At 65.5% G+C, this 225,969-nt stretch carries 215 protein-coding genes, 2 tRNA genes, 1 pseudogene and 1 riboswitch; of the genes and pseudogenes, 95 read left to right on the forward strand and 123 right to left on the reverse strand.

The window, feature by feature from the left end:
• The 3 genes from dnaA (at position 1) to gyrB (ending at position 5,118) form a co-directional block, all read left to right on the forward strand.
• Positions 1-1,461 (forward strand): chromosomal replication initiator protein DnaA, encoded by a 1,461-nt coding sequence (gene dnaA, locus V6V88_RS00005; RefSeq protein ID WP_152383045.1) that lies wholly within the window; start codon positions 1-3, stop codon positions 1,459-1,461.
• Positions 1,462-1,463: 2 nt separating this feature from the next.
• Positions 1,464-2,573 (forward strand): DNA polymerase III subunit beta, encoded by a 1,110-nt coding sequence (gene dnaN, locus V6V88_RS00010; protein ID WP_056327779.1) that lies wholly within the window; start codon positions 1,464-1,466, stop codon positions 2,571-2,573.
• 97 nt (positions 2,574-2,670) lie between these two features.
• Positions 2,671-5,118: a DNA topoisomerase (ATP-hydrolyzing) subunit B gene (gyrB, locus tag V6V88_RS00015; RefSeq protein WP_338617130.1), complete on the forward strand. Its 2,448-nt coding sequence runs from the start codon at positions 2,671-2,673 to the stop codon at positions 5,116-5,118.
• Positions 5,119-5,416: 298 nt separating this feature from the next.
• Here the strand turns inward: gyrB and V6V88_RS00020 are convergent, their stop codons facing one another.
• Positions 5,417-6,349: a LysR substrate-binding domain-containing protein gene (locus V6V88_RS00020; protein ID WP_062839305.1), complete on the reverse strand. Its 933-nt coding sequence runs from the start codon at positions 6,347-6,349 to the stop codon at positions 5,417-5,419.
• Positions 6,350-6,520: 171 nt separating this feature from the next.
• Between V6V88_RS00020 and V6V88_RS00025 the strand changes: the two genes are divergently transcribed.
• From V6V88_RS00025 to V6V88_RS00050, 6 genes are all read left to right on the forward strand, one after another.
• Entirely contained in the window at positions 6,521-7,432 is a 912-nt protein-coding gene (locus V6V88_RS00025; protein ID WP_338617132.1) for an amino acid ABC transporter substrate-binding protein, read from the forward strand.
• A gap of 90 nt (positions 7,433-7,522) precedes the next feature.
• Complete coding sequence (locus tag V6V88_RS00030; protein WP_062839307.1) at positions 7,523-8,287, forward strand: amino acid ABC transporter permease; 765 nt, start codon at positions 7,523-7,525, stop codon at positions 8,285-8,287.
• A 1-nt stretch (position 8,288) separates the two neighbouring features.
• Positions 8,289-8,978: an ABC transporter permease subunit gene (locus tag V6V88_RS00035; RefSeq protein WP_056327649.1), complete on the forward strand. Its 690-nt coding sequence runs from the start codon at positions 8,289-8,291 to the stop codon at positions 8,976-8,978.
• Between the two features lie 52 nt (positions 8,979-9,030).
• Complete coding sequence (locus V6V88_RS00040) at positions 9,031-9,765, forward strand: amino acid ABC transporter ATP-binding protein (RefSeq protein WP_056327650.1); 735 nt, start codon at positions 9,031-9,033, stop codon at positions 9,763-9,765.
• Positions 9,766-9,770: 5 nt separating this feature from the next.
• The gene (locus tag V6V88_RS00045; protein WP_223573757.1) at positions 9,771-10,829 is read left to right on the forward strand and encodes a GntG family PLP-dependent aldolase; all 1,059 of its coding nucleotides are present in this window, start codon (positions 9,771-9,773) and stop codon (positions 10,827-10,829) included.
• A gap of 40 nt (positions 10,830-10,869) precedes the next feature.
• Positions 10,870-11,778: an EamA family transporter gene (locus V6V88_RS00050; protein WP_223573759.1), complete on the forward strand. Its 909-nt coding sequence runs from the start codon at positions 10,870-10,872 to the stop codon at positions 11,776-11,778.
• Positions 11,779-11,848: 70 nt separating this feature from the next.
• Here the strand turns inward: V6V88_RS00050 and V6V88_RS00055 are convergent, their stop codons facing one another.
• A complete protein-coding gene (locus V6V88_RS00055) occupies positions 11,849-12,145 on the reverse strand; it encodes an acylphosphatase (protein WP_056327653.1) in 297 nt (98 codons plus the stop codon).
• Between the two features lie 164 nt (positions 12,146-12,309).
• On the opposite strand from V6V88_RS00055, the gene V6V88_RS00060 reads away from it, so the two are divergent.
• A complete protein-coding gene (locus V6V88_RS00060) occupies positions 12,310-13,206 on the forward strand; it encodes a phytanoyl-CoA dioxygenase family protein (protein ID WP_180099921.1) in 897 nt (298 codons plus the stop codon).
• 125 nt (positions 13,207-13,331) lie between these two features.
• Positions 13,332-14,495 carry an alpha-hydroxy acid oxidase gene (locus V6V88_RS00065; RefSeq protein WP_056327655.1) on the forward strand — a complete coding sequence of 388 codons (1,164 nt, stop codon included), beginning with the start codon at positions 13,332-13,334 and terminating at the stop codon, positions 14,493-14,495.
• Between the two features lie 73 nt (positions 14,496-14,568).
• Here V6V88_RS00065 and V6V88_RS00070 read toward each other — a convergent pair whose 3' ends face one another.
• A complete protein-coding gene (locus V6V88_RS00070) occupies positions 14,569-15,411 on the reverse strand; it encodes an IclR family transcriptional regulator (RefSeq protein WP_062839311.1) in 843 nt (280 codons plus the stop codon).
• A 209-nt stretch (positions 15,412-15,620) separates the two neighbouring features.
• Between V6V88_RS00070 and V6V88_RS00075 the strand changes: the two genes are divergently transcribed.
• From V6V88_RS00075 to V6V88_RS00115, 9 genes are all read left to right on the forward strand, one after another.
• Positions 15,621-16,694, forward strand: a complete 1,074-nt coding sequence (locus V6V88_RS00075; RefSeq protein WP_062839312.1) for an ABC transporter ATP-binding protein — start codon at positions 15,621-15,623, stop codon at positions 16,692-16,694.
• A gap of 1 nt (position 16,695) precedes the next feature.
• Positions 16,696-17,586, forward strand: coding sequence for an ABC transporter permease (locus V6V88_RS00080; RefSeq protein WP_280004113.1), 891 nt, complete (start codon positions 16,696-16,698; stop codon positions 17,584-17,586).
• Between the two features lie 19 nt (positions 17,587-17,605).
• Entirely contained in the window at positions 17,606-18,400 is a 795-nt protein-coding gene (locus tag V6V88_RS00085; RefSeq protein WP_223573761.1) for an ABC transporter permease, read from the forward strand.
• A 37-nt stretch (positions 18,401-18,437) separates the two neighbouring features.
• A complete protein-coding gene (locus tag V6V88_RS00090) occupies positions 18,438-18,779 on the forward strand; it encodes a (2Fe-2S)-binding protein (protein WP_142052102.1) in 342 nt (113 codons plus the stop codon).
• Entirely contained in the window at positions 18,776-20,176 is a 1,401-nt protein-coding gene (locus V6V88_RS00095; RefSeq protein ID WP_223573763.1) for an NAD(P)/FAD-dependent oxidoreductase, read from the forward strand. The genes V6V88_RS00090 and V6V88_RS00095 overlap by 4 nt, the downstream gene beginning before the upstream one ends.
• Positions 20,173-21,345, forward strand: coding sequence for an FAD-dependent oxidoreductase (locus V6V88_RS00100; RefSeq protein ID WP_338617139.1), 1,173 nt, complete (start codon positions 20,173-20,175; stop codon positions 21,343-21,345). Before V6V88_RS00095 ends, V6V88_RS00100 begins: the two co-directional genes overlap by 4 nt.
• Positions 21,342-22,412, forward strand: a complete 1,071-nt coding sequence (locus tag V6V88_RS00105) for an ABC transporter substrate-binding protein (RefSeq protein ID WP_338617141.1) — start codon at positions 21,342-21,344, stop codon at positions 22,410-22,412. The genes V6V88_RS00100 and V6V88_RS00105 overlap by 4 nt, the downstream gene beginning before the upstream one ends.
• Positions 22,413-22,543: 131 nt before the next feature.
• Complete coding sequence (locus V6V88_RS00110) at positions 22,544-23,479, forward strand: glyoxylate/hydroxypyruvate reductase A (RefSeq protein WP_338617142.1); 936 nt, start codon at positions 22,544-22,546, stop codon at positions 23,477-23,479.
• Between the two features lie 470 nt (positions 23,480-23,949).
• A complete protein-coding gene (locus tag V6V88_RS00115; RefSeq protein WP_338617144.1) occupies positions 23,950-24,783 on the forward strand; it encodes an AraC family transcriptional regulator in 834 nt (277 codons plus the stop codon).
• 16 nt (positions 24,784-24,799) lie between these two features.
• On the opposite strand, the gene V6V88_RS00120 is transcribed toward V6V88_RS00115, so the two are convergent.
• The gene (locus V6V88_RS00120) at positions 24,800-25,696 is read right to left on the reverse strand and encodes a LysR family transcriptional regulator (RefSeq protein WP_174245405.1); all 897 of its coding nucleotides are present in this window, start codon (positions 25,694-25,696) and stop codon (positions 24,800-24,802) included.
• A 159-nt stretch (positions 25,697-25,855) separates the two neighbouring features.
• Between V6V88_RS00120 and V6V88_RS00125 the strand changes: the two genes are divergently transcribed.
• From V6V88_RS00125 to V6V88_RS00135, 3 genes are read left to right on the forward strand one after another with little or no spacing between them, the layout of a single operon-like run.
• A complete protein-coding gene (locus V6V88_RS00125) occupies positions 25,856-26,836 on the forward strand; it encodes a tripartite tricarboxylate transporter substrate binding protein (protein WP_338617146.1) in 981 nt (326 codons plus the stop codon).
• 24 nt (positions 26,837-26,860) lie between these two features.
• On the forward strand, positions 26,861-28,924 hold the full coding sequence (locus tag V6V88_RS00130) for a hydantoinase/oxoprolinase family protein (RefSeq protein ID WP_062839322.1): 2,064 nt from the start codon (positions 26,861-26,863) through the stop codon (positions 28,922-28,924).
• Positions 28,911-30,635, forward strand: coding sequence for a hydantoinase B/oxoprolinase family protein (locus tag V6V88_RS00135; RefSeq protein WP_223573772.1), 1,725 nt, complete (start codon positions 28,911-28,913; stop codon positions 30,633-30,635). Before V6V88_RS00130 ends, V6V88_RS00135 begins: the two co-directional genes overlap by 14 nt.
• 13 nt (positions 30,636-30,648) lie before the next feature.
• Here V6V88_RS00135 and V6V88_RS00140 read toward each other — a convergent pair whose 3' ends face one another.
• Positions 30,649-31,452, reverse strand: a complete 804-nt coding sequence (locus tag V6V88_RS00140; RefSeq protein WP_062839324.1) for a GntR family transcriptional regulator — start codon at positions 31,450-31,452, stop codon at positions 30,649-30,651.
• 184 nt (positions 31,453-31,636) lie between these two features.
• Between V6V88_RS00140 and V6V88_RS00145 the strand changes: the two genes are divergently transcribed.
• The 9 genes from V6V88_RS00145 to V6V88_RS00185 are packed head-to-tail and all read left to right on the forward strand — an operon-like array spanning position 31,637 to position 39,894.
• On the forward strand, positions 31,637-32,668 hold the full coding sequence (locus V6V88_RS00145) for an ABC transporter substrate-binding protein (RefSeq protein WP_142052080.1): 1,032 nt from the start codon (positions 31,637-31,639) through the stop codon (positions 32,666-32,668).
• A 46-nt stretch (positions 32,669-32,714) separates the two neighbouring features.
• Positions 32,715-33,782 (forward strand): ABC transporter ATP-binding protein, encoded by a 1,068-nt coding sequence (locus tag V6V88_RS00150; protein ID WP_334167796.1) that lies wholly within the window; start codon positions 32,715-32,717, stop codon positions 33,780-33,782.
• On the forward strand, positions 33,779-34,645 hold the full coding sequence (locus tag V6V88_RS00155; RefSeq protein WP_056327672.1) for an ABC transporter permease: 867 nt from the start codon (positions 33,779-33,781) through the stop codon (positions 34,643-34,645). Before V6V88_RS00150 ends, V6V88_RS00155 begins: the two co-directional genes overlap by 4 nt.
• A 1-nt stretch (position 34,646) precedes the next feature.
• Positions 34,647-35,447 (forward strand): ABC transporter permease, encoded by an 801-nt coding sequence (locus tag V6V88_RS00160; protein WP_062839327.1) that lies wholly within the window; start codon positions 34,647-34,649, stop codon positions 35,445-35,447.
• A complete protein-coding gene (locus V6V88_RS00165; protein WP_175210988.1) occupies positions 35,447-36,604 on the forward strand; it encodes an FAD-dependent oxidoreductase in 1,158 nt (385 codons plus the stop codon). Before V6V88_RS00160 ends, V6V88_RS00165 begins: the two co-directional genes overlap by 1 nt.
• The gene (locus V6V88_RS00170) at positions 36,588-36,896 is read left to right on the forward strand and encodes a (2Fe-2S)-binding protein (RefSeq protein ID WP_056327675.1); all 309 of its coding nucleotides are present in this window, start codon (positions 36,588-36,590) and stop codon (positions 36,894-36,896) included. The genes V6V88_RS00165 and V6V88_RS00170 overlap by 17 nt, the downstream gene beginning before the upstream one ends.
• The gene (locus V6V88_RS00175) at positions 36,893-38,335 is read left to right on the forward strand and encodes an NAD(P)/FAD-dependent oxidoreductase (protein ID WP_338617150.1); all 1,443 of its coding nucleotides are present in this window, start codon (positions 36,893-36,895) and stop codon (positions 38,333-38,335) included. The genes V6V88_RS00170 and V6V88_RS00175 overlap by 4 nt, the downstream gene beginning before the upstream one ends.
• A gap of 12 nt (positions 38,336-38,347) precedes the next feature.
• Positions 38,348-39,511, forward strand: coding sequence for an FAD-dependent oxidoreductase (locus V6V88_RS00180; protein WP_338617152.1), 1,164 nt, complete (start codon positions 38,348-38,350; stop codon positions 39,509-39,511).
• Positions 39,508-39,894 carry a RidA family protein gene (locus V6V88_RS00185; RefSeq protein WP_062839332.1) on the forward strand — a complete coding sequence of 129 codons (387 nt, stop codon included), beginning with the start codon at positions 39,508-39,510 and terminating at the stop codon, positions 39,892-39,894. The genes V6V88_RS00180 and V6V88_RS00185 overlap by 4 nt, the downstream gene beginning before the upstream one ends.
• Here V6V88_RS00185 and V6V88_RS00190 read toward each other — a convergent pair.
• Genes V6V88_RS00190 through V6V88_RS00210 form a run of 5 tightly spaced genes read right to left on the reverse strand, consistent with a single transcriptional unit; the run spans position 39,869 to position 45,830 of the window.
• Positions 39,869-41,149 (reverse strand): amidohydrolase family protein, encoded by a 1,281-nt coding sequence (locus tag V6V88_RS00190; protein ID WP_226847648.1) that lies wholly within the window; start codon positions 41,147-41,149, stop codon positions 39,869-39,871. The genes V6V88_RS00185 and V6V88_RS00190 overlap by 26 nt on opposite strands.
• Positions 41,150-41,192: 43 nt before the next feature.
• Entirely contained in the window at positions 41,193-42,143 is a 951-nt protein-coding gene (locus V6V88_RS00195; RefSeq protein ID WP_175236635.1) for an ABC transporter permease, read from the reverse strand.
• A gap of 10 nt (positions 42,144-42,153) precedes the next feature.
• Positions 42,154-43,227, reverse strand: coding sequence for an ABC transporter permease (locus V6V88_RS00200; protein WP_063953565.1), 1,074 nt, complete (start codon positions 43,225-43,227; stop codon positions 42,154-42,156).
• Between the two features lie 45 nt (positions 43,228-43,272).
• Positions 43,273-44,802 (reverse strand): ABC transporter ATP-binding protein, encoded by a 1,530-nt coding sequence (locus V6V88_RS00205; RefSeq protein ID WP_226847650.1) that lies wholly within the window; start codon positions 44,800-44,802, stop codon positions 43,273-43,275.
• The gene (locus V6V88_RS00210; RefSeq protein ID WP_175236633.1) at positions 44,799-45,830 is read right to left on the reverse strand and encodes a BMP family protein; all 1,032 of its coding nucleotides are present in this window, start codon (positions 45,828-45,830) and stop codon (positions 44,799-44,801) included. Before V6V88_RS00210 ends, V6V88_RS00205 begins: the two co-directional genes overlap by 4 nt.
• Before the next feature lie 452 nt (positions 45,831-46,282).
• On the opposite strand from V6V88_RS00210, the gene V6V88_RS00215 reads away from it, so the two are divergent.
• From V6V88_RS00215 to V6V88_RS00240, 6 genes are all read left to right on the forward strand, one after another.
• Positions 46,283-47,197, forward strand: coding sequence for a DedA family protein/thiosulfate sulfurtransferase GlpE (locus tag V6V88_RS00215; RefSeq protein ID WP_338617157.1), 915 nt, complete (start codon positions 46,283-46,285; stop codon positions 47,195-47,197).
• Between the two features lie 113 nt (positions 47,198-47,310).
• The gene (gene panE, locus V6V88_RS00220) at positions 47,311-48,237 is read left to right on the forward strand and encodes a 2-dehydropantoate 2-reductase (RefSeq protein WP_056327684.1); all 927 of its coding nucleotides are present in this window, start codon (positions 47,311-47,313) and stop codon (positions 48,235-48,237) included.
• A 259-nt stretch (positions 48,238-48,496) separates the two neighbouring features.
• Positions 48,497-49,108 (forward strand): NAD(P)-dependent oxidoreductase, encoded by a 612-nt coding sequence (locus V6V88_RS00225; protein WP_056327685.1) that lies wholly within the window; start codon positions 48,497-48,499, stop codon positions 49,106-49,108.
• Between the two features lie 63 nt (positions 49,109-49,171).
• Positions 49,172-49,630, forward strand: a complete 459-nt coding sequence (locus V6V88_RS00230) for a nuclear transport factor 2 family protein (protein ID WP_056327686.1) — start codon at positions 49,172-49,174, stop codon at positions 49,628-49,630.
• Position 49,631: 1 nt separating this feature from the next.
• On the forward strand, positions 49,632-50,201 hold the full coding sequence (locus V6V88_RS00235; RefSeq protein ID WP_338619745.1) for a flavin reductase family protein: 570 nt from the start codon (positions 49,632-49,634) through the stop codon (positions 50,199-50,201).
• Between the two features lie 5 nt (positions 50,202-50,206).
• Positions 50,207-50,713 carry a nucleoside 2-deoxyribosyltransferase gene (locus V6V88_RS00240; RefSeq protein WP_338617159.1) on the forward strand — a complete coding sequence of 169 codons (507 nt, stop codon included), beginning with the start codon at positions 50,207-50,209 and terminating at the stop codon, positions 50,711-50,713.
• Between the two features lie 23 nt (positions 50,714-50,736).
• On the opposite strand, the gene V6V88_RS00245 is transcribed toward V6V88_RS00240, so the two are convergent.
• From V6V88_RS00245 to V6V88_RS00255, 3 genes are all read right to left on the reverse strand, one after another.
• Positions 50,737-51,402, reverse strand: a complete 666-nt coding sequence (locus tag V6V88_RS00245; protein ID WP_338617160.1) for a TetR/AcrR family transcriptional regulator — start codon at positions 51,400-51,402, stop codon at positions 50,737-50,739.
• Between the two features lie 84 nt (positions 51,403-51,486).
• Positions 51,487-52,206: a 3,4-dihydroxy-2-butanone-4-phosphate synthase gene (gene ribB / locus V6V88_RS00250; protein WP_056327690.1), complete on the reverse strand. Its 720-nt coding sequence runs from the start codon at positions 52,204-52,206 to the stop codon at positions 51,487-51,489.
• A 112-nt stretch (positions 52,207-52,318) separates the two neighbouring features.
• Positions 52,319-52,470, reverse strand: a riboswitch (FMN riboswitch).
• A gap of 111 nt (positions 52,471-52,581) precedes the next feature.
• Complete coding sequence (locus V6V88_RS00255) at positions 52,582-53,172, reverse strand: SET domain-containing protein-lysine N-methyltransferase (protein ID WP_338617162.1); 591 nt, start codon at positions 53,170-53,172, stop codon at positions 52,582-52,584.
• 106 nt (positions 53,173-53,278) lie between these two features.
• Between V6V88_RS00255 and V6V88_RS00260 the strand changes: the two genes are divergently transcribed.
• Positions 53,279-54,199, forward strand: a complete 921-nt coding sequence (locus V6V88_RS00260; RefSeq protein WP_056327692.1) for a bestrophin family protein — start codon at positions 53,279-53,281, stop codon at positions 54,197-54,199.
• Between the two features lie 22 nt (positions 54,200-54,221).
• Here V6V88_RS00260 and V6V88_RS00265 read toward each other — a convergent pair whose 3' ends face one another.
• Positions 54,222-54,692 (reverse strand): Lrp/AsnC family transcriptional regulator, encoded by a 471-nt coding sequence (locus V6V88_RS00265; RefSeq protein ID WP_056327693.1) that lies wholly within the window; start codon positions 54,690-54,692, stop codon positions 54,222-54,224.
• 93 nt (positions 54,693-54,785) lie between these two features.
• Between V6V88_RS00265 and ilvB the strand changes: the two genes are divergently transcribed.
• Complete coding sequence (gene ilvB, locus V6V88_RS00270; protein WP_338617163.1) at positions 54,786-56,609, forward strand: biosynthetic-type acetolactate synthase large subunit; 1,824 nt, start codon at positions 54,786-54,788, stop codon at positions 56,607-56,609.
• 271 nt (positions 56,610-56,880) lie between these two features.
• On the opposite strand, the gene V6V88_RS00275 is transcribed toward ilvB, so the two are convergent.
• The 5 genes from V6V88_RS00275 to V6V88_RS00295 all read right to left on the reverse strand — a co-directional run bounded on the left by V6V88_RS00275 (position 56,881) and on the right by V6V88_RS00295 (position 63,142).
• Positions 56,881-57,660 (reverse strand): SDR family oxidoreductase, encoded by a 780-nt coding sequence (locus V6V88_RS00275; RefSeq protein ID WP_175236651.1) that lies wholly within the window; start codon positions 57,658-57,660, stop codon positions 56,881-56,883.
• Positions 57,661-57,674: 14 nt separating this feature from the next.
• A complete protein-coding gene (locus V6V88_RS00280; protein ID WP_108006355.1) occupies positions 57,675-58,520 on the reverse strand; it encodes an ABC transporter permease in 846 nt (281 codons plus the stop codon).
• A gap of 19 nt (positions 58,521-58,539) precedes the next feature.
• Entirely contained in the window at positions 58,540-59,310 is a 771-nt protein-coding gene (locus tag V6V88_RS00285) for an ABC transporter ATP-binding protein (RefSeq protein ID WP_063953552.1), read from the reverse strand.
• Positions 59,310-60,371 carry an ABC transporter substrate-binding protein gene (locus tag V6V88_RS00290; RefSeq protein WP_338617165.1) on the reverse strand — a complete coding sequence of 354 codons (1,062 nt, stop codon included), beginning with the start codon at positions 60,369-60,371 and terminating at the stop codon, positions 59,310-59,312. Before V6V88_RS00290 ends, V6V88_RS00285 begins: the two co-directional genes overlap by 1 nt.
• Before the next feature lie 119 nt (positions 60,372-60,490).
• Positions 60,491-63,142 (reverse strand): DNA topoisomerase III, encoded by a 2,652-nt coding sequence (locus V6V88_RS00295; protein ID WP_062839347.1) that lies wholly within the window; start codon positions 63,140-63,142, stop codon positions 60,491-60,493.
• Between the two features lie 62 nt (positions 63,143-63,204).
• Between V6V88_RS00295 and V6V88_RS00300 the strand changes: the two genes are divergently transcribed.
• Positions 63,205-65,829 (forward strand): GDYXXLXY domain-containing protein, encoded by a 2,625-nt coding sequence (locus tag V6V88_RS00300; RefSeq protein WP_338617166.1) that lies wholly within the window; start codon positions 63,205-63,207, stop codon positions 65,827-65,829.
• Between the two features lie 61 nt (positions 65,830-65,890).
• On the opposite strand, the gene gluQRS is transcribed toward V6V88_RS00300, so the two are convergent.
• The 4 genes from gluQRS to V6V88_RS00320 form a co-directional block, all read right to left on the reverse strand.
• The gene (gene gluQRS, locus V6V88_RS00305) at positions 65,891-66,769 is read right to left on the reverse strand and encodes a tRNA glutamyl-Q(34) synthetase GluQRS (protein ID WP_338617167.1); all 879 of its coding nucleotides are present in this window, start codon (positions 66,767-66,769) and stop codon (positions 65,891-65,893) included.
• 86 nt (positions 66,770-66,855) lie between these two features.
• The gene (locus V6V88_RS00310) at positions 66,856-67,314 is read right to left on the reverse strand and encodes a DUF494 domain-containing protein (protein ID WP_056327700.1); all 459 of its coding nucleotides are present in this window, start codon (positions 67,312-67,314) and stop codon (positions 66,856-66,858) included.
• A gap of 248 nt (positions 67,315-67,562) precedes the next feature.
• Positions 67,563-69,587: a TRAP transporter permease gene (locus V6V88_RS00315; protein ID WP_062839350.1), complete on the reverse strand. Its 2,025-nt coding sequence runs from the start codon at positions 69,585-69,587 to the stop codon at positions 67,563-67,565.
• A 242-nt stretch (positions 69,588-69,829) separates the two neighbouring features.
• On the reverse strand, positions 69,830-70,792 hold the full coding sequence (locus tag V6V88_RS00320; protein WP_175157329.1) for a TAXI family TRAP transporter solute-binding subunit: 963 nt from the start codon (positions 70,790-70,792) through the stop codon (positions 69,830-69,832).
• Between the two features lie 264 nt (positions 70,793-71,056).
• Here V6V88_RS00320 and V6V88_RS00325 point away from each other — a divergent pair, with 264 nt between their 5' ends.
• Positions 71,057-72,196 (forward strand): DSD1 family PLP-dependent enzyme, encoded by a 1,140-nt coding sequence (locus V6V88_RS00325; protein WP_223573804.1) that lies wholly within the window; start codon positions 71,057-71,059, stop codon positions 72,194-72,196.
• A 150-nt stretch (positions 72,197-72,346) separates the two neighbouring features.
• Here the strand turns inward: V6V88_RS00325 and V6V88_RS00330 are convergent, their stop codons facing one another.
• The 10 genes from V6V88_RS00330 to V6V88_RS00375 form a co-directional block, all read right to left on the reverse strand.
• Positions 72,347-72,475: an entericidin A/B family lipoprotein gene (locus V6V88_RS00330; protein ID WP_056327784.1), complete on the reverse strand. Its 129-nt coding sequence runs from the start codon at positions 72,473-72,475 to the stop codon at positions 72,347-72,349.
• A 58-nt stretch (positions 72,476-72,533) separates the two neighbouring features.
• The gene (locus V6V88_RS00335; protein ID WP_056327704.1) at positions 72,534-72,716 is read right to left on the reverse strand and encodes a CsbD family protein; all 183 of its coding nucleotides are present in this window, start codon (positions 72,714-72,716) and stop codon (positions 72,534-72,536) included.
• Between the two features lie 145 nt (positions 72,717-72,861).
• On the reverse strand, positions 72,862-73,599 hold the full coding sequence (locus V6V88_RS00340; protein WP_142052026.1) for an amino acid ABC transporter ATP-binding protein: 738 nt from the start codon (positions 73,597-73,599) through the stop codon (positions 72,862-72,864).
• Positions 73,580-74,236: an amino acid ABC transporter permease gene (locus V6V88_RS00345; protein ID WP_063954198.1), complete on the reverse strand. Its 657-nt coding sequence runs from the start codon at positions 74,234-74,236 to the stop codon at positions 73,580-73,582. Before V6V88_RS00345 ends, V6V88_RS00340 begins: the two co-directional genes overlap by 20 nt.
• Positions 74,233-74,901 (reverse strand): amino acid ABC transporter permease, encoded by a 669-nt coding sequence (locus tag V6V88_RS00350; protein WP_063954197.1) that lies wholly within the window; start codon positions 74,899-74,901, stop codon positions 74,233-74,235. Before V6V88_RS00350 ends, V6V88_RS00345 begins: the two co-directional genes overlap by 4 nt.
• Positions 74,902-74,917: 16 nt before the next feature.
• Positions 74,918-75,700: a transporter substrate-binding domain-containing protein gene (locus V6V88_RS00355; RefSeq protein WP_253854301.1), complete on the reverse strand. Its 783-nt coding sequence runs from the start codon at positions 75,698-75,700 to the stop codon at positions 74,918-74,920.
• Between the two features lie 200 nt (positions 75,701-75,900).
• The gene (locus V6V88_RS00360) at positions 75,901-76,806 is read right to left on the reverse strand and encodes a LysR family transcriptional regulator (RefSeq protein ID WP_338617180.1); all 906 of its coding nucleotides are present in this window, start codon (positions 76,804-76,806) and stop codon (positions 75,901-75,903) included.
• 119 nt (positions 76,807-76,925) lie between these two features.
• Positions 76,926-77,189, reverse strand: a complete 264-nt coding sequence (locus tag V6V88_RS00365) for a hypothetical protein (protein ID WP_056327710.1) — start codon at positions 77,187-77,189, stop codon at positions 76,926-76,928.
• Positions 77,190-77,211: 22 nt separating this feature from the next.
• Positions 77,212-77,985: an SDR family oxidoreductase gene (locus tag V6V88_RS00370; protein WP_056327711.1), complete on the reverse strand. Its 774-nt coding sequence runs from the start codon at positions 77,983-77,985 to the stop codon at positions 77,212-77,214.
• A 207-nt stretch (positions 77,986-78,192) separates the two neighbouring features.
• The gene (locus V6V88_RS00375; protein ID WP_338617183.1) at positions 78,193-79,158 is read right to left on the reverse strand and encodes a tripartite tricarboxylate transporter substrate binding protein; all 966 of its coding nucleotides are present in this window, start codon (positions 79,156-79,158) and stop codon (positions 78,193-78,195) included.
• Between the two features lie 228 nt (positions 79,159-79,386).
• Between V6V88_RS00375 and V6V88_RS00380 the strand changes: the two genes are divergently transcribed.
• The 7 genes from V6V88_RS00380 to V6V88_RS00410 all read left to right on the forward strand — a co-directional run bounded on the left by V6V88_RS00380 (position 79,387) and on the right by V6V88_RS00410 (position 86,658).
• Entirely contained in the window at positions 79,387-80,580 is a 1,194-nt protein-coding gene (locus tag V6V88_RS00380) for an acetylornithine transaminase (protein WP_338617186.1), read from the forward strand.
• Between the two features lie 124 nt (positions 80,581-80,704).
• Positions 80,705-81,031: a hypothetical protein gene (locus V6V88_RS00385; RefSeq protein ID WP_338617188.1), complete on the forward strand. Its 327-nt coding sequence runs from the start codon at positions 80,705-80,707 to the stop codon at positions 81,029-81,031.
• A gap of 51 nt (positions 81,032-81,082) precedes the next feature.
• On the forward strand, positions 81,083-81,712 hold the full coding sequence (locus V6V88_RS00390; RefSeq protein WP_338617191.1) for a class I SAM-dependent methyltransferase: 630 nt from the start codon (positions 81,083-81,085) through the stop codon (positions 81,710-81,712).
• A gap of 336 nt (positions 81,713-82,048) precedes the next feature.
• Complete coding sequence (locus V6V88_RS00395) at positions 82,049-83,410, forward strand: hypothetical protein (protein WP_338617193.1); 1,362 nt, start codon at positions 82,049-82,051, stop codon at positions 83,408-83,410.
• Positions 83,411-83,429: 19 nt separating this feature from the next.
• Positions 83,430-84,299 carry a DNA adenine methylase gene (locus tag V6V88_RS00400; protein ID WP_338617196.1) on the forward strand — a complete coding sequence of 290 codons (870 nt, stop codon included), beginning with the start codon at positions 83,430-83,432 and terminating at the stop codon, positions 84,297-84,299.
• Positions 84,300-84,443: 144 nt separating this feature from the next.
• On the forward strand, positions 84,444-85,907 hold the full coding sequence (gene dgt / locus V6V88_RS00405; protein ID WP_338617197.1) for a dGTP triphosphohydrolase: 1,464 nt from the start codon (positions 84,444-84,446) through the stop codon (positions 85,905-85,907).
• Between the two features lie 4 nt (positions 85,908-85,911).
• Entirely contained in the window at positions 85,912-86,658 is a 747-nt protein-coding gene (locus V6V88_RS00410) for a hypothetical protein (RefSeq protein WP_338617198.1), read from the forward strand.
• Positions 86,659-87,305: 647 nt separating this feature from the next.
• Here the strand turns inward: V6V88_RS00410 and V6V88_RS00415 are convergent.
• Complete coding sequence (locus tag V6V88_RS00415) at positions 87,306-87,902, reverse strand: hypothetical protein (protein ID WP_338617200.1); 597 nt, start codon at positions 87,900-87,902, stop codon at positions 87,306-87,308.
• Between the two features lie 586 nt (positions 87,903-88,488).
• Here V6V88_RS00415 and V6V88_RS00420 point away from each other — a divergent pair.
• On the forward strand, positions 88,489-88,821 hold the full coding sequence (locus V6V88_RS00420; protein ID WP_338617201.1) for a hypothetical protein: 333 nt from the start codon (positions 88,489-88,491) through the stop codon (positions 88,819-88,821).
• Between the two features lie 100 nt (positions 88,822-88,921).
• Here the strand turns inward: V6V88_RS00420 and V6V88_RS00425 are convergent, their stop codons facing one another.
• Both V6V88_RS00425 and V6V88_RS00430 read right to left on the reverse strand, forming a co-directional pair.
• Positions 88,922-89,659: an anti-sigma factor gene (locus V6V88_RS00425; protein ID WP_338617203.1), complete on the reverse strand. Its 738-nt coding sequence runs from the start codon at positions 89,657-89,659 to the stop codon at positions 88,922-88,924.
• Entirely contained in the window at positions 89,656-90,171 is a 516-nt protein-coding gene (locus V6V88_RS00430) for a sigma-70 family RNA polymerase sigma factor (RefSeq protein WP_338619533.1), read from the reverse strand. The genes V6V88_RS00425 and V6V88_RS00430 overlap by 4 nt, the downstream gene beginning before the upstream one ends.
• A gap of 388 nt (positions 90,172-90,559) precedes the next feature.
• Between V6V88_RS00430 and V6V88_RS00435 the strand changes: the two genes are divergently transcribed.
• Positions 90,560-91,594, forward strand: a complete 1,035-nt coding sequence (locus V6V88_RS00435) for a catalase family peroxidase (RefSeq protein ID WP_338619534.1) — start codon at positions 90,560-90,562, stop codon at positions 91,592-91,594.
• A complete protein-coding gene (locus tag V6V88_RS00440) occupies positions 91,591-92,160 on the forward strand; it encodes a cytochrome b (protein WP_338617206.1) in 570 nt (189 codons plus the stop codon). The genes V6V88_RS00435 and V6V88_RS00440 overlap by 4 nt, the downstream gene beginning before the upstream one ends.
• Positions 92,161-92,228: 68 nt before the next feature.
• On the opposite strand, the gene V6V88_RS00445 is transcribed toward V6V88_RS00440, so the two are convergent.
• Both V6V88_RS00445 and V6V88_RS00450 read right to left on the reverse strand, forming a co-directional pair.
• Complete coding sequence (locus V6V88_RS00445) at positions 92,229-92,651, reverse strand: hypothetical protein (RefSeq protein ID WP_056327787.1); 423 nt, start codon at positions 92,649-92,651, stop codon at positions 92,229-92,231.
• Between the two features lie 15 nt (positions 92,652-92,666).
• Entirely contained in the window at positions 92,667-93,041 is a 375-nt protein-coding gene (locus V6V88_RS00450; RefSeq protein ID WP_338617210.1) for a glutathione S-transferase N-terminal domain-containing protein, read from the reverse strand.
• A gap of 233 nt (positions 93,042-93,274) precedes the next feature.
• Between V6V88_RS00450 and V6V88_RS00455 the strand changes: the two genes are divergently transcribed.
• From V6V88_RS00455 to V6V88_RS00465, 3 genes are all read left to right on the forward strand, one after another.
• Complete coding sequence (locus tag V6V88_RS00455; protein ID WP_280003879.1) at positions 93,275-94,351, forward strand: hypothetical protein; 1,077 nt, start codon at positions 93,275-93,277, stop codon at positions 94,349-94,351.
• A 79-nt stretch (positions 94,352-94,430) separates the two neighbouring features.
• Positions 94,431-94,859 carry a VOC family protein gene (locus tag V6V88_RS00460; RefSeq protein ID WP_338617214.1) on the forward strand — a complete coding sequence of 143 codons (429 nt, stop codon included), beginning with the start codon at positions 94,431-94,433 and terminating at the stop codon, positions 94,857-94,859.
• Positions 94,860-94,948: 89 nt separating this feature from the next.
• Positions 94,949-95,491, forward strand: coding sequence for a GNAT family protein (locus tag V6V88_RS00465; protein ID WP_280003881.1), 543 nt, complete (start codon positions 94,949-94,951; stop codon positions 95,489-95,491).
• A 323-nt stretch (positions 95,492-95,814) separates the two neighbouring features.
• Here V6V88_RS00465 and V6V88_RS00470 read toward each other — a convergent pair whose 3' ends face one another.
• From V6V88_RS00470 to V6V88_RS00495, 6 genes are all read right to left on the reverse strand, one after another.
• A complete protein-coding gene (locus V6V88_RS00470) occupies positions 95,815-97,050 on the reverse strand; it encodes an MFS transporter (protein ID WP_280003882.1) in 1,236 nt (411 codons plus the stop codon).
• A gap of 131 nt (positions 97,051-97,181) precedes the next feature.
• Complete coding sequence (locus V6V88_RS00475; protein ID WP_338617219.1) at positions 97,182-99,206, reverse strand: acetyl/propionyl/methylcrotonyl-CoA carboxylase subunit alpha; 2,025 nt, start codon at positions 99,204-99,206, stop codon at positions 97,182-97,184.
• A 60-nt stretch (positions 99,207-99,266) separates the two neighbouring features.
• Complete coding sequence (locus V6V88_RS00480; RefSeq protein WP_056327727.1) at positions 99,267-100,874, reverse strand: carboxyl transferase domain-containing protein; 1,608 nt, start codon at positions 100,872-100,874, stop codon at positions 99,267-99,269.
• 229 nt (positions 100,875-101,103) lie between these two features.
• Positions 101,104-102,285 carry an acetyl-CoA C-acetyltransferase gene (locus V6V88_RS00485; protein ID WP_062839373.1) on the reverse strand — a complete coding sequence of 394 codons (1,182 nt, stop codon included), beginning with the start codon at positions 102,283-102,285 and terminating at the stop codon, positions 101,104-101,106.
• Between the two features lie 35 nt (positions 102,286-102,320).
• A complete protein-coding gene (gene aceK / locus V6V88_RS00490; protein WP_338617224.1) occupies positions 102,321-104,201 on the reverse strand; it encodes a bifunctional isocitrate dehydrogenase kinase/phosphatase in 1,881 nt (626 codons plus the stop codon).
• A 22-nt stretch (positions 104,202-104,223) separates the two neighbouring features.
• On the reverse strand, positions 104,224-105,402 hold the full coding sequence (locus V6V88_RS00495; protein WP_338617227.1) for an isovaleryl-CoA dehydrogenase: 1,179 nt from the start codon (positions 105,400-105,402) through the stop codon (positions 104,224-104,226).
• Positions 105,403-105,649: 247 nt separating this feature from the next.
• Between V6V88_RS00495 and V6V88_RS00500 the strand changes: the two genes are divergently transcribed.
• Positions 105,650-106,825: a M20 aminoacylase family protein gene (locus V6V88_RS00500; protein ID WP_082578974.1), complete on the forward strand. Its 1,176-nt coding sequence runs from the start codon at positions 105,650-105,652 to the stop codon at positions 106,823-106,825.
• A 58-nt stretch (positions 106,826-106,883) separates the two neighbouring features.
• Positions 106,884-107,855 (forward strand): tripartite tricarboxylate transporter substrate binding protein, encoded by a 972-nt coding sequence (locus tag V6V88_RS00505; protein ID WP_062839376.1) that lies wholly within the window; start codon positions 106,884-106,886, stop codon positions 107,853-107,855.
• A 155-nt stretch (positions 107,856-108,010) separates the two neighbouring features.
• On the opposite strand, the gene V6V88_RS00510 is transcribed toward V6V88_RS00505, so the two are convergent.
• Both V6V88_RS00510 and V6V88_RS00515 read right to left on the reverse strand, forming a co-directional pair.
• Entirely contained in the window at positions 108,011-108,343 is a 333-nt protein-coding gene (locus V6V88_RS00510) for a YnfA family protein (protein ID WP_062839377.1), read from the reverse strand.
• A 5-nt stretch (positions 108,344-108,348) separates the two neighbouring features.
• Positions 108,349-108,729: a MerR family DNA-binding transcriptional regulator gene (locus V6V88_RS00515; RefSeq protein ID WP_056327734.1), complete on the reverse strand. Its 381-nt coding sequence runs from the start codon at positions 108,727-108,729 to the stop codon at positions 108,349-108,351.
• Positions 108,730-108,802: 73 nt separating this feature from the next.
• Between V6V88_RS00515 and V6V88_RS00520 the strand changes: the two genes are divergently transcribed.
• On the forward strand, positions 108,803-109,870 hold the full coding sequence (locus V6V88_RS00520; RefSeq protein WP_338617231.1) for an MBL fold metallo-hydrolase: 1,068 nt from the start codon (positions 108,803-108,805) through the stop codon (positions 109,868-109,870).
• A gap of 115 nt (positions 109,871-109,985) precedes the next feature.
• On the opposite strand, the gene V6V88_RS00525 is transcribed toward V6V88_RS00520, so the two are convergent.
• Positions 109,986-110,612 carry a LysE family translocator gene (locus V6V88_RS00525; protein ID WP_056327736.1) on the reverse strand — a complete coding sequence of 209 codons (627 nt, stop codon included), beginning with the start codon at positions 110,610-110,612 and terminating at the stop codon, positions 109,986-109,988.
• A gap of 183 nt (positions 110,613-110,795) precedes the next feature.
• Between V6V88_RS00525 and V6V88_RS00530 the strand changes: the two genes are divergently transcribed.
• Positions 110,796-111,515 (forward strand): nitroreductase, encoded by a 720-nt coding sequence (locus V6V88_RS00530; protein ID WP_338617234.1) that lies wholly within the window; start codon positions 110,796-110,798, stop codon positions 111,513-111,515.
• Positions 111,516-111,924: 409 nt separating this feature from the next.
• The gene (gene metC / locus V6V88_RS00535; RefSeq protein ID WP_338617235.1) at positions 111,925-113,118 is read left to right on the forward strand and encodes a cystathionine beta-lyase; all 1,194 of its coding nucleotides are present in this window, start codon (positions 111,925-111,927) and stop codon (positions 113,116-113,118) included.
• A gap of 135 nt (positions 113,119-113,253) precedes the next feature.
• Here metC and V6V88_RS00540 read toward each other — a convergent pair whose 3' ends face one another.
• From V6V88_RS00540 to argS, 5 genes are all read right to left on the reverse strand, one after another.
• The gene (locus V6V88_RS00540; protein WP_338617238.1) at positions 113,254-114,219 is read right to left on the reverse strand and encodes a hypothetical protein; all 966 of its coding nucleotides are present in this window, start codon (positions 114,217-114,219) and stop codon (positions 113,254-113,256) included.
• Entirely contained in the window at positions 114,198-115,409 is a 1,212-nt protein-coding gene (locus V6V88_RS00545) for an ABC transporter substrate-binding protein (protein ID WP_338617240.1), read from the reverse strand. The genes V6V88_RS00540 and V6V88_RS00545 overlap by 22 nt, the downstream gene beginning before the upstream one ends.
• Before the next feature lie 161 nt (positions 115,410-115,570).
• Positions 115,571-116,203 (reverse strand): thiol:disulfide interchange protein DsbA/DsbL, encoded by a 633-nt coding sequence (locus V6V88_RS00550; RefSeq protein WP_056327737.1) that lies wholly within the window; start codon positions 116,201-116,203, stop codon positions 115,571-115,573.
• Positions 116,204-116,282: 79 nt separating this feature from the next.
• Positions 116,283-116,999, reverse strand: a complete 717-nt coding sequence (locus tag V6V88_RS00555) for an SPOR domain-containing protein (protein ID WP_338617244.1) — start codon at positions 116,997-116,999, stop codon at positions 116,283-116,285.
• Between the two features lie 9 nt (positions 117,000-117,008).
• Complete coding sequence (gene argS, locus V6V88_RS00560; protein ID WP_056327739.1) at positions 117,009-118,694, reverse strand: arginine--tRNA ligase; 1,686 nt, start codon at positions 118,692-118,694, stop codon at positions 117,009-117,011.
• 269 nt (positions 118,695-118,963) lie between these two features.
• Between argS and V6V88_RS00565 the strand changes: the two genes are divergently transcribed.
• Both V6V88_RS00565 and V6V88_RS00570 read left to right on the forward strand, forming a co-directional pair.
• Positions 118,964-119,311: a DUF1840 domain-containing protein gene (locus tag V6V88_RS00565; protein ID WP_056327740.1), complete on the forward strand. Its 348-nt coding sequence runs from the start codon at positions 118,964-118,966 to the stop codon at positions 119,309-119,311.
• A gap of 81 nt (positions 119,312-119,392) precedes the next feature.
• Complete coding sequence (locus V6V88_RS00570; RefSeq protein ID WP_056327741.1) at positions 119,393-119,710, forward strand: hypothetical protein; 318 nt, start codon at positions 119,393-119,395, stop codon at positions 119,708-119,710.
• Between the two features lie 71 nt (positions 119,711-119,781).
• Here the strand turns inward: V6V88_RS00570 and V6V88_RS00575 are convergent, their stop codons facing one another.
• From V6V88_RS00575 to V6V88_RS00600, 6 genes are all read right to left on the reverse strand, one after another.
• Positions 119,782-120,582, reverse strand: a complete 801-nt coding sequence (locus V6V88_RS00575; RefSeq protein WP_056327742.1) for a carbohydrate ABC transporter permease — start codon at positions 120,580-120,582, stop codon at positions 119,782-119,784.
• The gene (locus tag V6V88_RS00580; RefSeq protein ID WP_056327743.1) at positions 120,579-121,454 is read right to left on the reverse strand and encodes a sugar ABC transporter permease; all 876 of its coding nucleotides are present in this window, start codon (positions 121,452-121,454) and stop codon (positions 120,579-120,581) included. Before V6V88_RS00580 ends, V6V88_RS00575 begins: the two co-directional genes overlap by 4 nt.
• A 15-nt stretch (positions 121,455-121,469) precedes the next feature.
• Positions 121,470-122,765, reverse strand: coding sequence for an ABC transporter substrate-binding protein (locus V6V88_RS00585; protein ID WP_128829723.1), 1,296 nt, complete (start codon positions 122,763-122,765; stop codon positions 121,470-121,472).
• Positions 122,766-122,798: 33 nt separating this feature from the next.
• Positions 122,799-123,854 carry an ABC transporter ATP-binding protein gene (locus V6V88_RS00590; protein ID WP_062840147.1) on the reverse strand — a complete coding sequence of 352 codons (1,056 nt, stop codon included), beginning with the start codon at positions 123,852-123,854 and terminating at the stop codon, positions 122,799-122,801.
• Positions 123,855-123,969: 115 nt separating this feature from the next.
• Positions 123,970-124,767: a phosphodiesterase gene (locus V6V88_RS00595; RefSeq protein ID WP_223573820.1), complete on the reverse strand. Its 798-nt coding sequence runs from the start codon at positions 124,765-124,767 to the stop codon at positions 123,970-123,972.
• 45 nt (positions 124,768-124,812) lie between these two features.
• Positions 124,813-125,826 (reverse strand): LacI family DNA-binding transcriptional regulator, encoded by a 1,014-nt coding sequence (locus V6V88_RS00600; RefSeq protein ID WP_338617245.1) that lies wholly within the window; start codon positions 125,824-125,826, stop codon positions 124,813-124,815.
• 320 nt (positions 125,827-126,146) lie between these two features.
• On the opposite strand from V6V88_RS00600, the gene V6V88_RS00605 reads away from it, so the two are divergent.
• On the forward strand, positions 126,147-127,475 hold the full coding sequence (locus V6V88_RS00605) for an amidase (protein ID WP_338617246.1): 1,329 nt from the start codon (positions 126,147-126,149) through the stop codon (positions 127,473-127,475).
• A gap of 305 nt (positions 127,476-127,780) precedes the next feature.
• On the opposite strand, the pseudogene V6V88_RS00610 reads toward V6V88_RS00605, so the two are convergent.
• The 3 genes and pseudogenes from V6V88_RS00610 to V6V88_RS00620 form a co-directional block, all read right to left on the reverse strand.
• Positions 127,781-128,857, reverse strand: a pseudogene (locus V6V88_RS00610) (2-isopropylmalate synthase); the annotation flags it as partial.
• A gap of 190 nt (positions 128,858-129,047) precedes the next feature.
• Complete coding sequence (gene leuA / locus V6V88_RS00615; protein ID WP_062840150.1) at positions 129,048-130,757, reverse strand: 2-isopropylmalate synthase; 1,710 nt, start codon at positions 130,755-130,757, stop codon at positions 129,048-129,050.
• Between the two features lie 518 nt (positions 130,758-131,275).
• Positions 131,276-131,938, reverse strand: coding sequence for a hypothetical protein (locus tag V6V88_RS00620; RefSeq protein ID WP_338617247.1), 663 nt, complete (start codon positions 131,936-131,938; stop codon positions 131,276-131,278).
• On the opposite strand from V6V88_RS00620, the gene rpoN reads away from it, so the two are divergent.
• Complete coding sequence (gene rpoN / locus V6V88_RS00625; protein ID WP_056327751.1) at positions 131,937-133,382, forward strand: RNA polymerase factor sigma-54; 1,446 nt, start codon at positions 131,937-131,939, stop codon at positions 133,380-133,382. The two genes, V6V88_RS00620 and rpoN, sit on opposite strands and share 2 nt — an antisense overlap.
• Positions 133,383-133,503: 121 nt before the next feature.
• The gene (locus tag V6V88_RS00630; protein WP_063954089.1) at positions 133,504-133,782 is read left to right on the forward strand and encodes a (2Fe-2S)-binding protein; all 279 of its coding nucleotides are present in this window, start codon (positions 133,504-133,506) and stop codon (positions 133,780-133,782) included.
• A 29-nt stretch (positions 133,783-133,811) separates the two neighbouring features.
• Here V6V88_RS00630 and V6V88_RS00635 read toward each other — a convergent pair whose 3' ends face one another.
• On the reverse strand, positions 133,812-134,675 hold the full coding sequence (locus V6V88_RS00635) for a LysR substrate-binding domain-containing protein (RefSeq protein ID WP_142051936.1): 864 nt from the start codon (positions 134,673-134,675) through the stop codon (positions 133,812-133,814).
• Between the two features lie 133 nt (positions 134,676-134,808).
• Between V6V88_RS00635 and V6V88_RS00640 the strand changes: the two genes are divergently transcribed.
• Positions 134,809-135,720 carry a DMT family transporter gene (locus V6V88_RS00640; RefSeq protein WP_280004110.1) on the forward strand — a complete coding sequence of 304 codons (912 nt, stop codon included), beginning with the start codon at positions 134,809-134,811 and terminating at the stop codon, positions 135,718-135,720.
• A 392-nt stretch (positions 135,721-136,112) separates the two neighbouring features.
• On the forward strand, positions 136,113-136,589 hold the full coding sequence (gene bfr, locus V6V88_RS00645; protein WP_056327755.1) for a bacterioferritin: 477 nt from the start codon (positions 136,113-136,115) through the stop codon (positions 136,587-136,589).
• A 93-nt stretch (positions 136,590-136,682) separates the two neighbouring features.
• Here the strand turns inward: bfr and V6V88_RS00650 are convergent, their stop codons facing one another.
• From V6V88_RS00650 to V6V88_RS00665, 4 genes are all read right to left on the reverse strand, one after another.
• On the reverse strand, positions 136,683-137,357 hold the full coding sequence (locus tag V6V88_RS00650) for a hypothetical protein (RefSeq protein ID WP_062840154.1): 675 nt from the start codon (positions 137,355-137,357) through the stop codon (positions 136,683-136,685).
• Positions 137,358-137,394: 37 nt separating this feature from the next.
• Positions 137,395-139,002 carry a peptide chain release factor 3 gene (locus V6V88_RS00655; RefSeq protein WP_062840155.1) on the reverse strand — a complete coding sequence of 536 codons (1,608 nt, stop codon included), beginning with the start codon at positions 139,000-139,002 and terminating at the stop codon, positions 137,395-137,397.
• A gap of 109 nt (positions 139,003-139,111) precedes the next feature.
• The gene (locus V6V88_RS00660) at positions 139,112-139,741 is read right to left on the reverse strand and encodes a LysE family transporter (protein WP_062840156.1); all 630 of its coding nucleotides are present in this window, start codon (positions 139,739-139,741) and stop codon (positions 139,112-139,114) included.
• A gap of 45 nt (positions 139,742-139,786) precedes the next feature.
• On the reverse strand, positions 139,787-141,322 hold the full coding sequence (locus tag V6V88_RS00665) for a DEAD/DEAH box helicase (RefSeq protein ID WP_338617249.1): 1,536 nt from the start codon (positions 141,320-141,322) through the stop codon (positions 139,787-139,789).
• A 305-nt stretch (positions 141,323-141,627) separates the two neighbouring features.
• Here V6V88_RS00665 and V6V88_RS00670 point away from each other — a divergent pair, with 305 nt between their 5' ends.
• The gene (locus tag V6V88_RS00670; protein WP_338617252.1) at positions 141,628-143,100 is read left to right on the forward strand and encodes a YdgA family protein; all 1,473 of its coding nucleotides are present in this window, start codon (positions 141,628-141,630) and stop codon (positions 143,098-143,100) included.
• Positions 143,101-143,231: 131 nt separating this feature from the next.
• The gene (locus tag V6V88_RS00675; RefSeq protein WP_338617254.1) at positions 143,232-144,683 is read left to right on the forward strand and encodes a DUF945 family protein; all 1,452 of its coding nucleotides are present in this window, start codon (positions 143,232-143,234) and stop codon (positions 144,681-144,683) included.
• 3 nt (positions 144,684-144,686) lie between these two features.
• Here the strand turns inward: V6V88_RS00675 and V6V88_RS00680 are convergent, their stop codons facing one another.
• The 8 genes from V6V88_RS00680 to V6V88_RS00715 all read right to left on the reverse strand — a co-directional run bounded on the left by V6V88_RS00680 (position 144,687) and on the right by V6V88_RS00715 (position 155,402).
• Positions 144,687-145,895 carry an amidohydrolase family protein gene (locus V6V88_RS00680; RefSeq protein WP_338617255.1) on the reverse strand — a complete coding sequence of 403 codons (1,209 nt, stop codon included), beginning with the start codon at positions 145,893-145,895 and terminating at the stop codon, positions 144,687-144,689.
• Positions 145,896-145,922: 27 nt separating this feature from the next.
• Positions 145,923-147,650 carry an ABC transporter ATP-binding protein gene (locus V6V88_RS00685; protein ID WP_062840160.1) on the reverse strand — a complete coding sequence of 576 codons (1,728 nt, stop codon included), beginning with the start codon at positions 147,648-147,650 and terminating at the stop codon, positions 145,923-145,925.
• Positions 147,651-147,657: 7 nt separating this feature from the next.
• The gene (locus V6V88_RS00690; protein WP_223573838.1) at positions 147,658-148,584 is read right to left on the reverse strand and encodes an ABC transporter permease; all 927 of its coding nucleotides are present in this window, start codon (positions 148,582-148,584) and stop codon (positions 147,658-147,660) included.
• 23 nt (positions 148,585-148,607) lie between these two features.
• Positions 148,608-149,579, reverse strand: a complete 972-nt coding sequence (locus tag V6V88_RS00695) for an ABC transporter permease (RefSeq protein WP_056327765.1) — start codon at positions 149,577-149,579, stop codon at positions 148,608-148,610.
• A gap of 119 nt (positions 149,580-149,698) precedes the next feature.
• On the reverse strand, positions 149,699-151,306 hold the full coding sequence (locus V6V88_RS00700; RefSeq protein ID WP_280020365.1) for an ABC transporter substrate-binding protein: 1,608 nt from the start codon (positions 151,304-151,306) through the stop codon (positions 149,699-149,701).
• Positions 151,307-151,568: 262 nt separating this feature from the next.
• Positions 151,569-152,954 (reverse strand): GTPase/DUF3482 domain-containing protein, encoded by a 1,386-nt coding sequence (locus tag V6V88_RS00705; RefSeq protein ID WP_062840163.1) that lies wholly within the window; start codon positions 152,952-152,954, stop codon positions 151,569-151,571.
• Entirely contained in the window at positions 152,947-154,404 is a 1,458-nt protein-coding gene (locus tag V6V88_RS00710) for a DUF2868 domain-containing protein (protein ID WP_338617258.1), read from the reverse strand. The genes V6V88_RS00705 and V6V88_RS00710 overlap by 8 nt, the downstream gene beginning before the upstream one ends.
• Positions 154,405-154,511: 107 nt before the next feature.
• Positions 154,512-155,402 carry an AraC family transcriptional regulator gene (locus V6V88_RS00715; protein ID WP_338617260.1) on the reverse strand — a complete coding sequence of 297 codons (891 nt, stop codon included), beginning with the start codon at positions 155,400-155,402 and terminating at the stop codon, positions 154,512-154,514.
• A 172-nt stretch (positions 155,403-155,574) separates the two neighbouring features.
• Here V6V88_RS00715 and V6V88_RS00720 point away from each other — a divergent pair, with 172 nt between their 5' ends.
• On the forward strand, positions 155,575-156,480 hold the full coding sequence (locus V6V88_RS00720) for a DMT family transporter (RefSeq protein WP_152383130.1): 906 nt from the start codon (positions 155,575-155,577) through the stop codon (positions 156,478-156,480).
• Positions 156,481-156,493: 13 nt separating this feature from the next.
• Here the strand turns inward: V6V88_RS00720 and V6V88_RS00725 are convergent, their stop codons facing one another.
• The 4 genes from V6V88_RS00725 to V6V88_RS00740 all read right to left on the reverse strand — a co-directional run bounded on the left by V6V88_RS00725 (position 156,494) and on the right by V6V88_RS00740 (position 159,436).
• The gene (locus tag V6V88_RS00725) at positions 156,494-157,690 is read right to left on the reverse strand and encodes an aminotransferase class V-fold PLP-dependent enzyme (RefSeq protein WP_338617261.1); all 1,197 of its coding nucleotides are present in this window, start codon (positions 157,688-157,690) and stop codon (positions 156,494-156,496) included.
• 25 nt (positions 157,691-157,715) lie between these two features.
• Positions 157,716-158,189, reverse strand: a complete 474-nt coding sequence (locus V6V88_RS00730; RefSeq protein WP_128829732.1) for a RidA family protein — start codon at positions 158,187-158,189, stop codon at positions 157,716-157,718.
• A 108-nt stretch (positions 158,190-158,297) separates the two neighbouring features.
• Complete coding sequence (gcvA, locus tag V6V88_RS00735) at positions 158,298-159,191, reverse strand: transcriptional regulator GcvA (protein WP_338617264.1); 894 nt, start codon at positions 159,189-159,191, stop codon at positions 158,298-158,300.
• A gap of 169 nt (positions 159,192-159,360) precedes the next feature.
• A tRNA-Asn gene (locus V6V88_RS00740) sits at positions 159,361-159,436 on the reverse strand.
• Positions 159,437-159,617: 181 nt separating this feature from the next.
• Here V6V88_RS00740 and V6V88_RS00745 point away from each other — a divergent pair.
• Entirely contained in the window at positions 159,618-161,006 is a 1,389-nt protein-coding gene (locus tag V6V88_RS00745) for a gluconate:H+ symporter (protein ID WP_338617266.1), read from the forward strand.
• 119 nt (positions 161,007-161,125) lie between these two features.
• On the opposite strand, the gene V6V88_RS00750 is transcribed toward V6V88_RS00745, so the two are convergent.
• The 8 genes from V6V88_RS00750 to petA form a co-directional block, all read right to left on the reverse strand.
• Positions 161,126-161,332, reverse strand: coding sequence for a hypothetical protein (locus V6V88_RS00750; protein WP_062840170.1), 207 nt, complete (start codon positions 161,330-161,332; stop codon positions 161,126-161,128).
• Between the two features lies 1 nt (position 161,333).
• Complete coding sequence (locus V6V88_RS00755) at positions 161,334-162,092, reverse strand: GAF domain-containing protein (protein WP_223573846.1); 759 nt, start codon at positions 162,090-162,092, stop codon at positions 161,334-161,336.
• Positions 162,093-162,293: 201 nt separating this feature from the next.
• Positions 162,294-162,369 (reverse strand) — tRNA-Thr (locus V6V88_RS00760).
• Between the two features lie 68 nt (positions 162,370-162,437).
• The gene (locus V6V88_RS00765; protein ID WP_062840171.1) at positions 162,438-162,890 is read right to left on the reverse strand and encodes a ClpXP protease specificity-enhancing factor; all 453 of its coding nucleotides are present in this window, start codon (positions 162,888-162,890) and stop codon (positions 162,438-162,440) included.
• A 13-nt stretch (positions 162,891-162,903) separates the two neighbouring features.
• Positions 162,904-163,515 (reverse strand): glutathione S-transferase N-terminal domain-containing protein, encoded by a 612-nt coding sequence (locus V6V88_RS00770; RefSeq protein WP_006388039.1) that lies wholly within the window; start codon positions 163,513-163,515, stop codon positions 162,904-162,906.
• Positions 163,516-163,666: 151 nt separating this feature from the next.
• Positions 163,667-164,518: a cytochrome c1 gene (locus V6V88_RS00775; protein ID WP_062840172.1), complete on the reverse strand. Its 852-nt coding sequence runs from the start codon at positions 164,516-164,518 to the stop codon at positions 163,667-163,669.
• A gap of 24 nt (positions 164,519-164,542) precedes the next feature.
• Positions 164,543-165,931 carry a cytochrome bc complex cytochrome b subunit gene (locus tag V6V88_RS00780; RefSeq protein WP_056320424.1) on the reverse strand — a complete coding sequence of 463 codons (1,389 nt, stop codon included), beginning with the start codon at positions 165,929-165,931 and terminating at the stop codon, positions 164,543-164,545.
• A gap of 74 nt (positions 165,932-166,005) precedes the next feature.
• Complete coding sequence (petA, locus tag V6V88_RS00785) at positions 166,006-166,647, reverse strand: ubiquinol-cytochrome c reductase iron-sulfur subunit (RefSeq protein WP_062840173.1); 642 nt, start codon at positions 166,645-166,647, stop codon at positions 166,006-166,008.
• A 138-nt stretch (positions 166,648-166,785) separates the two neighbouring features.
• On the opposite strand from petA, the gene mscL reads away from it, so the two are divergent.
• Entirely contained in the window at positions 166,786-167,232 is a 447-nt protein-coding gene (gene mscL / locus V6V88_RS00790) for a large conductance mechanosensitive channel protein MscL (RefSeq protein WP_338617269.1), read from the forward strand.
• 52 nt (positions 167,233-167,284) lie between these two features.
• On the opposite strand, the gene V6V88_RS00795 is transcribed toward mscL, so the two are convergent.
• A complete protein-coding gene (locus V6V88_RS00795) occupies positions 167,285-168,061 on the reverse strand; it encodes a Nif3-like dinuclear metal center hexameric protein (protein WP_062840175.1) in 777 nt (258 codons plus the stop codon).
• A gap of 19 nt (positions 168,062-168,080) precedes the next feature.
• Between V6V88_RS00795 and V6V88_RS00800 the strand changes: the two genes are divergently transcribed.
• Entirely contained in the window at positions 168,081-169,238 is a 1,158-nt protein-coding gene (locus V6V88_RS00800) for a trypsin-like peptidase domain-containing protein (protein WP_338617271.1), read from the forward strand.
• Here V6V88_RS00800 and V6V88_RS00805 read toward each other — a convergent pair.
• The 26 genes from V6V88_RS00805 to V6V88_RS00930 all read right to left on the reverse strand — a co-directional run bounded on the left by V6V88_RS00805 (position 169,235) and on the right by V6V88_RS00930 (position 189,365).
• A complete protein-coding gene (locus tag V6V88_RS00805) occupies positions 169,235-169,657 on the reverse strand; it encodes a helix-turn-helix transcriptional regulator (RefSeq protein WP_062840177.1) in 423 nt (140 codons plus the stop codon). The two genes, V6V88_RS00800 and V6V88_RS00805, sit on opposite strands and share 4 nt — an antisense overlap.
• An 88-nt stretch (positions 169,658-169,745) precedes the next feature.
• Positions 169,746-170,540 carry a twin-arginine translocase subunit TatC gene (gene tatC, locus V6V88_RS00810; protein ID WP_056320409.1) on the reverse strand — a complete coding sequence of 265 codons (795 nt, stop codon included), beginning with the start codon at positions 170,538-170,540 and terminating at the stop codon, positions 169,746-169,748.
• Positions 170,537-171,118, reverse strand: coding sequence for a Sec-independent protein translocase protein TatB (gene tatB, locus V6V88_RS00815; RefSeq protein WP_062840178.1), 582 nt, complete (start codon positions 171,116-171,118; stop codon positions 170,537-170,539). The genes tatC and tatB overlap by 4 nt, the downstream gene beginning before the upstream one ends.
• A 75-nt stretch (positions 171,119-171,193) precedes the next feature.
• A complete protein-coding gene (gene tatA / locus V6V88_RS00820) occupies positions 171,194-171,421 on the reverse strand; it encodes a Sec-independent protein translocase subunit TatA (RefSeq protein WP_056320404.1) in 228 nt (75 codons plus the stop codon).
• Positions 171,422-171,435: 14 nt separating this feature from the next.
• Positions 171,436-171,804, reverse strand: a complete 369-nt coding sequence (locus V6V88_RS00825; RefSeq protein ID WP_056320402.1) for a histidine triad nucleotide-binding protein — start codon at positions 171,802-171,804, stop codon at positions 171,436-171,438.
• Between the two features lie 17 nt (positions 171,805-171,821).
• On the reverse strand, positions 171,822-172,172 hold the full coding sequence (locus V6V88_RS00830; RefSeq protein WP_062840179.1) for a phosphoribosyl-ATP diphosphatase: 351 nt from the start codon (positions 172,170-172,172) through the stop codon (positions 171,822-171,824).
• Complete coding sequence (gene hisI / locus V6V88_RS00835) at positions 172,169-172,573, reverse strand: phosphoribosyl-AMP cyclohydrolase (protein WP_056320398.1); 405 nt, start codon at positions 172,571-172,573, stop codon at positions 172,169-172,171. Before hisI ends, V6V88_RS00830 begins: the two co-directional genes overlap by 4 nt.
• Before the next feature lie 2 nt (positions 172,574-172,575).
• The gene (hisF, locus tag V6V88_RS00840; protein WP_056320396.1) at positions 172,576-173,397 is read right to left on the reverse strand and encodes an imidazole glycerol phosphate synthase subunit HisF; all 822 of its coding nucleotides are present in this window, start codon (positions 173,395-173,397) and stop codon (positions 172,576-172,578) included.
• Positions 173,394-174,134: a 1-(5-phosphoribosyl)-5-[(5-phosphoribosylamino)methylideneamino]imidazole-4-carboxamide isomerase gene (gene hisA, locus V6V88_RS00845; RefSeq protein ID WP_006224535.1), complete on the reverse strand. Its 741-nt coding sequence runs from the start codon at positions 174,132-174,134 to the stop codon at positions 173,394-173,396. Before hisA ends, hisF begins: the two co-directional genes overlap by 4 nt.
• A gap of 56 nt (positions 174,135-174,190) precedes the next feature.
• On the reverse strand, positions 174,191-174,889 hold the full coding sequence (gene hisH / locus V6V88_RS00850) for an imidazole glycerol phosphate synthase subunit HisH (RefSeq protein WP_338617280.1): 699 nt from the start codon (positions 174,887-174,889) through the stop codon (positions 174,191-174,193).
• Between the two features lie 52 nt (positions 174,890-174,941).
• Complete coding sequence (gene hisB, locus V6V88_RS00855) at positions 174,942-175,529, reverse strand: imidazoleglycerol-phosphate dehydratase HisB (RefSeq protein ID WP_008160445.1); 588 nt, start codon at positions 175,527-175,529, stop codon at positions 174,942-174,944.
• Between the two features lies 1 nt (position 175,530).
• Positions 175,531-176,634, reverse strand: coding sequence for a histidinol-phosphate transaminase (gene hisC / locus V6V88_RS00860; protein ID WP_338617286.1), 1,104 nt, complete (start codon positions 176,632-176,634; stop codon positions 175,531-175,533).
• A complete protein-coding gene (gene hisD, locus V6V88_RS00865; RefSeq protein ID WP_175235879.1) occupies positions 176,631-177,935 on the reverse strand; it encodes a histidinol dehydrogenase in 1,305 nt (434 codons plus the stop codon). The genes hisC and hisD overlap by 4 nt, the downstream gene beginning before the upstream one ends.
• A 61-nt stretch (positions 177,936-177,996) precedes the next feature.
• Entirely contained in the window at positions 177,997-178,671 is a 675-nt protein-coding gene (gene hisG, locus V6V88_RS00870; protein ID WP_056320385.1) for an ATP phosphoribosyltransferase, read from the reverse strand.
• The gene (murA, locus tag V6V88_RS00875) at positions 178,668-179,939 is read right to left on the reverse strand and encodes a UDP-N-acetylglucosamine 1-carboxyvinyltransferase (RefSeq protein WP_056320441.1); all 1,272 of its coding nucleotides are present in this window, start codon (positions 179,937-179,939) and stop codon (positions 178,668-178,670) included. The genes hisG and murA overlap by 4 nt, the downstream gene beginning before the upstream one ends.
• Entirely contained in the window at positions 179,939-180,184 is a 246-nt protein-coding gene (locus V6V88_RS00880; protein WP_056320382.1) for a BolA family protein, read from the reverse strand. The genes murA and V6V88_RS00880 overlap by 1 nt, the downstream gene beginning before the upstream one ends.
• 5 nt (positions 180,185-180,189) lie before the next feature.
• Positions 180,190-181,002, reverse strand: coding sequence for an ABC transporter permease (locus tag V6V88_RS00885; protein ID WP_056320380.1), 813 nt, complete (start codon positions 181,000-181,002; stop codon positions 180,190-180,192).
• Positions 180,999-181,811 (reverse strand): ABC transporter ATP-binding protein, encoded by an 813-nt coding sequence (locus tag V6V88_RS00890; protein ID WP_223573864.1) that lies wholly within the window; start codon positions 181,809-181,811, stop codon positions 180,999-181,001. Before V6V88_RS00890 ends, V6V88_RS00885 begins: the two co-directional genes overlap by 4 nt.
• A gap of 175 nt (positions 181,812-181,986) precedes the next feature.
• Positions 181,987-182,625, reverse strand: coding sequence for an ABC transporter substrate-binding protein (locus tag V6V88_RS00895; protein WP_056320376.1), 639 nt, complete (start codon positions 182,623-182,625; stop codon positions 181,987-181,989).
• A 37-nt stretch (positions 182,626-182,662) separates the two neighbouring features.
• The gene (locus V6V88_RS00900) at positions 182,663-183,469 is read right to left on the reverse strand and encodes a VacJ family lipoprotein (RefSeq protein ID WP_056320374.1); all 807 of its coding nucleotides are present in this window, start codon (positions 183,467-183,469) and stop codon (positions 182,663-182,665) included.
• Between the two features lie 81 nt (positions 183,470-183,550).
• A complete protein-coding gene (mlaD, locus tag V6V88_RS00905; RefSeq protein ID WP_056320371.1) occupies positions 183,551-184,051 on the reverse strand; it encodes an outer membrane lipid asymmetry maintenance protein MlaD in 501 nt (166 codons plus the stop codon).
• A gap of 12 nt (positions 184,052-184,063) precedes the next feature.
• Positions 184,064-184,852 carry a lipid asymmetry maintenance ABC transporter permease subunit MlaE gene (gene mlaE, locus V6V88_RS00910; RefSeq protein ID WP_056320369.1) on the reverse strand — a complete coding sequence of 263 codons (789 nt, stop codon included), beginning with the start codon at positions 184,850-184,852 and terminating at the stop codon, positions 184,064-184,066.
• On the reverse strand, positions 184,849-185,685 hold the full coding sequence (locus V6V88_RS00915; RefSeq protein ID WP_338617292.1) for an ABC transporter ATP-binding protein: 837 nt from the start codon (positions 185,683-185,685) through the stop codon (positions 184,849-184,851). Before V6V88_RS00915 ends, mlaE begins: the two co-directional genes overlap by 4 nt.
• A 366-nt stretch (positions 185,686-186,051) precedes the next feature.
• Positions 186,052-187,113 (reverse strand): nitronate monooxygenase, encoded by a 1,062-nt coding sequence (locus V6V88_RS00920; protein WP_338617293.1) that lies wholly within the window; start codon positions 187,111-187,113, stop codon positions 186,052-186,054.
• Between the two features lie 18 nt (positions 187,114-187,131).
• Positions 187,132-188,109 carry a tripartite tricarboxylate transporter substrate binding protein gene (locus V6V88_RS00925; RefSeq protein WP_062840186.1) on the reverse strand — a complete coding sequence of 326 codons (978 nt, stop codon included), beginning with the start codon at positions 188,107-188,109 and terminating at the stop codon, positions 187,132-187,134.
• Between the two features lie 26 nt (positions 188,110-188,135).
• On the reverse strand, positions 188,136-189,365 hold the full coding sequence (locus V6V88_RS00930) for a YbfB/YjiJ family MFS transporter (RefSeq protein ID WP_338617295.1): 1,230 nt from the start codon (positions 189,363-189,365) through the stop codon (positions 188,136-188,138).
• 64 nt (positions 189,366-189,429) lie between these two features.
• Here V6V88_RS00930 and V6V88_RS00935 point away from each other — a divergent pair, with 64 nt between their 5' ends.
• Positions 189,430-190,302, forward strand: a complete 873-nt coding sequence (locus tag V6V88_RS00935; RefSeq protein WP_338617297.1) for a LysR family transcriptional regulator — start codon at positions 189,430-189,432, stop codon at positions 190,300-190,302.
• A gap of 40 nt (positions 190,303-190,342) precedes the next feature.
• Here the strand turns inward: V6V88_RS00935 and V6V88_RS00940 are convergent, their stop codons facing one another.
• The 4 genes from V6V88_RS00940 to V6V88_RS00955 form a co-directional block, all read right to left on the reverse strand.
• On the reverse strand, positions 190,343-190,981 hold the full coding sequence (locus tag V6V88_RS00940) for an OmpW family outer membrane protein (RefSeq protein ID WP_056320354.1): 639 nt from the start codon (positions 190,979-190,981) through the stop codon (positions 190,343-190,345).
• Between the two features lie 199 nt (positions 190,982-191,180).
• Entirely contained in the window at positions 191,181-192,647 is a 1,467-nt protein-coding gene (locus tag V6V88_RS00945) for a glutamate synthase subunit beta (protein WP_056320351.1), read from the reverse strand.
• Positions 192,648-192,655: 8 nt separating this feature from the next.
• Positions 192,656-197,395, reverse strand: a complete 4,740-nt coding sequence (locus V6V88_RS00950; RefSeq protein ID WP_280004015.1) for a glutamate synthase-related protein — start codon at positions 197,393-197,395, stop codon at positions 192,656-192,658.
• Positions 197,396-197,825: 430 nt separating this feature from the next.
• Positions 197,826-198,590 (reverse strand): hypothetical protein, encoded by a 765-nt coding sequence (locus V6V88_RS00955; RefSeq protein WP_062840191.1) that lies wholly within the window; start codon positions 198,588-198,590, stop codon positions 197,826-197,828.
• Positions 198,591-198,824: 234 nt separating this feature from the next.
• Here V6V88_RS00955 and fghA point away from each other — a divergent pair, with 234 nt between their 5' ends.
• From fghA to rpoH, 3 genes are all read left to right on the forward strand, one after another.
• Entirely contained in the window at positions 198,825-199,691 is an 867-nt protein-coding gene (fghA, locus tag V6V88_RS00960; RefSeq protein WP_280004014.1) for an S-formylglutathione hydrolase, read from the forward strand.
• 96 nt (positions 199,692-199,787) lie between these two features.
• The gene (locus V6V88_RS00965) at positions 199,788-200,477 is read left to right on the forward strand and encodes a hypothetical protein (protein ID WP_062840193.1); all 690 of its coding nucleotides are present in this window, start codon (positions 199,788-199,790) and stop codon (positions 200,475-200,477) included.
• A 113-nt stretch (positions 200,478-200,590) separates the two neighbouring features.
• The gene (gene rpoH, locus V6V88_RS00970; protein ID WP_175156369.1) at positions 200,591-201,511 is read left to right on the forward strand and encodes an RNA polymerase sigma factor RpoH; all 921 of its coding nucleotides are present in this window, start codon (positions 200,591-200,593) and stop codon (positions 201,509-201,511) included.
• Between the two features lie 316 nt (positions 201,512-201,827).
• Here rpoH and cpdA read toward each other — a convergent pair whose 3' ends face one another.
• Complete coding sequence (gene cpdA / locus V6V88_RS00975; protein WP_280004012.1) at positions 201,828-202,667, reverse strand: 3',5'-cyclic-AMP phosphodiesterase; 840 nt, start codon at positions 202,665-202,667, stop codon at positions 201,828-201,830.
• Positions 202,668-202,864: 197 nt separating this feature from the next.
• Here cpdA and V6V88_RS00980 point away from each other — a divergent pair, with 197 nt between their 5' ends.
• Complete coding sequence (locus V6V88_RS00980; RefSeq protein ID WP_338617304.1) at positions 202,865-205,561, forward strand: cation:proton antiporter; 2,697 nt, start codon at positions 202,865-202,867, stop codon at positions 205,559-205,561.
• 168 nt (positions 205,562-205,729) lie between these two features.
• Here the strand turns inward: V6V88_RS00980 and V6V88_RS00985 are convergent, their stop codons facing one another.
• Complete coding sequence (locus V6V88_RS00985; RefSeq protein ID WP_280002897.1) at positions 205,730-206,542, reverse strand: DUF4743 domain-containing protein; 813 nt, start codon at positions 206,540-206,542, stop codon at positions 205,730-205,732.
• Between the two features lie 289 nt (positions 206,543-206,831).
• Here V6V88_RS00985 and coxB point away from each other — a divergent pair, with 289 nt between their 5' ends.
• The 5 genes from coxB (at position 206,832) to V6V88_RS01010 (ending at position 211,004) form a co-directional block, all read left to right on the forward strand.
• The gene (gene coxB, locus V6V88_RS00990; protein ID WP_280002896.1) at positions 206,832-207,989 is read left to right on the forward strand and encodes a cytochrome c oxidase subunit II; all 1,158 of its coding nucleotides are present in this window, start codon (positions 206,832-206,834) and stop codon (positions 207,987-207,989) included.
• 103 nt (positions 207,990-208,092) lie between these two features.
• Complete coding sequence (gene ctaD / locus V6V88_RS00995; protein ID WP_338617308.1) at positions 208,093-209,700, forward strand: cytochrome c oxidase subunit I; 1,608 nt, start codon at positions 208,093-208,095, stop codon at positions 209,698-209,700.
• Between the two features lie 30 nt (positions 209,701-209,730).
• Positions 209,731-209,856, forward strand: a complete 126-nt coding sequence (locus V6V88_RS01000) for a cytochrome oxidase small assembly protein (protein WP_216639588.1) — start codon at positions 209,731-209,733, stop codon at positions 209,854-209,856.
• Between the two features lie 11 nt (positions 209,857-209,867).
• Positions 209,868-210,092 carry a DUF2970 domain-containing protein gene (locus V6V88_RS01005; RefSeq protein ID WP_056320324.1) on the forward strand — a complete coding sequence of 75 codons (225 nt, stop codon included), beginning with the start codon at positions 209,868-209,870 and terminating at the stop codon, positions 210,090-210,092.
• Positions 210,093-210,128: 36 nt separating this feature from the next.
• Entirely contained in the window at positions 210,129-211,004 is an 876-nt protein-coding gene (locus tag V6V88_RS01010; protein WP_062840199.1) for a cytochrome c oxidase subunit 3, read from the forward strand.
• Between the two features lie 163 nt (positions 211,005-211,167).
• Here V6V88_RS01010 and V6V88_RS01015 read toward each other — a convergent pair whose 3' ends face one another.
• Positions 211,168-211,368, reverse strand: coding sequence for a twin transmembrane helix small protein (locus tag V6V88_RS01015; RefSeq protein ID WP_056320319.1), 201 nt, complete (start codon positions 211,366-211,368; stop codon positions 211,168-211,170).
• A gap of 36 nt (positions 211,369-211,404) precedes the next feature.
• Between V6V88_RS01015 and V6V88_RS01020 the strand changes: the two genes are divergently transcribed.
• From V6V88_RS01020 to V6V88_RS01040, 5 genes are read left to right on the forward strand one after another with little or no spacing between them, the layout of a single operon-like run.
• Positions 211,405-212,217, forward strand: coding sequence for an SURF1 family protein (locus V6V88_RS01020; RefSeq protein WP_338617311.1), 813 nt, complete (start codon positions 211,405-211,407; stop codon positions 212,215-212,217).
• A gap of 23 nt (positions 212,218-212,240) precedes the next feature.
• A complete protein-coding gene (locus V6V88_RS01025; RefSeq protein ID WP_223573887.1) occupies positions 212,241-212,870 on the forward strand; it encodes a hypothetical protein in 630 nt (209 codons plus the stop codon).
• Between the two features lie 19 nt (positions 212,871-212,889).
• Complete coding sequence (locus V6V88_RS01030; RefSeq protein WP_128829755.1) at positions 212,890-213,927, forward strand: COX15/CtaA family protein; 1,038 nt, start codon at positions 212,890-212,892, stop codon at positions 213,925-213,927.
• A 13-nt stretch (positions 213,928-213,940) separates the two neighbouring features.
• The gene (gene cyoE / locus V6V88_RS01035) at positions 213,941-214,834 is read left to right on the forward strand and encodes a heme o synthase (protein ID WP_062840201.1); all 894 of its coding nucleotides are present in this window, start codon (positions 213,941-213,943) and stop codon (positions 214,832-214,834) included.
• 17 nt (positions 214,835-214,851) lie between these two features.
• Entirely contained in the window at positions 214,852-215,457 is a 606-nt protein-coding gene (locus tag V6V88_RS01040; protein ID WP_280002893.1) for an SCO family protein, read from the forward strand.
• A 15-nt stretch (positions 215,458-215,472) separates the two neighbouring features.
• Here the strand turns inward: V6V88_RS01040 and V6V88_RS01045 are convergent, their stop codons facing one another.
• Entirely contained in the window at positions 215,473-215,691 is a 219-nt protein-coding gene (locus V6V88_RS01045) for a DUF3717 domain-containing protein (protein ID WP_338617316.1), read from the reverse strand.
• A 143-nt stretch (positions 215,692-215,834) separates the two neighbouring features.
• Between V6V88_RS01045 and V6V88_RS01050 the strand changes: the two genes are divergently transcribed.
• The 6 genes from V6V88_RS01050 (at position 215,835) to V6V88_RS01075 (ending at position 222,674) form a co-directional block, all read left to right on the forward strand.
• A complete protein-coding gene (locus tag V6V88_RS01050; protein WP_280002891.1) occupies positions 215,835-216,482 on the forward strand; it encodes a glycine zipper 2TM domain-containing protein in 648 nt (215 codons plus the stop codon).
• A gap of 44 nt (positions 216,483-216,526) precedes the next feature.
• Complete coding sequence (locus tag V6V88_RS01055; protein ID WP_338617320.1) at positions 216,527-217,339, forward strand: PhaM family polyhydroxyalkanoate granule multifunctional regulatory protein; 813 nt, start codon at positions 216,527-216,529, stop codon at positions 217,337-217,339.
• A gap of 69 nt (positions 217,340-217,408) precedes the next feature.
• Complete coding sequence (gene glmU / locus V6V88_RS01060; protein ID WP_280002887.1) at positions 217,409-218,782, forward strand: bifunctional UDP-N-acetylglucosamine diphosphorylase/glucosamine-1-phosphate N-acetyltransferase GlmU; 1,374 nt, start codon at positions 217,409-217,411, stop codon at positions 218,780-218,782.
• Positions 218,779-220,167 (forward strand): MFS transporter, encoded by a 1,389-nt coding sequence (locus V6V88_RS01065; protein WP_280002885.1) that lies wholly within the window; start codon positions 218,779-218,781, stop codon positions 220,165-220,167. Before glmU ends, V6V88_RS01065 begins: the two co-directional genes overlap by 4 nt.
• 129 nt (positions 220,168-220,296) lie before the next feature.
• Positions 220,297-221,619: a UDP-glucose/GDP-mannose dehydrogenase family protein gene (locus V6V88_RS01070; RefSeq protein ID WP_338617323.1), complete on the forward strand. Its 1,323-nt coding sequence runs from the start codon at positions 220,297-220,299 to the stop codon at positions 221,617-221,619.
• Entirely contained in the window at positions 221,616-222,674 is a 1,059-nt protein-coding gene (locus V6V88_RS01075) for a glycosyltransferase family 4 protein (protein WP_280002882.1), read from the forward strand. Before V6V88_RS01070 ends, V6V88_RS01075 begins: the two co-directional genes overlap by 4 nt.
• A 326-nt stretch (positions 222,675-223,000) precedes the next feature.
• On the opposite strand, the gene V6V88_RS01080 is transcribed toward V6V88_RS01075, so the two are convergent.
• Entirely contained in the window at positions 223,001-223,399 is a 399-nt protein-coding gene (locus V6V88_RS01080; RefSeq protein WP_223573893.1) for a hypothetical protein, read from the reverse strand.
• Positions 223,400-223,419: 20 nt separating this feature from the next.
• Positions 223,420-223,908, reverse strand: a complete 489-nt coding sequence (locus tag V6V88_RS01085) for an Lrp/AsnC family transcriptional regulator (protein ID WP_223573895.1) — start codon at positions 223,906-223,908, stop codon at positions 223,420-223,422.
• Between the two features lie 150 nt (positions 223,909-224,058).
• Between V6V88_RS01085 and glmS the strand changes: the two genes are divergently transcribed.
• Complete coding sequence (glmS, locus tag V6V88_RS01090) at positions 224,059-225,891, forward strand: glutamine--fructose-6-phosphate transaminase (isomerizing) (RefSeq protein WP_056320281.1); 1,833 nt, start codon at positions 224,059-224,061, stop codon at positions 225,889-225,891.
• The last annotated feature ends 78 nt before the right edge of the window (positions 225,892-225,969 follow it).

Consider the following 225,969-nt stretch of genomic DNA (forward strand, 5'->3'; position numbering starts at 1 on the left):
ATGAAAGAATTCTGGCAGACCTGCGTCAGTCGTCTTGAGCAGGAACTCCCCCCCCAACAAATCAGCGCGTGGATACGACCGCTGGTCCCGCTTGCGTACGACGAAACGCAGGCGGTGCTGCGCGTTGCCGCGCCCAACCGCTTCAAGCTGGACTGGGTGCGCAAGAACTTTTCCCACCAGATCGAAGCGTTGGCCGCGGAGTGGTTCAAGCGTCCGGTGCAGGTTCTGTTCGAGCTGCCTTCGCACGGCGCCGCGCCGCGCATGCCGGTTGCGCCCGTGCGCGCCCAGCAGCCCGCCCAGCAACCGCACCTGTCCGCTGCTCCTCCCTCCGGCGCTGCGCCGCCTGTGACCGTCACCGTGACGACCGCGCCGCCGGCGCCCGCCACGACCGCGGCTGCGCAGGCCGTGAACGCGGACGCCGCCAACATCGTGTACGAGCGGTCGCGCCTGAACACCGACCTCACGTTCGAGAACTTCGTGACCGGCAAGGCCAACCAGCTCGCGCGCGCCGCCGCGCTGCAGGTCGCTGAAAACCCGGGCACCTCGTACAACCCGCTGTTCCTGTATGGCGGCGTCGGCCTGGGCAAGACCCACCTGATCCACGCCATCGGCAACGCCATGGTCGCGGCGGGCACCGGGGTGCGCGTGCGCTACGTGCATGCGGACCAGTACGTGTCCGACGTGGTGAAGGCCTACCAGCGCAAGGCGTTCGACGACTTCAAGCGTTACTACCATTCGCTCGATCTGCTGCTGATCGACGATATCCAGTTCTTCTCCGGCAAGAACCGCACGCAGGAAGAATTCTTCTACGCGTTCGAGGCAATGGTTGCGCAGCGCAAGCAGATCATCATCACCAGCGATACGTATCCAAAGGAGCTGTCGGGCATCGACAGCCGCCTGATTTCGCGCTTCGACTCGGGCCTGACGGTGGCCATCGAGCCGCCGGAGCTGGAGATGCGCGTGGCGATTCTGCTGCGCAAGGCCGAGTCCGAAGGCGTGCCCATGCCCGAGGAAGTGGCGTTCTTCATCGCCAAGCATCTGCGCAGCAACGTGCGCGAACTGGAAGGCGCGCTGCGCAAGGTGCTTGCCTATGCGCGTTTCCACGGCCGCGACGTGCTGACGGTCGATGTCTGCAAGGAAGCGCTGAAGGATCTGCTGTCGGTGTCCAACGGCCAGATCACCGTCGAAAACATCCAGAAGACGGTGGCGGACTTCTACAAGATCAAGGTCGCCGACATGTACTCGAAACGCCGGCCGGCCAATATCGCCTTGCCGCGCCAGGTCGCGATGTACCTGGCCAAGGAGCTGACCCAGAAAAGCCTGCCGGAAATCGGCGATTTATTCGGCGGCCGTGATCACACCACGGTGCTGCACGCCGTTCGCAAGATTTCCGATGCCCGCGCCAAGCAAGCGGAGCTCAACCATACCCTGCACGTGTTGGAACAAACTCTAAAAGGATGAACATGCAACTCGTACAAACCACACGCGATGCATTGCTGAAACCGCTGTCGACTGTGGCGGGCATCGTCGAAAGACGCCATACCCTGCCCATTCTTGCGAACATCCTGATGCGCAAGGAAGGCAACAAGGTTGCCTTCATTGCGACCGACCTGGAAGTGCAGATCACCACGCACGCCGACTTTGGTGTCGGCCAGGACAACGAGTCCACCACGGTGGCCGCGCGCAAGCTGCTGGACATCCTGAAAGCCCTGCCCGATACCGGCGACGTGCGCCTGGCCCTGGCCAGCAACAAGCTGTCGGTGCAGTCCGCCAAGAGCCGCTTTGCGCTGCAGACGCTGGCCGCCAGCGAATTCCCCACCGTCGCTCAGCCCGAGCAGTGGGACGTGTCGCTGACCATGCCGCAGCGCACCCTGCGCCACCTGTTCAACATGGTGCATTTCGCCATGGCCCAGCAGGACATCCGCTACTACCTGAACGGCATGCTGCTGGTGTTTGAACCGGGCCGCGTGCGCGCCGTGGCCACCGACGGTCACCGCCTGGCGCACTGCTCGACCGAAGCCGACGGCATCGCCGAGCGCCACGAAGTCATCGTGCCGCGCAAGACCGTGCTGGAAATGCAGCGCCTGCTGGAGGACTCCGACGAGACCGTCTCCATCGACGTGGCGCCGGGCCAGATCCGTTTCCGTTTCGGCGACGTCGAGCTGGTCTCCAAGCTGGTCGAAGGCAAGTTCCCCGATTTCACGCGCGTGATTCCCACGAACTACACGCGCCATTTCCTCGTCGGCCGCGAAGCGCTTCAGGGCAGCCTGCAGCGCGCCGCCATCCTGACCACGGACAAGTTCAAGGGCGTGCGCCTGCAACTGGCGCAGAACCAGATGAAGATCTCGTCCTCGAACGCCGAGCAGGAAGAGGCGCAGGAAGAAATCGACATCGACTACAGCCATGAAGCGCTGGACGTGGGCTTTAACGTCGGCTATCTGCTCGACGTGCTGTCCAACGTGAAGGTCGACAACATCCAGTGGTCGGTCATGCCCGATGCCAACGCGTCGGCGCTCATCACCCTGCCCGAAGACGACCAGTTCAAGTACGTCGTCATGCCCATGCGGATCTGATCCGCACTCCCCCCGTGGGTTTGTGCCGCTTGCGGACCGGTTGGTCCGCGGGCGGTCCGGCCGCCAGGCCGTTCTTTAAAGCGTTATCGATACAGACATGTCAGATCAGCAGAACACCACTCCCGAGACCAGCGGCTACGGCGCTGACTCGATCAAGATGCTCAAGGGGCTGGAGGCCGTGCGCAAGCGCCCCGGCATGTACATCGGCGACACGTCCGACGGCACGGGCCTGCACCACATGGTGTTTGAGGTCGTCGATAACGCCATCGACGAAGCCCTGGCCGGCTATTGCGACGACATCGTCGTAACCATCCACACCGACAATTCCATCTCCGTCACGGACAACGGCCGCGGCATCCCGACCGATATCCACAAGGACGACGAATTCCACCGCAGCGCGGCCGAAATCGTCATGACCGAACTGCACGCCGGCGGCAAGTTCGACCAGAACTCGTACAAGGTGTCCGGCGGCCTGCACGGCGTGGGCGTGTCCTGCGTGAACGCACTGTCCGAATGGCTGCGTCTCACCATCCGCCGCAACGGCCAGGTGCACCAGATGGAATTCCGCCAGGGCGAGCGCGTGGCGCCCCTGGCCGTGACCGGCACGACCGACAAGCGCGGCACCGAAGTGCGCTTTTTGGCCGATCCGATCATCTTCAACAACATCGAATACCACTACGAGATCCTCTCCAAGCGCCTGCGCGAGCTCTCGTTCCTGAACAACGGCGTCAAGATCCGCCTGATCGACCAGCGCCAGGGCAAGGAAGAGAACTTCGCCTTCTCGGGCGGCGTGAAGGGTTTCGTCGAATACATCAACCGCGCCAAGACCGTGCTGCATCCGAACGTGTTTTCGGTCACCACGGAATCGGCGGCCGGCGGCGTGCCGGTGGGCGTGGAAGTGGCGATGCAGTGGAACGACAGCTACAGCGAAAGCGTGCTGTGCTTTACCAACAACATCCCGCAGCGCGACGGCGGTTCGCACCTGACCGGCCTGCGCGCCGCGATGACGCGCATCATCAACAAATACATAACCGACAACGAACTGGCCAAGAAGGCCAAGGTCGAGACGTCCGGCGACGACATGCGCGAAGGCCTGGCCTGCGTGCTGTCGGTGAAGGTGCCCGAGCCCAAGTTCAGCAGCCAGACCAAGGACAAGCTGGTGTCCAGCGAAGTGCGTCCGGCCGTTGAAGAAGCCGTGGCCCGCACGCTGGAAACCTGGCTGCTCGAACACCCGAACGACGCCAAGGCCCTGTGCAACAAGATCGTCGAGGCCGCCCGTGCCCGCGAAGCCGCGCGCAAGGCGCGCGAGATGACGCGCCGCAAGAGCGTGCTGGAAGGCGCCGGCCTGCCCGGCAAGCTGGCCGACTGCCAGGAGAAGGACCCCGCGCTGTGCGAGCTGTACATCGTCGAGGGCGACTCCGCAGGCGGCTCGGCCAAGCAAGGCCGCGATCGCAAGTTCCAGGCCATCCTGCCGCTGCGCGGCAAGGTGCTGAACGTCGAGAAGGCGCGCTTTGACCGCCTGATCGCCAGCGAACAGATCGCCACGCTGATCACGGCGCTGGGCACCAGCATCGGCCCGGACTTCAACGTGGACAAGCTGCGCTACCACCGCCTCATCATCATGACCGACGCGGACGTCGACGGCGCGCACATCCGCACCCTGCTGCTCACGCTGCTGTACCGGCAGATGCCCGAGCTGGTGCAGCGCGGCTATGTGTACATCGCCCAGCCGCCGCTCTACAAGGTCAAGGTTGGCCGCGAAGAGCGCTATCTGAAGGATGACCAGGAAGAAGCGCAGTTCATGCTGACGCTGGCCCTGAAGGACGCCGAGATCATCTCGGGCGGCAACATCATCCGCGGCGAAGAGCTGAGCGACCTGGCCCGCCAGTACGTGGCGGCCGACGGCGTCATCGCCCGCCTGTCGCGCGTCTTCGACGTGGGCGCGCTGTCGGCCATGGCCGAAGGCGTGGAGATCAACCTGGAGACGGCCGAATCCACCGCGGACTCCGCCAAGCGGTTGGCCGACGCCATGCGCGATCCCATCAACGGCAACGGCGTCGAAGTCGTGCCGCAGTTCGACGAGGCCACCGAACGCCATCGCCTGTCCGTGCAGCGCATGCATCACGGCAACGTGCGCGTCAGCATCATCGACGCCGACTTCATCAATGGCTCGGATTACGCCATCTTGTCCAAGGCCGCCAAGAGCTTCCTGGGCAAGGTCGGTCCGCGCTCGCTGGCCGCTCGCGGCGAAGGCGACAAGCGCAAGGAGCAGCCAGTGTCCGACTTCCGCGAGGCCATGCAATGGCTGCGCAGCGAAGCCGACCGCAGCATCTCCAAGCAGCGCTACAAGGGTCTGGGTGAAATGAACCCCGAGCAGCTGTGGGAAACCACGATGGACCCGAAGGTGCGCCGCTTGCTGCGCGTGCAGATCGAGGACGCCATCGCGGCCGACGAAGTCTTCACCACGCTGATGGGCGACGACGTCGAACCGCGCCGCAACTTCATCGAAACGCACGCGCTGTCGGCGGGCAACATCGACGCCTGATCGCACGCCTGCTTGGGTCACCGAAGGCCAGCCCCGAAAGGGCTGGCCTTTGGTTTTGTGGACCCGGGAGTTTTTCGGAGTTGCCGCAACGGTGTCTGACACCCTGGGGAGATGATCGCGGGTTTGCGGTGGTGTCTCAGCGGGTGTCAGACACCTTATCAGCGCAGAGTTGCCGCAACGGTGTCTGACACCCTGGGGAGATGATCGCGGGTTTGCGGCAGTGCCTCAGCGGGTGTCAGACACCTGGCCTACCTGTCACCTGGCCTACCTGCCCCTGGCGTCCCGACATAGCGCCCTTCTACCTGGGCGGCCGCGCCTTCAGGTCTCCCATTTCCTCCAGCATGAGCTGATGCGCGTAGCGTGAAAATACGCTGACCAGACGGGTGCGCGTGTGATACGGCGGATACAGCAGCGCCACTGTGACCGGCACCGCCGGGCTGAAGGGCCGGACTTCCACGCCGTTGGCTTCGTATTCCTCGCGTGCGGCCAGCGGGTTGATCAGCGCCACGCCCAGGCCCGCGCCCACCAGCGCGCAGACCGACGAACCCAGTCCGGCCTCGGCCACCGTGTGGCGTTCGACCTTGGCGGACTTGAAGACGGCGTCGATCTTTTCGCGCAGCGGCGTGCCGCTGGGAAAGGCGATGAAGGGCTCGCCCGCGAAGTCGGCGGGCTTGAGCTTTTTCAGTTTGGCCAGTCGGTGTCCGCGCGGCAGCACGGCCACGCAGCTCATCGTGAGGACGGGTTCGACCTGGATGCCGGGGGTTTCGCCCGACAGCATGGCCAGGCCGGTGTCGCAGAAGCCCGAACTGATCCAGTTGTGGACCGTGCTGGCGTTGCCCGAGTGGATCGCCACCATGACTTCCGGGTACTCGGTCTTGAAGGCGGCCACGATGCGCGCCAAGAGGCCGCCCGCCAGGCGCGGCATGGCGGCCACGCTCAGGCGGCTGGCGCTGAACGAGCGGATGCTGGCCGCCGCCGATTCCAGGCCGGCCAGGCCGATGAAGGTCTTTTCCACCTCCTGAAAGAAGCGGGACCCGTCCTGGGTGGGGCTGAGGCGGCTGCCGTTGCGGTCGAACAAGGGAAACTGGGTGATGGCTTCCAATTGCGCAATTAAGCGGCTAACGTGCGGCTGCGAGGTATGCACTCGCCGGGCCGCTGCCGTCATGGAACCGGTCATCATGACGGCGCGGAACGCCTCGATGTGTCGCAAGCCCATCCGGGGAATGGCCATGTCAAATCCGTATAGAGGAATACTTGATTGGAACTGGATAAAACCATACTGCTAGTTGATACTTTTTGCCAGCCGCGGGGCTCATCGCGGGACGCGGCGGTCACCAGCAAGCCTGGATCCGCCGATCGTGAACATAAACACGCGCCGCACGCACGGCGCCAAGGGAATCAGATGAAAGCACTAGCCGCGATCTCCGTCGCCGCCACCCTTTTGGGCAGCGCCGCGACGGCTCATGCCGAAGGTCCCAGCCGTCTGGACAAGATCCGTGAAACCGGCGTCATCACGCTCGGCCACCCCGAGACGTCGGTGCCGTTCGCGTACCTGGACGGCAATCAGAAGCCTATTGGCTACACGGTCGAGATCTGCCAGGAAGTCGCCAAGTACGTGCAAGCGGCGCTGAAGCTGCCCAAGCTGGAAGTGCGCTACAACCCGACGACGTCGGCCACGCGCATTCCGCTGCTGGCCAACGGCACGATCGATCTGGAATGCGGCAACACCACCAACAACGAAGCGCGCCACAAGCTGGTGTCGTTCGCGCCCACGACCTTCGTGGCGCAAGTGGTGCTGGTGGCGCGCAAGGACGGCGGCGTGGACCCCAATGACCTGTCCTCGTTCCGCGGCAAGACCATCGCGGCGCAGGCCGGCGGCCAGACGTTCAAGCTGATCTCGCAACTGAATGCGCAGGACAACCTGGGCATTTCGATGGCGCCCACCAAGGACACCGCCGAAACCATCCTGATGGTGGAATCGGGCCGCGCGGCCGGTTCGGCCAACGACGACGGCATCGCCTATGGCGCGGTCGCGTCGTCCAAGAATCCGGATGCCTTCGTGATCGGCAAGAAGGGTCTGGAAATGGCGCCCTACGGCATCATGCAGCCCAAGGACGATCCGAAGTTCAAGAAGGTCGTCGACGACGCCGTGATCGATCTCATGAAGACCGGCAAGGTCGCCGCGCTATACGACAAGTACTTCAATTCGCCGATCCCGCCCAAGCAGATCAACCTGAAGTACCCCATGAGCGACGCGCTCAAGCGCGCGTTGGCCAACCCCACCGACTCGGGCGATCCCAAAGCCTACGAGTAAGCAGCATGCCGCGGGGCGCAGCGCGCGCCCGCGGCGCATGAAGGGGCAAGGACGCCGGCAGCGACCGGCGCCGCGATCAAGGGCGAGGGCATGAATTACAACTGGAGTTGGAGCGTCTTCCTGGAGATGTCGCCGGACGGCGTGCATACCTTCCTGGAGACGATCCTGATCGGCGTGGGCTGGACGCTTGCGCTGGCATTGACGGCGTGGGTGTTTTCGCTGCTGCTGGGATCCTGGCTGGGCGTGATGCGCACGGTGCAGTCCCGTCTGATGAACGCCATCGGCGCCACCTACGTGGAACTGTTTCGCAATATCCCGCTGCTGGTGCAGATGTTCCTGTGGTATTTCGTGCTGCCCGAATTGCTGCCGCATGCATGGGGCCTGGCGATGAAGCAGATGCCCCAGCCGTGGGGGCAGTTCGTGCCCGCGGTGCTGTGCCTGGGTTTTTACGGGTCGGCGCGCGTGGCCGAGCAATTGCGCGCCGGCATCCAGTCGCTGCCGCGCGGCCAGTTTCAGGCGGGGACCGCGCTGGGGCTGACCGAGGCGCAGGTCTATCGCCACATCATCCTGCCCGAGGCCTATCGCATCGTGCTGCCGCCGCTGACCTCCGAGTTCATGGGCACGATCAAGTATTCGTCGGTGGCGCTGACCATCGGCCTGTTGGAACTCACCGGGCAGGCGCGCTCGATGGCGGAGTTCAGCTTTCACATCTTTGAGGCGTTTTCGGCCGCGACCGTGATCTACCTGATTCTGAACGGCATCGTCGTGCTGGGGATGCGCACGCTGGAGCGCCGCGTGGCGGTGCCCGGCCTGATCGGCACGGCGGCAAAGTCGCCTGCGGGATTGGGGCGCTAGCATGGGCAAGTTCGATTTCGATGTGATCTGGGGCGCGCTGCCGTACCTGTTCCAGACCGGCATGACGTTCACGCTGACCCTGACCGTGCTGGCGGCGGTGATGGGGCTGGCGCTGGGCACGCTTCTGGCGATGATGCGGCTGTCGCGCTACAAGATCCTGTCGGTGCCGGCGGGCATCTACGTGAACGTGATGCGGTCGATCCCGCTTCTCTTGGTGATCTTCTGGTTCTACTTCCTGATGCCGTACATCGCGGCATGGGTCGTGGGATCGCCCACGCCGCTGCGCGTGGGGGCGTTCAATTCGGCGGTGATCACGTTCACGCTGTTCGAGGCCGCGTACTTCTGCGAGATCATGCGCGCCGGGATCCAGTCCATTGCACGCGGCCAGGTATCGGCCAGCATGGCGCTGGGCCTGAACCATTGGCAAGGCATGCGGTATGTCGTGCTGCCGCAGGCGCTGCGCAACATGGTGCCGGCGCTGCTCACGCGCGTCATCATCCTGTTTCAGGACACCTCGCTGGTCTACGTGCTGTCGCTGACCGACTTTCTGGGCGCGGCGTCCAAGATCGGCCAGCGCGACGGGCGTCTGGTCGAACTCTATCTCTTCGTGGCGGTGGTGTATTTCGTGATTTGCTTCACGGCATCGCGTCTGGTCAAGCATCTGGAAAAGCGCACGCGCGTGCTGCGCTGAGCCGTCCACGTTATCCACAGGTTCAACGATGCAACTCTCTTCCAATCCTCCGATGATCGAGATCCGCCAGGTCAGCAAGTGGTACGGCGACTTCCAGGTGCTGGACGAATGCTCGACCACGGTGCGCCGCGGCGAGGTCGTGGTGGTGTGCGGTCCGTCGGGATCGGGCAAGTCGACGCTCATCAAGACCGTGAACGCGCTCGAGCCCTTCCAGAAGGGCGAGATCGTGGTCAACGGCGTGTCCGTGGGCGATCCTCGCACCAACCTGCCCAAGCTGCGCGCTGTGGCCGGCATGGTGTTCCAGCACTTCGAGCTGTTCCCGCACCTGTCGGTGACCGAAAACCTGTGCCTGGGCCAGATCAAGGTGCTCAAGCGCGGCAAGGACGAAGCGCGCCAGCGTGCGCTTGCCCTGCTCGAGCGCGTGGGCCTGTCGGCGCACAAGGACAAGCATCCCGGCGAACTGTCGGGCGGCCAGCAGCAGCGCGTGGCGATTGCGCGCGCGCTGTCTATGGACCCGGTCGTGATGCTGTTTGACGAACCCACGTCGGCGCTGGACCCGGAGATGGTCAACGAGGTGCTGGACGTGATGACCGACCTGGCGGGCGAAGGCATGACCATGATGGTGGTGACCCACGAGATGGGATTCGCGCGCCGCGTCGCCGACCGTGTGATTTTCATGGACGGCGGCAAGATCGTCGAGGACTGCCAGAAGGAGCAGTTCTTCGGCAACGTCGAGGAACGTGCCCCGCGCACGCGCCAGTTTCTTTCCAAAATTCTGCAGCACTGAACGCCATGACCCAGCGGACCCCCGCCGAACCTCCCCCACCGCCCGTCGATCTGCGCAGCGACACGGTCACCCACCCGACCGCGGCCATGTACGAGCGGATGCGCACCGCCCCCATCGGCGATGACGGCCTGGACGGCGACCCCACCGTGCGCGAGCTGGAAGCCTGTGTGGCGGCCAGCCTGGGCAAGGAAGCGGGCCTGTTCGTGCCGAGCTGCACGATGGCCAACCTGCTGGCCGTGCTGGCGCAGACGCAGCGCAGCGAGCAGGTGGCGCTGGAATCGACCGCCCACATGTACACGTCCGAACGCGGCGCGGCCACGTTCACGGGATTGTTCTATCAAGGCGTGCCGGGCACCGCGGGCGCGATGGACCTGAACCGGCTCGAGGACGCCCTGCTGACCGGCGGGCACCGGCTCAAGACCGCGCTGGTGGCGATGGAGACGTCCCACAACAACGCGGGCGGCACCGTGCTGCCGCTGGACCACATGCAGGCTGTGTACGGCATGGCGCGCGCGGGCGGCGTGCCGGTGCACCTGGACGGGGCGCGGCTGTTCAACGCGGCCGTGGCGCTGGGCGTGCCGGCCAGCGAGATCACCCGCCACACCGACACGGTGTCGCTGTGCCTGTCCAAAGGCCTGAGCGCGCCGGTGGGCGCGGTGCTGGCCGGCAGCCTGGCCGTGGTGGCCAAGGCGCGCTCGCTGCGCCGCATGCTGGGCGGCACGCAGCGCCAATCCGGCATCATGGCCGCCGCGGGCCTGGAGGGCGTGCAGCACATGAGCGGCCGGCTGGCCGAAGACCACGTGCGGGCGCGCCGACTGAGCGACGGCATCAACAAACTGGCCCCGGCGCTGACGGCGACGGTGCCGCAGACCAACATCGTCCAGGTCGAGACCGCGGATACCGGCATGACCAACGCGCAGTGGGTCTCGGCCCTGCAGGCGCAAGGTGTGCTGACGCGCCCCTGGGGCCGCACGCGGCTGCGTTGCGTCACGCATCGGCATATCGGCGATGCCGATATCGATGCGGCCGTCCAGGCGTTTGCCGCGGTGGTGGACGCGCGCTGATTCAGCCGGCTTTGGGGTGGGCGATGCGATAATGCCCCGCATGTCGACCCCCACTCATCTTTCCCGAAAAGACTATTTCTGCGCCCTTGCGGTGGTGGTCATCTGGGGCCTGAATTTCGTCGTCATGAAGGTCGGCATGCGGGGCCTGTCTCCCATGATGCTGGGCGCGTTGCGATTCGCGCTGGCGGCCTTCCCCCTGATCCTTTTCGTGCGCATGCCGCGGCTGCCGTGGTACTGGGTCGCGGCCTACGGGCTGGTCCAGGGGCTGGGCCAGTTTGGCCTGCTGTTTACAGCGCTCAATTTCGGCATGCCGGCGGGCATGGCCTCGCTCGTCATCCAGACCCAGGCGTTCTTCACGTTGCTGCTGGCCGCGCCGGTCCTGCATGAACGGGCGCGCGGGCATCACTGGTTCGGTCTTGGCGTGGCGGCGATGGGTCTGGCCGTCATTGCCGGGGGGCGCGGCGAAGGGCCCGGGCAGATGACGATGCTGGGCTTTGTGCTGACGCTTGGCGCCGCGTTCATGTGGGCGGTGTCGAACATGATCGTGCGGCTGGCCAGCCGCAAGGCGCCCGGCTACGACCCCTTCGCATTCATTGCCTGGAGCAGCGCCGCGCCGGTGCTGCCCTTCCTGGCGCTGGCCGTGCTGATCGACGGCTGGGAGCCGGTGGTGGGCATGGTGACCGGCATCGGCTGGGGCGAGGCACTATCGGTGCTGTACCTGGCGGTGCTGGCGACCCTGCTGGCCTACACGTTGTGGACGCAGCTGCTGTCGCGGCACCCCGCCGCAAAGGTTGCGCCGTTCTCGCTGCTGGTGCCGGTGGTGGGGCTGTGGGCCGCGTCCATGGCCTTCGGCGAGCGCCTGCAACCGCTGCAATGGCTGGGCGCTGCCTGCGTGCTGGCCGGGCTGGTCATCAATCAGGTCGGCGGGCGCTGGATGCGCTCGCGCTGACGCCGTCAGCCCTTGCGGCGTGGCCGTCTCGTCCGGCCGGATTACATCGTGCCGGCTAGGGCGGCGACGATCAAAGTTGCTCGAAGCGGATGTAACGCTTATCGGTGTACTCCCGTCGCGTGATGATTTCCTGCACGGACGCGCCGGGCGGACCACGCCGCAGCCATTCCAGCATATGGTCCACCTGGTCGGGCGTGCCCTGAACCAGCGCCTCGACCGTGCCGTCCAGCATGTTCTGCACCCAACCCTTCGCGCCCAGCATGTGGGCGCGCCTCACCGTCGCGTGACGGTATCCCACGCCTTGGACCGTGCCGCTGACGGTGACGTGGACGGTTTCGATATGGGAATCGGCCTTAGGGTCTTGCATGGTTTTTCCTTCGGATGATGCGCCGCCACGCACGAGATACGTAGGCGGAATCGGCTACAGCGGATGGTCTATAGGCCCGGCGGGCTTCGAAGCGATACGTTAGAGCACATGTCAAAACGTGCCAGCTTAGAAATACCCATTACCAAGAGCTTGGAGAAGCCATTATGGAAGAGACCAGTTTGTTGTCGGATGCCGAGACAGCGCGCTACAGGGATCAGGGTTACCTGGCCTTGAAGGACATGTGCCCTCAGGATGAGGTCGGCTACATCCGCAGGACGCTGCTGGACTTGTTCGCGAACAAGACGGGTTACAACGAGGGCGCGCAGTATGACTTCGTCAGCCGCGACGACCCGACCAAGCCCGCCAAGTTTCCCAGTCTGCACGATCCGCGCCATTATGCCCCGGGCCTGTTGAAGACGGTTTACCACGAACGCACGCTGGAACTGGCGCGGCAGCTGTTGGGCCCGCAGGCGGCGCTCTATGGCGAGCATGCGTTGCTCAAGCCCGGCCCGCACGGACCAGAGACGCCGTGGCACCAGGACGAAGCGTTCCGTTCGCCGGACTTCGTCTACAACGAATTGAGCATCTGGCTGGCGCTGCAGCCGGCCACCATCGAGAACGGCTGCATGCAGTTCCTGCCGGGTTCGAACAAATGGGACGTGCTGGAGCACCGATCGCCGGGGGGCGACAAGAGCCTGCATCCGCTGGAATGCTGCGGCGATTTTCCGCGCGAACAGGCCGTGGCCGAGCCGCTCGATCCGGGCGGCATCACGGTGCACGACGCGCGCACGCTGCACTTCACGGGGCCCAACACCTCGCAGACGCCGCGGCTGGCGTACATCCTGATCTACAACACGCCGCCGGTCTATAAGCCCGGGCGCCGCGAATTCCCATGGCTGGAGGGCCGCTGGACCGACAGCCAGACGCGCAAGAAGCAATGGCACAAGCGCGGCGGGCTGGCGGTGGACGTGATGCGCCGGCTGCCAGGCGCGCGGCTGACCAGCCCGCGCTGGGTCGCATGGGCGACCATCCGCGCGGTCACCAAGGTGTGGCCGCGCTAAGGCTGGGCGTGCAGGGACCGTAGAGTCTTTGCGCAGGGGGGCGAACGGGGCCGGCAAGCGACGCTTGCCGGCCTCGGCGCGTATACTGGGCGGCGCTGGCGCCCCCCTATCACTCCACAGACACTATGACCGCTAACCTTTCTACGATCACCTGCATCGAAGATTTGCGCGTCGTCGCGCAGAAGCGCGTGCCGCGCATGTTCTATGACTACGCCGATTCCGGCGCCTGGACAGAAGGCACCTACCGCGCGAATGAAAGCGACTTTCACAAGATCAAGCTGCGCCAGCGCGTGGCGGTGAACATGGAAGGCCGGTCGCTGCGCACCACGATGGTGGGCCAGGATGTGGTGATGCCGCTGGCGATTTCTCCCACCGGCCTGACCGGCATGCAGCACGCCGACGGCGAGATCCTGGCTGCCAAGGCCGCCGCCGATTTCGGCGTGCCCTTCACGCTGTCCACGATGAGCATCTGCTCGCTGGAAGACGTGGCGCAGGCCACTGGCAAGCCGTTCTGGTTCCAGCTGTACGTGATGCGCGACCGCGAGTTCGTCGGCAACCTGATCGACCGCGCCAAGGCCGCCGGCTGCTCGGCGCTGGTGCTGACGCTGGACCTGCAGATCCTGGGCCAGCGCCACAAGGACATCAAGAATGGCCTGTCGACGCCGCCCAAGCCCACGCTGCGCAACCTCATCAACCTGGCGACCAAGCCGCGCTGGTGCATGGGCATGCTGGGCACCAAGCGCCGCACCTTCGGCAACATCGTCGGCCACGCCAAGGGCGTGAGCGACCTGTCGTCGCTGTCGTCGTGGACGGCCGAGCAATTCGATCCGCGCCTGAGCTGGGACGACGTGGAATGGATCAAGCAGCGTTGGGGCGGCAAGCTCATCATCAAGGGCATTCTTGACGTCGAAGACGCGCAGCTCGCCGCCAACAGCGGCGCCGACGCGCTCATCGTCAGCAATCACGGCGGACGCCAGCTGGACGGCGCCATGTCGTCCATCGCCGCCTTGCCCGCGATTGCCGATGCCGTGGGTTCGAAGATCGAGGTGTGGATGGACGGCGGCATCCGCTCCGGCCAGGACATCCTGAAGGCCGTGGCGCTGGGCGCACGCGGCACGATGATCGGCCGCGCCTTCCTGTATGGCCTGGGCGCGTATGGCCAGGCCGGCGTGACCCGCGTGCTGGAGATCCTGTACAAGGAAATGGACACGACGATGGCGCTGTGCGGCCGCCGTACGATCGAGCCGGGCGACCGCAGCATCCTGCTGCCGGGCACGTACCCGACCTGATTGCAGACGCGCATGACAACAACCCGGACCGCCAGCGTGTCCGGGTTTTTTTATGCGCCGATGCCGGCGCTGGCTACGCCCCGTTGCCGGTGCCCAGAAACTGGCTGGGCCGGCGCAGCGCCGGATCGAAGGGATTGATCTGCGCGCCCACCGCGTCGGCCTCGCGCCGCAGCATTTCCACGATCAGCGGCAGGCGTTCATCGCTGATGCGTTCGATGGGCGCGGCCACGCTCAGCGCCGCGACCGTGACGCCGTTGGGGTCGTAGACCGGCACGGCCAGCCCCGCGATGTTGGGAAACACGCCCTGGCCCTGGCTGCGCGCGTAGCGCAGTTCCTGGCATTCCTTGATGCGCACGCGCATCGAGATCTCGTCCACGAAGCCCAGATGATGCAGGCGCGGAATGTTAAAGCGCATGACCTCTTCGCGCTCGGCCTCGGGCAGGCTGGCCAGCAGCACCAGGCCGCCCTGTCCCATGCCGAGCGGCACGCGCCCGCCGATGTCGCCCGTGTGCGAGCGCACCGGAAATGCGCCATCCACGCGGTCGACGCAGACGGCGTCAAAGCCGCTGCGCACCAGCAGAAAAATGGTGTCGTTGAGCATGCCGGACAGCCGCAGCATGGCGGGGCGGTACAGGGTGCGAAGGCTGGACTGGTGGGTGCCGGCGGCCGCGGCCAGCGAAAAGAAGGCGACGCTGAGCTGATACCCCTTGCTTTGCGCCGGCTGCTCCACCACGCCCTCCTGCATGAGCCCTTGCAGCACCCGATGCACCGTGGCCTGCGCCTGCCCCGTGCGGGCGGCGATATCCGTCAGGCGCAGCTTTTCGCCCTTGGCGTCGGCCAGCACGCGCAGCACCGCGAATGCCCGCTGCAGCACGCCCTGGCCTGCGGAATCCTCCGAAGCTTCTGATTTCTTCATTCTTCAGTTCCGACAATCAAAATAGTCAGATGCATTTTTATCAAGAAATTCAGTCTAACGGAATTATTAGATAAAAAATTCGATTCTTCGGAAAACCCTAATTGCCCTGCATTTTTGCGGCTCCTAGACTGCCCCCATCGATCAAGCAGCTGGGGTGAAGTCAAACTCCCCGGCGGCGCAAGGCCCGGATGGGTCACGGGGTGTGGAACATGGCATTTCTGCGGCTGGACAACGTCTCCAAGAACTATGGCGACCTGCGTGTCGTCTCGGACCTGAACCTGTCGGTCGACAAGGGCGAGTTCGTCTCCCTGCTTGGCCCCTCCGGCTGCGGCAAGACCACCACGCTGCAGATGATTGCAGGCTTTGCCGACGTGACCTGCGGCACGATCACGCTGGACGGGCGCGACATCACGCACGCCAAACCCAACACGCGCGGCCTGGGCATCGTCTTCCAGAGCTATGCGCTGTTCCCGCACCTGACCGTGACCGACAACGTCGCCTTCGGCCTGAAGATGCGCAAGGTCGAACGCGCCGAGCGCCAGGACCGCGTGCGCGAGGCGCTGGCGCTGGTCAAGCTGGACAAGCATGCGGACCGGTTCCCGCGCGAACTGTCGGGCGGCCAGCGGCAACGCGTGGCGCTGGCGCGCGCGCTGGTGATCCGCCCGCCCGTTCTGCTGCTGGACGAGCCGCTGTCCAATTTGGATGCCAAGCTGCGCGAGGACATGCAGTTTGAACTGCGCAGCATCCAGCGCAAGATCGGCACCACGACCGTCATGGTCACGCACGACCAGGCCGAAGCCCTGTCCATCAGCGATCGCGTCGTGGTCATGCAGGACGGCCGCGCCACGCAGGTGGACGCGCCCTATCGCATGTACGAGCACCCGCAAACCGAGTTCATCTCGCGCTTCGTGGGCAAGACCAATCTGCTCGCCGGGCGCGTGACGCGCTGCGGCGCGCAGGCAGAAGTCCAGACCGGCGCGTTGAGTCTCCTGGTCGACGGCGAAGGCCTGCGCCACGGCGACAGCGTGCAGTTGTCGCTGCGGCCCGAAAAGCTGGTGCCGGTGCCGTCCGGGCAAGGCAAGCTTGCCTGTGTGGTCAACACGCGCTACTTCCTGGGCAGCCAGTGGATGTACGACCTGGATTCGCCCGTGGGGGCGTTGACCATCCTGACGCCCAACGACGGCCGCCGTCCGCACGACGACGGCGAAGCCATCGGGCTGGACTGGGCGGACGGCGTGCTGCGCGTGCTGCGCGCGCCCGCCGCAGCGGTGGCGGCGGACTGACATGGCGACGCTCACGCAACGCGGCGCTGCCGCCAGCCTGCCCAAGCCGCGCAACGACGGCCTGCTCGCCATTCTGGGATCGATCCCGCTGGCGCTCGTGTTCCTGACGCTGGTGCTCACGCCGCTGGCGCTGACGTTCGCCTTGTCCTTCCGGCCGTTCGATTACGCCGCGGGCATCCAGCCCGGCCACACGTTCGAACACTACCTGGCCGTGGTCACGGACAGCTATTTCATCGAGATCTTCTGGCGCACTTTCTGGATCGCCGGCGTCACCGCGCTGATCTGCGTGCTGATCGGCGCGCCCGAAGCCTACATCCTCTCGCGCATGGGCAAGCCCTGGCGCTCGATCTTCCTTCTGGTGGTGCTGTCGCCGCTGCTGATCTCGCTGGTGGTGCGCGCGTTCGGCTGGAGCATGCTGCTGGGCCCGGGCGGACCGCTGGGCAAGGCCGCCGCCGCGCTGGGACTGGGAACGCTGCTGTACACGCCCACCGCCGTCATCATCGGCCTGGTGCACGTCATGCTGCCCTTCATGGTGATCCCCGTCTGGACGTCGCTGCAGAAGCTGGACCCCACCGTCGAGCATGCGGCGCTGTCGTTGAATGCCTCGCGCTTTCAGACGCTCACGCGCATCGTGCTGCCGCAGGCCATGCCGGGCATCCTGTCGGGCAGCCTCATCGTCTTCGGCCTGTCTGCCAGCTCGTTTGCGATTCCCGCGCTGCTGGGCGGACGTCGCCTGAAGATGGTGGCAACCGTCGTGTACGACGAGTTCCTGACCGAGCTGAACTGGCCGCTGGGCGCGGCCATCGCGATCGTGCTGCTGATCGTGAACGTGATCGTCATGATGGCGTACAACCGCGTCGTCGAACGCTCTTACCGCCGCAGCCTGGGCTGAGCCGCGCAAGGAATCCAACATGCAGAAGAATGGTCCTTTCGCGCTGGCGTTCAACTTCCTGGTGGTGGCCTTCGTGCTGGCGCCGCTGGTCATCGTGTGCCTGGTGGCGTTCACGCCGGACTCGACGCTTACCGTGCCCACCACAAGCTTCTCGCTGCGCTGGTTTTACGCGGTATTCGATCATCCCAACTTCATGCAGGCGTTCAAGAACAGCCTGTGGCTGGCGTTCCTGTCGGCCAGCATTGCCGTGTGCCTGGCCGTGCCTGCGGCCATCGCCATCACGCGCTACCGCTTTCCGGGGCGCGACGTGCTCAACGGCCTGTTTCTGTCGCCGCTGATGATCCCGCACCTAGTGCTGGGCGTGGCGCTCTTGCGTTTCTTTGCGCTGATGGGCATGGCCGGCAGCTTTCCGTGGCTGGTCGCCAGCCACGTGGTCGTCATCACGCCATACGTCATGCGCCTGGTGATCGGCGCGCTAGTGGGCTTTGACCGGTCCATCGAGCATGCCGCGCTGTCGCTGGGCGCCAGCCGCGCCAAGGTGTTCTTCCTGGTCACGTTGCCGCTCATCATCCCCGGCGTCTCTGGCGGCTGGCTGCTGGCGTTCATCAACAGCTTCGACGAACTGACCATGTCGGTGTTCATCACCGCGCCGTCGACCATCACGTTGCCGGTGCGCATGTACATGTACGCCACCGAATCCATCGATCCCATGATGGCCGCCGTGTCCGCGCTGGTGATCGCGCTGACGGCCGTGACCATGCTGCTGCTGGATCGGGTGTACGGACTGGACCGCGTCCTGGTGGGCCAGAAATGAAATCGCTGCCGACAGCCGCAAAGGAGCCGCGCGCGCCATGGCAATCCTGAAACGCCTGGCCGAAACCGGCCGGCCCGCGTTGACCTTCACGTTCGACGGACAGCCCTGCACGGCGCTTGCCGGCGACACGGTCCTGACCGCCGTCCTGACGCAGGGCGAGCGCCTGCGCGTCTCGGAATTCGGGGGCGGGCCGCGCGCCGGCTTCTGCATGATGGGCGCCTGCCAGGACTGCTGGGTGCAGCTTGAAAACGGCGAGCGCGTGCGCGCCTGTTCCACGTATATCGAGCCCGGCATGCGGCTGCAGAGCGCCGCGCTGGCGCCGGCAGCCGCGCCCGGCACGCTGTCGGCCGCCGCCTGGCCCGAGGACGACACGCCATGACCGCCGTGATGCCCGTGATCGTCGGCGCGGGTCCGGCCGGCATCCGCGCGGCCCAGACGCTGGCCGCGCAAGGCCTGCGGCCCGTGATCCTGGACGAAGGCCTGCGGCCCGGCGGCCAGATCTACCGGCAGCCGCCGCCCGGCTTCTCGCGGCCCAAGTCCGCGCTGTACGGCTTCGAACACCGCAAGGCCGACGCCGTGCACCGGACCATGCAGGCGTTGCATGGCAGTGTGGAATACCGCCCCGGCTGTCTCGTCTGGAACGCCGAAGGCAGGACGCTGGACGTGCTGCGAGACGGCGTCAGCACCACCGTGCCCTACACCCACCTCATCCTCGCCACCGGCGCCACCGACCGCGTGCTGCCGTTTCCCGGCTGGCTGACGCCCGGCGTCTACACGCTGGGCGGATCGCAGGTGGCGCTCAAGCACCAGGGATGCGCCATCGGTTCGCGCGTCACGTTCATGGGCACGGGCCCCCTGCTGTATCTGGTGGCCTATCAGTACGCCAAGGCGGGCGCGCAAGTCGCAGCCGTCCTGGACACGTCACGTTTTGCCGACCGCGCCGCCGCGCTGCCCGGCATGCTGCGCGCGCCCGCGCTGCTGGCCAAGGGCCTTTACTACATGGCGTGGCTGCGCGCGCACGGCGTGCCGCTGCGCAGCGGCGTGCGGCCCGTGGCTGTCGCGGGCACGGACCGCGTCACGGGCCTGTCCTACCGGCAGGGTGAACGCATCCACACGCTGGACTGCGATGCGTTGGGCTTTGGCCTGTCGCTGCGGCCCGAAACCCAGCTTGCCAGCCTGATCGGCTGCGACTTTGAATTCAACGAACGCGACCGCAACTGGCTCCCGCGGCGCGACGCCGCCGGCCGCAGCAGCGTGGCGGGCGTCTACGTCGCCGGCGATGGCGCAGGCATCGGCGGCGCCGACGCCGCCGAACTGGCGGGCGAACGCGCGGCGCTGGCGCTGCTTGAGGACACCGGGCATCCGCACGACGCGCGCCGCGCGCGCGTGCTGGAATCGCAACTGGCGGCCAACGGCCGCGTGCGCGACGCGCTGGAACGCGCCTTCCCGTTTCCCGAGGACTGGGCCGCCGGCATCGCCGACGACACCGTCGTCTGCCGCTGCGAGGAAGTCACCGCCGGCACCATCCGCCAGGCCGTGCACGAGAACGGCGTGCGCGAGATGAATCGCCTGAAAGCGCTGACGCGCGTGGGCATGGGCCGTTGCCAGGGCCGCATGTGCGGCGTCGCAGGCGCGGAAGTCCTGGCCCACGCCGTGGGTTGCGCGCCGCGCGCCGTGGGCCGGCTGCGCAACCAGCCGCCGGTCAAACCCATCCCGGTCAACGTGGTGTGCCTGGAACGGCCCGCGAAAAAAGGCCCCGAGATGGAGGCTGCATGACGGAACGCATCGACACCGAAGTCGCGATCATCGGCGGCGGCATCGTCGGCGGCAGCGCCGCGCTGTTCCTGCGCCGTCTGGGTGTGCCCGTGGTGCTGCTGGAAGCGGCGCTGTGCGGCGCCAAGGCCAGCGGCGTCAACTACGGCGGCGTGCGGCGGCAGGGCCGCGGCGTTGAACAGCTGCCGCTCGCGCGGCGCGCGCACGAACTGTGGGGCAAGCTCCCCGAGCTGATCGGCATCGACGGCGAGTACGTGCGCTCCGGACATTTGAAGCTGGCCTGCTCCGACGCCGACCTGGCGTTGCTGCAGGCCTATCGCGACAGCACGCGCGGCTATGGCATGGATCTTCAAATCCTGGACCGCCGCGCGCTGGCGCGGCGCTTCGGCTGGCTGGGCCAGGGCGTGGTGGGCGGCTCGTTCTGCCCGCAGGACGGCCACGCCAACCCTCGGCTCGTGTCTCCGGCGTTTGGCCGTGCCGCGGCCGCGCTGGGCGCCGACGTGCGCGAAGGCGTGCGCGTCACCTCAGCCACGCATGACGGCACGCGTTTCATCGTGCGCGCCGGCGACACGCTTGAAGTGCGCGCGCGCGTGCTGCTCAATTGCGCGGGCGCCTGGGCCGGCCGCTTCGCCGAAGGCTTTGGCGAACCCGTGCCCGAAACCTCCATTCATCCCCTGATGATGGTGACCGAACCCCTGCCGCTGTTCATGGAGGTCAGCCTGGGCATGCAGGGCGGCGGCATCTACGCGCGCCAGGTCGCGCGGGGCAACTGCGTCATCGGCGGCGGGCGCGGCGTCTCGGCAGACCCCGACCACGCCCGCCCGGGGCGCGACAACCTTGGCGTGCTGATGGCCAATGCGGCAGCGCTGCTGCCCGTGCTGCGTGGCGCGCAGGTCATCCGCTTCTGGACAGGGGTGGAAGGCAACATGCCCGACCACAATCCCGTGCTCGGACCCAGCGCCACCGTGCCCGGTCTCTTTCATGCCTTCGGCCTGTCCGGCGCGGGCTTTCAGATCGGCCCGGCCGTCGGCGAAGTCCTGTCCGAACTGGTCGTGCACGGCCGATCCTCCATTCCCATCGATGCCTTCCGCATTGAACGGTACGCGCCCGCCGCTCACGGCGCCGCGGCCCGGCCTGAGAGTCTTCGTGAGCAAACGCTGGAGTCACCATGATGCACAAGAAACAGGGCGCGCAGCGCCTGACCAAGGGGAAGCGCCTGCTGGGCGCGGCGGTGCTGGCATTGCTGTCCGCCGGCGCAATGGCGCAGCAAAAGACGTTGTACGTCGGCATGAACGGCGGCGACATGGAACGCGCCTTCACGCAGCACGTGTTCCCGGACTTCGAGAAGGCCAACAACGTCAAGATCGTCGTCGTGCCCGGCACCTCGACCGACGTGCTCGCCAAGGCGCAGGCCTACAAGGACAACCCGCAGATGCACGTCATGTTCCTGGATGACGGCATCATGGCCCGCGCGATCTCGATGGGCCTGTGCGAACAGCTCAACGACGACCCCGTCCTGAAAGAGCTGTATCCCACCGCCCTGATGAAAGACCGCATGGCCGCCGGCATCGACATCGGCATGACCGGCCTGGGCTACAACACCCGCCTCTTCCAGAAGAACGGCTGGACGCCGCCGACCTCGTGGCTGGACCTGGCCGATCCCAAGTACAAGGGCAAGGTCGTCTTCCAGTCTGCTTCCGGCAGCACCTTCGGCTTGCACGGCTTTCTGATGTTCAACCGCATCGAAGGCGGCAACGACCAGAACTACGAGCCCGGCTTCAAGAAGTGGCCCTCCACCATCGGCCCCAACGTGCTCGAGTACATCCCCAACTCCGCCAAGCTGGCCGAGATGATCCAATCCGACGAGGCCGCCATCTTCCCGCTCACCCCCACCGCCATCGCCCGCCTGAAAAAGCGCGACATCCCGGTGGAATACGCCCAGCCCAAGGAAGGCTCCGTCATCCTCATGGTCGGCGAATGCGTCATCGCCAAGAACAGCGAACCCGAACTCGCGCAAAAGCTCGCGCTGTACCTCTTGTCCGCCAAGGCCCAGGCCAAGGCGCTGGAAATGGGCGGCCACTTCCCGTCCAACAAGAACGTCCAGGCGTCCGCCGACAACGCCGAGACGCTCAAGCGCTTCCAAGGCTACATGGCCAACGCTAAGATCCTGGATTGGGAGCAGATCAACGCGGCCCGGCCCGCCTTCAACGCCCGCTGGAACCGCACGGTCGAACGTTGAGGCCAACGCGCGGCGTCCTGTGGACAACCCGCAGGCGCGCCGCGCCGGGTCTAAGCACCGGGTCTAAGCACCGGGTTTAAGCCCTGGGCCTAAGCCCGGGCATACACGCCGCAACTCCAGCAAGGACACACATGCGCCTCATCATCAACTCCGGCGGCCCGCAGGCGATCGAAGAATGGCGCACGCAATTCCGTATCCACGCGCCGGATCTGGAAGTCGTCGGCTGGCACGAAGACCCCGACCCCGCCACCATCGACTACGCCCTCGTCTGGGCCCCCGACGCCGGCCGCCTGGCCACCTTCCCCAACCTGAAACTCATCATCAGCGCCGGCGCCGGCGTCGACCACATCCTCGCCGACCCCGCCCTGCCGCGCCACCTGCCCATCGCCCGCATGGTCACTGCGCGCACCCAGACCGAAATGGCCGAGTACGTGCTCACCAGCGCCCTCATGATCACGCGCAACGTCAAACGCATCACCGACAACCAGGCCCGCCGCCACTGGGAATTCTTCGACTCCCTACGCGTCGCCGCCGACGTGCGCGTCGGCATCATGGGCCTGGGCCACCTTGGCATCGCCTCAGCCCAACTCCTGTCCCGCGCAGGCTTTCCCGTCAGCGGCTGGTCGCGCGGCGCCAGCAAGCTACCCGGCATGCCGTCCTACGCAGGCCAGGACCAGTTCGCCGACTTCCTCGCCAACACCGACCTCCTCGTCTGCCTCCTGCCCGCCACCGAAACGACGCGCGGCATCCTCAACCGCACGACGCTGTCCCAGCTCCCAAAAGGCGCCAGCCTCATCAACGCCGGCCGCGGCACCCACATGGTCACCCAGGACATCCTGGACGCGCTGGACAGCGGCCATCTGGACCAGGCCATCCTGGACGTCTTCGAACAAGAACCCTTGCAAGAAGACTCCCCGCTGTGGACCCACCCAAAAATCACCATCACCCCCCACTGCGCCGCGATCCCCGACCGCAAGGAACGCGCCCGCCACACCGCCCTGCTGATCGCAGCCAATGAGCGCGGCGAGCCCCTACCCAACATCTACGACCCGCAGCGCGGCTACTGACACCGCGCAGCCCACAGCAATCCAGAGCGAAGCGCGCAGCGCCAACGCGTGCCGCAAGACACCGCGTAAGCTCCGCCAGGCCGCCCGCGCGGCCGCCGCGGAGCGGGCCCCGCAAGACCTTCCGCCACCCCCCACCGCTTGCCAGAACGCCAAGCAAACAACTCGCCCCAGCAATGCCGGAATCCGAACCACCCGAGCACGGCGTGGCGGTGGCCTTGGGGCGCGGGGCGTGTAGATGCGCCCGAGGGAATCGGAAGGCAGTCGCCGGAGGCGACAACGACGATGACGAAGGGGCAGTCCGGAGCGAAGGCTCCGGACCGCAATCGTAGCCCCGCGCCCCAAGGCCGCCGCCGCGCCGTGCGCCAAAAGAACCCAATCCCCCCAAGTACCAAACACACCAAATCAGCCCAAAAAACCGCAAAATCTGCAAACCCCCAAAAGCTAAATTGCCCCTACCAAGGAGCAACCCATTGAAACCCGCAACGCGATCCCAACACGCCCAACGCCTGGACCCCGTCCTACGCTGGCTAGCCGCCAACCCGGACGCCCTGCCAGACCTGCACCACCTGGCCGACCTGGCCTGCCTATCCCCCTACCACTTCCACCGCGTCTACCGCGCCATGATGGGAGAAACGGTCAACGCCACGGTCCAGCGCATCCGCATGCACCGCGCGGCTGCCGCCCTGGCCGGCACCGAAACCCCATTGAGAAACATCGCCCAACGCGCCGGCTACGAATCCGACGCCGCCTTCAACCGCGCCTTCGGCGCCCTCTTCGGCACCCCGCCGGGCCGGTATCGCGCCGCCCGCTCCCAGTCTTCCACCCCCAAGGAGCTGACCATGTACCCAGTCATCATCGAGAACTTCCCTGGAACCACCCTGGCCGTCCTGCCCCATCGCGGCAGCTACCAGGACATCGGCCCCGTCTTCTCAAGGGCCTTCATGCTCGCCATCGGCCGCGGCATCGCCACCCCGGACACCATCGGCTACGGCATCTATTTCGATGACCCCGAACAGGTCCCCGAAAGCCAGTTGCGATCGCTCGCCGGCATGCCCGTCGCGCCCGACGCCGACATCGGCCAGGAACTCGAACGCTTCGAAATTCCCGCCGGCCGCTGCGCCATCCTCACGTACACCGGCCCCTACAACGAAATGCGCAAGCCCTACGACTGGCTCTTTGCCGAATGGCTGCCGTCCAGCGGCATGGCCCCCGCGGACTTCCCCATGTTCGAGCAATACCTGAACGACCCGCGCACCACCCCGCCCGCGCAATTGCAGACCCGCATCTGCCTGCCGCTTCAATAGCAGACAGCGCCTCCCGCTACCCGAGCACGCCGGCCAGATATTGCCGCAGCCAGGCGTGCGCCGGATCGTCCTGATAGCGCTCGTGCCAGTACAACGACACCGCAATGGGCGGCAACGTCAGCGGCACCTTCTGCGTCACGATGCGCGCGCTGCCCGACATCGCCTTTGCGATGCTCACCGGCATCGTCGCGATCAGGTCTGATCCCTCGACGATGAACGGACACACCAGATAGCTGGACAGCGTCGCCACGATCTTGCGGCTGCGGTTCTGGCCCATCAGGATGCGATCGATCGCCGTGCTGAAGTAGCGCGTGTGCGCGGCCAGATCCAGATGCCCGTAGCTCAGGTAGGCGTCCAGGTTCCAGCGCTTGCGCAAACACGGATGCCCTTCGCGCACGATGCACACCGCCGGCTCCTGGTATAGAAAGCGCGTGCGCAGATCCGGCGCCGGGTCCGGAAAATAGCCCGCGATCAACTCCACATGATTGGTGTCCAGCATGCTCAGCCCGTGCTGCGGGCGCGCCGGCACGATCTGCAACTGGAAGTGCGGCGCGTCCACCGCAAGCCGCGGAATCAGCTTGGGCAGCAGCGTGTACTGCACATAATCGGTCGCATACAGCGACAGCGTGCGCGACGAATGCGCCGGGTCGAACGCCTCGCGGGTGCGCGTCGCGCGGTGCCAGCCCTCCAATAGCGGCTTGAAATGCTGGTGTAGTTCCAGCGCCCGCAGCGTCGGCTGCCACGTGCCGCCCTCGCGCACCAGCAGCGGATCGCCGAACAACTGGCGCAGCCGGTTCATCGCCGCGCTCATGGCCGGCTGGCTGATGTTCATCGCCTCGGCCGCGCGCGACACATTGCGGCATGCCATCAGCGCATCGAAGTGCAGAAGCAGATTCAGGTCCGGATTCTTCATCGCCGCGCGTCCATAAATGGCATCTATACAAATATAAACCTGTAGGACTGCTGTCATCGCGGCGCCAGGCCTAGCATGACTTCGTTGTTGCAGCGAACCAAGGTCGGACACGCATGATCCGGCCATAAGGAAGTTCTATCAACAAGGGGAAACCAAGCCATGAAAACAGGGCTACTTCGCAGTTGCTGTCGCATTGCCGCCGGCGTCGCGCTCTTTGCGGCCGCCGGAACCGCCAGCGCCGCCTGGCCTGACAAGGTCATCCGCATCGTCGTGCCGTTCGCGGCCGGCGGCTCCACCGACCTGGTGGCGCGCAAGATCGCCGAAGGACTGAGCCAGCGCCTGGGCTCCAACGTCATCGTCGAAAACCGGCCCGGCGCGGGCGGCACCGTTGGCACCGAGTACGTCGCGCGCCAACCCGCCGACGGCTACACCATCCTGATGGGATCGGTCAGCACGCACGGCAGCGCGCCCTGCGTCTATTCCAAGTTGCCGTACGACGCGGTCAAGGACTTCACGCCGCTGACGGTCGTGGCCACGATCCCCAACGTCATGTCGGTGAACCAGTCCGTCCCCGCCAACAATCTGCAGGAGTTTGTGGCCCTGCTGAAGAAAGAGCCCGAGAAGTATTCCTTCGCCTCCAACGGCCAGGGCACGTCCAACCACCTGGCCGCCGAACTCTTCAAGTCCACCGCCGGGGTGTCGATGGTGCATGTGCCTTACCGCGGCTCCGGCCCCGCGCTCATCGACCTGGTGGGCGGACAGATCAACATGATGATGGACGTCGTGATGACGTCGTACCCCTACATCAAGGACGGCAAGATCAAGGCGCTGGCGGTGACCTCGCCGCAGCGCTCGGCCATGTTGCCCGACGTGCCCACAGTCGCCGAGTCCGGCTACCCCGGTTACGAGGCCATGGTGTGGTTCGGCATGCTGGCGCCCGCCAACATGCCCGAACCCTTGCGCACCAAGCTGACCGACGGCCTGGTGCAGACCCTGCACGCACCCGCCATGAAGACCTATCTCGAGCAGCAGGGCGCTCAGGTGTCGGACGTCGCGGGCCCGGCGTTCGGCTCGATGATCAAGGACGAAATCAGCAAGTGGTGCCAGGTGGTGAAGAAAGCCGGCATTCGTCTGGACTGACCCTCATTTTTTGGAAAGAACGATATGTATCGCATAGGGATAGACGTCGGAGGCACGTTTACCGATTTCACGATGATCGACGAGGACGCCGGCGTGGTGCACTTTCACAAGGTGCCCTCCACGCCGCACGATCCCTCCGAGGCCATCGCCACGGGCATCGGGCAGATGCTTGCGGATCATGGCGTCGCGCCGTCGCAGGTGTCGCACGTGGGCCACGGCACGACGGTGGCCACCAACCTCATCATCGAACGCAAGGGCGCGCGCGTCGGTCTGATCACCACACGGGGCTTTCGCGACGTGCTGGAGATTGGCCGCCAGACGCGCCCGCACCTGTACGACTACAGCGTGGGCAAGCCGCCCGTCGCGGTGCCGCGCGAATTCCGCGCCGAAGTCGACGAGCGCGTCAACGCGGCGGGCGAGGTTCTGACAGCGCTGGACGAAGCACAGGTGCGCGATGCGGCGCGGCGCTTCGCCAAGGCCGGCATCGAGGCCGTGACGATCTGCTTCCTGCATGCTTACCGCAACCCGGCGCACGAGCGCCGCGCAGCCAGCATCGTCCAGGAAGAAATGCCGGATGCGTACATCAGCCAGTCGTCCGAGGTGCTGCCCGAGTTCCGCGAATACGAGCGCCTGTCCACCACCGTGCTCAATGCGGCGGTCGGGCCGAAGATGGCGCGCTACCTGGAGCGTTTCCTGAAGCGGGTGCGGGAACTGGACATCGGGCATGAACCGCACACCATTCACTCCAACGGCGGCCTGATGTCGATCGCCACGGTGCGCCAGTATCCGGTGCGCACCTGCCTGTCCGGCCCCGCCGCCGGCGTGGTCGGCGCCGCGGCCGTGGGACGCGCCATCGGCAGCCTGAACCTCGTGACGTTCGACGTGGGCGGCACCAGCACGGACGTGTCGCTGGTGTGCGAAGGCAGGCCGCTCTTCACCTCGCATCGCCATGTCGCCGGCTATCCGGTCAAGACTCCGATGGTCGACATCCATGTCATCGGCGCGGGCGGCGGCAGCATTGCGTGGCTGGACGATGCCGGCGCGCTGAAGGTGGGTCCGCACAGCGCGGGCGCGGTGCCGGGCCCGGTGGGCTACGGCCGTGGCGGCCAGGAGCCCACCATCACCGACGCCGAAATCGCGTTGCAGCGGCTCAACCCCGTGGCGCTCTTGAACGGCCGCATGCCGGTGTATGCCGATGCGGCGCGCGAGGTCATCCGCGGCCGCGTCGCCGAACCGCTGGGCCTGACCATGGAGGCGGCCGCCGAGGGAATTCTGCGCATCGCCGCCGCCAACATGAGCCGCGCGATCCGGGCGGTTTCCACCGAGCGGGGCTACGACCTGTCGCACTTCGCGCTGTATGCCTACGGCGGCGCGGGTCCGCTGCACGCCGTGGAAGTGGCCGAGGAATGCGGCATCCCCGTGGTCATCGTGCCGCAGGAACCCGGCACGATGTGCGCGCGCGGCATTTTGCTCAGCGACATCTCGTTCGACTTCGTGCAAAGCGAGATATCGCTCGCCAGCGAGGACACGTGGCCCGCCATCACCGCCATCTTTGAAGGCCTTGCCGCGCAGGCGCGCGACTGGCTCGCGTCCGAACGCGTCGATCCCGCGCTACGCGTGTGCCACAGCGCGATCGACGCGCGCTACGAGGGACAGAATTTCGAGGTGCAGGTCAGCCTGGACGACACGGGCCCGGGCGGCTACGCGCAATTCGCGCGGCGCTTTGCAGAGGCCCATGAGCGCGAATACGGCTACACGGTGGACGATCGCAAGGTGCAGATCATCAATTGCCGCATGCAGGCGGTCGGACAGGTGGTGAAGGCGCCGCTCGCGCCACGCCATGTGGGCGGCACGCTGCAGGACGCGCGGCTGGGCGAGCGCAAGGCGTACTTCGGGCCGGCGCATGGCTGGTTGGAAACGCCCGTGTACGACCGCGACCGCGTGCCGACCGGCGCGCGCTTTCGGGGCCCGGCGCTGCTCGAGGAAATGAGCTCGACCACGGTGGTTGGCGTGGGCCACGAGGCCAGTGTCGACGAGTTCGGCAACCTGATCATTCGTTTGCAAGGAGGCTCGCATGAACAAGCCTGATTCCATTGAACCGCGCGAGGCGGACAGCGCCTCGGTCCTGGCGGATCCGATCGGCATGGAGGTGTTCTGCAACCGCCTGCTGTCGATCACCGAAGACATGAACAACACGCTGGTGCGCGCCTCGTTCTCGACCAACATCAAGGAGCGCAAGGATTGCTCGGTGGCGCTCTTTGACGCGGCAGGGCGGCTGGTCGCGCAGGGCACGCAGATCCCGCTGCACCTCGGATCGCTGGACGGCGCCATGCGCGCCATCCTGCGCACGTTTGCCGAAGACCAGATCCGCGACGGCGACGTGTTCATCTGCAACGATCCGTACCTGGCAGACGGCAGCCACCTGCCCGACATCAACATCATCACGCCGGTGTTCTGGGAAGGCACGCTGCGATTTTTTGCCGCCAACATCGCGCATCACTCCGACGTGGGCGGCGCTGTGCCTGGCTCTATTGCCGGAGGGCTGAAGTCGATCTTCGAGGAAGGCATCCGCATCCCCGCCTGCCGCCTGGCCCGTGCGGGCGAGACCGACGAGGATCTGCTGCGCCTCATCTGCGCGAACACCCGCGATCCGGAAGAGCGCGTGCTGGACCTGCGCGTGCAGATGGCGACCAACCGCCGCGGCGCGGCCGCGGTGCAGGGATTGATCCGCCAGATGGGGCTGCAAGCTGTGGTGCGCTCGGTGGACGACGTGATCGCCTATACGCGCAAACGCCTCTTGAACCGCATCGCCGAGCTGCGCCCCGGCAGCTACACCTTCCGCAGCGATCTTGACGACGACGGCATGGGCGGCGATCCGGTGCCCATCCAGGTGACGCTGACCGTCGGCCCGGACAATCTGCACTTCGACTTCGACGGATCGGGCAAGCAGGCGCGCGGCGCCATGAACCTGCCGTTCAATGCTCTGCGCGCCTGCGTGTACTACGCGGTGAAGGCGCTGCTGGATCCGGACCTGGCGCCCAATGCCGGGCTGTTCGATCCCATCACGCTGTCCGCGCCCGTGGGCACCATCACCAATCCCGAGCATCCGGCCGCGGTGGGTGCACGGTCCATCACCGCGCAGAAGGTGGCCGGCGCGATCTTCGGCGCATTCCGGGGCCTGCTGCCCCCGGAAAAGACCATGGCCTCCAGCAACGACTGCTGCCCCGCCATCGTGTTCTCGGGCCGGTGGCGCGAGCGCGCGGGACACTTCGTGTATCTGGAAACGTTGGGCGGCGGCGCGGGGGCGCGCTTCGATGCGGACGGCATGGATGCGGTGCATGTGCACATGACCAACACGTCGAACCTGCCGGTCGAAGCGCTGGAAAACGAGTATCCCCTGCTGATGGACGAGTACGCGATGATTCAGGACTCGGGCGGCGCGGGCCGAACGCGCGGCGGCATGGGCATCGCCAAGCAGATACGCGCGGTGGGACCAGGCATCGTGTTCTCGGCGCGCTCGGACAGCCACACCGTCGGCGTGGCCGCGGGCGTTGACGGCGGTGGAGATGGCCGCCGCGCGCGCCTGATCCGCAACTTCGGAACGCCGCAGGCCGAGGAGCTTTTCTCCAAGACCGCCAACATTGCGCTTGCGGCTGGCGATAGCGTGCGCATCGAAACGCCGGGGGCTGGCGGTTATGGCGCGCCGTCGGAGCGGCCGCGGGCGCGCGTGGAACAGGACCTGGCTGACGGCAAGATCAGCCCTCACGCGGCGCGTGCGGACTATGGGCTGTCCGCGTAGACCGAGCCGCGCGTCAACTGACGTTCAGGGTCATCGAGTACTTCATCTTGTCGTGCGGAAACGTGGTGATGGTGGCAAGCAGCAGCACGCCGCCGTCGCCGTAGTATCGGCGGGTGATGACAAAGCCGGGCGTGCCCGTATCGACTTGAAGTTGCCTGGCGATCGCCGCGCCGATCGGCGTGGCGGAGAACTCCTGGTTGACCTCGGTGATGCGGTCGCCGAAGTGGTCCTCGATCAGCCGCAGTAGCGAGATCCGGGACTTCACGTCCACCAGCACGTCCGAATGCGCCGGGTTCGTGTAGATGAGCGTGCTGGCGGCCGGCACGTCGGGATCGTCCAGCGTCTTGATCGAGTTGATGTGCAGCCATTCTTGCCCGGCTTCGCAGCCCAGCGTTTCGGCAAGGCGCTTGGTCAGCTTGACGGTGCGCACGTCCTGCACCAGCAGCGCCGCGTTGCGCGCGTACTGCAGCAGATCGGGAAACTGCGAGATGCGCTGCGTGAAACGGGTCGTCGCGCGGGCCGTTTCGACACGCGTGCCCACGCCCGGCCGGCGCGACACCACGCCAGCCACCGTCAGCATGCGGATCGCTTCGCGGATGGTGTGACGGCTGGCGCCGAATTGTTCGCACAGTTCGTGCTCGGTGGGAAGCAGCGTCATGACGGGGTAGCGCCCGGAGCTGATGTCCTGCGAGAGCGACTGATAGATGCTCTTGTAGCGGGGGCCACCCGACATGTCTGCCGGGAGCGCCGCGCCGGGCCGGCCGCGGGCTTGCCGCTCCCCGCCGGGGCTGGCAGCGCGCTCGGAGGATCGGGTCATGAGGTTGGCTCCTTGATTGGTTTTATAGGGTTTGTCCGGACAATAACCGATTGACAAGGCAGTCATGCGGGATTCATTATTTGTCCGGACATTCATGTACGGACAAATTGTACGGCGGACATGAGGTCGCCGGGCAACAAATCAGTCGGTTCTTGCAGTTCTCTTCCAAAATTCGGGGGTTCTCATGAGCAAGGTACTTGCAGTGCTCGCGGCGGCGGCGGTAGCGGCCGGGCTGGGCGCAAACGCACAGGCGCAGCAGAAACTGGTGGTGGCCGGCTACGGCGGCTCGTTTGAAGACATCATGCGCAAGGACATCTTCCCGCCCTTCGCCAAACAGCATGGCGTCGAGCTGGATTACGTGGCCGGCAATTCCACCAACACCGTGGCGCGCCTGCAGGCGCAAAAGAGCAACCAGCAGATCGACGTCGCCATCATCGATGACGGCCCCATGTACCAGGCCATTGCGCTGGGTTTTTGCGAACCCATCAAGAACCTGCCCGCCGACGACATCTACACCACCGCGCGCTACAAGGACGACAAGGCGGTCGCCATCGGCATCGTGGCCACGGGCATCATGTACAACAAGAAGGTCTTCGACGAGAAGAAGTGGGCCCCGCCCACGTCCTGGAAGGACCTGAAGGATCCCAAGTACAAGAAGCAACTGGTCATTCCGCCGCTGAACAACACCTATGGCCTGCACACGCTGGTGGAATATGCCCGCGAAGGCGGCGGCGGCGAAAAGAAGATCGATCCGGGCTTCACCACGTTCAAGAACGAGGTCGGTCCCAATGTGCTGGTCTATGAGCCCTCGCCCGGCAAGATGACCGAGCTTTTCTCCAGCGGGCAGGCCACCATCGCGGTCTGGGGCAGCGGCCGCGTCAAGGCGTTTGCCGACACGGGCTTCCCCGTCGGATTCGTCTATCCGCAGGAAGGCGCGTACGCGCTGCTGTCTTCCGTGTGTCCGGTGGCCAAGCCCAACGCCAATCCGAAGGCGCAGGCCTTCGTCGAATACCTGGTGTCGCCCGAGGTCCAGGAAAAGCTCGCTTCCGCGTACGGCTATGGTCCGGTCAACAAGAAGGCCAAGGTCACGGACGATCCCCGTGTGCCGCTGCCCATTGGCAAGCGCGCCGCCGATCTCATCGTGATCGACTGGGACACGGTCAACCAGAATCGGGACGACTGGAACAAGCGCTGGACGCGGGAAATCGAGCGCTGACGCGTGTGCATACGGGCGGCGCCACTGCCGCCCACCGGGAGCATTCATGACCTATCTTGTGCTTGACCGCCTGAGCAAGCGCTACGGCGACACCATGGCCGTCGAAAACCTGAGCCTGTCGGTAAACAAAGGCGAATTCATCTCGCTGCTGGGACCGTCCGGCTGCGGCAAGACGACGACCCTGCAGATGATTGCCGGCTTTGTCGAACCGTCCGGCGGCAGCATCGTGCTGAACGGCAAGGACGTCAGCAAGGTGCCCGCCAACAAGCGCGGGCTGGGCATGGTGTTCCAGAACTATGCGCTCTTTCCGCACATGACCGCGGCCGAGAATGTGTCGTTCGGCCTGGAGATGCAGCGCGTGAAAAAGGACGAGCGCCAGGCCCGGGTGGCCGATGCGCTCAAGCTCGTGGGCCTGTCGCATCTGGCCGACCGTCACCCGGCGCGCATGTCCGGCGGCCAGCAGCAGCGCGTGGCGCTGGCGCGGGCGCTGGTCATCCGGCCCAGCGTGCTGCTGCTGGACGAGCCGCTCTCCAACCTGGACGCCAAGCTGCGCGAAGAGATGCAGCTGGAATTGCGCAGCATCCAGCGCACGGTCGGCACCACGACTATTCTCGTCACGCACGATCAGTCCGAGGCGCTGGCGCTGTCGGACCGCATCGTGGTGATGAACCAGGGCCGCGTCGAACAGGTGGCCGAACCCTTTGCCGCGTACGAAGGGCCTGCTAGCCATTTCGTGGGCGGTTTCCTGGGCAAGGCCAACGTGTTCACGCCGCAGGCCGAGCAGTACGAAGGCGAGACCCGCGCGCGCATCGGCGAGGCCCACATTGGTCTGGCGGGCGCACCGGTGCCGCAGGGCGCGGTGATCGTGCGGCCCGAAAAGATCCTGTTTTCCGAGCCCGCGGCCTGTGCATTGCCCGGCCGCATGAAGACGCGCGTCTTCCAGGGCAACCATTGGTTGTGCCAGGTGGAGACGTCGGTCGGCGAAGTGATGGTGATCCGGCAGAACGACGGCGTGCCTGTGCCCGCCGAAGGCGAGACCGTGCATCTGCGCTGGCGCGCGCAGGACATGTGCGCCGTCGATCCGGCGGCCGCGCCGCAAGGCAACGCGTCATGAGCGCGCGCACCAATCCGTGGGTGCTGAGCGCCCCGGCGCTGGTGGTGTATGCCACGTTCCTCGTGGTGCCGATGGCGCTGGTGTTTCTGATCAGCTTCTTCGACTTCCAGTTCTACGGCGGCATCGAGGCCACCTTTACCTGGAAAAACTACATCGAGATCTTCTCGGACGGCTATTACTACGAGATCTACGCGCGCACGTTTGGCGTGGCCGCGGCCGTGACTGTGGCGTGCCTGGTGCTGGGCACGGCCGAAGCCTACGTGCTGTCGCGCATGGCCAATCCGTGGAAGGGTCTTTTTCTGATGGTGGTGCTGGGCCCGCTGCTGATTTCGGTGGTGGTGCGCACGCTGGGTTGGGCGTTGCTGTTTGGGTCTACCGGCCTCATCAACAAGGCGCTGATGGGCATCGGCCTGATCTCCACGCCTATCGACCTCATGTACAGCAACCTGGGCGTGGGCATTGCGCTGACGCACGTGCTGGTGCCCTTCATGGTGATCTCGGTGTGGGCCTCGTTGCAGCGGATCAACCCCGCTACCGAGGCGGCCGCGCTGTCGCTGGGCGCCAGCCAGTTCACGGTCATCCGGCGCGTGATCGTGCCGCAGGTGATGCCCGGCATCCTCTCGGGCGCAATCATGGTGTTTGCGATGGCGGCCAGCTCGTTCGCCACGCCGGCCATCATCGGCGGGCGGCGCTTGAAGAACGTGGCCACCGCCGCCTACGACGAGTTCCTGAACACCCTGAACTGGCCGCTGGGCGCGGCGCTGGCCGTGGTGCTGCTGGTGGCGACCGTGGTGGTGCTGCTGTCGGCCAACCGCATCATCGAGCGCCGCTACGGGGCCGTGTTCAACCAGGCCGGAGGCTGACATGCAATTTCGCAATGGCCCCATCGGCCTCGTCTTCCACACGCTGTTCATCCTGTTCATCCTGGCGCCCATCGTCATGGTGTGCGCGGTGGCGTTCACGTCCGAAGGCTTTATTTCGCTGCCCTCGGGCGGGCTGTCGCTGCGCTGGTTCCGCGCCATTCTGGACAACCCGCGCTTTGTCGATGCGTTCTGGTTCAGTTTGGGCCTGGGCACGCTGTCGGCCACGCTGGCGATCGGTCTGGCGGTGCCCAGCGCATTGGCGATCGCGCGCAACCGCTTCAGGGGGCGCGAAGCGCTGGTGGCGTTCTTTCTGTCGCCGCTGATGATTCCGCACGTGGTGCTGGGCCTGGCGTTCCTGAAGTTCTTCACGACCGTGGACCTGGCCGGCACGTACTTCGGCCTGGTCGTGGCGCACGTGATTCTCGTCATGCCGTATGCGCTGCGGCTGGTGCTGGCCTCGGCAACGGGCATCGATCCGGCGCTGGAGCGCGCGGCGCAGTCGCTGGGCGCGTCCAACTGGACGGCATTCCGGCGCGTGGTGCTGCCGCTCTTGCTGCCGGGCGTGGTCAGCGGCTGGGTGATCGCGTTCATCACCAGCTTTGACGAACTGACGATGTCGATCTTCATCGCCTCGCCGTCCACCACCACGCTGCCGGTGCGCATCTTCCTGCATATCGAAGACACCATCGATCCGCTGGTGACGGCGGTGTCGGCCGTGCTGATCTACGTGACGATCATTGCCATATTCATCCTGGACCGCGCGGTCGGCCTGGAGAAGCTGTTTGTAGGAAAGGGACGCTGATGACAGAAGAGAAAGAACTGGCGCCGCGCGCGCCCGTGCACCGCGGCATCTACGATGCGGCGGTGATCGGGGGCGGTCTGGTCGGATCGGCCGTGGCCTACGGGCTGCGCCGCGAACTGGACCACGTGGCCGTGCTGGACGAAGGCGACGTGGCCTATCGGGCTTCGCGCGGGAACTTCGGCCTGGTGTGGGTGCAGAGCAAGGGCATGGGCCTGCCGCGCTATGGCGTGTGGACCATGACGTCGGCCACTGGCTGGCCCCGGCTTGCCGCCCTGCTGCAGGAAGAGACCGGGGTCGACGTGCACCTGGAGCAGCGCGGCGGCCTGCACGCGCTCCTGAGCGACGAAGAGGTCGAGGCGCGCACACGCTTCATGAACACGCTACTCGCGCAGCCGGGCATGGCGCAGTACGAATGGAAGATGCTGGATCGCGCCGAGGTCGCGGATCTGGTGCCGGGCATCGGACCCGACGTGCGCGGCGCGACATGGACGCCGGTGGACGGCATCGCCAACCCGCTCAAGCTGCTGCGCGCGCTGCACATGAGTTTTGCACAGCGGGTTGTGGATTACCTGCCGCAGCGGCCGGCGCAAAGCATCCGCCTGCGTGACGGCGTGTTTGAAATCGCCACGCCCGGCGGCACGGTGCGTGCGCACAAGGTGGTGCTGGCCTCGGGGCTGTCCAACAAGCAGCTTGGCGAGCAAGTCGGGCTGGATGTGCCGGTACGGCCGCAGCGCGGCCAGATCGTCGTGCTGGAGCGCACGCGCCGCATGCTCGAGACGCCGTTGTCCACGCTGCGCCAGACCGACGAAGGCACGTGGCTTATCGGCGATTCGCAGGAAGAGGCCGGCTATGTGGACAACCTGGTTGGCCTGCCGATCCTGGGCACGCTTGCCGACCGCGCCGTGCGCACGCTGCCCGCGCTGCGGGACGTGCGCGTGGTCCGCAGCTGGGCGGCGCTGCGCGTCATGTCCAAGGACGGCTTTCCGATCTATCAGCAATCCGAAACGTGCCCGGGGGCCTTCGTCGCCACCTGTCACAGCGGCGTGACGCTCGCCGCCGCGCACGCGCTCAACTTGGCGCCCATGATCGCCGCCGGCAAGCTGGCCGACGACATGGCGCCCTTCTCGACCCGGAGGTTTCATGTTCAAGCGGCTTGACGAGGCGCAGCGGCAGGCGCAGGGCGCGCCGGTGCGGGTAACGGTCAATGGCGCCGAAATGCTGTGCCGCCAGGGCGACAGCGTGGCGGCGGCGCTCTTTGCGGGCGGCGTGCAGGCCTGCCGCGACACGGCCGTCAACGAGGTGCCGCGTGGCCCCTATTGCATGATGGGCGTGTGCTACGACTGCCTGGTCACCATCGACGGACAAGCGAACCAGCAGGGCTGCATGACGCCCGTGCGGGAAGGAATGAAGATCGAGCGCCAGTTGGGCGCGCGCAAGGTGCAGGCATGATCGACACGATGCAATGCGATTTGCTGGTGGTGGGCGCCGGTCCGGCCGGTTTGGCAGCCGCGACGCTGGCCGCGAACCTGGGCGTGGATACCATGCTGCTCGATGAGCAGCCCGCGCCCGGCGGCCAGATCTACCGCGCCATCACCACCACCCCGGTCACCAACCGCAGCATTCTGGGTGGAGACTACTGGCACGGCGCGACGCTGGTGCCGCCGTTCCAGCAGTCCGGTGCGCGCTACGTGCCGGGGGCGACCGTCTGGGCCGTGGCGCAGCGCACCGCGCCCGAGCCGGCCGACGGTTTCGAGGTGGCGTACTCGGTGGCGGGCGAGGCGCGCATCGTGCACGCGCGCCGCCTGCTGCTGGCCACCGGCGCACAGGAGCGGCCCTTCCCGATTCCGGGCTGGACGCTGCCGGGCGTCATCACCGCGGGCGCGGCGCAGATCCTCTTGAAATCATCCGGCGTCGTGCCGTCCGATCGCACGGTGCTGGCCGGTTGCGGGCCGCTGCTGTACCTGGTGGCCTGGCAATACCTGAATGCGGGCGTGAAGGTCGACGCGCTGCTGGAAACCACCCCGCCGGGACGCATGGGACAGGCGCTGCCCAAGGTCTGGGGTTTTCTGCGCTCGCCGTATCTGGGCAAGGGGCTGAAGCTGCTGCGCGCGGTCAAGGCTGCCGTGCCCATCGTCAAGGGCGTGACGGCGCTAGAAGCGCTGGGCGACGGCAAGCTGCAAAGCGTGCGCTACACGGCGGGCGGCGTCACCAAGACGTTGCCCGCCGATCAGCTGATGTTGCACCAGGGCGTGGTACCCAACGTGAACCTGTCGCGCGCGGTGGGCGTGGCGCACCGCTGGAACGACGCACTGGACTGTTGGGAGCCCGACGTCGACGAATGGGGCACGACAGGGGTGGACGGCGTCGGCATGGCCGGTGACGGCGCGGGCATCGCCGGGGCGATGGCGGCCGAGCATCGCGGCCGGCTGGCCGCTCTGCAGGCCGCGCATCTGATGGGCCGCATCGATGCGGACAAGCGCGACAGCGAAGCCGCTGCGCCGCGCGCGGCGCTGGCGCAGGCCGTGCGCGGCCGCGAATTCTTCGACACGCTCTACAAGGCGCCGGAGGCGTTCCGGCGGCCCACGGGCGACACCATCGTGTGCCGCTGCGAGGAAGTGACCGCCGCGCAGGTGCGCGAGACCGTCAAGCTGGGCTGCAGCGGGCCGAACCAGATGAAGGCTTTCCTGCGCTGCGGCATGGGTCCGTGCCAGGGCCGCTTCTGCGGCCTGACCGTGTCGGAAATCATTGCCGAGGAACGCGGCGTGCCGACCGAGGAAGTGGGCTATTACCGGCTGCGCTTTCCGACCAAGCCGCTCACGCTGGGCGAACTGGCCTCGCTGCCGCAGACCGACGATTCGCGCCAGGCCGTCGTCCGCCTGAAGAAATGACGGGCGGACACCATGACCGTTCACCCGCGGGCGGCTGAAGTCATCATCATCGGCGGCGGGCTGCATGGCAGCTCGGCCGCATTGCATCTGGCGCGCGCCGGCGTGCGCGCGCTGGTCATCGAAAAGAACTACGTGGGGCGTCACGCCTCCGGCGTCAATGCGGGCGGCGTGCGCACGCTGTCGCGCCATCTGGCCGAAGTGCCGCTGGCGCTGGCCTCGCGCGAGATCTGGTATCGCATTGGCGAGCTGGTGGATGACGATTGCGGCTTTGAGCAGCACGGGCAGGTGCGCGTCGCCGAGAACGCGGCGGATGCCGAAACGCTGCGCGCGCGGCTCAAGACCATGACGGACCACGGCTACACGCACGAGCAGTGGATAACGCGTGAAGACCTGCTGGATCTGATTCCCGCGATCGCGCCCACCGTGCAGGGCGGCCTGATCGCGCGCGAAGACGCGGCGGCCGATCCGTACCGCACCACCCTCGCCTTTCGCATGAAGGCCGCCAGCCTGGGCGCGCGCTTTCTGGAAGGCGTGCGCGTGCAAGGCGTGGCGCGGCAGGACGGGCAATGGCGCGTGCAGACGGATGACGGCGTGTACACCGCGCCGCAGGTGCTGAACTGCGCGGGCGCGTGGGCGGATCGCATCGCCGCGCAATGGGGCGAGCCGGTGCCGCTGCTACCCATCAGTCCGATGATGCTCGTCACGCTGCGCATGGATCACTTTCTGGATCCCGTGGTGCTGGGCACGGGCCGTGCGCTGTCGTTCAAGCAGCGCACCAACGGCACCGTGCTGATCGGCGGCGGCCGGCGTGCCTGGGTGGACCGGGATGCCGAATGGACCGAACTGGATTTCCGCTCGCTGGCCGAGGGCGCGCGCACGGTGGTGGACCTTTTCCCGCACATGCGCGACGCCATCGTGAACCGCGGATGGGCGGGCATCGAGGCGGCCATGCCCGACGAAATCCCCGTGATCGGGCGCAGCAGCCGGCATGAAACTGCCTTTCATGCGTTCGGATTCTCGGCGCACGGTTTCGAGCTGGGGCCCATCGTGGGCCGCATCATGGCCGACCTGATCACGACCGGCGCGACGGACCTGCCGATTGCGCCATTCCGGATTGAACGTTTTTCGGATGCCGGCATGGCATCCGCCCCATCGACCAAGGAGCAAGACGAATGAACGATATCGTGCGCAGGGAAACCAACGAGCGCCTCTCCCGCATCGTGATTCACGGCGACACCGTCTATATCGCGGGGGTGACGTCGACCGCGGAGGGCGGCATCGAGGCCCAGACGCGCGACGTGCTGGCCAAGATCGACGGCTATCTGAAGCAGGCGAGCACCGACAAGTCGCGGCTGCTGTCCGTGCAGATCTGGCTCAAGGACATCGCGCGTGACTTTGCCGGCATGAACGCCGTGTGGGCCGAGTGGGCGCTGCCGCGCGCGATGCCCACGCGCGCCACCTGCGAGGCCAAGCTGGCCTCGCCCGACATGCTGGTGGAGATCATCGTGACGGCCGCGGCGCAGCCGGCTTACGTCAGCGGGCCGACGTCTGAAAGCTGACTTGGCCGGGGCGGCCCGGCAGGTGCAGCGTGGCAGTGGCCGGCGGCGTGGTCGCCACCACCTTGCCCGCGCGCAGCACCATCAGGCGCGTGGCGCGCAGGCGCAATGCCTCGACCGCGTCGCGCGCCTGCAGCAGCACCAGGTCGGCGCGCTTGCCGACCGCCAGGCCCGTCTCGTCCAGGCCCAGGATCTTGGCGGGCGTGGTCGTCACCGCTTCAAAACAGGCCCGCATCGCGTCCTGCCCCGTCATCTGGCCCACGTGCAGGCCCATGTGCGCGACTTCCAGCATGTCGCCTGAACCCAGGCTGTACCACGGGTCCATCACGCAGTCGTGGCCGAAGGCGACCGGCACGCCTGCCGCCATCAGCTCGGGCACGCGCGTCATGCCGCGTCGCTTCGGATACGTGTCGTGGCGGCCTTGCAGCGTGATGTTGATGAGCGGATTGGCAATCGCCGACACGCCCGCTTCGCGGATCAGCGGGATCAGCTTGGACACGTAGTAGTTGTCCATGGAATGCATGGACGTCAGGTGCGAGCCCGTCACCCGGCCGGAGAGGCCCAGGCGCTGCGTGTGATAGGCCAACGTTTCAATGTGGCGCGACAGCGGATCGTCGCTTTCGTCGCAGTGCATGTCCACGCGCAGGCCGCGTTCGGCGGCCAGTTCGCACAGGATGCGCACGGATTCGGCGCCGTCCTGCATGGTGCGCTCGAAATGCGGAATGCCGCCCACCACGTCCACGCCCATGTCCAGCGCGCGCTTCAGGTTGTCCAGCGCCCCGGGCGCGCGCAGGACGCCGTCCTGCGGGAAGGCGACCAGTTGCAGGTCCAGGTAAGGTTTGACCTTTTCGCGCACGTGCAGCAGCGCTTCCGTTGCCAAGAGGCGCGGGTCGCAGACATCCACGTGCGAGCGGATGGCCAGCAGCCCGCGCGCCACGGCCCAGTCGCAATAGGCCAGCGCACGTTCGACCAGCGCTTCCTGCGTGAGCAGCGGCTTGAGCTCGCCCCACAGCGCAATGCCTTCGAGCAGCGTGCCCGACTGATTCACGCGCGGCAGGCCAAAGGACAGCGTGGAGTCCATGTGGAAATGCGCGTCGACAAAGGGCGAGCTCACCAGTTGCCCGGCGGCGTCCACCGTCTGCGCGGCCTCGGCTTTCAGGGCCGGTTCCAGCGCGGCGATGCGGCCATCGGCCACGCCGATGTCGATGTTGGTGCGGCCGTCGGGCAGCGTGCAGTGCTTAAGAATCAGGTCAAGCATGCGTGTTCCTTGCGAAGAATGTCAGTGGCGTCATGGCGTCCCGTCACCGTTCGCCTTTGCGGTAAGGCTTCATCAAGGCCTGCGGGTAGGCGGCGCGGCGCGCCATGAACACCAGGGCCAGGATGGACAGGATGTAGGGCAGCATTAGATACACCTGATACGGCAGTTCGGGCATGCCCGGCAGCGCCGCGCCACCCTGTTGCAGGCGCAGTTGCAGCGCGTCGAAGAACGCGAAGATCAGGGCGCCTAGCAGCGCCTTGCCGGGCCGCCACGACGCGAACACCACCAGCGCCACGCAGACCCAGCCGCGGCCGTTGACCATGTTGAAGAAGAACGCGTTGAATGCGGCCAGCGTCAGGAAGCTGCCCGCCACGCCCATCAGCGCCGATCCCGCCACGATAGCGCCGATGCGCAGACGCGTCACGGACAGGCCCTGGCCTTCGGCGGCGGCGGGGTTCTCGCCCACCATGCGCACGGCCAGCCCCACCGGCGTGCGGTTCAGCACCCAGGCCAGGATCGGCACGGCGGCCAGCGCGATCAGCGTCATGGGCGTCTGTCCGGCCAGGACGGGGCCGATCAGCGGAATTCCCGCCAGGAACTTCATCTCGGCAAATGGGGTGATCGTCGGCGGCGCGGACACGCTGGGGAACGTGACGCGGTAGGCAAAGTAACTGAGGCTGGTGGCCAGCAACGTCACGCCCAGGCCCGAGACGTGCTGCGACAGGCCCAGCGGCACGGTCAGCACGGCGTGCAGCAGGCCGAACACGGCGCCGGCCAGCGCGGCGGCCAGCACGCCCACGTACAGCGGCGCGCCCAGGTAGACGACCAGCCAGCCGGTGAAGGCGCCGGCCACCATGATGCCCTCGATGCCCAGGTTCAAGACACCGGCGCGCTCGCACAGCAGCACGCCCAGCGTGCCCAGAATCAGCGGCGTGGCCAGGCGCAGCACGGCCACCCAGAACGCCGAGGAACTCATCAGATCCATCCATTCCATGGCGTGCTCCTCAAGCCTTGTTGCGGCGCAGGCGGTACTGCGCGAATAGCGTCGCGACCAGCATGGCGAGCAGCGAAGTGGCGACGATGACGTCGGCGATGTAGTTGGGCACGGCGATGGCGCGGCTCATGCTGTCGGCGCCGACCAGCATGCCGGCCACGAAGATGCTGGCCAGGATCACGCCCAGCGGATGCAGGCCGGCCAGCATGGCGACGACCACGCCCGTGTAGCCGTAACCCGGCGACATATCCAGCGTGACGTAGCTGGTGCGCCCCGCGACCTCGATGGCGCCGGCCAGGCCGGCCAACGCGCCGGACAGCATGGCGGTGCCCAGCATCACGCGGTTCACCGGCAAGCCCAGAAAGCGCGAGGCGTGGGCATTGGCGCCCACCGCGCGCATCTGGAATCCAAAGACGGTGTAGCGGTTCAGCAGCCACAGGCCCAGCGCCAGGCCGGCAGCCCACAACAGGCCCGTGTGGGCGCGCGTGCGTTCGATGAGCTTGCCCAGTTCCAGGTCGCCGTTCAGCGCCACCGATTGCGGCCAGCCCATCGCCATCGGATCCTTCATCGGGCCGTCCAGCATCATCGACACGAACAGCAGCACGATGAAGTTGCCCAGCAGCGTGGTCACCACCTCGTCGACGCCGAGGCGGGTTTTCATGATGGCCGGAATCAGCAGCAGCAACGCGCCGGCCAGCGCCGCGGCCAGCATCATGCCGCCAAACAGCACCGGCACCGGCAGGTCAAAGCCCGTGCCGTCATGCAGGCCGCCCACGGCCACGGCCGCCAGCGCGCCCAGGTAGAGCTGCCCTTCGGCGCCGATGTTGTAGAAGCGCGCGCGAAAGGCCACGGCACAGGCAAGGCCCGTTAGCATCAGCGGCGTGGCGCGCGTCAGGGTTTCGGACAGCGCGAAGCGCGTGCCGAACGCGCCCTCGAACAGCAGCGCGTAGGTGCGGCCGACGGGGGCGCCAGCCCAGGCCACCAGCAGCGTGCAGACCGCCAGCGTGAAGAGGATGGCCGCGATGGGCGCCAATGCCAGCGCAAGGCGGCTGGGCTCGGGGCGGCGTTCCAGGATCAGTTTCATGGGATGCTCAAAAGTGAAGAAAGCCAGGCGGCACGGTTTGCACCGTCACGCCCGGGTTCCCGTCATGGCCAGGCCGACGGTAGCCGGCGTCCATTCGGCCACCGGCTTGACCGCGACCAGCTTGCCGCCGCACAGCACGGCGATGCGGTCGGCCAGGGCAAAGATCTCTTCCAGGTCCTCGGACACCAGCAGCACGCCGGCGCCGCGGGCGCGGGCGGCCAGAAGCTGCTCGCGCACGTAGGCGACCGCGCCGATGTCCAGGCCCCAGGTGGGCTGATCGGCCACGATGAAGCGCGGCTCGCGCGCCAGCGTGCGGCCCAGGATCAGCTTTTGCATGTTGCCGCCCGACAGGCTGCGCGTGCGCACGTCCAGCGACGCGGCGCGCACGTCGAACTGCTTGGCCAGCGAGGCCGCGTAGGCCTTGCCCGCGCGGGCGCGGATCAGGCCGTGCCGCGCGAAGCGCTTGTCCTTCAGGTCTTCGACGATGGCGTTTTCCCACAACGGGCTGTCGCCGATCATGCCTTCGCCGTGGCGGTCTTCTGGAATGCGGCCCACGCGCGCGGCGGTCCAGCCGGCGGGCGTCGTCGGCGCCGCAGCGTGTTCCGGACCCAGCCGGATCGTGCCGTCCGAGGGCTGGCGCAGGCCGGTCAGCACCGACACCAGCGCCTGCTGGCCGTTGCCGGCCACGCCGGCGATGGCCACGATTTCATGCGTGTGGACCACGAGGTCCAGGCTGTCCAGGCGCGGCGCGCCATCGCGGCTGTCGCGCACGGTGACCTGGGACAGCGTCACCACGGGCGCGGCCTGCTCGGCGGCCGAAGCGGCTTCGGCGCGCGGCATGACCACCTTGCGGCCCACCATCAGCTCGGCCAGTTCCGCGGGATTGGTGCCCGCGGTGTCGCGCTCGGCGACCAGCTTGCCTTGCCGCAGCACGGCCACGCGGCGCGATACGGCCATCACTTCGTCCAGCTTGTGCGAAATGAAGATGACCGCCAGTCCTTCGTCGACGAAGCCGCGCAACGTGGCAAACAGGTCCTGCACTTCCTGCGGCGTGAGGACGGCGGTGGGCTCGTCCAGGATCAGCACGCGGGCGCCGCGGTATAGCGCCTTCAGGATTTCGACGCGCTGTTTTTCACCGACCGACAGCGTGCCCACGCGCGCGTCCGGGTCCACGCCCAGGCCGAAGCGCTTGCCCAGTTCCACGAGGCGCTTGCGGGCCTGGCCGCGGCCCGAGGCCAGCTTCCAGAGCGATTCGGTGCCCACCATGATGTTGTCCAGCACGGTGAGGTTGTCGGCCAGCGTGAAATGCTGATGCACCATGCCGACGCCCGCCGCCAGCGCGGCGTCGGGCCGGCCGGCGGGCAGGGGCTTGCCGAAGACTTCGATACTGCCGGCGTCGGCCACATAATGGCCGAACAGGATCGACACCAGGGTCGATTTGCCGGCGCCGTTCTCGCCCAGCAAGGCCAACACTTCGCCCTGGCGCAGCGTGAGCGAAACATCGTCGTTGGCCGTCAGGCTGCCGAAGCGTTTGGTGATCCCTGTCAGTTGCAGGGCGAGAGGCGCTTGATTCATCGTGCCGAGGACTTGGGTTCTTTGTCGTTGACCTTGACGGTGAAGCTGCCGTCCAGGATCGCTTTTTCCTTGGCCTGGACCTTGGCGATCAGGTCGGCCGGGATCTTCTGTTCGAAGGTGCCCAGCGGCGCGAGCGACGAGCCCTTGTGCTTCATCAGCGAATACTGGCCGAAGTCTTCGGCCTTGAACGTGCCGGCCTTGACCTGCTTGAGCGCTTCGTCGATGGTCGGCTCCATGCTCCACAGCGCCGAGGCGACGACCGTCTCGGGGTATTGCGGCTGGGTGTCGATCACGTTGCCGATGGCCAGCTTGCCGCGTTCCTTGGCGGCGTCCGACACGCCGAAGCGTTCGGCGTACAGCACGTCCGCGCCCTTGTCGATCATCGCGAAGGCGGCTTCCTTGGCCTTGGGGGGGTCGAACCACGAGCCGATGAAGGTCACGGTGAATTCGGCCTTCGGATTGATTTCCTTGGCGCCCTCGATGAAGGCCTGCATCAGGCGGTTCACTTCGGGAATGGGATAGCCGCCCACCAGGCCGATCTTGCCGCTCTTGCTCATGCCGCCGGCGATCATGCCGGTCAGGTACGCCGGTTCCTGGATGTAGTTGTCGAACACCGAGAAGTTGGGCTGCTGCGGCTTGCCCGACGAACCCATCAGGAAGGCGGTCTGCGGATAGTCCTTGGCGACCTTGCGGGCGGCGGCTTCCACGGCGAAGGCCTCGCCCACGATCAGCTTGTTGCCTTGTTCCGCGTACTGGCGCAGCACGCGCTCGTAGTCGGCGTTGGTGACGTTTTCCGAGAACGTGTACTCGATGTCGCCACGGTCGCGCGCGGCCGACAGCGCCTTGTGGATGCGCGATACCCATTGTTGTTCGACCGGCACCGTGTACACGGCGGCGACCTTGGTCTTGGCGGGCGCCTGGGCCAGGGCCGCGCCCGAGAACAGCATTGCGCCGGCTGCAGCCAAGGCCAGCTTGAGCAGGCCGCGGCGGGCGATGCCGCTGGCGGTCGAAAGGGAAAGGGATTTCATGCAGGTGACTCCTACGCGGGGAAGGACAGGGAATGGAGATGAGGGGGGATGACGCCCGCAGCACGGAGGCCGCTGCGGCCGGCAGGCATGCCGGGCAGATCGTGCGTGAACGGGGGCGTGGGCTCGGTCATCGGATGGGAGCGCCAGGCGGCGCACCCGCCCGAATGGTCGAGTTCTCAGCCTGTCCTGGCGAAGCAATTTGTATGCCACGGGGCAGTCCCGCGACAAGGCGGGCAAACCTGATGGCCGGGCAGAATTATAGGCACCCTGGCGGGGAAACGTGGCACCACATTGGTGCGCCGCGTCTCTGAAGGCGGGGCATCGGCGGGGATGCCGGGCGTGAATGGAACAGACCGTTGCCGCGCGGCTGGCAGGGTCTATGGTCCCGGCGCGCAGCCGCGCGCCTAAAATCCGCGGATGAGCCGCGCCGCGCGCGGCAAGCTGGAAATCCCATGCAAGATATTCAATTGCTGCTCGAGCAGTACGGCGGGTGGCTGGTGTTCGGCAACGTCCTCATCGAGCAGGCCGGTCTGCCGGTGCCCGCCTATCCCATGATCATCGCGGCCGGCGCGCTGGCCGGCGCCGGCGGCTGGCTTGTGCCGCTCCTGGCCGCGACCGCCGCCTGCCTGATCGCCGACAGCCTGTGGTACTGGGCCGGGCGGCGTTACGGGTCGCGCCTCTTGGGCGTGGTCTGCAAGGTGTCGCTGTCGCAGGATTCGTGCATCCGCCAGACGCAGCGCCTGTATCAGCGCATCGGCGTGCGCGCGCTGCTCGTGTGCAAGTTCCTGCCGGGCGCGGGCGCGTTGTCCACCGTCATGGCGGGGCTGACCAACACGCCGTACTGCCGCTTCTTTCTCTACGACCTGGCCGGCGCGCTGATCTGGGTGGGCTCGGCCCTGCTGCTGGGCGGCCTTTTCCACAGCGTGGTCAACGACGTGCTGGACATCCTGGGCACCTACGGCCCGATGGGGCTGGCGGTGCTGGCGGCCGTGCTGGGGCTGTACATCGTGGCGCGCTTTCTGCGGCGCAAGATCCTGCTGCGCAGCCTGCGCGTCATTCCGCGGCTGTCGGTGGACGAACTGATGCAGTGGCGCCAGAGCGGACGCGATGCGCTGGTTTTTGACGTGCGGCCAGAGGCCCAGCGCGATGCCGCGCGCATCCCGGGCGCCGTGGCCGTGGACCTGAAGCAGCCGCTGCCCGCCCTCGATCCCGGCGCGATCGATTCCGACATCGTGGTCTATTGCGCATGCCCGAACGAAGTGTCGGCCGCCCTGCTGGCCTCGCGGCTGCGTGCGGCCGGCTATCGCAAGATCTGGGCGCTGCGTGGCGGCTACGACGCCTGGGCCGAACGCGAACAGCAGGCCTGAAGCGTCCGGCGCATGGCCCCTCGGGGGGGCGGGCGCTGGGCGGCGCGCCAGGCCCGGGCGCATAATGCGCGCATCGGCCCGCGCCCGACGCGGGCAGCCAACAGGAGACAGGCATGCGGTTGTTGTTCTTGGGCGCCGGCGGCACCGGCGGATACTTTGGCGGACGCGCGGCGCAAGCCGGCGCGGACGTGACGTTCCTGGTGCGCGAGCCGCGCGCCGCGCGCATCCGCGAACACGGACTGCGCATCCAGAGTCCGCTGGGCGATGCCACGCTGCACCCCAAGCTGGTCACGCAGCAGACGCTGAAGGACAGCTACGACATCGTCGTCTTGTCGTGCAAGGCCTACGACCTGGACAGCGCCATCGAGGCCATCCGTCCGGCCGTGGGTCCCGACACCGCCGTGCTGCCCATCATGAACGGCGTGCTCCAGTACGACGTGCTGGACCGCGAGTTCGAGCCGCATCGCGTGCTGGGCGGTCTGTGCCAGATCAACGCCACCCTCGGTCCCGAAGGCGAAGTGGTCCACCTGGGCAAACACGCCAACCTGGTGTTCGGTGAACGCGCCGGTCCTGCCCGCAGCGAGCGCTGCGTGGCGCTGGAGCAGGCGTTGGCGGGCGGCGAATACGTCAGCCGCCTAAGCGAAAACATCTACCAGGACATCTGGGAAAAGTACGTCATGCTGACGACGCTGGCCGCCGCCACCTGCCTGATGCGCGGCTCGGTTGGCGAGATCGCATCCACCGACGACGGCGTGGACTTCCTGCTCGGCCTGCTGCAGGAATCGCAGGCGGTCGCCGCGGCCTCCGGCCATACCGTGCGGCCCGAGGCGGACGCCACCGTGCGCAAGCTGCTGTCCGACCGCACCCAGCCCATGACCGCCTCCATGTTCCGCGACTTGCGCCAGGGCCTGCCCGTGGAAGCCGACCACATCGTTGGCGACATGGTCCGCCGCGCCCGCACGCTGGGCGTGGACGCCACCTACCTGCGCGTGGCTTATTCGCACCTGCAGGTCTACCAGGCGCAACGCGCCGCCCGCTGATCGCGGGGGCGGCCCCCTGTTCAAGCGGGGCCGCCGGGCGCACACTGATTGCGCGTGCCGCGGCGTGCGGCGCGCGTCCGGTCATCTCGCGCTGCTGCCGGTTCGCACCCATTGGTGCACGGTTTGCAAAAAACTCTTCCTGGTTAGCGGGTTTTTCGTTCGGATTTGACCGAATAGTATGGCTTGGCCTGAGCCGAAGCCCGCGCTGCCGCAATCGTGCGGCGGCCGCTCCCGGCCCATCCCTTCCAGGAGCAAGACCATGAAAATCGCATTGATCGGCATTACCGGCCGCGTAGGGTCCCGCGTGGCGGACGAATTGTTGAAGCGCGGCCACCAGGTGACGGGCATTGCCCGCAACCCGGCCGAGGTCAACGAGCAGCCGGGCCTGACCGTCCGCCAGGGAGATGCCACCGATCCCGAAGGCCTGACCCCCATCCTGGCCGGCCACGACGCCGTCATCAGCGCCACGCGTTTCGTGTCCACCGATGCCAAGCCCCTTCTGGCCGCCGTGAAGAACGCTGGCGTGCCGCGTCTGTTGGTGGTGGGTGGCGCGGGCAGCCTGCTGGTCGCGCCCGGCAAGATGCTGATCGACACCCCCGAGTTCCCGGACGCGTACAAGCCCGAGGCGCGCGCAGGCGTCGTGTTCCTGGACACGCTGCGCCAGGAAAAGGTGCTGAACTGGACCTTCCTGTCGCCCTCGGCCATGTTCGAGCCCGGCGAGCGTACCGGATCCTTCCGCGTGGGCGACGACAATCTGCTGGCCGACGACGAGGGCAAGAGCTGGATTTCGATGGAAGACTACGCGATCGCCCTGGCCGACGAAGTCGAAACGCCGCGGCATTCGCGCCGCCGCTATACCGTCGGATACTGATCCTGCGCCGCGTTTGTTTGTAAACTGGCAGGCCGCCAGCCGGCGTCATTTGAGTAGTCCTGTATGCGTATGAAGTGGAAATCCTTGGCTGCCTGCCTGCTGGTCGCCGCCAGTTGCGTGGCGGCTGCGCCGGCGCTTGCGGCCGCGCCGCAGTCGAACAAGGAAATTGCCGTCGCGTTCTTCCGCATGATGTTCCAGGACCGCGATATCGACGAGGCGGTGCGCCTGTACGTCGGCCCGAACTACACCCAGCACAATCCATACATGCAGGACGGTGTCGGGCCGATGGTCGACTTTTTCCCGCGCTACTTCGAGCAGCATCCGCAGGCCATCGTCGAGATCAAGCGCGTGATCGCCGAAGGCGACCTCGTCATGATCCACAACCTGTGGCGCGACTCGCCCGAAGACCGCGGCCAGGCCGTGGTCGACATCTTCCGCCTCGAAGGCGGCAAGATCGTCGAACACTGGGACGTGAGCCAGGAAATCCCCGAGAACCCCGCCAACAAGAACGGCATGTTCTAGGCTGTCCATGATCGAACCCGTCGACCTGCCCCGCGCCTATCTGCTTTTGAACCATGGCCCGACCGTGCTGGTGACCAGCGCGCACGGCGGCGCTCGCAACGTGATGGCCGCGGCCTGGGCCATGCCGCTGGACTTCAGCCCGCCCAAAATGCTGGTGGTGGTGGACAAGAACACCTGGACGCGCGAGCTCATCGAAGCCTCGGGCGAATTCGCGCTGTGCATTCCGTCGCGCGCGCAGGCGCACGCCACGCTGCAGGTGGGCTCGCACTCGGGGCGCGACGAAGACAAGTTCCAGGCCAGCGGCCTGACCACGTTTGCCGCCAGCAAGATCGGCGCGCCGCTTATCGAGGGCTGCCTCGGGTGGCTGGAATGCAAGGTCATCCCTGAACCGCACAATCAGCAGGCCTACGACCTTTTCATCGGCGAGGTCGTGGCCGCATGGGCGGCGCCGGACGTGTTCTCGGGCAACCGCTGGCACTTTCCGGCCGACGAGCGCCGTTCGGTGCATTACGTGGCCGGCGGCTCCTTCTTCGCCACCGGCGAAGCCTTCAACGTCGCCGATCCGGAGTAAGGGCCATGCGCAGCGTGTATCTGGCGGGTTTCGACGTCTTTCTGCCCGACGCCGTGGCGCACGGCGAACGGCTCAAGACGCTGTGCGCCACCTACGGTTTCGAGGGCCTGTTTCCGCTGGACAACGCGGCGCCGCCGGACCTGTCCGGACAGGCGCTGGCGCAATGGATCTATCGCGCCAACGTCGCGCTGATCCGCCGCGCGGACATGGTGATGGCGAACCTGAATCCATTTCGTGGCGCCGAGCCCGATTCGGGCACGGCCTTCGAGGTGGGTTATGCCATCGCCTGCGGCAAACCCGTGTGGGGCTATACCGGCCAGTCCGGCAGCCTGATCGATCAGGTGGCGGTGGGGGCGGCGGCCGACGACGGCGCATCGCGCATGGTCGACGCCCAGGGCCATACCGTCGAGGACTTCGGGCTGAGCCTTAACCTGATGCTGGCGTGCAGCGCGCGCATCGTGAATGGCGGCCCGGCGGACTGCCTGGCCAGCATGGCGCGCGAACGCGCTTAAGGCCGAACGCTAGGGGCCGTGCGCTAGACGCGCGCCGGCTTGGCTTTCTTGGCCGCCCTGCGCGGCGCGGCGCCTGCGGGCGCGCCCAGATACCCCATCACTGCATCCACCACCGCGGCCTCCAGCTGCTTGGGCGTGAAGCCCGCCGGCGGCGCCAGCGCGGCCGCGTGCACCAGCGATTCCATGATGCGCAGGACCACGTAGGTCGCCAGATCCCGGTCCGCCTGCGCGATCTCGGCGCGGTGCAGTTCCAAGAGATGCCGCATGCGGCGGTGAATGTCCTGATCCGCACGGCTGTGTTCGTGCGGCTGCTCAAACAGCGGAAATTCCCGTTCCAGCACGCGATGCAGCGCCGGCTCCAGCAGATGCGCGTGCAGCATGGCTTGCACGATTGCGCCCACACGCTCGCGCAGCGTGGCCGCCGGGTTGCCGTTCAACACGTCGTCGATCACATCCAGCATCTGGTTGTCGTGACGGTCATGCAGCGCGGCGATCAGCGCGTTCTTGTTGGGAAAGTACTGATACAGCGAGCCCACGCTTACGCCGGCGGTTTCCGCAATCAGGTTCGTGTTGGTGCCGGCATACCCGTGCGTGGCCAAAACGCGAGCCGTCGCCTGCAGGATGGTGTCGACGGTGTGCTGGGACCTGAGCTGGCGCGGCGATTTCCGGGGCTGGGGGATGACGGTCATGGGTGGGGCAAAAGGCGAGTATTCGCGCGGATTATGCCATCCGCATCGGGGCTGCGATGGCGCGGCCCCACCCATTGCGGCCGGTCAGACGGTGGCCGCCATCTCCAGGACCTCGTCGTCGATCGCTTCGGCCTGGCCGTCCTGCAGCTTTTGCAGGTGGTCGGCCAGTTCGGCGATGGTCAGCGCCACCAGGCCCTGTTCGGCGGCGTAGCGCTCCAGCGCCGCGCCGCGCATCATCGTGCCGTCGGCGTTCATCAGTTCGCATAGCACGCCCGCGGGACGCAGCCCGGCCAGCACGGCCAGGTCCACCGAGCCTTCGGTGTGGCCGCGGCGCGTCAGCACGCCGCCCGGTTGCGCGCGCAGCGGAAACACGTGGCCGGGGCTGACGATGTCGTCGGCCTGCGCCGACGGCGCAATGGCGGCGCGGATCGTGGTCACGCGGTCGACGGCGGACACGCCGGTGCTCACGCCTTCGCGCGCTTCGATCGACACGGTGAAGGCCGTGGCAAAACGGCTCTGGTTGCGCTGGACCATGGGCGGCAGTTCCAGGCGGTCCAGGGTTTCGCCGGGCAGGCACAGGCAGACGATGCCGCTGCCGTCGCGGATGAGTTGCGCCATGACGGGCACGGTCAGCCGGTCGGCGGCCACGATCAGGTCGGCTTCGTTCTCGCGGTCAAAGTCGTCCATCAGGATGACGGGACGGCCCAGGCGCAGATGATGCAGCGCGCGCTGCAAGCGGGCGGCAAAGGGCTGGGATGCCAGGCTGGGAAGGGGGGACTGCTGGGTAAAGGCAACGTTGGACATTGAAACGCTCTCGCAAAAGGATTGGGCGAAAAACGTTTCAGGGCTAATCGACAGCCGAACGCAATACGGCCAGGCGGGCGCAAACGCGCCCGGCGCAGCCGAGTATGTGCCGGCACATCTTCTCTCATCCGGACTATGACCGTCGGCCCTGGCTTCTCACCAGGTCTGCTGACCCCGGCCAAATAGCTGGCCGGGCGCTCGCGGGCTCGCCACATTGCATGGCATACCGCCGGTGGGGAATTGCACCCCGCCCTGAAGACGTACTGCATGTCGTGTTAACGACCGAATGATTGTACGCCTGTCGGCCGGACGGGATTGAATATGCTTATTGCAGTTGTGGTCTTCGGAAAGCGCGGGACTGGCCCCGTGCTGCTGTCAGGCGGCCTCGGCGGCGCTGGCCTTTTTGGCCGCGGGACCCTTGTCGGTCTTGGTGGTCTTGGCGGTCTTTGCGGGCTTCTCCGCCTTTTCTGCCTTGTCGGCTTTCTTCGCCTTCTTGGCGGGCAGCGCCAGCATCGTGCCGCGGCACGGCGGCGTGCCGCAGAGGCACTTGTAGCCTTCCTTCAGCGCCTTGGTGATGCGCCCGTCCAGCACCAGCCCGTAGTCGTACGACAGCTCGGTGCCGCGCGCGATGTCTTGCAGCGCCACGATGTAAACGCGCTTGCCGTGCTTGCCTTCCTGCGCCTCGCAGTTGGGCTGGCAGGAGTGGTTGATCCAGCGCGCATCGTTGCCTTCGTCGCCGCCGTCGATCACGCGGCCGGAGCTGAGCGCGAAGAAGAAGGTGTGGAAAGGATCGTCCGGATTGGTCGGGTGGCGGCGGTCGGCTTCCTTGGCGCTGATGCGCTTGCCGCCGTACTCGATGATGCGCGTGCCCGCGGGAATCTTGCGGGCGGCGAAGACGCCATTGCCGTGCAGCTTGGAGCGGCGGACTGCGTACCAGGGCTTGATCGGGGTGTCTTCGGTGGTCATTGAAGGTCGCGTGTGGCGTGAGACGAAACAGAATTATATCGGCGGCCTCTTTGCGCGATCACAGGCGTATAGTGGGCGCCGGCTTGTCCCTTGTTTGATATTCATCATGATCGTCCGTCCGCGGCCCTCCGCGCTGGCTCTGTTCTTTGTACTGCGCGGTTCCATCATCCCGCGCATCCTCAGCAGGATCATCGTCATCACGGTGCTCTCCTGCGTGGTGGTGTGGATGTACCACCGCCAGTTCTTCTCGCCCGCGCATCTGACCGCGGTGCCGTTCTCGCTCTTCGGGCTGGCCCTGTCCGTCTTCATGGGCTTTCGCAACAACGTCTGCTATGACCGCTGGTGGGAAGCCCGCAAGCAATGGGGCGACCTCGTCGTGCAGGCGCGCAGCCTGGCGCGCGAGAGCGCCGTGCTGCTGGCGGCCAGCACCGCCAATCCCTTGCAGGAGCGCCTGGTGCGGCGCTGCATCGGATTCGGCTACGGACTGGCGGCGCGGCTTCGCGGGCAGGACATGGTCGAGGCAGTGCGGCCGTGGGTGCAGCAGGACGAGCTGGATTCGCTGGCCGGCTGCCGCAACGTGCCCGATGCCCTGCTCCTGGCCATCAACCGGGATCTCGCGGCCTGCCTGCGGCGCGGTGAGCTGACCGACATCCTGTACCAGGGCCTGACCCAGCGCGTGGCGCAGTGCGCCGCCATCCAGGCGGCCTGCGAGCGCATCAAGTTCACGCCCTGTCCGTTCGCCTATTCGCTGCTCCTGCATCGCACGGCGTGGCTGTTCTGCCTGCTGCTGCCCTTTGGGCTGGTGGGCACGCTGGAATTCCTGACGCCGCTTGCGGTGACCATCGTCGCCTACACCTTCTTCGGCCTGGACGCGCTGGGCGACGAGCTGGAAGACCCCTTCGGCGCGGACGAGAACGACCTGCCGCTGTCGGCGCTGGCCCGCGTCATCGAGATCGACCTGCTCGAAGGCCTGGGCGTGCGCCCCTTGCCCGAGCCGGCGGTGCCGGTGGACTACGTCCTGCGCTGAAACAGCTGGGCGGGGCGGCGGCTTACGACGCCGGCCCGGTCAGCGGCAGCTTGGTTTCCTTCAGCCGGCGCAGCACAAAGCAGGACTTGCTGTGCCGGATGCCCGGGATGCGGTAGAGCTGCTCGCGCAAGAGGCGCTCGTAGTCGCGGGTGTCGCGCACGGCGATGCGGATGTAATAGTCGTAGTCGCCCGACACCAGGAAGGCCTCCAGCACCTCGGGGATCTGCGCCAGCGCGCGGCCGAATTCATACAGCGTCTCTTCGCTGTGGCTCTCCAGGGTCACGTGGACGATGACCGTGTCCATGAAACCCAGGCTGGCTGGATCGATGTCCACGGTATAGCCGCGGATGACCCCGGCGCTCTCCATGCGTTTGATGCGGTTCCAGCACGGGGTGGACGACAGGCCGACCGCCGCGCCGATGTCGTTCAGGCTGGCGCGCGCGTTGTCCTGCAGCACCTTCAAAATGGCCAAGTCGAACTTGTCGAGGTTCATTTTCTTTGATTCCTCCAAATCAAAGATGAATTTACTCCGTCTGCCCGTTATCCGTGGAAAAGAAGATAAAAATTCTTCGGTTCTACCAATAAGATGGATAGCATGAACGATCGCCTGCACCCCACCGCCGCCGCCGCGCTTGCCGCCACCGAAACCGCCCCTGAAAACGGGGCGAAGATTTTGCTCGACACGCTGATTGCGCACGGCGTCGACACGGTCTTCGGCTATCCGGGCGGCGCCGTGCTGCCCCTGTACGACGCCCTGTACGCCGAGCCGCGCCTGCGCCACGTGCTGGTGCGCCACGAGCAGGCCGCCGTGCATGCGGCCGAGGGCTACGCCCGCACCACTGGCCGCACGGGCGTGGTGTTCGTGACCTCCGGCCCCGGCATGGCGAATACGACCTCGGGCCTGTTGGATGCCATGTGCGATTCGATCCCGGTGCTGTGCATCAGCGGCCAGGTGGCCACGGCGGCCATCGGCACCGACGCTTTCCAGGAATGCGACGCCATCGGCATCTCGCGTTCCGTCACCAAGTGGAACACCCAGATCCGCGCGGTGGACGACGTGGCCGGTGTGACGGCCCGTGCGTTTGAACTGACGCGCCAGGGCCGTCCCGGCCCGGTGCTGGTGGATTTTCCCAAGGACGTGCAGCTTGCGGTGCCGCGCGACAGCGGCGATGGCCTGGATGCGCCGTCGCAGCACAAGCTGGCCGCGCTGCGCGCGCGCCGCCAGTCGGGCAAGCTGGCGGCCAAGCTGCCGCAGTCGGCCGTGCGCCGCGCCGCCGCGCTGATCGCGCAGGCCAAGCGTCCCATTTTTTACGGCGGCGGCGGACTGGTGAACGCCGGTCCCGAGGCCTGCGAGGCTTTCACCGACCTGGTGCGCCACACCGGCGCGCCCTGCACGCTGACGTTGATGGGCCTGGGCGCGTTTCCCGCCTCCGATCCGCAATTCGTGGGCATGCTGGGCATGCACGGCACGGTCGAAGCCAACCTCGCCATGCACAACTCGGACCTCGTCGTCTGCATCGGCGCCCGCTTTGACGACCGCATCACCGGCAAGCTGTCCGAGTTCTGCCCGCACGCCCGCAAGATCCATATCGATATCGATCCCGCGTCGATCAACAAGGTGGTGCGCGTGGACGTGGCGCTGGTGGGCGACTGCCTGCCGCTGGTGCGCGCGCTGCGCGCCGAACTGGGCGACACCAGGCTTGAGCCCGCGCGCCTGGCGCCCTGGTTCAAGCGCATCGACGCCTGGCGCGCGCAGGACTGCCTGGGCTTCACGCCCGCGCCCGACGCGATCCTGCCGCAGCACCTGATGTCGCGGCTGAACGCCGCGCTGGCGGGCCGCGACGCCATCGTCTCCACCGACGTGGGCCAGCATCAGATGTGGGCGGCGCAGTATCTGCGCTTTGACCGTCCGAACCGCTGGTTGACGTCTGGCGGCGCGGGCACGATGGGCTACGGCGTGCCGGCCGCCATCGGCGCGCAGGTCGCGCACCCGGACAAGACCGTGGTCTGCGTCAGCGGCGACGCGTCGGTGCTGATGAACATCCAGGAACTGTCCACCGCCATGCAGCACGAGACGCCCGTCAAGGTCGTGCTGTGCAACAACGGCTACATGGGCATGGTGCGCCAGTGGCAGGAGCTGATCCACGGCGGACGCTACAGCCACAGCTACAACGCGTCGCTGCCGGATTTCGTGGCGCTGGCGCGCGCGTTCGGCTGGGGCGCGGCGCGCGTGGATGACCCCGCCAAGCTGGACGCCGCGCTGGCGGAATGCCTGGCGCACGACGGTCCGTATTTCCTGGACGTGGCGGTCACCGCGCAGGAAAACTGCTTCCCGATGATGCCGGCGGGGCATGGTCACCAGAAGATGATGCTGGCCGAAGGCGTCTGGTATCAGGACGAGACGACCTGAGCGTTTCGAGGTGTCTGACACCCGTTGAGGCGTTGCGGCAGGCTGGAGATCATCTCCCCAGGGTGTCAGACACCGGAATCAACGTAGGTGTCTGACACCCGTTGAGACGCAGCGGCAGGCTGGAGAGCGTCTCCCCAGGGTGTCAGACACCGGAATCAACGTAGGTGTCTGACACCCGTTGAGACGCAGCGGCAGGCTGGAGATCATCTCCCCAGGGTGTCAGACACCGGTGCCAGCGCGGCACCCGACGATTTCAGACACCCCGCCGTCTTCAGAACTGAATAGACAGCCCGCCGTCCACCACCAGCACGTGACCGTTCACATACGATGCCGCGGGTGACGCCAGGAACACGGCCGCCCCGGCGATTTCTTCCGGTTCGCCCCACCGGCCCGTCGGGTTGCGCGCCGCGATGCGCGGCCCGAATTGCGGGTCGGCCACCATCTCCGCATTGGTCTCCGTGGCAAACGTCCCCGGCGCGATGGCGTTGCTGGTGATGTAATGCCCGCCGAATTCCGCCGCCAGCGCCCGCACCATCCCCGTCAGTCCCTGCTTGGCCGCCGGATACACCGCATCGCCCGCCCGCGCCAGCTCCCCCACCACCGACGTAATCGCAATCAACCGGCCGCCGCCTTGGCGCATCATGCGCTCGGCCGCGAACTTGGCCAGCAGCATGCCGGCCACCAGATCGGTGTCGATCAGTTCGCGGATTTCAGCCGGGCTGGTGTCCTGCAGCGTCTTGCGGTTGCGCGCACCCACGTTGTTGACCAGGATGTCCAGGCGCTCGTGTTCGCGGTCGATGCGTTCGAAGGCCGCGGCCATTGCCGCGTCGTCGGCCACGTCGAACGGCAGCGGATGCGCGTCCAGGCCCGCGCCCGTCAGCTCGGCCACGGCGGCATTGACTGCATCGGCATTGCGGCCGTTGATCAGCACGCGCGCGCCGCAACCGGCCAGCGCCCGCGCGATGCAAAAGCCCAGCCCGCGGGCCGAGCCGGTCACCAGCGCCACCTGTCCCGTCAGGTCGAAATTGCGCAGATACGGAAGGGTCTTCATCTTTCGGGCCTCGCTCATTCCCGGAACTCCGGCGCCCAGTGCAAGAGCCGCCGTTCGATCCACGTCACACAATAGACCAGCGCGATGCCGACGATGGACAGCAGCGTCACCGCCGCGAACATGTCGGTGGCATTCAGCGTCGCCAGCGCGGTGATCATCAGATATCCCATGCCTGTGGTCGAGCCCACGAACTCGGCCAGCACCACGCCGATCAGCGCAAAACTGATGGCGTTGGGCAGCGCGGCAAAGGTCCAGGCCGCGGCCGTGGGGATGCGCACCCGCCACAGAATCTGGCGCGGCGAGCCGCCCAGCGTGCGGCAGAAATCGACAAGCTCGCGCTCCACGCTTCGCCCGCCCTTGTAGGTGTTGAAGAACACCAAAAAGAACACGACGAACCACGACGTGACCACCTTGGACGCCAGACCCAGCCCGAAGAACATGGTGATGAGCGGGACGAACGCGATCCGCGGCATGGAATTGAACGCCACGATGAACGGGTTGAACACGTCGGCCAGAAAGCGGCTGCGGCTGAGCGTCATTCCCACCACGAAGCCGCTGCCCACGCCCACCACCAGGCCCACCAGCGTCGCCTGCAGCGTCAGCCACAGGTGCGGCCAGACCGAGCGCGGCCCGGGTTGCAGCCATTCCCACAATCGCACGGCGACGCGCGAGGGCTGGCTGATGAAAAAGGGATCGAAAAGCGTGTTCTGGGTGAACCACGGAATGCGCGTGAGGATTTCCCACGAGCCCAGGATGACGGCAAGAATCAGCACCTGCCACAAAGTGATGCGCACGCGGCGCGCGGCGTTGGCGCGGCGGTCCAGACGCAACTGGTCCTGCAGGGTGTCGGCGGTATCCATCGAATTCATGACTATCGGTTCAGGCGGCGGCGCGGAACTGCTGGCCCAGCACGCTCCAGAGGCTTTGCACGTGGGAGACGAACTGCGGCGTTTCGCGCAGCGTGAAGACGTCGCGCGGATGCGGAATCTGGATTCGCTCGTCCAGCAGCACGCGGCTGGGCGGGCCGGACAGCACCACCACGCGGTCGGACAGCAGGATGGCTTCGTCCAGGTCGTGCGTGACCATCACGATAGTCTGGCCCAGCTTGCGCCAGATCTCCATCAGCTCGCGATGCAGGTGGGTCTTGGTGTGCGTGTCCAGCGCCCCGAAGGGCTCGTCCAGCAGCAGGATGCGCGGCTCGACCGCCAGGCTCATCAACAGCGCCACGCGCCGCCGCATGCCGCCGGAAAGCTGATGCGGAAAGGCGTCCGCGAAGGCGCTCAGGTGACCCAGGTCCAGCAGTTCGGCGACACGCTTGGCGATCCGGTCGGCGGGCACGCCCTGAAACTTCAATCCAAGCGCCACGTTCTTCCTGACGCTGAACCACGGCAGCAGCGTGTCTTTCTGAAAGATGTAGCCCAGCGCGGGCGGCACCTGCCCGTCCACCACGCGTCCGTCCACCAGGATGGTCCCGGTCGTGGGCTGCAGAAAGCCCGCGATCATGTTCAGAAGCGTGCTCTTGCCGCAGCCCGACGGCCCGACGATCGACACGAATTCGCCTTCGTTGATCGTCAGGCTGACCTCGCCGACGGCGTGCGTCGTGCCCTGGCGCGACTGGTACGCCTTGCCTACCTTGTCCAGCGTGATCATCAAAGGCCCCGGGCTTTGCGCACGAAGCTCATGTTCACGCATTTGGCGTAAGGCACGGTCTTGATCTCTTCATTGGAGAACTGGCGCCCGTCGCCCATGATGGCCGTCATGCGGTTGTACGCGTCCTCGGTGATGATGTTGTCCTTCAGGAACACCGTCTCCTTGTAGACGCCCAGCGTCTTCTCGATGGCGGCGCGCGGGAAGGCGCTCAAGTAATCGTCGTAGATGACATCCGTGATGGCGGCCGCGCTGTTGGCGGTGATGAAGTCCTGCGCCTTGACCATGGCGGTCACGAAGGCCAGCACGACCTCGGGACGCTTCTGGATGGTGTCTTGCAGCGTCAGCGCCGCGATGCCCGGCACGTCGCCGCCCATGAACTCGTTCCACGACGCTTCGGTGGTGGCGTCGAAGATGGGAACGCCCCAGCCTTCCTGGCGGGCCTGTTCCATCATCGACATGGTGGCCATGCTGGCCGCAACCGAGCCCGTCTTGAGCGCGCCCAGCATCGTCGCCAGATCGCCCAGGGGGCGGATGTCGACCTTGTCGGCCACGCCGGCCTTCTGCATCAGGTACAGCGCCATCAGCCACGTGCTGGACTGCGGCTGGGTCGCGCCCACGCGCTTGCCCGCCAGGTCCTTGAGCGACTTGATCTTGCCGCTGTCGAAGTCCTCGCGGCGCACGATGACGTTGGCGTACGTCAGCTTGCGGTCAAAGCCGAACACCAGCGCGGCGGGCTTGCCCGCGATGGTCAGCGCGGGCGCGGCGGTGGCCGCGGTGGCGCCAAAGGCGATCTGGCCGGCCGCCAGCAGCTGGTTGGTGCGCGGGCCGCTTTGCGAATTCAGATACTCGACCTCCAGGCCGCCTTCTCCGAAGAAGCCCTTCTTCAGCGCCACGTAGCCGGCCGCGAAAAAAGGGTCGATGCTGCCCTGGCCGTAAACGACCTTGCCCAGCTTGGGCTGCGCGAAGACGACGCGCCCATTGAGCAGGCCGAAGCTGGCCAAAGCGCAAGCGCTCGCCGCCAGCACGCGGCGGCGGGTGGTGAAGTCGGAGCTACGGGTCATGTCGTCCTCGGAAGTGTCTGGGTTGCAGCTGTTTGGCGTCAACAATACCCCAGCGATTGCTGCCCAACAATGGAAAACGCCCGGTCTCCCGGGCGTTTGGTCGTGCGGCGCAGGCTGAATTACGCCGTGGTCTTCTTGGGTGCCGCCTTTTTCACGGCTTTCTTGGCCGCGGTTTTGGTGGCGGTCTTGGTGGCGGTTTTTGTGGCCGTTTTGGTTGCCGTCTTGGTGGCAGCCTTCTTGGCCGGCGCCTTCTTTGCAGCCGTCTTGGTCGCAGTCTTGGCGGCCGTCTTGGCCGGCGCGCGGGCGCGGCCGGGCTTCTCGGGACGGGGCTCGAACTCGAACCCGATCTTGCCGTCAGGCTGGCGCACCAGGAACGCCTTGAACTTGCGGTTCGTGCGGCTGGAGACAAAGCCGTCGAGCAGATCGGTGCGGCCGTTGGTCAACAGCTTTTCCATCTGCTCGCGCGAGATCTCCTGCTGCAGGATGACCTTGCCCGACCGGAAATCGCACGACTTCTCGGGACCCACCGATTTTTCGCAGACATAGCTCATGCCGTGCTCGAAGACGCGCGACTGGCACTTCGGGCAGGAGCCCACCGGCGTGTGGCCGGAGAAGTCCACGGCTTCGTTGTCGTCCTCGTCGTTCTGGCCGAAGTCGAATTCCAGCTTGTATTCGTCGCTGATCCGCAGGATGGCCGCAAACGGCCGGCCCATCTTGCTGATGAAGCCTTGCAGCGGACCGATCTCGCGCTTGGCCAACAGCTCTTCGACTTCCGGCAGCTCGAACGTGCGGCCGCCCGGGTGTTTGCCGATCGAAAAATCGCATGCCGTGCAGGCGTAGCGGCGGTAGTTTTCCTTGACCACCGCGCCACACTTGGGACACGGCGTTGTCAGCGTGGCGTAGTCGCCCGGCACCGTGTCGCGCTCGTATTCCTTGGCGCGCTTGACGATCACCTGCGTCATCTGCGCGATCTCGCGCATGAAGGCCTCGCGGCCCAGTCCGCCCTGCTCGATCTGCTTGAGCTTGTGCTCCCATTCGCCGGTGAGTTCGGGCGAGGTCAGTTCGGCCACGTCCAGGCCCGACAGCAGCGTCATGAGCTGGCGCGCCTTGGCGGTGGGCACCAGGTCGCGGCCTTCGCGGCGCAGGTAGCTTTCGTTGAGCAGGCCTTCGATGATGGCCGCGCGCGTGGCCGGCGTGCCCAGGCCGCGCTCGGACATGGCTTCGCGCAGTTCCTCGTCGTCCACCAGCTTGCCGGCGCCTTCCATGGCCGACAGCAGCGTGCCTTCGTTAAAGCGCGCGGGCGGCTTGGTCGACAGGCCGACGGCCTCGATTTCCTCGGTGCGCACGGTCTCGCCGTCGCCCACGGGCACCAGGTTGGCGTCTTCGCCCTGCGCTTCCTTGCCGTACACGGCAAGCCAGCCGGGGTTGACCAGCACCTTGCCGTCCGTGCGGAAGCGATGCCCCTGCACTTCGGTCAGGCGCGTGGTGACGCGGTATTCCGCCGCCGGGAAGAACACGGCCAGAAAGCGCTTGAGCACCAGGTCGTAGAGCTTGGCCTCGGCTTCGCTCAGGTCGTGCGGGATCTGCAGCGTGGGGATGATCGCAAAGTGATCCGACACCTTCTTGTTGTCGAAGATGCGGCGGTTGGGTTTCACCCACTGCTGGCTGACGACGGTCTCGGCGTGGCGCGACAGGCCGCCCACGGCGTTCGAGCCGCCCTTGGCCAGCGCGCGCATGGTTTCCTGCACCGTGCTGATGTAGTCCTCGGGCAGGTAGCGCGAGTCGGTACGCGGATACGTCAGGGCCTTGTGGCGTTCGTACAGCGTCTGCGCCAGCGCCAGCGTGGTCTTGGCCGAAAAGCCGAACCGGCCGTTGGCCTCGCGCTGCAGCGACGTCAGGTCGTACAGGGCCGGCGACATCTGGCTGGACGGCTTGGATTCCTCGGTCACGCTGCCCGGCTGCTCGCGGCAGGCGGCGACCACGCTTTGCGCGGCGGCGGCCGACCACAGGCGCGATTCGCGCTTTTCCGGGTCGCGGTCGTCTTTCTTGAATTGCGGGTCGATCCAGCGGCCTTCGTACAGGCCGGCGGCCGCCACGAAGGTGGCGCGCACTTCCCAGTAGTCGCGCGGCACGAAGCGGCGGATGCGCTCTTCGCGTTCGGCCACGATGGCCAGCGTGGGCGTCTGCACCCGGCCGACCGGCGTCTTGAAAAAGCCCCCGTCCTTGCTGTTGAAGGCGGTCATGGCGCGCGTGCCGTTGATGCCGACCAGCCAGTCGGCCTCGGCGCGCGAACGCGCCGCGGCTTCCAGCGGCTTCATCTGCGTATCGTCGCGCAGGCTGGCAAAGGCTTCGCGGATGGCGGCCTGCGTCATCGACTGCAGCCACAGGCGCTGGATGGGCTTGTTCACGCCGGCGTACTGAATGATGTAGCGGAAGATCAGTTCGCCTTCACGTCCCGCGTCACAGGCGTTGATGATGGCGTCCACATCCTTGCGCTTGGCAAGCCGGACCAGCAGCTTGAGGCGTTCGGCGGACTTCTTGTCGGTCGGGCCCAATTCGAAGGCCGGCGGAATCACGGGCAGGTGCGTGAAGCTCCACTTCCCCTTGACCGGATCGTTGGGCGCGACCAAGCTGAGCAAATGGCCGATGCTTGAAGCGAGAACGTAACGTTCGCTTTCAAAATAGTCGCCCTCGCGCGCGAAGCCTCCCAAGGCGCGTGATATATCAAGGGCCACCGAGGGCTTCTCGGCAATAATCAGCGTTTTATTCATGTGTTTCCAGTGGCGGTAGTCCCGCCGTATCAGCGCGGATAATAAGATCGGAGATTCGCCAGATGCAAGTCGGCACTGAAAGGCAAGCGGGATCCGAACTGCACGCTTGGCGTCAATTTTTGGCGCGAAGCACCTTGTGGCTAGGCGTTTTGCTGCTAGGCAGCGCTGCCGTCTGCTGGGTTGCCGCCAACTGGCAGGACATGACAAAAATGCAGCGCTTTGCCGGGTTGCAGGGCCTGTTGGCCGTCTGCGCGCTGGCCGCCGCGTGGTCCGGATTGCGCTTGCGCGCCCGGCCCGGCGTGCGGCGCAGCATCCCTGGCGCGCTGCTGGCATTGGCCGGCATTTTGCTGGGCGCCCTGCTCGCCCTATTAGGACAAACTTACCAGACGGGCGCCGATACCTGGGAACTGTTCGCGTGGTGGGCAGTGTTGCTCTTGCCCTGGGCGCTTGCCGCGGGCAGCCAGGCGGTGTGGTTGTTGTGGGCGCTGGTGCTCAATCTTGCGGTCGCGCTGTGGCTGGGCGAACGCGTCTTCACGTGGATGATGATCTTCGGCGGTCCGGGCCTGCCCAGCCTGGTCATGGCCGCATTGAACCTCGTCTTGCTGTTCGGCTGGGAAATGGCCGCGCGACGCTGGCGCGCCAGCACTGTCTTCGGGCCGCGCATCCTGGCCGCCATCGCGATCAGCGTGCTGGTGCTTGCCCTCATGTTCGGCGATTTCATCGTCGACGGCCTGGGCACCTACAACGGCGTCGCCTGGGTCGCCGCCACGCTGGGACTCGGTCTTTACTATCAGCGCGGCCGGCGCGACCTCGTCATCCTGGCCATGCTGGCCGCCGGCGTCATCTGCGTGTCGCTGCGCGTGGTGGGCGAATGGTTGTGGCGGCTGGAGCCCGGCGCGTGGGCAGCGCTGCCGCTTGCCGCCTTGCTCATGGCCGAGGCCGTCGTGGCCGCCCGCTGGCTGCGCGGCATGAGCAACGAAGCGCCGGTCCCCGTGCCGGCCGCGGACGCGGAACCGGCCGGCGCCTCCGCAGGCAATGCCGTCGATCCCGCCGACTCCAGCGCGCCCGTGGCGCAGTTGGCGCCCGCTGCCGTGCCGCGCGCCGAACCGCCCTGGTACGTGCAATGCCTGCTGGGCCTGTCCGCGTGGCTGGCCACACTGCTCCTCTTGCTGTTCGTCGCCTTCTCCAACCTGATCACCACCGAAAGCGGCGCGCTGGTCGCCGGCCTCGTGCTCTGCGCCGTGGGCGTGGCGGTGCTGCGCAGCGATGCCGGTCCGTTCTGGCGGCAGTGCGGCACGGCCATGGCTTTCACCGGACAGATCCTCATCATTTTCGGACTGTCCAGTTCGACCTCGTTCGCCAGCGCAAGCTTCTTCGTGCTGCTGATGGCGGCCGCGGTCTATGCGCTGGGACCCGACGTGATCCTGCGCTTTCTGAGCGGCCTGTTGATCGCGCTGGCCAGTGCCGGCCTGATCTGGCGCGGCCTGTCGCCCGACCTCATGCGGGAGGACCTGATGGACGCCTGGATCCGTTTCGACGCGACCCGGGCCACCTTCCTGTGGCTGCCCATCGGCGTCATCGGCGCATGGGCCACCGCCGTCATCTTCACCGTCAGCCACCGCGTGGGCGCGCGGCGCGGCCATGCGCTGCAGCCGCTGGCGTGGGCGTTCCTGCTGTCCGTGCAGGGCATGGTCTGGCTGGCAAGCGGCATTGCCGTCACCGAACTGCCCGCGATCTGGCAGCTTGCGCCGCGCACCGCCACCCTGGTCGTCGCGGGCGCGCTCTTGCCGGTGGCCACCGCGCTGGCCGTGCTGTGGCCGCGCCGCCGCCTCCTGACCGGCGGCGTCACCTGGGGCGTGCCGATCGGCCTGTTGCTGCTGGCGCTGTTCTGGCTGCCCAGCCCGGGCGTCGGCTTCGCGCTGGCGTGGCTGTTGCTGGGATTCGGCCTGAACCAGCCGCGCGTCATGATCTTCGGCGCCGCCAGTCTGTTGGCGTACCTGGGCGTCTACTACTACCAATTGGAGTTGCCGCTGCTGCAAAAGGCGCTGTGGCTGAGCGGCGCGGCGGTGGTTCTGTTCGTGCTGCGCGCCGCGGTGTGGCTGGTGCCGCGCCTGATGCGCACGCAGGCCCCGGTTCAAGCGCGTCCCCTGCCGCCGGTATCCCCGGCCCTGCGCTGGCGCACAGCGGGCATCCTGGGCGGCCTGGCGCTGGTGCTGGTCGCGGCCAACGTCGGCATCTGGGAGCGCGAAAAACTCCTGTCGTCGGGCAAGGTCGTCATCCTGGAGCTGGTGCCGGTCGATCCGCGCTCCCTCATGCAGGGCGACTACATGGCCTTGAATTTTGCGGCCGGACGCGAGGTGACGCGCCTGCGGCTGGGCGGCAACCAGAACGACGCCGAAAGCGTCATGGGCTACGAGCCGGACGGCTACGTGATGCTGACGCCGGATTCGCGCGGTGTGGCGCAGGCGGTGCGGATCCAGTCCGACGTGCACCCGCATGCCGAAACCGAAGTGCCGCTGCGCTATCGGGTCCGTGGCAATGGTGTGCGCATCGTGACCAATGCGTTCTTCTTCCCGGAAGGCGAAGCCGCGCGTTACGAGGTCGCGCGTTTCGGCGAACTGCGCGTGGCCGACGATGGCGAAGCGTTGCTGGTGCGGATGCTGGGGGCAGACTTGCAGCCACTGTGAGCGGTCGCAGGGCCTTCAGGGATCAGCCGGCAGGCAACGCGCGCGGCGGCTGCGGCCGGCGTCAGCCCGGAAACCGCGCTGCCCAGCGCGCCGTGGCGTCCTGCAGGAATGACGTCACGTCCGTGGCGGCCAACGGCGCAAAGCCCAACGCCGCCCACGCCGCCTGCAAGGCCGCCAGCGGCGCGCGCGTATCCACCGCGGGGGCGCCATTCTGCTTGGACAGCTTCAGCCCGCTGGCCGGGTCCAGGATCAGCGGCACGTGCAGGTAGCGCAGCGGCGGCAGGCCCAACAAACGGCCCAGCACGCGCTGGCGTGCCGTGGAACTGAGCAGGTCGGCCCCGCGCACCACGTCCGTCACGCCCTGCGCGGCGTCGTCCACCACCACCGCCAATTGGTACGCCCACAGACCGTCCGCCCGCCGCAGCGCGAAATCTCCCACCGCCTGCGCCACATCCTGCTCCTGCGGGCCAAGCCAACGGTCCTCGAAGCGCTCGACGCCGCCCGGCACGCGCAGCCGCCAGGCGCGGGCTTCGCGCCCCGCCGGCAGGCCGTGACGGCACGTGCCGGGGTAGGGTCTTTCGCCATCGGCGCCGGGCGCGGTCTGGCCCCGCAGCGCCGAGTCCGCAATTTCACGCCGCGTGCAGCCGCAGCCATAGATCAGGCCCTGAGCGGCAAGCGCGTCAAACGCCGCCTGGTAGGCCGCGTTGCGGCGCGACTGCCAGACGATGTCGCCGTCCCAGACCAATCCCAGCGCCTGCAGCTGGCCCATGATCACGTCCGCCGCGCCCGCCACCGTGCGGGGCGTGTCCACGTCCTCGATGCGTAGCAGCCAGCGCCCGCCCTGCGCGCGCGCGTCCAGCCAGCTGGCCAGCGCGGTCGCCAGCGAGCCCGCATGCAGCGGGCCGCTGGGGCTGGGGGCAAAGCGGCCGACGTAGGTCACGGGGACGGAATAAATGGCTCAAGCCCGCGCGGCCAGGCGCGCGGGCTGAAGGGTTGAATCAGGGGGTGCGGGACGGGGACGCGCGCTCAATGCAGCAAGCGGCCGCCTTCTTCGTCGAGCAGCTCTTCGAGGACCAGATTGTCGATCTCGGCTTCCTGGCTCCAGAGAACCATGAGGGCAATGATCTTGATCTTGGAGAGCGGCACGGGCGTTTCCGGCGAGGCCAGGCCCCGGTCGATCACGATCTCGCGCAGGGGCGCGGGCAACACGCCGGCCGATTCCAGGAAGGCGATAAAGCCGATGGACTCGGTGCCGAGCTGTTGGTATTCGTTCTCGGTGTAGATCCGGGTGCCGGACGAGGGCGCCTGTGCCAGATCGACGCACCGTTCGGTGGTCTCGGCCAGGCCGTACAGCCACCCGAGCGCGTCGTCGATGTCCTCGTGCTCGAAACCGGCAGCGGCAAGCCGCTTGGCGAGCACATCGGCAGCAGGACAGGCCTGAGGCGTGTAGTAATTCTCGAACAGATAGACCAGGATATCGAACATATGGCGCAGTTTGTGCCTGTTTGCACAGTCGGCCCGCATATCGGCAGACCAGCAAACATGAATTTTACTTTACGCCGATTTAATTTGCCGGGCAACCGGGGAAAAGGCGGATGTTGTAGGCCGTCACCATGCGCCCAAGACCGCCCATTTTGCGCCCAAATGCTGACAAAATGGCTGATTCAGCAAAAAGGGGCGGGCCCGATTGGGTCCGCCCCTTTTTTCATGGCGCCGCCTGCGCGGCGCGCACATCATGCCGACTTCGGCGCATTCTCCAGTTTCAGCTCGGCCAACTGCCGGATGAATACCGGAATGCAGATGGCCAGCCCGATCAGGCCGGTTACGAGGCCAGGCAGAATGGTCAGCAACGCGCCGATCGTGCACAGCCAGCGTTCCCAGCTTTTCATCGTGACCAGCATGTAACGCGAGAAGGCGGCCGACAGCAGCACCAGCCCGACCATGCACCCGAACAGGGTCACGAAGAAGTCGTACCAGGTGAACCCCTGCACCGAGATCAGCAGCGACGGCGAGAACACAAACACGAACGGCACGATGAGCTTGGTGATGCCCAGCCTGAACGCCGTGTTGCCGGTCTTGAAGGGATCGCTGCCCGCCATGCCCGCCGCCGCATACGCGGCCAGCGCCACCGGGGGCGTGATGTCGGCCAGGATGCCGAAATAGAACACGAAGAAGTGCGCCGCGATGGGTTGCACGCCCAACTGCACCAGCGTGGGCGCGGCAACCGCGACCATGATGAGGTAGTTGGCGGTAGTGGGAATGCCGCAGCCCATCAGGATGCAGACGATGCCGGTCATGATCAGCGCCGCAACCAGCGTCAGCGTCTGCATATTGGCGATGGCTTCGGGAATCACCGTGGCCGCCCCGCCCGCGATGGCTTGGGCTGCCGAGATCACGATGTAAGAGATCTTGAAGCCCACGCCCGTCAGGGTCACCACGCCAATCACGATGCCGACCGTGCCGGCCGCGGCACCCACGGCCAGCGCATACTTGGCGCCCGTCTCGAAGGCTTCGTACAGGTCGCGCAAGCGCAGCCGCTGGAACGGGTTCAACAGGCCCACCACGATGCAGCCCGTGATCCCCGCGAAGGCAGCCAGGTAGGGGGTGCGCCCGCTGGCCAGCACGCCAATCAGCAGCACCAGCGGAATCAGCGTCGGCCAGCGCATCTTGAACGACTGCTTCAGCTTGGGCATTTCCTCGGAGGTCAGGCCGCGCAGCCCTTCACGCTTGGCCTCGAAGTGCACCTGCATGAACATGCCGAAGAAATACAGGAAGGCCGGGAAGATGCCGGCGATCGCGATCTGCTGGTACGGGATGCCCAGGAACTCGATCATCAGGAAGGCTGCCGCGCCCATGATCGGGGGCGTGATCTGGCCGCCCGTGCTGCTGGCCGCTTCGACGCCTGCCGCGAAGTGGCGCGGATAGCCGATGCGGATCATCGCGGGAATGGTCAGCGAGCCCACCGTGACCGCGTTCGCGACCGAGGAACCGGACAGCATGCCGAACATGGCCGAGCCGAACACCGACACCTTGGCCGGGCCGCCGGCATAGCGGCCCGCGATCGTGGACGCCACATCCAGGAACAGCTGGCCCAGGCCGATGCGGGTGGCCAGCACGCCGAACAGCACGAAATGGAACACATAGGTCGCCACCACGCCCACCGCCACGCCATACACGCCCTGGCTCGTCAGGTACATGTGGTTGACGATCTGGGACCAGGTATTGCCCGCGTGCTGCAGCAGACCGGGGAAGTACGGACCAAACATGGCATAGGCCATGAACACGATCGCGATGATCGGCAGCGGCCAGCCCATTGCCCGGCGCGTGGCCTCCAGCAGGCCGATCAGCAGGATCGAGCCCATGAAGACGTCGATCGGCAGGGGGTTGCCGACGCGGAACGCCAGATCTTCAAAGATGTACGGGATATACAGCACCGACAGCGCCAGCGCGACGGCGATGATCCAGTCGTACAAGGGGATGCCGCCTGGCGCGTACCACGTCGACTTGGGCTCGCGCTGGTAATGCGACTTGGAAAAGCCGAACACCAGGAAGATCAGGCTGAGCACGAACGCCAGATGCACGCCGCGGTGCGTGGCTTCGCGCAGCAGCCCGAAGCCGGCGGTGTAGTAGTGAAAGATCGACAGCGTGACCAGAAGGCCCGAGACGATCCAGGTGGCGGTCTTGTCCAGCGGCCGGAAGCGGATTTCCGAGTCGTACTTCTCCGCCAGCTGCTGGGTTTTCTCGTGGTCGATTTGCATCGCGGTGATTCTCAAGATGATTCAACAAGCAGGGCCGCGCATAGGCGGCCCTGCTCAAAGGCGGCAAAGAGCCAATGCCGCCACATAAAAAAACCTGCAACGATCCGCCAACCTAGTCAAAGGCAAGCAATCGGAATAAAGAACCCCGGCCTCCCTAAAAGCGGGGCCGCGCGGATCCGGCTCCGCCGGTCCGCCACCGGCGCCCCCTGGGGGGAAAGCGCCAACGGCGCTTCGGGGGGGGCCTACTTCAATAGGCCGATTTCCTTGTAGAACTTCTCGGCGCCCGGGTGGAACGGGATGCCGGCGCCCTTGATGGCGTTGTCGCGGGTGATCAGCTTGCCCTTGGCGTGGCCGTTGTCCAGCGTCTTGCGCGTGGCATCGCTATACAGGGCCTTGGTGACGTCGTAGACCACCTGTTCGGGCAGCTTGGCCGACGTGACCATCTGCGCGTTGACCGAGATGGTCTTCACTTCGCCGACGTTCTGGTAGGTGTTGGCCGCAATGGTGTCGGGCGTGAAGAACTCTTGCTTGGCGCGCAGCGCGTCGATCTCGGGGCCGACCAGCGGCACGATCTCGATCCCGGCGCCGCTGGAAGCCAGTTCCGCGATGGCGCCGGCAGGCGCGCCGCCCACGAAGAAGAACGCGTCCAGGCCGCCGTCCTTGAGCTTGTCGCCGGCCTGGTTGGGCTTGAGGTATTCGGCCTTGATGTCCTTGTCGGTCATGCCGTACGCGCCCAGGATCAGGCGCACGTCCACCAGGGTGCCCGAGCCGGGCTCGTCCATGGACACGCGCTTGCCCTTCAGGTCCGCCACGCTCTTGATGCCCGCGCCCTTGCGCGCCACCAGGTGGATGCTTTCCGGGTACAGGGTGGCGATCAGGCGCAGGTCCTGGGCCTTGGGCTTGCCTTCAAACGTGCCGGTGCCGGTGTAGGCCCAGTAGGCCACGTCCGACTGCGTGAAACCAGCCTCGAACGAGCCGCCCATGATGCCGTTGATGTTGGCCACGGAGCCATTGGAAGCGACGGCGGTGGCCACCAGCTTGCCGGGCTGCGACACGGCATTGGCGATGATGCCGCCGATCGGGTAATACGTGCCGGCCGTGCCGCCCGTGCCGATGCGGAAGAACTGCTGGGCCTGCGCGGTGCCGGTGGCGCCCACGGCGGCGACCGCGACGGTCAGGGCGGTGATCCAATGCTTGAGTTTCATGCGAGCTTCTCCAATACGAAATGACAAATATGTCGAGTGACGTGGGTCGTCTTGTCATTTCCGGCGCGGCGTGGCCGCCTGCCGGAAATGGGCCTCCCCTTGGGGGCCGTTTTCATGATGAAATTCTGTCATGCCGCCCTCTGGTAGCCAATGGTTACGGGGCTATCGTTTACCTGGGGGTGCATTGCCCCTTTGGTTATGGGTGGTCCCGCTTTGGTTATGCGTGCGCTACCCCTCAAGCAGTCAGACTACGGAGTCATCAGGATGTCCCAGGAAGTCATACGCGGCATTGCGCTGCCCCCGCCCGCACAGCCAGGCGATCCGCTGGCCCGCGTCGACACGCCCAGTCTGGTGCTGGACCTGGCGCCTTTTGAAGCCAACCTGCGCGCGATGCAGGCGTGGGCAGACCGCCACGACGTCGCCCTGCGCCCGCACGCCAAGGCGCACAAATGCCCCGAAATCGCATTGCGGCAACTGGCGCTGGGCGCGCGCGGCATCTGCTGCCAGAAGGTCAGCGAAGCCCTGCCCTTCGTGGCCGCCGGCATCCAGGACATCCACATCAGCAACGAGGTCGTCGGTCCGGCCAAGCTGGCCCTGCTGGGCCAGTTGGCGCGCGTGGCAAAAGTGAGCGTCTGCGTGGACAACGCGCACAACCTGTTGCAGGTCTCGCAGGCCATGGTGCAGGCGGGCGCCCAGATCGACGTGCTGGTGGAAGTGGACGTCGGCCAGGGCCGCTGCGGGGTGTCCGACGACGCCCTCGTGCTGGCGCTGGCGCAGCAGGCGCGCGACCTGCCCGGCGTGAATTTTGCCGGCCTGCAGGCCTATCACGGCTCGGTGCAGCATTACCGCACGCGCGAGGAGCGCGCCGAGGTCTGCCGCCAGGCGGCGCGCATCGCGGCGTCGTACGCGCAACTGCTGCGCGAGAGCGGCATCGCCTGCGACACCATCACCGGCGGCGGCACGGGCAGCGCCGAGTTCGATGCGGCCAGCGGCGTCTATACCGAATTGCAGGCCGGTTCGTACGCCTTCATGGACGGCGACTATGGCGCCAATGAATGGGATGGCCCCCTGGCGTTCGAGAACAGCCTGTTCGTGCTGGCCACGGTCATGAGCAAGCCAGCGCCGGACCGGGTGATCCTGGACGCGGGGCTAAAGTCCACTACCGCGGAATGCGGCCCGCCCGCCATCTTCGGCGAACCCGGGCTGACGTACACCGCCATCAATGACGAGCACGGCGTCGTGCGCGTGGAACCGGGGGCGCAGGCGCCCGACCTGGGCGCGGTGCTGCGCCTGGTGCCGTCGCACGTGGACCCCACGTTCAACCTGCATGATGGGCTGGTGGTGGTGCGCGATGGGGTGGTCGAGGATATCTGGGAAATCTCGGCGCGCGGCTTCTCGCGCTAATAAGTCCTTCTGAGGGCCGGCCAGCTGGCGCGGTGCACGGTCACGATCGACCGTTCACCCCTCATGCACCGCCCATCCCACGTTTCGCAAGAGCGAAAAAAGGCCGGCGCGCCGTCAACGCGCCGACCTTTGGATGCAGCCCGCAAGCGCTTACTTGGCCTGCTGCTGGATCTTTTCCCCGCCCCTTTCAATGTCTTTGCCGGCACCTTCCATCGTGTTGCAACCGGCGGTCACGGCGGTAATCGCGAGCATCAGTGCAAGCCAAATACGGTGGGTCATTTTCTTCTCCTTCGGGCATTTATTGGACAGTGCGGGTCATGCCGATCGGCAGCCGCAATTACTTGTCCAGCAAGTCCCGTGCCTGATCCTTCGCTTCGCCTACATTGCGCTGCACTTTACCCTCGGTCTTTTCCACTTTTCCTTCGGCTTCGGTGCGGGTGTTGCCCGTCACCTTGCCAGCTGTTTCCTTGATCGCGCCCTTCACTTCCTTGGCGGCGCCCTTGATGCGGTCCTTGTCCATGTCATCGATCCTCAGGTTTCAAGTGGGGTGAAACCGCGCCGGGGAAACCCGGAGTCCGGCGGCGGACAGGTCCAATATAGGAACCGCGCCGCACCCGCGATAGAGGCATGCGCACCAGGACAAGTGGTGCATTTTTACTTGCGGCTCACGCCGCCAGATTCGTCATCCCCAGGAATTGCCGCAATTCCGGCGTGGCCGGCGCCGTGAAAAGTTGTTCCGGCGGACCGATTTCGTGCACGCGCCCCTGGTGCATGAACACCACGCGATCGCAGACCTCGCGCGCAAAGCGCATTTCGTGCGTCACCATCAGCAGCGTCATGCCGTCGGCAGCCAGCTCGCGCACGACCGCTAGCACCTCGTTGACCAGCTCCGGGTCCAGCGCCGACGTGATCTCGTCGCACAACAGCGCCAGCGGCTGCATCGCCAGCGCACGGGCAATCGCCACGCGCTGCTGCTGGCCGCCGGACAGTTCGTCCGGCCAGGCGTCGAACTTGTGGGCCAGGCCCACGCGGGTCAGCATGGCGCGGGCCATGTCCTCGGCCTCGCGCTCGGGCACGCGCTTGGCCACCATGGGTGACAGCATCACGTTGCGCCCCACGGTCAGGTGCGGAAACAGGTTGAACTGCTGAAAAATCATCCCGACCTTCAGCCGCAGCGCGCGCAGGCGCAGCTCGTCGTCGCCCAACTGCGCGTCGGCCACCATGATCGCGCCGCCGTCGATCTGCTCCAGCCCGTTGATGCAACGCAGCAGCGTGCTCTTGCCCGAGCCGCTCTTGCCGATGATGGCAATGACCTCGCCGGGGTCGACGCGCAAGGTCACGCCTTTCAGGACTTCGTTGTCGCCGAACCGTTTGCGGACGTCTTCAAGGGCGATGAGGGGCATGCAACTTCCTTTCCAGCCGGAGGCTAAGGCGCGACAGGGGCCAGCACAGCGCAAAGTAGATCAGCGCGGCGCAGGCATAGACAGTGAAGGGACTGAAGGTGGCGTTGGTGATCACGGTGGCCGCCTTCGACAGTTCCGTGAAGCCGATGATGGAGGTCAGCGCCGTGCTCTTGACGATCTGCACCGCAAAGCCCACGGTCGGCGCGACAGCAATGCGCAGCGCCTGCGGCAGCACCACATAGCGCATCTGCTGCACGTAGCCCAGCGCCAGGCTGGCCGACGCCTCCCACTGTCCTTTCGGCACGGCTTCCACGCAGCCGCGCCAGATCTCGGCCAGGAACGCGCCCGACCACAGCGTCAGCGCCGCGCCGGCGGCCAGCCACGGCGGCACCTCCACGCCGATCAGCGACAGCCCGAAAAACGCCAGGAAGAGCTGCATCAAGAGCGGCGTGCCCTGAAAGAGTTCGATGTACGCCCAGCTGATGCGGCGCATCGCCGCCACGCGCGACGTGCGCATCATCAGCGCCAGCAACCCCATCAGCGCCCCGCCCGCAAAGGCCGCCAGCGACAGCACGATGGTCCAGCGCGCCGCCAGCAACAGGTTGCGCACGATGTCCCAGGTCGAGAACTCGATCATCTTGCCGCCTTGCGAAAGAGCCGCCGTCCGGTCAGGCGCAGCACCTGGCGCAGCAGCACCGCCAGCACCAGATAGATCCCGGTCGTCACGAAATACACTTCAAACGCGCGAAAGTTGCGCGACTGGATGAAGTTGGCGGCAAAGGTCAGGTCTTCGGCCGCGATCTGCGAACACACCGCCGATCCCAGCATCACAATCACGATCTGCGAAGACAGCGCCGGCCAGATGCGCATCAGCGCCGGCTTGAGCACCACGTGCCGGAACACCTGCAGGCGCGACAGCGCCAGGCTGGCGCCGGCCTCGTACTGCCCGCGCGGCGTGGCGTCGATCCCGGCGCGGATGATCTCGGCGCTATAGGCGCCCAGGTTCAGTGCCATCGCCAGGCACGCCGCCTGCATCTCGCCCAGCTGGATGCCCAGCGACGGCAGGCCAAAAAACACGAAAAACAGCTGGATCAGGAACGGCGTGTTCCGGATCAGCTCGATATAGGCGGTGACCGGCGCGCGCAGCCACGCCGGGCCCTGCGTGCGCACCCAGGCGCAGACGATGCCCAGGGCCACGCCCGCCACCGCGCCGAACGCAATCAGTTCGATCGTGACGCCGATGCCCTTGATCAGCACCGGCGTGTACTCGAACACCGAGGAAAAGTCGTACTGGTAAGCCATGACGGCCTCGCGCAGCCTACAGATCCTTGGGCAGTTCGGCGCCCAGCCACTTCTGCGAAATCGCCGACAGCGACCCGTCACGCTTGGCCGCGGCCAGGATGTCGTTCACGCGGGCGCGCAGCTTCGGTTCGTCCTTGTTCAGGCCGATGTAGCACGGCGAATTCTTGATCAGGAACTTCGTTTCCGGCTTCTTGGGCGGATTGCGCGCCAGGATGGCCGCGGCCACCACGTTGCCCGTCGCGATCATCGGCACCTGGCCCGACAGGAAGGCCGTGATCGTGCCGTTGTTGTCCTCATAGCGCTTGACCGTGGCGGACTCGGGCGCAATCTTGGTCAGCTCGATGTCTTCCACCGCGCCCCGCGTCACGCCGATGGTCTTGCCCGCCAGATCCGCAGCGGACGACACCTTCAGGTCCGCTGGGCCAAACACGCCGTTGAAAAACGGCGCGTACGCGTCGGAAAAGTCGATGGCCTTCTCGCGTTCGGCATTCTTACCCATGCTGGAGATCACCAGATCCACCTTCTTGGTCTGCAGGTAGGGCACGCGGTTGGCGCTGGTCACCGGCACCAGTTCCAGCTTCACGCCCAGTTGCTTGGCGATGAGCTGGGCCGTGTCGATGTCATAACCCAGCGGCTTCATGTCGGCGCCCACCGAGCCGAACGGCGGAAAGTCCTGCGGCACCGCAATCTTGATGACGCCCGCCTTGACGATATCGTCCAGCGCGTCGGCGTGCGACAGGGGCGCGGCCAGGATGCTGGCGGCGGCGCAAAGGGACAGCAACAGGGTTCTGCGTTTCATAAGGAACTCTCCAGGGCCCGCACTGCCCGGTCGGGTCAGCGCGTTGCACACCAAGTCGGTATACAAAGCGAGAAGATGCAAATTCTGTGCCATGTGGGCGTCCCGGGAAGAGGGCGCGCAAGGTTCGTGCAAACGCCCCGCAATGGTGCGGCGGATGCGCCGCAGACGGGCGTATCCGCACCGCTTTGGATCGCGCGGCCTCAGGCGTCCACGTAACCTGCCATCAAACCTTCAAACCACTCCTGAAACACGGTAAGCCGCCGCGTGCGCTGGCGGCGGTGCGGATACAGCAGCGATACCGGCATCGGCGCCGCGCGCGCGGCCGGCATCACTTCCACCAGTTCACCCGCTTCAAGCAGATGCTGCACGTCAAAACGGGGTATCTGGATCAGGCCCAGCCCCGCCAGGCAGCAGGCGATGTAGCTTTCTGCGTTGTTCACCACCACCCGGCTGCGAACCGTATCCTGGCGCACGCCGCCATCGGCGGACACGGATTCCCAGGGCAGCTCGCGGCCGGTCTTCGGTGACGCATACCCCACGGCCCAGTGGCCGCCCAGTTCCTCGGGGTGCATTGGCGCGCCGTGCTCGCGCAGGTAAGCCGGACTGGCACAGTTGATCAGCGCAATGCTGCCCAGCGGCCGCACGACCAGACTGCTGTCGTGCAGCGTACCGATGCGCACCGCACAGTCCACGCCCTCCTGCACCAGGTCAATGGCGCGGTCAGTGGAACTCAACACCACCTGCAATCGCGGATGGCGGCGCAACAGGCCGGGCAATTGCGGCGCGATCAGCCGGCGCGCCACGCGGCTGGGCACATCAATGTTTAGGCGGCCCGACACCTGCCGCTCGCTCGCCTGGAACAGTTGGTCGATGTCTTCGACTTCCGTCAGCAGCGGCAACACGCGTTCCAGCAGTTGCTCGCCGTCGGCCGTCAGCCGCACCTGCCGGGTCGTGCGATGCAGCAGCCGCACGCCAAGCTGCGCTTCCAATTGCTGGATGGCGGCCGAGACGGAGGCCCGGGGCGCGTCCAGGGCATGAGCCGCCTTGATGAAACTGCCCATCTCGGCAACGTGCGCGAACACGCGATACTGGTCGAATCGGTCCATGAGCGGCCTGTGGCGATGCGGTGGGACGGGACAACGGAATTGCGCGCGCCCTCCCGTTGCCCCGGGGGCGCGCGCAAGGCACCAAAAGCATAGCCGCAATCGGGGGGCGCCCAGCCGCGTCAGGCGCTGCGCCAGATCGCCAGGGCAGCCAGCGCCGCCGGCACCAGGAATACGATCGCCAGAATCGGCAGTTCCTCGCGCACGCTGTACCCGGCATGGGTGACGCCCACCCACATGTTCACCAGCGACACCACCAGCCAGACGGGAATGAAAGCCTTGGCCGCCACCGCCAGCGCTGCCGCATCGCCGCCCCACAGCTTGCCAAAGAGCAGAAACACCCCCAGCAGTACCGCGCCGCCTCCGATCACCATTGCCATATGCATGCCGCGCTCCCTGTCCTGACACCTACTTGGTCGTGTAGCCGCCGTTGATAAGGATGGTCTGCCCCGTGATCCACCAGCCGTCGCTGACCAGATGGCGGATGAAGGGCACCACGTCCTCGATATCCGTCAGCCCCGTCTTGCTGAACGGCGACAGCGCCGCCGCGGTCTTGTGATATGCCACGGCGTCGTCGCCCTCGGCCGGGTAGAAGAACGGCGTATCCATAGGCCCCGGTCCCACCGCCGTCACCGAAATCCCCCGCGCGCCAAACTCCTTGGCCGCCGCACGCGTGAAATGCTCCACCGGCGCCTTCGTGCCCGCATAGGCCGCATAGAACGGCGTGAAGGCGCCCAGCAGCGACGTCACCAGCGTGCACACCTTGCCGTTGTCGTTGACGTGCCGGCCCGCCTCGCGCAGAAAGAAAAACGCCGTCTTGGAATTTACCGCCGTCATCTCGTCGTATTCAGCTTCGCTGATCTCGGTAAAGGGCTTCTTGAGCACCTTGCCCACCGTATTGATCGCGATATCCGGCCGGCCCACCGCCGCCACCGCATCGGCAAACAGCTTCTCCACCGCCGCCGCCGTCGTCAGGTCGCCCTGCAACGCCACGGCCTTCGCGCCCGCCGCCTGCACTGCCGCCACGGTCGCCTCGGCCTCTGCCTGGGATGCCGCGCTGTTGTAGTGGATCGCTACTGCGCGGGCGCCCTGCTCGGCCAGGTCGCGCGCAATCAGCCCGCCCAGATTCTTCGCCCCGCCCGCAATGATCGCGACCTTGCCCTTGATCGAATGGTCCGCCATGGAAAATCTCCTTCAGGTGTTTCGGATGTCGATGAAGCTTCGAGCTTAGGCAAGCGCCCGCGCCCGATAAACCACCTGAAGCTGGATGGATCATCCAGAAAAACCACCCAATCGCGGCGCGCGGTGTGTGCGGTGTCCAGCAACCGGCAACAAAAAAGCCGCCCCTATTGAAGGACGGCTTGTATCGACGGCTGTCGCCAATCGCGCTCAATCCACCTGCGCGCCCGACTGCTTCACCGCCTTGCCCCACTTGTCCACTTCCGCGGCAATAAACGTCCCGGTCGCCTCAGGCGTCAGCGGCATCGGTTCCGCCCCGCGATCCCGGAAGAACTTCTGCATTTCCGGCGTATTCAACACCTGCCCGATCTGCTTGCTAAGCGCATTCGTAATCTCCGCAGGCGTGTCCTTGGGCGCCAATACCGCCGCCCAGCCAATCGCCTCAAACCCCGGATAACCCGATTCCGCCACGGTCGGCACGTTGGGCAACTGCGGCAACCGCTTGGCCGTCGTCACCGCCAGCGCCACGGCCTTCTTGCTTTGCACGTGCGGCAGGCCCGCCGTCACCGAGTCCACCATCAGCGGCACCTGATGCCCCAGAAAATCCGCCTGCGCCGGGCCACTGCCCTTGTACGGAATGTGGCGAATGTCGATATTCGCCGCCGCCTTGAACATCTCGGCCGACAAATGCTGCGTGCCGCCAATACCCGCGCTGGCATACGCCAGTTCGCCCGGATTGGCGCGGGCCTGCGTCACCAGCTGCTGCAGCGACGTAATGCCCGACGCCGGCGTCGCCAGGAACATCAGCGGCACCGAGAACACGCCCGACACCGGCGCAAAGTCCTTTGTCAGGCTGTAGTTGATGGTCTTGTACAGCGTCTGGTTCACCGCTGCCGCGCTGCCGGCGATCACCAGCGTGTAGCCGTCCGGCGCCGCGCGCGTGGCCTGCTCCATGCCGATATTGCTGCCCGCGCCCGCGCGGTTCTCCACCACGATCGGCTGCTTGACCGCAGCGCCCAGCTTCTCGGCCAGCGCGCGCGCAAAGATGTCCGTCGCCTGCCCCGGCGGGAACGGCACGATCAGACGGATGGGACGGTCGGGAAATTCCGCGTGAGCGGGCGTCATGGCGGCGGCCAACGCCAGGCCGGCGGCAAGACTGGAAAGAATACGTTTCATGATTGGTCAGTAAAAAGCGACGGCGGACGGCGCGCGAGGGGCGCATCGCCTGCATAAAATAGAGTGCCCGCGCTGGCAGCCCTTGTGAGGCCGGCCCGGGGCAGATCGGAGGGGTAGCGTCACGATAGCATCCCCCCGTCGGTGCTACATTTGCCTTTTCGCGCGTCCCCCGGGGAAGTTCCCCGAAATTCCCTTCATCCCCTGTCCTTACATCCCGCAGGAACCGCCATGGAATTCAGCCAGTTCAACGTCAACACCCTCATGGAGATCACCTCCCGCCCGGACCTCGTGTTCGTCAGCGGCAAGGGATCCTGGCTGGAGGATCACGCGGGCAAGCGATACCTGGACTTCGTGCAGGGCTGGGCGGTGAACACCCTGGGTCACTCCGCGCCTGAAATGCAGCGCGCGCTGGTCGAGCAGTCGCAAAAGCTGATGAACCCGTCGCCGGCGTTCTACAACATCCCCTCGATCGAACTGGCCCAGCGCCTGACCGGCGCGTCCGACTTTGACCGCGTCTTCTTCGCCAACAGCGGCGGCGAAGCCAATGAAGGCGCCATCAAGCTCGCGCGCAAGTGGGGCCAGGTCAAGAAGAACGGCGCCTACAAGATCATCACCATGAACCACGGCTTCCACGGCCGCACCCTGGCCACCATGTCCGCATCGGGCAAGCCGGGCTGGGACAAGATGTTCGCCCCGCAGGTCGAAGGCTTTCCCAAGGCCGAACTGAACGACCTGGAATCCGTGCGCAAGCTGATCGACGACAAGACCGTCGCCATCATGCTGGAACCCGTCCAAGGCGAAGGCGGCGTGCTGCCCGCCACCAAGGAATTCATGCAAGGCCTGCGCAAGCTGGCCGATGAGAACCAACTGCTGCTGATTGTCGACGAAGTCCAGACCGGCATGGGCCGCACCGGCAAGATGTTCGCCTACCAGCACTTTGACGTCGTCCCCGACATCATGACGCTGGCCAAGGGCATCGGCGGCGGCGTGCCGCTGGCCGCCCTGCTCGCCCGTCAGGAAGTCAGCGTGTTCCAGCACGGCGACCAAGGCGGCACCTACAACGGCAACCCCCTGACCACCGCCGTCGGCGTCGCCGTCTTCGACGCGCTGGTCGCGCCGGGCTTCATGGACGCGGTCACTGCGCGCGCCAAGCAACTGTCCGAAGGCCTGCTGGCCATCTCGGCCAAGTACGGCATGAAGGGCGAACGCGGCATGGGTCTGCTGCGCGCGCTGGTGATGGATCGTGATGATGGTCCGGCGATTGTCGAAGCTGCGCGGAATCAGGCGCCGGAAGGTCTGCTGCTGAATGCGCCGCGTCCGAACCTGCTGCGCTTCATGCCCGCGCTGAATGTGACGGCTGAGGAAGTGGATTCGATGCTGAAGCAGCTGGATGCGCTGATTGCGCAGGTGCGTAAGGCTTGATGAGGTTTTAGAGAGTAGTGAATGCAGGGGCCGCGATTATGCGGCCCCTGTTTTTTTGGGTTGACTGGATCGCGGTTGGGGTTGGATATGCGGCCGCGGGTTGGGACACGTTTAAGGGAATCGAATGGACGCGAAGGAATTTGTCGGCAACTGGAATGCGCTGCGGGGCGAGCTGTTGGATACGTTCATGGCGGCGGATGGCGGGAGCGCGGTCGCGGCCAAGGTGCGGGGGCTGGGGTTGTCGGCAGAGCAGCTTGAGGGAGTGCGTGGCGTTCTGGATCTGGCGCTGCGGGACACGATGTATTCGCTGCTGTTGGGGTTGGATGGGGCGGCGAGTATTGGCGATAGCCAGGAGCAGTTCACCATCGCGGGTGAGGATGGGGTGGTGATTGAGGAAATTGAGTCGGAGGCGTGGGAGTGCTTCCATGGGGATTCGGGCGTTTGCGGTTGATTCGCTCGCGAAGGGACTGGGTTTTCTGGTGGCCGTTACGGGAGTTTGAAGATGTCCAAGTCGCCTGCTGATGACGTGGTGTCGATCTATCGCGAGCATGCCGACGCGTTCGTGCGGCTGCGCGGGACTGAGCTGATCGAGCGCGCGTGGCTGGATGCGTTTCTGGCGCTGCTGCCGGGGGCGATTCCGCGGGTGCTGGATATTGGGTGCGGGTTTGGGGTGCCGATTGCTCAGTATCTGATTGAGCGTGGTTGCCGGATTACGGGTGTGGATACGTCGGTGCCGTTATTGAAGCGGGCGAAGGCGGCGTTTCCTGGGCATCAGTGGATTGCTGCGGATATGCGGCAGATGGCGGTCGCGGGGCCGTTTGATGGGTTGATCGCTTGGCATAGCTTTTTTCATTTATCGCCAGAGGATCAGCGGGCGATGTTTGCGGAGTTTGGGCGGTTGGCTGCGCCGGGGGCGGTGTTGATGTTTACGAGTGGGACGGGGTTGGGTGAGGCGATTGGGGAGTTTGAAGGGAGGCCGCTGTATCACGGGAGTTTGGAGGGGGCGGAGTATCGGGAGTTGTTGGGGGTGAGTGGGTTTGAGGTGGTGCGGCATGTGGTGGAGGATGCCGGGTGTGGAGGGGCGACGGTGCCGGTGGCAAGGTGGGCGATGGATAAGGGAATGATTCGATAGGAAGCCTGAGGCGGCGTCCAAATCGAGCCGCAAGGTAGGAGGTTTCCCGCGTCTGGCGTTGCCACTGGGGCATGAAGAGCGCCCACGCGTTCGCGAAGAATCCCTCGACTACAAGAGGTAGGCTCAGCCGTCAGAATTTGCAAGCCCGAAGGAACGATTCGAAGCCAGAAAACTTCCAGACTGGGAGTCGTTTGATGGGCCACCGCACGTAAATTTCGGCGTTAAACGACCGCGCTGCGGCGCTCCGATTGTGTCAATTGGTAGCAATGGCTACACTCTGAGCACCTAAAGATAAAAGGCTTGACTATGGCAACGAGGAATGGGTCACGGCTAGTTATGCCGGCGATTAGCAAACTCCATTTCGATCTGCAGAATCCTCGGTTTTCTAACCTCGCTGATGAACGAGACGCGCTGCATGCTTTCTGTTCCGGATTACACGCGGCAAAAACGGTGAGACTAGCCGAAAGCATCGCGGAGCATGGTCTAAATCCGTCAAAAGCGCTGATCGTTGTTCCTGCTCAAAAGGTCGGCCATTTTATCGTACACGAAGGAAATAGACGCTTAGCCGCCTTGCGCCTCTTGGCAGTACCAAAACGGGCTGCGGATTCTCCCCTCTCTCGTCCATTTGCAGCGCGCGTTAAAAAGGCTTCCGCTTTAATTCACGAGCGGGGATTACCAAAAATTCCGTGTGTTGAATTTTTTTCGCGGGACAGTAGCGATTACTGGGTAAATCTCGAACACACCGGTGAAAATGACGGTATTGGTGTGGTGGCGTGGGACGGTGAAGAAACGGCACGTTTTCGGGGCAGTGATCCCGCACTTCAGTTACTGGATTTTGTAAGGAGGTTTGGGGAGCTTTCTCCTGCCGCAAAGGATGGGCTCTCCCGTTTTTCAGTGACGAACCTCAAGCGCATTTTAGGTGACCCCTACGCGAGAGCCCATCTCGGTCTGCTTATTAAAGGTGGTGAAATATTCGCAACTCATCGGATGGAAACGCTGCTCCCCGCGCTCACTCGCGTAGTTGAGGATATTGCAACTAAGGCAATAACTGTTGCCGACATTGATCACAAATCGGACCGGAAGAAATATATTGATGCGTTAGACGTGTCATTACCGACTAGTCTCGTCCTTGATAGTCCCCAAGCCTTGGCAGAGGTCGGCGAAGCCAGCAACCCGCCTTCCCCCGGTCGAATAATCGAAAAAAGAGCTTCCCGAGAGAAGAATATTCCCACGTCTCGTGTGAGGAAATCGGTCATCGACAAGAAATGCGTATTGGCAATAGACATTCCAAAAATAAATGACGTCTATGACGAGCTGAAAAGGCTCGCCGCATTCGATTTTTCGAATGCGGCGTGCGGACTGTTAAGAACGCTAATTGACACTTCGACCCAAGAGTACGTCACTAGAATGAAACTGCCTTTAAAGCGAAATCAGGATGGGCATATTGACCTTAAGCCTCGTATAGAGGCCGTGCTTACTGATGTCGCGAACCGAATTGGCGACAGGGAAATCGCGGCCTCTGCAAGAAATACCTTACTTCAGCCGTCAGGCGTAATAAATATAGACAAGTTGCACTTCGTTGTGCATGGGCGTCACGTGCATCCAGATTTTGAGCAACTCAAGCAGGGTTGGAATATGATCGAGCCCTGGATGCGAGGTTTATGGACCGTCTTGCGCGGTGCGAGCAACGTGGCGTGACCTACAGCAGCACACTCCAATGACATCAAATTTCTACACGCCTCTTCGGTATCCCGGAGGCAAAGGCAAGTTGGCCGACTATATTAAGGCCGTTCTAACAGAAAACAATCTTGTGGGCGGGCATTATGTAGAGCCTTATGCGGGGGGCGCCGCTGTAGCTATGGAATTGCTGATTTTAAATTTTGTGGACGAGATTCACATAAATGATTTAAATCGCGGTGTATACAGTTTTTGGCGGTCCGTTCTCGATCGTACCGACGAGATAGTTGCATTAATCGAGAACACTCCGGTGACGATGGACGAGTGGCTGCGTCAGAAAAAAATTCAGGCAAAAAGTCGTCCAACGATACTGGAGCTTGGTTTTTCGACCTTCTTTCTAAATCGTTGCAATAGATCCGGCATTTTGAAGGCGGGTGTGATTGGGGGCAAAAAGCAAGACGGAAAGTGGAAAATTGATGCGCGGTACAACAAATCTGATCTTGTCAGTCGAATTCGGGCAATTGCTGAAATGCGTGACCAGATAACGCTCTACCGGAAGGATGCGGTCGAGCTTATTTCAAGCCTAAGTAGTTATTTGCCAAAAAAAACACTTTATTATTTGGATCCGCCTTATTACGTAAAGGGTAAAGGCCTCTACGATAATTTCTACGATCATGCGGATCATGCCGCTGTGGCTACGGCAGTGAAGAACATAAATAAAGGTAGCTGGCTCGTTTCATATGATGATGTCGCTCCGATTAAGGATCTTTATGTCGGAATTCCTCAATTACGTTACACGTTGAGCTACAGCGCACAAAGTAAAGGGCAGGGCGGAGAAATTATGTTCTTTGGCCCAAAAGTTTCGGTACCCGCTATACCAGAATCTGTACCGATGAGGCTCGCTGCGTAAACATATCGAGTGTTGGGTTAGGCCGTTCTTCGGTTAGTCAGACTTTCGTGTCGTACAGGTTTTTCGAATAATTATCAATTGACCGCCGTTCGTTTCCACACGTCTGGCGGAGCGCGCCTTGCGCACTAGTTGTCGGAGAAAGTATTGAAAAACAAAGCAACATTGGCAAGTTGGAAAAAGCTGCTGGAAGAGGGGCGGAGGAAGCCGTCGACGCAAGACGCGGAGTCTGATAATGAGACGACTCCGGTAAAAAATTTCGAATCCAGAACTCAACACGAGCGAGATTTTGATAGGATTCTATTTTCCACGCCCGTTAGACGGCTGGCCGACAAAACCCAAGTATTTCCTTTAGATAAAAACGACAGCGTCCGAAATCGCTTAACGCACTCGTACGAAGTCTCAAACTTGGCTAGAAGTTTAGGTGTCGCACTCGTACATTCTGAGACCACGGTTTTATCTGGGGTCGATAATGTGCAGCGAAATGTTCCTGCATTACTCGCTGCGATCGGATTGGCTCATGATCTTGGAAATCCCCCTTTCGGTCATCAGGGCGAAGCCGCTATTCAAGGTTGGTTTAAACAGAATAAATCCAACATTATCGGCAATGGGCGGCGCTCGCATAAGCTCTTCAATGACTTCCTATTATTCGAAGGAAATGCTCAGGCATTTCGGTTGGTGACAAGACTGCAGTTATTGAGCGATTCCTACGGCTTGAATCTGACGCATTCGACGCTCGCGTCGTTAATGAAGTATCCCGTAGGCTCAGACCAGATCGATAAGGACCACGTCGCGAGAAAAAAACATGGTTTTTTTTGGTCGGAACAGAAAATTGCCGCTGAAGTCTTAAAGTGTGTGGGGCTGGAATTCGGGAAGAGACATCCGCTCGCTTATCTGATGGAGGCGTGCGACGATATAGCGTATGTCACTTTAGACGCGGAAGATACTGTTAAAAAAGGACTAGCTTCGTTTTCCGACCTAATTGCTCATCTGCACCATGAGTGTGCGGGCGACAAGATGGTGGAAAGAGTACTTATAGCGAGTGAGCGCAAGCATAGCGACTATCGTAAGATCCAGTCCGGCCTGTCGCCGGCTGAGCTAAATGATCTGTCTATGCAGATATTCCGTGTCCACGCAATCGGCGCATTAGTTAATGCCGTGAAAGTCGCTTTTGAAGAGAATGAAGGTGACCTCTCTAGAGGGCGTTCGGCTAAGTCTTTGATTGAACTGAGTGAGGCCAACCGCCTTCGAGATCTTTTGAAAAAATTCTCTTTCCGATATGGCTATACTAATAAGGCGGTCCTGGCACTCGAACTAGAAGGATTTAATGTTATCAATTCGCTCATGAACATGCTTTGGTTTGGCATTGATAACATGTTCGGTTTAACGGAGCAAGATCAGAAAGGCGCTCACCCCTTTGCGCGCTATGCGTTTCAAAGAATATCGGAAAACTATCGGCGAGTTGCAGAATTGGCGCGCTCGGAGAAGACGCTACCTGTGTGGTACATTAAGTGTCAGCTGTTAACTGATATGGTTTCTGGCATGACAGATTCATATGCCATTGCTCTGCAAAAAGAATTGTCTGCGCTGCAGGGCGATTTAGAATTGTAATAAAATGACTGCAACGATCTTCGAGCGGAATAGAATTGGTGGGCGTGTTTACTCCTATCTATCCCGGCCGCGTAAGCAAGATGCGTCAGCGGCACTGATTAAACTTATTCGAGATATCCTCCCCGGTACTTTGGTATTTGGGGGAATGATCAGGGATATGGCGTTTGGAAGCGCCCGTGACTTTGATTCTGATATTGACCTTGTATCGCTCGCCACCAGATCAGAAATTTTACGTGCCGTAAAGGAGTTCGAACCGCAAGCCAACAAGTTTGGAGGATTCAGGTTCGTGCATAAGGGACGTCTATTTGATATTTGGGCCTTTGAAGATACGTGGGCCTTTAAAGAAGGCCTGGTCCGGGCTGGTGCGGAGCAAGATTTGTGCAAGACCACGTTTTTCAATGTGGACGCGGTTTATCAAAAGTTGGGGTCGAGCAAATTAGTCTGTGAAGATTCCTACTTGAAGAATCTGCATCTAAGAATTTTAGATATTAATCTTGCCGAGAATCCCTCGCCGGAAAAGATCGCTTCCCGCGCTATATGGTTGTCTTGGAACTTGGAACTCGCGTTATCTGTGCGTCTTCAAGACTACGTTTTGCAGCATGCTTCCAAGGGTTTGTGGAGCCAGACTCTTTCAAGGGCGATTCTTCGAAAATTAGAGCGCCATAGGCTGTTGAATGAAAACGCGCTTTTTGCTCCCTCGAGTCAAATGATTCTTGACCAGGGATCGTTTAGGGCATTTTTTTCAACATAGTTCTCATCGTGGCTTCGGGGAATGTTCGAATTTTTGTGTTTTGGGCTTGACGTGTTACTTAAAACGCATGTTTTCTACCAAGAAAAGGCACCCCGATGAGAACTGCTGGCATTTCCCGTCGCGTTGGTTGCTTAATTCGTTATAGGTCTGGTGACCACTGAGGCCGGGCAGGCTTTGTCTATGACATCCAATAAAGCGTGAATAGGACGATTTTAAGCACGGAGCTGGGCCCCCGAGGGGGTATCGGGGGCAGCGAGCGCCTCCCGTTCAGGCCTCCTCCTGTCAGCGCGATGGCAAGAGTTGCAAGACGGTTCTGACCGATGGCAGCTCGCTGCGGGTGGATATTTCCGTGCGACCGCTATGGCGGCTTCCCGCCGATCCTAAACCCAGAGCACTAGCGCCGCGTTACCGGTTTTGACGACAAAGGCATCGTGCGGTGTACGCCCTTGGCATAAACGTTGCCTGAAATCTAGAAATTCCTGCACGAGCAATAAAAAACAGAAATCTCATCTGAGTTCGTCTGCGCGTTGACCGAAGCTTTGATAGACGAGGCCTTCTGTCTGCGCGTGGGAACGTCTCCTAAGCTGTCTCAGCTGACGTGCCGGAAATAAGCAGTCATGGAGGAAGATAGACGCGATCGCCCCACATCATCCGTAACCGGGAGTAGGAGGTTGGTATGTTTGCGATGGCGTCGGAGCTTGATATAAATATGGCATTGCAATGCGAATGTATTCCGAAAGAGAAGTCGCGGATACCCCTTCCCTAGTAACACCAATTACAGACGCGACCGATTCGGGTGCAACCGTTCCGCTGCTACGCCCGTCGACTTTCTTCAGCGCAAGCAAATCTGCCAAGTACTCGTTAAATTTTACTGATTCCAGCCCGAAATTTAGTAAGTCTAATGGAGATGCGACTGTGTTCCTTGAAAAATAAGTGCAGGCGTTAAGACGCAACTCGGGGTCGAAATATGATCCATAAACAAGAAAATGGTGGCCGTCTTTTGCCATTAATAATTCCGACGCTTCTTCGTAATCTGCAAATTTATCGCGCTCTGTTTCGAGTTCGGCTTCCGAACGCTTAAATTCTACTAGTGCAATTTTTGAGTCTGATGAAAAAACCCCGTCGCCGGCTCGTTCGTGAACTCCGCTAAGTGGTGCTGCAAATTGAAGTCCTCGTTTTCGCTCCGCATCGAGCACGAATTTGTATTCAACGGTTTTTTCCCACCATACTTGCTGCGATTTCACTAGTTCCTCCCGTGTGGGGATTGATTAAAATGCGTTAGGTCAACCTTGCATGATTGCGGTCTAGCTGGCGCAATGGCTATCAATGACAAAAATCTTTTGGCATACGCCGCGGGCTCGGGCTTTGAGACCTCACATTGCTAAGACGGCCAATAGGCGTAGCGTGAGCTTCTACTGCGCCTGCTTACCACCGGCTCGAACTTGCGAAAATACTATGAATTCACCTGTTCTCGGTAAATGTCAGTTTGGACGGTAAGTGTTCGAGACAGGACTGCATCACACGCAGAAGAGTTTTATGACCTGACGGCCGTCCGTGTCGCCAATTTATCCCACTTCACTGCTCTCGTGCCATCCACACCGTATACTCCTCCGACTACCAACACCAATGGTAGCCCGGTGTGGAAGCCGGTAAATTCGTCGGTGCTGACTCCTTCGTCAGCACGCCTTCGCACGCCCAATGGGCGGGCCTTGGCAGGGGTGCGCTAGTCGCACGCCGGTTCCGACGATCCGGTCTTCCAACCTTGTCCTGTGCCCGCCCGCCCCATTTGGAAGTGGGGCAGCGGGATTTCCATATCGTCGGAGGAAGTCCATGCAATCTCACCCCCTCACCGAGAACCCCTGGTCCGTTGACACTAATCCCGAACTCGGTTTGGTGCCTCTCTCCCACCTCTACAACATCGACCGCGCCCGCTATGCCATCGCGTCGATCGCACGCCTTGTTGGCAACAGCGCCTCCGAACCCGATGCGACCGGCGCGCAGCCGCTGGACGCATGGACCGTGGCCGCGTTGTTGGGAGGCGTGGAAGGACTGTGTGAGCACATGGGCGTCATGACAGAGGCAATGCTGGAAACAGCGCGCGCTTGCGCACAAGACGCCGATTTCGCCGATCCCACGCACGACGCGCCTGCGTCGATTCAATAAGCGCAAAAAAAGCTCGGGCCTGCCGCGGTGTGCGACAGGCCCGAGCCTTTCGATTTCGACGATTACGTACCCGGAGCCCCGGGGCCTAATTACCCAGGCGTCACGACTCACCCATCTGCGCCGTCTGACCGCGCCCATCCGCCGCCGTCACCAACGCATAGTTGTACCCCTGCCCCGACCAATACCGCGCCACCAGCTCCCCATCCCTCCGGCTCCCTTGCGCCAGAAACTGCCCCCCCGGCCCAGGCGGCCGAATATAAAACGTAGCGCGCTGCCCCGCGTTCTCATAGATGACAACCGCCGCCGGCCCCTGATCCGTAGCCAACAAACGCGCACCAACAGGCCTAAACCCGCTATCGCTCAAATTCGGCAACCGCTCCGCATGCGCAAAATACGCATCCAACCACCCCTGCAAATCCCCAGCATCAGCACGCACATCCGGCTGCGGCGCATCGGCAGACGCAAACAACCGATAAGCCTGCATCGCGTCCTGCATCGGCAGCACCCGATTCGCCAAGGCCGTATCACGAGCACTCCATCCCGTGACGCCGCCAATCGCCACCGCAACAACCAGACTAGCCGCCATCGCCATCCGCCGCCGCGTGCGAACCCTTAGCCCCGCACGCAGCGCAGCAGGATCCAACGCAGGATTACCCGGCAAACTGTCCCCGCCAGCCCCTTCCCGCAGCCGCTGCGCATCCCGTCGCCAAGCCTCCAACTCCTGCGCCTCATCAGGATGTGCCCGCAAATACGCCTGCAACTCCTGCAACTGTGACGGATCCAACTGCCCATCCACATACGCATTACGCGTCAGATCATCGATAGCGCGTTCTTTCATTTCAATATCCTCAGACGAGCCTCGCCGGTCTGCCCCTCATGCAATTCACGCAAGGCACTCCGCGCGCGGGACAGGCGCGACATGACGGTGCCCAGCGGTACGTCTAAAACATCGGCGACGGCCTTGTAGCTCATGCCTTCGACGCTGACGAGCCACAGCAGCGTGCGTTGCGCCTCGGGCAGGCGTTCGAAGACATCCAGGGAAGATCGCGCGATGACTTCGCGCTCGGCCGACGGCGCGGCGGCGTCGGACCCGGCAAACCATGACAGCAGCCGCGCATAGCGGCGCGAGCGGCGTTGGGCGTCCAGGAACTGGCGGTACAGGATGGTGAAGAGCCACGCGCGCACGTCGCCTTGCGGACGGCGGCCGCGCCAGCGGGTGAGTGCTCTCTCCAGGGTGGATTGCACCAGGTCGTCGGCCGCGACGGCGTCGCGCGTAAGGCGCAGCGCAAAACGCCGCAGGCGCGGCAGTAGTTGGCGCAGCACGGCGTCGGAGAGTTCTTCCGCTGGCATCTCGTCGTCGGGGGATGCCGGCGCGTCGGGCGGCACGCGGACCGGTTGAATCATGGCGGGTTCCTGGGACAGGCCTGCGCAACCAGCTTACAGGTCAATGCAGTAAGACGCCGCTCTGGCGGGTTTATTCCATGACGGAATAACTTTTTTCGCACGGCGTCCTACAGGGGTATTCATCGCCCCATGGGCAAGGAGCCTTATGCAACAAGGATCTGACCGCAACGGCCCGCCGCCGGGTCAAACGCCACCGGGGAGCCAGCCGCCGGGCCGCCTGCCGCCGAATCGTCAACCGCCGGGTGCACGGCCCCCAGACGGCCAGCCTCCGGAAGGCCGGCCTCAGAAGCCCCGGCCGCTCACCACCCCGCAAACCCTCCTTCGCCTCGCCGCAATCGGCGCCATCGTGCTCGCCTCTGGCGCCGCGTTCGCCTACGTCGGCGGCTGGCTCGACCCGCAGCGGTTGACCCCCGACCGCATCGTGAACGCCCTGGAAGCCAACAGCGGCGTCCACGAGGGCTTTCGGCGCAACCACGCCAAAGGCGTCTGTGTGATTGGCCGCTTTGAAAGCAGCGGCGCCGCACACGATTTATCCACCGCTGCGGTGTTCGCCTCGGGCAGCACGCCGGTGATTGGCCGATTGGCGCTGCCCGGCGGCAATCCTTATGCCTCGGACTCCAGTGTCCCGATCCGCAGCTTCGCCTTGATGTTCACGTCCCCAAACGGCGAGCAATGGCGAACCGGCATGAACAGCATGCCGGTGTTTCCGCTGTCGACCCCGCAGGCGTTTTACGATCAGCAGCTGGCCGGCCGGCCCGACCCCAAGACGGGCAAGCCCGATCCGCAGCGCATGCAGGCGTTCTTCGCGGCGCATCCGGAAACGGGCGCATTCCGCGCGTGGGCCAAGACCGCCAAGCCGTCGGCCAGCTACGCGACCGAAGACTATTACGGCCTGAACGCGTTCTACCTGATCGATGGGAACGGAAAGCGGCAGCCGGTGCGCTGGCAGTTGGCGCCGGTGGACGCCGCGGCGGCGCCTGTGGCGCAGCCGGGACACGATGCCGACTATCTGCAAACCGATCTGCAACAGCGCCTGACGCAAGGGCCGTTGCGCTGGCGTCTGCTGCTCACGCTGGGCCAGCCCGGCGATTCCACCAGCGACGCGACCCGCCAGTGGCCGGCGGACCGGCCGACCGTCGACGCAGGCACCGTGGTTATCACCAGCAGCGCACCGCAAAGCGATGGTCCCTGCCGCGACGTGAACTACGACCCGACCGTATTACCGCGAGGGATCGCCGTGTCCGACGACCCGCTGCTGGCGGCGCGTTCCGCAGCCTACGCGGCCTCTTATGAACGTCGCACGGGCGAAGGGCCGCCCCAGGCCGCCGCAGCGTCATCCCATTCGACCCAACCGGAGCGCGCCCAATGATCCCGTCGACTACTCAAACCCGCCGGGCCCCCGCCACGTTCAGCCTATTCGCACGCGTGCTGCATTGGTCGATGGCGGCCGGCATACTCGCGATGCTGTTCATCGGCGTGGGCATGGTGGCGTCGGTGTCCGAGCGGCATCAGTGGCTGGTGCAGATCCATAAGCCGTTGGGCCTGGCGCTGTTGGCGCTGGTGTGCATACGGCTGGCCAGGCGTGTGTTCAAAGGCGCGCCTGCGTTGCCGGCTGATCTGCCGGCCTGGCAACGGCAGGCGGCGCTGGCCTCGCACGTTCTGCTGTACGCGCTGATGTTCGCGATGCCGCTGATTGGCTGGGCGATGCTGTCGGCGGGTGGTTATCCGGTCGTGGCGGGCGGTTGGCAGTTGCCGCCGATTGCGCCTGCGGATGCGGGGTTGTTCAGTTGGCTACGCGGTGCGCATCGCTATCTGGCCCTTCTGCTGTTTGCGACGGTGCTGCTGCATCTGGCTGCGGCGTTGTTTCATGGCTGGGTGCGACGGGATGGCGTGTTGGAATCGATGACGCGGGGTCGTTCGGTGTCAGCACGCTGAATCGGGAAAGGGGCCATGCGATGCAATCTTCATGGCCCATGTGACCCAAGCGCCGGGGTGACACGGATTCAATTCGGATTCCACGTCACCCCATCCTTCGTCCGATACTCCGGCGTGCCCGTGCAGCATCCCCCCGCCCCAAGCGCCTGCCGGCCAATGAACGCCGTGACGCCGCCCTTCTCTTCCGTAAGCGACTGACGCAAGCAAGACGTCGGCAACGGATAGAAATCGCCCTCCAGCACCAACGTCCAGCTCACGTTCTCGCCTTCAGCGGGATCGACCCGATACACCTTGCAGTTATGCGCAAGCAGATGAATGGGCTTTCCCGCAAGCACGCCCTTGAACTGATGTTCGGGCGGCGCTTCACGCGTGGCGATGGTTTCGGCAGTGAGTTTGGATCCGGCCGGCGGGGGCGGCAGCGACGGTTCGCATGCGGCGAGCAGGCTGGTGGCGCATAGCGCAATGGTCATCCGAATCACGGCGGGCATCATGATCGTGCGGCTCAATCAGGCGACGTTGGCAAACCGCTTTTCCAGGTACGCGATGATGTCGTTGGACTCGTACATCCAGCGCGTGCCCTCGGCGTCTTCGATGCGCAAACAAGGCACCTTCACCTTGCCGCCGCCCGCCAGCAACGCGGCGCGCGCGTCGGGGTCATGCTTGGCGTCCTTCAGCGCAACCGGCACGTTGAGCCGATGCATGGCGCGGCGCGTCTTCACGCAGAAGGGGCAGGCCTGGAATTGATACAGCGAGAGCGCGGCCGCGTCGGCGTTGACGGCGGCCTGGCCTTGCGGCGAGCGCTTCCGCGGACGCGGACGGGTCAGTGCGTCGCCCAGGACAATGATTTGACCCAGGCCGACACGTAGGGCTTTAACGAGCATGAAGGGGGACTCGGAATGTTGAGAGAGGCTGCCAGTCTACTCTGTGCGGCGGCACGCGCACGGGCGTGTGTGCGGCGCGGCCAATAGCGCGATGCGGCTTGGCGCATTCCGCCGACACTTGCCGCGATATGATGCCCTGGCCGTCTCGCCCGATTTCGCGCTGGCAGGATTCAGCCCGATGGTGGCAGGCGCCTGTTTGCTCAACAGTCGAACTCACAGAGGAACGAAGACCGATGACCCTGTTTCGCCGCGTGGTTGCCCTTGTATGCATGTCTGTCCTGTTCGCCCCGCTTGCTGCGTTGGCACAGTCGCCAACGGATCGCGCGCTGGACGCCGAGGCCGCGGCCCTGAGGGAGCGACATCGCGCGAATACCGACAAGCTGCTGGATCAAGCCCGCGAGGACATGGCGCTGGTCGTGATGCCGACCGTCAATTTCGATGCGCAGCCGCAGCGCGATTTTGATGATGCCGCCACGCGGGACCAATTCACGCGCCAGAGCAGCACGCTTTTGCATTGGCAGCATGTGACCGAGAAGGGATACGCGATGACGGTGGGGCAAGGCAAGCACAAGTTCGATGCCGCCGACCTCGGGCCGATGTTTCAGACGACGCGCGGCGGGTTGACGTATCAGGTAATTCCGGTCTGGCCCGGCGAATACCGGCTCAACCGCATTACCTATCACCAGCCGCGGACGGCCTTGCCGGACACGGACGCGCGCGCCAAGTCGATGGACTTTCAGAAAGATCTGGGCATGGCAACGCTGACGGAGACGGCGGATGTCGACTTCAAGAAGACAGGACCCTGGACGCCGCTTGCACCCGGCGAGGATGGGCTGGGCGAAGGTTGCCAGGTCATGCTGCGCTTCGGGGAAGGCTGCAATGAGGCCGCGCGGGAGTATCGCTGGGTCGAGGACGCCAAACGCGCATTCCACGAACGCACGGCGGAGATGGTGCCGGTTGCGGGCGTTGACACCGAGCTGCTCTTCACGCCGTTGGCCACGATCACGCTGAAGGCGGGCGACGTGGTGCTGATGGATGGATTCAAGCTGCCGGACGACCAACCGGTCATGGTCAAGGATTCGTGCGGGGTGTTGGCGCGGGAATGGGTGTGTTTGCTGGAGTCGATGACGCTGGAGCGTCTGCCCGCCAGCATTGAGGATTTTCGGAAGGCGCGTAGTGCTGCCAGTTTCCAGTTGCCGAAGCTGGATGCCGCGTTGAAAGAGCTGGTTTATCGGGAGCCCAAGTATTACTTCGATCCGGCGGCTGGGGCGCCGAATCGGTTTGAGATGAGTAAGGAAAGCTGGAAATAACGCAGTTGTGGTTGGCAGGGGCTTCCATGTCCCGCTGAAGTCAAGGGCGATATGATGGCCCGAATAAAAAGGTGAGACGATGGAAGATAAATCGTACCGAGCACGCATGGTCCCTGAGCTGATGGTTAAAGACCTCGCGCGTAGTCGGCAATTCTGGATCGACTTGTGCGGCTTCGAGGTCGTCTATCAGCGCGAAGAAGAGGGGTTTGTTTTCCTTGACCGCGAGGGTGCACAGTTCATGCTCGAAGAGGTCCGCGGCGACGACGGCTGGATAACGGCACCGCTTGAAGCACCGCTGGGTCGTGGTGTGAATTTCGAGATCAAGGTGAAGTCGATCGACGCTCTGAGCAGGAGGTTGCGGGATGCCGGTTGGCCGTTGTACCGGGAGCCCGAGGAGCGATGGTACAAAAGCGGGGAAATCGAGATTGGCGTGCAGCAGTTTTTAGTGCAAGACCCTGATGGCTACCTGTTGCGCTTCTCCGCTTGGATTGGAAATCGCCCTTTGTAAGTCGCAAGGCGCTCCATCTAAGGCGCTATCGCTGCATTAAATTTTCTGGTGCTGATCACAGGCAGGACGACTCAACAAGGGAGCGATTGATGCGAATCACGGCGGCCCCAAGCTCTGGCCACCCGGCTGTCGTGCTACGGCAGCTTGAGCGATCCGACGCGGACGATTGGTATGCATATCTTGCCCTGCCGGAGGTGTTCGAGCATACGAGCTGGAATCTGGATTCGGTCAGAGACCTTTCCCGCTTGTTCGACTTGTTCGATTCCACCTCTGCCGATTCGGACCGACGGCTAGCTATCGTCGACAGGCTCGACGATCGGCTAGTCGGGACAATCGGCTTTCACACGATATCGAGCGCCAACAAAACTGCCGAGATCGCCTACGACGTTGCCCCATCACATTGGGGTTTAGGTGTCGCTAGCGCCGTATGCGACGCTGTCACCCGATGGGCCTTCACTACCTACGGATTCATCCGTGTGCAGGCCACGGTTCTGCACAGCAACGCGCGGTCCGAGAGCGTTCTAAAGCGATGTCACTTTCGTGGCGAAGGATTTCTGCGCTCTTACAGAATGGTTCGAGGAACGCCAGGGGACTTCGTGTTGTATTCCAGGCTGTCTGCTGATGAGGTATGAGAGCTGAGCGACCGCTTCTGTTTCTCCTCGTCCGATTTCAGCTGCAGTAAGTGAAATGGCGGGATAAGCTCCTTCACAATGAATCTCCTGTCAAGCACGGGAGACCGGTCAGTGAAAAGACGAAAGCTGCATTCTATGGTTAGTCGAGGTCGCAGGTAGCAAGGCTTTGATGTCCCAGAAACCTGATCCCAATATGGCCGAATTTCAGGTCGCTCTGCTGCGCAGCGCAAAGCAGGCTGTACAAGGCCAATACGCTCGCGTGCATAAGCCTGACGACATTGCGCAACGCCGCGGTCGCCCTCAGGGCAATACCGCAGCAAACGTTAGGTCTGCGCCACCTCATTCCCATTCAACGTCCGAAGCCGCCTCAACTCCGGGAACCACCGCATCCAAAGTGCGGCGACCGCAATCGTCCCCACCCCGCCGATCACCACGGCGGGCACCGCGCCGAACAACTGCGCGGTGAGCCCGGATTCAAATTCCCCAAGCTGGTTCGACGCACCGACAAACAAGGTGTTCACCGCGCTGACCCGCCCCAGCATGTGATCGGGCGTATTCAACTGCACCAGCGATGACCGCACGACCACGCTGACCGCATCCGCTGCGCCCAGCACGACGAGTGCGGCGATCGATAGCGGGATCGACGTCGACAGCCCGAACACCGTGGTCGCCAGGCCGAATACGATGAGCGAACCGAACAGCAGCCGGCCAACGTTCTCACCCAGGCTCAAACGCGCTAGCGTCAGCGACATCAATGCCGCACCGCAAGCCGGCGCAGCGCGCAATGCGCCAAGCGCCCAAGGCCCGGCATTGAGAATGTCCTTCGCAAAGATCGGCAGCAGCGCCGTCGCCCCGCCTAGCAGCACTGCAAACAGATCCAGCGATAACGTGCCCAGCAGTAACCGCCGCTGGAAGATGAAGGTGATGCCGCCGAACAGCGTGCGCCAGGTGGTCGGTTCCTTGCGCGGCGGGGCGCGTTCGATGACGAGCGTGGCGATTGCGATGAAGGCCGTCAGATACAACGCGGCGGCGACGCAGTAGATCCACCCTGCCCCGAGGCTATAGCCGACGCCGCCGAGCGCGGGGCCGGCGATCTGGGCGATCTGGCTGCCGGATGAGGACAGCGCGGTGGCGCGAGGCAGCCATTCGCGCGGGACGACGGCGGGGATGAGCGTGGAGAGCGTCGGCGCTTCGAAGGCGCGGGCCGAGCTCATGATGATGATGGTGGCGTAGATGAGCGTCTTGCCGCCGACGCCGTGCAGCGCGGCGATGGCGAGCACCAGCGTGGCCAGGGCTTCGAGCGCCATGCAAAGGGCGACGATCTTGCGGCGGTCGTAGCGGTCGGCGACGTGGCCGACGACGAGCGTGAGCGCGGCCATCGGGAGGAATTGGGCGAGGCCGATGAGGCCCAGGTCGAGCGCACTGCCGGAGAGCGCATAGATCTGCCAGCCCACGGCGACGGAGACGATCTGGAACGCCAGTGACGCGGCGACGCGGCCGCAGAGGAAATGCAGGAACGGCGGACTGGAAAGCGGACTGGGCGTGTCGGCGGCGGACATGGTGGGCGTGGCGCGGGGGAAGAGCCGATTCTAGGCGCGGGGCGCTGACGGATAGCTAAACCGGCTTGCCCCAAAAACAAAGCGGCTCCGAGCGAAACCGCCGGGAGCCGCGAGCCAAACCCAAAAGGCCGTTACTCGATCGACACCAGCTCGGCGCCTTCCGTCACCTGATCCCCCACCCCATAGAACACTTCACCCACCGTACCGTCTGCGGTGGCAGAAATGGTGTGCTCCATCTTCATCGCTTCCATCACCAGCAGCGGCTGGCCCTTCTCGACCTTGTCGCCGGCCTTGACCGAGATCGAGATGATCTTGCCTGGCATGGGCGCGGCCAGGCCCGCGCCGTGTTCACCTTGCGTGTCCTGCGAGTGCGTCAGCGCGTCATACAGCTCCAGGACGTGCGAGCCGTCTTCGCGGAAGACGTAGGCGCGGTCGCCGTGCAGAACGACCGTGCCGGCGCTTTCATGGCCTTGCAGCGTGATGCGCAGGCCGTAGGCCAGGTTGGGATTGGCGCTGGCGTGCGAGCGCCACAGGAAGGGGCGCGCGCCGTCGCCGGTGTCCAGTGTCCACGCGCTGCCCTGACGGGCGACGGTGACGTGACGAGCTTCGCCGTTGTCGGTCCATTGCAGTTGACGCCGATACTGGCCGCCCAGACGCCAGCCGTCGCGCGCGTCCCATGGGTCGGCGGGGCCTTTGCCTGCGCCTTGCGCGCCCGGTTGAGCAAGTCCTTGGCGAACCAGCACGGCGGCGGTGGCAAGGGCCAGCGCGTCGGCGTCGGCGGGTTGCGGGTCGGGCAGCAGCGTGGCGCGTTGACGTTCGATGAGGCCGGTGTCCAGATCAGCGGCCGCGAAGGCGCTGTCCTTCATCAGGCGCGACAGGAACGCGACGTTGGTCTGCACGCCCACCGCCTGCGTCTGCGCCAAGGCTTGCAGCATGCGGGCGCGGGCCTGGTCGCGGTCGGCGCCGTGCACGATGAGCTTGGCGATCATCGGGTCGTAGAACGGGGTGATCGTGTCGCCCATGCGCACGCCGCCGTCGACGCGGATGTCGCCGTTGGCAAAGGCGGTGTGCGGCGGCAGGCCCAGGTAGGCGAGCGTGCCGATGGACGGCAGAAAGCCTTTCTCGGGATTCTCGGCGTAGATGCGGGCTTCGATGGCGTGGCCGTTGATGCGCAGGTCTTCCTGGCGTGCGGGCAGCGGCTGGCCGGCGGCGACGCGCAATTGCCATTCGACCAGGTCGTGGCCGGTGATCATTTCGGTGACCGGGTGCTCGACCTGCAGGCGCGTGTTCATTTCCATGAAGTAGAAGCGGCCGTCGGGCTCGGCGATGAATTCCACCGTGCCCGCGCCCACGTAGCCGACGGCGCGCGCGGCGGCGACGGCGGCTTCGCCCATGGCGCGGCGGCGTTCTTCGGTCATGCCGGGGGCGGGCGCTTCTTCGATGACTTTCTGGTGGCGGCGCTGCACGGAGCAGTCGCGTTCGAAGAGGTACACGCAGTTGCCGTGCGTGTCGGCAAACACCTGGATTTCGATGTGGCGCGGCTTTTGCAGGTAGCGTTCGATCAGGACGCGGTCATCGCCGAAGCTGGAGGCGGCTTCGCGCTGGCACGAGGCCAATGCATCCAGGAATGAGCCGGACGATTCAACAATGCGCATGCCCTTGCCGCCGCCGCCCGCGCTGGCCTTGATGAGCACGGGATAGCCAATGCTGTCGGCCTGCGACTTGAGGAATTGCGGGTCCTGGTTGTCGCCGTGGTAGCCGGGCACGAGCGGCACGCCGGCTTTTTCCATGAGGGTCTTGGCGGCGGACTTGCTGCCCATGGCGGCGATGGCCGATGCCGGCGGGCCGACGAAGGCGATGCCGGCGTCCTGGGCGGCCTGGGCGAAGGCTTCGTTCTCGGATAGGAAGCCGTAGCCGGGGTGGATGGCGCCGGCGCCGGTGTCGCGCGCGGCTTGCAGGATGGCGTCGGCGCGCAGGTAGCTGGCGCGCGGCTCGGAGCCGCCGATGTAGACGGCCTGGTCGCACGCGGCGACGTGGCGGGCGTTGGCGTCCGCGTCGGAATAGACGGCGACGGTGCGCAGTCCCATGCGGCGCGCGGTGGCGGCGACGCGGCAGGCGATTTCGCCGCGGTTGGCAATCAGCACAGTATCGAACATTGCGTTATCCAAGCTGAAGTGTTCGGAAGGGGCGCGAAGCGCGTAGAAGTTTTTAGCGGCCTACATTCGGAACACACCGAACTTGGTGTCTTCAATAGGCGCGTTCAACGCCGCAGACAACGCCAATCCCAACACGCGCCGCGTGTCGGCCGGGGCGATGATGCCGTCGTCCCACAATCTTGCGGTGGCGTAGTACGGATGGCCTTCACGCTCGTACTGCTCGCGGATCGGGGCCTTGAAGGCGTTCTCTTCGTCCGCTGACCATTGCCCGCCGCGCGCTTCGATGCCGTCGCGCTTGACGGTGGCCAGCACGCTGGCCGCCTGCTCGCCGCCCATGACCGAGATGCGGGCGTTGGGCCACATGAAGAGCATGCGCGGCGAATAGGCGCGGCCGCACATGCCGTAGTTGCCGGCGCCGAACGAGCCGCCGATCAGCACGGTGAACTTGGGCACGTTGGCGGTGGCGACGGCCGTCACCATCTTGGCGCCGTGGCGCGCGATGCCTTCGTTTTCGTATTTGCGGCCGACCATGAAGCCGGTGATGTTCTGCAGGAACACCAGCGGGATCTTGCGCTGCGCGCACAGCTCGATGAAGTGCGCGCCCTTCTGTGCGGACTCGGAGAACAGGATGCCGTTGTTGGCGACGATGCCGACGGGCATGCCGTGGATGTGCGCGAAGCCGGTGACCAGCGTGGGGCCGAAGCGGGCCTTGAACTCGTCGAACTCGGAGCCGTCGACGATGCGCGCGATGACTTCGCGCACGTCGTAGGGCTTGCGGGTGTCGGCGGGAATGATGCCGTTCAGTTCGCTGGGATCGAAGCGCGGCTCGCGCACGGGGATGGTGGCCAGCGGCTGGGGCTTCTTGCGGTTCAGGCGCGCAACGGCGTTGCGCGCCAGTTGCAGCGCGTGCATGTCGTTTGCGGCCAGGTGGTCGACAACGCCCGACAGGCGCGTGTGCACGTCGCCGCCGCCCAGGTCTTCGGCGCTGACTTCTTCGCCGGTGGCGGCTTTGACCAGCGGCGGGCCGCCCAGAAAGATGGTGCCCTGGTTGCGCACGATGATGGACTCGTCGCTCATGGCGGGCACGTACGCGCCGCCGGCGGTGCAAGAGCCCATCACCACGGCGATCTGCGCGATGCCCTGCGCCGACATCTGCGCCTGGTTGTAGAAGATGCGGCCGAAGTGTTCGCGGTCGGGAAAGACCTCGTCCTGCTGCGGCAGGTTGGCGCCGCCCGAATCCACCAGATACACGCAGGGCAGATGGTTCTGCGCGGCGATCTCCTGCGCGCGCAGGTGCTTTTTGACGGTCATCGGATAGTAGGTGCCGCCCTTGACCGTTGCGTCGTTGCAGACGATGACGCATTCGGTGCCGGACACGCGGCCGATGCCGGTGATGACACCCGCGCCGGGCGCGTCGCCGTCGTACATGCCATGCGCCGCCATCGGCGACAGTTCCAGGAACGGGGTGCCCGGATCGATCAGGTTTTCCACGCGGTCACGCGGCAAGAGCTTGCCGCGCGCCGTGTGCTTGGCGCGGGCGGATTCGCTGCCGCCCAAGGCGGTCTGCGCCAGCTGCTGGTTCAGATCGTCCAGTTGCGCCTGCATGGCGCTGGCGTTGTCGATGTAGTCCTGCGACCGCGGATTGATGCGGGATTCGATGATGGGCATGGGGTACCACCCGTCCTGCTTGATTGGAATTTGAAGGCGCTCGAAAAAGAGCGGGTTGTCTCGCCGCCCGGTGGGCCGGGCATTCTTGTCGATTTGGTAAATCAGGATTTCGTTGCGCCTTTCCTGCCTGGCCCGCGACCGACCCGTCGCGGTGATTGCCCTGCCAGAAAGGCGCAGCGGAATCCTGCTTGAGGGACGGACAAAGCCCGCGCCCCAAGCAGGCAGCCGCTTAGACCATTTCGATGGCCATCGCGACGGCTTCGCCGCCGCCGATGCACAGCGTGGCCACGCCGCGCTTGCCGCCGGTCTTGCGCAGCGCGCCGATCAGGGTGGCCATCAGGCGCGCGCCCGAAGCGCCGATCGGGTGGCCCAGCGCGGTGGCGCCGCCGTGGATGTTGACCTTGTCATGCGGAAGCTTGAAGTCGGTCATGGCGGCCATGGTGACCACCGCGAAGGCTTCGTTGATCTCGTACAGGTCCACGTCCTCGGCCGTCCAGCCGGTCTTCTTGAACAGGTTCTTCAGCGCGCCGACGGGGGCGGTGGTGAACCAGTTGGGTTCCTGCGAATGCTGCGAGTGCGCGACGATGCGGGCCAGCGGTTTGACGCCGAGCTTTTCGGCGGTGGACGCGCGCATCAGCACCATGGCGGCGGCGCCGTCGGAGATCGACGACGAGTTCGCGGCGGTGACGGTGCCGTCTTTCTTGAAGGCGGGCTTGAGCGTCGGGATCTTTTCCGGCATGGCCTTGGTGGGCGCTTCGTCGGTGTCGATCACGGTGTCGCCCTTGCGGCCGGCGACGGTGACGGGGGCGATTTCCCACTTGAAGCTGCCGTCTTCCGAGGCGGCGCGCGCGCGGCGCAGCGATTCCAGCGAGAATTCGTCCTGCTGTTCGCGCGTGAACGAATACTTGGAGGCGCAGTCTTCGGCGAAGACGCCCATGGCCTTGCCCTTGTCATAGGCGTCTTCCAGGCCGTCCAGCGCCATGTGGTCGTACACGGTGTTGTGGCCATAGCGGTAGCCCTGGCGGCCCTTGAGCAGCAGGTACGGCGCGTTGCTCATGCTTTCCTGGCCGCCGGCCACGACGATTTCGGCGCTGCCCGAAGCCAGCAGGTCATGGCCGAACATCGCAGCCTTCAGGCCCGAGCCGCAAACCTTGTGGATAGTGGTGCACGCGACGCCCAGCGGCAGCCCGGCGCCCAGCGCGGCCTGGCGGGCGGGCGCCTGGCCTTGGCCAGCCTGCAGCACGTTGCCCATGATGACTTCGTCGACCTGCTCCGGCTTGATGCCGGCGCGTTCGACCGCGGCCTTGATGGCGACCGAGCCCAGCTCGTGCGCGGCCAGGCCGGACAGGCTGCCCAGCATGCCGCCCATGGGCGTGCGGGCGACGGAAACGATGACGATGGGATCTGACATGACTTGCTCCTGTGAGGGTCGGGACAGCGATTGGGTTACAACACCGCGTGGCCGTTTGAAGGGCGGTCTGAACGCAGGCGTCTGTCCTTATCGTAAGGGAAAAATTCTTCGATCCGGCCTTGCGCCACGTGGGCGCGGCAGGCCTGCCACCAGTCCGGTTCCAGGAGGTCGGCATGGTGACGCATGAAGGCGCCGCGCACCCGCGCATCGCCCAGCAGGAAGCGGCCGAATTCCTCGGGGAAGACGTCATTCGGACCGATGGCGTACCAGGGTTCGGCGGCCATCTCCGCTTCTTCATTCGGGGCCGGCGGGATGCGCCGGAAGTTCATCTCGGTCATGCGCTGGATTTCGTCGTAGTCATAAAAGACGACCCGGCCCAGGCGCGTGACGCCGAAATTCTTGTAAAGCATGTCGCCGGGGAAGATATTGGCCGCGGCCAGTTGCCGGATGGCGTCCCCGTATTCGCGCACCGCGTGGTCCAGCAACGCGTCCGGCGCCTGCTGCAGATACAGATTCAGCGGCGTCATCCGGCGTTCGATGTAGACGTGGCGGATGACGACGGTGTCGCCGGTTTCCTCGATGAGGCTGGGCACCAGCCGGCGCAGTTCATCGAGCAGCGCGGGGGCAAAGCGGGCGCGCGGCAGGGCCACCTGGGAATATTCCCAGGTGTCCGCCATGCGGCCGACGCGATCGTGCAGTTTGACCATCTGGTACTTGCGCCGCACGGTGGCGTGATCCATGCCGTCCTTGTCGATGCGGTCCTTGATGAGCTTGAACACGTATGGATAGGACGGCAGCGTGAACACGCACATCACCATGCCCTTGATGCCGGGGGCGATGTCGAAGGCGTCGCGCGAATGGGCCAGGTGGTGCAGGAAGTCGCGGTAGAACAGCGTCTTGCCCTGCTTTTGCAGGCCGATCATGGTGTAGAGCTCGGCCTTGGGCTTGCGCGGCAAGAGGCTCGACAGAAAGTTGACCACGGCCGCGGGCGTTTCCATGTCCACCAGGAAATACGCGCGGGTAAAGCTGAACAGCGTGCTCAGGTCGTCCGCGCCCAAGAGCAGCGCGTCCAGCGTCACCTGTCCCGCCGGATTGCGCGTCAGCGCGATGGCAAAGGGATAGACGGTGGTCTGGTTGATCAGGCGGCCGACGATGTAGGCGCCCTTGTTGCGAAAGAACAGCGAGCCCAACGCATGGATCTGGCAGTCGGTGGCGATGCGCCGGCCGACGTGGCGCGGCAGCACGGCGCGCAGCTTGGACACCGCGGCACGCGCCAGCAAGCGGGTGTCGCGCGGCAGGTCTTCAAAAGGCAGCGCCAGGCCGAAGTCGGCCACCATGCGGATCAGGCTTTTTTCCAGGCCGTCGGTCACCGGGTAGTACACGCGATATGACGGGATGCTGCTGTCCAGGTAGTCGGTGGCGACGGCCGGCCGGACGAACAGGAAGTCGTTGTGGAAGTAGTCGCGGTGCAGCAGCCGGCACGACACCGAGTTAAAGAAGGTCTCGGCGCATTCGGGCTGGCGGTGTTCGCCCAAGAGGCCGACGAATTCCTGCTTGATGTCTTGCCAGTAGGCGGTCTGCGCGTCGGTCAGGGACGGGGCGTCGGCGCCATTGCCGCCACCGTTGCCCGCGCCGTTTCCACCCACCGCGCCTTCCGGCCGCCCGCGCAGCACGCCTTCCAGCTGCGTGGCGCATTCGCGCACGCGCATGTCGTAGTACTCGATGCGTTCGCGCGACAGGTGCTGGATGCCGTGCCAGTCGCCGGATTCGAACAGCGCCTTGGCGCGCTGCGCGCTGTAGCGAAACAGCGCGTAGTGCCGGTCAAAACCCGCCAGGATCAGCCGCGCGACGTCCAGCGGCGAGGGGCCCGGGGCGGGCGCCTGCTCGATGTGCTGGAGGTCGGACGTGCGGATCATGGCGCGGGCTGTGGATAAGGCGTCAGGCGGTTTCGTTGAAGAGTTCGCGGCCGATCAGCATGCGGCGGATTTCGCTGGTGCCGGCGCCAATTTCGTACAGCTTGGCGTCGCGCCACAGGCGGCCGACCGGGTATTCGTTGATGTAGCCGTTGCCGCCCAGGATCTGCACGCCCTCGCCCGCCATCCAGGTGGCCTTTTCGGCGGTGTACAGGATGAGCGCGGCGCAGTCCTTGCGCACCTGGCGCACGTGGTCGGACCCCAGTTTGTCCAGGTTCTTGCCGACCTGATAGCAGAAGGCGCGGCTGGCTTGCAGCGTGGTGTACAAGTCGGCGACCTTGCCCTGGATGAGCTGGAATTCGCCGATGGCCTGGCCGAACTGCTTGCGGTCGTGGATGTAAGGCACCACCACGTCCATCACGGCCTGCATGATGCCCAGCGGGCCGCCGGACAGCACGGCGCGTTCGTAGTCCAGGCCGCTCATCAGCACCTTGACGCCGCCGTTGACCTGGCCCAGCACGTTTTCCTCGGGGATTTCGCAGTCCTGGAACACCAGCTCGCCGGTGTGGCTGCCGCGCATGCCCAGCTTGTCCAGCTTCTGCGCCACGGAAAAGCCTTTGAAGCCCTTTTCGACGAGAAAGGCGGTGATGCCGCGCTGATGGGCTTCGGGGTCGGTCTTGGCATAGACGACGAGGGTGTCGGCGTCCGGGCCGTTGGTGATCCACATCTTGGTGCCGTTCAGCACGTAGCGGTCACCCTTTTTGTCGGCGCGCAGCTTCATGCTGACGACGTCGGAGCCGGCGCCCGGTTCGCTCATGGCCAGCGCGCCCACGTGCTCGCCGGAGATCAGCTTGGGCAGGTACTTGGCCTTCTGGGCGGCGGTGCCGTTGCGGTTGATCTGGTTCACGCACAGGTTGGAGTGCGCGCCGTACGACAGGCCGATCGAGGCGCTGGCGCGGGAGATTTCCTCCATGACGACCATGTGGGCCAGGTAACCCATGTTGGCGCCGCCGTGTTCCTCGTCGGCGGTCATGCCCAGCACGCCGAGGTCACCGAATTTGCGCCACAGGTCCATGGGGAACTGGTCGCTGCGATCGACTTCCGCGGCGCGCGGCGCGATCTCGGCCTGCGCGAAGTTGCGTACGGCGTCGCGCAGCATGTCCAGGTCTTCGCCCAGGTCGAAGTTCAGGCCGGGAAGATTCATCAGTGTCTCCGTGATAGTAGGTGCTTACATTCATGGACCTGCGCGTGCGTGTCTTGGCCGCCGTCGCGGGAGTGATCCATGATGCGCCGTTCGTCCGGCGCCGCGCAATGATGCAGTGCAAATATTACGTTTACGTAAACGTAAATTGGATGAGGGTTATCCCTAGCGTGTGGCGGCCTTATCAGAAGGGACGATGGGCAATACTTGATGCGACCCTTTAATCCTGAAATATCCGACGGAGTCAGCTGTGCTTGAACTATCCAACCTGGACGACATCGTGGCGCTGCGCCGTGACATCCACATGCACCCGGAGCTTTGCTATGAAGAGCACCGAACGGCCAAGGTGGTGGCCGACACGCTGCGCGGCTGGGGCATCGAAACGCACACGGGCATTGCCAAGACGGGCGTGGTGGGTGTGATCAAGCGGGGCACGTCGGACCGGGCCATCATGCTGCGCGCCGACATGGACGCGCTGCCCATGCAGGAGGAGAACCAGTTCGAGCACCGCTCGCGTCACGACGGCAAGATGCACGGCTGCGGCCACGACGGCCATACCGCGATGCTGCTGGCTGCAGCGCAGCATTTGCAGACGGCGGGCGGTTTCGACGGCACGGTGTACCTGTGCTTTCAGCCGGCCGAGGAAGGCGGTGCGGGCGGCCGCGCGATGATCCAGGATGGCTTGTTCACGCGCTTTCCGTGCGAGGCGGTCTTTGGCATGCACAACTGGCCGGGTTTGCCGGCCGGTGCCTTCGGTGTCTGTGCCGGCCCGATGATGGCGGCGGCCAATGGCTTCAAGATTACGGTCAAGGGCAAGGGCGGCCATGCCGCCGCGCCGCAGGACTGCAATGATCCGGTGCCGGCGCTCTTTGCCATTGGCCAGTCGCTTCAGACGATCCTGACGCGCAGCAAGCGTCCGCTGGATGCGGCGGTGCTGTCCATCACGCAGGTGCAGGCGGGCGGTAGTGTCATCAACGTGATTCCCAATACCGCGTGGCTCGGCGGGTCCGTGCGCGCCTACAGCACCGACGTGGTCGATTTGATCGAGCGGCGCATGCAGGAGATCGCGCCCAGCATCGCCGCGGCGCATGGCTGCGAGGCCGAGGTGTACTTCGAGCGCCGTTACCCGGCGCTGGTCAACACCGTGGCCGAAACGGAATTCTGCATGGGCGTGATGCGCGAGGTCGTGGGCGAGGACCGCGCGCTGACCATCGAACCGGCGATGGCGTCGGAAGACTTTGCCTTCCTGCTGCAGGAAAAGCCGGGGTGCTATGTGTTCCTGGGCAACGGCGATGGCGAGCACCGCATGGCGGGCCACGGGCTGGGCCCCTGCATGCTGCACAACGCCAGCTATGACTTCAATGATTCCTTGATTCCGGCGGGGGCGTCGTACTGGGTTCGCCTGGCGCAACGCTACCTTGCCTGATGGGCTTTACCGCAATCCGTTTCACCCACGCAGTGCTACGCAACATCACCAGGACGATATGAAAAAGAAGACGTTGTTCATCAAGGCCGCGGGGGCGGCCCTGGCAATCATGGCAAGCGGCGCGATGGCGCAGACCTGGCCGGCCAAGCCGGTCACCGTGGTCGTGCCGTACACGGCCGGCGGCAGCGCCGATGCGATCGCGCGGCGTCTGGGCGACGCGCTGCGCAAGGAAGCGAACATCACGGTCATCGTCGAGAACAAGCCCGGCGCGGGCGCGTCCGTGGGCACGGACTACGTGGCGCGCGCGCAGCCGGACGGCACCACGCTGCTCTTGGCTTCGACCAGCCCGCTGACTATCTTTCCGCATCTGGCCAAGACCAACTACGACCCGATGAAGGACCTGACGCCGGTGGCCAGCGTGGCCGTCGCGCCGGTGGCCATCGTGGCGACCAAGGCGTTGCCCGTGAAGGATTTTGCGGGCCTCGTGGAATATGCCAAGGCGCATCCCGAAGGCGTGCGCTATGGCACGCCCGGTCAGGGCACGGTCGCGCACATCGGCATGGCGGCGGTCACCGCGCAGACGGGGACCAAGATGCTGCATGTTCCCTACCGCGGCAACAGCCAGGCGCTGACCGACGGCCTGGGCGGCGTGGTGGAACTGCTGGTGGTCAACAGCGACGTGGTGTTGCCGCACGTGGCCAACGGCGCGCTCAAGCCGCTGGCGGTGATGGCGCCGCAACGCCTGGCCGCGTGGCCGGACGTGCCGACGATGGCCGAGCTGAAGCTGCCGCAGGCGCAGTACTACTCGAACTTCGGCATCTTCGCGCCGGCCAACCTGCCGCCCACGGTGTCGCAGCCGTTGCAGGCCGCCTTGACCAAGGCGGTGGCCAGCGCCGAGTTCCAGGAGCTTCTGGCCAAGTCGTTCCTGCAGCCGGGCACGGCGTCGGGCGAGGCGTTTGCCAAGCAGGTGCAGGCCGAGTTCACGAACAACGCCCGCCTCATCAAGGAAGGCAATATCAAGGCGGAGTGATCGGCGGTTTGCGGTGGCACTTCGGCGCGGCGGCGGTCGATCCGCCGCGCGCAGATGCGCCGAGACGCAGCCTGCGTCAAAAGACCAGCACCAATGCAAAGCGCGCGGCCCTTTACGGGTACGCGCGCTTTTTCTTGCCCGTTCGGCGGCCCGGATCAGCTCCCGCGCGGCCCGAACATGATCACGAGCATCCCGGCGATGCACAGGCCCACGCCGATCCAGTCGCTGGCGCTGGGACGCACGCCGTCCACCGCCCACAGCCACAGCAGCGCCATGCCGATGTAGACGCCGCCGTACGCGGCATAGACGCGGCCGGACGCCGTCGGGTGCAGCGTCAGCAGCCAGGCAAATAGCGCCAAACTCAGCGCGGCGGGCGCCAGCAGCCAGATGGAGTGTCCTTTGCGCAGCCAAAGGTAAGGCAGGTAGCAGCCGATGATTTCGGCCAGGGCGGTCAGGACGAACAGGCCCAGCGTTTGAAGTGCTGCCATGCGGACTACGGCTTCTGCGCCAGCAGGGCGCGGCACTGGCGCTCCTGTTCGCTGATTTCTTGCAGCGTATCGTCGATGTCGCGGCGCTGCTGCTCCAGCGTGGCGCGGTGCTGCTCCAGCACGGACAGGTATTGGCGCAGCTGGACTTCGGTGTCGCCGGGTCCGTCGTACATGTCGATCAGCGTCAGGATCTCGGACAGTTGCAGGCCCAGCCGCTTGCCGCGCAGGGCAAGTTTCAGGCGCGTGCGGTCTCGCGGTCCGAAAATGCGGTTGCGGCCCTCGCGCGCCGGGCTGACGATTCCCTGGTCTTCGTAGAAGCGGATCGTGCGGGGCGTGACGTCGAACTCGCGGGCGAGCTCGGAGATGGTCCAGGTTGACGAGGGCATGCGACGTGTGGCAGTTTACGTAAACGTAAATTATGATGACTTGACGTGATCGTCAAGCGTGGAGCGAGAGGCAATGAACCCCAACGAGCAGAAGCTTCAGTATCCCTGGGCCGATTTCCAGCCCGAGGCCGGCCGCGCGCATGCAGTGGCGGAGGGCGTCAAATGGATCCGGATGCCGCTGCCGTTCGCGCTGGATCATATCAACCTCTGGCTGCTGCGCGACAACATCGACGGCCAGGACGGCTGGACCATCGTCGACTGCGGCATTTCGCGCGACGAGGTGAAGACGCTGTGGGAAGACGTGTTCAAGAACGAGCTGGACGGCCTGCCCGTGCTGCGCGTGCTGGTCACGCACATGCACCCGGACCACATCGGGCTTGCCCACTGGCTGTGCGAGCGCTGGAAAGCGCGGCTGTGGATGACGATGACGGACTACATGGTGGCGTCGCTGTGGTCGTCGCGCCGCACGGATGCGGGGGCGGGCCCTGGCGGGCAGTCGGCGGTCGAGCATTTCGCGCGCCACGGCCTGACCGACCCGGACTCGCAGGAGCAGATCCGCCAGCGCGCAAGCTACTACCCCAACCTGGTGCCCGCCGTGCCGTCGCGGTACACCCGCATCATGGACGGCGACCAGGTTCGCATCGGCGGGCGCGATTGGCGCGTGATCGTGGGCTACGGGCACGCGCCGGAACACGCGTCGCTGTTTTCGCCTGATCTTGGCGTGCTGATCTCCGGCGACATGGTGCTGCCGCGCATTTCCACCAACGTCAGCGTCTTCGATTACGAACCCGACGCCAACCCGCTGCCCTTGTATCTGCGGTCGCTGCACGGCTATGACGGCCTGCCTCGCGACACGCTGGTGCTGCCGTCGCACGGCCGCCCGTTCAAGGGCCTGCATGAACGCATCACGCAGCAGCACGAGCATCATCGCGACCGGCTGGCCGAGGTGCTGGAAGCCTGTGCGGTGCAGCCGCAATCGACCTCTGACATCGTGCCGGTGCTGTTCAAGCGCAAGCTGGACTTGCACCAGCTGACCTTCGCGATGGGCGAGGCGCTGGCGCATCTGCATGCGCTGTACTTCGAAGGCAAGCTCACACGGGCGCAGGATGCAGACGGCATCGTGCGGTTCAAGGCGGCTTGATTGGCATGATGGGCGGCCGGGGGATGCGAGCATCGCTGCTCGTGTCCGGCTGCCGGTGTCCCGCTGATCGCGTGCCGCCGGTGGGGATCAGCACCAGCGCGACGATTAGCGGTGTCTAGCGGGAAGCCGTCGCCAGCCTGACGGCCAGCCCGACGAACACCAGCGCGGCAATGCGATTCAACCAGCGCTTGGCCGTCACCGAACGCTGCAGCAATTCCCCGAACGCACCCGAGAAGAACGCGATCGCCCCGAACACCAGCAGCGTCGACACGATAAACACCGCACCCAGTTGCATCGTCTGCAAACCCACCGGCCCCAGCCGCGGCGACGTGAATTGCGGCAGGAAGGCGAAGAAGAACAGCAGCACCTTCGGATTGGTAAGGTTCATGACGATGCCGCGGCGGTACAACGCGCCGGGCCGCATGGGTTCGGGACGTTTTCCGTCTTCGGATTCGAGGGGGGCGCGCAGGATCTGCCAGGCCAGATACGCCAGATAGGCCGCGCCCGCCAGTTTGAGCACGGTGAACGCGATGGGCGAAGCGGCGAACACGGCGGCCAGGCCGACCGCAACCGCCGCCGTGTGTCCCAGCAAGCCGGTGCACAGCCCCAGCACCACGAACATGCCCGCCTTGCGTCCCCAGATGGCGGACTGCATCAGCACGAAAAGGTTGTCCGGCCCCGGCGTCAGCGCCAGCAGTACGGCAATGCCAAAGAATGCGATCAGGGTGTCGAGGGGCAGCATGGAGTCTCTTCGGTATCGGAGCAGCGGATGCGACGGGGCGGTGGAAGCGACAAGTCCATTCGGTCAGCGGCGTAGCGTTGAAGCCACCGCGCCATTGGCGCGAGGACAGCGTCGCCCGGACAGCGCCGGACAGCAAGTGGCATGATAAGGGCAAAGCCGACCACGACAGGAGACAGACTGATCATGACCGTTGCCGCTCAGCACGCTAAAAGCGCCCATAACGCCGACGACGCCCCGCTTGATGCCGCGCTCGAAGAATGGCTGCTGGCCCGCCACAGTTGCCGCGCCTTTCTGCCAGAACCCGTGCCCCGCGCCACCGTCGAGCGCGTCCTGACCTTGGCGCAGCGCACGGCGTCCTGGTGCAACTGCCAGCCGTGGCAGGTGGCGATCACTGAAGGCGACGCCACCCGGCGCCTGCGCGATGCGCTCGAGCGCCGCGCGCAGGTCGAAGGCTTCAAGCCTGATTTCCCGTTCCCGCGCGAATACCGGGACGAATACCTGGCCCGCCGCCGCGAATCCGGCTTTCAGCTGTACGGCGCCGTGGGCGTGCCGCGCGGCGACCGCGAGGCCTACCGGCGGCAAGAGATGCGCAACTTCGCCCTGTTTGACGCGCCGCACGTCGCCATCATCACGACGGACGAGGCGCTGGGCGAATACGGCGCCATGGATTGCGGCGGCTATGTCGCCAATTTCCTGCTGGCCGCGCAAGCCAATGGCGTGGCGACCGTGGCCCAGGCGTCGCTGGCGATGTATCCCGAGGTCCTGCGCGAAGTGCTGGGCATCGGACTTGACCGGCGCGTGGTCTGCGGCATCTCTTTTGGGTTTGAGGACACGGCGCATCCGGCCAACAGCTACCGCACCCGCCGCGCGGATTTGTCTGAGACGGTGACGTGGGTCGGCTGAGGTGGGGAGGGGCGGTTGCTGTGGCGGCGTGCTTCTGGCCGGTGTCAGACACCCGTGAAGCGCCGCGTCAGGCTGAGGGCTGTTTCTTAGGGTGTCAGACACCTGCGCCTGAGAAACTCGCGCACCGTATCGGCCCGACTTCGCTTGATAGTCAAGACGGTATCTACGCTGCGTGGTGTTCTTGTGCCGACGTAGGTGTCTGACACCCGTTCAGACGCTGCCGCAGGCTGGCGATGATCTCCCTCGGGTGTCTGACACCGGCCACAGCACCCACGCCTGACACCTGCGAGTGCAGTAGCCATCGTCACCCGCCGCGCAGATTTGTCCGAGACGATTCAATGGATCGGCTGAAATTCCCGCCGCGTCCTGATATGGTTTGGTTTTCCCGGCTTTGACGCACCTCTACAAGATGCCTACCAAACACATCGATACGGTTCTCCAGCACGCGGGCACCGCCCCGTTCAATCCCGAGACCGGCACGGCGCCGGTGCCGCTGCCGCCCATGCGGGCCAGCACGGTGCGCTTTGCCAATCTCGCCGCGCTGGAAAACGCGCAGCGCAGCAAGGCGGCCGGGGGGCGCGCATCCACGTACGGCCGCATGGGCATGGACACGCATGCCGCGCTGGAAGAGGTGTTCACGCAGCTCGAAGGCGGCACGCACTGCTATCTGGCGTCGTCCGGCCTGTCGGCGATGACGATGGTGATGATGGCGCTGTGCTCGGCCGGCGACCATGCATTGATCTCGGACAGCGTGTACGGTCCGATGCGCGAGCTGGACGACGCGGTGCTCAAGCGCATGAACATCGACATCACCTACTTTGCGGCGGGTGAGGACATCGACGCGCTGGTGCGGCCCAACACCACGTTGCTGTACGTGGAATCGCCGGGTTCCCTGCTCTTCGAGATGCTGGACATGGGCGCGATGGCCGCCATCGCGCAGCGGCACGGGCTGGTGCTGGCCACCGACAACACCTGGGGGTCGGGCTACATCTACCGGCCGCTGACGCTGGGCGCGCAGGTCTCGGTCATCGCGGGCACCAAGTATGTTGGCGGGCACTCCGACCTGATGCTGGGCGCGGTGGTCACCAACGACGAGGGCATCGCCCGCAAGCTGAACCGCACGCAGTATGCGATGGGCTACTCCATCAGCGCGGACGACGCCTGGCTGGCATTGCGCGGCGTGCGCACCATGCCCATCCGCATGGCCCAGCATGCGCGCCACGCCATGCAGGTGTGCGAATTCCTGAACGCCCGTCCCGAGACCGTGCGCCTCTTCCATCCGGCCTGGCCGAAGGATCCCGGCCACGATTTGTGGAAGCGCGATTGCACGGGGTCGAACGGCATGTTGTCGGCTGAACTGGCCCTGTCCCCGGCCGCGGCGCGCCGTTTTGTCGATGCGCTGACGCTATTTGGCATCGGCTTCTCGTGGGGCGGGTATGAAAGCCTGGTGCAGCTCGTGTCGCCCAAGGATCTGTCCAAGCACCGCTACTGGGGCGAAGGCGAGAACCCGGTCGTGCGTCTGCATATCGGGTTGGAGTCGCCCGAGGACATCATTGCGGACCTGACGCAGGCCTTCGAACAGGCGGCGAGCGTCAAGGAATAGGCGGCGTCCGGTGGGGGGGGCGGCTGCCGGACGGCTGCCCCGGAGCGCGCTAGCTGGCATAGGCGCGCGGCCCAGCAACCCAGCAACTCAGCAACCTGGCAGCCGAGTAACCTCCCCATTGGCCCACGCGCCCAATCACCCCGCCGTCTCGCGGATCCACGCGCCGATGCGCGCCGCGATGTCGTCGCTGTTGTCGTCCATCATGGGCATGTGCGAATTGCCTGCAATGCCCATTTCCGCCAGCCGCCACGTCTGCACCCGCCCGCCGTGGCGCGCCAGCGCTTCGGCGTAGGCGGCACCGGATTCGCCGAGCTTTTCCCACAGCGGCGTGGCATCCAGATAATCGCCATAGACAAACAGAAACGGCTTGTCCGCCACGCAGTCGGTGGCAACCTCGCTGGAAAACCCGGACGGCTCGATGCCGATCACCCCGCGCACCAGCGCCGGCCGCGCGTGCAGCGCCCGGTAGGCCACTTCACCGCCGTGGCTGTGCGCCAGCACCAGGCACGGTCCGACGCGGTCCAGCACCGCGCAAAAACCGTGCAATGCGGCATCGTTGTTGCCCAGCCAGCGCGGCACGGCGTGGCGGATGAAGTCGTCGAAATGGCCAACCGGAAAGCGCTGTCCCGCAAACGCCTGCCGCGTGGCGAAATCCTCCGCGCGGCCAAACCGGAACAGCGACCAGCTTTCCTCGGCGTTGCGGATGATGGGCGGCTCGGGCCAGACCTGCGCAAACGGCGCCCACCCTGCGCGCCCGCGCTCCACGTTGTCCACCACATAGACCGCATGGCCCTGCCGCAGAAAATGCTGCATCCAGCCGGACCGCCCATCGGGCGTCTGTTCCCACATCGCGCCGGTCATCCCGCCGCCGTGCAGCAGCACGATGGGCAGCGGATGCGCCAGACGCGCGGGGATGAAGAACTGCACGTAGGCCTGCTCGAAGTGATAGAGGCCGTTGGGGTCGTAGGCCAGCGATGCGGACTGCGTGAACGCGATGTCGCGCTTGGGCTGCCCTTCGATGCGGACAGGCCGGCCCCCCGCGTAGAAGCTGCCGAAGTCGGCCAGCGTCAGCGCCTGCGTCATGGCTTGACCAGCGGGCATTGGCTGTCGGACAGCGGCCACGCCAGCGATTCGCCGGGGATGGTGCGCACGATGTTGTAGTAGTCCCAAGGCGCCTTGGACTGCTCGGGCGTCTTGACTTGCGCCAGCATCATGTCGCGCACCACCAGGCCATCGGCGCGGATATGCGCGTTCAGGCTGAAGGGATCGTCGATCGGCATGGACTTCATCTTGGCCATCACCGCGTCCGCGTCGACCGAGCCGGCCGCCTTCACCGCCTGAAGGTAATGGCGCACCGAACTGTAGACGCCGGCCTGCAGGAAGGTGGGCGGACGGCCCACGCGCGCCTCGAACTTCTTGGTGAAGGCGCGGGTGCCGTCGTTCATGTCCCAATAGGACGGCACGGTCAGGTAGGTCTTTTGCGCGGCAGCCAGCCCAAGGCTATGCACGTCGGTCAACAGCAGCAGCATCGCGGCCAGTTGCTGCGCGCCGCCGATGCCGAATTCCGCGGCCTGCTTGATGGCCGAGATGGTGTCGCCGCCCGCGTTGGCAATCGCGATGATCTGGGCCGTGGATCCCTGCGCCTGCAGCAGGAAGGACGCGAAGTCCGGCGCATTGAGCGGATGAAAGACGGTGCCGGCGATTTCGCCGCCGTTGGCCTTGACCACCGTCTCGGTGTCCGCAGCGAGCTGCTTGCCGAATGCGTAATCGGACGCCAGGATGAACCAGCGCTTGCCGCCCTCTTTCACGACGGCGGTGGCGGTGCCGCGCGACAGCGCGTAGGTGGTGTAGGTCCACTGCACGCCGTAGGGCGAGCACTGCGCCTGCGTCAGCGCGGTGGTGCCAGGGCTGGAGAACAGCACCAGCTTTTTCTTTTCGCGCGCGATGCCTTGCACGGCCAGCGCGACGGACGAGTTGGGCACGTCCACCACCACGTCCACGCCTTCGGTGTCGTACCACTTGCGGACCATGCTGCTGCCGATGTCGGGGCGGTGCTGGTGATCGCCGGACACAAGCGTGATGGGTTTGCCGAGCAACGTGCCGCCCATCTCTTCGATGGCGAGCCGGGCGGCTTCCACCGACCCCTTGCCCGTGGCATCGGCGGTAACGCCCGCCATGTCCGTCAACACGCCGATCTTGACGCCGTCGGCGGCGTTGGCGTGGGCCAGGCCCGTTGCGAGCGACAGGCACAGGCCCAGCGCCGCGCTGCTGCGCGAGAAGTGCTTCTTCATTTGTCTTCCACCCTTTTGATGCCGTGCGTACGGCGATTTTTATGGCGAAAGTGTAGCCCGTCCCCCTGGAGACGCGGCTGAACGAAGCCTGAATGAAAACGCCCCGGCCGGAGAGGCTCGGGGCGTTTGCGATGCCGCGGTTGCGCGGGAGCTTGCTCGGATTACTTGGCGCGCGCCATCGGGATCAGCGCGTTCACCTGCTTCAAGGCGCCTTCGTAGCTGTTGCCCGCCATGACCGGCGAGGTCATGAACTTGCCGCCCACGGCGAACGACGGGGTGCCTTCGATGCGGTAGGCGTCGGCGAGCTGGTTGGCGCGCTGCACCTGGGTCTGGACACTGAACGAATCGAACACCGAGTCGAACTTGGCGCGGTCCACGCCCTGGGTGGCGATCCACTCGCCCATGGCCTTCTTGTCGAACAGGCGCTTGTGCTCGCCGTGGATGGCCGTGAAGACCTTGGCGTGCAGGTCGGGACGGTCCAGGGCCTGCAGCGTGTAGTACAGCTGTTGCAGCGGCTTCATGCCGGCGTTGAAGGCGATCGGCACTTGCTTGAGGACGACGTCTGACGGCGCGGTCTTGACCCAGTCTTCCACCATGGGTTCCATGGCGGCGCAGTGCGGGCACGAATAGGCAAAGAATTCCAGGACCTCGACCTTGCCCGGAGTGTCCGACGGCAGCGGCGGGTTGATGGGCACGTACTGCTGGGCGCCTTGAGCGTGGCTGGCCGGGCTGAAGAACGCGGTGGCGGTCAGCGCGGCGGCTGCCAGGATGCGGATGAGCTTGGGGGACAGCATGGGTGAGGTTCCTGAATAAAAGGCTACAGACAGGCCCGGGGCCGGATTAGTTCAATGCAAAACGATCCGCCGCGTGGCGCTACTGGCGCACCACGGCGGTTTCGATCTTGTTCTCGCCCAGGCGGCCACGTGCCCGGTTCATGTCGTCCAGGCGGGCAAACGGGCCGACGCGGACGCGATTGATGAGCTTGCCGTTCAATTCCGCCTTCTGCACGGCGACCGGCAGGCCCAGCAGAATGATGCGCGCCTTGAGCGATTCGGCGTCGTTTTCGCCGCGGAAGGCGCCCGCTTGCAGGTAGTACGTGCCCGTGGCAGCGGGGGCGGCAGGCTTGGCCGAGGCCGTGGCCGTGGGGGCGGCCTTGGAGATGGGCGTGGGGGCGGACGCGGTAGCGGCGGGGGCCGCCGGGGCGGCCGCCGGGGGCCGGGACGTGGGCAGCGTGGCAATCAGCGCACCCAGGTCGTCCAGCTTGGCGGGCGTCTCGTCGCCCTTGCCCGGCGCGCCTGCGCCCGGCAGCGGAGCCGGCGCGGTGGCGGTGGGACCGGTGGGCGGGGCGCCCGCCGCCCCGTCGCGGCCGTAGAGGCCCGCGTTGGGGTCCGGGGCCGAGCGCGGATCGGGCAGCTTGCCCGTATCGCCCTGGCGGCTGGCCCGGTCCACGAAGGGAACGGGCGCCTTGGTGACATAGAACGCGACGACGGCGGCGACGATCAGCCCGATCAGCAGACCGGCCAGCGCCCCGTACAGGGTGCTGCCGCTTTCGCCGGAGGAACGGCGGGTGGACTTGCGCTTGGTGGCCATGAACCGATGTTACATCCGCTCGGGCGCGGAAACGCCCAAGAGCGCCAGGCCGTTTGCCAGCACCTGGCGGGTGGTGGCGGCCAGGCGCAGGCGGGCCAGCTTCACGGCGGTGTCGTCGACCAGCACGCGCTCGGCGTTGTACCAGGCGTGGAAGTCGGACGCGCAGTCGCGCAGCCAGAACGCAATGTGGTGCGGCGACAGGTCCTGGGCGGCCAGCGCCACCACCTGCGGGAATTCGGCCAGGCGCTGCATCAGCGCGAATTCGGTCGGCGCGGTCAGCAGCGCGGCGTCGGCCTGGGCCACGTCTGCGGCCGGCATGCCCGCATTGTTGATGACCGAGCAGATGCGCGCGTGGGCGTACTGGATGTAATAGACCGGGTTCTCGTCGCTCTTGGACAGGGCCAGGTCCACGTCGAACACGAATTCCGTGTCGGCGCGGCGCTGGATCAGGAAGTAGCGCACCGCGTCGCGGCCCACCCAGTCGATCAGGTCGCGCATGGTCACGTAGCTGCCGGCGCGCTTGGAGATCTTGACCTCTTCGCCGCCGCGCATGACCTTGACCATCTTGTGCAGGACGTACGACGGGTAATCCTTCGGGATGCCCTCTTCCAGCGCCTGCAGGCCGGCGCGCACGCGGGCCACGGTGCCGTGGTGATCGCTGCCCTGGATGTTCACGGCGCGGTGAAAGCCGCGTTCCCATTTGGCCTTGTGGTAGGCCACGTCCGGGACGAAATAGGTGTAGCCGCCCTCGCTTTTACGCATGACGCGGTCTTTGTCGTCGCCCGTGCCCAGTTCGGTGGTGCGCAGCCACAGCGCGCCGCCTTCCTCGTAGGTGTGGCCGCCGGCAATCAGCGCCTTGACCGTCGCTTCGACGCGGCCGGACGTGTAGAGCGAGCTTTCCAGGTAGTAGTTGTCGAACGCCAGGCCGAACGCCTGCAGGTCCAGGTCCTGTTCGCGGCGCAGGTAGGCCACGGCGAAGGCGCGGATGTCGTCCAGGTTGTCGATGTTGCCCGTGGCGGTGACGGGCTCGCCGTCGGACGCCTGGATGGTCTTGCCGTCCTGGAAGTCGCGGGCGATGTCGGCGATGTAGTCGCCCTTGTAGCCGTCTTCGGGCCAGTCGGGAGAATCGGTGGTCAGGCCGCGGGCGCGGGCCTGCACGCTGATCGCCAGGTTCTGGATCTGGTTGCCGGCGTCGTTGTAGTAGAACTCGCGGGTGACGTCCCAGCCGACGGCGTCGTACAGGCGGCACAGCGCGTCGCCCAGCGCGGCCTGGCGGGCATGGCCCACGTGCAGCGGTCCGGTGGGGTTGGCCGACACGAATTCGACCAGGATCTTTTCGCCCAGGCGCGGGGCGCGCCCGTAGGCCTCGCCCTGCTGGGCCACCGCGGCGATCACGGCCTGGCGCGCGGCCGGGGTGATGCGCAGGTTGATGAAGCCGGGACCGGCCACTTCGGCGCTCTCGACCAGCGCGGCGGCGTCGGGATTGGCCATCACGGCGTCCACGATGCCCTGGGCCAGTTCGCGGGGATTGCGGCGGGCAGGCTTGGCAAGCTGCATGGCCACGTTGGTGGCGACGTCGCCGTGGGCGGCAACCTTGGGGCGCTCCAGCAGCACGTTGGGCTGGGCGTCGGGCAGGCTTTGCGCGACGGCGGCCTGGATCAGGGAGATTAGCTGTTTCTGTTGCTCGAGGAGCATGGGCGTCTGGCGTGGTTCTGGGTGAGTGACGATGGCGGCACGGCGCTTGCGGCCTGCCGGCGATCCGCGTCGCGCCGACGGGCGCGGGGCACGGTGCCGTCCGGCGGGTGGCCGGCAAGCCGGCGCGCGCATGCCGGAATCAGGGCCGGCGCGGCGCCTGCTGTCACGGGAAACCCCTGAATCATAGTTGATTTGGGGGCGCCAGTTGGCATCATGTGGACGTTGCGGTAGTGTACGTAGCTAAGGTAATCATTGTGGGAGACCAGAATATGCTGATCACTTTTCACTCCAAGGTCGTGGCCGAAGTCCTGATGCTGACCGACCACGCCGGGCCCCTGCTGCAGGCTGCCGGCAAGTCCGTCGGCGACAAGATCCCCGAACGTGGCGTCTTCACCGTCGAGCAACTGGGACCGGCCATCAGCGGCATCGAACGCGCGATCGACGAGTACCAGCACGCCCACGAAGGCCAGGACGAGGAAGACGACGACAAGCCGGCCGTCGCTCCGATGGCGCGCATGGTGGGCCTGAAGGAACGCGCCTTTCCGCTGCTGGACATGATGCGCCAGTCGCAAGCCGCGGGCGCCGAAGTCACCTGGGAAGTGTCGCGGGGCTGGTAAGGATATGTCGCCGGACGGACAATCTGTCCGGCGTTTTTTGCCTACCCTGTTGGCCTGACGCCTTCTGACGGAGTTTTTCCCATGCGCAGCGACATCACCATCGTTTTCGACCCCCGCCGTTCGCTGGACCTGTCCGCGAACGTCGAGCCCTCCCCGCAACGCCAGGCCGATGCACGCGACTGGTTCGACAGCGCCTGGGAAACCCTGGGCTGCGAGCCGCTGCGCCCCAGCGGCAAGGTCCTGTTGCTGGACAAGGTGCTGGGTGTGGCCGACGCGCTGGGCTACGACACGCTGTCCACCGACGAAAAGGAAGCCCGCGAATTTGCCGAGCACCTGGCGCTGGCGCTGGAGCGTCCGCGCATCACGGTGGACCTGCCGGGCCTGACCGTGGGGTACTGAAACGCCGCCCCATTCAACGAGAAACCCCGCCTGAGCGGGGTTTTGTTTGCAGCGCATCCGGCTGGCGGTCCTTAGCGGATCCCCGCCCGCATGAACGACTGCACGAACTGGCGCTGGAACAGCAGGAACGCGATCAACAGCGGCGCGGCCGACATCAGGGTCGCGGCGGTGATCACGGACCAGTCGATGCCCTGGTCCGTGGACGAGAACACCTGCAGGCCGACCGTCAGCGGCCGGGACTCGACCGAGTTGGTGATGATCAGCGGCCACAGGAAGTTGTTCCAGTGATGGCTGACCGACACCAGCCCGTAGGCCACATAGATCGGCTTGGCGAGCGGCACGTACACCTTCCAGAGCACCTGCAGCGGGTTCGCGCCTTCCATGCGCGCCGCTTCCTCGAGTTCGCGCGGAACCGTCTTGAAGGTCTGGCGCAACAGGAAGATGCCGAAGGCCGACGCGAAGTACGGCAGGCCGATGGCGAACACCGTGTCGCGCACGCCCAGCAAGCTCATCGACCGGTAGTTCTCCACCAGCAGCACGTCCGGCATGATCATCAGCTGCAGCAGCACCAGCATGAAGACGAAGTCGCGGCCGCGGAACTCGAAGCGCGCAAACGCGTAGCCGGCCAGCGTCGACAGCACGAGCTGCGCGGCCAGCACCATCGTGACCAGCACGAACGTGTTCAGGAAGTAGCGCGGAAACGGCGCCGCATTCCAGGCCCGCACGAAGTTGTCCAGCGTCAGCGGCGCAAAAAGGTCAAAACGCGTCGCGTAGGCGGGCGGATGGAAGGCCGCCCACATGGCGTACGCCAGGGGCAGGATCCACAACAGGCCCAGCGCCCAGGCGCCCAGGGTATCGAGCTTGTCTTTCATTGGTAGTGCGTCCTGCGGTCCAGCCAGCGGAACTTGATCAGCGCGGTCAGCGCCAGCACCACCAGCAACACGACGGTCAGGGTCGCGGCGTAGGCCGTGTCCCAGAAGCTGAATCCCACTTGGTAGATGTAGTACAGAAGCAGCGTGCTGGCGTTGTCGGGGCCGCCGCGCGTCATCACCACCACATGGTCGACCAGCCGGAACGCGTTGATCAGCGCATTGATCAGCACGAAAAGCGTTGTCGGCATCAAGAGCGGCCACAGCACGCGCCGGAAGTACTGCCAGCGCGACGCGCCTTCCAGCATGGCCGCTTCACGCAGCGACGGCGACACCGTCTGCAACGCCGCCAGATAGAAGATCATGAAAAAGCCGGACTCCTTCCACACGGTCACTAGCATCAGCGCGGGCAGCGCGGTCTCGCGGTTGCCCAGCCAGTTGGGTCCGGGCGATCCGAACCAGCCCATCACTTGCGCGATCAGCCCGTATTGCGGCGTGTAGAAGAACAGCCAGATGTTGGCCACCGCAACCATGGGCAGCACCGTCGGCGTGAAATACGCCATGCGCAGAAAACCGCGGCCGGCAAGGTTGCGGTTCACCCACAGCGCCATGATCAGCGCGATGCCGATCGAAGTGGGAATGGTGCCCAGCGCGAACCACAGGTTGTTCCAGAGCGACTGCCAGAACACCGGATCGTCGCGCATGACGGCGTAGTTCTCCAGCCCGACGAAGCGGGCCGGACGCGCGCCCTTCGGCGTGGAGAAAAAGCTGTGCCAGAGCGTCGCCACCGCCGGGTAATGCGTGAAGGCGGCGAGCAGCACGATGGCTGGCAGCAGAAGCAGCCAGCCATAAAGCGCGTTTAAAGAGCGGCTCATCGTGCTTGGGGTCGGTTACTTGTAGGAACGCAGTATGCGATCGGACTCGCGCTGCGCGTCGGTCAGGGCCTGCTGCGGCGTCTTCGAACCCGTCAGCGCCGCCTGCAGGGCGTCGTTCAGGGTCTTGGTGACGCGCTGGTTTTCATGCGTGGAGAATTCGGCCACGCTGACTTCCAGCTGGTCGCGCGCGACCGTGGCGGCCGGCACTTCCTGCGCGTACTTCTTCATCTTCTCGGTTTCCCAGGCGGCCGGCGTCACGGCCACGTAGCCCGTGGCGATGCTCCAGTCGGCCGCGCGCTCGGGCGTGGTGGCCCACTGCGCGAACTTCAGCGCCGCTGCCTGCTGCTCCGGCGTGCCGCTCTTGAAGATGTAGAAGTTGCCGCCGCCCGTGGGGCTGCCGCCGCGCTTTTGCTGCGGCATCATCGCCACGCCGAACGGGAAGTCGGCGTTCTTGCGGATGTTGGTCAGGTTGCCGGTGGTGGTCCACACCATGGCCGCCTTCTTTTCCAGGAAGTCCTTGGGCGTGGTGCCCCAGTCGATCGTGCCGGTCGGCATGATCTTGTGCTTGGCCGACAGGTCGCGCCAGAACTGGGCCGCTTCAACCACGGCCGGCTTGTCCAGGTAGACCTCGTTGCCGGCTTCGTTCATCAGAATCGCGCCGTTGGGCGTGGTCAGCGCCTGGAACAGCCAGTACGCGAACGCGCCGCCCGACGGAATCTCGATGCCCCACTGCGTGGTGTTGCCCGAGGCGTCCTGCTTGGTCAGCTTCTTGCCGTATTCGACCAGCTCGGCCCAGGTCTTGGGCGGCTTTTCGGGATCCAGGCCGGCGGCCTTGAAGAGATCCTTGTTGTAGTACATGACGATCGTCGAACGCTGGAACGGCACGCCCCAGGTGTGGCCGCCGGTGCGGCTGTTCTGCATGAAGGCGTCATAGAAGCCGCCCAGCCACTTCTTGTCGGCGTCGGTCTTGGCCAGGCCGTCGATCGGGACGATGGCGTCCTCGTCGATCAGCGTGAACATGTCGGTGGACAGCAGCACCGCCAGTTGCGGCGGCGTGCCGCCCTTGAGCGCGGTCAGCGCCTTGGCGATGGAGTCCTGGTACGAACCGGCATAGATCGGCTTGATCTTGATGTTGGGGTTTTCCTTCTGGAAGTCCGTCACCATGTCATCAACGATTTTGGTGATCGGGCCGCCGACGGCAACCGGGTAGTAGAACTCGACCTCGACGGGCTTGTTCTGCGCCTGCACAGGCAGAGACAGGCAGGCGGCGGCCAGGCTGGCGGCCAGGGTCTTGAGTACGATGCGTCGCATGGTGTGTTTCCTTTCCTGTGTGGGCTATTTGTTTTAGCGCCCGTCGGTGTTGATGACCGCCGAATCGGCGGCAAAGAAATGCTGTTGCCCGTCCGGCCAGGACAGGCGCAGCGGCTCCCCGGCGCTGGCGCGCAGGTGGCCGCCGACCCGCACGGCCACGCCGCTCGTGTCGCCAATGCGGCACACCACGATTGAGTCCGCGCCGAAGTACTCGACGCTTTCCACGGTGGCGGCGATGCCGTCGCCGTCGATGCGGATATGTTCCGGACGCACGCCAAGCTTCACGGCGCCAGCCGGGGCGTTTGCGATGACCGGGCCTTGCGTGCCGGCGATCACCGTGCCGCCTGCTTGCTGCGCCAGGTTAATCAGGTTCATGGGCGGCGTGCCGATGAAGCGCGCCGCGAACTCGCTGGCGGGCCGCGCATACAGGCCGTCGGGCGTGTCGTGCTGTTCGATCTGGCCGCCGCGCAGCAGCACCACCTGATCGGCCATGCTCATGGCTTCGGTCTGGTCGTGCGTCACGTAGACCATGGTGATGCCCAGGCTCTGCTGCAGCGCGCGGATCTCGCGGCGCATTTCGTGGCGCAGCTGCGCATCCAGGTTGGAAAGGGGTTCGTCCATCAGGCAGACCGGCGCCTCGGAGATCACGGCGCGGCCCAGCGCCACGCGCTGCTGCTGCCCGCCCGACAATTGCGACGGCTTGCGGTCCAGGAGGTGGGTCAGGCCCAGCAGACTGGCCACGCGCTGCAGGCGCCGGTCGAAATCCTTGGCGGGCTCCTTGCGCACCTTCAGGCCGAACAGGATGTTCTCGCGCACCGTCAGGTGCGGAAACAACGCGTACGACTGGAACACCATGGAAATGCGCCGCTTGGCCGGCGGCAATTGCGTGACGTCGCGGTCGCCGATGCGGATGCTGCCCGAGGTCGGCGTATCCAGGCCGGCGATCATGCGCAGTGTCGTCGACTTGCCGCAACCGGACGGACCGAGCAGGACGGTGAAGCTGCCGGCCGGAACCGTGAAGCTCACGCCTTGAATCGCCGCCGCGCCGGCGTACTGTTTGGTGAGGTTATCCAGAACGATGGATGACATGCTGTCTCGTAGATCTAATTGTTAGATCCGCATTGTTGCCTGTTATGAAAACCTTTTCATTGTGCAGCGCAAACATGACGGATATGTGGCAATGCGCGTTTCCTGGTTCCGGACCTCAGCCGAAGGGATACGGCCCGGGGTAATCCCCCAGAACGGCGTGGTGCGTAACCAGATTGCCGCCCTGCCACCAATGCAGCTGGTAGCCAGGCGGTTCCATGATGTATTGCAGTGTGGGGCGCGGACCGAGTTCCAGCGCAAGCTGGTGGGCCGTGCCCGGACAGGTCGAGGCGATGGTGCCGCCAAAGCGCTGGAAGATCGTGCGGTGCAGGTGGCCGCAAAGCACGCGCTCCACGTTGGGGTAGCGGGCAACGATGCGCTCCAGCTCGGGCGCGCCGGCCAACAGGCCGATGTCGTCCATGTGCTCGATGCCGGTCAAGAACGGCGGGTGGTGCATCAGCACCAGCGTGGGCCGGCCGGGCTGTTCGGCCAGGCGTTCGGCCAGCCAGTCCAGGCGCGTCTGGCACAGTTCGCCGTGGCTCTTCATCGGCACGACGGTGTCCAGCGCCAACAGGCGCAGCGGATAGGTCTCGATGGCGTACTGGACGAACGGTCCGCCGTCCTGCAGGTATGCGTGGTCGGGAAACGCGGCGCGCAACTGCGCGCGATCGTCGTGATTGCCGGGCATCAGGAAATACGGAATCTCCAGCGCCTGCAGGTGTTCGCGCAGCGTCTGGTATTCGATGGGCTTGCCCAGGTCCGTCAGGTCGCCGGTGATCAGCACGCAGTCGGGCCGCGGCGTCAGGGCATTGAGGGCGCGAACCGCCGGCGTCAGGAACGCGGCCGGATCGATGACGCCGTAGGCCTTGTCTCCCGGGGTGCGCATGTGAAGGTCGGTGATCTGAGCGATGAGCATGGCGCGTGGAATCTGGAAATGGTTGGATTGTTGAGCAGGCTGCGCCTAGCGGCGCACGGACGCCGCGGTGCCGCCCACGACGATGCAGTGCGGCAGGCGGTTCGATTGCGGCGGCTGGCCATGAATCTGCGCCAGCAGGTTGGAGCAGGCCGTCTGCCCGATGCCGTCGCTGGGCTGCGCGACGGTGGTCAGCGGCGGCGTCAGCAGGGCGCCGAAGCGCATGCCGTCAAAGCCGCACACCGACATGTCGGCCGGCACGGACAGCCCGAGCCCCACCAGATCGGCGATGACGGCGGTGGCCAGCAGGTCGTTGGAACAGAAAAGCGCCGTGGGCGCCTGCTTGCCGCGCAACGCGGCCTTCAGCGCGTCCACGTCGCTGCCCGTGTGCGAACTCATGGAGATATGCTGGATGGCGTCCAGGCCCAGCTTCTTGGCGCTGGCGCGTGCGCCCATCAGGCGGCGGCGGGCGCGGTCCGATGCGGTCAGCGGGCCGGTCACCAGCGAGATGCGCTTGTGCCCCATCGCCGCCAGATGCGCGACCATGTCGCTTGCCGCGGCGCGATTGTCGACGGAAGCAAAGGGATGGTCGTTCGATTCGTTGTAGACCAGCACATAGGGAATGCCGCTGCGGTCCAGATCGTCCAGGGTGGCGCTTTTGCCCACGTCAGCCACGGTCAGGATGAGGCCATCGACCTGATGGTCGATCAGTCCCTGCACCGCGGCCGATTCGACTGCGGGGTCGTAGCCGGTGGCGGTCAGCATGACGCTGTAGCCCGATTCGCGAGCGCGCCGCTCCGCGCCTTCAAAGCACTCCGCAAACACGGGATTGGACAGCGTGGGCAGGATCAGCCCGATGGTGCGGGTGCTGCCCGAACGCAGACTGCGGCCGACGCGGTTGGGACGGAAGCCCGCGCGCTTGGCGATGTTGCGGATGTGCGCCAGCGTGTCGGGGTGCACGATCTCGGGCTGGTTGAACGCGCGCGACACCGTCGCCGGCGAGACGCCTGCCTTGCGAGCCACTTCGATGATGGAAAAGCGGGGCGACGGGCGCGTGGCCATGAATGAATCGCTGCAAGTTTGCTGAAAACGATTTCATCTTACTTGAGGAATATGACCTTTGTATTGCACGGGTTTGCGCTATGCTGGTGCGAACGCAACAACACAAAGCCACGGCGCGGCGCGTGTTTTCGCGGAAAACCCGGCGTTTTCGGTGTTTTTCCCAATTGACTGACGCGAAGCGCACAATGGCAGGGTCGGTGTGTGCGGGCATGGCGCTTGCTTGAATGGGCGGTGGGCATGTCCGGCATACCCTCGGTCAAGGGGACCGGGTGCGAAGGATCATCCGCGCTTGTCGCGGCACCGGCAAAGAGGAATGAATCATGTCTATTGCCTTGAACAGACTGGGCGCGGTACAAGCCGCGCACAAGCTGCAACGGCGCGAATTGACCGCAGTGCAATTGGTGCGCGCCTGCTTTGCGCGCATCGAACAGCGCGAGAGCACCGTCCATGCCTGGACGGCCCTGCAAAAACAGGCTGCGCTCGATCAGGCCGAAGCGCTGGACAAAGGCGCGTTGCGCGGCCCGCTGCACGGCCTGCCCATCGGCGTGAAAGACCTGTTCGACACTGCCGATCTGCCTACCCGCTACGGGTCCCCCATTTACGACCGGCACCATCCCGGCCTGGACGCGGCCTCGGTGGCGCTGTGCCGCGGCGCTGGCGCCCTGGTCATCGGCAAGACCGTCACCACCGAATTCGCGACCTACCAGGCCGGTCCCACGCGCAATCCGCGCAACGAGGCCTACACGCCCGGCGGCTCGTCCAGCGGCTCGGCGGCTGCCGTGGCGGACGACATGGTGCCCTTCGCTCTGGGGTCGCAGACGGCCGGTTCCATCATCCGGCCGGCCTCCTACTGCGGCGTCGTCGGCTTCAAGCCCACCTTTGGACGGATCCCGCGCGCGGGCGTGAAGAGCCTGGCCGAATCGCTGGACACCCTGGGCGGCTTTGCGCGGTCCGTGGAAGACGTGGCGTTGTTCTCGTCGGTCCTGATGCGCGATCCGCGCGTGCTGGACCTGTCCTATCACGACGCGCCGCGCGTGGGCATGTACCGCAGCTTGCAATGGCGTCACGCGCAGCCCGAAACCAAGGAGGCGTTCGCGCAGGCCGCGGCGATCCTGTCGCGCGCGGGCGCCAAGGTCGAGGAAGTGCCGCTGCCGCCGGAGCATTGCGTGCTGGTGCAACTGCATTCGGACATCATGGCGTTCGAGGCCTCGCAGGCGCTTGCCTATGAACGGCTGGAGCATGCCGCGCAGCTGAGTTCCAAGCTGCAGGCGATCCTGGAGTCCGGCGCGCAGATCAGCGCCGAACAGCACATCAAGAACCTGGCGCGCGCAGCCGAATCGCGTGCGCGGGTCGATACGTGGTTCCAGCAATACGACGTGCTGCTTGCGCCCAGCGCCAGCGGCGAGGCGCCCTTCGCCGACCTCGGCACGGGTGATCCGCAGTTCTCGCGCGCGTGGACGCTGTTTGGCCTGCCTTGCCTGAACCTGCCGTTTGCCACCGGCCCGCAGGGTCTGCCGGTGGGATTGCAACTGGTCGGCGCGCGCCATGAAGACCATCGCCTGCTTGCCATCGGCGCGTGGATCCACGCGCGCCTGCTGGCCGCCACGGCGCCGGACATCGGCGCGTCCGACATGTGGCCGCGCGGCTGAATGCTGCGGATTGGTGTCTGACACCCTGGCGAAATCCTCGTCATGCCAAGTCGGCCTCCCAAGGGTGTCAGACACCGCGCTACACCGTGCTGCACCTTACCCAGCAAAGACGGATCGGATTGGTGTCTGACACCCTGGCGAAATCCTCGTCATGCCAAGACGACCTCCCAAGGGTGTCAGACACCTTGCCACGCCGTGCTTCACCTTGCCCTTCAAAGACGAATCACACGCAATGAAAAAGCCCGCCGGATAAGGCGGGCTTCATTTTGTGCCCCGTTGTCAGGGGCTTCAGGCCTGGTCGTGGATCACACGGCTTCGGCGGTTTCCTGTTCGGCGGTCACGGCGCCCGAATTGATGTGGCGGTTCACGGCGCTCAGCACGGCCTGGAACGACGCCGTCACGATGTCCCGGTCGATGCCCACGCCAAAGCCCGTGGCGGATTCGCCGACGCGCAGCTCGACGTAGGAAGCGGCGCGCGTGCCGGTGCCGGTGCCGATGGCGTGCTCGTGGTAGTCCATGATGCGAACCGGCACGTCCAGCGCGGCCACGAAGGCGGAAATCGCGCCGTCGCCCTTGCCGCGCACCACACGGCGTTCGCCGTTGAATTCAAGTTCGGCTTCGATGCTGAAGTGCTGGCCTTCGCCGGCCGACGGGTCGCCGTCGATGCGATGGCGGATCAGCTTCCACGGCGCCTTTTGCTCAAGGTATTCGCGGTTGAAGATCGTGTGCACGTCGTCGGCGGTGACTTCGCGGCCGGTCTCGTCCGTGACGCGCTGGATGGCGCGGCTGAATTCGATCTGCAGGCGGCGCGGCAACACCAGGCCATGTTCCTGCTCAAGCAGGTACGACACGCCGCCCTTGCCCGACTGGCTGTTCACGCGGATCACGGCGTCGTAGCTGCGGCCGAGGTCGGCGGGGTCGATCGGCAAGTAAGGCACTTCCCAGACCGCGTCCGGCTTCTGCAACGCAAAGCCCTTCTTGATGGCGTCCTGGTGCGAGCCCGAGAATGCGGTAAAGACGAGGTCGCCGGCGTACGGATGGCGCGGATGGACGGGCAACTGGTTGCAGTATTCGGCGCAGCGGCGCACTTCGTCGATGTCCGAGAAGTCCAGGCCGGGATGCACGCCTTGCGTGTAGAGGTTCAGGGCCAGCGTGACGAGGTCGACGTTGCCGGTGCGCTCGCCGCTGCCAAAGAGGCAACCCTCGATGCGGTCGGCGCCGGCCATCACCGCAAATTCGGCGGCGGCAACAGCGGTGCCGCGGTCATTGTGCGGGTGGACGCTGAGCACGATGCTGTCGCGGCGGGCCAGGTTCTTGTGCATCCACTCGATCTGGTCGGCGTACAGGTTGGGCGTGGTGGCTTCGATCGTGGCGGGCAGGTTCGGATTGGTGTCTGACACCCTGGCGAAATCCTCGTCATGCCAAGCCGGCCTCCCAAGGGTGTCAGACACCTTGCTACACCGTGCTTCACCTTACCCAGCAAAGACGGATCACACGCAATGAAAAAGCCCGCCGGATAAGGCGGGCTTCATTTTGTGCCCCGTTGTCGGGGGCTTCAGGCCTGGTCGTGGATCACACGGCTTCGGCGGTTTCCTGTTCGGCGGTGACGGCGCCCGAATTGATGTGGCGGTTCACGGCGCTCAGCACGGCCTGGAACGACGCCGTCACGATGTCGCGGTCGATGCCCACGCCAAAGCCCGTGGCGGATTCGCCAACGCGCAGTTCGACGTAGGACGCGGCGCGCGTGCCGGTGCCGGTGCCGATGGCGTGCTCGTGGTAGTCCATGATGCGAACCGGCACGTCCAGCGCGGCCACGAAGGCGGAAATCGCGCCGTCGCCCTTGCCGCGCACCACACGGCGTTCGCCGTTGAATTCAAGTTCGGCTTCGATGCTGAAGTGCTGGCCTTCGCCGGCCGACGGGTCGCCGTCGATGCGATGGCGGATCAGCTTCCACGGCGCCTTTTGCTCAAGGTATTCGCGGTTGAAGATCGTGTGCACGTCGTCGGCGGTGACTTCGCGGCCGGTCTCGTCCGTGACGCGCTGGATGGCGCGGCTGAATTCGATCTGCAGGCGGCGCGGCAACACCAGGCCATGTTCCTGCTCAAGCAGGTACGACACGCCGCCCTTGCCCGACTGGCTGTTCACGCGGATCACGGCGTCGTAGCTGCGGCCGAGGTCGGCGGGGTCGATCGGCAAGTAAGGCACTTCCCAGACCGCGTCCGGCTTCTGCAACGCAAAGCCCTTCTTGATGGCGTCCTGGTGCGAGCCCGAGAATGCGGTAAAGACGAGGTCGCCGGCGTACGGATGGCGCGGATGGACGGGCAACTGGTTGCAGTATTCGGCGCAGCGGCGCACTTCGTCGATGTCCGAGAAGTCCAGGCCGGGATGCACGCCTTGCGTGTAGAGGTTCAGGGCCAGCGTGACGAGGTCGACGTTGCCGGTGCGCTCGCCGCTGCCAAAGAGGCAACCCTCGATGCGGTCGGCGCCGGCCATCACCGCAAATTCGGCGGCGGCAACAGCGGTGCCGCGGTCATTGTGCGGGTGGACGCTGAGCACGATGCTGTCGCGGCGGGCCAGGTTCTTGTGCATCCACTCGATCTGGTCGGCGTACAGGTTGGGCGTGGTGGCTTCGATCGTGGCGGGCAGGTTCAGCACCATCTTGGCGTCGGGCGTGGGCTGCCAGACGTCGGCCACGGCGTTGGACACTTCCAGCGCGAATTCGGGTTCGGTCGTGCTGAAGACCTCGGGCGAGTATTCGTAGCCCCACTTCGTTTCGGGGCGTTGCGACGTGTACTGCTTGATGAGGCGCGTGCCGGTCGTGGCGATGTTCTTGATCTCGTCCTTGGACATGTTGAACACCACCTTGCGGAAGGCGGGCGCGCAGGCGTTGTACATGTGGACGATGGCCTGCTTGGCGCCGGCGGCGGCTTCCACGGTGCGGCTGATCAGGTCTTCGCGCGACTGGGTCAGCACGATGATGGTCACGTCGTCGGGAATGCGCTTTTCATCGATGAGCTTGCGCACGAAATCGAAGTCGGTCTGCGATGCGGACGGAAAGCCCACTTCGATTTCCTTGAAGCCGATCTTCACGAGCTGCTCGAAGAAGCGGACCTTGCGTTCCACGCTCATCGGCTCGATCAGCGCCTGATTGCCGTCGCGCAGGTCCGTGCTCATCCAGATCGGCGCCTTGGTGATGCGGCGGCTGGGCCAGGTGCGTTCGGAGAAATCGCGGGCAAAGGGCGCGAAGGGGACGTATTTGGTGGCGGGGTTGGCAAGCATCATCACTACACCTCGATCGGTTTCTTGTGAATCCCGGCGCGCTTGGCGCTCGTCGGCATCGCGACCGGATGACGGTCTTGTGCCAGGGGTTGCCGTGATGGACGGCAGGATTCAGAGATAAAAGGGGAAAATCGCGTGTGGCAAGCGTGGCTGCCGAGCTACCACGGGGACACTAGGCCCGGCAACCGATCGGTAGCAATAGCGATAGCGCGATGAAGGAGGTACGAGCGCGCAGGCCGGCGACCGGAGCGGCGGAGCGTCCGGAGGCAATCGCGAAGGGGGTGCGGTGAGCGGCCATAGGGTGCTAGTCAAACACACTTTTTCGGGAAGCGCAAACGGAAAAAGCGAGGGACGGATCGCGGTGCGGGCGTTTGCGCGGGATCGCAGGCAGCTCGGTAAGGCCGCTTGATCCGGGAGCTTGTGGCTGTTTTCTCGGTCGATCGGGGACGTTGGCGGGGATTGGCGGCGCAAACAGCAAGGCCGCCTTGCGGCGGCCTTGAGTCGGATTTGGATAAGTGAAATTAACGGGCTGGGCCGATGCGGGGTTCGACGTAACGATCGCCACGCGGTTCGCGCGGACCGTCAACCCGGGGATCAATGCGTCGGTCGTCACTGCGGCGGCCGTCATCCCGAGGATCCCGGGTCGGCCGGTTGGCGGCACCTTCAAGAATCCGGGCCTGCTCGGCCACCATGTCGATCTTGCCGACGCGGTTGTGGCGCAGCTCGTACAGCGAGCGGCGCAGGTCGCCGACGGTGAAGGGTTCCTGGCGGTCGCCCCACGTCCAGCGCAGCACGCCCAGCGATTCCTCGGACAGGTTCGGCGCCAGTTCGGCCAGCGTATCCGTGCCGACGGGCGTTGCGGCGCCGGAAGCCAGGCTGGCGTAGAACCACGCGCGCACCGAGAAGAAGACGATCAGCGTCCAGATGCCGGCAATCACCCACCAGAGATAGGGGTTGATCCGCTGCGCCATGTCCATGGTCGGCTGGCCCAGCGTGTGCAGAAAGTCATAGTTCATGCGCTTGCCGAAATCCAGTATCCACGTGGCGACGAGATACCAGACAACCAGGGCGACGGCGATGACGATCGCGCGCAGAACGAGTCGGGGAAGCGCCAGTTTGAGCAGGGTCTGACCGATCAATCGGCAGTCCTGGCGAACGCTTGCGGGCGAAGTCAGATTCATCATGCAAAATATTGTACCTATGACCCGTCCAATTTTAGAACTGCGGCCTGGCCAGCACCTGACGCTGACCCCACAACTTCAGCAATCGATCCGATTGTTGCAGTTGTCCACGCTCGACCTTGAAGCGGAAATCTCGCAAGTGCTGGCCGAGAATCCCCTGCTGGATCGCGAGGACGAGCCGGCGACGGCGGAGGATCGGGCCGAATCCGAGCGCGAATCTTCGGTTCAGGACGACGAACCGGCGGCCGAGCGCGAGACCGCCATCGACGAGATGCCTGGCTCGGGCGGGGTGTATCCCGACGACGACGCCAGCCTGCCCGAGGCGGCGCGGCCGGACACGCTGCGCGAACATCTGCTGGGTCAGCTTGCCCTGACGCGCGCCGCGCCGCGCGATGCCGCGCTGGCGTCCCTGCTGATCGACGAACTGGACGAAAACGGCTACCTGGGTTCGCCGCTGGATGAAATTCTGGGTTGGCTCCCTGCCGAAATGGAGCCCGACATGGACGAGCTGCGCGCCGCCCTGTCGCTTCTGCAATCGTTCGACCCGGTGGGCATCGGCGCGCGCGACATGGCTGAATGCCTGCAACTGCAACTGCGCAATCCCGATCTCACCTTGCTGCCGGAGGCGGCTGACCCCGTCGTGCTTGCCTGTGCGCGCCGGATCTGCGCCGAGCACCTGCCGCTGTTGGCAACCGGCAACGCCGCGCGTCTGTGTGCGGCGGTCGGCTGCGACGAGACCACGTTCCGCGCGGCGCATTCGCTGATCCTGCGCCTGGAACCCCGGCCGGGCCGGGCCTGGACCGTGCCGGCGGCCGAGTACGCAGTGCCGGACGTCATCGTCCGCAAGACGCGGCGCGGCTGGCAGGCCACGCTGAATAGCGCCGCGGTGCCTCGGCTGCAGATCAATGGGCTGTACGCCCAGATGCTGGGCAACCAGAAGGAATCCGCCCACGCCGGCCTGCAGGCCCAGCTGCAGCAGGCCAAATGGATGATCCGCAACGTGGAGCAGCGCTTTGACACCATCCTGCGCGTGTCGCAGGCCATCGTCGAGCGTCAGACGGCTTTCTTCAGCCAGGGGCCGGCGGCGATGCGTCCGCTCATCCTGAAGGACATCGCCGGTGAGCTGGGCTTACATGAATCGACCATTTCGCGGGCCACAACACAGAAGTACATGCTCACTCCGTTCGGCACGCTGGAGCTCAAGCGCTTCTTTGGAACAGGCGTGTCGACAGAAGGCGGCGACGCCACGTCGGCCACCGCGGTGCAGACCTACATCCGCCAGATGGTGGCCGACGAGAACCGCGCCAAGCCGTTGTCGGATAGCCAGATCATGCAAAAACTGGCCGATCAGGGGATAGTGATTGCGCGCCGGACGGTGGCAAAGTACCGTGAAGCGCTGCGGATTGCCCCCGCCGCGCTGCGCAAGGCGCAAGCCTCCGCACGCTGAAATAAGGGACGTGCTTCGGCAAATTCGTCCCTGTTTTCAACGGCTTGCGTGACAGTTCGGTTGCAAATTTATTTGCGCGAAGGGCTTGTCAGGGCATGAATATTTTTCGATAATCATTCGCATGTACATTTGCGTATGTAATGCCATCACCGAACGCCAAGTCCGCGCCAGCGTGGACGCCGGCGCGTCGACGCTTTCCGACCTGCAGTTCGAGCTGGGCGTGGCCACGTGCTGCGGCTGCTGCGCGGCAACCGCCGCCGAATACCTGCCGGGCGGCCGCTGCTCCAGCGTGTGCGACGTGCGCTCCATCGCGGTTCCGGTCAATGCTCCCGCCCTTGTCGAATCGGACACGCCGGCTGCCAACAGCAGCTTCCCGATTCCGCTGGTTGCCATCGCCTGAGCATTGGTGTCTTTACCGGCTCGCTGCCTTCATGCGGCGAGCCGCGTCATTTCCTTCTCGCAAAAATCCCTGATATCCATCGCCAGCTGACGCGCGGGTTCACGTGCGGGGCCGGCCACGCATAACGCCAATTCCGAAGGCGGTACTGCGGGCAGGCCCACGTCCAGGATCCGGTGGCCGGCGCCGATGCAGCGGCGTTCCAGCAGCGCGATGCCCAGGCCGCCGGCCAGGGCGGCCTGCACCCCCGACAGGTTCGGGCTTTCATAGGCGATGCGCCAGCGCCGTCCGGCCGATTCCAGCGCGTGGATCGCACGGTTGCGGTAGATGCAGCCCTGCGGAAAGGCGACCAGGGGCACCGGCGCCTCCGCGCCCAGGGCAAGCTGCACCGAATCGCTACCGATCCAGTGCAGCCGTTCCGGCCATGCCGCCAACGCCGCGCCCGCACCGGGCTCACGTTTGAGCAACGCCACGTCCAGATCCCCGCGCTCCAGGCTGCGGGTCAGGACGGCGGTCAGATCGCAACGCACCGACAACTGCACGCCCGGCCGTGTCCGCGCGAATTGGGCGACGACCGCCGTCAGCGCGTCGACCGCAAAATCGTCCGGAATACCCAGGCGGATCACGTCCACGCGCTTGCGGCCGCTGACGGCTTCGCGGACCTCGGTGGATAACGCCAGCATCCGGCGCGCGTAACCCAACAGGCGTTCGCCTTCCTCGGTGAGCTGAACCTGGCGGCCCTCGCGCAAAAATAACGGGCATTCCAGCGTGTCTTCAAGCTTGCGGATCTGCTGGCTGACGGTGGACTGGCTGCGGTGCACGCGTTCGCCGGCGGCTGTGAATCCGCCGGCATCCACCACCGACACAAAGCTGTGCAACAGGTCGAGATCAAGCATGGGGCACCCCCGAGCCATTTGATTTTCAAATACTTTCGATCCGAATAAAGAGTTTGTCAATGGATGGGGCCGCGAGGAGAATGCCTGCATCCCGCCGCCACCGCGGCCGCAGTCCCACATTGCCGGACCCGCCATGAAGGCTCTCTCCACCTCTGCTTGCGCCTTGCCCGCGAACGACCGCCCTGGCATCAGCCTGGCGCCGATCGCCGCGTTCTGCTTTCTGTGGAGTTCGGCCTTTGCCGCCGCGAAGATCGCGGTGCGCGATTGTCCGCCGCTTACTCTGCTGACGATCCGTTTCCTGATTGCGGGCGCGCTGATGCTGGGACTGGCAGCGGCCAGCGGCCGCTGGAAGCTGCCTTCCGGCCGCGACCTGGCGGCGCTGGTCCTGCTGGGGGTGCTCAACAACGCGCTGTATCTGGGCCTGAGCTGGTCGGGGATGACCACGGTGTCGTCCGCGTTCACGGCCGTGCTCATCAGCACGAATCCGCTGCTCATCGGCGTGCTGGCCGGGCCGATGCTGGGCGAGCGTCTGAGCTGGCGCAAAATGCTCGGGCTGTGTCTGGGCCTGGCGGGCGTCGCCCTGGTGTTGCGGTCGCGTTTGACCGGCATGCAGGAAGACCTGCACGGGACGCTGCTCGTCACGGGTGGCCTGGTGGCGCTGGTGGCCGGCACGCTGCTCTACAAGCGGCTCAAGCCCACTTCCGGTCTGTGGACGTCGACCGGCATTCAGTCGCTGGCCGGCGCCGCGGCGCTGCTGCCATTTGCGCTGGCCACCGAGAGCCTGGGCGATGCGCGCCTGACCACGAGCCTGATCTGGAGCATGGCCTACATGATCGTGGCGGTGTCGATGGGCGGCTACTACCTGTGGTTCATGATCCTGGGCCGCGCCAGCGCCACGTCGGCGAGCGCGCTGCATTTCCTGATGCCGCCATTGGGCCTGCTCTTCGGATGGGTAGTGCTGCGCGAGCCCGTTTCGTGGCTGGACCTGCTGGGCATCGTTCCCATCGCGTTCGGCATCTGGCTCGCGACGCGGCGCACCGCGTAGGTTGTGAGCGGTCAATATTGAGGGCGGTCAATACGACCCGCTGCGGTTGCTGATATGCAACGAGCGCGCGCGTTGCGCTGGCAGGGCAGGATCGGGCACCATCAATGCGCATCCGGCGAACAAAGCCCGGCGTGTGCGCGTCCGATTCGGCGTGACGCGCATCGCAAAGCCGCGCCAATCCGTCCCCGAGCATGCAAGGCCTCACGCACGCATACTCATTCTCATTAGCTTGTCGCTTTCTTGTTGCGCTCCTAAAGCCGTTTACCAAATGCAGCGCAAGGCTAGGCGCGGCCCTGCGCCGAATGGTAGTCTGCACGGGTTGCGTACGCGCGGCATCGTGCGCTCCTTTGTCGCGATGCGCTCGCGTCGCGCCTGACTGCAAGGAGTCCATCATGAAAGGCGACAAAACCGTCATCCAGTTTCTCAACAAGCAACTGACCAATGAGCTGACGGCCATCAACCAATACTTCCTGCATGCCCGCATGCTGAACCATTGGGGCTTCGACAAGCTGGGCAAGCACGAGTACGAAGAATCGATCGGCGAAATGAAGCATGCCGATCGTCTGATCGCCCGCATTTTCATGCTGGACGGCCTGCCCAATCTGCAAGACCTGCACAAGCTGCTGATCGGTGAAGACGTGCCGGAACTGCTGGCCTGTGACCTGAAGCTCGAGACGGCTGCCCAGGCAACCGTCAAGGAAGCCATTGCGTATTGCGAATCGGTGCGGGACTACGTGTCGCGCGATCTGTTCCAGGACATTCTGGACGACACCGAAGAGCACATCGACTACCTGGAAACCCAGATCGACCTGATCGACAAGGTCGGCATCCAGAACTACCTGCAAAGCCAGATGTCCGTGCCCGAATAAGGCACTTGGCTGCAAAGGAAATGGCGCCCCGCGGGGCGCCATTTTTTATGCCGGAAAGCTGTGCAGGCAGGCTGATATGCCGCTGCAGAGACCTTACTGCGGACGGGCCGGGCATTCGGCCATCGTGCCCCAGGCTCGGTTCGGTGCGCAGTATTTGTTGCGCGCGTTCCAGGAACACGAGGGACGCTCGAAGAAGCCTTGCGTGGCGCAATGGGCCAGTTCGCGCCGCAGCGCATCCTGCCAGCCCTGCGCGCCGGGAGCCGGCGCCGTGTTGGGCGGCGGCGGGGGCGCCTGCACCATTTGCGGCGTGCCGTAGCTGCCGCCGGCGGCCACGCCGCCATTAATGGCGGTCGACGTGCCCGGAACCAGCAGGTCCATGGTGCTGACGTCCGACGTGCCCGAGGGCAGCGGCACCTGCGACGAGGCAGCGATTTCGCGCGCCTGTTCGGGGCTGATGCGTTCGCGAGAGATCTGGACGGCCGGGTCGCTGACCGTGTCGAACAGCGACACGGTATTGACCTGCCATTCGCGGTCGGCCGGCTTGTCCGGCACGCCCAGCGTGCCATCGATGCGCGGTTGCGGCGGCTGCGCCACGTACGGACGGCCATTGGCGTCCAGCACGGGCTGCTGGGACGCGGCGGCGTCCTGCCCAGGAGCGGGTGCGGCCGCGGGCGCGTGCGCCACCAGCCAGTCACCCAGTTGAATACCGCCCCAAGCCGACGCGCCGAGCGCGATCAGGAGCGTTGCGATCAAAAAACGCCAAGACATTGCTACCCTCAATCTGCCGTGCGGAACCCGAACGGGTCTACGCTTTGTCTCCGAAAACCTTGCCGCCGTGCTCCCGCATGGCATGGAATTTCACATCGGGATACAGTTCCTCGGCGACGCGCAACTGCGCGGGAGAACCGATCAAAAACGCCGCAGCATCGACCACATCATAGGCGATATGGGCGGCATTGGCATCCATGAACTTGCGCAGCGCCTTGGGGTTTTCAGACGTAATCCAACGTGCCATTGTGTAGCGCGACGGCAGCATCCGGGCCTCGACGCCATACTCGGTCTTCAGGCGGTGCGCGACCACTTCGAACTGCAGTTGGCCGACCGCGCCCAAGAGCAGCGAGCCGCCGGCGACATCGGGACGGAACACCTGAATGGCGCCTTCCTCGCCCAATTGGGTGAGGCCGGTGCGCAGCTGCTTCGTGCGCAGCGGGTCTTTCACTTCGACCGCCTGGAACAGTTCCGGGGCGAAGAACGGCAGCCCGGTGAACTGCAGGGTCTCGCCTTCGGTCAGCACGTCGCCCAGTTGCAGCACGCCGTGGTTGGGGATGCCGATGACGTCGCCGGCGTAGGCCTCGTCCAGGAGTTCGCGGCGCTGCGACAGGAACGACACCACGTTGTTCGGGCGCATTTCCTTGTTGGTGCGCGCCACTTTCAGGCGCATGCCCCGTTCAAAGCGGCCGGAGCTCACGCGCACGAATGCAACGCGGTCGCGGTGCGCCGGGTCCATGTTGGCCTGCACCTTGAAGACGACGCCGGTGAACTTGGGTTCTTCGGGCTGCACTTCGCGTTGCAGGGCCGTGCGCGGGCCCGGGGGCGGCGCCTGGTCGACCAGGGCGTCCAGCACTTCCTGCACGCCGAAGTTGTTGATGGCGGAACCGAAGAACACGGGCGTCTGCTTGCCGGCCAGGAACTGGTCGCGGTCGAACGCCGGCGCTGCTTCGTTGATGAGCTCGATCTCGCCGCTGGCCTGATCGAACGCCCCGCCAAAGCGCTTGGCGATCTCGGGGTTGGTCAGACCTTCGATGAAGTCGTCGTTGTCGGAACGGCGCTCCTGGCCAGGACGGAACACGCGCATGCGGTCGCGGCGGATGTCGAACACCCCGCCGAACGACTTGCCCATGCCCACCGGCCACGAGAACGGCACGGCGTCCATGCCAAGGTGCCCTTCGATTTCCGACAGCAGTTCCAGGGGCTCGCGCACTTCGCGGTCCATCTTGTTGATGAACGTGATGATCGGCGTGTTGCGCGCCCGGCAGACCTGAAGGAGGCGGATGGTCTGCGGCTCGACGCCGTTGGCCGCGTCGATCACCATCAGCGCGGCGTCCACCGCCGTCAGCACGCGGTACGTGTCTTCGGAGAAGTCCTGGTGGCCCGGGGTGTCGAGCAGGTTGATGACGCAGTCGCGGTATTCCATCTGCATCACCGAAGACGCCACGGAAATGCCGCGCTGCTTTTCGATTTCCATCCAGTCGGACGAGGCATGGCGCGACGCCTTACGCGCCTTGACGCTGCCGGCGATCTGGATCGCGCCTGCGAACAGCAGCAGCTTTTCCGTCAGCGTGGTCTTGCCCGCGTCAGGGTGGGAAATGATGGCGAACGTACGGCGCCGTGCGACTTCGTTGGAAATGCTCATATCGGAGGTTTCTGCTTGGCGCCGTCAATCAGGCCGGCGCGGTCCGGTGTCGTGCACGAAAACATGTGGGGCACGCGCCGTTGCCGGCACGTGCCCCACGCTTTTTGATTCAGTTGTGGCGGCGGAAGGTCGCCAGGAACACGCCCGCCAGGATGAAGAGCGACCCGAAGGTCCGGTTCATCCAGCGGATGTGCTTGGCATCGCGCAAGAGGCGCAACACGCGCGCCGCCAGCAGCGTATACACGCCCATCGCCACCAGGTCGGTGAACGCCAGCGTTGCCGCAAGCGCCGCGTACTGCGGCGTCAAGGAGAGCGCGGGGTCCACAAATTGCGGCACCACGGCCAACAGGAACACGGTGCCCTTTGGGTTCATGGTGTTGATCAGGAAACCGCGCATCACCAGATCGCGGATGGACGCCTTGCGGGGATCGCCCGCGTCCACCGCAACGGGTGCGGCATCCGTGCGGATCTGGCGCACGCCGAGGTAGACCAGGTAGGCCACCCCCAGGTACTTGACGACGTTGAACGCCATTTCCGAGGTGGCGAGCACGGCGCCCAGGCCCACGGCCACCACGACGAACTGGAACAGGATGCCCAGGATCAGGCCTGCCGTGTTCCAGTAGCCGCGAGCAAAGCCGTACTTCAGGCCTGACGACATGGCCGAGATCGCGCCGGCGCCCGGTGAGAACGAAATGGCCCAGGAAGCCAGGAAGAACGTCAACCAGGTGGATAAAGGCATGATGGCGCGGGTCCGTGGGTCGCAGTGTCGAGGTTGCCAGTGATATTACTTGCTCAGCAGCGCGGCGCGGGGCGCACCGCCCGGACGGCCTTGGCCCGAGCGTCCTTCGGCCGGGCGGCCGGCGGGCGCATTGCCGGCCGGGCGCGAAGAACCTTCAGGACGGCGGTTCTGCTGGGGACGGCCTTCGGCGCGGCCGGCGTGAGCCGGACGGTCGGCGGGCTTGCCCTCGCGCGAACCGGCATTGCCACGGCCTTCACCGGCGCGGGCCGGCGCGGGCGCGCGGCCGCCTGCCGCCGCGCGCGGCTGGCCCTGGGCGGGACGCGAGCGGCCCGAGCCGCCGTTGCCGCCGCGGCCGCCATTGCGATGGCCGCCGCGCATGTTGCGCGTGTCTTCGTCACGCTCCTGGCGCTCGAACGACGCCGCGCTGGTGGCCGGAGGCGTCCAGCCTTCCACCGGCTTGCGCTCGATGGTCTTCTTGATCAGGCGCTCGATGTCCTTGAGCAGCTTGATTTCGCTGTTGTCGACCAGCGAGACCGCGGCGCCGGTGGCGCCCGCGCGGCCCGTGCGGCCGATGCGGTGGACGTAGTCTTCCGGCACGTTGGGCAGCTCGAAGTTCACGACCTGGGGCAGCTGGTCGATGTCCAGGCCCCGGGCGGCGATGTCGGTGGCGACCAGCACGGTCACGGTGCTGTCCTTGAAGCCGGCCAGCGCGCGCGTGCGGGCCGATTGGCTCTTGTTGCCGTGGATGGCCGCGGCGGTCAGGCCGTCCTTGACGAGCTTTTCGGCCAGGCGGTTGGCGCCGTGCTTGGTGCGCGTGAAGACCAGCACCTGGTGCCAGCCGCTTTCACGGATGATGTGGCTGATCAGGTCGCGCTTGTGGTGCTGCTCGACCATGTGCACGGTCTGCGTGACGAGTTCGGTGGCGGTGTTGCGCGGGGTGACCGAGACTTCGCCCGGATTGTTCAGGACGCCGCGCGCAAGCGTGCGGATCTCGTCGGAGAACGTGGCCGAGAAGAGCAGGTTCTGGCGCTGCTTGGGCAACAGGGCGAGAATCTTGCGGATGTCGCGGATGAAGCCCATGTCCAGCATGCGGTCGGCTTCGTCCAGCACCAGGATTTCCACGCCCGACAGGTCCACCGTCTTCTGGCCGCAGTGGTCCAAGAGGCGGCCCGGGGTGGCGACCAGGATGTCCAGCGGCTTGCGCAGTGCGGAGATCTGGGGGTTGATATTGACGCCGCCGAACATCACCATGGACGTCAGCGAGGTGTACTTGCCATAGGTCTGCACCGATTCGGCCACCTGTGCGGTCAGTTCACGCGTCGGGGTCAGGATCAGGCAACGGGGGCGGCCAGGCTTGCGAGCCTCGGGCTTTTTCTGCGACAACAGCTGCAGGATCGGCAGCGTGAAACCGGCGGTCTTGCCGGTGCCGGTTTGAGCGGCTGCAAGCAGGTCGCCGCCTTTCAGCACTTGGGGAATGGCCTGGGCCTGAATGGGCGTGGGCGCGGTGTAGCCGGTATCGGCAATGGCGCGCAACAGCGAATCAGCCAGCCCGAGGTCGGCGAAAGGGGAAGTGGTAGTCAAAACAGCTCCAGCGGCAGCCTGTCGCTCTATTTGAGAGACTCCAATCCAGGCGGTCGGTATAAGGAGAAAAGGGAAGCGCCCATCAGGGGCGAAGCTTGGCAGCGAAGGGCCTAGCGGACGTGCGCAGATTGGCTTGGCGCACGAAGCGGATTGTAGCTGATGTGGCGGCGCAGCAAGTGGTCAAAAGGTCCCTATAGAATCAAACAGCAATATTTCGTATTAACTTCGAACAAAATAAGTGTTTTCCCTAGTCGGCCCTCCCTATAATCCGTCGGCTTTCATCTATTCAAAATAAAAGGGATGCAATGAAGAAATCGGCAATAGTTGGCATCGTCGTCGCGCTGGGCGCGGTCTGGACCGGCACGGCCTGGTACACGGGCCAAAAGGCCGAGGAATTCGTCAAGCAGGCCATCGAGGACTCGAACGTCGAGCTCAAGAAGGTTGCGGACAAATGGGGCATCAACGCCGTCGCCGAACTGGTCTCGTTCGACCGCGGCGTCTTCACCTCGTTGTCGCGCTACCGCATCAAGTTCACCACGCCCGCCGCTGACGGCAAGCCCGCGCAAGAGCGCGACGTGGTGTTCGTCGAACACCTGAGCCACGGTCCCCTGCCGTTCTCCAACCTGAAGTCGGGCAAGTTCATGCCGGCCATGGTGGCCAGCGAATTCGCGCTGGAAGAGACGGACACGGTCAAGGACTGGTTCGCCGCCGCCAAGGGCGCCGTGCCGCTCTCGGGCCACTACAGCGTCAGCTACGGCAAGGACATTTCCGGCAAGTTCAACATGGCGCCGGTCGAAGTCGCCAAGGACGCCACCAAGCTCGTCTTCTCGGGCATGAAGGGCGACTTTGAGTACGCCACCTCCACCAAGCGCGGTGTCTTCGACGTGGCTGCCGACAGCCTGGAGCTCTCGGGCCCGTCCGACAACAGCGACATCACCGCCATGGCGGTCAAGGGCATCAGCCTGACCAGCGACCTGAAGCCGGCTGCCAACGAGATGTACGTCGGCAGCCAGAAGCTGACGTTCAAGGACTGGACGATCACGTCCCGCGAAAAGCCGCCCGTCCAGCTCAAGGACACGTCGATCGCCGTGGACATGACCGAGAACGGTCCGGCCATGGGCGCCAAGATGGCGGTGGACTTCGGCATGATCAACGTGCAGGCCAAGGACATGGCCGGCATGAAGCTGGTCGTCGACGCGCAGAACCTGGACTCCAAGGCGCTGAAGTCGCTGAACGACGTCTATGAGGCCGCCTCGCGCCGCATGCTGCAAAGTAATGGTGAAGAGCAGACGCCGCAGTTCACGGAAGAAGAAAAGGCCGCGCTCAAGACCAACTTCGAGCAGCTCTTGGCCGGCAATCCGACGCTGGCCGTGTCCCCGCTGGAAGTGCGCACCGCCAACGGCACGTCGACCTTCAACCTGAACATGGCGCTGGTCAAGCCGGCCGCGCTGGAAGGCGAGGCGTCCGACATGGCGTTGCAGGCCCTGAAGAAGCTGGATGCCAAGCTGGTGCTGTCCAAGGGCAACCTGGCGGACCTGATGGCCATCGAACCGCAAATGCGCGGCGTGGCCCCCGAGCAGGCCGCGCAGACCGCCAAGGGCCAGGTGGAAATGGTCGGCACCATGGCCACCGCGATGGGTCTGGGCAAGGTCGAGAACGACAACATCGTCACCTACCTGAACTACGCCGACGGCCAGGTGGACTTCAACGGCAAGAAGATGCCGCTGCAGCAGTTCCTGATGATGGCGATGGGCGGCGTGATGGGCGGCATGCGCTAAGCTGCCGCGAAACGAATGGCGCGCCGCAGTCGTCTCGGCGCGCCTGACACGGGCTGTCTTTCGACAGCCCGTTTTTCTTTGACGCGACCGATCGCGGCAATCCCGGGGTTTCACAAACGGACAGGGGCAACATGAACAAGCGGATCGTGGCGGGTGGCGCGTTGGTGGCGGTGGTGGCCGCGGCGTGGGTCGGCACCGCGTGGTACACCGGCAAAGAGATCGAATCCCGGCTGGCGCAGGACGTGCAGGGGTTGAATGCGCAGGCGCAGCGCCTGGGTGCGAAGGTGGGCGTGCCCGTGGCGCTGGAACTGCTGTCGTTCGAACGTGGCGTGTTTTCTTCCGAAGCGCGGTTCGGTGCGAAGGTCACGGTGCAGTCTGGGCCCAAGCCTGCCGAGAAGGCGTTTGCGTTCACGAGCAACATTGAACACGGTCCGTTTCCCGCCTCTCGGCTTGCGTCAGGCGACGTCGCGCCCGTGATGGCGGCGGGCCGGCTGCATATGACGGAGACGCCCGATGCCGCCGCGTGGTTTGCGGCTGCTGGAGGATCGGCCCCCGTGACGGCGAACTTCCTGATCGCTTATGACCGCGACTTTTCCGGCGATCTGGCGCTGGCGCCCGTCAAGTATGCCGCCGATCCGATCACGTTCGACTTCTCGGGTTTGCAGGCGCAGGTCGCACATGCCGGCGACGGCACGCGCGACGCGGTGTCCTTGGCCATCGGCAAGGCCTCGCTGACTGAAGTTATCAAGGGCAACCCTTACACGCTGACCCTCAATGATCTGGCGTTATCGCATGAATTGACGGGCGCACCCGAGTCCACCGCAAGCAGCACGACGCTGACGGTGAAGCAATGGGCTTCCGATCTGGACAAGCTGCCATTGGGCCTGAAGGACATTGCGCTGACGCTGGGGTCGGACGGAACCCCCGAGCGCATGACCGGCAAGATGACGCTCGATGTCGGCAGCATCAGCGTGCGCCACTTGCATGTGGCCAAGCTGCAGATGGCGGCGAGCGGCAAGGACTTGGATGTCGCGTCGCTAAAGGCGTTTCAGGACGCCACCGCAAGCTCGCCGTTGCAAGCGCAAAAGGCCGATCCGCTTTCGGGCGACGGAATGCTTGCCGCGTCTCATATGTTGAAGTTTCTTCTGGCCCGCCCCAGCTTCACGCTGTCGACGCTGCAGGTCGACACGGCGCATGGCACGTCGACGCTCAGCCTGGATATCGGCCTGGACGCGCCGTCATTCTGGAAGCGCGACCCTATCGCCATCATCAAGGAAGTCGTGCGCAACGTGAGCGTGCGGCTGAAGCTGTCGCCTGAGAACATGGCCGATGTGATCGCGGCGCGGGCGGAATTGAAGGGCGCGACGCGTGAGGCGGCCCGGTCGGCGGCCGAGCGGGAAGCCGCAGGCGTGCGCGGCCTGGTCGCGGCAACATCCTGGGCCCGTATCGAGGACGGCGTGATCCAGTTCGAGGCGGACTACCGCGATGGTCAAGTCGGCATCAACGGAAAGCGCATACCCATCGAAATGTTCCTGGGCCAGATGTTCATGCGCAACTCGCAGGGCGCCGCACCGGCGCCCTGAGGTTCAGAACGGCAAGGCTCCCGCCGCAAGTTCGCCGTTGCGCAGCACGGCCACGTGAAAGCGCTTGTCGGCGGCCTTCATGATGTCTTCGGCGGGGTCGCCCTGCACCAGCAGCAGGTCGGCCACCTTGCCCTCGACAATCACGCCGTGATCGGTCATGCCCATCAGGTCATGGCCGCGTGACGTGCCGGCGATCAACGCGTCCACCGGCGTCATGCCAAACTCCACCATGTACGCCAGCTCCATCGCGTTCTCGCCGTGCAGGTTGAACGGCGTCCCCGCGTCGGTGCCCAGCGCGATGCGTCCGCCCGCCTTGTAGTACATCTGGAACGACTCGCGATGCCGCTGTTCCACCGCGCGGGCCTTTTCCACCGCGTAGGCGGGAATGCCGTTGTCGGCATTGGCGATGATGTTGCGCACGGCGGCTATGGTCGGCACCAGGTAGGTCTCGGCCTCCAGCATCTCGCGCAGGCAGTCGTCGTCCATGAAGATGCCGTGCTCGATCGAATCGATGCCCGCGCGCACCGCATTCAGGATGCCCTGCGTGCCCTGCGCGTGACTGGCGGTGCTTTTGCGAAAGCGCTTGGCCTCGTGCACGCCCGCTTTCATCTCGTCGAAGCTGTAGTGCGCGTCCATCGGGCTGACGCCCGGCGTCATGACGCCGCCCGTGGCCATGATCTTCACGAGGTCGCAGCCCGCGTGGACCTGTTCGCGCACGGCCTTGACGACTTCCTCGCAGCCGTCGGCCACGCGGCCGATGCGGTTGCCGTGGCCGCCCGTCATGCAGATGATGCGGCCCGAGGCCTTGATGGTGGGACCGGGGAACACGCCACGCGCAATGGCGTCGCGCACGCCGAATTCCAGATAATCCTTGCCGCCGCAGTCGCGTAGCGCCGTGACGCCGCCGCGCAGGCTGGCCTGCGCGTTCTCCAGCGCGGTCAGCGTGATCTGCGCGGGGCCCTGCTTGCTCAATTGCGCGTTGGGGTCGGCGCCGCCCGTGTAGACCAGATGCACGTGGCAATCGGCCAGGCTGGGCATGAGCGTCATGCCGGTGGTGTCCACGCGGGCGCCAGCGTAGCCTGAGAATTCCGCAGCCGGCGCCACGCGAGCCACGCGCGCGCCTTCGACCAGCACGCCGTGTCCGGGCAGCGTCTGCCCTTCTCCGTCGAATACCTTGCCGCCGATGAAGAGGGTCTGCCGTGTCGCGGTCATGTCAGTGGGCTCCGGGGGCGCGCGGTGTCAGCTCACCACGTCCAGCCCCTCGCGGGACATGGACTGCAGGCGAGGCATCAGGCCGAGCAGGTGTTGGCTGTAGGGATGCTGCGGATGTTCGAACAGGGATTCGGTGTCGGCCACTTCCAGCAGTTCGCCGTGGCGCATCACGCCGACGCGGTCGCACATCTGCCGGATCACCGGCAGGTCGTGGCTGATGAACAGCATGGTCAGGCCCAGCTCTTCCTGCAGATCCTTGAGCAGGTTCAGAATCTGCGCCTGGATGGACACGTCCAGCGCCGAGGTGGGCTCATCGCAGATCAAAAAGCGCGGCCGCGTGGCCAGCGCGCGCGCGATGCAGATGCGCTGGCGTTGCCCGCCCGAGAACTCGTGCGGAAAGCGTTCGGCGGCGCGGCTGCCCAACCCCACCACGTCCAGCAGGTCGGCCACGATGCGGCGCGTTTCGGCTTCGCTGGCGGCCAGCTTGTGAAAGCGGATCGGCTCGGCCACGATGTCCAGCACGCGCATGCGCGGGTTCAGCGACGAGAACGGATCCTGGAAGATCATCTGGATCTGCCGCCGGAACGGGTTCAGTTCCTTCTCGCCCTTGAGCGCCGTGAGGTCGGTGCCGCCAAACGTGACCGAACCTTCGCTGGGCGTGTAAAGCCCCGAGATCAACCGCGCCACCGTCGATTTGCCGGAGCCCGATTCGCCGACCAGCCCAAAGACCTCGCCTTCGCCGATGGACAGGTTCACGCGCTTGACCGCGTCCAGCGTGCGCTGGTTGCGCTTGAAGAAGGCGCTCTTGAGCACGAACCGCATCGACAGGTCGCGCGCCTGGACCAGCGGACCTTCGGTGCGCTTGCCGAAGTCCCGGCGCTGGCCCAGCCAGTGCGTGGCCAGGTCCAGCGGTTGCGCGGGCGTCTTCACGTCCTCGATGTAGGTCACCAGCGGAAAGCGCCGGAGCTTGATGTCCGGACGCGGCACGGCCGAGATGAGGCTGCGGGTGTAGGGATGGTCGGGGTCGCCCAGGATCTTGGCCGTGGGGCCTTGCTCGACCAGCTTGCCGTGATACAGCACGGCCACGCGGTCGGTCACGTCGGCGATGACGCCCATGTCGTGCGTGATGATGATCATGCCGACCTGCTCTTCGCGGCACAGCTTTCTGAGCAGATCCAGAATTTGCGCCTGGATGGATACGTCCAGCGCGGTGGTGGGCTCGTCGGCAATGATGACTTCGGGTTCGCAGCACAACGCCAGCGCAATGACCACGCGCTGTCGCATGCCGCCCGAGAACTGATGGGGATACTGCTGCACGCGCAGTTCGGGCTGGTCGATGCCGACCTGCGCCAGAAGCTGCACGGCGCGCTTTTTTGCCGCGTCGTGCGTCAGATCCAGATGCACCAGCATCGTTTCCACCAGCTGGCTTTCGACGGTCTGCAGCGGGTCGAGCGAGGTCAGCGGATCCTGGAAGATCATGCCGATGCGCCGGCCTCGAACCTTGCGCTTCTGCGCGGGCGTGAGCGTATCGATGCGTTCGCCGTTCAGCAGCACCGCGCCGCCCGCCAGGCGGCCGGGCGCTTCGAGCAGGCCGATGACGGCGTTGCCGATCGTGGACTTGCCCGCGCCGGATTCACCGACCACGCCCAGGATCTCGCCTTTCTCAAGCGCGAGCGATACGCCGTCCACCGCCACCAGCGTGCCGCGGCGGCTGGGAAATTCGATGCGGATGTCTTCGATGTTCAGAAGGGCCATGACGTCCTCAGCGCAGCTTGGGGTTGAGCGCGTCGCGCAGCCAGTCGCCCAGCAGGTTGACCGACAGCACCAGCGCCACCAGCGCGATGCCGGGGAAGATGGAGATCCACCACATGCCCGAGAAAAGATAGCTGTTGCCGATGCGGATCAGCGTGCCGAGCGACGGCGCGGTGGGCGGCACGCCCACGCCCAGGAACGACAGCGTGGCCTCGGTGATGATGGCCACCGCCAGGTGGATGGTGGCGATGACCAGCACCGGCCCCATGACGTTGGGCAGGATGTGGCGGCGCAGGATGGTGATGGGGCCGATGCCGATCAGCTTGGCCGCCTGCACGTACTCCTTGTTGCGCTCGACGAGCGTGGAGCCGCGCACCGTGCGCGCGTATTGCACCCAGCCGGAAATGCCGATGGCGAAGATCAGCACATACAGCGCCAGCTGGTCGTGCATGTCGCGCGGCAGCAGGCCGCGCGCCACGCCGTCGATCAGCAGCGCCACCAGAATGGCCGGGAACGAAAGCTGCACGTCGGCGATGCGCATGATGAAGCTGTCCACGCGTCCGCCCGCGTAGCCGCTGATGAGGCCGAGGGTCACGCCCAGCACCATCGAGAACAGCACCGAGGCAAAGCCGACCAGCAGCGACACGCGCGAGCCATACATCACGGCCGACAGGATGTCGCGGCCCTGATCGTCCGTGCCCAACAGGAAGTCGGGGCTGCCGCCCTCTTCCCAGGCCGGCGGCGTGTTGGCGTCCATGATGCTGAGCGACGCGAGATCGAAGGGGTTGTGCGGCGCCACGACGGGCGCGAACAACGCGCCCAGCACGATGACCAGCGTGACGACCGCGGCGACGATGGCGCCGGGCGAACGCTTGAAGCTGTGCCACAGGTCGCTGTCGGCGGCGCGCGTGAAGAAGGGGGCGATGCGAGCAATCATGCGATTTCCTTTTTTACCGCTATTCATTTGCTCTGCACGCGCAGACGCGGGTCCACGGCGAAGTAAAGCAGGTCGACGACCAGGTTGATGACCACGAACATGAAGGCGATCAGCACCAGATACGCGGCCATGACGGGGATGTCCACCATGCTGATGGCCTGGATGAACAACAGCCCCATGCCGGGCCACTGGAACACCGTCTCGGTGATGATGGCGAAGGCAATGATGGAGCCGAGCTGAAGCCCGGTGATGGTGATGACGGGCACCATCGTGTTCTTGAGCGCGTGGCGGAAATTGATCAGCCGTTCCGGCAGTCCGCGCGCCCGCGCGAACTTGATGAAATCGGCGCGCAGCACTTCCAGCATCTCGGCGCGCACCAGACGCATGATGAGGGTCATCTGAAAGAGCGCCAGCGTGATGGCGGGCATGATGAGCGCGAGCCACCCGGACTTAGTCAGAAAGCCCGTGGTCCACCATCCCAGGCTGACGACGTCGCCGCGCCCGAAGCTGGGCAGCCATCTTAGCTGCACGCCGAAGAACAGGATGAGCAGGATGCCGATAAGAAAGGTGGGCAGCGAAATGCCGGCCAGCGAAATCGCCATGAATGCCTTGGACAGCACGCCGTGCCGCTTGAGTGCGGTGTAGATGCCCATCGGAATGCCCAGCGCCAGCGCCATGACGGCGGACACGAACGACAGTTCCAGCGTGGCCGGCATGCGCTCTTCAAGCAGCTCGCTGACCGGGCGGCGGTGCCGGTACGACATGCCGAAATCGCCCTGCACCGCGTTGGCGACGAAGTGGGCGTACTGCACGATGAACGGATCGTCCAGGCCGAGCTGTTCGCGCAGCTGCGCGCGTTGTTCGGGCGTGGTGTCCTGGCCGACCATGCTGGCGACCGGGTCGCCCACGTAGCGGAACATGGAGAACGCAATCAGCGCCACCGTCAACATCACGAGCACCGACTGCACCAGCCGCTGCGCAATAAAGGAAAGCATGTCTGAGAGCCCTTTGGTTCGGACGGCGCCGGGCCGCGTTCCGCGCGCGAGGCGGGAGTAGGGGCTGGGCCGGGCGCGTCCGGGCGGCGCGCGCCGCCCGGGATTGCATCACGCGGCGTTTACGGCAGCACGACGTTGCGCAGGTCGAGCACGTCGTCGGCGCGCTGGGTGACGGTGACGTTGTCCTTCACGCCCCACGACATGGGCTGCTGGTGCAGCGGCAGGTAGCCGAAGTCGCTGCGCACGATGCCAAAGGCTTCCTTGATCATCGCGTTGCGCTTGGCCTGATCGGTTTCGACGCCGATCTTGCTGGTCAGCTCATCGACCTTCTTGTTGCAGTAGCCGCCCAGGTTGAACTGGCCCGCGGCCGTCTTGGCGTCGCGGCACGAGGTCAGGTTCAGGAGCGTGTTGTGCGCATCGGTGGAGCTGGGCGTCCAGCCCAGCATGTACATGCTGGTCTGGTTGCCGGCCTGCAGCAGGATCTTGCCGAAGTACTTGGACTTGGTCTGCGCCAGCAGGTTGATCTTGATGCCCACGCGCGCCAGCATGCCGGCCACGGCCTGGCAGACCTTCTCGTCGTTGACGTAGCGGTCGTTCGGGCAGTCCATCGTCACGGTGAAGCCCTTGGGATAGCCGGCTTCGGCAAGCAGCTTCTTGGCGCGCTCGGGATCGGGCTTGTACGGCGCGCCGAACGATTCGTCGTAGCCGTTGATGGACGTGGCGATCAGGGTGCCCAGCGGCTTGGCCGCGTTGCGCATGATCTTCTCGTTGATGGCCTTGGTGTCCACGGCCAGCACGACGGCCTCGCGCACACGCGCGTCCTTGAACGGGTTCTTGCCCTTCACGTCGGAGAACAGCAGCTCGTCGCGGTCCTGGTCCATGCCGATGAAGATGGCGCGGGCTTCGGGCGCGGTCAGCGGCTTGACGCCCTTGGCGTCTTCCAGGCGTTTCCAGTCCTGCACGGGAACCGGCTGCACGACGTCCATTTCGCCCGAGATCAGCGCGGCCACACGCGTGGCTTCCTGCGTGATGGGCTGGAAGACGACCTCGTCGATGTTGGTCTTGATGTCCTTGTTCCAGTAGCCGTCGTAGCGTTTGAGCACCGTCTTCACGTCGGGCTGGCGTTCGGTCAGCATGAAGGGACCGGTGCCGTTGGCGTGCAGGTTGGCGTAATTGCCCTGGTTGTCGCCCTTGACGTTGGTGGCCTCGGTAGTCTTGTTCTTTTCCGCCCAGTTCTTGCTCATGATGTACAAGAACACCCATTCGCGCGGCAGGATGGGGTTGGGCGTGGGCGTGGTGACTTCGATGGTGTAGTCGTCCACCTTCTTGATGTCGCTGGCCTTGGCGCCATAGCCCTTCATGTCCGAGCCCGGCGTCAGGCTGCGCTTCCACGAGAAGATCACGTCGTCGGCGGTAAAGGGCGAGCCGTCATGGAACTTGACGCCCTTGCGCAGCTTGAAGACCCACTTGGTGGGCTCGGGATTTTCCCAGCTCTCGGCGAGCAGCGGCGTGAGCTTCAGGTTGCCGTCGTAGCCCGCCAGCGTTTCATAGATGTTGCCCTGGAACCCCAGCGTGAAGGTTTCGTTCAGTGCCATGGGGTCCATCGACGTGGCATCGCCTTGATACGACCAGTGCAGCGTTTTGGCGGCCGCGCCGGCGCTGAAGGCCAGCGAGGCGGCCACGGCAGCGGCAAGCGCCGCCTGCTTGAAGTGGGGAAAAATACGCATAGCCCTCATGCTCCGTGTGGTGCGCGGATTGCGCGACAGAAGTGACAGGGCCCCGGCCCCAAAGGGCATCCGGGGCATGGCGTTGCTGCTGGAGTCGATAGACCCAACCCCTTGTGATTGGCATGACGGGGACGGACCCGCGCCGATGCAGATCGAATCTTATCGACGCATTCGTTTAAGCGTCAATTGGTTTGGATTGGGGTATTCACGCGCTTGCCGGATGCCGTGAATGGTGCGTGCTGCGAGGCGCGCGGGCCGCCGGTCAATCGGCCGGGAGCGGCGCGGATGCTAGGGTTTTCGCCAATTCGAGCAGCATGCGCTTGCGCCGGTCGCTGTCTTCATGGTGTTTACCCAGGGCCGACCATTCCGGCCGGCTGCGCGCTTCTTTCAGCGCGTCCGGCAAGGGGCCCTTGCGCCAGGCCTCGTCGTCGGGAAGGTCCAGGCGCAACGGTTCGCGCGCGGCGTGGCCGCGGCGCTCCAGCGCTTCGATCAACTGCCGTTGGCGCAGTGCCAGCAGCCGCAGCACGGCATCGTCGACACTGATCTCGCGATAACCGCGCAGCTTTCCCGCCACGCGCTTGCCCAGCTTTTCGACGCCCTGCCACAGGCCGCCGGCCGCCGCGCCGATCAGCATGCCGGTGCCCAGGCTGAGACCCGCGCTCATGAGGTCGACGGCCGCGCCGGCCATGGCGCCCGCGGCGGCGCCCATGCCCACCTGCACGCCCATGTCCTTGAGCGCCTGCGGATGAAAAAGATCCATGCCCCAACGCTCGCCCTGCAAGGGCAACGCGTCGTCGGCGTAATCCGAGGCGCGAAAGTTGTAGAGCGCGAGCAGCGCGTTGACGCAGGTCTGCTCGCGCTGGCGCACCTGGTCGCGCAACTGGCTTGAAGCGGCGGCAAGCGCCGTGTCGTCGCTGGCGCTGGACACATGCAGCGCGGCCACGTCGATCAGCAGGTCCGCGACCAGCTCGTAGGCCGCGGCGTGGCGCTGGCGGCGTTGCGCGGCCAGGCTGTCCGACAGCCGGGCCAGGGCGCCTGCGTGACGGTCCAGCAGCACGCCAAGCTTGGCGTACAGCTGCTGCTCGCCATCGAGCGGCGGCGCGATCGTGTCGAACTCCACGACGGCGTGCAGGCCCAGCCGCGCCATCGCATCGCGCCACGCGTCGGCGCGGTGCGCCGGCGCATTGACGAAGTTCAGCACCGGCAATAGCGGGCGTCCGCAGGCGGCCAGGATGGCGAGTTCGTCGCGGTGCTTGCCCAGCACCGGATCGCGCGCGTCGATCACGTACAGCGCGGCGTCGCAGTCCAGCATCTTGGTCAGCACGCGGGCCTCTTGTTCGAAGCGGCCATGCGCTTCGGGCGTGTCCAGGAAACGGCGGATTCGCGCGGGGCCGTCGAGCCGTTCGCCGGGGCGATCCAGCCGTTCCAGGTATTCCAGCAATGCGATGCTGTCTTCCATGCCGGGCGTGTCGAACCATTCCAGCACGGGCCGGCCATCCAGGCGCAGGCGGGCGCCTTCGACGTGGCGCGTGGTGCCCGGCCGATCAGCCACTTCCCCGAAGGTGGTGTCGCGTGTCAGCGTGCGCAGCAGCGACGTCTTCCCGGTATTGGTGTGGCCAACGAGCGCGATCTTGATGAGTTCAGCCATGGCCGGTCTCCAGCCAGGTTAGCGGTGCAACGGGTGCCAGCAGGATGGCGTCGGCCGGCAGGCCCAGCGCCAGCAGACGGTCGCGCCAAAGCTCGGCGCGGGTTTCGTTGCCGGCCCCGGCGGGGACGTGGGCGCCGGCTTGCGGCAGGATCAGCCAGACCCGCGTCTGCGCCGCGTGCGCTGACAAGTCGGCGATCAGGGATAGCGTGCCGCGATCCGGCGTCTGGCGCGCATCGCACGCGATCAAAAGGCGCGCGGCGGCCGATTGCGCCAGCGCGTCCAGCACGCGGTTGCGTTCTTCGCGCGTGTCCAGGTTGCCCGCCTGCCGGATGCCGTCCGGCAGGTCCGCGGGCGGCCACGGCAGATCCGCGGGCAGTTTCAGCGCCAGCAGCACCGGTTGACCGCCCAGTCCGTCCAGCGCCGGCGCCCGCACGCGGGGTTCGTGCAGGGGATCGACGGGCCGGTCGATGCCGGTGGACAGCGCGGGCGGCTCAAGCCGGTCGCGCAGCGTGGAGAAACCGGCCAGTGCGGGATCGATGCGCACGCGGCGCAAGGCCCGCAGCGTGGCCGCGACGCACAGCGCGTCGGCAATCAGGCGCGGCACGATGCCGTAGACCACGAGGACGCCGATCAGCCAGAGCGACCACTGCGCCTGCGCGCTGGCCGGCAGGACTTGCATGCCGTCGCTGGCGCGTATGGTCGCGGCGTCGGGCATCGGAAAGCCCAGATGCGCCGGCAGCCAGCCGATGGCCTGCGTCAGCCACACAAACGTATCGGGCGCGAGCAGCGTGGTGGCCCAGACGAACCGGTAGCTGGCGGTGGACAGCACCACCAGCAGCGTCGCCAGCGCGGCGCACAACGCCGTCAGCCACAACAGATGGCTGATGCTGCCGAACAGGCCGCGCAACGCGCCCGCGCGCGTCAGCAGGTTCAGGAAGGCCTGTGGCACCAGCGCGCCATCGGGGCCGCGCGCGAGCTTGCGCGTGGCCCACAGCCAGAGGCGGCCCAGGCCGGTGACGGCGGCGGGCCGCAGCAGAAAGCTCGCCAGCCACAGCAGAAAGGTGAGCGCGTGCAGCCCCAGAAGCGCGCCCATCGCCCACAGCACGTTCACGGCCCGCGTGCCGTCGCCCAGCGCGCCCAGGGCGGCGGCCGCGCCGGAGAGCACGGCCAAGACGAACAGGATGGCCAGCATGGCCACGGCGCTGCGGCGCCAGCCATCGACAAGGGGAATCAGATTTTCGCGTTGCGCCAGCAGCGCGGCGCGGGCGAGGATGCGCGCCGGCAGGCCGGCATCGAGCTGGCGCACCTGGCGCACCGCCTGCGCGTCCTCGAGCGGTCCCCAGTGCGCTTCGCGCAATCGGATCAGCTCGGCCAGCCAGTGCGCGCGCAAGGGGCGCTGAACGGCGCTGTCGATGAGGGGGGAAGTATCGCGAGAGGTCGGGGACGGCATCGCGTCGGTGCAGGCGGGAGAAGGCCGGCAAAGGCCAAGTGAAGCCGCTAGGGCGATGCGCCATTGTAGACCGCGTGTTGCGGCCGGCGGCATCCCGGATCGGCGGGTCAGTGGCTGGCGCGCGCGCTGCGATACTGGCCCGGCGTGACGCCGATGGCATCGCGAAAGACACGGGCAAGGTGGCTGGCGCTTCCAAAGCCGCTGGCTTGCGCAATGGCCGCCAGGTCGCCTTTGCCGACCGCCAGCAGGCTGCGGGCGCGGGCCAGGCGCCGGCCGCGCACCCAGGCATGCGGCGGCTCGCCGAACGAGGCATGGAACATGCGGGCAAAGTGATACGTGGACAGCGCGGCGACGCCGGCCAGTTCGTCCAGCGTCAGGGCATCGGCCAGATGCGCGTCCACATAGTCCATGACGCGGCGGCGCACGCCTGGCGCCAGGCCGCCGCGGACCGGTTGCGGGGTCTTGCGCGTGACACCCTGCGTCAGCAGGTGGTGCAGCACGGTCTCGGCGGCGCTGCTGGCGGCCAGCCGGTCGGCGGGCTGGTTCCAGTCCGTGCCCAGGAGTCGGCGGCAGACGTCGATCAGCGAGTCGTCGTGGATGTAGGTGCGGTCGCGCAGTTCCAGCGTCCGCGGTTCGCAGTCCAGCCGCATGACGGCTTCGCGGGCCAGCCGCTGCGGGGCGATGTACAGGTGCAGGAAATGCACGTTGTCGTTCATGCTCCAGCGGGAATGGTGCTCGGCGGGCAGCACGCAGAATTTGCCCGCGCCGCCATGCAGCGAGTCCTGGCCCACGCGAAACGACCGGTCTCCGCCCCGCAGGTATAGCGACAGCGTGTGATGGCCGGGCGTTTCGTAGCCCAGCGTTTCGCGGGCGGTGCGCGACCACTGCGAGATCGCCATGCCCTCGCCCAGCGACGCGGCGCGCTCAAGCGTCGCGGTCGAACGCGACAGCGTGCGGAAAACAGAGAAATCGGCCGGAGCCGTAGCGGGGGTGCCCATGGAAAGGAATGCTACTCCCGTCCACGGGCGCTTGACGCGCCCGATTCGGACAAAAGCGCAAGAACCGGCAATCGCGGCGTGGCATCGGGGCGCACACTGGATGCCCGGCGATCAAACATGGCCGCCGATGTCCGTATCAGCACTTCGCGCGGCCTGCCGCGCCCGTCGCATCATGAATCTTTCCCTGTATCTGCTCACCGTCCTGATCTGGGGCTCCACCTGGATCGCCATCAAGCTGCAGCTTGGCGTGGTGGCCATCCCGGTGTCGATCTTCTACCGCTTCGCGCTGGCGGGCCTGCTGCTGTTCGTGGCGCTGCTTGTCCTGCGCAAACTGCAAAAGCTGGACCGGCGCGGTCATTGGCTGTGCGTGGGTCAGGGCCTGTGCCTGTTCTGCCTGAACTTCCTGTGCTTCTATTCGGCCACGCAGTGGATCCCCAGCGGCCTGGTGTCGGTGGTGTTTTCGGCCGCCACGCTGTGGAACGCGCTCAATGCGCGGCTCTGGTTCGGCACGCGCATCGCGCCACGCATCATGGCGGCGGGCGCGCTGGGGTTTTGCGGCCTGGTGCTGCTTTTCTGGCCGGAACTGGCAAGCCAGCAGGCCAGCCACGAGACGCTGCTGGGCCTGGGCTTTGCGCTGCTCGGCACCCTGTGCTTTTCCACGGGCAACATGCTGTCGTCCCTGCAGCAGCGCGCGGGCATCCGGCCGCTGACCGGCAACGCCTACAGCATGCTTTACGGGGCGGGCATCCTGCTGGCCGGCTGCCTGGCCGCGGGCGTGCCGTTCAGCTTCGATTCGTCGCCCGCTTACGTGGGCGCGTTGCTGTATCTGGCCGTGGTGGGTTCCGTGGTGGGCTTTACCGCGTATCTGACGCTGGTCGGCCGCATGGGGCCCGCACGGGCCGCCTATTGCACGGTGCTGTTTCCGGTCGTGGCGCTAAGCATATCGACGGTGGTCGAAGGCTACCGCTGGACACCTTATGCAATCGCCGGCCTTGCGCTGGTGATGCTGGGCAACCTGCTCGTCTTCACGAAATGGTCGCCGTTTTCCAAGCGCCCGGCGCTGGCCGGCCGCGCCTGAGCCCATTGCCGCGCTAGGCCGCCAGCTTGCGCAAGGCCCGCAGCAGGCGATCGATTTCGTCGCCGCTCGTCAGATAGCTCACGGACGCGCGGGCGATCCGGTCCAGACCACGGGCCTGCATGTCCAGCGGCGTGTACGGCACGCCGTTGCTGCCGATGGTGATGCCCTGTGCAGCCAGCGCGCGCTGAACATCGGCCGCGTCCTGTCCGGCCAGGTTGAAGGCGACCAGCCCTGATTGCTCGCGCCCCTGGTCCAGCATCGACACGCCGGGAATGGCCGCCAGTTCGGCGCGCAGCGCCTGGGCAGTGGCGTCGATGGTGGCGCGGATCGTGTCCAGGCCCAGATCCAGCGCTTCGCGCAGGGCATTGGCCAGGCCGCAACGCAGCGCCAATGAATTTTCGGCGGATTCCAGGCGTGCGGCATCGGCGCGCAGCACGGGTTCCCCGTCCACGCCCAGCGGCGCGGAATGCGTGTCCACGAAGGCGGGCGTGAGCCGATCCAGGAATTCGCGCCGCACGTACAGCAGCCCGGTGCCGCGCGGTCCGCGCAAGGCCTTGCGGCCCGCGCCGCTCAGCACGTCGCAACCGACTTGCCGCACGTCGATGGGAATCTGCCCTACTGCCTGGGCGCCGTCCACGAAATAGGGAATATCGTGCTTGCGCGCCACGCGTCCGATCGCGGCGGCCGGATTGATGAGGCCGCCGTTGGCGGGCAGCCACGTCAGCGCAATGAGCCGCACCCTGTCGTCCAGCATGGCTTCCAGCGCCTGCGGATCCACGCAGCCGCTGTCGTCCGAGGGGATGGTCTCCAGCGTGGCGCCCGCGCGCTGCGCGATCAGCCGCATGGCCGCCAGGTTGCCGCCCCATTCGTGACGGCCCACCAGAATGCGGTCACCGGGCCGCCAGGCCGGCAGCGCCGCAAAGGCGGCGCCCCAGCCCGGCGAGTTGCCGCCGGTCAGCGCGATCTCCTCGACCTGCGCGTTCAACAGCTGTGCGGCCAGCGTGCGGGCCGCTTCGGTCAGGTCGCGCGCCGCCACGCCCGCTTCCATCGGACCCTGCGCCGCTTCACGCTTCAGATGCGCGTGAATGGCCTGGATCGAGGCCGTGGACGGCAAGGATGCGCCGGCGTGATTGAAATGCACCGAGCTTTGCGTGCCGGGCGCGTGGGCGCGAAGCGCCTGGATGGCGCTCGGGGTCAGGGGGGCGGTCATGGCGGTTCCTGTCGGGTGGGGCGTATCAGGCCGGGGTCAGCGCGATGACGGCCTCGACTTCCACGGACACGCCCTGCGGCAGGGCGGCCACGCCGACGGCGCTGCGCGCATGGCGTCCGGCGTCGCCGAAGACGTCGACCATCAGGTCCGACGCGCCGTTGGCGATGACGCTTTGGCGATTGAAGTCCGGGGCGCTGGCGACGAACACGCCCAGCTTCACGACACGTGCCACGCGGTCCAGGCGGTCGCCCGTGGCGGCAGCGATCTGCGCCAGGATGCCCAGGGCGCTGGCGCGCGCAGCCTGAACGCCGTCGGCGTCAGACACCTGGTGGCCCAATTGGCCCAGATACGCGGCCTTGCCATCCTTGCGGGAGATCTGGCCCGAGATGTAGAGCAGGTTGCCCTCCTGCACAAACGGCACATAGTTCGCGGCCGGGGCGGAGGCGGGATCCAGGGTCAGGCCAAGCTCGGCAACGCGGGCGGAAATGCTGCGGGTCATATCGAATCACCTATGAAAAAAGGGAAAGCGCGTCTTGACGCTCCCCCGATGCTATCGGCCGCGGCGTGGCCTGACCAATCAATTCTTGCGAAGTAGGTATGAGTAAAACTAATGTGTCTGCGCCAGCCAGTCGTGCAGCGCCTGAACCGGCGCGCTCAGCGGCCCGCGCGGCGTGACGAACCACCAGCCGATGCGCGGGTCTTGCAGTACCGCGCCCGGCAGGGCTTGCACCAGCGCGCCGCTGGCCAGGTGCGAGGAGATCAGCCGCTCGCGGCCCATCGCCAGGCCCTGGCCGGCCAGCGCGGCTTCGACGACGATGTTGTAGTCGTGCAGACGCACCGTGCGGGCCGCGCCCAGATCCAATCCAAACGCGTGCGCCCAGGCGTCCCATTCGAACTGGTGCCGCGCGTGAGAGACCAGCAGCGGATGACGCAGCAGATCGGCGGGCGTCTTCGGCCGCTTCCTGCCCGCGACCAGCGCGGGCGCGCATACGACGGACAGGCGTTCGGTCATCAGCAACGTGCTGCGCACGCCGGGCCAGCCGCCACGGCCATAACGGATCGCGGCGTCGACCTCTCCGCCCGCCACATCGGCCAGCGCGATGTCGGGTTGCAGTTGCAGATCGATGTGAGGATGCGCGGCCGCAAAGGCGGGCAGACGCGTTGCCAGCCAGCGCGTGGCGAACGACGCCAGCAATCCGATCCGCAGGGTGTAGCGCGCCGGCTCGGGCGCGCGCAATGCGTCGGTGCCCTGGCGCAGCAGTTCAAATGCCGCATGCACGCTGCGGAAGTAGGTCTGGCCCGCCGCGGTCAGCGCCACGGCGCGCGTGCGCCGTTCGAAGAGCGCGACGCCCAGTTCTTTTTCCAGGCGCTGGATGTGATGGCTGATGGCGCTTTGCGTGACAAACAGATCTTCCGCGGCTTGCGAAAAGCTCAGCCGCCGCGCGGCCGCTTCGAAGGCGCGCAGGGAAACCAGGGGCGGCAGGGATCGCGATGAACGCATCGGTGTGCAGGGCGGGAAGGTGCGGACCCGGGCCATGCTACGCGATGCACACGGCTTGGCAACCTGGGCGTCGACAACCCGGGCCCGGACGGCAGCTTGGCACGCCAATGCAAAAAGCCCGCAAACACGTTGCGGGCTTTTTTAAGGGTACTGCGGTACTGCAAATTCTTGGCTCCCCGAGCTGGGCTCGAACCAGCGACCTGCGGATTAACAGTCCGTCGCTCTACCGACTGAGCTATCGGGGAACAGGTAGAGGGGGCGAATTATGCACAAAAAATCGGAAGAATGCAAAGCGAGGCGAAAAATTGCGGTTTTGGCTGGTGAGGCCGGCCCTGTTTTTCAAGCTTGCCGTCATCCCGATCCCGTATCATGGCCGCCAGAAGAAGGAAGGCTCGCAACCTCTCTCGTCTTTTCTGGGTTCACGTCATGTCTTCGTTCGACATTCAATTGCTGCTCACCGCCCTGGTGAGCGTTCTGGTCCTGGTCGCGCTGATCGTCTCGCGTCTGCGCATGCACCCGCTGCTGGCGCTCCTGATCGTATCCATCGGCGTCGGCTTCGCGACGGGCATGGCCCCGGGCGCCATCGTCAAGAGCCTGACCGATGGCGCCGGCAAGACGCTGGGCGCCGTGGGCGTGGTGATCGCGCTGGGCGCCATGCTGGGCAAGATCCTCGCGGATTCGGGCACCACCGAACGCCTGGCCAACGCCATCCTGCGCCACACCTCTGCCCGCCTGATTCCGTGGGCGATGACGCTGGTGGCGTTCGTTATCGGCATCCCCATGTTCTTCGAAGTGGGCCTGGTGGTGATGCTGCCGCTGATCTTCAGCGTGGCGCGCAAGCTGGAAAGCCAGGCGCGCTTCAAGGGCTCGGCCTACGTCTACGTGGGCGTGCCGGTGATTTCCGCGCTGGCAGCCATGCACGGCATGGTGCCCCCGCATCCCGGCCCGCTGACCGCCATCGCCACGCTCAAGACCACGGTGGGCCCCACGATGATCTACGGCTTCATCGCGGCGCTGCCGGCCATGATCTTCGGCGGGCCGCTCTATGGCGCGTTCATCGCCCCGCGCATGACGACGCGGCCGGACGAGGCCCTGCTCGAGCAGTTCACGGCGTCTACCGACAGCCCTGGCGGCAATAACGCGCCTAGCGTCGGACTGGGCGTGCTGGCGGCGCTGCTGCCCGCCCTGCTGATGCTGGTTCACGCCGTGGCCGAAATGCTGCTGCCCAAGGACTCGAGCGTGACGCACGTTGCCGCGTTCCTCGGCAACCCCGTCGTCGCGATGCTGCTGGGCGTGCTGTTTGCAGCCGTGACGCTGGTCTTCCTGCGCGGCGGCGACGCGGAAAAGCTGCGTGGCGCGCTGGGCCAGAGCTTAAAGCCCATCGCCGGCATCATGCTCATCATCGCCGGCGGCGGCGCCTTCCAGCAGGTCCTGACGAACGCCAAGGTCGGCGACGCCATCGTCCACCTGACCCACCAGTTCGCTTTCCCGCCGCTGATCCTGGGCTGGCTGATCGCCATGCTGCTGTCGGTCTCCACCGGCTCGGCCACGGTCGGCATCGTCGGCGCCGCGGGTTTGCTGGCGCCACTGGCTGGCGCGGACCCCACCCTGAATTTGCCGCTGCTGGCCCTGTCCATCGGCTGCGGTTCGCTGTTCTTCAACTACGCGAATCACGCCGGATTCTGGATGGTGAAGGAATCGTTCGGCATGACCATGGGCGAAGCCACGAAGACGATTTCCGTGGTGCAGTCGATCGTGTCGGTGGTGGGGTTGGTGATGGTGCTGCTGTTTGATATGTTGCCGGCGCTGGGGTGATGCGGGTGGCTAGTTCAGCTCCTGACACGCAATTGGTGTCACCGCCAACCTACGGCAATTCTGACTTTTGAACTTCCCAAAAAAAATGGAAGTGCAGGGACTTCCATTTTTTCGTGAGTTCAGGTGGACACCATCTTCTTCATTGGGGCCGGGGGACCGGTATCTTCACGTGCCCCCTGCCTGATGCCAACACTTCCGCTGGTAATTGCTCGCAAGCCGAAATCGGTAAGCGTGAGCTCACGCACCCGCATGATTGCGCCCGGCTTTGAAATCAGCTTGGATTCCTTGACGAACGTTGCGGCGAACTGTCTGGTCGCGGATTTCATATCAGTACCTTTTCGTGACGAAGTCGCTAATGGCCTTGGTGCCCGCACCAACTATTTCCACAACATCGTCGCGCTCGAAGAGCGCGCGGTCGCTTGAATCGAAGTAAATCACGCCGATCGGGTGCTGTCCAGAGCGGTCCAGGACGGGAATTGCCATGGCGGAGAACCGGCCGGGGCCAAGTCTGCGCGCCTCTGCTTCGGTGTAACCCCATTCCTCCACCAATTCGGTGCGAAGCTGCTCCTCTGAACCATTCTGGCTGGACATTACAAGAGGCTTCTTGTTGCGAATCGCCCGGCCCGTTATGCCTGTGTGGATCGAGAACATCCTGCCGACACCCTCGCCCCTGGAACCCGCGTAATTGACGATCTGCTCGATTTCACGAGGCTCCTGGATCGGGGGTACAACGCGATGGAACGTTGCGCGGATATCAGAGCCGCATTGTCGCTTCACGCACCACTCGGAGAGCATGGTTTGCACCGTGGACACAGCGGCGTAAAGACCTTCGTGCAGGACGTCTGGGACGTCGTTCCGATCTTCGGCGCGGGCCGTGGCAACGCGAACGATGGTGGCGAGCAACAGCCAAACGCATGCCGCAGAAGCAAGCCCAAAAATCCAGGGATCGAAAAGTGGTTCACGCCAACTCTTTACGGCAGCGGTGCCCGCAACGATGATAGGGGGACCATTGAACAGCACTTCCCGGGGCCACTTCTTCTGCCAGAAACGCTTACGCTGTGCTCCGGGAAGATGGTTTGAATTCATGCCGCCCGGTCTCCATGGAGGGGAAGGAAATTCTAGCTTGCGTCTGCCGCAAAGCGGGAAAGCACCGATGAGGGAGCCAACAAATCAGACCAAAGTCCATGCCGCTGCTCCTCTGGAATTCTCGACCTAGGCGCACTTGCCGGACCTGCAAACAAAAAGGCCGATCCACAAGGAATCGGCCTTTTTGCTGGGGTATTTCTTTGGTGCCGGTGAAAGGAATCGAACCCTCGACCTTCTCATTACAAGTGAGCTGCTCTACCAACTGAGCTACACCGGCGATGCGTGCCGGGGCACGCGCAGGGACTGCATTGTAATGAAAAAAATGCAGCCCCTCTCGTGGGGTCGTTATTTGACGATGGTCAGGCGCGGGCGCTTGGGTTCGTCGTCGTCGCCGTCGTCGTCGCCAGGGGCGGGATTGGCGTCAGAGCCTTCCGGGGCGGCAGGGGCCGGCGAGGCGCCCTGGGCGCCGGCTTCGGGCGGCTCGTAGGGCTGGACCTCAAAGCCCATGCCGGCGCCGGTTTCGCGCGCATAGATGGCGCTGACGGCGCCCACGGGAACGTAGACGTTTTCGGTCACGCCGCTGAAGCGGGCCTGAAATTCAATGAATTCGTTGCCCAGCACCAGACGGTTGGTGGCCAGCGTGCCCACGTTCAGCGTGATCTGGCCGTCGCGCACGTGGGCGACGGGCACCATGGTGTGCTCGTCGACCTGCACGGTGATGTACGGCGTGTAGCCGTTATCGGTGCACCATTCGTGCAGTGCGCGGATCAGATACGGTTTGGTCGAAGTTTCACCCATTACACAACCAGCCTTAGCGACGCATCACTTTTTCCGAAGGCGTCAGCGCTTCGATGTAGGCCGGGCGCGAGAAGATGCGTTCGGCGTACTTTTGCAGCGGAGCCGCATTCTTGGGCAGTTCGATGCCGTAGTGGTCCAGGCGCCAGAGCAGCGGTGCGACGGCCACGTCGAGCATGGAGAATTCCTCGCCCAGCATGTACTTGTTCTTGAGCAGCATCGGGGCCAACTGGGCCAGACGGTCGCGGATGTTCTGGCGAGCGTTGGCGAGCTTCTTTTCGTCGGGCTTGGCGCTGCGGTCTTCCAGCGTCGAGACGTGAACGAAGAGTTCCTTCTCGAAGTTGTAGAGGAACAGACGCGTGCGGGCGCGCATGACCGGGTCGGCGGGCATGAGCTGCGGGTGCGGGAAGCGCTCGTCGATGTACTCGTTGATGATGTTCGACTCGTACAGAACCAGGTCGCGTTCGACCAGAATGGGCACTTGACCGTACGGGTTCATCACCGAGATGTCTTCGGGCTTGTTGTACAGGTCGATGTCGCGGATCTCGAAATCCATACCCTTTTCGAACAACACGAAGCGGCAGCGTTGCGAAAACGGACACGTGGTTCCGGAATAGAGCACCATCATGGCGGTAAGTCCTTTATTGAAAAACGAAAGGCCAGCGCCTAAATCTAGCAGGCGCTGGCCCCAATTGCCAGGCAGGATAGGCGTACGGCCCTATCCGCCTCTTCCGTCCCCGATAGACGGGGTGGCTGGGGAACCTGGCGGGGCGTTACGGTTAGCGCACGTGTTTCCAGTACGAGGCATTCAGGCGCCACGTAACAAAGAAGAACAGGAGCAGGAACAACATGACGCCGACGCCGATGCGGACACGCAGTGTCTGGACGGGCTCGGCCATCCAGGACATGAATGCGGTCAGATCAGCGACGTCGTTGTCGTATGTTGCGGTTTGGGCCGGGTTGGCGGCCTTGAATTTGGCATCGAAGGTGGCATGGCCATGGTGATTGGCTAACGGCTCGGCCTTCACCGTGGCAAAACCCTGTGCATCGTACACCGTTGTGACGCGTTCCCAGGTTTTGGGGGCGCCGTCCTTGCCTTCGACCTCGTGGACAGCGACCGTGGTCAGCTCGCGCGGACCCTGTTCCTGCCAGAGGGCATGCGGCATGCCGACCGACGGGAAGACCAGGTTGTTCCAGCCCGTGGCGCGCGACGTGTCGCGGTAAAAGGTTCGCAGGTAGGTGTACAGATAGTCGGATCCCGAGGGCCCGGCGTTCACGGATTTGGCGCGGGCGATCACGGACAAGTCCGGGGGCGTCGTGCCAAACCAGGCCTTGGCGTCCTTCGGCGTCATGGCAACGTGCATCATGTCGCCAATCTTTTCGCCGGTGAACAGCAGGCTTTCCTTGATCTGCTCGTCGGTCAGCCCGATGTCCCGGAGCTTGTTGTAGCGCATCGAGGATGCGCTATGACAGTTCAGGCAGTAGTTGACGAACAGCTTGGCGCCGTTTTGCAGCGACGCCATGTCGTTGACGCGGTAAGGCGCCTTGTCCAGCGGATAGCCGCCTCCGGCGGCAAAGGTAGCGGTACACGTGAGCATCAAGGCCACGGCACCAATCAGCTTCTTGATCATGGTTAGTCCGTTATTCTCGTTGGCTCAGTGGGCGTGGAACGTGACGCGGTCGGGCACTTGCTTGAAGGTGCCCAGGCGGCTCCATACCGGCATCAGGAAGAAGAAGGCCAGGTACAGCAGCGTGCCGATCTGCGACGTCAGGTTCAACGGCGGACTGGGCGGCTGCGTACCGATGTAGCCAAGCACCAGGAAGTTGACCATGAAGATGCCGTAGATCCACTTGTGCCACGTGGGGCGGTAGCGGATCGACTTGACCGGCGAATGATCCAGCCAGGGCAGGAAGAACAGGATGACGACCGTGCCGCCCATGGCAACCACACCCCAGAACTTGGCGTCGATGACGCGCAGCAGCACGGCGACGACGATCAGGATGCCGGGGACGGCGATGCGCATGAAGCCCTTCAGGTTGCTCTTGGCAAACAGCACGATGGCGCCCAGCACCGACGCGCCCGCCAGCACCCACGTGAATTCATCGGTGGTGGCGCGGAGCATCGAGTAGAACGGCGTGAAGTACCAGACCGGCGCAATGTGCGGAGGCGTCTTCAGCGAGTCAGCGGGAATGAAGTTGTTGAACTCGAGGAAGTACCCGCCCATTTCCGGCGCGAAGAACACGATGGCCGCGAACACCAGCAGGAAGCCCGCCACGCCCACCAGGTCATGCACCGAGTAGAACGGATGGAACGGGATGCCGTCTTTCGGGCGGCCGTACTTGTCCTTCGGGCCCTGCTTGATCTCGACGCCGTCCGGGTTGTTGGAGCCGACTTCGTGCAGCGCCACCAGGTGCGCGGCAACCAGGCCGATCAGCACCAGCGGAATGGCGATGACGTGGAAGGCGAAGAAGCGGTTCAGCGTGGCGTCGGACACGACGTAGTCGCCGCGGATCCAGATGGACAGCTCAGGGCCGATGAACGGGATGGCCGCGAACAGGTTCACGATCACCTGGGCGCCCCAGTACGACATCTGGCCCCAGGGCAGCAGGTAGCCGAAGAACGCTTCGGCCATCAGACAGAGGAAGATCGCAACGCCGAAGATCCACACCAGTTCGCGGGGCTTGCGGTAGGAACCGTAGAGCAGGCCGCGCAGCATGTGCAGGTAGACGACGACGAAGAACATCGAGGCGCCGGTCGAGTGCATGTAGCGCACCAGCCAGCCCCACGGGACCTCGCGCATGATGTATTCGACGGATTGGAACGCGCGCTCGGCGTCCGGCTTGTAGTGCATGACCAGGAAGATGCCGGTCACGATCTGCAGCACCAGCACCAGAAGCGCCAGCGAGCCAAAGAAATACCAGAAGTTGAAATTCTTGGGTGCGTAATACTCGGACAGATGGGCTTTCCAGGTGGAGGTCACCGGGAAGCGCCGGTCCAGCCAGCCCAACAGGCCTGTCGTCTCGACGGTTTTCTCGCCAGCCATGTAACGGCTCCTTCTCTAATACGTGGCGTATTGTTTTTACTTACGTAGATCGGGAAAAAAGCGCGACGCGAGCGTCAGGCCTTGTTGTCTTCATCGACGCCCACGATGATGCGGGTGTCGCTGAGGTACTGGTACGGCGGAACTTCGAGATTATCGGGAGCAGGCTTGTTCTTGAAGACCCGGCCAGCCAGGTCGAACGTGGAGCCGTGGCAGGGACAGAGGAATCCGCCTTGCCAATCCGCGCCCAGACCGCCGCCGCCACCCGTTTCGAAGTGCGCGGTGGGCGAGCAACCCAGGTGCGTGCAGATGCCGACGCAGACGAAGAGCTCGGGCTTGCGCGAGCGGGCTTCGTTTTCGGCATAGGGAGGAGTGAAGCCGGGCCGTTTGGATTGCGGATCGGCGAGCTGGGAATCCAGCCCTTTCAAACCGGCGAGCTGCTCGGGCGAGCGGTGGATGATCCACACCGGTTTGCCGCGCCATTCGACCGTTTTCATGGCGCCGACGGGAATGTCGCCGACATCAACCTCAACGGGCGCCCCGGCCGCACGGGCTTTTTCAGAGGGAGAAAACGTGCTCACAAGCGGCACTGCCGTTGCGACACCTGCTACGCCGCCCACAGCACAGGCGGTGGTAACCCAGAAACGTCGCGAAGGATCAGGTGGCAGGTTGGGATCAACCGCACCGTCATCGTCATGCACCAGCGTATCCTGACTCATCTTCCTATCCTTGTTGATGCGCCCGCTCAACGAGTAGCATCACTTCTGCGGCATCGGGTTCGCGGGAATATGTAACAACATAGCAACCGCGTATTATAGGCCAGCCTACCCCAGGCGTATCACGAATGGAGCGGATTTATGAGCAAATCGACTGGTTTCGTCAAAGAGTTTCGAGATTTCGCGGTCAAGGGCAACGCGGTCGATCTGGCCGTCGGTGTCATTATCGGCGCGGCCTTCGGCAGGATCGTCGACTCGCTGGTGCGGGACATCATCATGCCGCTCGTCAATTTCATCCTGGGCGGATCGGTCGATTTCTCGAATAAATTCCTCGTCCTGTCGATGCCCGAGGGCTATTCCGGGCCGATGACCTACGCGGAGCTGACCAAGGCTGGCGCCAACGTGTTTGCGTGGGGCAACTTCGTCACCATCATCATCAATTTCGTCCTGCTGGCGTTCGTGATCTTCTGGATGGTCAAGGCCATCTACAAGGCCCGCAACAAGCAGGAGGAAGCGCCGGCGCCGGCCAAGACGCCGGAAGACGTTGCCGTGCTGCGCGAAATCCGCGACCTGCTCAAGCGGCCCTAAATGAAAAAGCGTCCCTGATGGGACGCTTTTGTTTTTTGACGGGGCGCCAGGGTCAGGCAGGATTGTCGATATCCACGAATTCGACCTTGACGCCGAAGCGCTCGGCCACGGCCTGTCCCAGCGCCTGGACGCCGTAGCGTTCGGTGGCGTGGTGGCCGGCCGCGATGAAGCCAACGCCGGTTTCACGCGCCAGGTGCACCGTGGATTCCGAAACTTCGCCGGTGATGTAGACGCTTGCGCCCGCATCCACGGCGTCGGTCATCATGCCCTGGGCGCCGCCCGTGCACCAGGCGATGGTCGCCAGCGGCTGGTCCGGATCGCCCACGACGAGCGGCGGGCGGCCCAGGCGTTGCGCCACGCGCTCGCCCAACTGGCCCAGGGTTGTCAGGCCGCTGGCCTCGCCCAGCCAGATCAGGCCGTCCTGGCCGCAGGTCAGGGGCGCGCCATCGTCGCGCCGCGCGGGGGACAGGCCCAGCACACGCGCCAGCTGCGCGTTGTTGCCCAGCGTGGGGTGCGCATCCAGCGGCAGATGGTAGGCGTACAGATTCAGGTCGTTCTTCAGCGTCAGAGCCATGCGGGTGCGGCGGGTGCCGATGACGCGGCGGTCTTCGTTGCGCCACATCCAGCCGTGATGCACCAGCACCGCATCCGCGCCGCGTTCGACGGCGGCGCGCAGCAATGCTTCGCTGGCCGTCACACCGGTGATAATGTGTCCGACCTCGGATCGGCCTTCCACCTGCATCCCGTTGGGACAGTAGTCCTTGAAACGGGCCGCCTGCAGGGTGTCGTCCAGCCAGCTGGCCAGGACGCGGGAGTCCACTTTATTCATTGCTAGTCCTATTAGAAACATGCGCCGATATTGGCTGATCTTCGCTCAGGCCGTCACGGTCTGCCTGGGTATTCTATTCGTGGTGACGACGTTGCGGCCCGACCTGCTGCGGGTGAACGGGCCCGGCGCGGTCCTGCCGGCCACAGCGGCGCCCGCGCGCGCGCCCGCCGGCGACGTAGGCGCGGTGTCGTACGCGGACGGCGTGGCAAAGGCGGCGCCCTCGGTGGTGAACGTATTCACCACCAAACACGTGAACGTGCCGTTGATCCCGCTGCCCGATGACCCGGTGCTGCGCCAGCTCTTTGGACAGATGCCGGGCGCGAGCCGCCGGGAGGCCTCGACCAGCCTGGGCTCGGGCGTGATCGTGAACGCGGACGGCTACGTGCTGACCAACTATCACGTGGTGCAGGCCGCGGACGCCATCGAGGTGGCGCTGCGCGACGGGCGGCGCGACACGGCCAAGGTCGTGGGCGCGGATCCGGACACGGACCTGGCGGTGCTCAAGTTGTCCAGCCTTCGCGAGCTGCCCGCCGCGACGCTGGCATCCGACAAAGGCCTGCGGGTGGGCGACGTGGTGCTGGCGATCGGCAACCCGTTTGGCGTGGGACAGACGACGACGCAGGGCATCGTGTCGGCGCTGGGCCGTAATGGCCTGGGCCTGAATACCTACGAGAACTTCATCCAGACCGACGCGGCGATCAACCCCGGCAATTCCGGCGGCGCGCTGGTGGACGCCTACGGCAACCTGGTGGGCATCAATACCGCCATCTATTCGGAATCTGGCGGGTCGATGGGCATCGGGTTTGCGACGCCGATCGAAATTGCGCGCAAGGTGATGGACGATATCGTCAAGACCGGTTCGGTCAAGCGCGGCTGGCTGGGCGTGGAGCCGCAGGACGTGACGCCGGAACTGGCGCGGGCCTTTGCGTTGCCGCGCGACACGACGGGGGTGATCATTGCCGGCGTCATGCGCGATGGTCCGGGCGCGCGCGGCGGCTTGCGCGTGGGCGACATCGTGCAGTCGGTCAATGGCAAGCGGGTGGCGGACACGACCAGCCTGCTATCGGAGATTGCGCAGTTACCGCCCGGCCAGCGGGCCGCGCTGGGCATATTGCGCGGCGGCAAGCCCGCGGAGCTGGCGGTGGTGGTGGGTACACGGCCGGGCAAGCCGCGCTAGGCGCATTTACGCGCCACCGCACGGGCGGCGGCGGGGCTGATGCCGGTGCCGGGCTTGTCTGCCAGTTCCCGCACCAGCGCCAGGATCAGCCGCTTGGTGCTGTCGGGTTGCGGTGCAAGCCGCGCGCAGATTTCGGCGCAGTAGCCATCGACGCCATTGGCTGCGGCGTCTGGCAGCCGGGGCGCTGAGTTGGCCCCGGGCGCGGCGGCGGGCACCACGCCGTCGGTCAGCCACGGCACGCTGGTGCCCAGGGCGTGCGCCAGGCGCACGAGCGTATTGCGGGCGGGTGAATAGCGGTCTTCGCGGGTAAGGATGCGATGAATGCAGGACTGCGGCACGCCCGACAGGCGCGCAAGCTGGTTCTGGCTATGGATGCCGCGCCACCGCATGAGGGTGCGCAGTCTTTGAGAAAGCGACATGACTGCAATGTAGGACCGCGGTCAAAGGCCGACAAGGTAAAACGGTCCGCTTTTATGCGGACCGTCTTGTTGGCTGTGCGCCCCGGGGTCAGTGGCGCTCGGTCAGGGAGTCCGACGCTGCGTCGTCCTCCGACGCGCTTTCCTTTGGTGTGACCATTCGGGCGCAGATCAGTCCGACCTCGTACAGCAGGCAAAGCGGCACCGCCAGCATGAACTGGCTGACCACGTCGGGCGGGGTGACCACGGCGGCGATGATGAAGGCGCCCACCACCACGTAGCCGCGCGCGGCCTTCAGCTTGGAGAGCTCGACCACGCCCATCTTGACCAGCAGCACGACCGCCACCGGCACTTCGAACGTGATGCCGAACGCCAGGAACATCGTCATGACGAAGCTGAGATAGGCCTCGATGTCCGGCGCCGGCGTGATGGACTGCGGCGCGAACGTGGCGATGAAGTGGAACACCGTGCGAAACACCACGAAATAGCAGAACGCCATGCCCGCGATGAAGAGAAACGTGCTGGAAACGATGAGCGGCAGCGCCAGGCGCTTTTCGTGGCGGTACAGCCCGGGGGCCACGAAGGCCCAGGCCTGATACAGCACCACCGGCAGCGCCAGGATGAACGCGGCCATCATCGTGACCTTGACGGGCACCATGAACGGCGTGATGACGCCCGTGGCGATCATGCGGGTGCCTTCGGGCAGCGAGGCCAGCATGGGCGCGGCCAGCACGTCGTAGATGGCCGACGCGCCGGGATAGATGAAGAGCACGATGAACACCGCCACCACGGCGCCGACAGCGCGCAGCAGACGGGTGCGCAGCTCGACCAGATGGGAGATGAAGGTCTCTTGCTGGCCTTCTTCTTGGGTTGCGTCCTGGGTCACGACGAAGTTCCGGAGGGCGAGACGGGCTTGGCGGCAGGCGCGGCGACGTCAGCCGCGGTCGCGCTGGGCGCCGGGGCGGGTTGTTGTTGGGGGGCGGCCGGGCGCGGGTCGGCGTTGGGCACGGGGGCGGGCTCGGCGGCAGGCAGGTCCAGGTCCAGATTGCGGTTCTGGCTAGGCGGGGCGATCGAGCGCGCGGGCTCGGCGGGCGTGTCCGCGGCGGGCGTTTGCGTGGCAGTCGCCGTGGCCGGTGAGGCGGAGGCGGCCTTGCCGCTGGCTTCGCGGGCGACTTCGTCCAATTCGGCGCGGAACTGCTGCACGGGTTCCTGCAGCGAGGCTCCGGTCTCGTTCAGCGATTGCTGCACGCCCTGGGCCGCGTCTTCCATTTCAGTCTTGAACTTGCGGAGTTCGTCGAGTTCGATTTCGCGCTGGATATCGGACTTGACGTCATTGACGTATCGCTGCGCGCGCCCCAGCAGATGACCGACGGTGCGGGCAACCTTGGGCAGGCGTTCGGGGCCGATGACGATCAGGGCGACGACGCCGACCACCATCAGTTCAGTGAGGCTGACATCAAACATTCGACGGCCGCTTGGGAATTGAAGCAATAAGGGCCGGCCCGTTCAGGGCTGGCCCGTGGGGGTGCAAGCTGACGCTCAGGAGTTGGACTTTTCCTTGGCCTGCACGTCGATGGTGTCGCCGGCAACGCGCTGCTGCGTGACCGGTTCGGCGGGCTTGTCGCTGTTGGCTTCCTTCATGCCGTCCTTGAAACCCTTGACCGCGCCGCCCAGATCGCCGCCGATGTTGCGCAGCTTCTTGGTGCCGAAAATCAGCGCGACGATGACCAGGACGACCAACCAATGCCAAATGCTGAAACTACCCATGATGATTCTCCGAATTACGCAGTGGGGGCCACGCGCCCTTTCCAGGGACGCGAGCCGCCGATGATGTGGAAATGCAGATGCGGGACTTCCTGGCCGCCTTCGACGCCAGAGTTGATCATGATGCGAAATCCGCCATCGGGGCCCGGACGGCAACCGTTTTCGGCGGCAAGCCGCGGCGCCAACGACATCATTCTACCCAACCAATCTGCGTCCTCGCCCGTAATATCCTGCATGGATGTGACATGACGTCGAGGAATCAGCAGTAAATGGACCGGCGCGGCCGGATTGATATCGTGAAATGCAACAAAGTCCTCGTCCTCGTAGACCTTCTTGGACGGGATGTCGCCGGCGGCGATCTTGCAGAAAAGGCAGTTGTCGCTCATGGGTTTGGTTTCCGTGGTCAGTCCTTCGGGCGGCTTGCCTTTTCCACCAGGCCCGACAGGCCCTCGCGGCGTGCCAGCTCGGCCAGCACGTCTTCAGGCCGCAGATTGAAATGCGTCAGCGCCACCAGGCAGTGGAACCACAAATCGGCGGTTTCGCTGACGATGCGGTCGGGCACGCCATCCTTGGCGGCCATGACCAGTTCCGTGGCTTCTTCCCCGATCTTCTTCAAAAAGGCGTCGGGGCCCTTGGCCAGCAGCTTGGCCGTGTAGGAAGCCTGGGGATCGCCGCCATTTTGCGGGCGGCGCGTTTCCAGCGTGTCTGCGATGCGCGCCAGGATGTCGGCGGCGGTCAGGGTCTGATCGGTCATTTGTAGATGAGTTCCGGGTCTTTGAGCACCGGATCCACCGTGACCCACGACGCATGGTCGGTCTGGCCTTCCAGGCGGCGGAAAAAGCAGCTGGCGCGGCCGGTGTGGCAGGCGATGCCGCCTTGCTGGTGGACCTTCAGGAGGACCACGTCGCCGTCGCAATCCAGGCGCAGTTCATGCACTTCCTGGACATGGCCGGATTCTTCACCCTTGCGCCACAGACGCTTGCGCGAGCGCGACCAATAGACCGCGCGGCCGGTGGCGGCCGTTTCGGCCAGCGATTCGCGGTTCATCCAGGCGACCATCATGATCTGGCCGTTTTCGGCGTCTTGGGCGATGGCGGGGATCAGGCCGTTTTCGTCGAAGACGACGTCGGCCATCCAGGCAGGTTCGTTGCTCATGTTCAGTCCAATCGTACGGCGATGCCCTGTTCGGCCATGAAGCGCTTGCACTCGCCGACGGTATGCTGGCCAAAATGGAAGATGCTGGCGGCCAGCACCGCGCTGGCGCGGCCGGTGGTGACGCCGTCGGCCAGATGCTGCAGGTTGCCGACGCCGCCGGAGGCGATGACGGGCACCGGTACCGCGTCCGAGACGGTGCGGGTCAGTTCCAGGTCGAATCCGGACTTGGTGCCATCGCGGTCCATGCTGGTGAGCAGGATTTCGCCCGCGCCATAGGCGGCCATGCGGCGCGCCCACGCCACGGCATCCAGGCCGGTGGCCTTGCGGCCGCCGTGCGTGAAGACTTCCCAGCGCGCCGGTTCGCCGGCCGCGGAAACGCGGCGGGCGTCGATGGCCACGACCACGCATTGCGAGCCGTGGTAGTCCGAGGCCGCGCGAACCAGGTCGGGATTGGCCACCGCGGCGCTGTTGATGCTGATCTTGTCGGCGCCGGCGTTCAGCAGGCGCTGGATGTCGGACACCTGGCGCACGCCGCCGCCCACCGTCAGCGGAATGAAGACCTGCGAGGCCACCTGCTCGATGATGGGCAGGATCAGGTCGCGGCCGTCGCTGGTGGCGGTGATGTCCAGGAACGTGAGTTCGTCGGCGCCCTGCTCGTTGTAGCGGCGGGCGATCTCGACGGGGTCGCCCGCGTCGAGCAGGTTGACGAAGTTCACGCCCTTGACGACGCGGCCGGCCGTGACGTCAAGGCAGGGAATGATGCGGCGGGTCAGCGCGTTGTGCATGGTCGCGCCGGCCCCGGGGGTGCTGCTGGATGTGGTCATTTTGCCAATTCGTCGGCGCGCGCCTGCGCGGCCTGGAAGTCGAGCGTGCCTTCGTAGATGCTGCGGCCCAGAATGGCGCCTTCGACACCCTCTTCCTCGACGGCGCACAGCGCCTCGATGTCCTGGATGCCGGCGATGCCGCCCGAGGCGTACACGGGAATGCGCACGTGCTGGGCCAGGCGTACGGTGGCTTCGACGTTGACGCCCGACAGCATGCCGTCACGGCCGATGTCGGTGTAGATGATGGCTTCGCAGCCGTAGTCTTCGAATTTCTTGGCCAGATCCAGCACGTCGTGGCGGGTCAGCTTGCTCCAGCCATCGGTGGCGATCTTGCCGTCGCGGGCGTCCAGGCCGACGATGATCTGGCCAGGGAAAGCGCCGCAGGCGTCCTGCAGGAAGCCCGGATTCTTGACGGCGGCCGTACCGATGATGACGTAGGAGATGCCGGCGTCGAGGTAGCGCTCGATGGTGTCCAGGTCACGGATGCCCCCGCCGATCTGGACGGGAATGTCGTCGCCGACGGCGTCCAGGATCGCCTTGATGGGCGCTTCGTTCTTGGGCTTGCCGGCGACGGCACCGTTCAGGTCGACCAGATGCAGGCGGCGGGCGCCCTGGTCAAGCCAGCGGGTGGCCATGGCGGCGGGGTCTTCGGAGAACACCGTTGCATCGTCCAGGTCACCCTGGCGCAGGCGCACGCAGCGCCCGTCTTTGAGATCGATGGCGGGGATCAGCAGCATGGTTGGCAGCGAGAAAAAAAATGGGGTTGAACGGGCTGGCGCACGGGGCTCGGGGCCTACGGCTGCCAGTCTACAAAATTGCGATACAGGCGCAAACCGTGCTCGGCGCTCTTTTCGGGGTGGAACTGCACCGCGAAAATGTTAGCTGCCGCCACCGCGCAGGTAAAGGTGACGCCATAATCGGTTTCACCAACCGTCAGGCCCGGATCGGCCGGATCGGCGTAATAACTATGGACGAAGTAGAAGTGCGAGTCGTCCGGAATGCCTTCCCAGATCGGGTGAGACCGGGTGTGGCGGACCTTGTTCCAGCCCATGTGCGGCACCTTCAGGCGCTCGGGGCGGGTGTCCACCAGACCTGCCGCGCCCGTGTCGGCCAGGCAGGCTTCGTCGTCGGCGGGGATCAGGTCGGCAAAGCCGGGGCCGGAAAAGCGGCGCACGACGCCCGGGAACAGGCCCAGGCAGGTGGTGGCGCCTTCTTCGCTGGCGTCGAACAGCATCTGTTCGCCCACGCAGACGCCCAGCAGGGGCTTTTCGCGGGCGGCGCGCACGACGGCGTCGCGCAGTCCGGATTCGTTCAGGGTGCGCATGCAGTCCGCCATCGCGCCCTGGCCCGGAAACACCACGCGGTCGGCGGCGGCGATTTCCTGGGGCTGGTTGCAGATGCGGATGTCGGCGTCAGGCGCGGCGTATTTCAGGGCGCGTGCGACGGAATGGAAATTGCCCATTCCGTAGTCGACGATGGCGATAGTGGTCACTTCTGTCTGCCTGGTGCGGTGCGAAGGGGATGGCTGGCCTGGGTTGCGTACCTTACAGCACGCCCTTGGTGGACGGCACGACGTCGCCCATGCGCGGGTCGACTTCCAGCGCCATGCGCAGCGCGCGGCCACAGGCCTTGAACACGGTTTCCGCCTGATGGTGCGAGTTGAAGCCGCGCAGGTTGTCGATGTGCATCGTGATCAGCGCGTGATTGACCAGGCCCTGGAAGAATTCGCGCGTGAGGTCCACGTCGAAGCTGCCGATGTGCGAGCGCGTGAACGGGATGTGATATTCCAGGCCGGGACGGCCGGAGAAGTCCACCACCACGCGCGACAGCGCTTCGTCCAGCGGCACGTACGCGTGACCGTAGCGGCGCAGGCCGGCCTTGGTGCCCGCGGCCTTGGCGATGGCCATGCCCAGCGTGATGCCCACGTCTTCCACCGTGTGATGCGCGTCGATGTGCAGGTCGCCTTCGGCCTTGATGTCCAGGTCGATCAGGCCGTGACGCGCGATCTGGTCCAGCATGTGATCCAGGAAGGGCACGCCCGTGTCGATCGTCTGCTTGCCGGTGCCATCCAGGTTGATGGCCACGCGGATGCGGGTTTCGTTGGTGTTGCGGGTGATTTCTGCGGTACGCATGTTAAGCACTCAGGATCTCTTGCAGGGCGGATAGCAAGGCGGCGTTCTCGGCCGGGGCGCCCACCGAGATGCGCAGGCAGTTGGCCAGCAGCGGGTGGGCATTGGAGAAGTTGCGAATCAATATTTTGCGCGTTTTCAGGGCAAGATGCACGGCGTTGCCGTCGAGCTTGCCGGAAAAGCGGGCCAGAATGAAATTGGCCGCGGAAGGGAATACCCTGACGCCGGGCAATTGCGCCAGCGCCGCGGCCAGCGGTTCGCGGTCGGCGCGCAGCCGGGCCGCCTGTTCGTCCAGCACGGCCTTGTGCCGCAGCACGGCCTGCAGCGTGGCCTGCGTCAGCACGTTCAGGTTGTAGGGCGGGCGCACCTTGTTCAGCTCGGCGATCCAGGCCGGATCGCCGGCCAGGTAGCCAAAGCGCAGCCCCGCCAGGCCGATCTTGGACACGGTGCGCATGACGACCACGTTGGGCGCCTCCAGCACGCGCGGCATCCAGGTGTAGTCCGCGAACGGCTGGTAGGCCTCGTCGATCACCACGAGCCCCGGCGCGGCCTGGATGATGGCGTCCACGTCCTCGCGCGACCAGAGGCCGCCCGTGGGATTGTTGGGCGTGGCCAGGAACACCAGCTTAGGCTGATGCTGGCCGATGGCCGCCAGCATGGCCGGCAGGTCCAGGGTCAGGTCATCGGTCAGCGGCACGCCCACGAAACGCGCGTGATCGAAACGCGCGGCCATGTCGAAATACACGAACGACGGCCACGGCGACAGCACCGCGTCGCCTGGGTTGCAGCACGCCTGCACCATCAGGTGGATGAGTTCGTCCGAGCCGTTGCCGAACAACACGTCCGCGCCATCGGGCACGCCGAAGGCTGTCTTGACGGCGGCTTGCAGCGCGGAGAGATCCGCGGACGGATAGCGGTTCAGCGGCGTGTCGCGGACGGCGCGCGCGATGTCATCGCGCACGGCTTCGGGCAGCTCGTACGGGCATTCCATGGCGTCCAGCTTGATGCAGCCTTCGGCATGGGCGACGGGGTACGCCGCCAGCTCGCGGATGTCGGCGCGGACGGTGCCTTTGACGCGGCCGGCGACGTCCGCCGGTCCCGCGCTCATGTCTTGTCGACCCGGTACTGGGCGCTTGCGGCATGCGCCTGCAAGCCCTCGCCCAGCGCCAGTTCGGCGGCGATGCGTCCCAGCGTCTGGGCGCCGGCGTGCGAGACCTGGATCAAGCTGGAACGCTTCTGGAAGTCATACACGCCCAGCGGCGACGAGAAGCGCGCCGTGCGCGAGGTGGGCAGCACGTGGTTCGGGCCGGCGCAGTAGTCGCCCAGGGCTTCCGAGCTGAAGCGGCCCATGAAGATGGCGCCGGCGTGGCGGATGCGGGCGGTCCAGACCTCGGGCTGCTCGGTGGAGATTTCCAAATGCTCGGGGGCGATGTCGTTGGCGATCTGGCAGGCTTCTTCCAGGTCACGCACCAGGATCAGCGCGCCGCGGTTGGCCAGGCTGACGCGCAGGATGTCGGCGCGCGGCATGGTGGGCAGGAGGCGGGCGATGGCCGCTTCGACTTCTTCGATGAAGGCGGCGTCGGGACAGAGCAGGATGGACTGGGCGAGCTCGTCGTGCTCGGCCTGCGAGAACAGGTCCATCGCGATCCAGTCGGCCGGCGTCTTGCCGTCGCAGATGACCAGAATTTCGCTGGGGCCGGCGATCATGTCGATGCCGACCACGCCGAACACGCGGCGCTTGGCGGCCGCGACGTAGGCATTGCCCGGGCCGACGATCTTGTCCACGGCCGGCACGGTGTCGGTGCCATAGGCCAGCGCACCCACGGCCTGCGCGCCGCCGATGGCGAACACGCGGTCCACGCCGCCGATGGCGGCGGCGGCCAGCACGATGGGATTGCGCACGCCGTCCGGCGTGGGCGTGACCATGACCAATTCCTGCACGCCCGCGACCTTGGCCGGAATGGCGTTCATCAGCACGGACGACGGATACGCGGCCTTGCCGCCGGGCACGTACAGGCCCACGCGGTCCAGCGGCGTGACCTGCTGGCCAAGCAGCGTGCCGTCGGCTTCGGTGTAGGTCCAGGTCTCGGCGCGCTGGCGCTCGTGGTAGGCGCGCACGCGGTCGGCGGCGGCTTCCAGCGCATTGCGCTGCGCGGCCGGCAGCCCGGCCAGGGCCGCATGCCAATCGGCCTTGGGGATCTCCAGCGTATGCGCTGCCGCGTCCGGCATGCGGTCAAACCGCTGCGTGTATTCCACCAGCGCGGCGTCGCCGCGGGTGCGCACGTCGGCCAGGATGCTGGCGGCGGCGCGGTCGATGGATTCGTCCTCGGTGGCCTCGAAGGCCAGCAGCTTGGACAGGGCGGATTTGAATCCGGGATCGCGGGAGTCGAGACGATTGATCAGGGCCATGGCGTCATGGAGCAAAGCAGGTAACGGTATCGGCCGCCGCGCCGGGCGCGGCGGGCGGGAGTCAGACGTTGCGGGAGGCCGCTCTTGCAAAGGCGTCCAGCAGCGGCTGCAGACGGTCGCCGCGGGTTTTCAGGGCGGCCTGGTTGACGATCAGGCGCGACGAGATCGGCATGACGTCTTCCACGGCGACCAGGTCGTTGGCGCGCAGCGTGCCGCCGGTGGACACGAGGTCGACGATGCAATCGGCCAGGCCGACGAGCGGCGCCAGTTCCATCGAACCATACAGCTTGATGATGTCCACGTACACACCCTTGGCCGCGAAGTGTTCACGGGCTGACTGTACGTACTTGGTGGCCACGCGCAGGCGCGCGCCCTGGTGGACCGCGGCGTCGTAGTCAAAGCCGTTGCGCACGGCCACGGCCAGGCGGCACTTGGCGATGTTCAGGTCGATGGGCTGGTACAGGCCGCCGGGCTGTTCCTTGGCGTGCTCGATCAGCACGTCCTTGCCCGCGATGCCCAGGTCGGCCGCGCCGTACTGCACGTAGGTGGGCACATCCGAGGCGCGCACGATGATCAGGCGCAGGCCGGGATCGCTGGTGGGCAGGATGAGCTTGCGCGAGCTTTCGGGGTTCTCAGGGACTTCGATGCCGGCTTCCGCCAGCAACGGCATGGTCTCTTCGAAGATGCGGCCCTTGGACAGCGCCAGGGTCAGGGGGGTGACGGAGGCATTGCTCATTGAGCCTGTTCCTTGCCGGTAACTCGTTGGATATCCGCGCCCAGGGCGCGCAGTTTCACTTCCATCTGATCGTAGCCGCGATCCAGGTGGTAGATGCGGTCGACCAGCGTATCGCCATCGGCGGCCAGGCCGGCGATCACCAGGCTGGCGGAGGCGCGCAGGTCGGTCGCCATGACCGTTGCGCCCGACAGGCGCGGCACGCCGCGCACGACAGCGGTGTGGCCGTCGATGTCGATCTGGGCGCCCATGCGGCGCAGTTCCTGCACGTGCATGTAGCGGTTCTCGAAGATGGTCTCGACGATGACCGACGTGCCGTCGGCCACGGTGTTCAGCGCCATCAGCTGGGCCTGCATGTCGGTGGCAAAGCCCGGGTACTCGTGCGTGCGGAAACCCACGGCCTTGGGGCGCTTGTCCATCGCGCCGCGGATCCAGCCGGGACCGGTTTCGATGGTCAGGCCCGCTTCGGTCAACTTGTCCAGCGTGGCGCCCAGGATGTCGGCATCCGCGTTCTTGAGCAGGATGTCGCCGCCGGCCGCGCCCACCGCGCACAGGAAGGTGCCGGCCTCGATGCGGTCGGAGATGACGCGGTGTTCGGCGCCGTGCAGGCGCTCGACGCCGTCGATCACGATGCGGTCGGTGCCGTGGCCCTGGATGCGGGCGCCCATCTTGATGAGCAGTTCCGCCAGGTCCACCACTTCGGGCTCGCGCGCGGCGTTTTCCAGCACGGTGCGGCCCTCGGCCAGCACGGCGGCCATCAGCAGGTTTTCCGTGCCGGTGACCGTGACCATGTCGGTGCGGATGGAGGCGCCCTTCAGGCGCTTGGCGCGCGCCACCACGAAGCCGTGCTCGATGCTGATTTCAGCACCCAGCGCGGCAAGGCCCTTGATGTGCTGATCAACCGGCCGCTGGCCGATGGTGCAGCCGCCGGGCAGGCTGACGCGGGCCTCGCCGAACCGCGCGACCAGCGGGCCCAGCACCAGGATCGAGGCGCGCATCGTCTTGACCAGGTCGTACGGCGCTTCCAGGCTGTCGACGTTGCCGGCCTGCAGCGTGACGATGCCGTCGTCGGCGCGTTCGGCGCGCACGCCCATGCGGGCCAGCAGGCGCAGCATGGTGCCGGTGTCGTTCAGGCGCGGCACATTGGACAGAACCAGCGTGTCGGCGGTCAGCAGGCCCGCGCACAGGATCGGCAGGGCCGAGTTCTTGGCGCCGGAAATCGAGATCTCGCCATGCAGCCGCGCGCCGCCGGTAATGCGAAGCTTGTCCATCATTCGCCTGCTTTCTGGTATTCGGCGGGGGTCAGGGTGCGCATCGACAGGGCGTGGATCTCGGCTTTCATGCGGTCGCCCAGCGCGGCGTAGACGAGCTGGTGGCGCTGGATCAGGCGCTTGCCTTCGAAGGCCGTGCTGACGATGACGGCGTCGAAATGCGACCCGTCGCCCTGCACGTCGAGATGTTCACAGGGCAGGCCGTCAGCGATGTATTGGCGGACTTGCGCGGGAGTGGGAAGCATGGACGTCAGTTCCTGAGTTTGTAGCCGCTGGCCAGAAGCCGCAGCGCGTAAGCGGAGAGCGCAAGGAACACCGCCGTCACCACCGCCAGGCTGTGCCACGGCGAGACGTCCGACACCGAGAAGAATCCGTAGCGGAATCCGTCGATGGTGTAGAAGATGGGGTTCCAGTGCGAGACGCTTTGCCAGAACGGCGGCAGCGTATGGATGGAATAGAACACGCCGGACAGGAAGGTGGCCGGCATGATCAGGAAGTTCTGGAAGGCCGCGAGCTGGTCGAATTTTTCGGACCACAGGCCCGCGACCAGTCCCAGCGTGCCCATGATGCCGCACGCCATCACTGCAAAGACCAGCACCCACAGCGGATGCGCGGGCGCCAGCGGCACGAAGAACAGCGCCACGGCCCACACGCACAGGCCGACCGCCAGACCCCGCGCGATCGCGGCCAGTACATAGGCGCCGAAGATGTCCCGGTGCGACAGCGGCGGCAGCAGCATGAACACCAGGTTGCCGGTGATGCGGCTCTGGATGAGCGACGAGGACGGATTGGCGAACGCGTTCTGCAGCATGCTCATCATCATGAGCCCGGGGATCAGGAACGACGTGTAGGGCACCGTGCCGTACACCGTGACGCGCCCCTCCAGCACATGCGCGAAGACCAGCAGGTACAGCAGCGCGGTGATGACCGGCGCGGCAATGGTCTGAAAACTGACCTTCCAGAAGCGCAGCAATTCCTTGCGCAGCAGGGTCGGAAAGCCGGAGCCGGCGTCCAGGCGGGGCTGCACCAGCGGCTGGCCGGCAGGCGTGGCGGGCTGGGTCATGATGAGATCTCTTCGGGTTGCAGGGCGCGCGCGCCGGGCTCGTCGTCCTGGTGCATGATGCGCACGAAAGCGTCTTCCAGGTCCACGCCGCCCACGCGGGCAAGCAGCGCCTGCGTGGTGTCCAGCGCCACGACACGCCCGCCCTTGAGCATGGCGATGCGGTTACAGAGCGCCTCGGCCTCTTCGAGGTAGTGCGTGGTGAGCATGATGGTGTGGCCGGCCTTGTTCAGCCGCGAAATGAACTCCCACAGCGTGCGGCGCAGGTCCACGTCCACGCCCGCGGTCGGCTCGTCCAGCACGATGACGGGCGGGCGGTGCACCAGCGCCTGCGCCACCAGCACCCGGCGCTTCATGCCGCCGGACAGCGCGCGCATGTTGGAATTGGCCTTGTCGGCCAGGCCCAGGTTGAACAGGATCTCGTCGATCCAGTCGTCGTTCTTGCGCAGGCCGAAGTACCCGGACTGGATGCGCAGCGTCTCGCGCACGGTAAAGAACGGGTCATAGACCAATTCCTGCGGCACGACGCCCAGCGCCCGCCGCGCCGACTTGTAGTCGGCCACGACGTCGTAACCACAGACCGTGGCACGGCCCGCGGTGGCGCGCGCGAGGCCCGCCAGGATGGAGATGAGCGTGGTCTTGCCCGCGCCGTTGGGACCGAGCAGGCCGAAGAACTCACCGTGCTCGATGTTCAGGCTGACGTTGTCCAGCGCCTGAAAGCCGGGCCGGGGCGCGCGCCCGAGCAGTTTCTGCCAGCCGCGCTGGCGCGGCGAGTAGATCTTGGAGACGTTTTCTAGGCTGACGGCAGACATGACGGGGGGAGATGGCCCGGAAAGAGCGAATTGACCATTATATAAGCGCGGTGCGGCAGGAGCCCTGATGGCCCCGGTGGCAAAGGGGACGCCCCGCTTGTTGCGTCCCCAAAAACAATCGGCCCGGCGGACCCCCGAGGGGACGCGCCGGGCCGAGCTGAGCCTGAACGGGTCTTTACTTGTTGCGCTGGTTCAGCGCCTGGATCAGGCCGTCGATGCCGTTCTGGTTGATCTGCTGGGCGAACTGGTTGCGGTAGTTCTCGATCAGCCAGATGCCTTCGACGTTCATGTCGTAGATCTTCCAGCCCTGCGGGGTCTTTTCCAGGCGGTAGTCCACGCCCACCGGCTGGCTGTTGGACTGGCTGATCAGCGTGCGCACGACCACGTCGTCGGCCTTGGGATCGCCGCGGAACGGCAGGCCGGTGATGGTGGTGCTGGACGTGACGCGGGTCAGCGCGCCGCTGTACGTGCGGATCAGCGTGCCGCGAAAAGCCTCGGCCAGCGCCGTTTTCTGCTGGTCGGAGGCCTGGCGCCAGTAGCGGCCGGCGGCCAGGCGCGTCGTCTTCTGGAAGTTGACGTACGGCAGGATGTGCTGGTCGACGACCTGGTTGATGCGGGCGGTGTTGCCGGCCCGGACCGCGCCGTCAGCCTTCAGGACATCCAGGGCCTCGTTGGCGGCAGCCAGCACGAATTGTTCGGGCGGGCCGTTGGGATCCGGCTTGGCTTGTGCGGCTGACGCGGCCGTGGCGGCGGACAGGCCGAGCAGGCCCGCGAACATCAGCCGCTGCAACAGGGAGGGAACGGAAAATCGCATCAAATCTCCTTCAGTACCGAAAGCGCAATCCGACAGCTTACTTGTTCGCGGGTTGCGGTGCAGGCACGGGGGCCGGCGCGGGGGCGGCGGGGGCGTCGTCGCCGTCGTCTTCGTAGTTGGGCAGCGAGCCTTCGTCATCCACGCGATGGCCCAGGACCATGGCGGCGCGGCGTTGCAGGAAGGCGTCGCGCACGAAGCTGTACGGGTCCAGCGCCACGCGGTCGATGGTGTCGGTGGTGTCGAGCAGGTTGGCGCGCGTGTCGACGATGCGCAGACCCCACAGCGAATTGCGCAGGCGGACGTTGTCGATCGAGTCCACGCCCATGTAGCCGTAGGTGGTGCCGTACAGGTCGCCGACCAGGCCGACGCCATCACGCACGCTGGAGGCGCCGAAGAACGGCAGCACCAGGTACGGACCCTGGCTGAAGCCCCAGACGCCGAGCGTCGTGCCGAAATCGTTGGGGATCTTGCGCGCGCCATTGGCCGAGGCGACGTCGAAGCAGCCGCCCACGCCCATGGTCGTGTTGAACAGGAAGCGGCCCAGCGTGTTCACGAAGTCGTGGCCGCGGCCCTGCAGGAAGCTGTTGGTGCCGGACCACAGGTCGCCGACGTTGCTGAAGATGTTGTGGATGCAGCTGCGCACGGGCTGCGGCGTCACGAACGTGTAGGCCTGCGCGACCGGCTTGAACACCGCGCGGTCGACCGTGTCGTTGAACTGGTAGACGCCACGGTTGAAGCCTTCCCAGGGGTCGCGCGGATCCGGATTCTTGGGTGCGGCGCAGCCGGCCATCAGCGCGCCCGCCGCTGCGACGGTGGCAATTCGGGAAATAGCTTTCTTATTCATGATCCGGGTATCCCTATCAACATTCTTTTGTTATCGCGACCGCGAGACGCAGCGTAGTAACGGCTTGTTTGTGCCGGGCCTTTAATCCTGCGCCTTGGGAGCGCCTTCCGGCGCGGCGGTCGTGCCCTGCTTTTCCGCCGACCCGTACAGGAATTGGCTGATCAGCTGCTCCAGGACCACGGCGCTTTGTGTATAGCGGATTTTTCCGCCGTCGGTAAAGTTATCTTCCTCGCTTCCGGCGGTCAGGCCCAGGTATTGCTCGCCCAGGAGGCCCGAGGTCAGGATGGCGGCCGACGAGTCCTTGGGGAACTGGTATGCCGTTTCCAGATCGACCGAAACGATGGCCTGGAAGGTCTTGTCGTCGAAGGAAATGTTCGTGACCCGGCCCACCACCACGCCGGCGCTCTTGACCGGCGCGCGCACCTTGAGGCCGCCTACGTTATCGAAGTTGGCGGTCACGGTATAGGTCGGGGCAAAGGAAAAGGTGCTCAAGTTGCCGGCGCGCAACGCCAGGAATCCAAGCGCGATCGCGCCGAGCAATACAAACAGGCCTACCCAGAAGTCGGTTTTTTCGCGTGACATGATCGATCCGTATCAATTTCCAAACATCAAGGCGGTGAGCAGGAAGTCCAGTCCCAGCACCGCCAGCGAGCCCACGACCACGGTGCGCGTGGTGGCGCGGGCAACGCCTTCGGGGGTGGGCTTGGCCTGCCAGCCTTCGTAGAGGGCCACCAGCGTCACCGTGACGCCGAAGACGACGCTCTTGATGACGCCGTTGGCGACGTCTTTCCAGACATCGACGCCGTTCTGCATCTGCGACCAGAAGGCGCCGGCATCCACGCCGATGAGCAGCACGCCCACGACCCAGCCGCCCAGGATGCCCACCATGGAGAACACCGCGGCCAGGATGGGCATGGCGATGATGCCGCCCCACAGGCGCGGCACGAGCACCCGGCGTATCGGGTCCACGGCCATGACTTCCATGGCCGACAGTTGTTCGCCCGCTTTCATCAGGCCGATCTCAGCCGTGAGCGAGGTGCCGGCGCGGCCCGCAAAAAGCAGCGCGGTGACCACCGGCCCCAGCTCGCGCACCAGCGACAGGGCCACCAGCAGGCCCAGGGCCTCCTCGGAGCCGTAGCGGTTCAGCGTGTAGTAGCCCTGCAGGCCCAGCACGAAGCCCACGAACATGCCGGAGACGGCAATGATCAGGAGCGAATAATTGCCGATGAAGTGGACCTGCTGCGACACCAGGCGCGGGCGGGACAGCGCGATGCCGCTGCGCGCCAGCATGGCGCCGAAGAACCGGGTGAAATAGCCGATGCCGGCGACGTGGGAACGCACCCATTGGCCCAGCACGGCGATGGCGTTGTTGGATCCGCTCATGCTTTGCGCCCTTTCTGTTGCGACAGCCACTTCTGGAAGGCGGGAGTTTCGGGATATTGGAATGCGACCGGGCCGTCCGGCTGGCCTTTCAGGAATTGCTGGACATAGGGGTCCGGCGAGGCCGCGAGCATCTGCGGCGTGCCGGCGGCGGCGAGCTGGCCGCGGCCCACCAGGTAGACCTGGTCTGCAATGGCAAAGGATTCCTGCACGTCGTGGGTGATCAGCACCGAGGCGCAACCCAGACGGTCGGCAAGGCTGCGGATCAGGCGGGCGGTGATGCCCAGCGAGATCGGGTCCAGCCCCGCGAAAGGTTCGTCGTACAGGATCAGTTCGGGTTCCAGGACCACGGCGCGGGCCAGCGCCACGCGCCGGGCCATGCCGCCGGAGATTTCCGAGACCTTCAGGTGGGCGGCGGCGCGCAGGCCCACGGCATCCAGCTTGTCGAGCACGCGGTCGGTGAGTTCGGCCTCGGGAAGGCGCGTGTGCTCGCGCAGGGGAAAGGCCACGTTCTCGAACACGTTCAGGTCGGTGAACAGCGCGCCCTGCTGGAACAGCACGCCCATGCGCTTGCGCAGGGCTTGCACTTCCGAGCGGGAGGCGGCGCCGATATCCTGACCGAACGCCAGCACGCGGCCCTGCTGGGCGGTGATCTGGCCGGTGGCCGCGCGCAGCAGCGTGGTCTTGCCGGAGCCCGACCCTCCCATGACTGCCACCACCTGGCCCGCCCGGACGTCCATGGAAATATCGCGCAAGACGGTGAAATCACCGTAGCCAAGCGCCACACCTTCCAGGCGCAGGGCGAATTCCAGGGTGCTGCTGGTTTGAGCGGGCATGGGCAACGAAAGGGAGTTTCGGCGGCGGAGCTTGCCGTGCTGTCCTGCCGGCAAGCGGGCCGGAGAACCTGGCCGGCGCGGGCAAGACAGGCTGCGTCGGGAAGCGCCCTGTTACTCAGATGCCGGGGACGAGCTCAAGCGTCGGCTCCCGGCGGCGAGGCGCCATTGTAGCCCGACGCTGTGCAATCACAATCGGACCGGCCGCACGTGGAACAGTGTTTTCAATTCCACGGACAATCCGGCGGGCGGCTTGTTGCCATCTTGCTGGGCGTCACGGGTGTCTGACACCCCCGAAACGCCAGCCCCGCGCACACGCCTCCGACCCGGGTGTCAGACACCCTTTTTTAACGGCCCCGCCTTGTTCCTTCAGCGCCGTGCACGTGCCGCCGCGGTTTCCCGGGCCAGACGCTGGATCAAATCCGCCGTCGATTCCCGCCGCGCCAGCGGCGCACCCTGGCCGGCCCACAGGGACAGGACGTTGATGTTGCCGCTCTTGCCGCCCGCCGTGCGCATCGGGCGCGTCAGCGCGTTCTGCAGCGGATACGGCAGGATGTCGCCGCCGATGGCGTCCGCGTCCCGCATGAAGGCGTTGGCGATGCCGCGCGCGGGGCGGCCGGAAAAGGCGCGGGTGACCCGGGACTGTTCAGCGCGGGAGGCGGGCAGGACGGCCTTGTAGGCCTCGCTGATGCCGGATTCGTCCGTCGTGAGAAAGGCCGTCCCCATTTGAACCAGGTCGGCGCCCAGCGCAAGGGCGGCCGCGATGCCGCGCCCGTCCATGATGCCGCCCGACGCAATGACCGGCACCGAGACGGCGTCGGCCACCTGAGGCACCAGGGCCATCGTGCCGATCAGGGACGCCTCGAAGGCATCCAGGAAGGTGCCGCGGTGGCCGCCCGCCTCGGCGCCTTGCGCCACGATGGCGTCCACGCCGTCCTGCTCCAGCGTCTGGGCCTCGCGCACGGTGGTGGCGGTCCCCACGGTCAGGATGCCCAGCTCGCGGCAGCGCGCCACGGCCTCGGCCGGCAGGCGGCCGAAGGTGAAGCTCAGAACGGCGGGTCGGATCCGGAGGATGGCCTCGAGCTGGCCCGCCAGCGGGTCGGTCTGCGGACCGGGCGCCTCGGGGGCGGGCAGGCCCAGTTGCTCGTGGTAGCGGGCCATCAGGGCCAGCATCGCATCCGCATTGCCCGTCATGGGTTGCTGCGGCACGGACGCGAACAGATTGATGGCGAACGGGCGGTCCGTGCGCGCATGGATCGCCGCGGCCGCCGCTTCGATCTGTTCCGGCGTCATGTAAGCCGCCCCAAGCGATCCCAGGGCGCCCGCCTTCGATGCCTCGGCCACCAGTTCCACCGTGGTCGCGCCGCCCGCCATGGGCGCCTGGATGATGGGATGGTCCAGCTTGAGCAGTTCAATCAGAGGGGAAGCCATGGGAAAACTCCTGGGAGGTTATTGAAGCTGGATGTTTCCAGCCTTGATGACGTGCGCCCACTTTTCGCTTTCGCTCTTGATGAACGCGGCGAATTCCTCGGGCGTGCCGCCGCCGGCCTGGCTGCCGGTGTCGGCGATGGCCTTTTGCACATCCGGTTCCTTCAGGATGCGGTTGAACTCGGCGTTCAGCTTGGCGATGATCGGCGCGGGCGTGCCGGCCGGCGCGACGATGCCCTGCCAGTTGTAAGACTCGAAACCCGGCAGGCCCGATTCGGCCATGGTGGGCACGTCGGGCAGCACGGCCAGGCGCTTGGCGGACGTGACGGCGATCGGGTGGATCTTGTTGCCCTGGATGGCGGGCAGCGCGGAGTAGCCCATTTCGAACATCATCGAGATGTGGCCGCCCATCAGGTCGGTCGCGGCCAGGCTGCCGCCCTTGTAGGGCACGTGGATGATGTCGATCTTGGCCTGCTCGCGGAACATCTCGCCCGACAGGTGGTGCGCGCCACCCACGCCGGACGAACCGAAGGTCAGCTTGCCCGGCTGCTTCTTGGCCAGCGCGATCAGATCGGCCAGCGTCTTGACCGGCAGTTCGTTGTTCACGCTCAGGACCAGGGGGCTGTTCTCGATCAGGATGATCGGCGCCAGGTCCTTTTGCGGGTTGTAGGGCATTTCCTTCATCAGGGACGGGTTGACCGCCATCGGGGCCAGGTTGCCCGTGCCGATCGTGTAGCCGTCCGGCGCCGCCTTGGCGATGAGGTTGGTGCCAACCACGCCACCGGCGCCCGCCTTGTTCTCGACCACGACAGGCTGGCCCAGCGACTCGCCCAGCTTGCGCGCCAGGAGGCGCACGCGCGTGTCGGCAAACCCGCCGGGGGCATAGGGGACGATCATGGTCACCGGCTTGGCGGGCCATTCGGCGGTCTGGGCCTGGGCGGCGCCTCCAAAGGCGGCGGTGGCGGCCAGGGCGGCAATCAGGGGGCGTAATGCTTTCATGCTGGGGACTCCTCTTTTCCTGCTTTTTAATTGCTGTGTGATTGGCCCGAGGGGCCGATGGCATTATGCCCAGCGCCATTGCCCTCTGTCGTGACTTTTCCCAGCTTCCAGGCCGACAGCGCCAGCAGCGCCGCGCTGGCAGCCAACACCTGCGGCAAGGCGGCGCCCCAGCGCGCCGCCCACGAGGCCAGCAAGGGCCCCAGGATCTGCCCGGCAGCGAACGCCGCCGTCATGATGGCCGCCGCCCTGGGCGCCGCCGCGCCCGACAGGCGGCGCGCGGTCAGCATGCCCGCCTGCGTGATCACCATGAAGGTGCCGCCCACCAGCAGCGCCGCCAGAACCACGGCGGCAATGTGGTGCCACAGCGCCACGGCCAGCATGCCGGCCGCCATCAGCGCCTGCGCGCCGCGCCACACCTGCCGGTCGTCACGGCTTCGCGCCAGCCGGGGTACCAGCAGGCACGACAGCGCCGCAGCCATCCCAAAAATTGGCCACGCCCACCCGAAGATCGCCGGATTGGGAAAGATCTCCTTGGCCATGGCGGGCAGGAAGGTCGCGGGAATGATGTAACCCACCCCGAAAACGCCGTAGTGCACAGACAGCGCGGCAATGCCCTGCGGCAGTCGCGCCGGTGGCACGTTGGCGCCCGTCTGGCGGACCGGGGGCGATTGCCGGCTCAGGCCAGCCCACGCCGCCGCGGACAGCGCCAGCGCCAGGGCGCCCAGCGCGGACCAGGTCAGGTTGGCGCCCGCGCCCCAGCCCATCAAGGCCAGGCACGCCAGTCCCGTGAGCGCGATGCCCGCGCCCACGCCAGCGTACGTCACCGCGGACGCCGAGGCCTCGCGCGCGTCGCCGGCGGGAACCGGCCGCCACGCCACCACGCAGATGAAGGCGCTGGCGCTGGCATAGCCCGCGGCCAGCCGCAGCGCCGACCAGCCGGCCACGTTGTTCACAAGCGGCATGGCAAGCGTCAGGGCGGCCACCGCGGCCAGGCTGGCCGCCAGCGTGGCGCGCAGCCGGCGTACGGGCCAGACAATCGCCGCCAGCGCGCCCAGCAGGTAGCCCGCGTAATTGGCCGACGCCATCCAGCCGCCCTGCGCGAGCGACAGACCAGACCCCTGCGCCATCAACGGCCACACCGGCGTGAAGGCAAAGCGTCCGATGCCCATGGCGGCCGCCAGCGCAAGGGCCGCGGGCCACGCCAGACGGGTGGCGCTGGCCGAGGGGTCGAGGGAAGGGTAAGCAGGCGTTGACATGGCCCCACTCTACGGCTGTACTAATATCTTGAATAGTGAATTATTAAGAACGTGAGTTCCCAAAATGAGAAATTTGGATCTCGACGCGCTGCAAATTTTCAAGACGGTTGCCGACCAGGGCGGCGTGGCGCGCGCCGCCGCGCACCTGAACCGTGTCCAGTCCAACGTCTCGACGCGCCTGAAGCAGTTGGAGACGTCGCTGGGAACGCCGCTCTTTCGGCGGCAGAACCGCCGCCTGGTGCTGTCGGATCAGGGCCGGGTGCTGCTGTCTTATGCGGACCGGCTGCTGCGCCTGTCCGACGAGGCGCAATCGGCCGTCCGGGAAGGCGCGCTGCAAGGCGTGTTGCGCATCGGCACCATGGAAAGCACGGCGGCCGCCCGCCTGCCGCCCATCCTGGCGGCCTACCACGAAGCCTGGCCCAAGGTGCGCATCGAACTGGTCACCGGCACGTCGGGCGCGCTGGCCGCAAAGGTGCGCAATTACGAGATCGAGGCTGCGTTCGTGGCGCAGCCCTTTCCTGCGGAAGGCCTGGCGGCGATGGATGCGTTCAAGGAAGAATTGGCGCTGATCTCACCGCTGGCCTGGGCGCCCATCCGCAGCGCGAAAGATCTGGTCAACCGCAGCGTCATCGCGTTTGCGGCGGGCTGCTCGTACCGGCGGATCCTGGAGTCGTGGTTGAACCAGGAAGGCATTGCGCCGGACAAGGTGATGGAGTTTGCGTCGTATCACGCCATCGTGGCGTGTGTGGCCGCGGGGACCGGCGTGGCGATCGTGCCGCGGTCGGTGCTGGCGGTGCTGGGCGCGGAGCATTCGGTGCGCGTGGGGGCGCTGTCTGGTTCCCACGGGCAGGCGCTGACCCAGCTTGTCTGGCGTGCCGATGACGACACGCCGGCGTTGCAGGCCCTGCGGAGCCGGCTGCAGGCGCCGCAGGATTGACCGATGCGCGCGAGGCCGCGCGCATCATCAGGGGCCGCGATCAGAAGCGGTAACCGACGCCCAGCGTGGCCACCCACGGATCGATCCGGGCGGTGCCGACGCGTTCGCCGTCCAGCGTCACCTTGGACTTGATGTCGATGTAGCGGATGTCCGCGTTCATGAACCAGCGGTCGTTGATCTTGATGTCCGCGCCCAATTGCGCGGCCACGCCCCAGGAATCGCCCAGCTTCAGGTTCGAGCCCTTCAGCGCGCCTTCGCCCTTGGTGTCGAAGAAGTGCGTGTAGTTGATGCCCACGCCGATGTACGGCTGGATCATGCTGTCGGGCAGGATGTGCCATTGCAGGCTGAGGGTGGGGGGCAGCTGCTTGGTGGAGCCGATCTTGCCCAGGTTGCTGCCGTTGACGTCATGCTGGAAGGGCCAGGCGCCCAGCAGTTCGATGCCGATGTTGCGGGTGGCCATGTAGGCCAGGGTGAAGCTGGGGCGCACGTTGTTGCTCACATCCAGCTTGACGCTGCCGTCGAGCACCGAGCCATTGTTTTGCGAGGGGCGGACTTGCGTCACGCCCACGCGGAACAGCACATCGCCCGCTTCGTGGGCATGGGCGGGGGCGGCAAATGCGCCGGCAGCAATCAAACCGGCAATGGCGGTGGCGCGGATACGCCCGTTCAGCGAAAACATTTTCTTCTCCGATCTTTCCGTGTGGGGTGAGCCGACAGGTTCTCAGACCGCCCCGTCCCCCAACTTGACGTGTGTCAAATCGTGAAAAGACCGTTTTTAGAAAGTGGTTATGCCGCAACAGGAATGTGTGATTTCGCCGCCCAAAACAAACGCCGCCGGCGCGCAAGGCGTCCGGCGGCGTTGATAGGTCGTGTTGCGATCAACGCGGCAGATCGCTGCTTCCCATGAGGTAGGCGTCGACCGAACGCGCGCATTGGCGGCCTTCGCGGATGGCCCAGACGACGAGCGACTGTCCGCGGCGCATGTCGCCGGCGGTGAAGACCTTTTCGACGCTGGTGCGGTAGTCGTCGGTGTTGGCGCGCACATTGCCGCGGCCGTCGCGATCCACGCCGAACGCGTCCAGCACGTTCTGCACCGGCGACACGAAGCCCATGGCCAGCAGCACCAGGTCGGCCTTGATCTCGAATTCCGAGCCTTCGACCTCGCGCATCTTCATCTGGCCGGTGGCGTCGTCCTTGAACCATTCGACGCGCGCGCCGACCAGTTTTTCGACCTTGCCGTTGGCGCCCTTGAGCAGCTTGGTGGTCACCGACCAGTCGCGCTCGCAGCCTTCCTCGTGCGAGGACGATGTGCGCATCTTCAGCGGCCAGTACGGCCACGTCATGGCCTTGTTCTCGGACTCGGGCGGCTGGGGCATCAGTTCGAACTGCGTGACCGACGCCGCGCCGTGGCGGTTGCTGGTGCCGACGCAGTCGGAACCCGTGTCGCCGCCGCCGATCACCACCACATGCTTGCCCTTGGCCAGCGTCTGGTTGGTGAGGCGGTCGCCCGCCACGGCCTTGTTCTGCTGGCGCAGGAAATCCATGGCGAAGTACACGCCTTCCAGCTCACGGCCAGGCACCGGCAGGTCGCGCGGCGTCTCGGAGCCGCCGCTCATCACCACGGCATCGAATTCGGCCATCAGCGATTGCGGCGTGCGCACGGTCAGGCCATCGGCCACCGGATCCTTCGGGTTGCCGACGTAGGTCGACGGCGCGAATTCCACGCCCTCGGCTTCCATCTGCGAGATGCGGCGGTCGATCTGGTGCTTTTCCAGCTTGAAGTCGGGGATGCCGTAGCGCAGCAGGCCGCCAATGCGGTCGCTCTTTTCGAACAGCGTCACCGAGTGGCCCGCGCGCGCCAGTTGCTGCGCGCACGCCATGCCGGCAGGGCCCGAGCCCACGACGGCGACCTTCTTGCCCGTCTTGCGCGCCGGCACTTGCGGCGCCACCCAGCCTTCGGCCCAGCCCTTGTCGATGATCGCGTGCTCGATGGACTTGATGCCCACCGCGTCGCTGTTGATGTTCAAGGTACAGGCGGCTTCGCAGGGCGCCGGGCAGATGCGGCCCGTGAACTCCGGGAAGTTGTTGGTGGAGTGCAGGACGTCCAGCGCGCGGCGCCAGTCCTGCTTGTACACCAGGTCATTCCAGTCCGGGATGATGTTGTTGACCGGGCAGCCGTTGTTGCAGAACGGGATGCCGCAGTCCATGCAGCGCGCCGCCTGCTGCTTGGCCTGGTCGTCGGTCAGGTGCAGCACGAATTCGCGCCAGTTCTTCAGCCGCTTCTGCGGGGCCTCGGAGGCCTCCTGCAGGCGCTGGTATTCCATAAAGCCAGTGATCTTTCCCATGGTATCCCTCACGCAGCCATTTGTTGCGGGTTGGCTGCACGCCACATTTCACCCAATGCGCGGCGGTAGTCCGTCGGCATGATCTTCACGAATTTGCCGCGCGAGGCTTCCCAGTCGCCCAGGATCTCGCGAGCACGGTAGCTGCCGGTGTAGCGGAAGTGGTCTTCCACCAGGCGGCGCAGGATGGTCTCGTCCGTCTCGCGTTCGCCGCCGCGCTGCGCGCTGTGCCAGATGTCGATGTTGTTCAGCGACTGCTGCTCGGCGTGCGGCACGACCGATTCCAGCTCCACCATCGACAGGTTCACGCGGTGCTTGAGCGTGCGGTCCGGATCCCAGACGTACGCCACGCCGCCGGACATGCCCGCCGCGAAGTTGCGGCCGGTGGAACCCAGCACCACGACGGTGCCGCCAGTCATGTATTCGCAGCCGTGGTCGCCGGTGCCTTCCACCACGGTGGCAGCGCCGGAGTTGCGCACGGCAAAGCGTTCGCCCGCCACGCCGTTGAAGAACGCTTCACCGGCCAGCGCGCCGTACAGCACGGTATTGCCAGCGATGATGTGGTCGGGACCGAAGCCGCGGAAGTCGTTGGGCGAGCGCACGATGATGCGGCCGCCGGACAAACCCTTGCCCACGTAGTCGTTGCCTTCGCCCACCAGGTCCATCGTGATGCCGTGCGCCAGGAACGCGCCGAAGCTCTGGCCGGCGGTGCCGTTGCACTGGATGTGGATGGTGTCGTCGGGCAGGCCCTCATGGCCGTAGCGCGAGGCCACGGCGCCCGACAGCATGGCGCCGATCGTGCGGTTGCGGTTGCGCACCGGCACGATGAACGAGACCTTCTCACCCCGCTCCAGCGCCGGCTTGCTGCGCTCGATCAGCAGGTGATCCAGCGCGCCCGCCAGGCCGTGATCCTGCTCTTCGGTCTGGTGCACTTCGGCGTCGGACTGGGTCTGGTGGAACACGCGGGTGAAGTCCAGCCCTTGCGCCTTCCAGTGCTCAACGCCCGAACGCATGTCCAGCAGATCGGCGCGGCCGATCAGGTCGTCGAACTTGCGGATGCCCAGCTGGGCCATGATTTCACGCACTTCCTCGGCGATGAAGAAGAAGAAGTTCACGACGTGCTCGGGCTTGCCCTGGAACTTCTTGCGCAGCGCCGGATCCTGCGTGGCCACGCCCACCGGGCAGGTGTTCAGGTGGCACTTGCGCATCATGATGCAGCCTTCGACGACCAGCGGCGCGGTCGCGAAGCCGAATTCGTCGGCGCCCAGCAGCGCGCCGATGACGACGTCGCGGCCGGTCTTCATCTGGCCGTCGGCCTGCACGCGGATACGGCTGCGCAGGCGGTTCAGCACCAGCGTCTGCTGCGTTTCGGCCAGGCCCAGTTCCCAGGGCGTGCCCACGTGCTTGATGGACGACACCGGCGAGGCGCCCGTGCCGCCGTCATGGCCGGCGATCACGACGTGGTCGGCCTTGGCCTTGGCCACGCCCGCGGCCACCGTGCCCACGCCGACTTCGGACACCAGCTTGACCGAGATCGAGGACTTGGAATTGACGTTCTTCAGGTCGTGGATCAGCTGCGCCAGATCTTCGATCGAGTAGATGTCATGGTGCGGAGGGGGCGAGATGAGACCCACGCCCGGCACCGAATAACGCAGCTTGGCGATGTACTCCGACACCTTGTGGCCAGGCAGCTGGCCGCCTTCGCCGGGCTTGGCGCCTTGCGCCATCTTGATCTGGATCTGGTCGGCGGACGACAGGTACTCGGCGGTCACGCCGAAACGGCCCGAGGCCACCTGCTTGATCTTCGAACGCAGCGAGTCGCCCTTCTTCAGTTCGACGTCGGCTTCGATGCGGTCCGTGCCCAGCACCGAGGCCAGCGTGTCGCCGTCCTTGATGGTGCTCTTGCCTTCACGCATTTCGGCGCGATAGCGCAGTTCGTCCTCGCCGCCTTCGCCGGTGTTGGACTTGCCGCCGATGCGGTTCATGGCCACGGCCAGCACCGAGTGCGCTTCGGTCGAAATCGACCCCAGCGACATGGCGCCGGTGGCAAAGCGCTTGACGATTTCCTTGGCCGGCTCGACGTCGTCCAGCGGAATGGCGCGCGACGGGTCAAAGCGGAACTCGAACAGGCCGCGCAGCGTCATGTGACGGCGGCTCTGGTCGTTGATGATCTGCGCGTACTCCTTGTACGTGCGGTAGTTGTTGGCGCGCGAGGCGTGCTGCAACTTGGCGATCGAATCCGGCGTCCACATGTGCTCTTCGCCGCGGACGCGATAGGCGTATTCGCCGCCGGCGTCCAGGTCGTTGGCAAGCACGGGGTCGGCGCTGAAGGCGGCGCGGTGCTGGCGCAGCGCTTCCTCGGCAACCTGGAAGATGCCGATGCCTTCGATGTTGGAGGCGGTGCCGGTGAAGTACTTGTTCACCAGGGCGCTTTGCAGGCCGACGGCTTCGAAGATCTGCGCGCCGGTGTAGGACATGTACGTGGAAATGCCCATCTTGGACATGACCTTGTTCAGGCCCTTGCCCAGCGCCTTGATGTAGTTCTTCACGGCCTTTTCGGGGTCATTCATCTTGCCCAGCGATTCGAGCGCCAGGTAGGGGTGAATGGCTTCGGCGCCGTAGCCGCCCAGCAGCGCGAAGTGGTGCACTTCGCGGGCCGAGCCGGTCTCGACGACCAGACCCGTGTTGGTACGCAGGCCGGCGCGGATCAGGTGCTGGTGCACGGCCGAGGTAGCCAGCAGCGCGGGGATGGCCACGCGCTCGCTGTCGACCAGGCGGTCCGACACGATCAGGATGTTGTAGCCGCTGCGCACCGCATCGACGGCGCGCGCGCACAGGGCTGCCACGCGGGCTTCGATGCCTTCAGGGCCCCACGCGGCGGGATAGGTGATGTCCAGTTCGAAGCTGCGGAATTTCTTGCCCGTGACCTGGTCGATGTCGCGAATCTGTGCCATCGCGGCAAAGTCCAGCACCGGTTGCGACACTTCCAGGCGCAGCGGCGGATTGACGTTGTTGATGTCCAGCAGGTTCGGTTTCGGACCGATGAAGGACACCAGCGACATCACCAGCTGTTCGCGGATGGGGTCGATCGGCGGGTTCGTGACTTGCGCAAACAACTGGCGGAAGTAGTTGTAGAACGGCTTGGCGCGGTCCGACAGCACGGCCAGCGGGGCATCGTTGCCCATCGAGCCGATGACTTCCTCGCCGGTCGAGGCCATGGGTTCCAGGATGAACTTATAGTCTTCCTGGGTCCAGCCAAAGGCCTGCTGGCGGTCCAGCAGCGACACGGCCGATTGCGTGGCCACGGCCACCTGGCGCGGCGCGGGCAGCGATTCCAGCTTGATCTGCAGGCGTTCGATCCACTGGCGGTACGGACGGCTGTTGGCCAGCTGCAGCTTGATCTCGGCGTCGTCGATGATGCGGCCCTGTTCCAGGTCGATCAGGAACATCTTGCCCGGCTGCAGGCGCCACTTCTTGACGATGCGGTTTTCGGGGATCGACAGCGTGCCGGCTTCCGAGGCCAGGATGACCATGTCGTCATCGGTGACCAGATAGCGGGCGGGACGCAGGCCGTTGCGGTCCAGCGTGGCGCCGATCTGGCGGCCATCGGTGAACGCGACCGCTGCCGGGCCGTCCCACGGTTCCATCATGGCGGCGTGGTATTCGTAGAAAGCGCGGCGGCTTTCGTCCATCTGCGTGTGCTGTTCCCAGGCTTCCGGGATCATCATCATCATGGCGTGAGCCAGCGAATAACCCGAATTGACCAGCAGTTCCAGGCAGTTGTCGAACGTCGCGGTGTCCGACTGGCCTTCGTAGACGATGGGGTAAAGCTTCTTCAGGTCGTCGCCCAGCACGGCCGACTGCATCATGCCTTCGCGGGCGCGCAGCCAGTTGAAGTTGCCCTTGACCGTGTTGATTTCGCCGTTGTGGGCAATCATGCGGTACGGGTGGGCCAGCGGCCAGGCGGGGAAGGTGTTGGTCGAGAAACGCTGGTGAACCAACGCCAGCGCGGATACCGTGCGGGTGTCGGCCAGGTCGCGGTAGTAGCGGCCAACCTGATCGGCCAGCAGCAGGCCCTTGTACACCACGGTGCGCACCGAGGCCGAGGGCACGAAGTACTCCTTGCCGTGCGCCAGGTGCATGTTCTGGATGGCGTGGCTGGCGGTCTTGCGGATCACGTACAGCTTGCGTTCCAGCGCGTCGGGCACCATCACGTCGGCGCCGCGGCCGATGAAGAGCTGGCGGATCACGGGTTCGCAGTCACGCACGGTGGGCGACATGGGCATGTCGACGTCCACCGGCACGTCGCGCCAACCCAGCACGACCTGGCCCTCGGCGCGGACCGAGCGCTCCAGTTCCTGTTCGCAGGCCAGGCGCGAAGCCGTTTCCTTGGGCAGGAACACCATCGCCACACCGTACTCGCCGGGCGGGGGCAGGATGATGCCTTGCTGGCTGAGCTCGTCGCGGTACAGCGTGTCGGGGATCTGAATAAGGATGCCCGCGCCGTCGCCCATGAGCTTGTCGGCCCCGACCGCGCCGCGGTGATCCAGATTTTCCAGGATCTTCAGACCCTGCTGGATGATCGCGTGGCTTTTCTTGCCCTTGATATGGGCCACGAAGCCGACGCCGCAGGCGTCATGTTCGTTCTTCGGGTTGTACAGGCCCTGGGCCGAAGGCAGACCGATGCGGCTGGCATCGATGGAGATCGCCTTGGAGGTGGGACAGGATTCGGTCGGGGTAATTTGGGGCATGGCGCGCTCCGCAGTGGGCCTGCGTCGTAATGTTGCAGTGCAGGAGACGGACAATACCCCCGACATGAGTAGGGTGCAATAAGAACAAACGGGGTATGACCCTATTTAAATAGGCGCTCCATCATAGTGCATTAATATAGGGACACAACAACGGCCGCGCCATTATTGGGCTTGCCAGAGGGGGCCCTTCCTGAGGAATGACAGAGACGAGGGAAACGGGCCAAATTGCGCGAATGCGTCCCTGTTTAAAAGGAAGATTTTCCTGGTCCGGGTCGACGTGAGGTGTGGCGAAACTGCACTGATCCCGCCCGCCACGCGCAGCCCTGCGGACGCGATGCTGCGGCACGCGCTCATGCCGCGGGGGAAGCCGTCAGGTTCCAGCGCAGGACGCCCAGGCAAACAAAACCCGCCGTGCAGGCGGGTCGAAGGATCAGGAATTGGTGGCCGGCGGTGTGGATGTCGACGGCGCCGGCGGGCTGGATTCGTTGTCCGCGGCTGCGGCCGCAGGCTTCTTGCGGGGCCGGCCCCGCTGGCCGGGCGCCACGCGCCGGCTCGCGGTGTGAGCCAGGCTGGCGATGAAGCTCGGGCCGCCCAACGCCCATTGACCGGAAACGGCTTGGTCGATGCGCTGGGTTTCCTCGCGCGACAGGCCATCCTGAAGCCGCTTGCGATAGTTGGCCTGACGGTCGAACGGCGTGTTGCCGCAGGCCCAGTAATCGGCGTGATCGGATTGCCATTGCGCGGGGGCGGCGCTGGTGTTGCCGGTATGGCTGGACGCGGACGACCACGGCCACGAGTCGGGATCCTGCGAGGCCCCGCTGCGAACCGGATACGTCTCCAGCCAGACCAGCGAAGGCAGCACCCACGCGCCGGGTTCCAGCAAGGCAGATCGGTAACGGCCCGCGAACACCCGGCCGCCGCGCAGCCGCGCCGCCAGATTGCGGCCGAGCGTCTGCATCAAGCGGGGCAGGCCTTCTTCGTCGGCGGGCGTGGCCAGGAGCAGGATGCGGTCATTGGCCAGCAGCCAGCCGTGCACCGACACCCGGTGCCGCTGGGCCGATTCGCCCAGCCAGGTGGCGAGCTGATTCAGGATGTCGGCGGGCGCAGGTTGCGATGGCGCCGCCAACGGCTGAATAAAGTTGGCCTGCACCAGTTGGGGCAGCCCAGGGGCGTACAGACGGGGCAGTCGGGCCATAGTGTCAGGGCTTGCGTATCAGGAAGAACGGGTTGTCTTCACTCACGGTATATAAATAGTGCCACGGTGGGCGCTGGTCAAGTCCCGTGACCACAATCTGAGCGCGGAATCGTGTTTTTTTGTGGCGGGCGCTCATTGAGGGGCAGGTTAACATTCGGCGACGGAACGTCGCACCGTGGATTCCCCTAACGCCGACGATTTTTCCGATCTCCAACCTCTTTTCCGGAGCAAGCCATGGCCGCGTCCCTCGAACTCATCTCGCAGCATCGGTGCTTCGGCGGCACGCAGCGCTATTACCGCCACGCCTCCACGGAGATCGGGCTGCCCATGCGGTTTTCCGTCTACGTGCCGCCGCAGGCCGAGCAGGGTCCGGTGCCGGTGCTGTTCTACCTGGCGGGTCTGACCTGCACCGAAGAGACCTTCATGATCAAGGCGGGCGCGCAGCGGCTGGCGGCCGAATTGGGCGTCATGCTGGTTGCGCCCGACACCAGCCCGCGCGGCGCAGGCGTGTCCGGCGAAGACGAAAGTTGGGACCTGGGCACCGGCGCCGGCTTTTATGTAGATGCCACCACGCCCGCGTGGCGCGACCACTACCGCATGTACAGCTATGTCACCCAGGAGCTGCACGGCATCGTCACCGGCGGCGCTCTGCGGGGCGACGCGTCGCGCACCGGCATCTTCGGCCACTCCATGGGCGGTCACGGCGCGCTGGTGCTGGCGCTGCGCAACCCCGGCAAGTTCCGTTCGGTCTCGGCATTTGCGCCGATCGCCGCGCCCAGTCAGTGCCCGTGGGGCAAGAAGGCGTTCGGCGCCTATCTGGGCGCCGACGAAGCGGACTGGACGGCCTATGACGCCTCCGCGCTGATGCGCGGCCTGCAGCAACCTTTCCCCGGCGGCATCCTCATCGACCAAGGCGACGCGGACCAATTCCTGGCCGAGCAGTTGTATCCCGAGGTGTTCGAGGCGGCATGCGCGGCCGCAGGTCAGCCGCTGACCCTGCGCCGCCAGCCCGGCTACGACCACGGCTACTACTTCATCTCGACGTTCATCGAGGATCACATCCGGTTTCACGTCGAGCGGCTTGGAAAACCGGGCGCCTGACGCCCGCTTCTATACTGGCGGACCTGCCGCGGCGGGTGGCGGCTTCCTGCGCCCGCCGCGCTGCAGCCTGCGGCGGCTTGAATAGGAACGTCTGATTTGATCAACGGAATCGCTCCCTTCGCCTGGATCCTGCTGGGCGCCGTCATCGTCCTCTTGCCGGGCTTGGTCATGTTGCTGGGCCGCGGTGGGCCGCGAGACGAACGCGGTCGCCGCATGTTCCAGTTCCGGCCGGTGCGCCGCACGTGCGGCCTGCTGCTGGTGTGCCTGGGATGCGTGACCGGTCTGCTGGCCCTGTCGCTGGTGCAGTTCGTGCGCCTGACCACCGACGAGCCGGTGGCCAGCATCGACGTTCGCCAACAGGCCGAGGGCCAGTTCCAGGTCAATGCCAGCGCGCCCGCCATCGGCTCAAAGCAATATGTTCTATATGGCGACCAGTGGCAGATCGACGCCCGGGTCGTGCGCTGGCGATTGCCCGCGCTGATGGCCGGCGTGCCGCCGCTGTACCGGCTTGAGCGCCTGTCCGGGCGCTATAGCGATGCCGCCCGCGAGGCCACCGCCACGCGTTCGGTGCACTCGCTGGACGATTGGCCGGCACCCGACCTCGGGTCCCTGAAGAAAAGTTTTCCGAACTGGTTCCCCTTTGTCGATGTCCAATTTGGCAGCGGCGCGTACATGCCGCTGTTTGACGGGGCCCGCTACCAGGTCTTCATGGATCCGCGTGGCGCGCTTTTCATCCGTCCGGACGGTCAGGCCACCGCCGAAGGGCTGAAGCGCCTGGGCTGGTAAAGCCATTACACTGGGCGGCCCGAATAAATAGGGACGCGCCATCAGAACGAAACTTTGACGCGTCGCAACAGTCGAATTAGCACTCCTATTACTTGAGTGCTAACATCGAATTCATGTCGTTATCTCTTCGCCATCCGGAGACCCCCGCTATGAAACAACCCAGTACCTCGTTGACCGCTTCCGGCAACGCTCTGGCGTTGGCCATTGCCAATCCGGGCGCTCTCGGCACGATCGACGCCTATATCTCTGCGGTCAACCGCCTGCCGGTGCTGTCCGCGGATCGCGAAACGGAACTCGGCCGCCGCCTGCGTGACCAGGAAGATCTGGGCGCCGCTCGCGAGCTGATTCTGTCGCACCTGCGCCTTGTGGTGTCCGTGGCCCGGCAATACCTGGGTTATGGCCTGCCCCACGCCGACCTCATCCAGGAAGGCAACGTCGGCCTGATGAAGGCCGTCAAGCGTTTTGACCCCGAGCGCGGCGTTCGCCTGGTGTCCTTCGCCGTTCACTGGATCAAGGCCGAAATCCACGAATACATCATCCGCAACTGGCGGTTGGTCAAGGTGGCCACGACCAAGGCGCAGCGCAAGCTGTTCTTCAACCTGCGCAGCATGCGTCCGGACGGCCAGACCCTGGATCCGGAACAGGTCGATCACATTGCTCGCGAGCTGAACGTTCGCCACGAAGACGTGAGCGAAATGGAAGTCCGGATGTCCGGCCGCGACATGTCGCTGGAAAACCAGGACGACGACGACGACAGCTACGCGCCGATCGCCTACCTGTCCGACGAAGGCCGCCAAGAGCCCACCCGCGTGCTGGAGCGCGCGGCGCGCGATCAGCTGCAAAGCGCCGGCCTGACCGGTGCGCTCGATGCGCTGGATCCGCGCTCGCGCCGCATCGTCGAAGCCCGCTGGCTGCAGGACGACGGCGGCGCCACGCTGCACGAGCTCGCGCAAGAGTTCGGCGTGTCTGCCGAACGCATCCGCCAGATCGAAGCGGCGGCGCTGAAGAAGATGCGCGGCAACCTCGCCTCGTGAGGTTGCCAGCCCCCGTCGCCGCGCCCGTCGCTGCACCCAGGTCAAAGGCCGCAAGTTGCGGCCTTTTTCTTTGGCCGCGCGCGGTGGGTGGCCAATAAATTGATACAAATTCGGGGTTAAATTTTCTGGGTTCGCAGAAACTTAATGGGGAAGGCGCCGCCTAACTTCATGTAGACCGCGAACTTCGGTTAGCAGTCTTGTCATCCGTCTCGGCTTCTCCTCTTTCCCCTCCCCTATGAGACGGATGCTTGCGGGGCACCTAGCATATCGGTGCCCCGTTTTTTATGCGCGCTCGGAACGCAAGCGCTGCAAGGAATCATGCGGCCCGCGCGCTGTCCGGCGCCGCCAGCGCCGTGTGCCATAGCGCGTCCTGCACGCGGCGCACGCCGGTCGCCATCGACCCGTCCTGATAAAGCTTGATCCACCGGTAGCCTGGCGCCATGTTGTCGACGATGTGCTTGCCGTCGCGAATGCTGAATTGAAAGCACGTCGAGGGCGTGGCCAGCATGCGCAGGTTGTGCCGGCGGCGGTCGAACTCGTGGTGCACATGGCCCCAGAGCAGCACGCGCACCTGGGCAAATCGCGCCAGCAGCTTGAAGAGCGCCTGGGGGTTGTCGATCATCATCGAGTCATGCCAGTGGCTGTCGATCTGCATCGGGTTATGGTGCATCGCCACCAGCGTGTGGCGATCGGGCGCCTGCGCCAGCGCCGCTTCCAGCATGTCCAGTTCGCTGTTGCCTAGATGGCCCGCGTTCGAGCCGGGCACCGTGGTGTCCAGCGCAACGATGCGCCATGCGCCCACGTCGGTCACGGGCATGGACCAGTCGGAGAGTTCCTGGCGCAGGACGGACGGTTGATCGTGATTGCCGGGCAGGCAGCGGATGGTCGCGCGTTCCAGCGCGGCTGATTCGGACAGGATGCGCGCGAAGCGTCGGTAGCCCGCGGCCTCGCCGTCCTGCGACAGGTCGCCCGTGGCGAGCAGCAGGTCCGGGTGCTTACCGTCGGCTTCGATCTGGCGCAGTACGGCGCGCAGGCTTGCGTCGGTATTGACGCCCAGCATCGACGTCTCGGGCTCGCCGAAAAGATGGCTATCGGTCAACTGGACGAGCATCGCGGGCGCGTCGTGGCGCCGGGTCAAGGTGTGGATGCGTGCCACGTGCCGCTCCTGCAAAAGTTCGCGTGATGCCACATTACCCAAAAAACATGGCGCGGCACGTTTCGCAAGCGTCCATTGGGGTAACGAAACGTGCATTCTCCCCGATTCCCGTCACGCCCCAGCCGCGAGCGCCGGAAAAAAGCCGCTATTCTTGTGAAACTTTCCACAAGCACTACGATCGGGACGCGGCGCTACCCATGGATGTTGGTTTTCTCGTATTTGGTCTTGCGGGCCTGCTGACGCTGGTCTGCTTCATGCCGCCCCTGGCCGGCCGCGTCAAGCTGCCCTATTCGGTGCTGCTCGCCATCGTCGGCTGTCTGCTCGGGATCGTCATTCACTTGCACGGCTGGGCGCCTGCCTGGATCGGCGACTTTCTCGATTCGCTGGAGCGCTTCGAGATCTCGTCAGAGACCTTCCTGATGGTGTTCCTGCCGGTGCTGCTGTTTGAGACGGCGCTGTCGATGAACGTGCGGCGGCTGATGGACGACATCGGGCCGATCCTGATGATGGCCATCGTGGCCGTGGTTGTCTGCACGGTCGTGGTGGGTGTGACGCTGGACGCCATCTCGCCCTATGGCCTGGTCGTTTGCCTGCTGCTGGGCGCCATCGTGGCGACGACGGACCCGGTGGCAGTGGTCGGGATCTTTCGCGAAGTGGGTGCGCCCAAGCGGCTGACGACGCTGGTCGAGGGCGAAAGCCTGTTCAATGACGCGGCGTCCATTGCCCTGTATTCCGTGCTGCTGGCCGTGCTTAGCGGCAAAGGCGAACTGTCCGTCAGCGGCATCTTCAATGACTTCATCGTGCACTTCATCGGCGGCGGCGTGGCCGGGTTTGCGATGGGGCGCCTGGCCTGCTTTCTGTTCGCCTGGCTGCGCGGCTTTCCCACGGCCGAGATCACCCTGACGCTGACGCTGGCGTATCTGTCCTTCTTCATCTCCGAGCATTACCTGAACGTGTCGGGCGTGGTCGCCACCGTGATCGCGGGCCTGGTGGTCGGGTCCACCGGCCGCACCCGCATGTCGCCGACCACCTTCGAGCACCTGGCCAGCGCCTGGGAGCAGTTTGGCTTCTGGGCCAACTCCCTCATCTTCCTGTTCGCCGCTATGCTGATCCCGAAGCTGATGGCGGCGGCCGATTGGCAGGAGCTGGTGCTGGTGGCCGTGGTGTTCGTGGCGACGCTGTTTGCGCGCGGGTTAGTGGTGTTTGGGCTGCTGCCGCTGCTTGGCCTGACCCGGCTGGGCACCAAGGTCAGCAATCCGTACAAGGTGGTGATGCTGTGGGGCGGATTGCGCGGCGCCGTGTCGCTAGCGTTGGCGCTGGCCGTGACCGAGCAGAGCGGCGTGCCCGAAGAGGCGCGTCAATTCATCGCCGTGGCCACTACGGGCTTTGTGCTGATGACTCTGTTCGTCAACGGCATCAGCCTGCGGCCGCTGATTCGCATGTTGGGGCTGAACCAGCTGTCGCCGGTCGAGCGCACTATCCGCAATCAGGTGCTGGCCGTGGCGCTGGAAGATCTGCAGGGCAAGACCGAGGAAGTGGCCAAGTCCGAGCACATCGGCAACGAAGTCCGCGACCGTATCCGCGCCGTGTTCGACGCCAGCCTGGCCAGCGTGCACGACGGCCGGGTCAGCCAGATGACCGACGAGCAGCGCGTGTCCGTGGGACTGGCCATGGTTGCCCAGCGCGAAGAGGAAATGTTCTTCGACATTCTGAAGGCGCAGATCGTGGACTGGCGCATGGCCGAAACCCTGCTGGCGCGGGCCGAACGGCTGGAAGACGCGATCCGGCTGGGCGGCGTTGAAGGCTTCGAGCGCGCCATTGTCGCCGATGTCCGCTATTCGACGGGTTTCCGGCTGGCATTGCGGCTGCATTACCTGTTCGGCTTTCAGGGCTGGCTGGCGCGCGAGCTTGGCCAGCGCTTTGCCAACCTGATGAGCAAGCGCTCGGTCGCGCAGCGCCTGATTGCCTTCGCGCGCGAGCAGATCACGCCGCTGCTTGGCGAAGAGGCCACGCAGCGCATCGTGTCGCTGCACCACCGTCGTCTGGATCTGGTCGAAAACGCCTTGCAGGCGCTGAACCTGCAGTATCCGTCGTACGCCCAATGGCTGCAGGAAAGTTATCTGGGCCGCGTGGCCCGCGAGCTCGAACGCATCCGCTATCGCGACATGCTTGAGCAATTTCTGATCAGCGGCGAAGTCTATGCGGACTTGACCGAGCAATTGAAAAGCCGCTGGGCGCACATCGACAAGCACCCGCCGCTGGACATCGAAATGAGCGCGGCCGAACTCATCAAGCGCGTGCCGCTGTTCGAGGGCCTGTCGCCCGATTCGCTGCGCGCCATCAGCAAGCTGCTCAAGCCCCGCCTGGCGTTGCCCGATCAGCGGGTTCTGACGAAGGGGCGGCACGGCGAGGAAATGTGCTTCGTGGCGTCGGGCGCCGTGGCGGTCCATCTGCCCGACAACACCATGATCGAACTGGGCAGCGGCGAATTCTTCGGTGAACTGGGTCTTTTGGGCGAAGTGCAGCTTACGCCGGACGTGACCTCGCTGGGCTACAGCAAGCTGCTGATGCTGTCGTCGCGCGACTTCCACGCCCTGCTCGACCGCGACGAAAACCTGCGTGAACGCATTCAGGTCGTGGCCAAGCAGCGCCTGCGCGCGATTGAAGTGTGGAAGCAGTTTTCGCAGCAGTCTGCGGCCGCGGCCGCCGCGCCGGCGCCCGTGCCGCCTCCCAGCTCGGCGCAGGCGGCCGAGGCCGCGGAAGCGGCTGGCGCGGGCAGTCCGGCCCAGGCCGAGGATCTGCAAGCGGCCCGCGAACTGCGCGGTGAATCATCGGGTGACGATGGCGCCGCGGCGGGGCCCGTGCTGGGAACGCCAGAACCCGCGCCCCGCTAGGCGCGCCCCGCTAGGCGCACCCCGCTAGGCGCGCCCCGCTAGGCGCCCCGCCCAATCCCGTGTCCTAGCTTCTGCGCCGTATCAGGCCCGCACAGCCGAGCCCAGCCCAGCTTGGCTCGGCTCGGCCCAGCCCAGTTCAGCCCAGCCCAGCCCCGGGCAGGCGCCTGATCAGATCGTGATCTCGCCCGCGGCCTGGCGCCGCATGATGTCCTCGACCAGCACCAATGCCGCTTCCAGCGTGAACTCGCCCTCGGCGACATGGTGCAGGGCCGTGGCGACGTCGAGGGTGGCGATTTCCATGACTTCGCCGTCGCGGTTGGCGGGACGGACGTCCGGCGCGAGGATGCACGTGCTGGTCAGCACATCTTCGACCTGATAGCCCTCGGGCAGCCGGCGGTGGATGCGCAGGATCGTGCGCAGCGGCGTGCGGCGCACGAGATCGGGTTCGTCCAGGCCGGCCTCTTCGCCGCATTCGCGCACCAGCGCCAGTTCCAGGTCTTCACCCCTGCCGGCCAGTCCGCCGACCAGCGTGTCCCACATACCGGGATCGGTGGATTTACTGAGAGAACGCCGCGCGACCCACAGCTTGCCATCGGGCGTCCAGGCGTTCAGGTGCACGGCCTTGGTCAACAGGCCCAGCGGCCGCACGGCGGCGCGTTCGATCACGCCGAGCGTCTCGTCGCCATCCAATACGTCCAGCAGTTCGTCGCGCCAGCCGCGCAGGCAGTTGGCTTGGCGCAACAGTTCTGCGGCCTGTTCCAGCGCCGCGTCCAGCGCATTGCCGGGCGCCAGGCCCTCGCCGATGCGCAATGCCGTGCCGTCGGACTGTGTTTCGGGCGCGTTGCGCAGCGCGTCGCAGGCCGCGTGCGTGGCCCAGCCGCAGCGTCGCCCCGCTATATATAAAGCGCGCGCGCCTTCGGGGGCGGGCTCCTGCGCGCGGGCGCACAGGGCGGCATACAGATCGGACAGCGGCTTTTGCATCGTGGCGCCATGGTGATGAGGTTGCGGGCGATTTTAAGCCACCCTGTTTACGGCTCGCGGTCAAGGGGGCGCGCCCAAGTGGGGGCGGGCCGCATGAATTCAAGAGCACTAAATTACATCTGTTTGCGCGTCCGCTATAATCCGCCAGTTTCTTTGTGATTTCGAGAGGGAACGACAGGGCCGCTCTATCTCCCTGCATCGCCCTGCCATCTAATAATTGCGTGTTGCCCGTATTCCGGTGACTTCCGCCACCAGCAAATGGGCCTTCGCGCCGTATTTCGAGGTAAGCATGAAGAAGTGGAGAGGGATACTGGGGGCTTGTGCGATGCTGATTGGCGGCGTGGCCGGTGCCCAGGTGCAAAACATGCCCGGCGGTCCGAAGGTCAATCAGCTGAACCTGCATGAAGGCGTCACCGCGATTTCGCGCGACATCATGTGGCTGCATTGGTTGCTGCTCACGATCTGTATTGTGATTTTCATCGGCGTCTTTGGAGTGATGTTCTACTCCATCTGGGCGCACCGGAAGTCCCGCGGCCACAAGGCGGCGACCTTCCACGAACATCTGGGTGTCGAAGTCGCCTGGACTGTCATTCCCTTCATCATCGTCATCGCCATGGCGTTGCCGGCCACCAAGACGGTCGTCGCCATGAAAGACACTTCCAGCGCCGACCTGACCGTCAAGGTCACCGGCTATCAATGGAAGTGGGGCTACGAATACCTCGACGGCTCTGCCGCCGGCATCAAGTTCCTCTCCACGCTTTCCACGCCGCGCGCCCAGATCGAGAACCGCGCGCCCAAGGGCGAGTTCTATCTGATGGAAGTGGACAACCATCTGGTCGTTCCCGCCAACAAGAAGATCCGCATCGTCCTCACGGCGGCCGACGTCATCCACTCGTGGATGATTCCGGACTTCGGCGTGAAGCAGGACGCGATCCCCGGGTTCCTTCGCGACACCTGGTTCAACGCCGAAAAGCCTGGCATCTATCGCGGCCAGTGCGCGGAATTGTGCGGCAAGGACCACGCCTTCATGCCCATCGTCGTGGAAGTCCTGGCGCAAGCCGACTACGATAAGTGGGTTGAAGACCAAAAGAAGAAGATGGCGGCAAACGCCGACGATCCCAATAAAGAGTGGACGGAAGCCGAACTGGTTGCCCGCGGCGAAAAGGTTTTCGCGGCGAATTGCGTGGCCTGCCACCAGGCCAACGGCAAGGGCATTCCCGGTTCCTTCCCGCCGCTCGACGGAGACAAGGTTGTTCTGGGCCCCAAGGGGGAGCAGATCAACACCGTGCTGAAGGGCAAGCCCGGCACCGCCATGGCGGCGTTCGGCGGGCAGCTCAACGATGTCGAGATCGCAGCGGTCATCAGCTATACGCGCCATGCCTGGAGCAATGCCGGCAAGGGGCAGGACCCGACGGTTCTACCGAAGGACATCACGCCCGCGCGCTGATTGCGCGCGCGCCGTTCCTTCACCGTAGAACCGGTTCCGTTTAGTCAGAGATACCCTGCCGCCCCGTTGGACGGGGCTGGCACTCAGCAGGAAGGAGTCCATCATGAGCAGCGTCACTGTAGACCACGTGTCGCCGGGCCACGGCCACGGTCACGATGACCACCATCACGGCGTGCCCACGGGCTGGCGCCGGTGGCTTTTTGCAACGAACCACAAAGACATCGGGACGATGTATCTCATCTTCTCGTTCGTCATGCTTCTGGAGGGCGGCACGCTGGCCCTTCTGCTGCGCACCGAACTCTTCGAGCCCGGCCTGCAGTTCTTCCGCCCCGAACTGTTCAACCAGTTCACCACGATGCACGGCCTGATCATGGTGTTCGGCGCCATCATGCCGGCCTTCGTGGGCTTCGCGAACTGGATGATCCCGATGCAGATCGGCGCGTCCGACATGGCGTTCGCGCGCATGAACAACTTCAGCTTCTGGCTGCTGCCGGTTGCCGCGATCATGCTGACCGCCTCGTTCTTCGTGCCGGGCGGCGCCACCGCAGCGGGCTGGACGCTGTACGCGCCCCTGTCGCTGCAGATGGGCCCGGGCATGGACCTGGCCATCTTCGCCATCCACATCATGGGCGCTTCGTCCATCATGGGCGCCATCAACATCATCGTGACCGTGCTGAACATGCGCGCTCCCGGCCTGACGCTGATGAAGATGCCGCTGTTCTGCTGGACCTGGCTGATCACCGCGTTCCTGCTCTTGGCGGTGATGCCGGTGCTGGCCGCCGCCATCACCATGGTGCTGACCGACCGCCACTTCGGCACGGGCTTCTTCAACGCCGCCGCCGGCGGTGATCCGGTCCTGTACCAGCACGTGTTCTGGTTCTTCGGGCACCCCGAGGTCTACATCATGATCTTGCCGGCGTTCGGCATCGTGTCGGCCATCGTGCCCGCGTTCGCCCGCAAGAAGCTCTTCGGCTACGCCTCGATGGTGTACGCCACCGCCTCCATCGCCGTGCTGTCGTTCATCGTGTGGGCGCACCACATGTTCACGACGGGCATGCCGGTGACCGGCCAGCTCTACTTCATGTACGCCACCATGCTCATCTCCATCCCGACCGGGGTGAAGGTGTTCAACTGGGTCGCGACGATGTGGCGCGGTTCCATGACGTTCGAGACGCCGATGCTGTTTTCCATCGGCTTCATCTTCGTGTTCACGATGGGCGGCTTCACGGGCCTGATCCTGTCGGTGGCGCCGATCGACATCCAGGTCCACGACACCTACTACGTGGTGGCTCACTTCCACTACGTGCTGGTGGCCGGTTCCCTGTTCGCGCTGTTTGCCGGCGCCTACTACTGGGTGCCCAAGTGGACGGGCCGCATGTACAGCGAAAAGCTGGGCAAGCTGCACTTCTGGTCCACGCTGATCTCGTTCAACGTGACCTTCTTCCCGATGCACTTCCTGGGCCTGGCGGGCATGCCGCGCCGTTACGCCGACTACGCCGCGCAGTTCACGACGTTCCATCAGCTCGCCACCATCGGCGCGTTCTGGTTCGGCCTGTCGCAGCTGATTTTCCTGGTTGCGATCCTGCGCTGCTACATGGGCAAGGGCGAACCGGCCCGGGCCAAGCCGTGGGAAGGCGCCGAAGGACTGGAATGGACGGTGCCGTCGCCCGCCCCGTTCCACACCTTCGAAACGCCGCCCGAAGTGAAGTAATCCCTTATCCATGTTTCAGGCCGCACAGCAATGACACCCGAGCAGCGCCGTCGTAACAAGATCGCAGGACTGGTTCTTCTGGTTTTCGTCATTGCCGTGTTTGCCTGGACGGTGATCCGCGGTTCGGCCTTGCTGACCGGCAAGGCGGTGGGCTAGAGGCCTCGGCCATGAGCGACGACCTTCGCGAAACGTCTCAGCGCAAGCTGAGTTTCCTTCAGACGATGAAGGCGGTGGCGTGGGGGTTCTTCGGCGTGCGCAAGGGCGCGGGCTACCGTGAGGACAGCGCCAAGCTCAATCCCGTCCACGTCATCGTGGGCGGGCTGCTGGCAGCGGCAATCTTTGTGACTGTGCTGGTTTTAATTGTTCGTTGGGCTGTTTCCAGCCTGACTTGAATTACCTAAATCTAAATCTGTACCAGGGAGAAAGCCATGAGTGCAAGTCACTCGGTTCAAGGTAAAGAGGCACCGTACTACTTTGTCCCCGCCGACTCGGGCCATCCCGTGCGCATGGCCGTGGCACTGCTCTTCATGGGCCTGGGGGCCGCGGCCTGGGTCAACGGCGCCGATTGGGGCAAGTGGTCCGTGCTGGTCGGATTCATCGGCGTGATCATCGTGATGTATTACTGGTTTGGCGACGCCATCCATGAATCCGAGATCGGCCTGAACAGCAAGCGCATCGACGGCTCGTACCGTTGGAGCATGAGCTGGTTCATCTTCTCCGAGGTCATGTTCTTTGCCGCGTTCTTTGGCGCGCTCTGGTACACGCGCACCATCACGACGCCGTGGCTGGGCGACATCGACCACCGCCTGATGCTGTGGCCGGACTTCCAGGCGGCCTGGCCCAACTTCGGCCCGGCGGGCGTGGTCGAGCCCTTCCAGACGGTGGGTCCGTTCTGGCTGCCCACGATCAACACGGCGCTGCTGCTGAGCTCCGGCGTCACGCTGACCATTGCCCACCATGCGCTGCGTGAGAACCACCGCGGCAAGGCCAAGTTCTGGCTGGCGGCCACCGTCATCCTGGGCTTTGTCTTCGTGGGCTGCCAGGCGTTCGAATACATCCACGCCTACCGCGACCTGAACCTGAAGTTCAATTCGGGCGCGTACGGGTCGCTGTTCTACATGCTGACCGGCTTTCACGGGTTCCACGTGATCCTGGGCGCCACGATGCTCACGGTCATCCTGATCCGCCTGATCCGCGGCCATTTCACGCCGGATCATCACTTCGGGTTCGAAGGCGCGGCCTGGTACTGGCACTTTGTCGACGTGGTGTGGCTGGGCCTGTACCTGTTCGTGTATTGGTTCTGACCGCATTGGCCCTGACGGCGGCCGGCAGCGCCGGCGGCCGTTGCGGCAGGGAAAGCGCGAAGGGAGCCGGGCGGCATGCCGGCCTCCGTCGCGCTTTCAGCTCATCTGGCGGGGCGCTGCGGCAGGCGTCACGCGAGGCCCGGGGAACCGGGCGGCGGGCAGCCTATCTAAATCCGGTGCTCTCGATCCAGCCCATGTAATGGGCGAACAGCACGAACAGGAACAGGGCGACCGACAGGCCGATCCGGACCGTCAGCGCGTTGACCGTGCGGTTGGTGGTACCTTTGTCCCGCATCAGGTAGACCAGGGCGGATGCCAGACTGGCCAGTATCCCGATGAAGGCCAGAACGACGAAAACGCGCATTGTGGTCTCCCGACAATTCAGATTTAGCAACGACAGATGTCCCGACCGCATTCCACCCGCTACACGGTAGCCGCCTTATTGTTGCTTGGCCTCGCCGTGGTGGTCCTGGTGTCGCTGGGACAATGGCAGATGCGCCGCAGCGATGAGCGACGCGCCATTCTGGCCGCGATCGAAGCCGGCCGCAAGCAAGCGCCTCTGCTTCTGACGCCGGCAACGCCGCCCGCGGACATGACGCCGTGGCGCGTGGCGCAGGCCAGCGGGACATGGCTGCCGCAATTCAGTGTACTGCTGGACAATCGCAACCACGACGGCAGGCCGGGCTACTGGCTGGCCACGCCGCTCTTGCTGGATGCGGCCACGAATCGCGCGGTGCTGGTGCTGCGGGGCTGGCTGCCGCGCGTGATCCAGGGCCAGGGCGAGCCGCAGCTGCCGGCCACGCCCGAGGGCATGCAGACCGTGCAAGGCGAGCTGTCCGTGCGCGTGCCGCGCCTGTTTGAACTGTGGTCGCTGGGCGGCGCCGACGCCTCCGCGCTTCCCGCGGCGCTGCCGGTGGCGGGTGGCGCGGTGCCGCAAGTGCAGAACCTGCCGCTGGACGACTATGCGCGCGCGACCCGATTGAATCTGCTGCCCACGGTGCTGAGCCAGAGCGGCCAGGTGGACGACGGCCTGGTGCGCGACTGGCCCCAGCCGTCGGTGGATTTTCAGCAGAACACGTCGTACGCGGTACAGTGGTTCGCTTTCGGCGCGATTGCGGCGATTGCCTGGCTGGTGGTGCTGGGGGGCGCCATCCGCCGCAGGCGCCAGCGCGTGGACCAGCAGGCGCAGGCTCGCATGCGGGCACGCAGATGACCAACGCTATTCCAGGATACAAAGTGGCTCGCGACATTTCATCCAACAAGCCCGCACGCAAGCGTTCGCTGATGCCGATGGTGCTGGTGTTCCTGTGCTCGCTGGCGCCCATCGTCGCCGCGTTCGTGGTCTACATGAACCCGCAATGGTGGCCCAGCGATTCCAGCAATTACGGCACGCTCCTGTCGCCGCAACGCCCGATGCCCGAAGCGTCGGAACTGCGCCTGACCACGCTGGACGGCAAGCCGTTCGATCTGCAGAGCCTGAAGGGCAAGTGGCTGCTGGTGGCCGCCGATGGCGCGGCCTGCCCCGAAAGCTGCGCGCGCAAGCTCTTCATCACCCGCAACAGTCACGCCAGCCAGGGCAAGAACGTGGATCGGCTGGCGCGCGTGTGGTTCATTACCGATGATGCGGTGGTGCCGGACAAGGTGCTGGAGGCATACAAGGGTACGGTCATGGTGCGGGTGAATCCGGACCAGCTGGCCCGATTCCTGCTGGCGCGCGACACGGCCGCGGGGCAGCCCGGGCTGCAGGACCCCATCTGGGTGATCGATCCGCTGGGCAATCTGATGATGCAGTATCCCGCTGAGGCGGATGGCGTGCGGGTGCGCAAGGACATCAGCAAGCTGGTCTATAACTCGCGCATTGGTTGAACGGTTTTTTGGTTTTGATATGGAACGCATCAAAGCGCGTTATCGCAAGCTGGTTTTCTTCACCTGGTTCCTGACGCTGGACCTCATCATGTTCGGCGCCTTCGTGCGCCTGACCGATTCCGGGCTGGGCTGTCCGGACTGGCCCGGCTGCTACGGCAGCGTCACGCCGATCGGCGCGATGGGCGACATCCACGAAGCCTCGCAGGCCATGCCCTTCGGCCCGGTGACGCTGTCCAAGGCCTGGATCGAAATGATCCACCGCTACGTCGGCGCCATACTGGGCATGCTCATCATCGGCATCGTCTACATGGCCTGGCGCTATCGCCGCGAACTGGGCCGTTCGCCCGCGCTGGCCATCACCACGCTGGTTGCCGTGTGCGTGCAGGGCGCGTTCGGCGCGTGGACCGTGACCCACAAGCTCATGCCCGCCGTCGTGACGGCGCACCTGGTGTTTGGCCTGTCGGTGCTGGCGTTGATGACCTGGCTGTCCTCACGAGAGCGCCCGCACCTGCCGGTCAGCGCCGAGGCGGTGCGCTGGAAGCCGTGGGTGGCGGTCGGATTCGGGCTGCTGCTGGTGCAGGTCACGTTGGGCGGCTGGGTCAGCACCAACTATGCGGCGCTGGCCTGCATGGACTTTCCCACGTGCCACGGGCAATGGGTGCCGGAAATGGACTTCCACGGCGGCTATTCGGTCATCCGGGGGCTGGGCGAACTGCCTTCCGGCGAAATGATCTCGCAGCCCGCGCTGACCGCGATCCACTGGGTGCATCGCAATTTCGCCTTCGTGGTGTTCGTCTACCTGGGCATCCTGGCCTGGCGGCTGCGCGCCGCCGAGCCCGGCCTGCGCGGCCCGGCCACGCTGATGCTGGCCCTCCTGGCCGCGCAGCTGTTCACGGGGCTGACCACCATCTTCTTTCAGTGGCCGCTTCTGATCGCCGTCCTGCACAATGGGGGCGCGGCGGGCCTGACCTTGTCGGCCGTGGTGTTGATGGTGCGGCTGGCGTCTGCCGGCCGCGAGCCGGCGGGGCGGTACGACCCCAATTTGGTGCGCGTTTAAAATGAGGTCCACTATGACCAGTCTTGCCGCTCCTCAATCCGGATTGCTCCGCCAGTACCTCGTTCTCACCAAGCCGCGCGTCACGCAGCTGGCTGTGTTTTGCGCCGTGATCGGCATGTTCCTCGCGGCGCCCGGCATCCCGGACATGCGCCGGGTGCTGTTCGGCACGATCGGTATCTGGCTGCTGGCCGCCGCCGCCTTCGCCATCAACTGCCTGATCGAACAGGAAGTCGACGCCCGCATGCTGCGCACCGCGCGCCGGGCCACGGCGCGCGGCACCATTTCGGCATTCCAGGTGCTGAGCCTGTCGGGTCTGCTGGGCGGCGCGGGCATGTTCGTGCTCTACCACATGGTCAACCCGCTCACCATGTGGCTGACGTTCGCCACGTTTGTGGGCTACGCCATCATCTACACCATCATCCTCAAGCCGCGCACGCCGCAGAACATCGTGATCGGCGGCCTGTCGGGCGCGATGCCGCCGGCGCTGGGCTGGGCGGCCGTCGCCGATTCTGTGCCTGCCGAGGCCTGGGTGCTGGTCCTCATCATCTTCATCTGGACGCCGCCGCACTTCTGGGCGCTGGCGCTTTATCGCAACCACGATTACGCCAAGGCCGGCCTGCCCATGCTGCCGGTCACCCACGGCAACCAGTTCACGCGTCTGCACATCCTGCTGTACAGCCTGGCGTTGATGGCGACCACGCTGTTGCCCTACGCCATCCGCATGAGCGGCGAACTCTATCTGCTGTCGGCGCTGGTGCTGGGAGGCATGTTCGTGTCGTATGCGTGGCGCCTGTACCGCGCATACAGCGACGAGCTGGCCCGCAGGATGTTCCGTTTTTCCATTCTCTACCTGGCGCTGCTGTTTGGCGCCCTGCTGGTGGACCACTGGGTCGCCCTGTTGCGCTGACCCCCTGGAGGTTGTCGATGTCCGTGTTTTCCGCCAGCCGCCGGCTGGCCCTGCGACTGGGCGCCGCTGCCGCCGTCGCCGCCGCCCTGGCTGCCTGCGGCGACAGCAAGCCCGTCTTCAAGGGCAGCGATATCACCGGCACGCAATTGGGCCGCGGCATGGAACTGTCCGACCACAACGGCAAGCTGCGTCAGCTGTCGGACTTTTCCGGCAAGGTCGTGGTCGTGTTCTTCGGTTTCACGCAGTGTCCAGACGTGTGCCCCACGGCGCTGGCTGAACTGACCGAAGTCATGAAGAAGCTGGGTCCGGATGCCGATCGCGTCCAGGTGCTGCTGATCTCGGTGGACCCCGAGCGCGACACGCCTGAGGTGCTCAAGCAGTACGTCACGGCGTTCGATCAGCGGTTCCTGGGCCTGACGGGCACGCCCGATCAGGTCAAGAAGGCGGCGGCCTCGTTCAAGGCCTATTACGCCAAGGCGCCCACCAAGGACGGCAACTACACGATGGACCACACGGCCGCTTTCTACCTGCTGGACGGCAAGGGCGAATCGCGCGTGCTGGTCAACAACAACGTCGGCGTGGACGCGCTGACGCAGGACATCCAGGCGCTGCTGAAGGGTTGATTCCCCCGGGCGGGCTCAGGCCTTTGCCGCCGCCCACGCGGCCAATGCGGCGCGGGCCTTCTCGCTGAGTTCGGCGGTGGAAATATCGCGCCGGTGCGCGATGATCATCAAGGCGTAGGGCGTGGCAAGCGCGGCCGCTTCGGGACACAGGCGCGCCTCTTCGCCCACCGAGGGCGACGCGTTGCGCCAGTAGTTGATGGCCTGTTCGAGTTGGGGCAGCGTGATCAAATCCATGCGCCTATTGTCCACGAATGCCCCACCCTGTCCACCCTCCATCCACCCTTCATCCGCCCTGCAATGAAGGGTCACCATCGCAACATGCCGAAACCGCGCGCGGGTGCTATACCACTGCCGGTTAGTTACGATGGAGCATCGTCATGAATACTTCGACCTCTACCGCGTCGCCGCGCCGCGGCCTGCACCCGCTGCTTGCCGCCGCCGCGATCGCCGTCATCGTCATGTGCTCGGTGGGCGTGGCCGCCGTGCTGGGCTGGCTGCCGTCGCCGTCGGCTAACCCGCACGCGGACCAAGCCGTGGCCGAGGCCGGCCCCGAGGACGCCAACCTGGCGCCCGAGCCGCCTGGAGCGGGCAGGCCCGCCGGCCAGATGCGCGAGGCGCAGCAAGCGCAGGCCGCCCCGGCCCCGCGTCCGGCCGCCGCGCCCGCACAGCAGGCGTGCGCCAGCTGCGGCGTGGTCGAGACCATCCGCCAGGTGCAGGTGCCCGCCAAGGATGACAGCAACCATCTGGTCGGAACCATCGCGGGCGGCGTGGCCGGCGGCGTTGTGGGTAATCAGTTTGGTGGAGGCAACGGCAAGACCGCGCTGACGGTGCTGGGCGCGGTCGGCGGCGCTTTGGCAGGCCGTGAAGTTGAGCGTAATATCAGACAGCAACAAACAGTGACGCACTATGAGCTCACGGTCCGCATGAATGACGGCAGCAAGCGCCAGTTCCGCAGCGCGCAGCCGTTCTCGTTTGCCTCCGGCGACCACGTGCGCGTGGAGAACAATCAATTGCTGCCCGGCTGATCCCGGCCGAGGACAGCAAGCATCCCACTATGGAGAGATCTGGAATGAGCGACCAATTCAACAATCCGTTCGTCCTGCCCGGCATGGGCCAGAATTCCGATCTCTCGGGCAATCCGCTTCTGGCCAGCATGGAGATGATGCGCCAGGCGTGGGCGGGCCTGACGGGCCCCGGCGGTCTTGCCAGCAGCCTGCCCATGGCGCCGGCCATGAATCTCGAAGACCTGGACCGCCGCATTGCCGAACTGCGCTCGGTGGAAAACTGGCTGCGCATGAATCTGAGCATGCTCTCCAGCACCATCCAGGGCATGGAGGTGCAACGCTCCACCATCAGCACCCTGCGCGCCTTCGTGGACAGCGCCTCGCGCATGGACATGGGCGCAACCCCGGAAGCCGGGGCGCCGTCGCCGCTGGAAGTCGCGCTGGGCTTGAAGCCCGCGCCCAAGGCCGCGGCGTCCGCGCCGTCCGGCCATGCCGCGGCGGCAGATGAAAAGGAAAGCGCCGGCGCACAATCCGGCGCCAAGGCGCAAGGCGAAGACGCCTCCGCCGGGCCGGATGCGGCAGCCGCCATGAGCGAGCAGATGGGCGCCGCGGCGCAGTCGGCATCCAAGGCCTGGTGGGAGCTGCTGCAGCAGCAGTTCAATCAGATCGCGGCCGCCACCGCGGCCTCGATGCCCGCCGGCGCACCGGGCACGGCCAGCGCCAAGCCCGAACCCTCGCATCCCGAGGCGCAGGCCAAGCCCGGCAAACCCGCGGCCAAGCCCGCCGCCACCGCACGCAAGCCGGCCGCCGCCAAGAAAGCGGCCAAGCCAGCGGCCAAGACAGCCAAGAAAAACGGGCCTGCCGACGGCAAGCCCTGACCCCATCCTTCAATCGACACGCGGAGCCGCCGCCAGGCCGCCCGCCCGTCTCTCAACCTACTGGAACTTATGCTTAATGTAGTGATTCTTGCCGCCGGACTGGGTAAACGCATGCAGTCCGACCTTCCCAAAGTGCTGCACACGCTGGCCGGCAAACCCATGCTGGCGCATGTGCTGGACAGCGCACGCCAACTGAATCCCGCGCGCATCGTCGTGGTGGTCGGCCATGGCGCCGATCGCGTCAAGCAGGCATTCGAAGGCCAGCCGGATCTGCACTTTGTGCTGCAGCAGCCGCAGCAGGGCACGGGTCACGCCGTGCAGCAGGCCGTGCCGCAACTGCTGGAAGGCGACGGCAAGGACGACGTGACGCTGGTGCTGTACGGCGACGTGCCGCTGGTGCAGCCGGAAACGCTCAAGCGCCTTCTGGATGCGCGCGGCCAGGGCGCCGCCGTGCTGACCGAAGTGCTGGCCGATTCCACCGGTTATGGCCGCATCGTGCGCGACGCCAAGGGCAGCGTGTGCCGCATCGTCGAACACAAGGACGCCTCGGAAGCCGAGCGCGAGATCAAGGAAGTGAACACCGGCATCCTCACCGCGCCCACCGCGAAGCTGAAGAACTGGCTCACCCGCATCGACAACAACAACGCCCAGGGCGAGTACTACCTGACCGACGTGGTCGGGCTGGCCGTGGTCGACGAGATTCCCGTGGGCGCGGCCCATCCGGGCGCCGGCTGGGAAACGCTGGGCGTGAACAGCCGCGTGCAGCAGGCCGAACTGGAGCGCCGCTGGCAAGCCGAGCAGGCCCGCCGCCAGCTTGAGGCCGGCGTCACGCTGGCCGACCCGGCGCGCTTTGACGTGCGCGGCACGCTCACTTGCGGCCGCGATGTCTTCATTGACGTGGGCTGCGTCTTCGAAGGCCAGGTGTCCCTGGCTGACGGCGTGCGCGTGGGCCCGCACTGCGTGCTGCGCGACGTCAGCATTGGCGCGGGTACCCACATCGAGGCCTTCAGCCATCTGCAGCAGGCCGAAGTCGGCCGCGATGCGCGCGTGGGTCCTTACGCCCGTCTGCGTCCTGGCGCCGAACTGGGCGACCGCAGCCACGTCGGCAACTTCGTCGAGATCAAGAAGAGCGTGCTGGGCGCGGACAGCAAGGCCAACCACCTTGCGTACATCGGCGACGCGGACATCGGCGCGCGCGTGAACGTGGGCGCGGGCACCATCACCTGCAACTACGACGGCGTGAACAAGCACCGCACCGTCATCGAAGACGACGCCTTCATCGGCTCGGACACGCAGCTCGTCGCGCCGGTGCGCGTGGGCCGTGGCGCGACGCTGGGCGCCGGTACCACCCTCACGCGTGACGCGCCGGCCGACAAGCTGACCGTGTCGCGTCCCAAGCAGGTCACCGTCGACGGATGGCAGCGCCCGGTAAAGAAGTCGTGACGCAGGATCAGGAAGCGGCCGCGGGGGGCGGGGCCAGGCCCGCGCACCCCGACGGCCTGCCGGCGCCGCGCCGGTACTGGGCGGCGGCCACCGTGATGACGGGCATCAGCCTGTCGGTGCTGGACACCACCATCGCCAACGTGGCGCTGCCCACGATCGCCAAGGATCTGAACGCCCTGCCCGCGCAGGCAGTCTGGATCGTCAACGCCTACAACCTTGCCGTCGTGATGGCGCTCTTGCCGCTGTCCGCGCTGGCCGAGCGCATCGGCTTTCGCCGCATGTTCACGTTCGGGCTGATGCTGTTCACGCTGGCCTCGCTGGGCTGCGCGCTTGCCGGCACGTTGTGGCAATTGACCGCCGCGCGCGTGTTCCAGGGGCTGGGGGCGGCCACGCTCATGTGCATGTTCGGCGGCCTGGTGCGCAACATCTATCCGCTCAAGATGCTGGGCCGGGGCATCAGCATCAATGCCACCACGGTGGCGGTCATGTCGGTGCTCGGGCCCACCATCGGCTCGGCCATCCTGTCCGTGGCGCCGTGGCCGTGGATCTTCGCCGTCAACCTGCCGATCTGCGCGCTTGCCATGTTTGGCCTGCGCCATCTGCCGGAAGTGCCGCGCAACGATGTGAAGCTGGACTGGATCAGCGCGCTGCTGTGCATGGCGACGCTGGGCGTCTTCATTTCGGGCGTGGACATGATGGGCGAGGACCTGCTGCGGGGCATCGGCCTGGTTGCGATCTCGGCGGTGGCCGGACTGGTGCTGGTGCGCCGCGCCAGCCAGCAGACCGCGCCGCTGGTGCCGGTGGATCTGCTGCGGATCCGCCCGGTGGCATTTGCCGTGGGCGCCTCGGCCTGCACCTTCGCCGCCCAGATGGCGTCCTACGTGTCGCTGCCGTTCTACTTCCAGCAGGTGCTGGGCCGGCCTTACCTTGAGGTGGGCATGCTGATGGGCGCCTGGCCGGTGGGTACGGCGATCATCGCGCCGCTGGCCGGGCGGTTGTCCGACCGCTATTCCGCCGCCACGCTGAGCGGCGTGGGGGCGGCCACGATGGTTGCCGGCATGCTGTGGCTGACGCTGCTGCCGTCCGCCGTGTCGAACTGGCCCATCGTTGCCGGCATGTTCGTGGCGGGCGTGGGCTTCGGTTTTTTCCAGACGCCCAACAACCGCGCACTGCTGTCTGCCGCGCCCCGGCTGCGCAGCGGCGCGGCGGGCGGCCTGCAGGCCACAACCCGGGTGTTTGGCCAGAGCTTTGGCACCGCACTGGTGGCCATCGCCTTCAGCGTCAGCGCGGCCCACGGTCCGGGACTGGCCCTGGTGCTGGGCACGGTGTGCGCGGCGCTGGCCGTGGTGGTCAACACCGTCCGCTTCAACAAGCTGCGGGCCTAGCGGCGGCAGCGGTCCAACACCCCTTGAACCCCGCCCGGACCCTCGGGCGCGGGCCGCTTCTATAATGGCGGCCGGCGCCCGGTTTCACTTTCCGGGCGCGAAGATTACCTATTTTGAAGGCGCACAGGCATGAAAATCACGGTCGTGGGTACCGGTTACGTAGGATTGGTGTCGGGAGCGTGCCTGGCGGACATGGGCAACGATGTCATGTGCCTGGACGTGGATGCGGCCAAGATCGCGCTGCTGCGCCAGGGCGGCATTCCCATTTACGAGCCGGGCCTTGAAGACCTGGTGCGCCGCAACGTGCAGGCCGGGCGCCTGCATTTCACCGATGACATCGCGCAAAGCGTGGCGTTCGGCGACGTCCAGTTCATCGCCGTGGGCACCCCGCCCGGCGAAGACGGTTCCGCCGATCTCAAGTACGTGCTGGCCGCCGCGCAGAACATCGCGCGCCACATGACCTCGCGCAAGCTGATCGTGGACAAGTCCACGGTGCCCGTCGGCACGGCCGACAAGGTGCGCGCCGTGGTCGCCAAGGAACTGGCCGAGCGCGGCGTGGACATCCCGTTCACGGTGGCGTCCAATCCGGAATTCCTGAAGGAAGGCGCGGCCATCAACGACTTCATGAGTCCGGACCGCGTGATCGTCGGCGCGGACGACGACTACACGATCGGCGTCATGCGCCGCATCTATGAACCCTTCCAGCGCACCCACGACCGCCTGATGGTGATGGACGTGCGCTCTGCCGAACTGACCAAGTACGCCGCCAACGCCATGCTGGCCACGCGCATTTCGTTCATGAACGAAATGGCGAACCTGGCCGAAGTGCTGGGCGCCGACGTTGAACAGGTGCGCCGAGGCATCGGCGCGGACCCGCGCATCGGCTATCACTTCCTGTACCCGGGCGCGGGCTATGGCGGCTCGTGCTTTCCGAAGGACGTGCAGGCGCTGGTCAACACCGCGTCCGAACACGGCCTGCCGATGCGCGTCATCGAGGCCGCCGAGGCCGCGAACCACGCGCAGAAGTTCCGCCTTTCTGAAAAGCTGGTCGAGCGCTTTGGTGAAGACCTGCGCGGACGCAAGATCGCGTTGTGGGGCTTGTCCTTCAAGCCCAACACCGACGACATGCGCGAAGCGCCCAGCCTGACGGCCATCGCCGAACTCACGCGCCGCGGCGCCGAGGTGCGCGCCTATGACCCGGTGGCCATGCACGAGGCCGGCCGCGTGCTGGCCGGCCATCAAGGCGTCAGCTTCGCCTCCGACATGTACGACGCGCTGGACGGCGCGGACGCGCTGCTTATCGCCACCGAGTGGAAGGTCTTTCGCGCGCCCGACTTCGATCGCGTCAAGGCGCTGCTCAAGACGCCGCTCATCATCGACGGCCGCAATCTCTACACGCCGGCCGACGTGCGCAGCCTGGGTTTTGAGTACTCGGGCATCGGCCGCGCATGAAGATCCTGCAACTGAACTTCGAAAAGGGCTGGCGCGGCGGCGAGCGCCAGACGCTTTATTGCATGCGCGCCTTTCGCAAGGCGGGCCATGACGTCGAAGTGATGTGCCGCGAAGGCGCGCCGCTGGCCGAGCGCGCCCGGCAGGAAGGATTCGTCGCCCACACCGTGCGCAACGTGCCCGGACAGCTGGCCTTTCTGGCCGGCGCCGGCCGCTACGACATCATCCACGCGCAGACCGCCAACACCATCACCTGGGCCGTGCTGACCAAATGGCTGCACCGCCGGCCCGTGGCGTTCTCGCGCCGCACGTCGTTCGTGGTCAAGCCGGGCGACGAATGGAAGACCGGCTACAAGTGGCGCCACGCCGACCTCTTCGTGGCCATCAGCGAGATGGCGGCCAGCGAGCCGCGCCGCCTGGGCATCGAACCCGTCATCATCCGCAGCGCGGTCGAGCCTCATCAGATCAACACCGAGAACGTCGCCAACCTGGTTCGCGAGTTCGATCTGGAAGGCAAGAAGGTCATGGCGACCTCTGCCGCGCTCATTCGGGACAAGGACCCGGTCACGCTGGTGCGCGCCGTCGGCGAACTGGCCAAGACGCGCCGTGATTTTGTCTTCCTGCACTTCGGCGCAGGCGGCGACCGCGAACAGCAGGCCAAGGACGAGGCCGAGAAGCTTGGCATCGAAGACGTCTACCGCTTTGCCGGCTTTCGCAAGGGCGTGGAAGACTTCTACAGCATCCTCGACGTCTTCGTCATGAGCTCCGAGGAAGAAGCGCTGGGCAGCAGCGTGCTGGACGCCTTCCTGCAGCGCGTGCCGGTGGTGTCCACCGACGCCGGCGGCCTGAAGGAAAGCCTGGCCGACGGCCGCGGCGTGCTATGCGCCGTGGGGGATCATCAGGCGATGGCGGCGGGCATGGCGCGTTGCCTGGATGATGCGGCATTTCGGCACGAGGTCACCGAACGTGCTTATGAGTACGTGCGCAATGAACACGACGTGCAGAAGATGGGGAACCGGTATCTGGCGCAGTTCGAGCGGCTGGTGGGGCGCAGGTAGGGTTGAACGCCTCTAGCGATGGGCAACGGGTCCGGATGTTGAGGCGTCAGCGCCATTGCGCAACCTTCTCCTTCGCCCACGCAGCGGTCTTATCCAGATCGGGCAAGCGGTCAGTTCTGATCCTATCCCAGGCGACCCGCTGAGATGGCCTTTGCAACATATGCGTCAGGGCGGCGTCCAAGCCATCAAGCTTGGCTTTTAGAAGCGATGCCAGCGCCTGCTCGGGTATTGCGCCTGCAGGTGCTTCGGTCTGTAGGACAAGATTTCAAACGCGTCCACGGGCCGGATGCGCGATGAAGCAGGATATCTTTCCTTGAAGTCCCCATTCACAGCACCCCCTCGAGCGCTTCCTCCCACCGCACAGCCCGGGGCAGGTCGAAATGCTGGCGGGCGTTCTGGTACAGCGCGTCAGCTTCTTCGAGGCGCACACCCGCTTCAAAGCTGGCTCGACCAATGAACTCCGGTTCCAGCTCAAAGAACATATGCGCGAGTAATTCTTGCGCAAATGCGTCGTGCGCAACCGAGGCCAAATCGCCGTGGCGCAGTGCGGCGGCGACATCAGTCGGGCTTACCACCTCACCATAGGGGGCGTTGAGGTGGGTGGCTATCATCTCGAGGTACGGGGTGAATTGCGTGGGCAAGGTCAACTCCTGAAAGATCGGCGACGGCCTTTCGTGCATCTTCGCCGCATTATCCACCCGTCGGGGGCGGCGCGCTTCGTTCATGATGAAATTGCGCGACTGCCTCACCCCCGCACATCAATCCGCGTCTCGAACTTGGCCCGATGCACCGAAAAAAACGTGCGCACATTGCGCACGTTGGCCTGCGCGGTGAAGGCGCGATGCACCAGCGCGTGGTAGGCCGGCATGTCCTTTACCTGCGCGATCACCACGAAATCCGGGCCGGGCGACACCCGATAGCATTGCAGCACCGCGGGTTCGGTCACCATGCTTTGCTCGAAGGCGTCCAGGCTTTCGGCGGCCTGCACGTCCAGCGTGATCTCCACGATCGCCGTCAGCGTGCTGCCCAGCTTCTCGGCTGACAGGATCGCCACCTGGCGGTCGATCACCCCATCTTCCACCAATCGCCGCACCCGCCTAAGGCAGGTCGGCGGCGACGCGTGCACCCGCGCAGCCAGATCCTGGTTGGTCAGCGAGCTGTCTTCTTGTAACTGTTCAAGAATGCGCCGGTCCAGATCATCGAGTTCGGGCAGGGAAATTGAGATGTTTTGCATGATTAATTCAAAACTGTCGCTTTGACGAAAGATAATTTAATCACATTTGTGTAAGGGAATTAACTGCCAAATAAGTGAACATAAAGAAATCAAATTTCTTTATGGGTCGCGCACAATGCGTCGGTACTGAACTTACCCGGAGTCACTCCTATGTGCGGCATTGTTGGCGCCGTCGCCCAGCGCGACATCACCCCGATCCTCGTTGAAGGCCTGAAGCGCCTGGAATACCGCGGCTACGACTCCTGCGGTGTCGCCGTCTACGCCGACGGCCATCTGCGCCGCACGCGCAGCACGCAGCGCGTGGCCGAACTGGCCGATCAGGTTGCGCAGGACAAGGTCCAAGGCTTCACCGGCATCGCCCACACCCGCTGGGCCACGCACGGCGTTCCCGCCACGCACAACGCCCACCCGCACTTCTCGCACCTGGGCAACGACGAGCCGCGCATCGCGCTCGTGCACAACGGCATCATCGAAAACCACGACGAACTGCGCGCCGAGCTCCAGGCCGTCGGCTACGTCTTCGAAAGCCAGACCGACACCGAAGTCATCGCGCACCTGGTGAACCACCTGTACGCGGGCGACCTCTTCGAAGCCGTGCAGAACGCCGTGCGCCGCCTGCATGGCGCGTACGCCATCGCCGTGTTCTGCCGTGACGAACCGCATCGTGTGGTCGGTGCGCGCCAAGGCTCGCCGCTGGTGGTGGGCGTGGGCCAGAACGAGAACTTCCTGGCGTCCGACGCGCTGGCGCTGGCCGGCACGACCGACCAGATCATCTACCTGGAAGACGGCGACGTCGTCGACCTGCAACTCTCGCGCGTCTGGATCGTGGATGCTGCCGGCAAGAACGTCGACCGCGAAGTGCACACCGTGCACGTGCACACGGGCGCTGCCGAACTGGGCCCCTACCGCCACTACATGCAGAAGGAAATCTTCGAGCAGCCGCGTGCGGTCGGCGACACCCTGCAAGATATCGAATCCATCACGCCGGAGCTCTTCGGCGACGACGCCTACAAGATCTTCAAGGAAGTCGATTCCCTGTTGATCCTGGCCTGCGGCACCAGCTACTACGCGGGCCTGACCGCCAAGTACTGGATCGAATCGATCGCCAAGATCCCGGTCGCCGTCGAAATCGCCAGCGAATACCGCTACCGCGACAGCGTGCCGAACCCGCGCTCGCTGGTCGTGACGATCTCGCAGTCCGGCGAAACCGCCGACACGCTGGCCGCCCTGAAGCACGCGCGCTCGCTGGGCATGGAAAACACGCTGACCATCTGCAACGTGTCCACCAGCGCGATGGTGCGCGAGTGCAAGCTGTCGTACATCACGCGCGCCGGCGTTGAAATCGGCGTGGCTTCGACCAAGGCCTTCACTACCCAGCTCACCGCGCTGTTCCTCCTGACCCTGGCGCTGGCGCAAACGCGCGGCAAGCTCACGGAAGAGCAGGAAGCCGAGCACCTGAAGGCGCTGCGCCACCTGCCGTCCGCCATCGGCTCGGTGCTGGCGCTGGAACCCCAGATCATGGCGTGGGCCGATCGCTTCGCCTCGAAGGAAAACGCCCTGTTCCTGGGCCGCGGCATGCACTACCCGATCGCGCTGGAAGGCGCGCTCAAGCTCAAGGAAATCAGCTACATCCACGCCGAAGCCTATCCGGCCGGTGAACTGAAGCACGGCCCGCTGGCGCTGGTCACCGAGCACATGCCGGTCGTCACCATCGCACCCAAGGACGAGCTGCTGGAAAAGCTGAAGTCCAACATGCAGGAAGTGCGCGCGCGCGGCGGCGAGCTGTATGTGTTTGCCGACGCCGACAGCAAGATCCAAAGCGCCGAAGGCATGCACGTGATCCGCATGCCGGAACACTATGGCAAGCTGTCGCCGATTCTGCATACGGTGCCGCTGCAGTTGCTGTCGTATCACACGGCATGCGCGCGGGGTACCGATGTGGATAAGCCGCGGAATTTGGCAAAGAGCGTGACGGTGGAGTGATGCGGTAGCGGCTGCATCAGTTGGAGAAGGATAAATAAAGTCGGTCGCGCGGAATAAACCCGGTCGCAGCGACAACTT

It is taken from the genome of Achromobacter sp. E1, from assembly GCF_037039475.1.
Classification (GTDB): domain Bacteria; phylum Pseudomonadota; class Gammaproteobacteria; order Burkholderiales; family Burkholderiaceae_B; genus Achromobacter; species Achromobacter mucicolens.

Coding starts and splice junctions, on each gene's coding strand:
- dnaA (WP_152383045.1), top strand. CDS start 1: ATGAAAGAATTCTGGCAGACCTGCGTCAGTCGTCTTGAGCAGGAACTC.
- dnaN (WP_056327779.1), top strand. CDS start 1,464: ATGCAACTCGTACAAACCACACGCGATGCATTGCTGAAACCGCTGTCG.
- gyrB (WP_338617130.1), top strand. CDS start 2,671: ATGTCAGATCAGCAGAACACCACTCCCGAGACCAGCGGCTACGGCGCT.
- V6V88_RS00020 (WP_062839305.1), bottom strand. CDS start 6,349: ATGGCCATTCCCCGGATGGGCTTGCGACACATCGAGGCGTTCCGCGCC.
- V6V88_RS00025 (WP_338617132.1), top strand. CDS start 6,521: ATGAAAGCACTAGCCGCGATCTCCGTCGCCGCCACCCTTTTGGGCAGC.
- V6V88_RS00030 (WP_062839307.1), top strand. CDS start 7,523: ATGAATTACAACTGGAGTTGGAGCGTCTTCCTGGAGATGTCGCCGGAC.
- V6V88_RS00035 (WP_056327649.1), top strand. CDS start 8,289: ATGGGCAAGTTCGATTTCGATGTGATCTGGGGCGCGCTGCCGTACCTG.
- V6V88_RS00040 (WP_056327650.1), top strand. CDS start 9,031: ATGATCGAGATCCGCCAGGTCAGCAAGTGGTACGGCGACTTCCAGGTG.
- V6V88_RS00045 (WP_223573757.1), top strand. CDS start 9,771: ATGACCCAGCGGACCCCCGCCGAACCTCCCCCACCGCCCGTCGATCTG.
- V6V88_RS00050 (WP_223573759.1), top strand. CDS start 10,870: ATGTCGACCCCCACTCATCTTTCCCGAAAAGACTATTTCTGCGCCCTT.
- V6V88_RS00055 (WP_056327653.1), bottom strand. CDS start 12,145: ATGCAAGACCCTAAGGCCGATTCCCATATCGAAACCGTCCACGTCACC.
- V6V88_RS00060 (WP_180099921.1), top strand. CDS start 12,310: ATGGAAGAGACCAGTTTGTTGTCGGATGCCGAGACAGCGCGCTACAGG.
- V6V88_RS00065 (WP_056327655.1), top strand. CDS start 13,332: ATGACCGCTAACCTTTCTACGATCACCTGCATCGAAGATTTGCGCGTC.
- V6V88_RS00070 (WP_062839311.1), bottom strand. CDS start 15,411: ATGAAGAAATCAGAAGCTTCGGAGGATTCCGCAGGCCAGGGCGTGCTG.
- V6V88_RS00075 (WP_062839312.1), top strand. CDS start 15,621: ATGGCATTTCTGCGGCTGGACAACGTCTCCAAGAACTATGGCGACCTG.
- V6V88_RS00080 (WP_280004113.1), top strand. CDS start 16,696: ATGGCGACGCTCACGCAACGCGGCGCTGCCGCCAGCCTGCCCAAGCCG.
- V6V88_RS00085 (WP_223573761.1), top strand. CDS start 17,606: ATGCAGAAGAATGGTCCTTTCGCGCTGGCGTTCAACTTCCTGGTGGTG.
- V6V88_RS00090 (WP_142052102.1), top strand. CDS start 18,438: ATGGCAATCCTGAAACGCCTGGCCGAAACCGGCCGGCCCGCGTTGACC.
- V6V88_RS00095 (WP_223573763.1), top strand. CDS start 18,776: ATGACCGCCGTGATGCCCGTGATCGTCGGCGCGGGTCCGGCCGGCATC.
- V6V88_RS00100 (WP_338617139.1), top strand. CDS start 20,173: ATGACGGAACGCATCGACACCGAAGTCGCGATCATCGGCGGCGGCATC.
- V6V88_RS00105 (WP_338617141.1), top strand. CDS start 21,342: ATGATGCACAAGAAACAGGGCGCGCAGCGCCTGACCAAGGGGAAGCGC.
- V6V88_RS00110 (WP_338617142.1), top strand. CDS start 22,544: ATGCGCCTCATCATCAACTCCGGCGGCCCGCAGGCGATCGAAGAATGG.
- V6V88_RS00120 (WP_174245405.1), bottom strand. CDS start 25,696: ATGAAGAATCCGGACCTGAATCTGCTTCTGCACTTCGATGCGCTGATG.
- V6V88_RS00125 (WP_338617146.1), top strand. CDS start 25,856: ATGAAAACAGGGCTACTTCGCAGTTGCTGTCGCATTGCCGCCGGCGTC.
- V6V88_RS00130 (WP_062839322.1), top strand. CDS start 26,861: ATGTATCGCATAGGGATAGACGTCGGAGGCACGTTTACCGATTTCACG.
- V6V88_RS00135 (WP_223573772.1), top strand. CDS start 28,911: ATGAACAAGCCTGATTCCATTGAACCGCGCGAGGCGGACAGCGCCTCG.
- V6V88_RS00140 (WP_062839324.1), bottom strand. CDS start 31,452: ATGACCCGATCCTCCGAGCGCGCTGCCAGCCCCGGCGGGGAGCGGCAA.
- V6V88_RS00145 (WP_142052080.1), top strand. CDS start 31,637: ATGAGCAAGGTACTTGCAGTGCTCGCGGCGGCGGCGGTAGCGGCCGGG.
- V6V88_RS00150 (WP_334167796.1), top strand. CDS start 32,715: ATGACCTATCTTGTGCTTGACCGCCTGAGCAAGCGCTACGGCGACACC.
- V6V88_RS00155 (WP_056327672.1), top strand. CDS start 33,779: ATGAGCGCGCGCACCAATCCGTGGGTGCTGAGCGCCCCGGCGCTGGTG.
- V6V88_RS00160 (WP_062839327.1), top strand. CDS start 34,647: ATGCAATTTCGCAATGGCCCCATCGGCCTCGTCTTCCACACGCTGTTC.
- V6V88_RS00165 (WP_175210988.1), top strand. CDS start 35,447: ATGACAGAAGAGAAAGAACTGGCGCCGCGCGCGCCCGTGCACCGCGGC.
- V6V88_RS00170 (WP_056327675.1), top strand. CDS start 36,588: ATGTTCAAGCGGCTTGACGAGGCGCAGCGGCAGGCGCAGGGCGCGCCG.
- V6V88_RS00175 (WP_338617150.1), top strand. CDS start 36,893: ATGATCGACACGATGCAATGCGATTTGCTGGTGGTGGGCGCCGGTCCG.
- V6V88_RS00180 (WP_338617152.1), top strand. CDS start 38,348: ATGACCGTTCACCCGCGGGCGGCTGAAGTCATCATCATCGGCGGCGGG.
- V6V88_RS00185 (WP_062839332.1), top strand. CDS start 39,508: ATGAACGATATCGTGCGCAGGGAAACCAACGAGCGCCTCTCCCGCATC.
- V6V88_RS00190 (WP_226847648.1), bottom strand. CDS start 41,149: ATGCTTGACCTGATTCTTAAGCACTGCACGCTGCCCGACGGCCGCACC.
- V6V88_RS00195 (WP_175236635.1), bottom strand. CDS start 42,143: ATGGAATGGATGGATCTGATGAGTTCCTCGGCGTTCTGGGTGGCCGTG.
- V6V88_RS00200 (WP_063953565.1), bottom strand. CDS start 43,227: ATGAAACTGATCCTGGAACGCCGCCCCGAGCCCAGCCGCCTTGCGCTG.
- V6V88_RS00205 (WP_226847650.1), bottom strand. CDS start 44,802: ATGAATCAAGCGCCTCTCGCCCTGCAACTGACAGGGATCACCAAACGC.
- V6V88_RS00210 (WP_175236633.1), bottom strand. CDS start 45,830: ATGAAATCCCTTTCCCTTTCGACCGCCAGCGGCATCGCCCGCCGCGGC.
- V6V88_RS00215 (WP_338617157.1), top strand. CDS start 46,283: ATGCAAGATATTCAATTGCTGCTCGAGCAGTACGGCGGGTGGCTGGTG.
- panE (WP_056327684.1), top strand. CDS start 47,311: ATGCGGTTGTTGTTCTTGGGCGCCGGCGGCACCGGCGGATACTTTGGC.
- V6V88_RS00225 (WP_056327685.1), top strand. CDS start 48,497: ATGAAAATCGCATTGATCGGCATTACCGGCCGCGTAGGGTCCCGCGTG.
- V6V88_RS00230 (WP_056327686.1), top strand. CDS start 49,172: ATGCGTATGAAGTGGAAATCCTTGGCTGCCTGCCTGCTGGTCGCCGCC.
- V6V88_RS00240 (WP_338617159.1), top strand. CDS start 50,207: ATGCGCAGCGTGTATCTGGCGGGTTTCGACGTCTTTCTGCCCGACGCC.
- V6V88_RS00245 (WP_338617160.1), bottom strand. CDS start 51,402: ATGACCGTCATCCCCCAGCCCCGGAAATCGCCGCGCCAGCTCAGGTCC.
- ribB (WP_056327690.1), bottom strand. CDS start 52,206: ATGTCCAACGTTGCCTTTACCCAGCAGTCCCCCCTTCCCAGCCTGGCA.
- V6V88_RS00255 (WP_338617162.1), bottom strand. CDS start 53,172: ATGACCACCGAAGACACCCCGATCAAGCCCTGGTACGCAGTCCGCCGC.
- V6V88_RS00260 (WP_056327692.1), top strand. CDS start 53,279: ATGATCGTCCGTCCGCGGCCCTCCGCGCTGGCTCTGTTCTTTGTACTG.
- V6V88_RS00265 (WP_056327693.1), bottom strand. CDS start 54,692: ATGAACCTCGACAAGTTCGACTTGGCCATTTTGAAGGTGCTGCAGGAC.
- ilvB (WP_338617163.1), top strand. CDS start 54,786: ATGGATAGCATGAACGATCGCCTGCACCCCACCGCCGCCGCCGCGCTT.
- V6V88_RS00275 (WP_175236651.1), bottom strand. CDS start 57,660: ATGAAGACCCTTCCGTATCTGCGCAATTTCGACCTGACGGGACAGGTG.
- V6V88_RS00280 (WP_108006355.1), bottom strand. CDS start 58,520: ATGGATACCGCCGACACCCTGCAGGACCAGTTGCGTCTGGACCGCCGC.
- V6V88_RS00285 (WP_063953552.1), bottom strand. CDS start 59,310: ATGATCACGCTGGACAAGGTAGGCAAGGCGTACCAGTCGCGCCAGGGC.
- V6V88_RS00290 (WP_338617165.1), bottom strand. CDS start 60,371: ATGACCCGTAGCTCCGACTTCACCACCCGCCGCCGCGTGCTGGCGGCG.
- V6V88_RS00295 (WP_062839347.1), bottom strand. CDS start 63,142: ATGAATAAAACGCTGATTATTGCCGAGAAGCCCTCGGTGGCCCTTGAT.
- V6V88_RS00300 (WP_338617166.1), top strand. CDS start 63,205: ATGCAAGTCGGCACTGAAAGGCAAGCGGGATCCGAACTGCACGCTTGG.
- V6V88_RS00310 (WP_056327700.1), bottom strand. CDS start 67,314: ATGTTCGATATCCTGGTCTATCTGTTCGAGAATTACTACACGCCTCAG.
- V6V88_RS00315 (WP_062839350.1), bottom strand. CDS start 69,587: ATGCAAATCGACCACGAGAAAACCCAGCAGCTGGCGGAGAAGTACGAC.
- V6V88_RS00320 (WP_175157329.1), bottom strand. CDS start 70,792: ATGAAACTCAAGCATTGGATCACCGCCCTGACCGTCGCGGTCGCCGCC.
- V6V88_RS00325 (WP_223573804.1), top strand. CDS start 71,057: ATGTCCCAGGAAGTCATACGCGGCATTGCGCTGCCCCCGCCCGCACAG.
- V6V88_RS00330 (WP_056327784.1), bottom strand. CDS start 72,475: ATGACCCACCGTATTTGGCTTGCACTGATGCTCGCGATTACCGCCGTG.
- V6V88_RS00335 (WP_056327704.1), bottom strand. CDS start 72,716: ATGGACAAGGACCGCATCAAGGGCGCCGCCAAGGAAGTGAAGGGCGCG.
- V6V88_RS00340 (WP_142052026.1), bottom strand. CDS start 73,599: ATGCCCCTCATCGCCCTTGAAGACGTCCGCAAACGGTTCGGCGACAAC.
- V6V88_RS00345 (WP_063954198.1), bottom strand. CDS start 74,236: ATGATCGAGTTCTCGACCTGGGACATCGTGCGCAACCTGTTGCTGGCG.
- V6V88_RS00350 (WP_063954197.1), bottom strand. CDS start 74,901: ATGGCTTACCAGTACGACTTTTCCTCGGTGTTCGAGTACACGCCGGTG.
- V6V88_RS00355 (WP_253854301.1), bottom strand. CDS start 75,700: ATGAAACGCAGAACCCTGTTGCTGTCCCTTTGCGCCGCCGCCAGCATC.
- V6V88_RS00360 (WP_338617180.1), bottom strand. CDS start 76,806: ATGGACCGATTCGACCAGTATCGCGTGTTCGCGCACGTTGCCGAGATG.
- V6V88_RS00365 (WP_056327710.1), bottom strand. CDS start 77,189: ATGCATATGGCAATGGTGATCGGAGGCGGCGCGGTACTGCTGGGGGTG.
- V6V88_RS00370 (WP_056327711.1), bottom strand. CDS start 77,985: ATGGCGGACCATTCGATCAAGGGCAAGGTCGCGATCATTGCGGGCGGG.
- V6V88_RS00375 (WP_338617183.1), bottom strand. CDS start 79,158: ATGAAACGTATTCTTTCCAGTCTTGCCGCCGGCCTGGCGTTGGCCGCC.
- V6V88_RS00380 (WP_338617186.1), top strand. CDS start 79,387: ATGGAATTCAGCCAGTTCAACGTCAACACCCTCATGGAGATCACCTCC.
- V6V88_RS00385 (WP_338617188.1), top strand. CDS start 80,705: ATGGACGCGAAGGAATTTGTCGGCAACTGGAATGCGCTGCGGGGCGAG.
- V6V88_RS00390 (WP_338617191.1), top strand. CDS start 81,083: ATGTCCAAGTCGCCTGCTGATGACGTGGTGTCGATCTATCGCGAGCAT.
- V6V88_RS00395 (WP_338617193.1), top strand. CDS start 82,049: ATGCCGGCGATTAGCAAACTCCATTTCGATCTGCAGAATCCTCGGTTT.
- V6V88_RS00400 (WP_338617196.1), top strand. CDS start 83,430: ATGACATCAAATTTCTACACGCCTCTTCGGTATCCCGGAGGCAAAGGC.
- V6V88_RS00410 (WP_338617198.1), top strand. CDS start 85,912: ATGACTGCAACGATCTTCGAGCGGAATAGAATTGGTGGGCGTGTTTAC.
- V6V88_RS00420 (WP_338617201.1), top strand. CDS start 88,489: ATGCAATCTCACCCCCTCACCGAGAACCCCTGGTCCGTTGACACTAAT.
- V6V88_RS00425 (WP_338617203.1), bottom strand. CDS start 89,659: ATGAAAGAACGCGCTATCGATGATCTGACGCGTAATGCGTATGTGGAT.
- V6V88_RS00430 (WP_338619533.1), bottom strand. CDS start 90,171: ATGCCAGCGGAAGAACTCTCCGACGCCGTGCTGCGCCAACTACTGCCG.
- V6V88_RS00440 (WP_338617206.1), top strand. CDS start 91,591: ATGATCCCGTCGACTACTCAAACCCGCCGGGCCCCCGCCACGTTCAGC.
- V6V88_RS00445 (WP_056327787.1), bottom strand. CDS start 92,651: ATGATGCCCGCCGTGATTCGGATGACCATTGCGCTATGCGCCACCAGC.
- V6V88_RS00450 (WP_338617210.1), bottom strand. CDS start 93,041: ATGCTCGTTAAAGCCCTACGTGTCGGCCTGGGTCAAATCATTGTCCTG.
- V6V88_RS00455 (WP_280003879.1), top strand. CDS start 93,275: ATGACCCTGTTTCGCCGCGTGGTTGCCCTTGTATGCATGTCTGTCCTG.
- V6V88_RS00460 (WP_338617214.1), top strand. CDS start 94,431: ATGGAAGATAAATCGTACCGAGCACGCATGGTCCCTGAGCTGATGGTT.
- V6V88_RS00465 (WP_280003881.1), top strand. CDS start 94,949: ATGCGAATCACGGCGGCCCCAAGCTCTGGCCACCCGGCTGTCGTGCTA.
- V6V88_RS00470 (WP_280003882.1), bottom strand. CDS start 97,050: ATGTCCGCCGCCGACACGCCCAGTCCGCTTTCCAGTCCGCCGTTCCTG.
- V6V88_RS00475 (WP_338617219.1), bottom strand. CDS start 99,206: ATGTTCGATACTGTGCTGATTGCCAACCGCGGCGAAATCGCCTGCCGC.
- V6V88_RS00480 (WP_056327727.1), bottom strand. CDS start 100,874: ATGCCCATCATCGAATCCCGCATCAATCCGCGGTCGCAGGACTACATC.
- V6V88_RS00485 (WP_062839373.1), bottom strand. CDS start 102,285: ATGTCAGATCCCATCGTCATCGTTTCCGTCGCCCGCACGCCCATGGGC.
- aceK (WP_338617224.1), bottom strand. CDS start 104,201: ATGATCCGCACGTCCGACCTCCAGCACATCGAGCAGGCGCCCGCCCCG.
- V6V88_RS00495 (WP_338617227.1), bottom strand. CDS start 105,402: ATGAATCTTCCCGGCCTGAACTTCGACCTGGGCGAAGACCTGGACATG.
- V6V88_RS00505 (WP_062839376.1), top strand. CDS start 106,884: ATGAAAAAGAAGACGTTGTTCATCAAGGCCGCGGGGGCGGCCCTGGCA.
- V6V88_RS00510 (WP_062839377.1), bottom strand. CDS start 108,343: ATGGCAGCACTTCAAACGCTGGGCCTGTTCGTCCTGACCGCCCTGGCC.
- V6V88_RS00515 (WP_056327734.1), bottom strand. CDS start 108,729: ATGCCCTCGTCAACCTGGACCATCTCCGAGCTCGCCCGCGAGTTCGAC.
- V6V88_RS00520 (WP_338617231.1), top strand. CDS start 108,803: ATGAACCCCAACGAGCAGAAGCTTCAGTATCCCTGGGCCGATTTCCAG.
- V6V88_RS00525 (WP_056327736.1), bottom strand. CDS start 110,612: ATGCTGCCCCTCGACACCCTGATCGCATTCTTTGGCATTGCCGTACTG.
- V6V88_RS00530 (WP_338617234.1), top strand. CDS start 110,796: ATGACCGTTGCCGCTCAGCACGCTAAAAGCGCCCATAACGCCGACGAC.
- metC (WP_338617235.1), top strand. CDS start 111,925: ATGCCTACCAAACACATCGATACGGTTCTCCAGCACGCGGGCACCGCC.
- V6V88_RS00540 (WP_338617238.1), bottom strand. CDS start 114,219: ATGCCCGCTGGTCAAGCCATGACGCAGGCGCTGACGCTGGCCGACTTC.
- V6V88_RS00545 (WP_338617240.1), bottom strand. CDS start 115,409: ATGAAGAAGCACTTCTCGCGCAGCAGCGCGGCGCTGGGCCTGTGCCTG.
- V6V88_RS00550 (WP_056327737.1), bottom strand. CDS start 116,203: ATGCTGTCCCCCAAGCTCATCCGCATCCTGGCAGCCGCCGCGCTGACC.
- V6V88_RS00555 (WP_338617244.1), bottom strand. CDS start 116,999: ATGGCCACCAAGCGCAAGTCCACCCGCCGTTCCTCCGGCGAAAGCGGC.
- argS (WP_056327739.1), bottom strand. CDS start 118,694: ATGCTCCTCGAGCAACAGAAACAGCTAATCTCCCTGATCCAGGCCGCC.
- V6V88_RS00565 (WP_056327740.1), top strand. CDS start 118,964: ATGCTGATCACTTTTCACTCCAAGGTCGTGGCCGAAGTCCTGATGCTG.
- V6V88_RS00570 (WP_056327741.1), top strand. CDS start 119,393: ATGCGCAGCGACATCACCATCGTTTTCGACCCCCGCCGTTCGCTGGAC.
- V6V88_RS00575 (WP_056327742.1), bottom strand. CDS start 120,582: ATGAAAGACAAGCTCGATACCCTGGGCGCCTGGGCGCTGGGCCTGTTG.
- V6V88_RS00580 (WP_056327743.1), bottom strand. CDS start 121,454: ATGAGCCGCTCTTTAAACGCGCTTTATGGCTGGCTGCTTCTGCTGCCA.
- V6V88_RS00585 (WP_128829723.1), bottom strand. CDS start 122,765: ATGCGACGCATCGTACTCAAGACCCTGGCCGCCAGCCTGGCCGCCGCC.
- V6V88_RS00590 (WP_062840147.1), bottom strand. CDS start 123,854: ATGTCATCCATCGTTCTGGATAACCTCACCAAACAGTACGCCGGCGCG.
- V6V88_RS00595 (WP_223573820.1), bottom strand. CDS start 124,767: ATGCTCATCGCTCAGATCACCGACCTTCACATGCGCACCCCGGGAGAC.
- V6V88_RS00600 (WP_338617245.1), bottom strand. CDS start 125,826: ATGGCCACGCGCCCGTCGCCCCGCTTTTCCATCATCGAAGTGGCTCGC.
- V6V88_RS00605 (WP_338617246.1), top strand. CDS start 126,147: ATGTCTATTGCCTTGAACAGACTGGGCGCGGTACAAGCCGCGCACAAG.
- leuA (WP_062840150.1), bottom strand. CDS start 130,757: ATGATGCTTGCCAACCCCGCCACCAAATACGTCCCCTTCGCGCCCTTT.
- rpoN (WP_056327751.1), top strand. CDS start 131,937: ATGCAAAATATTGTACCTATGACCCGTCCAATTTTAGAACTGCGGCCT.
- V6V88_RS00620 (WP_338617247.1), bottom strand. CDS start 131,938: ATGATGAATCTGACTTCGCCCGCAAGCGTTCGCCAGGACTGCCGATTG.
- V6V88_RS00630 (WP_063954089.1), top strand. CDS start 133,504: ATGTACATTTGCGTATGTAATGCCATCACCGAACGCCAAGTCCGCGCC.
- V6V88_RS00635 (WP_142051936.1), bottom strand. CDS start 134,675: ATGCTTGATCTCGACCTGTTGCACAGCTTTGTGTCGGTGGTGGATGCC.
- V6V88_RS00640 (WP_280004110.1), top strand. CDS start 134,809: ATGAAGGCTCTCTCCACCTCTGCTTGCGCCTTGCCCGCGAACGACCGC.
- bfr (WP_056327755.1), top strand. CDS start 136,113: ATGAAAGGCGACAAAACCGTCATCCAGTTTCTCAACAAGCAACTGACC.
- V6V88_RS00650 (WP_062840154.1), bottom strand. CDS start 137,357: ATGTCTTGGCGTTTTTTGATCGCAACGCTCCTGATCGCGCTCGGCGCG.
- V6V88_RS00655 (WP_062840155.1), bottom strand. CDS start 139,002: ATGAGCATTTCCAACGAAGTCGCACGGCGCCGTACGTTCGCCATCATT.
- V6V88_RS00660 (WP_062840156.1), bottom strand. CDS start 139,741: ATGCCTTTATCCACCTGGTTGACGTTCTTCCTGGCTTCCTGGGCCATT.
- V6V88_RS00670 (WP_338617252.1), top strand. CDS start 141,628: ATGAAGAAATCGGCAATAGTTGGCATCGTCGTCGCGCTGGGCGCGGTC.
- V6V88_RS00675 (WP_338617254.1), top strand. CDS start 143,232: ATGAACAAGCGGATCGTGGCGGGTGGCGCGTTGGTGGCGGTGGTGGCC.
- V6V88_RS00680 (WP_338617255.1), bottom strand. CDS start 145,895: ATGACCGCGACACGGCAGACCCTCTTCATCGGCGGCAAGGTATTCGAC.
- V6V88_RS00685 (WP_062840160.1), bottom strand. CDS start 147,650: ATGGCCCTTCTGAACATCGAAGACATCCGCATCGAATTTCCCAGCCGC.
- V6V88_RS00690 (WP_223573838.1), bottom strand. CDS start 148,584: ATGATTGCTCGCATCGCCCCCTTCTTCACGCGCGCCGCCGACAGCGAC.
- V6V88_RS00695 (WP_056327765.1), bottom strand. CDS start 149,579: ATGCTTTCCTTTATTGCGCAGCGGCTGGTGCAGTCGGTGCTCGTGATG.
- V6V88_RS00700 (WP_280020365.1), bottom strand. CDS start 151,306: ATGCGTATTTTTCCCCACTTCAAGCAGGCGGCGCTTGCCGCTGCCGTG.
- V6V88_RS00705 (WP_062840163.1), bottom strand. CDS start 152,954: ATGGCTGAACTCATCAAGATCGCGCTCGTTGGCCACACCAATACCGGG.
- V6V88_RS00710 (WP_338617258.1), bottom strand. CDS start 154,404: ATGCCGTCCCCGACCTCTCGCGATACTTCCCCCCTCATCGACAGCGCC.
- V6V88_RS00715 (WP_338617260.1), bottom strand. CDS start 155,402: ATGGGCACCCCCGCTACGGCTCCGGCCGATTTCTCTGTTTTCCGCACG.
- V6V88_RS00720 (WP_152383130.1), top strand. CDS start 155,575: ATGAATCTTTCCCTGTATCTGCTCACCGTCCTGATCTGGGGCTCCACC.
- V6V88_RS00725 (WP_338617261.1), bottom strand. CDS start 157,690: ATGACCGCCCCCCTGACCCCGAGCGCCATCCAGGCGCTTCGCGCCCAC.
- V6V88_RS00730 (WP_128829732.1), bottom strand. CDS start 158,189: ATGACCCGCAGCATTTCCGCCCGCGTTGCCGAGCTTGGCCTGACCCTG.
- gcvA (WP_338617264.1), bottom strand. CDS start 159,191: ATGCGTTCATCGCGATCCCTGCCGCCCCTGGTTTCCCTGCGCGCCTTC.
- V6V88_RS00745 (WP_338617266.1), top strand. CDS start 159,618: ATGTCTTCGTTCGACATTCAATTGCTGCTCACCGCCCTGGTGAGCGTT.
- V6V88_RS00750 (WP_062840170.1), bottom strand. CDS start 161,332: ATGAAATCCGCGACCAGACAGTTCGCCGCAACGTTCGTCAAGGAATCC.
- V6V88_RS00755 (WP_223573846.1), bottom strand. CDS start 162,092: ATGAATTCAAACCATCTTCCCGGAGCACAGCGTAAGCGTTTCTGGCAG.
- V6V88_RS00765 (WP_062840171.1), bottom strand. CDS start 162,890: ATGGGTGAAACTTCGACCAAACCGTATCTGATCCGCGCACTGCACGAA.
- V6V88_RS00770 (WP_006388039.1), bottom strand. CDS start 163,515: ATGATGGTGCTCTATTCCGGAACCACGTGTCCGTTTTCGCAACGCTGC.
- V6V88_RS00775 (WP_062840172.1), bottom strand. CDS start 164,518: ATGATCAAGAAGCTGATTGGTGCCGTGGCCTTGATGCTCACGTGTACC.
- V6V88_RS00780 (WP_056320424.1), bottom strand. CDS start 165,931: ATGGCTGGCGAGAAAACCGTCGAGACGACAGGCCTGTTGGGCTGGCTG.
- petA (WP_062840173.1), bottom strand. CDS start 166,647: ATGAGTCAGGATACGCTGGTGCATGACGATGACGGTGCGGTTGATCCC.
- mscL (WP_338617269.1), top strand. CDS start 166,786: ATGAGCAAATCGACTGGTTTCGTCAAAGAGTTTCGAGATTTCGCGGTC.
- V6V88_RS00795 (WP_062840175.1), bottom strand. CDS start 168,061: ATGAATAAAGTGGACTCCCGCGTCCTGGCCAGCTGGCTGGACGACACC.
- V6V88_RS00800 (WP_338617271.1), top strand. CDS start 168,081: ATGCGCCGATATTGGCTGATCTTCGCTCAGGCCGTCACGGTCTGCCTG.
- V6V88_RS00805 (WP_062840177.1), bottom strand. CDS start 169,657: ATGTCGCTTTCTCAAAGACTGCGCACCCTCATGCGGTGGCGCGGCATC.
- tatB (WP_062840178.1), bottom strand. CDS start 171,118: ATGTTTGATGTCAGCCTCACTGAACTGATGGTGGTCGGCGTCGTCGCC.
- tatA (WP_056320404.1), bottom strand. CDS start 171,421: ATGGGTAGTTTCAGCATTTGGCATTGGTTGGTCGTCCTGGTCATCGTC.
- V6V88_RS00825 (WP_056320402.1), bottom strand. CDS start 171,804: ATGAGCGACAACTGCCTTTTCTGCAAGATCGCCGCCGGCGACATCCCG.
- V6V88_RS00830 (WP_062840179.1), bottom strand. CDS start 172,172: ATGACCGATCAGACCCTGACCGCCGCCGACATCCTGGCGCGCATCGCA.
- hisI (WP_056320398.1), bottom strand. CDS start 172,573: ATGAGCAACGAACCTGCCTGGATGGCCGACGTCGTCTTCGACGAAAAC.
- hisF (WP_056320396.1), bottom strand. CDS start 173,397: ATGACCACATCCAGCAGCACCCCCGGGGCCGGCGCGACCATGCACAAC.
- hisA (WP_006224535.1), bottom strand. CDS start 174,134: ATGCTGCTGATCCCCGCCATCGATCTCAAAGACGGGCGCTGCGTGCGC.
- hisB (WP_008160445.1), bottom strand. CDS start 175,529: ATGCGTACCGCAGAAATCACCCGCAACACCAACGAAACCCGCATCCGC.
- hisC (WP_338617286.1), bottom strand. CDS start 176,634: ATGAGCGCGGGACCGGCGGACGTCGCCGGCCGCGTCAAAGGCACCGTC.
- hisD (WP_175235879.1), bottom strand. CDS start 177,935: ATGGCCCTGATCAATCGTCTCGACTCCCGCGATCCCGGATTCAAATCC.
- hisG (WP_056320385.1), bottom strand. CDS start 178,671: ATGAGCAATGCCTCCGTCACCCCCCTGACCCTGGCGCTGTCCAAGGGC.
- murA (WP_056320441.1), bottom strand. CDS start 179,939: ATGGACAAGCTTCGCATTACCGGCGGCGCGCGGCTGCATGGCGAGATC.
- V6V88_RS00880 (WP_056320382.1), bottom strand. CDS start 180,184: ATGCTTCCCACTCCCGCGCAAGTCCGCCAATACATCGCTGACGGCCTG.
- V6V88_RS00885 (WP_056320380.1), bottom strand. CDS start 181,002: ATGACCCAGCCCGCCACGCCTGCCGGCCAGCCGCTGGTGCAGCCCCGC.
- V6V88_RS00890 (WP_223573864.1), bottom strand. CDS start 181,811: ATGTCTGCCGTCAGCCTAGAAAACGTCTCCAAGATCTACTCGCCGCGC.
- V6V88_RS00895 (WP_056320376.1), bottom strand. CDS start 182,625: ATGCGATTTTCCGTTCCCTCCCTGTTGCAGCGGCTGATGTTCGCGGGC.
- V6V88_RS00900 (WP_056320374.1), bottom strand. CDS start 183,469: ATGAATAAGAAAGCTATTTCCCGAATTGCCACCGTCGCAGCGGCGGGC.
- mlaD (WP_056320371.1), bottom strand. CDS start 184,051: ATGTCACGCGAAAAAACCGACTTCTGGGTAGGCCTGTTTGTATTGCTC.
- mlaE (WP_056320369.1), bottom strand. CDS start 184,852: ATGAGCGGATCCAACAACGCCATCGCCGTGCTGGGCCAATGGGTGCGT.
- V6V88_RS00915 (WP_338617292.1), bottom strand. CDS start 185,685: ATGCCCGCTCAAACCAGCAGCACCCTGGAATTCGCCCTGCGCCTGGAA.
- V6V88_RS00920 (WP_338617293.1), bottom strand. CDS start 187,113: ATGGCTTCCCCTCTGATTGAACTGCTCAAGCTGGACCATCCCATCATC.
- V6V88_RS00925 (WP_062840186.1), bottom strand. CDS start 188,109: ATGAAAGCATTACGCCCCCTGATTGCCGCCCTGGCCGCCACCGCCGCC.
- V6V88_RS00930 (WP_338617295.1), bottom strand. CDS start 189,365: ATGTCAACGCCTGCTTACCCTTCCCTCGACCCCTCGGCCAGCGCCACC.
- V6V88_RS00935 (WP_338617297.1), top strand. CDS start 189,430: ATGAGAAATTTGGATCTCGACGCGCTGCAAATTTTCAAGACGGTTGCC.
- V6V88_RS00940 (WP_056320354.1), bottom strand. CDS start 190,981: ATGTTTTCGCTGAACGGGCGTATCCGCGCCACCGCCATTGCCGGTTTG.
- V6V88_RS00945 (WP_056320351.1), bottom strand. CDS start 192,647: ATGGGAAAGATCACTGGCTTTATGGAATACCAGCGCCTGCAGGAGGCC.
- V6V88_RS00950 (WP_280004015.1), bottom strand. CDS start 197,395: ATGCCCCAAATTACCCCGACCGAATCCTGTCCCACCTCCAAGGCGATC.
- V6V88_RS00955 (WP_062840191.1), bottom strand. CDS start 198,590: ATGGCCCGACTGCCCCGTCTGTACGCCCCTGGGCTGCCCCAACTGGTG.
- fghA (WP_280004014.1), top strand. CDS start 198,825: ATGGCCGCGTCCCTCGAACTCATCTCGCAGCATCGGTGCTTCGGCGGC.
- rpoH (WP_175156369.1), top strand. CDS start 200,591: ATGTCGTTATCTCTTCGCCATCCGGAGACCCCCGCTATGAAACAACCC.
- V6V88_RS00980 (WP_338617304.1), top strand. CDS start 202,865: ATGGATGTTGGTTTTCTCGTATTTGGTCTTGCGGGCCTGCTGACGCTG.
- V6V88_RS00985 (WP_280002897.1), bottom strand. CDS start 206,542: ATGCAAAAGCCGCTGTCCGATCTGTATGCCGCCCTGTGCGCCCGCGCG.
- coxB (WP_280002896.1), top strand. CDS start 206,832: ATGAAGAAGTGGAGAGGGATACTGGGGGCTTGTGCGATGCTGATTGGC.
- ctaD (WP_338617308.1), top strand. CDS start 208,093: ATGAGCAGCGTCACTGTAGACCACGTGTCGCCGGGCCACGGCCACGGT.
- V6V88_RS01000 (WP_216639588.1), top strand. CDS start 209,731: ATGACACCCGAGCAGCGCCGTCGTAACAAGATCGCAGGACTGGTTCTT.
- V6V88_RS01005 (WP_056320324.1), top strand. CDS start 209,868: ATGAGCGACGACCTTCGCGAAACGTCTCAGCGCAAGCTGAGTTTCCTT.
- V6V88_RS01010 (WP_062840199.1), top strand. CDS start 210,129: ATGAGTGCAAGTCACTCGGTTCAAGGTAAAGAGGCACCGTACTACTTT.
- V6V88_RS01015 (WP_056320319.1), bottom strand. CDS start 211,368: ATGCGCGTTTTCGTCGTTCTGGCCTTCATCGGGATACTGGCCAGTCTG.
- V6V88_RS01020 (WP_338617311.1), top strand. CDS start 211,405: ATGTCCCGACCGCATTCCACCCGCTACACGGTAGCCGCCTTATTGTTG.
- V6V88_RS01030 (WP_128829755.1), top strand. CDS start 212,890: ATGGAACGCATCAAAGCGCGTTATCGCAAGCTGGTTTTCTTCACCTGG.
- cyoE (WP_062840201.1), top strand. CDS start 213,941: ATGACCAGTCTTGCCGCTCCTCAATCCGGATTGCTCCGCCAGTACCTC.
- V6V88_RS01040 (WP_280002893.1), top strand. CDS start 214,852: ATGTCCGTGTTTTCCGCCAGCCGCCGGCTGGCCCTGCGACTGGGCGCC.
- V6V88_RS01045 (WP_338617316.1), bottom strand. CDS start 215,691: ATGGATTTGATCACGCTGCCCCAACTCGAACAGGCCATCAACTACTGG.
- V6V88_RS01050 (WP_280002891.1), top strand. CDS start 215,835: ATGAATACTTCGACCTCTACCGCGTCGCCGCGCCGCGGCCTGCACCCG.
- V6V88_RS01055 (WP_338617320.1), top strand. CDS start 216,527: ATGAGCGACCAATTCAACAATCCGTTCGTCCTGCCCGGCATGGGCCAG.
- glmU (WP_280002887.1), top strand. CDS start 217,409: ATGCTTAATGTAGTGATTCTTGCCGCCGGACTGGGTAAACGCATGCAG.
- V6V88_RS01070 (WP_338617323.1), top strand. CDS start 220,297: ATGAAAATCACGGTCGTGGGTACCGGTTACGTAGGATTGGTGTCGGGA.
- V6V88_RS01075 (WP_280002882.1), top strand. CDS start 221,616: ATGAAGATCCTGCAACTGAACTTCGAAAAGGGCTGGCGCGGCGGCGAG.
- V6V88_RS01080 (WP_223573893.1), bottom strand. CDS start 223,399: ATGAACGAAGCGCGCCGCCCCCGACGGGTGGATAATGCGGCGAAGATG.
- V6V88_RS01085 (WP_223573895.1), bottom strand. CDS start 223,908: ATGCAAAACATCTCAATTTCCCTGCCCGAACTCGATGATCTGGACCGG.
- glmS (WP_056320281.1), top strand. CDS start 224,059: ATGTGCGGCATTGTTGGCGCCGTCGCCCAGCGCGACATCACCCCGATC.